The sequence below is a fragment of the Streptomyces coeruleofuscus genome, assembly GCF_039532725.1.
GTDB lineage: Bacteria > Actinomycetota > Actinomycetes > Streptomycetales > Streptomycetaceae > Streptomyces > Streptomyces coeruleofuscus.
Map to the genome: position 1 here is coordinate 1 of NZ_BAAASE010000014.1, position 221,188 is coordinate 221,188.

204 protein-coding genes and 6 pseudogenes are annotated in these 221,188 nt (G+C 71.4%); 106 read left to right on the forward strand and 104 right to left on the reverse strand.

Annotation, left to right across the window (positions count from 1 at the left end; all coding sequences use genetic code 11):
• From ABFX81_RS37040 to purU, 3 genes are all read right to left on the reverse strand, one after another.
• Positions 1 to 563, reverse strand: a 563-nt coding sequence (locus tag ABFX81_RS37040) for a serine dehydratase beta chain (RefSeq protein ID WP_346139292.1), incomplete at its 3' end; no start/stop codon positions are given.
• A gap of 26 nt (positions 564 to 589) precedes the next feature.
• Positions 590 to 1,858, reverse strand: coding sequence for a serine hydroxymethyltransferase (glyA, locus tag ABFX81_RS37045; protein WP_086853214.1), 1,269 nt, complete (start codon positions 1,856 to 1,858; stop codon positions 590 to 592).
• A gap of 96 nt (positions 1,859 to 1,954) precedes the next feature.
• Complete coding sequence (gene purU / locus ABFX81_RS37050; protein WP_086853216.1) at positions 1,955 to 2,827, reverse strand: formyltetrahydrofolate deformylase; 873 nt, start codon at positions 2,825 to 2,827, stop codon at positions 1,955 to 1,957.
• A 161-nt stretch (positions 2,828 to 2,988) separates the two neighbouring features.
• On the opposite strand from purU, the gene ABFX81_RS37055 reads away from it, so the two are divergent.
• Entirely contained in the window at positions 2,989 to 3,147 is a 159-nt protein-coding gene (locus ABFX81_RS37055) for a BBE domain-containing protein (protein WP_086853219.1), read from the forward strand.
• Here ABFX81_RS37055 and ABFX81_RS37060 read toward each other — a convergent pair.
• The 5 genes and pseudogenes from ABFX81_RS37060 to ABFX81_RS37080 form a co-directional block, all read right to left on the reverse strand.
• The gene (locus ABFX81_RS37060) at positions 3,126 to 4,241 is read right to left on the reverse strand and encodes a sensor histidine kinase (RefSeq protein WP_346139293.1); all 1,116 of its coding nucleotides are present in this window, start codon (positions 4,239 to 4,241) and stop codon (positions 3,126 to 3,128) included. The genes ABFX81_RS37055 and ABFX81_RS37060 overlap by 22 nt on opposite strands.
• Positions 4,234 to 4,929 carry a response regulator transcription factor gene (locus ABFX81_RS37065; protein WP_346139294.1) on the reverse strand — a complete coding sequence of 232 codons (696 nt, stop codon included), beginning with the start codon at positions 4,927 to 4,929 and terminating at the stop codon, positions 4,234 to 4,236. Before ABFX81_RS37065 ends, ABFX81_RS37060 begins: the two co-directional genes overlap by 8 nt.
• Positions 4,930 to 4,991: 62 nt before the next feature.
• On the reverse strand, positions 4,992 to 5,696 hold the full coding sequence (locus ABFX81_RS37070; RefSeq protein ID WP_086845743.1) for a VanZ family protein: 705 nt from the start codon (positions 5,694 to 5,696) through the stop codon (positions 4,992 to 4,994).
• 92 nt (positions 5,697 to 5,788) lie between these two features.
• Positions 5,789 to 6,604, reverse strand: a complete 816-nt coding sequence (locus tag ABFX81_RS37075) for an oxidoreductase (RefSeq protein WP_346139364.1) — start codon at positions 6,602 to 6,604, stop codon at positions 5,789 to 5,791.
• A gap of 408 nt (positions 6,605 to 7,012) precedes the next feature.
• Positions 7,013 to 7,176, reverse strand: a pseudogene (locus ABFX81_RS37080) (TerD family protein); the annotation flags it as partial.
• 257 nt (positions 7,177 to 7,433) lie between these two features.
• Between ABFX81_RS37080 and ABFX81_RS37085 the strand changes: the two are divergent.
• Positions 7,434 to 7,814: a VOC family protein gene (locus ABFX81_RS37085; protein ID WP_086845750.1), complete on the forward strand. Its 381-nt coding sequence runs from the start codon at positions 7,434 to 7,436 to the stop codon at positions 7,812 to 7,814.
• A gap of 90 nt (positions 7,815 to 7,904) precedes the next feature.
• Here the strand turns inward: ABFX81_RS37085 and ABFX81_RS37090 are convergent, their stop codons facing one another.
• The 4 genes from ABFX81_RS37090 to ABFX81_RS37105 form a co-directional block, all read right to left on the reverse strand.
• Positions 7,905 to 8,420 (reverse strand): mycothiol transferase, encoded by a 516-nt coding sequence (locus ABFX81_RS37090; protein WP_086845752.1) that lies wholly within the window; start codon positions 8,418 to 8,420, stop codon positions 7,905 to 7,907.
• Positions 8,421 to 8,493: 73 nt separating this feature from the next.
• Complete coding sequence (locus tag ABFX81_RS37095) at positions 8,494 to 8,805, reverse strand: helix-turn-helix transcriptional regulator (RefSeq protein WP_086845753.1); 312 nt, start codon at positions 8,803 to 8,805, stop codon at positions 8,494 to 8,496.
• Between the two features lie 232 nt (positions 8,806 to 9,037).
• Positions 9,038 to 9,412 carry a TraR/DksA C4-type zinc finger protein gene (locus tag ABFX81_RS37100; RefSeq protein ID WP_086845755.1) on the reverse strand — a complete coding sequence of 125 codons (375 nt, stop codon included), beginning with the start codon at positions 9,410 to 9,412 and terminating at the stop codon, positions 9,038 to 9,040.
• A gap of 48 nt (positions 9,413 to 9,460) precedes the next feature.
• The gene (locus tag ABFX81_RS37105) at positions 9,461 to 9,817 is read right to left on the reverse strand and encodes a TraR/DksA C4-type zinc finger protein (RefSeq protein ID WP_086845757.1); all 357 of its coding nucleotides are present in this window, start codon (positions 9,815 to 9,817) and stop codon (positions 9,461 to 9,463) included.
• Positions 9,818 to 10,110: 293 nt separating this feature from the next.
• On the opposite strand from ABFX81_RS37105, the gene ABFX81_RS37110 reads away from it, so the two are divergent.
• The 4 genes from ABFX81_RS37110 to secD all read left to right on the forward strand — a co-directional run bounded on the left by ABFX81_RS37110 (position 10,111) and on the right by secD (position 14,684).
• Positions 10,111 to 11,064 carry a HAMP domain-containing sensor histidine kinase gene (locus tag ABFX81_RS37110; RefSeq protein ID WP_346139295.1) on the forward strand — a complete coding sequence of 318 codons (954 nt, stop codon included), beginning with the start codon at positions 10,111 to 10,113 and terminating at the stop codon, positions 11,062 to 11,064.
• A 2-nt stretch (positions 11,065 to 11,066) separates the two neighbouring features.
• Complete coding sequence (locus ABFX81_RS37115; protein ID WP_086850346.1) at positions 11,067 to 11,750, forward strand: response regulator; 684 nt, start codon at positions 11,067 to 11,069, stop codon at positions 11,748 to 11,750.
• 88 nt (positions 11,751 to 11,838) lie between these two features.
• Positions 11,839 to 12,357, forward strand: a complete 519-nt coding sequence (locus ABFX81_RS37120) for a hypothetical protein (RefSeq protein WP_086850345.1) — start codon at positions 11,839 to 11,841, stop codon at positions 12,355 to 12,357.
• Between the two features lie 74 nt (positions 12,358 to 12,431).
• Entirely contained in the window at positions 12,432 to 14,684 is a 2,253-nt protein-coding gene (gene secD / locus ABFX81_RS37125) for a protein translocase subunit SecD (RefSeq protein ID WP_086850344.1), read from the forward strand.
• Positions 14,685 to 14,761: 77 nt separating this feature from the next.
• Here the strand turns inward: secD and ABFX81_RS37130 are convergent, their stop codons facing one another.
• Positions 14,762 to 15,199: a DoxX family membrane protein gene (locus tag ABFX81_RS37130; RefSeq protein WP_086850343.1), complete on the reverse strand. Its 438-nt coding sequence runs from the start codon at positions 15,197 to 15,199 to the stop codon at positions 14,762 to 14,764.
• Positions 15,200 to 15,285: 86 nt separating this feature from the next.
• On the opposite strand from ABFX81_RS37130, the gene ABFX81_RS37135 reads away from it, so the two are divergent.
• The gene (locus tag ABFX81_RS37135) at positions 15,286 to 15,987 is read left to right on the forward strand and encodes a helix-turn-helix transcriptional regulator (RefSeq protein WP_346139365.1); all 702 of its coding nucleotides are present in this window, start codon (positions 15,286 to 15,288) and stop codon (positions 15,985 to 15,987) included.
• Between the two features lie 35 nt (positions 15,988 to 16,022).
• Here the strand turns inward: ABFX81_RS37135 and ABFX81_RS37140 are convergent.
• The 5 genes and pseudogenes from ABFX81_RS37140 to ABFX81_RS37160 all read right to left on the reverse strand — a co-directional run bounded on the left by ABFX81_RS37140 (position 16,023) and on the right by ABFX81_RS37160 (position 23,885).
• Positions 16,023 to 18,547 (reverse strand): annotated as a pseudogene (locus ABFX81_RS37140) (ABC transporter permease).
• Between the two features lie 67 nt (positions 18,548 to 18,614).
• Positions 18,615 to 19,385 (reverse strand): ABC transporter ATP-binding protein, encoded by a 771-nt coding sequence (locus ABFX81_RS37145; RefSeq protein WP_086604528.1) that lies wholly within the window; start codon positions 19,383 to 19,385, stop codon positions 18,615 to 18,617.
• 195 nt (positions 19,386 to 19,580) lie between these two features.
• Positions 19,581 to 21,197 carry an MDR family MFS transporter gene (locus ABFX81_RS37150; protein ID WP_346139296.1) on the reverse strand — a complete coding sequence of 539 codons (1,617 nt, stop codon included), beginning with the start codon at positions 21,195 to 21,197 and terminating at the stop codon, positions 19,581 to 19,583.
• Between the two features lie 88 nt (positions 21,198 to 21,285).
• Positions 21,286 to 22,494: a nucleotide disphospho-sugar-binding domain-containing protein gene (locus ABFX81_RS37155; protein ID WP_086851745.1), complete on the reverse strand. Its 1,209-nt coding sequence runs from the start codon at positions 22,492 to 22,494 to the stop codon at positions 21,286 to 21,288.
• A gap of 68 nt (positions 22,495 to 22,562) precedes the next feature.
• Positions 22,563 to 23,885, reverse strand: a complete 1,323-nt coding sequence (locus tag ABFX81_RS37160; RefSeq protein ID WP_346139297.1) for a UDP-glucose dehydrogenase family protein — start codon at positions 23,883 to 23,885, stop codon at positions 22,563 to 22,565.
• Between the two features lie 252 nt (positions 23,886 to 24,137).
• On the opposite strand from ABFX81_RS37160, the gene ABFX81_RS37165 reads away from it, so the two are divergent.
• Positions 24,138 to 24,836 (forward strand): TetR/AcrR family transcriptional regulator, encoded by a 699-nt coding sequence (locus ABFX81_RS37165; protein WP_346139298.1) that lies wholly within the window; start codon positions 24,138 to 24,140, stop codon positions 24,834 to 24,836.
• A 15-nt stretch (positions 24,837 to 24,851) separates the two neighbouring features.
• Here the strand turns inward: ABFX81_RS37165 and ABFX81_RS37170 are convergent, their stop codons facing one another.
• From ABFX81_RS37170 to ABFX81_RS37190, 5 genes are all read right to left on the reverse strand, one after another.
• The gene (locus tag ABFX81_RS37170; RefSeq protein WP_428837253.1) at positions 24,852 to 25,502 is read right to left on the reverse strand and encodes an NADPH-dependent F420 reductase; all 651 of its coding nucleotides are present in this window, start codon (positions 25,500 to 25,502) and stop codon (positions 24,852 to 24,854) included.
• 176 nt (positions 25,503 to 25,678) lie between these two features.
• On the reverse strand, positions 25,679 to 26,446 hold the full coding sequence (locus ABFX81_RS37175; RefSeq protein WP_086855166.1) for a glucose 1-dehydrogenase: 768 nt from the start codon (positions 26,444 to 26,446) through the stop codon (positions 25,679 to 25,681).
• Positions 26,447 to 26,459: 13 nt separating this feature from the next.
• Positions 26,460 to 27,005 (reverse strand): cyclophilin-like fold protein, encoded by a 546-nt coding sequence (locus ABFX81_RS37180; protein WP_346139300.1) that lies wholly within the window; start codon positions 27,003 to 27,005, stop codon positions 26,460 to 26,462.
• 15 nt (positions 27,006 to 27,020) lie between these two features.
• Complete coding sequence (locus ABFX81_RS37185; protein WP_086855167.1) at positions 27,021 to 27,686, reverse strand: SDR family NAD(P)-dependent oxidoreductase; 666 nt, start codon at positions 27,684 to 27,686, stop codon at positions 27,021 to 27,023.
• A gap of 185 nt (positions 27,687 to 27,871) precedes the next feature.
• Complete coding sequence (locus tag ABFX81_RS37190) at positions 27,872 to 28,888, reverse strand: zinc-binding dehydrogenase (RefSeq protein WP_086855168.1); 1,017 nt, start codon at positions 28,886 to 28,888, stop codon at positions 27,872 to 27,874.
• Between the two features lie 187 nt (positions 28,889 to 29,075).
• On the opposite strand from ABFX81_RS37190, the gene ABFX81_RS37195 reads away from it, so the two are divergent.
• On the forward strand, positions 29,076 to 29,945 hold the full coding sequence (locus ABFX81_RS37195; RefSeq protein WP_346139301.1) for a helix-turn-helix domain-containing protein: 870 nt from the start codon (positions 29,076 to 29,078) through the stop codon (positions 29,943 to 29,945).
• A 21-nt stretch (positions 29,946 to 29,966) separates the two neighbouring features.
• Here ABFX81_RS37195 and ABFX81_RS37200 read toward each other — a convergent pair whose 3' ends face one another.
• Positions 29,967 to 31,253: a cellulase-like family protein gene (locus ABFX81_RS37200; RefSeq protein WP_086855170.1), complete on the reverse strand. Its 1,287-nt coding sequence runs from the start codon at positions 31,251 to 31,253 to the stop codon at positions 29,967 to 29,969.
• Positions 31,254 to 31,327: 74 nt separating this feature from the next.
• On the opposite strand from ABFX81_RS37200, the gene ABFX81_RS37205 reads away from it, so the two are divergent.
• Positions 31,328 to 33,370, forward strand: coding sequence for a glycoside hydrolase family 2 TIM barrel-domain containing protein (locus ABFX81_RS37205; RefSeq protein WP_086855171.1), 2,043 nt, complete (start codon positions 31,328 to 31,330; stop codon positions 33,368 to 33,370).
• Positions 33,371 to 33,433: 63 nt separating this feature from the next.
• On the opposite strand, the gene ABFX81_RS37210 is transcribed toward ABFX81_RS37205, so the two are convergent.
• The 4 genes from ABFX81_RS37210 to ABFX81_RS37225 are packed head-to-tail and all read right to left on the reverse strand — an operon-like array spanning position 33,434 to position 38,728.
• Complete coding sequence (locus tag ABFX81_RS37210; protein WP_428837254.1) at positions 33,434 to 34,366, reverse strand: carbohydrate ABC transporter permease; 933 nt, start codon at positions 34,364 to 34,366, stop codon at positions 33,434 to 33,436.
• A complete protein-coding gene (locus ABFX81_RS37215; RefSeq protein WP_086855173.1) occupies positions 34,363 to 35,307 on the reverse strand; it encodes an ABC transporter permease subunit in 945 nt (314 codons plus the stop codon). Before ABFX81_RS37215 ends, ABFX81_RS37210 begins: the two co-directional genes overlap by 4 nt.
• A complete protein-coding gene (locus ABFX81_RS37220) occupies positions 35,304 to 36,659 on the reverse strand; it encodes an extracellular solute-binding protein (RefSeq protein WP_086855174.1) in 1,356 nt (451 codons plus the stop codon). Before ABFX81_RS37220 ends, ABFX81_RS37215 begins: the two co-directional genes overlap by 4 nt.
• A 29-nt stretch (positions 36,660 to 36,688) precedes the next feature.
• A complete protein-coding gene (locus ABFX81_RS37225) occupies positions 36,689 to 38,728 on the reverse strand; it encodes a beta-galactosidase (protein ID WP_086855175.1) in 2,040 nt (679 codons plus the stop codon).
• Between the two features lie 133 nt (positions 38,729 to 38,861).
• On the opposite strand from ABFX81_RS37225, the gene ABFX81_RS37230 reads away from it, so the two are divergent.
• Genes ABFX81_RS37230 through ABFX81_RS37255 form a run of 6 tightly spaced genes read left to right on the forward strand, consistent with a single transcriptional unit; the run spans position 38,862 to position 44,079 of the window.
• Positions 38,862 to 39,605 (forward strand): SDR family oxidoreductase, encoded by a 744-nt coding sequence (locus tag ABFX81_RS37230; protein WP_086855176.1) that lies wholly within the window; start codon positions 38,862 to 38,864, stop codon positions 39,603 to 39,605.
• Between the two features lie 55 nt (positions 39,606 to 39,660).
• Positions 39,661 to 40,404 (forward strand): FCD domain-containing protein, encoded by a 744-nt coding sequence (locus ABFX81_RS37235; RefSeq protein WP_086855177.1) that lies wholly within the window; start codon positions 39,661 to 39,663, stop codon positions 40,402 to 40,404.
• Positions 40,401 to 41,546 carry a galactonate dehydratase gene (dgoD, locus tag ABFX81_RS37240; RefSeq protein ID WP_346139302.1) on the forward strand — a complete coding sequence of 382 codons (1,146 nt, stop codon included), beginning with the start codon at positions 40,401 to 40,403 and terminating at the stop codon, positions 41,544 to 41,546. Before ABFX81_RS37235 ends, dgoD begins: the two co-directional genes overlap by 4 nt.
• Positions 41,547 to 41,593: 47 nt before the next feature.
• A complete protein-coding gene (locus tag ABFX81_RS37245) occupies positions 41,594 to 42,214 on the forward strand; it encodes a bifunctional 4-hydroxy-2-oxoglutarate aldolase/2-dehydro-3-deoxy-phosphogluconate aldolase (RefSeq protein WP_346139303.1) in 621 nt (206 codons plus the stop codon).
• Positions 42,211 to 43,185: a sugar kinase gene (locus ABFX81_RS37250; RefSeq protein WP_346139304.1), complete on the forward strand. Its 975-nt coding sequence runs from the start codon at positions 42,211 to 42,213 to the stop codon at positions 43,183 to 43,185. The genes ABFX81_RS37245 and ABFX81_RS37250 overlap by 4 nt, the downstream gene beginning before the upstream one ends.
• A 15-nt stretch (positions 43,186 to 43,200) precedes the next feature.
• A complete protein-coding gene (locus ABFX81_RS37255; RefSeq protein ID WP_086847425.1) occupies positions 43,201 to 44,079 on the forward strand; it encodes an SMP-30/gluconolactonase/LRE family protein in 879 nt (292 codons plus the stop codon).
• Positions 44,080 to 44,094: 15 nt separating this feature from the next.
• Here the strand turns inward: ABFX81_RS37255 and ABFX81_RS37260 are convergent, their stop codons facing one another.
• Genes ABFX81_RS37260 through ABFX81_RS37270 form a run of 3 tightly spaced genes read right to left on the reverse strand, consistent with a single transcriptional unit; the run spans position 44,095 to position 46,876 of the window.
• The gene (locus tag ABFX81_RS37260; RefSeq protein WP_086847423.1) at positions 44,095 to 44,787 is read right to left on the reverse strand and encodes a GntR family transcriptional regulator; all 693 of its coding nucleotides are present in this window, start codon (positions 44,785 to 44,787) and stop codon (positions 44,095 to 44,097) included.
• A 20-nt stretch (positions 44,788 to 44,807) separates the two neighbouring features.
• Entirely contained in the window at positions 44,808 to 45,536 is a 729-nt protein-coding gene (gene cuyB, locus ABFX81_RS37265) for a cysteate racemase (protein WP_346139305.1), read from the reverse strand.
• Positions 45,533 to 46,876, reverse strand: a complete 1,344-nt coding sequence (locus tag ABFX81_RS37270) for a dicarboxylate/amino acid:cation symporter (protein WP_346139306.1) — start codon at positions 46,874 to 46,876, stop codon at positions 45,533 to 45,535. Before ABFX81_RS37270 ends, cuyB begins: the two co-directional genes overlap by 4 nt.
• Before the next feature lie 133 nt (positions 46,877 to 47,009).
• Between ABFX81_RS37270 and ABFX81_RS37275 the strand changes: the two genes are divergently transcribed.
• Both ABFX81_RS37275 and ABFX81_RS37280 read left to right on the forward strand, forming a co-directional pair.
• Positions 47,010 to 48,434, forward strand: coding sequence for an aspartate ammonia-lyase (locus ABFX81_RS37275; RefSeq protein ID WP_086847418.1), 1,425 nt, complete (start codon positions 47,010 to 47,012; stop codon positions 48,432 to 48,434).
• A 43-nt stretch (positions 48,435 to 48,477) separates the two neighbouring features.
• Entirely contained in the window at positions 48,478 to 49,176 is a 699-nt protein-coding gene (locus tag ABFX81_RS37280) for a TetR/AcrR family transcriptional regulator (RefSeq protein WP_346139307.1), read from the forward strand.
• A gap of 16 nt (positions 49,177 to 49,192) precedes the next feature.
• On the opposite strand, the pseudogene ABFX81_RS37285 reads toward ABFX81_RS37280, so the two are convergent.
• Positions 49,193 to 49,558 (reverse strand): annotated as a pseudogene (locus ABFX81_RS37285) (MmyB family transcriptional regulator); the annotation flags it as partial.
• Positions 49,559 to 49,647: 89 nt separating this feature from the next.
• Positions 49,648 to 52,308 carry a cellulosome protein gene (locus ABFX81_RS37290; RefSeq protein WP_346139308.1) on the reverse strand — a complete coding sequence of 887 codons (2,661 nt, stop codon included), beginning with the start codon at positions 52,306 to 52,308 and terminating at the stop codon, positions 49,648 to 49,650.
• Between the two features lie 342 nt (positions 52,309 to 52,650).
• On the opposite strand from ABFX81_RS37290, the gene ABFX81_RS37295 reads away from it, so the two are divergent.
• The 5 genes from ABFX81_RS37295 to ABFX81_RS37315 all read left to right on the forward strand — a co-directional run bounded on the left by ABFX81_RS37295 (position 52,651) and on the right by ABFX81_RS37315 (position 58,698).
• Positions 52,651 to 53,673: a substrate-binding domain-containing protein gene (locus ABFX81_RS37295; RefSeq protein WP_086852797.1), complete on the forward strand. Its 1,023-nt coding sequence runs from the start codon at positions 52,651 to 52,653 to the stop codon at positions 53,671 to 53,673.
• 135 nt (positions 53,674 to 53,808) lie between these two features.
• A complete protein-coding gene (locus tag ABFX81_RS37300) occupies positions 53,809 to 55,050 on the forward strand; it encodes an extracellular solute-binding protein (RefSeq protein WP_086852796.1) in 1,242 nt (413 codons plus the stop codon).
• Between the two features lie 10 nt (positions 55,051 to 55,060).
• A complete protein-coding gene (locus ABFX81_RS37305; RefSeq protein ID WP_086852800.1) occupies positions 55,061 to 56,047 on the forward strand; it encodes an ABC transporter permease subunit in 987 nt (328 codons plus the stop codon).
• On the forward strand, positions 56,044 to 56,868 hold the full coding sequence (locus ABFX81_RS37310) for an ABC transporter permease subunit (protein ID WP_086852794.1): 825 nt from the start codon (positions 56,044 to 56,046) through the stop codon (positions 56,866 to 56,868). The genes ABFX81_RS37305 and ABFX81_RS37310 overlap by 4 nt, the downstream gene beginning before the upstream one ends.
• 90 nt (positions 56,869 to 56,958) lie before the next feature.
• Complete coding sequence (locus tag ABFX81_RS37315; RefSeq protein WP_346139309.1) at positions 56,959 to 58,698, forward strand: amylo-alpha-1,6-glucosidase; 1,740 nt, start codon at positions 56,959 to 56,961, stop codon at positions 58,696 to 58,698.
• A gap of 7 nt (positions 58,699 to 58,705) precedes the next feature.
• Here the strand turns inward: ABFX81_RS37315 and ABFX81_RS37320 are convergent, their stop codons facing one another.
• The 3 genes from ABFX81_RS37320 to ABFX81_RS37330 are packed head-to-tail and all read right to left on the reverse strand — an operon-like array spanning position 58,706 to position 62,711.
• Positions 58,706 to 59,947 (reverse strand): NAD(P)/FAD-dependent oxidoreductase, encoded by a 1,242-nt coding sequence (locus ABFX81_RS37320; protein WP_346139310.1) that lies wholly within the window; start codon positions 59,945 to 59,947, stop codon positions 58,706 to 58,708.
• Positions 59,944 to 61,395: an amidase gene (locus ABFX81_RS37325; protein WP_086854523.1), complete on the reverse strand. Its 1,452-nt coding sequence runs from the start codon at positions 61,393 to 61,395 to the stop codon at positions 59,944 to 59,946. The genes ABFX81_RS37320 and ABFX81_RS37325 overlap by 4 nt, the downstream gene beginning before the upstream one ends.
• Entirely contained in the window at positions 61,392 to 62,711 is a 1,320-nt protein-coding gene (locus ABFX81_RS37330; RefSeq protein ID WP_346139311.1) for an Nramp family divalent metal transporter, read from the reverse strand. Before ABFX81_RS37330 ends, ABFX81_RS37325 begins: the two co-directional genes overlap by 4 nt.
• 119 nt (positions 62,712 to 62,830) lie before the next feature.
• On the opposite strand from ABFX81_RS37330, the gene ABFX81_RS37335 reads away from it, so the two are divergent.
• The 4 genes from ABFX81_RS37335 to ABFX81_RS37350 all read left to right on the forward strand — a co-directional run bounded on the left by ABFX81_RS37335 (position 62,831) and on the right by ABFX81_RS37350 (position 69,493).
• Positions 62,831 to 63,829, forward strand: coding sequence for an Lrp/AsnC family transcriptional regulator (locus ABFX81_RS37335; RefSeq protein WP_346139312.1), 999 nt, complete (start codon positions 62,831 to 62,833; stop codon positions 63,827 to 63,829).
• Positions 63,830 to 63,987: 158 nt separating this feature from the next.
• Positions 63,988 to 66,306: a glycosyl hydrolase family 95 catalytic domain-containing protein gene (locus tag ABFX81_RS37340; protein ID WP_346139313.1), complete on the forward strand. Its 2,319-nt coding sequence runs from the start codon at positions 63,988 to 63,990 to the stop codon at positions 66,304 to 66,306.
• 24 nt (positions 66,307 to 66,330) lie between these two features.
• On the forward strand, positions 66,331 to 68,220 hold the full coding sequence (locus ABFX81_RS37345) for a glycoside hydrolase family 97 protein (protein WP_346139314.1): 1,890 nt from the start codon (positions 66,331 to 66,333) through the stop codon (positions 68,218 to 68,220).
• 40 nt (positions 68,221 to 68,260) lie between these two features.
• Positions 68,261 to 69,493, forward strand: a complete 1,233-nt coding sequence (locus ABFX81_RS37350) for a glycoside hydrolase family 88 protein (RefSeq protein ID WP_086854532.1) — start codon at positions 68,261 to 68,263, stop codon at positions 69,491 to 69,493.
• 16 nt (positions 69,494 to 69,509) lie between these two features.
• On the opposite strand, the gene ABFX81_RS37355 is transcribed toward ABFX81_RS37350, so the two are convergent.
• A complete protein-coding gene (locus ABFX81_RS37355) occupies positions 69,510 to 70,787 on the reverse strand; it encodes an alginate lyase family protein (protein WP_086854531.1) in 1,278 nt (425 codons plus the stop codon).
• A gap of 165 nt (positions 70,788 to 70,952) precedes the next feature.
• Positions 70,953 to 72,626: an NAD-dependent malic enzyme gene (locus ABFX81_RS37360; protein ID WP_346139315.1), complete on the reverse strand. Its 1,674-nt coding sequence runs from the start codon at positions 72,624 to 72,626 to the stop codon at positions 70,953 to 70,955.
• Positions 72,627 to 72,787: 161 nt separating this feature from the next.
• Here ABFX81_RS37360 and ABFX81_RS37365 point away from each other — a divergent pair, with 161 nt between their 5' ends.
• Entirely contained in the window at positions 72,788 to 73,255 is a 468-nt protein-coding gene (locus ABFX81_RS37365) for a DUF6069 family protein (protein ID WP_086855681.1), read from the forward strand.
• Positions 73,256 to 73,468: 213 nt separating this feature from the next.
• On the forward strand, positions 73,469 to 74,194 hold the full coding sequence (locus ABFX81_RS37370) for a hypothetical protein (protein ID WP_086855682.1): 726 nt from the start codon (positions 73,469 to 73,471) through the stop codon (positions 74,192 to 74,194).
• Positions 74,195 to 74,345: 151 nt separating this feature from the next.
• On the opposite strand, the gene ABFX81_RS37375 is transcribed toward ABFX81_RS37370, so the two are convergent.
• Positions 74,346 to 75,545: a pentapeptide repeat-containing protein gene (locus ABFX81_RS37375; protein ID WP_086855683.1), complete on the reverse strand. Its 1,200-nt coding sequence runs from the start codon at positions 75,543 to 75,545 to the stop codon at positions 74,346 to 74,348.
• Between the two features lie 386 nt (positions 75,546 to 75,931).
• Here ABFX81_RS37375 and ABFX81_RS37380 point away from each other — a divergent pair, with 386 nt between their 5' ends.
• The 8 genes from ABFX81_RS37380 (at position 75,932) to hypA (ending at position 82,695) form a co-directional block, all read left to right on the forward strand.
• Positions 75,932 to 77,776 (forward strand): hypothetical protein, encoded by a 1,845-nt coding sequence (locus ABFX81_RS37380; RefSeq protein ID WP_346139317.1) that lies wholly within the window; start codon positions 75,932 to 75,934, stop codon positions 77,774 to 77,776.
• 1 nt (position 77,777) lies between these two features.
• Complete coding sequence (locus tag ABFX81_RS37385; RefSeq protein WP_086854472.1) at positions 77,778 to 78,866, forward strand: NADH-quinone oxidoreductase subunit B family protein; 1,089 nt, start codon at positions 77,778 to 77,780, stop codon at positions 78,864 to 78,866.
• Positions 78,867 to 78,930: 64 nt separating this feature from the next.
• The gene (locus ABFX81_RS37390) at positions 78,931 to 80,724 is read left to right on the forward strand and encodes a nickel-dependent hydrogenase large subunit (RefSeq protein ID WP_346139318.1); all 1,794 of its coding nucleotides are present in this window, start codon (positions 78,931 to 78,933) and stop codon (positions 80,722 to 80,724) included.
• Positions 80,717 to 81,259: a NifU family protein gene (locus ABFX81_RS37395; RefSeq protein WP_346139319.1), complete on the forward strand. Its 543-nt coding sequence runs from the start codon at positions 80,717 to 80,719 to the stop codon at positions 81,257 to 81,259. The genes ABFX81_RS37390 and ABFX81_RS37395 overlap by 8 nt, the downstream gene beginning before the upstream one ends.
• Entirely contained in the window at positions 81,256 to 81,852 is a 597-nt protein-coding gene (locus tag ABFX81_RS37400) for a DUF5947 family protein (protein ID WP_086849058.1), read from the forward strand. The genes ABFX81_RS37395 and ABFX81_RS37400 overlap by 4 nt, the downstream gene beginning before the upstream one ends.
• A 42-nt stretch (positions 81,853 to 81,894) precedes the next feature.
• Positions 81,895 to 82,101, forward strand: a complete 207-nt coding sequence (locus ABFX81_RS37405; protein WP_086849060.1) for a hypothetical protein — start codon at positions 81,895 to 81,897, stop codon at positions 82,099 to 82,101.
• Positions 82,102 to 82,133: 32 nt separating this feature from the next.
• The gene (locus ABFX81_RS37410) at positions 82,134 to 82,331 is read left to right on the forward strand and encodes a hypothetical protein (RefSeq protein ID WP_346139320.1); all 198 of its coding nucleotides are present in this window, start codon (positions 82,134 to 82,136) and stop codon (positions 82,329 to 82,331) included.
• 7 nt (positions 82,332 to 82,338) lie between these two features.
• Positions 82,339 to 82,695 carry a hydrogenase maturation nickel metallochaperone HypA gene (gene hypA, locus ABFX81_RS37415; protein ID WP_086849062.1) on the forward strand — a complete coding sequence of 119 codons (357 nt, stop codon included), beginning with the start codon at positions 82,339 to 82,341 and terminating at the stop codon, positions 82,693 to 82,695.
• Between the two features lie 54 nt (positions 82,696 to 82,749).
• Here hypA and hypE read toward each other — a convergent pair whose 3' ends face one another.
• From hypE to ABFX81_RS37460, 9 genes are all read right to left on the reverse strand, one after another.
• A complete protein-coding gene (gene hypE / locus ABFX81_RS37420; protein ID WP_086849065.1) occupies positions 82,750 to 83,820 on the reverse strand; it encodes a hydrogenase expression/formation protein HypE in 1,071 nt (356 codons plus the stop codon).
• Complete coding sequence (gene hypD / locus ABFX81_RS37425) at positions 83,813 to 84,955, reverse strand: hydrogenase formation protein HypD (RefSeq protein ID WP_086849067.1); 1,143 nt, start codon at positions 84,953 to 84,955, stop codon at positions 83,813 to 83,815. Before hypD ends, hypE begins: the two co-directional genes overlap by 8 nt.
• Complete coding sequence (locus ABFX81_RS37430; protein WP_086849068.1) at positions 84,952 to 85,233, reverse strand: HypC/HybG/HupF family hydrogenase formation chaperone; 282 nt, start codon at positions 85,231 to 85,233, stop codon at positions 84,952 to 84,954. The genes hypD and ABFX81_RS37430 overlap by 4 nt, the downstream gene beginning before the upstream one ends.
• A 3-nt stretch (positions 85,234 to 85,236) precedes the next feature.
• Entirely contained in the window at positions 85,237 to 87,549 is a 2,313-nt protein-coding gene (gene hypF, locus ABFX81_RS37435; RefSeq protein ID WP_086849069.1) for a carbamoyltransferase HypF, read from the reverse strand.
• Complete coding sequence (gene hypB, locus ABFX81_RS37440; protein ID WP_346139321.1) at positions 87,546 to 88,283, reverse strand: hydrogenase nickel incorporation protein HypB; 738 nt, start codon at positions 88,281 to 88,283, stop codon at positions 87,546 to 87,548. The genes hypF and hypB overlap by 4 nt, the downstream gene beginning before the upstream one ends.
• Positions 88,284 to 88,344: 61 nt before the next feature.
• The gene (locus tag ABFX81_RS37445) at positions 88,345 to 88,908 is read right to left on the reverse strand and encodes a hydrogenase maturation protease (RefSeq protein WP_346139322.1); all 564 of its coding nucleotides are present in this window, start codon (positions 88,906 to 88,908) and stop codon (positions 88,345 to 88,347) included.
• Positions 88,905 to 90,650, reverse strand: a complete 1,746-nt coding sequence (locus tag ABFX81_RS37450; RefSeq protein WP_086842846.1) for an enoyl-CoA hydratase-related protein — start codon at positions 90,648 to 90,650, stop codon at positions 88,905 to 88,907. The genes ABFX81_RS37445 and ABFX81_RS37450 overlap by 4 nt, the downstream gene beginning before the upstream one ends.
• Before the next feature lie 101 nt (positions 90,651 to 90,751).
• Positions 90,752 to 92,242, reverse strand: coding sequence for a family 43 glycosylhydrolase (locus ABFX81_RS37455; protein WP_086842847.1), 1,491 nt, complete (start codon positions 92,240 to 92,242; stop codon positions 90,752 to 90,754).
• Positions 92,239 to 95,499, reverse strand: a complete 3,261-nt coding sequence (locus tag ABFX81_RS37460; protein WP_346139323.1) for a discoidin domain-containing protein — start codon at positions 95,497 to 95,499, stop codon at positions 92,239 to 92,241. The genes ABFX81_RS37455 and ABFX81_RS37460 overlap by 4 nt, the downstream gene beginning before the upstream one ends.
• A 305-nt stretch (positions 95,500 to 95,804) precedes the next feature.
• Between ABFX81_RS37460 and ABFX81_RS37465 the strand changes: the two genes are divergently transcribed.
• The 3 genes from ABFX81_RS37465 to ABFX81_RS37475 all read left to right on the forward strand — a co-directional run bounded on the left by ABFX81_RS37465 (position 95,805) and on the right by ABFX81_RS37475 (position 98,976).
• Positions 95,805 to 96,839 carry a substrate-binding domain-containing protein gene (locus tag ABFX81_RS37465; RefSeq protein ID WP_086855505.1) on the forward strand — a complete coding sequence of 345 codons (1,035 nt, stop codon included), beginning with the start codon at positions 95,805 to 95,807 and terminating at the stop codon, positions 96,837 to 96,839.
• A 54-nt stretch (positions 96,840 to 96,893) separates the two neighbouring features.
• A complete protein-coding gene (locus tag ABFX81_RS37470) occupies positions 96,894 to 97,652 on the forward strand; it encodes an IclR family transcriptional regulator domain-containing protein (RefSeq protein ID WP_086855504.1) in 759 nt (252 codons plus the stop codon).
• Positions 97,653 to 97,767: 115 nt separating this feature from the next.
• The gene (locus tag ABFX81_RS37475) at positions 97,768 to 98,976 is read left to right on the forward strand and encodes a PP2C family protein-serine/threonine phosphatase (RefSeq protein ID WP_346139324.1); all 1,209 of its coding nucleotides are present in this window, start codon (positions 97,768 to 97,770) and stop codon (positions 98,974 to 98,976) included.
• Between the two features lie 7 nt (positions 98,977 to 98,983).
• Here ABFX81_RS37475 and paaK read toward each other — a convergent pair whose 3' ends face one another.
• Complete coding sequence (paaK, locus tag ABFX81_RS37480) at positions 98,984 to 100,339, reverse strand: phenylacetate--CoA ligase PaaK (protein WP_346139325.1); 1,356 nt, start codon at positions 100,337 to 100,339, stop codon at positions 98,984 to 98,986.
• The gene (paaI, locus tag ABFX81_RS37485; protein WP_086854078.1) at positions 100,336 to 100,746 is read right to left on the reverse strand and encodes a hydroxyphenylacetyl-CoA thioesterase PaaI; all 411 of its coding nucleotides are present in this window, start codon (positions 100,744 to 100,746) and stop codon (positions 100,336 to 100,338) included. The genes paaK and paaI overlap by 4 nt, the downstream gene beginning before the upstream one ends.
• A gap of 199 nt (positions 100,747 to 100,945) precedes the next feature.
• On the opposite strand from paaI, the gene paaA reads away from it, so the two are divergent.
• Genes paaA through paaE form a run of 5 tightly spaced genes read left to right on the forward strand, consistent with a single transcriptional unit; the run spans position 100,946 to position 104,699 of the window.
• Positions 100,946 to 101,932 (forward strand): 1,2-phenylacetyl-CoA epoxidase subunit PaaA, encoded by a 987-nt coding sequence (paaA, locus tag ABFX81_RS37490; RefSeq protein WP_086854077.1) that lies wholly within the window; start codon positions 100,946 to 100,948, stop codon positions 101,930 to 101,932.
• Positions 101,929 to 102,222, forward strand: coding sequence for a 1,2-phenylacetyl-CoA epoxidase subunit PaaB (gene paaB, locus ABFX81_RS37495; RefSeq protein ID WP_086598780.1), 294 nt, complete (start codon positions 101,929 to 101,931; stop codon positions 102,220 to 102,222). The genes paaA and paaB overlap by 4 nt, the downstream gene beginning before the upstream one ends.
• Positions 102,223 to 102,247: 25 nt before the next feature.
• Entirely contained in the window at positions 102,248 to 103,075 is an 828-nt protein-coding gene (gene paaC, locus ABFX81_RS37500; protein ID WP_086854076.1) for a 1,2-phenylacetyl-CoA epoxidase subunit PaaC, read from the forward strand.
• Positions 103,069 to 103,584 carry a 1,2-phenylacetyl-CoA epoxidase subunit PaaD gene (gene paaD, locus ABFX81_RS37505; protein ID WP_086854075.1) on the forward strand — a complete coding sequence of 172 codons (516 nt, stop codon included), beginning with the start codon at positions 103,069 to 103,071 and terminating at the stop codon, positions 103,582 to 103,584. The genes paaC and paaD overlap by 7 nt, the downstream gene beginning before the upstream one ends.
• Positions 103,584 to 104,699, forward strand: coding sequence for a 1,2-phenylacetyl-CoA epoxidase subunit PaaE (paaE, locus tag ABFX81_RS37510; RefSeq protein ID WP_086854074.1), 1,116 nt, complete (start codon positions 103,584 to 103,586; stop codon positions 104,697 to 104,699). The genes paaD and paaE overlap by 1 nt, the downstream gene beginning before the upstream one ends.
• 7 nt (positions 104,700 to 104,706) lie before the next feature.
• Here the strand turns inward: paaE and ABFX81_RS37515 are convergent, their stop codons facing one another.
• Complete coding sequence (locus ABFX81_RS37515) at positions 104,707 to 105,030, reverse strand: hypothetical protein (RefSeq protein ID WP_346139326.1); 324 nt, start codon at positions 105,028 to 105,030, stop codon at positions 104,707 to 104,709.
• A 212-nt stretch (positions 105,031 to 105,242) separates the two neighbouring features.
• On the opposite strand from ABFX81_RS37515, the gene ABFX81_RS37520 reads away from it, so the two are divergent.
• Complete coding sequence (locus tag ABFX81_RS37520) at positions 105,243 to 107,000, forward strand: RICIN domain-containing protein (RefSeq protein ID WP_428837256.1); 1,758 nt, start codon at positions 105,243 to 105,245, stop codon at positions 106,998 to 107,000.
• A 3-nt stretch (positions 107,001 to 107,003) separates the two neighbouring features.
• Here the strand turns inward: ABFX81_RS37520 and ABFX81_RS37525 are convergent, their stop codons facing one another.
• Positions 107,004 to 108,626 (reverse strand): PucR family transcriptional regulator ligand-binding domain-containing protein, encoded by a 1,623-nt coding sequence (locus ABFX81_RS37525; RefSeq protein ID WP_086854071.1) that lies wholly within the window; start codon positions 108,624 to 108,626, stop codon positions 107,004 to 107,006.
• Positions 108,627 to 108,853: 227 nt separating this feature from the next.
• Here ABFX81_RS37525 and ABFX81_RS37530 point away from each other — a divergent pair, with 227 nt between their 5' ends.
• The 5 genes from ABFX81_RS37530 to ABFX81_RS37550 all read left to right on the forward strand — a co-directional run bounded on the left by ABFX81_RS37530 (position 108,854) and on the right by ABFX81_RS37550 (position 118,833).
• Positions 108,854 to 110,122 carry an aminotransferase class III-fold pyridoxal phosphate-dependent enzyme gene (locus tag ABFX81_RS37530; RefSeq protein ID WP_086854070.1) on the forward strand — a complete coding sequence of 423 codons (1,269 nt, stop codon included), beginning with the start codon at positions 108,854 to 108,856 and terminating at the stop codon, positions 110,120 to 110,122.
• Entirely contained in the window at positions 110,119 to 112,995 is a 2,877-nt protein-coding gene (locus tag ABFX81_RS37535; RefSeq protein WP_346139327.1) for an FAD-binding and (Fe-S)-binding domain-containing protein, read from the forward strand. Before ABFX81_RS37530 ends, ABFX81_RS37535 begins: the two co-directional genes overlap by 4 nt.
• Positions 112,992 to 114,431 (forward strand): aldehyde dehydrogenase family protein, encoded by a 1,440-nt coding sequence (locus tag ABFX81_RS37540; protein WP_086853478.1) that lies wholly within the window; start codon positions 112,992 to 112,994, stop codon positions 114,429 to 114,431. The genes ABFX81_RS37535 and ABFX81_RS37540 overlap by 4 nt, the downstream gene beginning before the upstream one ends.
• Positions 114,432 to 114,667: 236 nt before the next feature.
• Positions 114,668 to 116,731 (forward strand): discoidin domain-containing protein, encoded by a 2,064-nt coding sequence (locus ABFX81_RS37545; protein ID WP_086853480.1) that lies wholly within the window; start codon positions 114,668 to 114,670, stop codon positions 116,729 to 116,731.
• A gap of 122 nt (positions 116,732 to 116,853) precedes the next feature.
• On the forward strand, positions 116,854 to 118,833 hold the full coding sequence (locus ABFX81_RS37550; RefSeq protein ID WP_346139328.1) for a heavy metal translocating P-type ATPase: 1,980 nt from the start codon (positions 116,854 to 116,856) through the stop codon (positions 118,831 to 118,833).
• A gap of 7 nt (positions 118,834 to 118,840) precedes the next feature.
• Here ABFX81_RS37550 and ABFX81_RS37555 read toward each other — a convergent pair whose 3' ends face one another.
• The 4 genes from ABFX81_RS37555 to ABFX81_RS37570 all read right to left on the reverse strand — a co-directional run bounded on the left by ABFX81_RS37555 (position 118,841) and on the right by ABFX81_RS37570 (position 125,388).
• A complete protein-coding gene (locus ABFX81_RS37555; protein WP_086853482.1) occupies positions 118,841 to 119,908 on the reverse strand; it encodes a substrate-binding domain-containing protein in 1,068 nt (355 codons plus the stop codon).
• Positions 119,909 to 119,995: 87 nt separating this feature from the next.
• Entirely contained in the window at positions 119,996 to 122,380 is a 2,385-nt protein-coding gene (locus tag ABFX81_RS37560) for a beta-galactosidase (protein ID WP_346139329.1), read from the reverse strand.
• Complete coding sequence (locus ABFX81_RS37565) at positions 122,374 to 124,140, reverse strand: beta-galactosidase (protein ID WP_086850314.1); 1,767 nt, start codon at positions 124,138 to 124,140, stop codon at positions 122,374 to 122,376. The genes ABFX81_RS37560 and ABFX81_RS37565 overlap by 7 nt, the downstream gene beginning before the upstream one ends.
• Positions 124,141 to 124,194: 54 nt before the next feature.
• On the reverse strand, positions 124,195 to 125,388 hold the full coding sequence (locus ABFX81_RS37570) for an MFS transporter (protein ID WP_346139330.1): 1,194 nt from the start codon (positions 125,386 to 125,388) through the stop codon (positions 124,195 to 124,197).
• 171 nt (positions 125,389 to 125,559) lie between these two features.
• On the opposite strand from ABFX81_RS37570, the gene ABFX81_RS37575 reads away from it, so the two are divergent.
• From ABFX81_RS37575 to ABFX81_RS37590, 4 genes are all read left to right on the forward strand, one after another.
• Positions 125,560 to 126,510: a phosphotransferase gene (locus ABFX81_RS37575; protein ID WP_086850315.1), complete on the forward strand. Its 951-nt coding sequence runs from the start codon at positions 125,560 to 125,562 to the stop codon at positions 126,508 to 126,510.
• A gap of 17 nt (positions 126,511 to 126,527) precedes the next feature.
• Positions 126,528 to 127,187 carry a maltokinase N-terminal cap-like domain-containing protein gene (locus ABFX81_RS37580; RefSeq protein WP_086850316.1) on the forward strand — a complete coding sequence of 220 codons (660 nt, stop codon included), beginning with the start codon at positions 126,528 to 126,530 and terminating at the stop codon, positions 127,185 to 127,187.
• A gap of 3 nt (positions 127,188 to 127,190) precedes the next feature.
• Positions 127,191 to 127,925 carry a Type 1 glutamine amidotransferase-like domain-containing protein gene (locus tag ABFX81_RS37585; protein WP_086850317.1) on the forward strand — a complete coding sequence of 245 codons (735 nt, stop codon included), beginning with the start codon at positions 127,191 to 127,193 and terminating at the stop codon, positions 127,923 to 127,925.
• Positions 127,926 to 128,086: 161 nt separating this feature from the next.
• The gene (locus ABFX81_RS37590; RefSeq protein ID WP_086850318.1) at positions 128,087 to 128,488 is read left to right on the forward strand and encodes an SseB family protein; all 402 of its coding nucleotides are present in this window, start codon (positions 128,087 to 128,089) and stop codon (positions 128,486 to 128,488) included.
• Between the two features lie 34 nt (positions 128,489 to 128,522).
• On the opposite strand, the gene ABFX81_RS37595 is transcribed toward ABFX81_RS37590, so the two are convergent.
• The 5 genes from ABFX81_RS37595 to ABFX81_RS37615 all read right to left on the reverse strand — a co-directional run bounded on the left by ABFX81_RS37595 (position 128,523) and on the right by ABFX81_RS37615 (position 133,182).
• Positions 128,523 to 128,912 (reverse strand): MarR family transcriptional regulator, encoded by a 390-nt coding sequence (locus ABFX81_RS37595; protein ID WP_086850319.1) that lies wholly within the window; start codon positions 128,910 to 128,912, stop codon positions 128,523 to 128,525.
• 94 nt (positions 128,913 to 129,006) lie between these two features.
• Positions 129,007 to 130,038: a substrate-binding domain-containing protein gene (locus tag ABFX81_RS37600; RefSeq protein WP_086850320.1), complete on the reverse strand. Its 1,032-nt coding sequence runs from the start codon at positions 130,036 to 130,038 to the stop codon at positions 129,007 to 129,009.
• Entirely contained in the window at positions 130,035 to 130,943 is a 909-nt protein-coding gene (locus ABFX81_RS37605) for an ABC transporter permease subunit (protein WP_086850321.1), read from the reverse strand. The genes ABFX81_RS37600 and ABFX81_RS37605 overlap by 4 nt, the downstream gene beginning before the upstream one ends.
• Positions 130,940 to 131,866, reverse strand: a complete 927-nt coding sequence (locus ABFX81_RS37610) for an ABC transporter permease subunit (protein WP_086850322.1) — start codon at positions 131,864 to 131,866, stop codon at positions 130,940 to 130,942. The genes ABFX81_RS37605 and ABFX81_RS37610 overlap by 4 nt, the downstream gene beginning before the upstream one ends.
• Complete coding sequence (locus tag ABFX81_RS37615) at positions 131,863 to 133,182, reverse strand: extracellular solute-binding protein (protein WP_086850323.1); 1,320 nt, start codon at positions 133,180 to 133,182, stop codon at positions 131,863 to 131,865. The genes ABFX81_RS37610 and ABFX81_RS37615 overlap by 4 nt, the downstream gene beginning before the upstream one ends.
• Positions 133,183 to 133,367: 185 nt before the next feature.
• Here ABFX81_RS37615 and ABFX81_RS37620 point away from each other — a divergent pair, with 185 nt between their 5' ends.
• From ABFX81_RS37620 to ABFX81_RS37690, 15 genes are all read left to right on the forward strand, one after another.
• A complete protein-coding gene (locus tag ABFX81_RS37620; protein WP_346139331.1) occupies positions 133,368 to 135,389 on the forward strand; it encodes a beta-galactosidase in 2,022 nt (673 codons plus the stop codon).
• A gap of 115 nt (positions 135,390 to 135,504) precedes the next feature.
• Positions 135,505 to 137,064: a glycoside hydrolase family 53 protein gene (locus ABFX81_RS37625; protein ID WP_346139332.1), complete on the forward strand. Its 1,560-nt coding sequence runs from the start codon at positions 135,505 to 135,507 to the stop codon at positions 137,062 to 137,064.
• Positions 137,065 to 137,249: 185 nt separating this feature from the next.
• Positions 137,250 to 137,507: a helix-turn-helix domain-containing protein gene (locus tag ABFX81_RS37630; protein WP_086847765.1), complete on the forward strand. Its 258-nt coding sequence runs from the start codon at positions 137,250 to 137,252 to the stop codon at positions 137,505 to 137,507.
• A 58-nt stretch (positions 137,508 to 137,565) separates the two neighbouring features.
• On the forward strand, positions 137,566 to 138,546 hold the full coding sequence (locus tag ABFX81_RS37635) for an SMP-30/gluconolactonase/LRE family protein (RefSeq protein ID WP_086847763.1): 981 nt from the start codon (positions 137,566 to 137,568) through the stop codon (positions 138,544 to 138,546).
• A 145-nt stretch (positions 138,547 to 138,691) separates the two neighbouring features.
• Complete coding sequence (gene crcB / locus ABFX81_RS37640; protein WP_086847760.1) at positions 138,692 to 139,153, forward strand: fluoride efflux transporter CrcB; 462 nt, start codon at positions 138,692 to 138,694, stop codon at positions 139,151 to 139,153.
• Positions 139,150 to 139,566, forward strand: a complete 417-nt coding sequence (locus tag ABFX81_RS37645; protein ID WP_086847759.1) for a DUF190 domain-containing protein — start codon at positions 139,150 to 139,152, stop codon at positions 139,564 to 139,566. Before crcB (ABFX81_RS37640) ends, ABFX81_RS37645 begins: the two co-directional genes overlap by 4 nt.
• Complete coding sequence (gene crcB / locus ABFX81_RS37650; RefSeq protein WP_086847757.1) at positions 139,563 to 139,910, forward strand: fluoride efflux transporter CrcB; 348 nt, start codon at positions 139,563 to 139,565, stop codon at positions 139,908 to 139,910. The genes ABFX81_RS37645 and crcB (ABFX81_RS37650) overlap by 4 nt, the downstream gene beginning before the upstream one ends.
• 72 nt (positions 139,911 to 139,982) lie before the next feature.
• Positions 139,983 to 140,819: an undecaprenyl-diphosphate phosphatase gene (locus tag ABFX81_RS37655; RefSeq protein ID WP_086847755.1), complete on the forward strand. Its 837-nt coding sequence runs from the start codon at positions 139,983 to 139,985 to the stop codon at positions 140,817 to 140,819.
• Positions 140,820 to 140,982: 163 nt separating this feature from the next.
• Entirely contained in the window at positions 140,983 to 141,660 is a 678-nt protein-coding gene (locus ABFX81_RS37660) for a FadR/GntR family transcriptional regulator (RefSeq protein WP_086847753.1), read from the forward strand.
• Positions 141,657 to 143,099 (forward strand): amino acid permease, encoded by a 1,443-nt coding sequence (locus tag ABFX81_RS37665; protein ID WP_086847751.1) that lies wholly within the window; start codon positions 141,657 to 141,659, stop codon positions 143,097 to 143,099. Before ABFX81_RS37660 ends, ABFX81_RS37665 begins: the two co-directional genes overlap by 4 nt.
• Positions 143,100 to 143,131: 32 nt before the next feature.
• Positions 143,132 to 144,148: an asparaginase gene (locus tag ABFX81_RS37670; RefSeq protein ID WP_086847773.1), complete on the forward strand. Its 1,017-nt coding sequence runs from the start codon at positions 143,132 to 143,134 to the stop codon at positions 144,146 to 144,148.
• A 120-nt stretch (positions 144,149 to 144,268) separates the two neighbouring features.
• The gene (aspA, locus tag ABFX81_RS37675) at positions 144,269 to 145,681 is read left to right on the forward strand and encodes an aspartate ammonia-lyase (protein ID WP_086847748.1); all 1,413 of its coding nucleotides are present in this window, start codon (positions 144,269 to 144,271) and stop codon (positions 145,679 to 145,681) included.
• 45 nt (positions 145,682 to 145,726) lie between these two features.
• The gene (locus ABFX81_RS37680; RefSeq protein WP_086847745.1) at positions 145,727 to 146,650 is read left to right on the forward strand and encodes a glutaminase; all 924 of its coding nucleotides are present in this window, start codon (positions 145,727 to 145,729) and stop codon (positions 146,648 to 146,650) included.
• A 114-nt stretch (positions 146,651 to 146,764) separates the two neighbouring features.
• Positions 146,765 to 148,159 carry a polyprenol phosphomannose-dependent alpha 1,6 mannosyltransferase MptB gene (gene mptB, locus ABFX81_RS37685; RefSeq protein ID WP_086847743.1) on the forward strand — a complete coding sequence of 465 codons (1,395 nt, stop codon included), beginning with the start codon at positions 146,765 to 146,767 and terminating at the stop codon, positions 148,157 to 148,159.
• Complete coding sequence (locus tag ABFX81_RS37690) at positions 148,156 to 149,541, forward strand: glycosyltransferase 87 family protein (RefSeq protein WP_086847740.1); 1,386 nt, start codon at positions 148,156 to 148,158, stop codon at positions 149,539 to 149,541. Before mptB ends, ABFX81_RS37690 begins: the two co-directional genes overlap by 4 nt.
• A gap of 59 nt (positions 149,542 to 149,600) precedes the next feature.
• Here ABFX81_RS37690 and ABFX81_RS37695 read toward each other — a convergent pair.
• The 4 genes and pseudogenes from ABFX81_RS37695 to ABFX81_RS37710 form a co-directional block, all read right to left on the reverse strand.
• Positions 149,601 to 150,518, reverse strand: a pseudogene (locus tag ABFX81_RS37695) (D-alanyl-D-alanine carboxypeptidase family protein); the annotation flags it as partial.
• Between the two features lie 96 nt (positions 150,519 to 150,614).
• A complete protein-coding gene (gene rho / locus ABFX81_RS37700; protein ID WP_086847771.1) occupies positions 150,615 to 151,757 on the reverse strand; it encodes a transcription termination factor Rho in 1,143 nt (380 codons plus the stop codon).
• Positions 151,758 to 152,004: 247 nt separating this feature from the next.
• A complete protein-coding gene (locus ABFX81_RS37705) occupies positions 152,005 to 152,832 on the reverse strand; it encodes a methyltransferase (protein WP_086855281.1) in 828 nt (275 codons plus the stop codon).
• Positions 152,833 to 152,901: 69 nt separating this feature from the next.
• Complete coding sequence (locus ABFX81_RS37710) at positions 152,902 to 153,300, reverse strand: nuclear transport factor 2 family protein (RefSeq protein ID WP_086855282.1); 399 nt, start codon at positions 153,298 to 153,300, stop codon at positions 152,902 to 152,904.
• 70 nt (positions 153,301 to 153,370) lie between these two features.
• On the opposite strand from ABFX81_RS37710, the gene ABFX81_RS37715 reads away from it, so the two are divergent.
• Positions 153,371 to 153,934, forward strand: coding sequence for a helix-turn-helix transcriptional regulator (locus ABFX81_RS37715; protein WP_086855283.1), 564 nt, complete (start codon positions 153,371 to 153,373; stop codon positions 153,932 to 153,934).
• Positions 153,935 to 153,938: 4 nt separating this feature from the next.
• Positions 153,939 to 154,745 carry a class I SAM-dependent methyltransferase gene (locus ABFX81_RS37720; protein WP_346139334.1) on the forward strand — a complete coding sequence of 269 codons (807 nt, stop codon included), beginning with the start codon at positions 153,939 to 153,941 and terminating at the stop codon, positions 154,743 to 154,745.
• On the opposite strand, the gene ABFX81_RS37725 is transcribed toward ABFX81_RS37720, so the two are convergent.
• The 8 genes from ABFX81_RS37725 to ABFX81_RS37760 all read right to left on the reverse strand — a co-directional run bounded on the left by ABFX81_RS37725 (position 154,711) and on the right by ABFX81_RS37760 (position 161,802).
• Positions 154,711 to 155,532: an alpha/beta fold hydrolase gene (locus ABFX81_RS37725; protein WP_086855284.1), complete on the reverse strand. Its 822-nt coding sequence runs from the start codon at positions 155,530 to 155,532 to the stop codon at positions 154,711 to 154,713. The two genes, ABFX81_RS37720 and ABFX81_RS37725, sit on opposite strands and share 35 nt — an antisense overlap.
• 205 nt (positions 155,533 to 155,737) lie before the next feature.
• Positions 155,738 to 156,499 carry a GntR family transcriptional regulator gene (locus tag ABFX81_RS37730; protein ID WP_086855285.1) on the reverse strand — a complete coding sequence of 254 codons (762 nt, stop codon included), beginning with the start codon at positions 156,497 to 156,499 and terminating at the stop codon, positions 155,738 to 155,740.
• Between the two features lie 130 nt (positions 156,500 to 156,629).
• Complete coding sequence (locus tag ABFX81_RS37735) at positions 156,630 to 157,793, reverse strand: serine hydrolase domain-containing protein (RefSeq protein WP_346139335.1); 1,164 nt, start codon at positions 157,791 to 157,793, stop codon at positions 156,630 to 156,632.
• Positions 157,794 to 157,924: 131 nt separating this feature from the next.
• Positions 157,925 to 158,893: an acetylxylan esterase gene (locus ABFX81_RS37740; RefSeq protein WP_346139336.1), complete on the reverse strand. Its 969-nt coding sequence runs from the start codon at positions 158,891 to 158,893 to the stop codon at positions 157,925 to 157,927.
• Between the two features lie 122 nt (positions 158,894 to 159,015).
• Positions 159,016 to 159,600, reverse strand: a complete 585-nt coding sequence (locus ABFX81_RS37745) for an Rv1733c family protein (RefSeq protein ID WP_086846715.1) — start codon at positions 159,598 to 159,600, stop codon at positions 159,016 to 159,018.
• 298 nt (positions 159,601 to 159,898) lie between these two features.
• Complete coding sequence (locus ABFX81_RS37750; RefSeq protein WP_086846713.1) at positions 159,899 to 160,654, reverse strand: FAD-binding oxidoreductase; 756 nt, start codon at positions 160,652 to 160,654, stop codon at positions 159,899 to 159,901.
• The gene (locus ABFX81_RS37755; protein WP_086846710.1) at positions 160,647 to 161,252 is read right to left on the reverse strand and encodes a molybdopterin-dependent oxidoreductase; all 606 of its coding nucleotides are present in this window, start codon (positions 161,250 to 161,252) and stop codon (positions 160,647 to 160,649) included. Before ABFX81_RS37755 ends, ABFX81_RS37750 begins: the two co-directional genes overlap by 8 nt.
• Before the next feature lie 97 nt (positions 161,253 to 161,349).
• Positions 161,350 to 161,802 (reverse strand): MarR family transcriptional regulator, encoded by a 453-nt coding sequence (locus ABFX81_RS37760; RefSeq protein WP_086846708.1) that lies wholly within the window; start codon positions 161,800 to 161,802, stop codon positions 161,350 to 161,352.
• Positions 161,803 to 162,074: 272 nt separating this feature from the next.
• Between ABFX81_RS37760 and ABFX81_RS37765 the strand changes: the two genes are divergently transcribed.
• Positions 162,075 to 162,869 (forward strand): putative protein N(5)-glutamine methyltransferase, encoded by a 795-nt coding sequence (locus tag ABFX81_RS37765; protein ID WP_346139337.1) that lies wholly within the window; start codon positions 162,075 to 162,077, stop codon positions 162,867 to 162,869.
• Between the two features lie 36 nt (positions 162,870 to 162,905).
• Here ABFX81_RS37765 and ABFX81_RS37770 read toward each other — a convergent pair whose 3' ends face one another.
• Positions 162,906 to 164,984, reverse strand: a complete 2,079-nt coding sequence (locus ABFX81_RS37770; protein ID WP_086855381.1) for a SpoIIE family protein phosphatase — start codon at positions 164,982 to 164,984, stop codon at positions 162,906 to 162,908.
• 234 nt (positions 164,985 to 165,218) lie between these two features.
• On the opposite strand from ABFX81_RS37770, the gene ABFX81_RS37775 reads away from it, so the two are divergent.
• On the forward strand, positions 165,219 to 165,587 hold the full coding sequence (locus tag ABFX81_RS37775) for an RNA polymerase II subunit A C-terminal domain phosphatase SSU72 (RefSeq protein WP_086855382.1): 369 nt from the start codon (positions 165,219 to 165,221) through the stop codon (positions 165,585 to 165,587).
• Between the two features lie 37 nt (positions 165,588 to 165,624).
• Here the strand turns inward: ABFX81_RS37775 and ABFX81_RS37780 are convergent, their stop codons facing one another.
• Positions 165,625 to 166,794, reverse strand: coding sequence for a M20/M25/M40 family metallo-hydrolase (locus tag ABFX81_RS37780; RefSeq protein ID WP_086855383.1), 1,170 nt, complete (start codon positions 166,792 to 166,794; stop codon positions 165,625 to 165,627).
• Between the two features lie 96 nt (positions 166,795 to 166,890).
• Here ABFX81_RS37780 and ABFX81_RS37785 point away from each other — a divergent pair, with 96 nt between their 5' ends.
• Both ABFX81_RS37785 and ABFX81_RS37790 read left to right on the forward strand, forming a co-directional pair.
• Positions 166,891 to 168,906: an FAD-dependent oxidoreductase gene (locus tag ABFX81_RS37785; protein WP_086855384.1), complete on the forward strand. Its 2,016-nt coding sequence runs from the start codon at positions 166,891 to 166,893 to the stop codon at positions 168,904 to 168,906.
• 28 nt (positions 168,907 to 168,934) lie between these two features.
• Entirely contained in the window at positions 168,935 to 169,495 is a 561-nt protein-coding gene (locus ABFX81_RS37790) for a PadR family transcriptional regulator (RefSeq protein ID WP_346139338.1), read from the forward strand.
• 66 nt (positions 169,496 to 169,561) lie between these two features.
• Here the strand turns inward: ABFX81_RS37790 and ABFX81_RS37795 are convergent, their stop codons facing one another.
• Complete coding sequence (locus ABFX81_RS37795; protein WP_346139339.1) at positions 169,562 to 170,110, reverse strand: hypothetical protein; 549 nt, start codon at positions 170,108 to 170,110, stop codon at positions 169,562 to 169,564.
• 170 nt (positions 170,111 to 170,280) lie between these two features.
• Entirely contained in the window at positions 170,281 to 171,267 is a 987-nt protein-coding gene (locus tag ABFX81_RS37800; protein WP_086844808.1) for a fibronectin type III domain-containing protein, read from the reverse strand.
• Between the two features lie 400 nt (positions 171,268 to 171,667).
• On the opposite strand from ABFX81_RS37800, the gene ABFX81_RS37805 reads away from it, so the two are divergent.
• A complete protein-coding gene (locus ABFX81_RS37805) occupies positions 171,668 to 172,357 on the forward strand; it encodes a glycoside hydrolase family 75 protein (RefSeq protein WP_086844810.1) in 690 nt (229 codons plus the stop codon).
• Between the two features lie 82 nt (positions 172,358 to 172,439).
• Here the strand turns inward: ABFX81_RS37805 and ABFX81_RS37810 are convergent, their stop codons facing one another.
• Genes ABFX81_RS37810 through dhaK form a run of 3 tightly spaced genes read right to left on the reverse strand, consistent with a single transcriptional unit; the run spans position 172,440 to position 174,484 of the window.
• Positions 172,440 to 172,850, reverse strand: coding sequence for a PTS sugar transporter subunit IIA domain-containing protein (locus ABFX81_RS37810; RefSeq protein WP_086844812.1), 411 nt, complete (start codon positions 172,848 to 172,850; stop codon positions 172,440 to 172,442).
• Positions 172,843 to 173,442 carry a dihydroxyacetone kinase subunit DhaL gene (gene dhaL, locus ABFX81_RS37815; protein WP_086844814.1) on the reverse strand — a complete coding sequence of 200 codons (600 nt, stop codon included), beginning with the start codon at positions 173,440 to 173,442 and terminating at the stop codon, positions 172,843 to 172,845. Before dhaL ends, ABFX81_RS37810 begins: the two co-directional genes overlap by 8 nt.
• A 49-nt stretch (positions 173,443 to 173,491) precedes the next feature.
• On the reverse strand, positions 173,492 to 174,484 hold the full coding sequence (dhaK, locus tag ABFX81_RS37820) for a dihydroxyacetone kinase subunit DhaK (RefSeq protein ID WP_086844816.1): 993 nt from the start codon (positions 174,482 to 174,484) through the stop codon (positions 173,492 to 173,494).
• Between the two features lie 401 nt (positions 174,485 to 174,885).
• On the opposite strand from dhaK, the gene ABFX81_RS37825 reads away from it, so the two are divergent.
• The 6 genes and pseudogenes from ABFX81_RS37825 (at position 174,886) to ABFX81_RS37850 (ending at position 177,717) form a co-directional block, all read left to right on the forward strand.
• The gene (locus tag ABFX81_RS37825; protein WP_086844831.1) at positions 174,886 to 175,284 is read left to right on the forward strand and encodes a hypothetical protein; all 399 of its coding nucleotides are present in this window, start codon (positions 174,886 to 174,888) and stop codon (positions 175,282 to 175,284) included.
• A gap of 95 nt (positions 175,285 to 175,379) precedes the next feature.
• Positions 175,380 to 175,571, forward strand: a pseudogene (locus tag ABFX81_RS37830) (hypothetical protein); the annotation flags it as partial.
• 78 nt (positions 175,572 to 175,649) lie between these two features.
• A complete protein-coding gene (locus ABFX81_RS37835) occupies positions 175,650 to 175,850 on the forward strand; it encodes a hypothetical protein (RefSeq protein WP_346139340.1) in 201 nt (66 codons plus the stop codon).
• 145 nt (positions 175,851 to 175,995) lie between these two features.
• Complete coding sequence (locus tag ABFX81_RS37840; RefSeq protein ID WP_086844818.1) at positions 175,996 to 177,066, forward strand: helix-turn-helix domain-containing protein; 1,071 nt, start codon at positions 175,996 to 175,998, stop codon at positions 177,064 to 177,066.
• 114 nt (positions 177,067 to 177,180) lie between these two features.
• On the forward strand, positions 177,181 to 177,357 hold the full coding sequence (locus ABFX81_RS37845) for a hypothetical protein (RefSeq protein WP_346139341.1): 177 nt from the start codon (positions 177,181 to 177,183) through the stop codon (positions 177,355 to 177,357).
• Positions 177,358 to 177,465: 108 nt separating this feature from the next.
• Positions 177,466 to 177,717 carry a hypothetical protein gene (locus tag ABFX81_RS37850; protein WP_346139342.1) on the forward strand — a complete coding sequence of 84 codons (252 nt, stop codon included), beginning with the start codon at positions 177,466 to 177,468 and terminating at the stop codon, positions 177,715 to 177,717.
• Between the two features lie 13 nt (positions 177,718 to 177,730).
• Here the strand turns inward: ABFX81_RS37850 and ABFX81_RS37855 are convergent, their stop codons facing one another.
• Together ABFX81_RS37855 and ABFX81_RS37860 are read right to left on the reverse strand one after the other, a co-directional pair.
• Positions 177,731 to 178,000, reverse strand: coding sequence for a hypothetical protein (locus ABFX81_RS37855; RefSeq protein ID WP_086844820.1), 270 nt, complete (start codon positions 177,998 to 178,000; stop codon positions 177,731 to 177,733).
• Positions 178,001 to 178,018: 18 nt separating this feature from the next.
• Positions 178,019 to 178,174 (reverse strand): hypothetical protein, encoded by a 156-nt coding sequence (locus tag ABFX81_RS37860; RefSeq protein WP_346139343.1) that lies wholly within the window; start codon positions 178,172 to 178,174, stop codon positions 178,019 to 178,021.
• A 119-nt stretch (positions 178,175 to 178,293) separates the two neighbouring features.
• On the opposite strand from ABFX81_RS37860, the gene ABFX81_RS37865 reads away from it, so the two are divergent.
• On the forward strand, positions 178,294 to 178,725 hold the full coding sequence (locus ABFX81_RS37865; RefSeq protein WP_086844823.1) for an NfeD family protein: 432 nt from the start codon (positions 178,294 to 178,296) through the stop codon (positions 178,723 to 178,725).
• A gap of 5 nt (positions 178,726 to 178,730) precedes the next feature.
• Positions 178,731 to 179,768, forward strand: a complete 1,038-nt coding sequence (locus tag ABFX81_RS37870; protein WP_346139367.1) for an SPFH domain-containing protein — start codon at positions 178,731 to 178,733, stop codon at positions 179,766 to 179,768.
• A gap of 78 nt (positions 179,769 to 179,846) precedes the next feature.
• Here the strand turns inward: ABFX81_RS37870 and ABFX81_RS37875 are convergent, their stop codons facing one another.
• A complete protein-coding gene (locus tag ABFX81_RS37875; protein ID WP_086844827.1) occupies positions 179,847 to 180,941 on the reverse strand; it encodes a glutamate--cysteine ligase in 1,095 nt (364 codons plus the stop codon).
• 216 nt (positions 180,942 to 181,157) lie between these two features.
• On the opposite strand from ABFX81_RS37875, the gene ABFX81_RS37880 reads away from it, so the two are divergent.
• Complete coding sequence (locus tag ABFX81_RS37880; protein ID WP_086844829.1) at positions 181,158 to 182,147, forward strand: SDR family oxidoreductase; 990 nt, start codon at positions 181,158 to 181,160, stop codon at positions 182,145 to 182,147.
• 204 nt (positions 182,148 to 182,351) lie between these two features.
• Here ABFX81_RS37880 and ABFX81_RS37885 read toward each other — a convergent pair whose 3' ends face one another.
• Together ABFX81_RS37885 and ABFX81_RS37890 are read right to left on the reverse strand one after the other, a co-directional pair.
• Positions 182,352 to 182,660 (reverse strand): hypothetical protein, encoded by a 309-nt coding sequence (locus ABFX81_RS37885; protein ID WP_059419924.1) that lies wholly within the window; start codon positions 182,658 to 182,660, stop codon positions 182,352 to 182,354.
• Between the two features lie 16 nt (positions 182,661 to 182,676).
• Complete coding sequence (locus ABFX81_RS37890; protein ID WP_086855569.1) at positions 182,677 to 183,090, reverse strand: SRPBCC family protein; 414 nt, start codon at positions 183,088 to 183,090, stop codon at positions 182,677 to 182,679.
• Between the two features lie 110 nt (positions 183,091 to 183,200).
• On the opposite strand from ABFX81_RS37890, the gene ABFX81_RS37895 reads away from it, so the two are divergent.
• The 4 genes from ABFX81_RS37895 (at position 183,201) to ABFX81_RS37910 (ending at position 187,225) form a co-directional block, all read left to right on the forward strand.
• On the forward strand, positions 183,201 to 184,181 hold the full coding sequence (locus ABFX81_RS37895; protein ID WP_086855568.1) for a Rieske 2Fe-2S domain-containing protein: 981 nt from the start codon (positions 183,201 to 183,203) through the stop codon (positions 184,179 to 184,181).
• A gap of 76 nt (positions 184,182 to 184,257) precedes the next feature.
• On the forward strand, positions 184,258 to 184,710 hold the full coding sequence (locus ABFX81_RS37900; RefSeq protein WP_346139368.1) for a DUF1360 domain-containing protein: 453 nt from the start codon (positions 184,258 to 184,260) through the stop codon (positions 184,708 to 184,710).
• A 51-nt stretch (positions 184,711 to 184,761) separates the two neighbouring features.
• Positions 184,762 to 185,466: a TetR family transcriptional regulator gene (locus ABFX81_RS37905; RefSeq protein ID WP_086855566.1), complete on the forward strand. Its 705-nt coding sequence runs from the start codon at positions 184,762 to 184,764 to the stop codon at positions 185,464 to 185,466.
• 178 nt (positions 185,467 to 185,644) lie between these two features.
• Positions 185,645 to 187,225: an MDR family MFS transporter gene (locus ABFX81_RS37910; RefSeq protein ID WP_346139344.1), complete on the forward strand. Its 1,581-nt coding sequence runs from the start codon at positions 185,645 to 185,647 to the stop codon at positions 187,223 to 187,225.
• Positions 187,226 to 187,300: 75 nt separating this feature from the next.
• Here the strand turns inward: ABFX81_RS37910 and ABFX81_RS37915 are convergent.
• Positions 187,301 to 187,751: pseudogene (locus ABFX81_RS37915) on the reverse strand (acyl-CoA dehydrogenase family protein); the annotation flags it as partial.
• Positions 187,752 to 187,831: 80 nt separating this feature from the next.
• Between ABFX81_RS37915 and ABFX81_RS37920 the strand changes: the two are divergent.
• Together ABFX81_RS37920 and ABFX81_RS37925 are read left to right on the forward strand one after the other, a co-directional pair.
• On the forward strand, positions 187,832 to 188,932 hold the full coding sequence (locus tag ABFX81_RS37920) for a winged helix DNA-binding domain-containing protein (RefSeq protein WP_346139345.1): 1,101 nt from the start codon (positions 187,832 to 187,834) through the stop codon (positions 188,930 to 188,932).
• 76 nt (positions 188,933 to 189,008) lie between these two features.
• Positions 189,009 to 189,590, forward strand: coding sequence for an Rv1733c family protein (locus ABFX81_RS37925; RefSeq protein ID WP_346139346.1), 582 nt, complete (start codon positions 189,009 to 189,011; stop codon positions 189,588 to 189,590).
• 722 nt (positions 189,591 to 190,312) lie between these two features.
• Here ABFX81_RS37925 and ABFX81_RS37930 read toward each other — a convergent pair.
• The 10 genes from ABFX81_RS37930 to ABFX81_RS37975 all read right to left on the reverse strand — a co-directional run bounded on the left by ABFX81_RS37930 (position 190,313) and on the right by ABFX81_RS37975 (position 198,031).
• Entirely contained in the window at positions 190,313 to 191,566 is a 1,254-nt protein-coding gene (locus ABFX81_RS37930; RefSeq protein WP_086852086.1) for a cation:proton antiporter domain-containing protein, read from the reverse strand.
• A gap of 6 nt (positions 191,567 to 191,572) precedes the next feature.
• Positions 191,573 to 192,058 carry a cation:proton antiporter regulatory subunit gene (locus ABFX81_RS37935; protein WP_059423030.1) on the reverse strand — a complete coding sequence of 162 codons (486 nt, stop codon included), beginning with the start codon at positions 192,056 to 192,058 and terminating at the stop codon, positions 191,573 to 191,575.
• 131 nt (positions 192,059 to 192,189) lie between these two features.
• Positions 192,190 to 192,648 carry a hypothetical protein gene (locus ABFX81_RS37940; RefSeq protein WP_086852089.1) on the reverse strand — a complete coding sequence of 153 codons (459 nt, stop codon included), beginning with the start codon at positions 192,646 to 192,648 and terminating at the stop codon, positions 192,190 to 192,192.
• Positions 192,649 to 192,765: 117 nt separating this feature from the next.
• Positions 192,766 to 194,046: a hypothetical protein gene (locus ABFX81_RS37945; RefSeq protein ID WP_346139347.1), complete on the reverse strand. Its 1,281-nt coding sequence runs from the start codon at positions 194,044 to 194,046 to the stop codon at positions 192,766 to 192,768.
• A complete protein-coding gene (locus tag ABFX81_RS37950; protein WP_346139348.1) occupies positions 194,043 to 195,332 on the reverse strand; it encodes a bifunctional glycosyltransferase family 2/GtrA family protein in 1,290 nt (429 codons plus the stop codon). The genes ABFX81_RS37945 and ABFX81_RS37950 overlap by 4 nt, the downstream gene beginning before the upstream one ends.
• Before the next feature lie 200 nt (positions 195,333 to 195,532).
• Complete coding sequence (locus tag ABFX81_RS37955; RefSeq protein ID WP_346139349.1) at positions 195,533 to 196,051, reverse strand: cellulase; 519 nt, start codon at positions 196,049 to 196,051, stop codon at positions 195,533 to 195,535.
• Between the two features lie 11 nt (positions 196,052 to 196,062).
• Entirely contained in the window at positions 196,063 to 196,569 is a 507-nt protein-coding gene (locus tag ABFX81_RS37960) for a SigE family RNA polymerase sigma factor (protein ID WP_086855142.1), read from the reverse strand.
• A gap of 213 nt (positions 196,570 to 196,782) precedes the next feature.
• Entirely contained in the window at positions 196,783 to 197,133 is a 351-nt protein-coding gene (locus ABFX81_RS37965; RefSeq protein WP_086855143.1) for a DUF8129 domain-containing protein, read from the reverse strand.
• 96 nt (positions 197,134 to 197,229) lie between these two features.
• Positions 197,230 to 197,589: a DUF6479 family protein gene (locus ABFX81_RS37970; RefSeq protein ID WP_086855144.1), complete on the reverse strand. Its 360-nt coding sequence runs from the start codon at positions 197,587 to 197,589 to the stop codon at positions 197,230 to 197,232.
• Positions 197,590 to 197,626: 37 nt separating this feature from the next.
• Positions 197,627 to 198,031 carry a ChaB family protein gene (locus ABFX81_RS37975; RefSeq protein ID WP_086855145.1) on the reverse strand — a complete coding sequence of 135 codons (405 nt, stop codon included), beginning with the start codon at positions 198,029 to 198,031 and terminating at the stop codon, positions 197,627 to 197,629.
• A gap of 125 nt (positions 198,032 to 198,156) precedes the next feature.
• On the opposite strand from ABFX81_RS37975, the gene ABFX81_RS37980 reads away from it, so the two are divergent.
• A complete protein-coding gene (locus tag ABFX81_RS37980) occupies positions 198,157 to 198,525 on the forward strand; it encodes a four-helix bundle copper-binding protein (protein WP_086855146.1) in 369 nt (122 codons plus the stop codon).
• 130 nt (positions 198,526 to 198,655) lie between these two features.
• Positions 198,656 to 199,834 carry an acyl-CoA dehydrogenase family protein gene (locus tag ABFX81_RS37985; RefSeq protein WP_346139350.1) on the forward strand — a complete coding sequence of 393 codons (1,179 nt, stop codon included), beginning with the start codon at positions 198,656 to 198,658 and terminating at the stop codon, positions 199,832 to 199,834.
• 9 nt (positions 199,835 to 199,843) lie between these two features.
• Here ABFX81_RS37985 and ABFX81_RS37990 read toward each other — a convergent pair whose 3' ends face one another.
• Positions 199,844 to 200,215, reverse strand: a complete 372-nt coding sequence (locus tag ABFX81_RS37990) for an antibiotic biosynthesis monooxygenase family protein (RefSeq protein ID WP_346139351.1) — start codon at positions 200,213 to 200,215, stop codon at positions 199,844 to 199,846.
• 85 nt (positions 200,216 to 200,300) lie between these two features.
• A complete protein-coding gene (locus ABFX81_RS37995; RefSeq protein ID WP_346139352.1) occupies positions 200,301 to 201,095 on the reverse strand; it encodes an alpha/beta fold hydrolase in 795 nt (264 codons plus the stop codon).
• Positions 201,096 to 201,251: 156 nt separating this feature from the next.
• Here ABFX81_RS37995 and ABFX81_RS38000 point away from each other — a divergent pair, with 156 nt between their 5' ends.
• Positions 201,252 to 201,851, forward strand: a complete 600-nt coding sequence (locus ABFX81_RS38000) for a TetR family transcriptional regulator (protein ID WP_086855487.1) — start codon at positions 201,252 to 201,254, stop codon at positions 201,849 to 201,851.
• Positions 201,852 to 202,191: 340 nt separating this feature from the next.
• Positions 202,192 to 203,343, forward strand: a complete 1,152-nt coding sequence (locus tag ABFX81_RS38005; RefSeq protein ID WP_346139353.1) for an amidohydrolase family protein — start codon at positions 202,192 to 202,194, stop codon at positions 203,341 to 203,343.
• 58 nt (positions 203,344 to 203,401) lie between these two features.
• Here ABFX81_RS38005 and ABFX81_RS38010 read toward each other — a convergent pair whose 3' ends face one another.
• Positions 203,402 to 203,590 (reverse strand): hypothetical protein, encoded by a 189-nt coding sequence (locus tag ABFX81_RS38010; RefSeq protein WP_346139355.1) that lies wholly within the window; start codon positions 203,588 to 203,590, stop codon positions 203,402 to 203,404.
• Positions 203,591 to 203,703: 113 nt separating this feature from the next.
• Between ABFX81_RS38010 and ABFX81_RS38015 the strand changes: the two genes are divergently transcribed.
• The 3 genes from ABFX81_RS38015 to ABFX81_RS38025 all read left to right on the forward strand — a co-directional run bounded on the left by ABFX81_RS38015 (position 203,704) and on the right by ABFX81_RS38025 (position 206,748).
• Positions 203,704 to 204,408 (forward strand): response regulator, encoded by a 705-nt coding sequence (locus ABFX81_RS38015; RefSeq protein WP_086855490.1) that lies wholly within the window; start codon positions 203,704 to 203,706, stop codon positions 204,406 to 204,408.
• 23 nt (positions 204,409 to 204,431) lie between these two features.
• Positions 204,432 to 205,568, forward strand: coding sequence for a sensor histidine kinase (locus ABFX81_RS38020; protein ID WP_346139356.1), 1,137 nt, complete (start codon positions 204,432 to 204,434; stop codon positions 205,566 to 205,568).
• Between the two features lie 115 nt (positions 205,569 to 205,683).
• Entirely contained in the window at positions 205,684 to 206,748 is a 1,065-nt protein-coding gene (locus tag ABFX81_RS38025) for an alcohol dehydrogenase catalytic domain-containing protein (protein ID WP_086855491.1), read from the forward strand.
• Positions 206,749 to 206,774: 26 nt separating this feature from the next.
• Here the strand turns inward: ABFX81_RS38025 and aztA are convergent, their stop codons facing one another.
• On the reverse strand, positions 206,775 to 207,515 hold the full coding sequence (gene aztA, locus ABFX81_RS38030; RefSeq protein WP_086855492.1) for a zinc ABC transporter ATP-binding protein AztA: 741 nt from the start codon (positions 207,513 to 207,515) through the stop codon (positions 206,775 to 206,777).
• 15 nt (positions 207,516 to 207,530) lie between these two features.
• Between aztA and aztB the strand changes: the two genes are divergently transcribed.
• The 4 genes from aztB (at position 207,531) to aztD (ending at position 211,907) form a co-directional block, all read left to right on the forward strand.
• Positions 207,531 to 208,388 carry a zinc ABC transporter permease AztB gene (gene aztB, locus ABFX81_RS38035; RefSeq protein ID WP_086855493.1) on the forward strand — a complete coding sequence of 286 codons (858 nt, stop codon included), beginning with the start codon at positions 207,531 to 207,533 and terminating at the stop codon, positions 208,386 to 208,388.
• Positions 208,389 to 208,409: 21 nt separating this feature from the next.
• On the forward strand, positions 208,410 to 209,651 hold the full coding sequence (locus tag ABFX81_RS38040; RefSeq protein ID WP_086855494.1) for a hypothetical protein: 1,242 nt from the start codon (positions 208,410 to 208,412) through the stop codon (positions 209,649 to 209,651).
• Positions 209,648 to 210,607, forward strand: coding sequence for a zinc ABC transporter substrate-binding protein AztC (gene aztC, locus ABFX81_RS38045; RefSeq protein WP_346139358.1), 960 nt, complete (start codon positions 209,648 to 209,650; stop codon positions 210,605 to 210,607). Before ABFX81_RS38040 ends, aztC begins: the two co-directional genes overlap by 4 nt.
• 100 nt (positions 210,608 to 210,707) lie before the next feature.
• Positions 210,708 to 211,907, forward strand: a complete 1,200-nt coding sequence (gene aztD, locus ABFX81_RS38050; RefSeq protein WP_346139359.1) for a zinc metallochaperone AztD — start codon at positions 210,708 to 210,710, stop codon at positions 211,905 to 211,907.
• Positions 211,908 to 211,916: 9 nt separating this feature from the next.
• Here aztD and ABFX81_RS38055 read toward each other — a convergent pair whose 3' ends face one another.
• The 4 genes from ABFX81_RS38055 to ABFX81_RS38070 form a co-directional block, all read right to left on the reverse strand.
• The gene (locus ABFX81_RS38055) at positions 211,917 to 214,691 is read right to left on the reverse strand and encodes a SpoIIE family protein phosphatase (RefSeq protein WP_428837255.1); all 2,775 of its coding nucleotides are present in this window, start codon (positions 214,689 to 214,691) and stop codon (positions 211,917 to 211,919) included.
• Between the two features lie 40 nt (positions 214,692 to 214,731).
• A complete protein-coding gene (locus ABFX81_RS38060) occupies positions 214,732 to 215,820 on the reverse strand; it encodes an extracellular solute-binding protein (protein WP_086844263.1) in 1,089 nt (362 codons plus the stop codon).
• 154 nt (positions 215,821 to 215,974) lie between these two features.
• A complete protein-coding gene (locus ABFX81_RS38065; protein WP_346139360.1) occupies positions 215,975 to 216,235 on the reverse strand; it encodes a hypothetical protein in 261 nt (86 codons plus the stop codon).
• A 63-nt stretch (positions 216,236 to 216,298) separates the two neighbouring features.
• Positions 216,299 to 217,918 (reverse strand): PucR family transcriptional regulator, encoded by a 1,620-nt coding sequence (locus ABFX81_RS38070; protein ID WP_346139362.1) that lies wholly within the window; start codon positions 217,916 to 217,918, stop codon positions 216,299 to 216,301.
• A gap of 278 nt (positions 217,919 to 218,196) precedes the next feature.
• Here ABFX81_RS38070 and solA point away from each other — a divergent pair, with 278 nt between their 5' ends.
• The 3 genes from solA to ABFX81_RS38085 all read left to right on the forward strand — a co-directional run.
• Positions 218,197 to 219,336, forward strand: coding sequence for an N-methyl-L-tryptophan oxidase (gene solA / locus ABFX81_RS38075; RefSeq protein ID WP_086844259.1), 1,140 nt, complete (start codon positions 218,197 to 218,199; stop codon positions 219,334 to 219,336).
• Between the two features lie 113 nt (positions 219,337 to 219,449).
• Entirely contained in the window at positions 219,450 to 220,130 is a 681-nt protein-coding gene (locus ABFX81_RS38080) for a haloacid dehalogenase type II (RefSeq protein WP_086844256.1), read from the forward strand.
• A gap of 316 nt (positions 220,131 to 220,446) precedes the next feature.
• The coding region (locus ABFX81_RS38085; protein ID WP_346139363.1) for an extracellular solute-binding protein at positions 220,447 to 221,188 on the forward strand (742 nt) is incomplete at its 3' end.

Consider the following 221,188-nt stretch of genomic DNA (forward strand, 5'->3'; position numbering starts at 1 on the left):
ATGCGCAGCAGCTCGTCGCCCGTGCGGAAGGGGTACTTCAGGACGGTGTCGTCGAGCTTGATGCGGTCCGCGCCCACCGCCTCCTCGTCGACGACGAAGCCGCCGCCGACCGAGTAGTACGTCTTCGACAGCAGCTCCGCGCCCGAGGCGTCGTACGCCCACAGGGTCATGCCGTTGGCGTGGTACGGCAGGGCCTTGCGGCGGTGCAGGACCACGTCGTCGAAGCCGAAGACGACCTCCTGGGCATCGCCGATCTCGACGCCCAGCAGCCGCAGCCTTCCGGCCGACTTGATCCGCTCGACGTCCTGGTCCGCCTGGACCACGTCGACGGTGTGCGGCTCGTTGCCCTCCAGTCCGAGCAGTACCGCCTTGAGGGTGCCGTGGCCGTGGCCGGTCGCGCCGAGCGAGCCGTACAACTCGGCGCGGACCGTGGCGGTCTGGGCGAGTACGCCGTCCTCCTTCAGGCGGACCACGAACATGCGTGCCGCGCGCATCGGGCCGACCGTGTGGGAGCTGGACGGGCCGATGCCGATCGAGAACAGGTCGAAGACCGAGACGGCCACGGTCACTCCTCCGCGCGGGGGCGCTGTTACTTGGTCAGGCCGGCGTAGAGCGGGTGTTTGTCGGCCAGTGCCTTGACCCGGGCCTTGAGCCCTTCGGCGTCGTACGACGGTTTCAGCGTGTCGGCGATGATGTCCGCGACCTCGGCGAAGTCCTCGGCCTCGAAGCCCCGGGTCGCCAGGGCCGGCGTGCCGATCCGCAGGCCCGACGTCACCATCGGCGGACGCGGGTCGTTCGGGACGGCGTTGCGGTTGACCGTGATGCCGACCTCGTGGAGGCGGTCCTCCGCCTGCCGGCCGTCCAGCTCCGACTCGCGCAGGTCGACCAGGATCAGGTGCACGTCCGTGCCGCCGGACAGGACGTTCACGCCGGCCTCGCGGGCATCGGCGGCGGTCAGCCGCTCGGCGAGGATGCGCGCACCCTCGACCGTACGACGCTGGCGCTCCCTGAACTCCTCCGAGGCCGCGACCTTGAAGGAGACCGCCTTGGCCGCGATCACATGCTCCAGCGGGCCGCCCTGGAAGCCGGGGAAGACGGAGGAGTTCAGTTTCTTCGCGAAGTCCTTGCTCCGGGCGAGGATGATGCCGCCGCGCGGACCTCCCAGCGTCTTGTGGGTGGTGGAGGTGACCACGTCCGCGTGCGGCACCGGATTCGGGTGCAGCCCGGCCGCGACCAGGCCCGCGAAGTGCGCCATGTCGACCCACAGGTACGCCCCGGCCTCGTCGGCGATCCGGCGGAACTCCGCGAAGTCCAGCTGCCGCGGGTACGCCGACCACCCGGCGATGATCACCTTCGGGCGGTGCTCCCTGGCCAGCTTCTCCAGCTCGGCCATGTCGACCAGGCCAGTCTCGGTGTCGACGTGGTACGCGACCACGTCGAACTGCTTGCCGGAGAAGTTCAGCCGCATGCCGTGGGTCAGGTGGCCGCCGTGGGCCAGGTCCAGGCCGAGGACGGTGTCGCCGGGCTGGGCCAGGGCGAACAGCGCGGCCTGGTTGGCGGAGGCTCCGGAGTGGGGCTGGACGTTGGCGTACTCGGCGCCGAACAGCTCCTTGAGGCGGTCGACGGCGATCTGCTCGACCACGTCGACGTGCTCGCAGCCGCCGTAGTAGCGCCGTCCCGGGTAGCCCTCGGCGTACTTGTTGGTCAGGACCGAGCCCTGCGCCTCCATCACCGCGACCGGGGCGAAGTTCTCGGAGGCGATCATCTCCAGGGTGGACTGCTGGCGCTCCAGCTCGGCGCCGAGCGCGGCGGCGACGGCCGGGTCGAGCTCGTGCAAGGGCGTGTCAAGGACGGTCATCTGCGGCTTCCTCATGTCGGGGCGCAGGGTGGGCCGTACGCCTCGGGCGGAGCTGTCGGGCGGCGGCTGCGACAGCGGGGAGACTGGAGCGTGGCCTCAGCGGAAGACCACGGTGTGGTGGCCGTTGAGCAGGATGCGGCTCTCGCTGTGCCATTGCACGGCCCGTGCCAGCACCCGCGCCTCGACGTCCCGGCCCGTGGTGACCAGCTGTTCGGGGTCGTGGGAGTGGTCCACGCGGACGACGTCCTGCTCGATGATGGGCCCCTCGTCCAGGTCGGGGGTGACGTAGTGGGCGGTGGCCCCGACCAGCTTCACCCCTCGCTGGTGGGCCTGGAGGTAGGGCCGGGCTCCCTTGAAGCTGGGGAGGAAGGAGTGGTGGATGTTGATGGCCCGGCCCTCGAACTGCTTGCAGAGGTCGTCCGACAGGATCTGCATGTAGCGGGCGAGGACCACGAGGTCGATCTCCAAACGCTCCACCAGCTCCAGCAGCCGGGTCTCCGCCTCCGCCTTGGTCTGCGGTGTCACGGGGATGTGGTGGAACGGGATGCCGTGGCTCTGTGCGAGCGGCTCGAAGTCCCGGTGGTTGGAGACGATCGCCGGTATCTCGATGTTGAGGGCACCGGTGCTCTTGCGGAACAGCAGGTCGTTCAGGCAGTGGCCGTACTTGGAGACCATGATCAGCGTGCGGGTGGGGGCGGCCGCGTCGAACAGCCGCCAGTCGATCCGGTAGGTCTCGGCCAGCGAGGAGAAACCTGCGCGCAGGCGTTCCAGTGACGTCTCCGGGTCGGAGACGTCGAAGTGCACACGCATGAAGAAGCGGTCCTGCAAACGGTCGTCGAACTGCTGGCTCTCCAGGATGTTCCCGGAGTGCTCGACGAGGAAGCCGGTGACGGCATGGACCAGTCCGGCCCGGTCGGGACAGGAGAGGGTGAGGACGAACTCCCGGCCGGGGCGGGGGCGAGGGGGCACAGCATCCTCCAGCGGTGCGTAATGAGCAACACGGCGAGCATTACGCAACATAGTCCAAGGGGGAGGAGGTCCGGTCAAGGGTGTGCCATGACAGAAATCCGACAGGCGGGCTTCCTGGATCATGTTGTGCAGGGAGAAATTCGCAGCGCGATAAGCAACGCATGGCCGCCCAGCTGAGGACTGGGGGGCTTCGGGTCCGCGGTGCCTACGGCGACGAGAAGTACACCCGCCTGGTGGCGCTCAAGAACATCTACGACCCGGCCAACCTGTTCCGCCTCAACCAGAACATCCGCCCCGGTCAACCGGCCGCGGTCGGCTGACAGGCGGACAGCGGGGACCTCCCGGCAGGAAGCCGGACCGTGACGAGGAGACCGCCGGTGGGGCGGGGGACGAGGTCGAGGGTCCCGTCGTGGGCGCGGACGACGCTGTGCACGATGGCCAGACCGAGGCCGACGCCGACGTGCTCGTCGGTGCGTACGCGCTCCGTTGCGCGCTGGAAGGGTTCGGTGAGGGTCGGTACCAGTTCGGGTGGGAGCGGACGGCCCGTGTTCTCGACCCGCAGCACGCTCGTGTCGCCGTCTGCCTCGGTGCGGATTGTCACGGTGCCGTCGGCGGGCAGGTTGTGGACGACGGCGTTCTGGACGAGGTTCGTCACCATCCGCAGCAGGAGCTCCGCGGAGCCGCTGGTCCGGGCCGCTCCGCCGGTGACGTCGAGCGTGATCCGGCGCTGTTCGGCGAGAGGGAGCAGGGTTTCGGCGGTCTCTTCGGCGATGAGGGAGAGGTCGACGCTCTCGCGGGTGAAGGTGCCGCGGTCGCTGCGGCTGAGCAGCAGGAGGGCCTCGGTGAGGCCGATCGCGCGCGTGTTGACAGCGTGCAGGCGTTCGATGAGTTCGCCCCGGTCCCGCGTGGGGTCCTTGCGGGCGACGTCGAGCAGCGTCCGCGAAATGGCCAGCGGGGTGCGCAGTTCGTGGGAGGCGTTCGCGGCGAACCTCTGCTGCTCGGCGACGTGGGACTCGAGTTGTTCGAGCATCGAGTCGAACGCGTCGGAGAGCTCACGGAATTCGTCCTGGTGGCCCTTCATGCGGATCCGGTGGGACAGCGACCCGTTCCCGGCCAGCCGTGCCGCGGCCGTGATCTGGTCGAGCGGTGCGAGCATCCGGCCGGCGAGGACCCACCCCCCGACGAGGCCGAACACGAGCAGGCACACCATCGCAACGGCCGCGGCGGGCGCGAAGGTGCGCACCAGGAGGTAGCGGTTGGGTGAGATCCCGAGCAGGCCCTGGGAGTTGTCGGGTACGTAGCGCAGGATGAACATCCACACCACGGCCAGCAGGAGTGAGCCGGCGACAGCGAGGAACCCGGCGTAGCTCAGCGTGAGTTTCAGCCGGGCGCTGAGCCCGGGGCGTCTACGCATGCGTACTGCCGGGGCCGGTGGTGTCCCTGCCGGTGTCGATCCGGTAGCCGACGCCGGGCACCGTGGCGATGATCGACGGTTCGCCGAGCCGCTTGCGCAGTGCGGAGACGGTGATGCGCACGGCGTTGGTCAGCGGGTCGGCGTTCTCGTCCCAGGCCCGTTCCAGCAGCTCTTCGGCGCTGACGACCCCGCCCTCGGCGGCGACGAGGACTTCCAGCACGGCGAACTGTTTGCGGGTGAGCGCGACGTAGCGTCCGTCGCGGAAGACCTCACGGCGGAAGGGGTCGAGCCGCAGGCCCGCGACCTCCCTGACCGGGGGCCGGGCGTAGGCGCGCCTGCGGTCGAGCGCCCTCAGCCGCAGGACGAGTTCCCGCAGCTCGAACGGTTTGGTGAGGTAGTCGTCGGCACCGAGCCCGAACCCGGAAGCCTTGTCGTCGATCCGGTCGGCAGCGGTGAGCATGAGGATAGGGATGCCGCTGCCGGAGGCGACGATGCGCCGGGCGACCTCGTCGCCGGAGGGGCCGGGGATGTCGCGGTCGAGGACCGCGAGGTCGTAGGAGTGGACGCTGAGCAGTTCCAGGGCGGAGTCGCCGTCCCCGGCGATGTCGGCGGCGATCGCCTCCAGCCGCAGACCGTCACGGACGGCTTCGGCCAGGTAGGGCTCGTCCTCCACGATCAGTACACGCATGCCTGAAGCCTAAGGAGCACGGCATATCGCCGGCGTATGCGAAGACTTGGCGGCCACGTGACTCAGCCTGCCGGTGCCGGCGAGGGGCGAGGCCGGTCCGACGGTGCGTGGGCCGTAGCGCGCCACCAGCGGCGCGACGCCAGCGCGGCCAGCACGGCGCCGGCGGCGTTGACCAGCACGTCGTCCACGGAGGACACCCGGTCGAGCCGCAGGACGTACTGCGCGGTCTCGACCAGGACCGAGCAACCCGCCCCGAGCGCCAGGATCCGCGGCACGGACGCCAGCGCCGCGAACCGCATCGGCGCGAAGAACCCGAGCGCCGCGAAGATCAGCAGATTGCCGCCGATCCCGACCGGCCCCATCGTCATCAGGTCCCGCAGCGGTACCAGGCTCACCCGGGCGGGGACGGTGCCGGCCCCGCCGCCCGGCATCATGGTCAACCACAGGAACGGCACCGTCCCGTGGACCATGCCCACCTCGGCCACCGACATCCGCCACGCCGATGTGACGCCGGCGGCCCGCCGTCGGCGTGCCAGGGCCCACACCACCAGCGCGGCCAAGGGCAGGGCGACCAACGTCATGAGCACCACACCGTTGAACGTGTCGAAGCAGCCGTGCCACCGCCCGGCCATGCACGTCGGAGCGGCCATCATGAGCGGCCGCCGCACGACGAACACGGCGCTCGCCATGCCGAGGATCGCCAGGACGAGAAGCACGGTCCCCCGCGCGCGGCGGGGCGGTGCTGCCAGGGATGCGCTGTCGTTCATGCCCCCATTGGAGACGGAGGACCGTTGCGGCGGCGTATCCGATTTTCGATACGCCCGCGATACCCCGGAAAGGGCCCGTCCCGGTGCGCGCGTCAGCCGGCCAGCCGGTTGAGCTTGCGAATCTGCTTGTCGAAGGCGCGGGCGGGAACGACGCGGCGCAGCGTACTCGCGCGTCCGGCCACGGGGCCGGCGGTGTAGCGCAGCTTCGGCCTCGCGTCGGTCGCTGCCGCGACGATCACCTTGGCGACGACGGCGGGGGAGTCGCCTCCCTTGATCGCCTCCGCCATCAGGCGGTCGAAGGTGAGCCGCTGCTTCGCGTAGACCTGAAGGGGCGTGTCGGGCCGCGCGCTGTTGGCCTCGAATCCGGTCTTGGTGTAGGCGGGTTCGACGAGAAGCGCCCGGACGCCGTGCTCACGGACCTCGTGGTCCAGGGACTCGGTGTAGCCCTCGATCGCGTGCTTGGAGGCGGCGTAGACGGCCATGTAGGGCGAGGGGATGAGTCCGACCACGGACGAGATGTTGATGATGCGCCCGCGTCCCTGGGCGCGCATGTGCGGCAGGACCTCCTTCACCATGCGCATGACCCCGAAGACGTTGGTGTCGAAGATGTCCTGGGCCTGGGCGACGGAGGTCTCCTCGGCCGCACCCATCGAGCCGACGCCGGCGTTGTTGACCAGGACGTCGATCCGCCCGAACCGCTCGATCACCTGCTCGACCGCGGTGCTGACCGAGGCGTCACCGGCTACGTCGAGGTCGAGGAACGACACACCGTCCAGCGGGGTGACGCGTGAGGTGTCGCGGCTCGTGCCGACCACGTCGAAACCCGCTGCGACCAGCGCGAGCGCGGTTTCCTTCCCGATACCGGATGACGCACCCGTCACGAGTGCCGCCGGCCGATTTGTCGTCATCATGGATCCCTGCGCTCGTGGAGAAACTGATCGGTTTCCCTACCGTAAACTGATCGGTTTCCATGCGCAAGGGGCAAGCGCCGATCGCTGCGGGGCCGGGGTGTCGGCGCTGCCCGCCGCCCGTGCGGTCGGCGCAGGCGGGCTGGCCGACGCGGTCGGACCGTCATGCCGCCCACGACACCCACGACCACCCGGCGTTCCCCGTCTTGCAGCCGCTCATCCTTGCTGGGTGTGGCGGCGTGACCGGCGGGCATCAGTGGAGTGTGAGCCCGTGGATGCGTCGTGTCGGCCTGGCCGTCTGGTTGGTGGCGGCCGTGGTCGTCGTGCTGATCGCCGCCTTCTGGGGTATCAAGAGGCTCTGAACCCGTCGGTGTCCCAGGTCCCGTGCTCCTGCTGTCGTGCGTGTCGGACGCTGACGCCGAAGTCGGTGCGATGCCGGCCAGCCCGGAGGCGTAGCCCTGGCCGACGGCTCGGAACTTCCACTCGGTGCCGTGCCGGTAGAGCTCGCCGAAGACCATCGCGGTCTCGGTGGAGGCGTCCTCGGACAGGTCGTAGCGGGCGATCTCCTGGTCCCGGGGAAATCGATCTTGTCGATCTCGGTGGGCACGGCGGCGAGGTTTCTCTGCGTATGCCGTCGAGGCTCGATGGCAGGCCCCGGGTAAAGAATCTACATCACTGTAGAGGAGGTGGGGGTGTCTGGCGGTCGACCGCGTTCTCTGCGCTGTCGCCCTAAGTCGGGCTCCAACCCTGTGAGTTGGTGGCAAAGCGGAGAAGCGGGTGAGCGGAACTCGGTGGCGCCTGTAGTGCGACGTGAGGAAGGCTCGCTCACATGGTTTCGGTACTGCAAAACGTTGCGATCGACTGTGCGGACGCCTACGAGCTGGCCCGGTTCTGGAGCAGGGTGACTGGCCGTCCGCAGCATCCGGAGGACAAGCCGGGTGACCGGGAGACCCAGGTGCTGCTGACGGAGGGCCCGGTGCTGTACTTCAACCAGGTGCCCGAGTCCAAGAAGGCCAAGAACCGGATCCACCTTTGCTTGCGCCCAGAGACCTCGCGCGAGCAGGAGGTGGAACGGCTGCTGGCCCTCGGAGCCACCTTCGTCGCGGATCACCGCAATCCCGATGGCTCTGGCTGGGCCGTCCTTGCCGACCCCGAAGGCAACGAGTTCTGCGTCCTTCGCAGCGAGTCCGACCGAGCCGTCTCCCCGTAGACGCTCCCGGAGCGGTCCCTCGAACCGAAGGGCCAGCGGGCCGACCACGACGCCGGGGCGGCAAAAGGCTGCCGCCCCGCCGGCTCCGAGCTAGACGCCGGTCTGTCCGTCGACGAGTTCACGCACGACGTCGAGGTGGCCGTTGTGGCGGGAAATCTCTTCGATGAGGTGGAGGATCACCCAGCGCAGGTCCACGTGGCGCCCGTCGCCGATGGGACGCTTGGCTGTTGAGTTCAGGTCGTGGTCGGCCACCAAGCGGCGATAGCGGGCGCTCTGCTCTTCGTACTCGGCGAGGAGTTGGGGCAACGGGATGTCGACCGCCGTCCGCATCTCGGGGTCGGGGTCGTCGTCGGTCGCCGCGGTGAGCGGCCCCTCCGGCTCCTCGCCGAGGAACATCACCTGGACCCAGTGATGCTCGACCCACCGCAGGTGGCTGATCAGCCCGCAGATCGTCATCAACGGTGAATTCGGGAGCGGTGCCTTGCGGGCGTCTTCCTCGGACACGCCCTCACACTTGGCTCGCGCCGTGTCCCGGGCGTAATCCAGAAAGGTGGCCAGCTGCGTACGCTCGTCCCACGTGGGGGGTGTATCGGTTCGTTGTGTCATCGCGGATGAGGTTCCCACAACTCGGCGGCGGTGTCGCGTGATTAGAAGCCGCAGGATCCGCAGGACACCCCTCCTAGCCCGCAGCTATGACCGCCTGGATGAGGCCCGGGAATCTGCGATCCAGATCCTCCTTGCGGAGGCGCATGTACAGCCCATTCCCGGCGTCGCGCTGGTACACCAAACCTGCTTCGCGCAGTACTCGCCAGTGACGGGTGCGGCTGGACTTGCTCACCGGCAGGTCGAAGGAAGCGCACAGCCGCTCTTCGTCCGGCCGTGCGGCGAGTTCAGCCACGACCCGACGCCGGTTTCCATCAGCCAGTGCCAGAAGGATGGGTCCCACCTCCAGCTCCTCGGCACGAGGGTGGGCCAACTCGCCTGCCGTCATCACTCCACCTCTCGACAAGGTACGCCTAGGTGCGTACCTTACCCAGAGGTACGCGACTGGGCGTACCTTACCGTTGTTGGGGGAGTCATGTCCGCGCCTGCATCGCCACGTCGCCGAGTTCTGTCGCGCGTCCGCTTGGCACTACGCAAGCTTCTGCTCAGCGAGCACTCTCCCTTCATGACCCTCTGACCCGAGTGGGTCACAGCGACGTCGGGCAGGTCGTGTGTGCCCGTCACGGGACGGCTTCCTTGACCTGCTGGCAGCGGGCGCAGTAGCGGGCCTGCGGCACGATCATCAGCCGTTGCCGGGCGATGGGACGCCGGCACAGGTGGCAGATGCCGTATGAGCCCTCGCTCATACGGCTCAGGGCCGCTTCGACGTCGGCCAGGACCATGCGGGCGGAGGCGGCGAGCTTGATGCGGACCTCCATCTGCGCGGCGGTCTGCCGCTGGAGCCGGTCCTCGGCCCGGGAGGTGGTGGTGGGTCCAGCGAGCTGGCGCAGTTGCTCTTGGCGGAACGAGCGCTGCTCGTGCAGGTTCTCGCGCAGCGCGGCGAGGTCTTCGGCCGACAGGTGGGTCGTGGTCTCGCCGATGGTCTGGTCGGTCACCGCTTCACCCCTTGTGAGGCAGGGCGTAGGAGGTCGTACGGGCGTCGGTCAGGCTGCGCGGCGCTGGCAGGCGACGCAGTAGCGGGTGTAGGGGAGGATCTCCAGGCGTTCAGGGGGGACGGGTTTGGCGCAGCCCAGACAGGTTCCGTAGGTGCCGTCCTCGATGCGGGCGAAAGCTGCCTCGATCTCCTTGAGAACCCGCTCCATCGCGGCCTTCTGGACGGCCGACAGGTGGTCGTCCGTGCTGGGCCCGGACTCGTCGAGGGCCTGCAACTGAGCCAGCCGTGAGGTCCGTGCGTGCTCCAGGCGCTGACTGGCCTCATGGAGACGGGCCTCGTGGAGACGGGAGTCGTGAAGGTGGGCCTCGTGAAGGTGGGGCTCGGCCCGGGTGACATCGAGCGACATGGTGGGTCCCTTTCTCGGTCAGGGTGATCAGGTGTCTTCCACCCTGGCCGGGCAGGTGGCGGATGCCTATCGGGCGCGGGGCCCATTTACGCCGGGGCGGGGGATCCATGCGGCCGTGCCGTGGGTGGTGCCCGACCGGGGAAATGGGGGCTGGGCCCCATCGACGGGGCGCTCGGGACGGGGCAGGCTGACCGCAGGCTCAGTCGGGTAGCCCGGGATGAGCGCGGTGGGGCTGCGCGGCGGCCCGATGATGGAGGTGAACCGAGGTTTCCCGGAAGAGAGGCGGAGGGCCGGTGTCCCTGTTCTGGCGGATCTTCGCCCTCAACGCCGTGGTACTGGGCACGGCCACGGCCCTGTTGCTGTGGGCGCCCGTGACCGTCTCCGTGCCGGTTCTGCTCACCGAGGCGATCATCCTCGTCGGGGGCCTGGTCGTCATGCTGGTCGCCAACGCCGCGCTGCTACGGCTCGGCCTGGCCCCGCTGGGCCGGCTCACGAAGCTGATGACCACCGTGGACCTGCTGCGTCCCGGCCAGCGCCTGCCCGCTTCCGGCGGCGGCGAGATCACCGAGGTGATCCGTACGTTCAACGCCATGCTGGAGCGGCTGGAACACGAGAGGGCCACCAGCAGTGCCCGGGCCCTGCTGGCCCAGGAGGCCGAACGGCGCCGCATCGCGCAGGAGCTCCACGACGAGGTCGGCCAGAGCATGACCGCGATCCTGCTGGAACTCAAACGCGCCTCGGACGAGGCACCGCCGGCGCTGCGCGAGCAGTTGCACGAGGTGCAGGAGATCACCCGGGAGAGCCTGGACGAGGTGCGTCGCCTGGCGCGCAGGCTGCGGCCCGGAGTGCTGGACGACCTGGGTCTGGTCAGCGCGCTGACCTCGCTCACCGAGGACTTCGCCACCCACACCGGGTTGCAGGTCACCCGCCGTTTCGATGCCGATCTGCCACTCCTGGAGCCGGAGACGGAACTGGTCCTCTACCGCGTCGCCCAGGAGTCGATGACCAACGTCGCCCGGCACGCGGACGCCACACACGTCACCGTCGCCCTGCGTCACACCGACGACCGGGTGGTGCTTGCCGTGACCGACGACGGCTGCGGTGTCGAGGCCCCCAGGGAAGGCGCCGGCATCCGCGGCATGCGCGAGCGGGCCCTGCTCATCGGCGGCAGTCTCGACATCACCCCGGCACCCGACACCGGCACCCGGGTCCGGCTCACCGCGCCCGTATCCAGGAAGCAGCCCTGACCATGCCAGACGGGACCACGACCGCCACGACGGGGACGAGCACGATCCGCATCCTGCTCGCCGACGACCATGCGCTGGTGCGCCGCGGGGTGCGGCTCATCCTCGACCGGGAACCGGACCTGGAAGTGGTCGCCGAGGCCGGGGACGGCGCCGAGGCCATCGAGATGGCCCGCGCCCGCGAAGTCGACCTGGCCGTGCTGGACATCGCCATGCCGCGCCTGACCGGCCTTCAGGCCGCCCGTGAACTGGCCGCCCTCAAGCCGGGGTTGCGGATCATGATGCTCACGATGCACGACAACGAGCAGTACTTCTTCCAGGCCCTGAAGGCCGGCGCGAACGGGTACGTGCTGAAGTCCGTCGCCGACCGGGACCTGATCGCCGCCTGCCGGGCCGCGATGCGGGACGAGCCCTTCCTGTATCCGGGCGCGGTCACCGCCCTGATCCGCAACTACCTGGACCGGGCCCGCCACGGCGAGGAGACGCCCGACCAGATCCTCACCCCCCGCGAGGAGGAGGTCCTCAAGCTGGTGGCCGAGGGGCACTCGTCCAAGGAGATCGCCGACCTGCTGTTCATCAGCGTCAAGACCGTCCAGCGGCACCGCGCCAACCTGCTGCAGAAACTCGGCCTGCGGGACCGCCTGGAACTGACCCGGTACGCCATCCGCGCCGGCCTGATCGAAGCCTGAGCCGCCTCGAAGCCCGCGGCGCCGGCCCGCAGCGCGCACCTCGATGAGATGAATCGCGCACCACGATGAGATGAGAGGGGGACGGTGCATGCACCGCACTGCGCGCACCGCCCCCTGTACCGGCAGCGCCCGGTCCCGCGTCGCCGTACTGGCGGCCGTCGTGCTGGTGTTGCTGGCCGCGCTCGGCATCGCCGGTCCGCCACCCGGTGCGACGGGCGGTGCGATGGGCCGGCCGGCGGCCGGAGTGGTGGCAGGGGCCGACCGGCACGGGGACACCGGGCCACGCGCCGCCGACGACGGGTGCGACACCGTCTGCGCCAACAGGCCGGACGCCGACGACGGGTGCGAAACCGTCTGCGCCAACAGGCCGCACGCCGACGACCGGTGCAAAACCGTCTGCGCCGTCCGGGCGGCAACCAGCCAGGAATCGCACAGCGAGCACCCTGCCCCACGCGGCCACCTCGCCACCACCTGCGCCCCTGGCACGGACGTCACCCCGCCCGGCGCCGCGCGGCTGCTCCCGGCGCCGGCCGCGCACACCCCCTCCTCGTGTCCTCACGCACCCCATGACCGTGGGCGAGCGCCCCCGGCGACCTCCGGCATCTGACATCCCCTTTCCTCTCCTCGACAGCACCCCGGCCGCACCCGCGGTGGTCGGCGTGCGCCTGCCGGAGGCCCCCGTTGAACCGTTCCGTGCGCGTGAGGGCGCTGCTCGCCCTCGCCGTGATCGCTCTGTCCCTGTACATCGCCGTCACCGTGCCGGTCCGCTTCGGACTCGACCTGCGCGGCGGTACGCACCTCGTGCTGCAGACCCGCTCCACCCCGACCACCGACGCCGACAGTGAGGCCACCGACCGCACCCTGGAGGTGCTGCGCGGCCGTATCGACGGCCTCGGTGTCGCCGAACCCACCCTCGTCCGCTCCGGCGAGAACCGGATCATCGTCGAACTGCCCGGCGTGCAGGACCCGAAGCGGGCGGCCGACGTCCTGGGCCGTACCGCGCAGCTCACCTTCCACCCGGTGCTCGGCACCGCCGACAGCTCCGGCGATGCCTCCCGGCCACTGCCGAAGCGCCCCCGGGAACGCGTCCTGCCCGACGAGTCCGGCACGCCGCTGCGCCTCGGGGCCGCGGCTCTGACCGGCGAGGACGTCAAGGAGGCCGGCGCCCGGTTCGACCAGCAGGGCGGCGCCGGATGGCACGTCACCGTCGGCTTCGAGGGTGACGGCCGGACCGGCTGGGCCCGGCTCACCGGCGAGGCCGCCTGTCACCCGGCGGGCGACCCGGCGCGGCGGGTGGCCATCGTCCTGGACGACAAGGTCATCTCCTCACCGCAGGTCGACCCGTCCGTCGCCTGCCGTACCGGCATCCGCGACGGCGCCACACAGATCACGGGCTCCTTCGGCCCGGATGAGGCCCGCGAGCTCTCCCTGCTCGTCAACGGCGGGGCCCTGCCCGTGCCCGTCGAGACCGTGGAGCAGCGCACCGTCGGCCCGACCCTCGGAGCGCAGGCCATCACCGCGAGCGCCTGGGCGGCGGCCATCGGCACCGCGCTGACCTCGCTGTTCATCATCGGCGTCTACCGGCTGACGGGTGTACTGGCCGCCGTCGGCCTGGTCTGCTACGGCCTCGTCTCCTATGCCGCGCTGGCCGCGCTCGGCGCCACCCTGACCCTGCCGGGCCTGGCCGGTTTCGTCCTGGCGATCGGCATGGCCGTGGACGCCAACGTGCTGGTCTTCGAAAGGGCCCGCGAGGAGTACACGGCCCGCCGCCGGCCCAGCGCCCGCTCGGCGCTGACGGCCGGGTTCCGCAACGCCTTCAGCGCGATCGCCGACTCCAACATCACCACGCTGATCGCTGCCGCCCTGCTGTTCTTCCTCGCCTCCGGGCCGGTGCGCGGCTTCGGCGTCACGCTGGGCATCGGTGTGCTCGCCTCCATGTTCAGCGCCCTGGTGATCACCCGTGTGCTCGCCGAGGTCGCCGTGAGCCGTCCCCGGATACGCCGCCGCCCCCGCCTCACCGGCATCGCCACCACCGGCGCGGTCCGCGACCGTCTCACCCGCCGCAACCCCCGGCTGATGGGCAGGTCACGCCGGTGGCTGGGCGTGTCGGCCGCCGCGCTGGTCCTGGCCGGTTCGGGCATCGCGGTGCGCGGCATCGACCTCGGTGTGGAGTTCACCGGTGGCCGGCTGATCGAGTACGCCACCACCAGCCCCGTCGATCCCGACCGGGTCCGCACCGCCCTCGCCGACGCCGGATTCCCCCGGGCCGTCGTGCAGTCCTCCGGCGAAGCCGGCCTGACGGTGCGTACCGATCCGCTGACCAACGCCGAGGAGACCGAGGTCACCGGTACCGTGAGCGAACTCGCGGGGCGGGCGGACAAGGTACGCGACGAACTGATCGGACCCAGCCTGGGGGAGGAACTGCGCCGCGGCGCCCTGGTCGCGCTGGCCGTGGCGCTCGGCGCCCAGTTCGTCTACCTCGCGGCACGCTTCCGGTGGGTGTTCGGCACGGCGGCGGTCGTCGCCCTCGCCCACGACGTGGTGATCCTGGTCGGCGTCTTCGCCTGGCTCGGCAGGCCCGTCGACGGAGTGTTCCTGGCGGCCCTGCTCACCGTGATCGGCTACTCGGTCAACGACTCCGTGGTCCTCTTCGACCGTGTCAGGGAACTCGCCCGCAAGTCGCCCGGGGCGCCGCTGCCCGACATCACCGACCAGGCCATCGTTCAGACCCTGCCCCGGACCGTGAACACGGGCATCGGTGCCGCGTTCATCCTCACCGCCCTCGCCGTGCTCGGTGGGTCCTCGCTCACCGACTTCGCCCTGGCCCTGCTCATCGGCCTCGTGGTCGGTACGTACTCCTCCGTCCTCACCGCCGCCCCCGTGGCGATCCGGCTCCACCACCGCGCACGCCGGGAGCCGTCCCGGCGTACCTGACCCGGCCGGGGATCGGGCGCGGGTGAGGCGGGTGAGCCCTCGTCCGGCTCACCCGCCTTCCCCCGCGCGCGGCCGTGTCAGTGCGGCCGGCGTTCGCCGTGGTAGCGCTGGGCGAGCCGGGCGAGGGCGACCGCGCCGAGCAGGAGGCCGAAGTCGCGCAGCGCGATGTCGTAGTACCCCGGGATGGTCAGCAGGTTGACGATGATGCCGGCCAGCCATCCGGCCACCAGCCAGCCCCCGAAGCGCGGGGCGAGAGCGACGGCGAGGCCGGCGACGATCTCGACGACACCCACGGCGTACATGGCCGCCTGGGCGCTGCCGGGCACCACGTCGTCGATCCACGGCGCGAGGTAGGTGGGCCAGTCCACGAGCAGGTTGGCGAACTTGTCCAGCCCGAACAGGATCGGCGCCACGGTGAACCCGACACGCAGGATGACGAACGCCTGGTAGCCGGGGTCGCTGAGCACGGCCCGCCGGGGCGCGACGGACGGGGTGGTTTTGGTTGCGGACGTCATGACGCACCGTTCCTTCTATCGACAACTCTCACTATCGATAGAAGCGCGGAAGGGTTCTTAAGTCAATGGCTGTGGGTTTTACACTGGTGTTCGTGGACCACCCGAAAGAAGCACCCCGCCCCGATGTCTCCGCGGTCGCCGCCCTGGACGAGCCGACCCGCAGGCGGCTGTACGAGCACGTCGTGCGCCAGCCAGGACCGGTCAGCCGGGACGAAGCCGCCGCGGCTCTCGGTCTTGCGCGCCAGACCGCGGCCTTCCACCTGGACCGGCTGGCCGGCGAATCACTCCTCGACGTCGTCTACGAACGGCGCAGCGGCCGCACCGGCCCGGGAGCGGGCAGGCCGGCCAAGCTCTACAAACGCTCCGCCAGGGAGGTCACCGTCAGCCTGCCCGAGCGGCACTACGAGCTGGCCGGACGGCTCCTCGCCCAGGCCATGGAGGAATCCGAGGCCACGGGCGAACCCGTCCGCGCCGTCCTGCACCGGAAGGCCCACGAACTCGGCGCCCAGCTCGCCGGCCAGGGCGGCACAGGCGTGTTCGGTCTTCTGGAGCGGTACGGGTTCGAGCCTCGCCATGACGGTGACGCGATCGTGCTGGGCAACTGCCCCTTCCACGCTCTCGCCCGCGAACACACCCAGACGGTGTGCGGTATGAATCTCCACCTGCTCAGGGGGGTCCTCGAAGGGCTGGAGGACAGCAGTCGTCACGCCTGCCTGGCGCCCAGCCCCGGCCACTGCTGTGTCCGTCTGGAGCCGGCTTCAGCCCCGCCGGCGACCGCGAGTTCCTGACGCACCACTCGCCCGCCCGCCGGCCCCTCTTCCGCCTACTCGGCCTTGATGGCGTTCAGCATGTTGAGCTTCGCGGCACTGCGCGCCGGCCACATCGCGGCCAGGACGCCCACCAGCGCCGCCAGAACCAGGAAGACCCCGATCCGGTCCCACGGAACGACCAGCGCGTACAGCGGCAGCTCGTCCTTGATGGTCTGGCCGATCGCCCAGCCCAGGAACGAGCCGAGGGCGACGCCGACGACCGCTCCGAAGACGGAGATGACCACGGCCTCCAGGCGGACCATCCGCTTGACCCTGGGGCGGTCCAGGCCGATCGCGCGCAGCATGCCGATCTCCTGCTGCCGCTCGAAGACGGACATGGCCAGGGTGTTGACCACCCCGAGCACCGCGATCAGCAGCGCCATCGCCAGCAGGCCGTACATGATGTTCAGCATCATGTTGATCTGGCCGCCGAACTCGTCGCGGATGTCCTTCTGGTCCATGACACTGATCGCCGGGTTCTTGCCGAGGGCGTTGACCAGTGCCGTCTCGTTCGCGTCGCTCGGGCCGCCGTCCGTCTTCACGTAGATCCGGGAGATGTACGGCCTCGCCTCGTGCGGGGTGATGACCTTCGTGTCCACCAGCACCGAGGAGAGGACCGCCCCCTCCTCGTAGACGGCGCCGACCTTCAGTGAGCCCTTCTTGCCGTCGTCGAACGTGACGGGCACGGTGGCACCGACCTTCCAGCCCTGCTCGGCGGCCGTCTTCTCGTCGACCACCATCTGCCCCTTGCCGAGCGAGCTCAGCGAACCGTTCACCACATCGATGTCGAGGACCCGCTCGACATCGCCCGGAGTGACGCCTGTCGCCGCGACATAGTCGTCCTTGACGCGGAAGTACGCGGACTGGTCCGGCGAGAGGGCCGAGACACCCGGGGCCCTGTCCAGCGCCGCCAGCGCGGACCGGTCCACGCCGCCGCCGGCGGCCGTCTCGATCATGTAGTCGGCCTTGATCTGGTCGGTGGTCGCCTTGTCCAGCGCCGCGCCCATCGAGACGCCCAGTACCGACAGGCCGGTGACCAGCGTCAGGCCGATGGCCAGCGCGGAGGCGGTGGCACCGGTACGGCGCGGGTTGCGGACCGCGTTCTGCCCGGCCAGCTTGCCGGCCACCCCGAAGGCGCGGACCAGGAGCGGCCGTACGAGCGCGATGACCGGGCGGGACAGCAGCGGGATCAGGATGATCACGCCGACCAGCGCGAAGAACGCACCGCCGCCGATGATCTCCCGCCCGTTCTCGCCGATCGCGGCACCCGCCGTGATCAGCGCGACGCCGAGCGCGGTGACAGCGGCCCCGATGGAGTTGCGCACACCAGCGACTTGGTGGTCGGCACCGCGTGGACGCTGTTCATCGCCGCCACCGGCGGGATCCTCCCGGCGCGGCGACCGGGCAGCCAGGCCGCGAACATGGTGACGAGGATGCCGACGGCGAGCGCGGTCATCAGAGGTGTCGTACCGATGACGAGGGGGCCGCCCGGCACCTTCATGTCGAACGCGGCCATCCCCGAGCGCAGCCCGGCGGCCAGGGCCACACCGAGTCCGAAACCGACCACGGAAGCGACCAGACCGACCAGACCGGCCTCGGCCAGCACCGAACGGGTGATCTGCTTGCGGGAGGCACCGACCGCGCGCATCAGGGCGAGATCCCTCGTGCGCTGGGCGACCAGCATGGTGAAGGTGTTGGCGATCAGGAACACGCCCACGAAGAGGGCGATGCCGGCGAAGCTCAGCAGCATCTGGTTGAGGCTGCTCATGTCCTGCTCGATCGTCCAGGCCTGGTCCTCGGCGAGCGCGGCGCCCGTCTTCGCCTCGGAGTTCTCGGGGATCAGCGGCTTGACCGCGTCGAGGATCCTCTCGTCGTCGGCGCCGGGCGCGGACGTGACGGTCGCGTCGTGGAAGTGGCCCGGTTTCAGGTAGAGGCGCTGGGCGAGGGAGGTGTCGAAGAGGACCAGGCTTCCGCCGGCACCGACGGCGCCGTCGTCGGTGGTGAAGACACCGGTGAGCGTGAACTCCCTGACCGGGCCGTTCGTGGCGACGCGTACCTTGTCGCCGACCTCGAACTCGCCCTTGGCGGCGGTGTCCTCGTCGAGCGCGATCTGGCCGTCCCGCACCGGGCCGGAGCCGTCGGTGAAGTCGTAGGCGGGGTCCTCGCCGTCCTTGCCGGGGGCGAAGTTGGAGCCCGTGTTGGACCACTCGGCGCCGATGAGCTTGCCGTCGGGGTCGCCGACCCCGGCGAAGCCGTTCACCCGTCCGGTGACGGAGGCGACCCCGTCCAGCTCGCCGATCCTGTCGAGCGTCCGCTGGGACAGGCCCGTCTCCTCTCCGTCGTCGATGTCGACGTAGGAGGTGATGCCGACGGCGACGCCCTCGTAGCTCTTGGCCGACTGCTTACGGAAGGCGTGGGAGAGGGTGTCGGTGAAGATCAGGGTGCCGGAGACGAAGGCCACGCCGAGCATCACGGCGAGCACGGTCATCAGCAGTCTGGCCTTGTGCGCGAGCACATTGCGCAGGGCGGTACGGAACATGGGATGCGGGTCCTGGGGTGGGTGTCCGGTGATGGGCGGGGAGCGGGGCGCTGCGCCCCGGGGAGGCTCAGCTGGTGCGGCCCCTGCCGTCGAACTCCTTCATGCGGTCGAGCACGCCGTCCGCCGTGGGACGCAGCATCTCGTCGACGATCCGGCCGTCCGCCAGGAAGATCACCCGGTCCGCGTAGGAGGCGGCCACCGGGTCGTGGGTCACCATCACCACGGTCTGCCCCAACTCGCGTACCGAGTTGCGAAGGAAGCCCAGCACCTGGGCGCCGGAGCGCGAGTCGAGGTTTCCGGTCGGTTCGTCACCGAAGATGATCTCGGGGCGGGAGGCCAGCGCGCGGGCCACGGCGACGCGCTGCTGCTGGCCGCCGGAGAGCTGTGCGGGCCGGTGACCCAGCCGATCGGACAGGCCCACCATGTCGATGACCTTGCCCAGCCACTCCTTGTCGGGCCTGCGGCCCGCGATGTCCATCGGGAGGGTGATGTTCTCCAGGGCCGTCAGGGTCGGCAGCAGGTTGAACGCCTGGAAGATGAAGCCGATCTTGTCCCGCCGCAGCCGCGTGAGCTGCTTGTCCTTGAGGGGGCCCAACTCGGTGTCACCGATGCGGACCGAGCCGCCGCTGAAGGTGTCGAGCCCGGCCACACAGTGCATCAGCGTCGACTTGCCCGAGCCCGACGGCCCCATGATCGCGGTGTACTCGCCCTGGTGGAAGTTCACGGTGACGTGGTCCAGGGCGATCACCCGGGTCTCGCCCTGTCCGTACACCTTGGAGAGATCCTCGGCGCGTGCGGCCACCGCGGTGGCACGGTGAGCGGTGGGTGTGGTGATCACGAGGGGGCTCCTGACGGGAACTGTGCTTCGGGGACCCGTCCATCGTCCGCGCCCGTGATCCGCCGGGCGTCCGTCCACATGCCCGTTTCCGGGGACGGCCGAAAGTGCGAGCCGGGGCCGGCCCGTCCCCCGGAAGTATGACGAGGCCCCTTCTCAAGAAGGGGCCATGAGCTGACATACGACGTTCTCCGGACGCTACTCGTCGGAGAGCGTGAGGTCGGGAACCCGCCAGGCCGCCAGCGCGAAAGCGGCCAGGGACACCGCCGCGCCGGTGAGGAAGACGATGCGCATCGAGGTGACGTAGCCCTCCAGGAACGGCAGGGCCGCGCTCGGGTCGAGGGTGCGCAGGAAGGCGGAGTCCTCCAGGTTGACCCCGCCGCCGGGGCGGAGGACCCCCGTCAGGGCGTGCGCGTTGTCGGGCTGGGCCAGAAGACGGCGGTAGGCCGGGTCGTGGCGGGCCTCGGCCAGTCGCTCGGCGATGCTGCCGGCCGCCGTGGTGAACAGGATCGACAGGAACGCCGCGGTACCGACCGTGCCGCCGTTGGAGCGGAAGAAGTTGACGGACGCCGTCGCCGCGCCCATGTCCGTACGGGGCACCTCGCACTGCGCGAGCGTGGTGAGCGTCTGCATCGAGGCTCCGAGTCCCGCGCCCATCAGGGCCATGCCGAGCGCCGCGTGCCACAGCGGGCTGTCCACGCGCAGCGTGGCGAACACGAGCATCGCGGCGGTGAACGAGCCGACACCGGCGACGAGATGGACCTTGAACCGGCCGGTCCGGGCGATCATCCGGCCCGTCAGCAGCGTCACCGCGAGGTTCGCGGCGACCGTGGGCAGGGTGGCCAAGCCCGCCGCGATGGGACTCATGCCACGGACGAGCTGGAGATAGAGCGGCAGCGTCGTCATCGCGCCGAACATGCCGATGCCGACGACGAAGTGCAGCCCGACGCCCAGCCGGAAGGTCCGGATGCGGAACAGGCGCGGCGGCAGCAGCGCGGCATCACCCGACCGCCGCTCCACGACGAGGAACACGGCCAGCCCCGCCACGCCGATCGCGTACATCAACAGGGCCTGGGACGAGCCCCACCCCCAGACGCGGCCCTGCTCGGCGACCGTCAGCAGCGGCACCAGCCCCACGGCCAGGGCGAGCGCCCCGGCGTAGTCGAGCCGGTGCCGCACCCGCTGGTGCGGGAAGCGCAGCACGCGCATGATCGCCACGGCGGCCGCGGCGGCGAGCGGCACGTTGATCAGGAAGATCCACCGCCAGCCCGCTATTCCGAGCAGCTCGGCCCGGTCCGCGAACGCGCCGCCCACCAGCGGGCCGACGATGCTGGCGCCGCCGAACACGGCCATGAAGTAGCCCTGGTAGCGGCCCCTTTCGCGCGGAGTGGTGATGTCGGCGACGATCGTCATCGCCAGCGACATCAGCCCGCCGCCGCCGAGACCCTGCACGGCGCGGAACGCCGCGAGTTCGTAGATCGACGTGGCGCATCCGCACAGCAGCGAGCCGACGGTGAACAGGGCGATCGCAGCGAGGTAGACGGGCCTGCGGCCGTGGATGTCGGAGAGCTTGCCGTACAGCGGCGTCGCGATGGTGGCGGTGATGAGATACGCGGTGGTCACCCATGCCTGGGCGGTCAGCCCGTGCAGGTCGTCGGCGATGGTCCGCAGCGCGGACGAGACCACCGTCTGGTCCAGCGCCCCCAGGAACATGCCGAGCACCAGCCCGGACATGACGGTGGTGATCTGCCGGTGACTGAGCCGCGGGGGCATGTCCCCGGCCGCGCCCTGTTCTTGGGTGTCGGAGAAGGTCACGTGTCGTCCTCGGGGTGGGGGCGGGTACGGCGCACGGACGCGGGCCGCCCCGGGGCTTCGGAGCGGCCCGCGCCGGGAGCGGGCGCGGCTAGCCGGCGATGCCGGCCAGGTCGCCGACCGCCTGGCCGATCTCCGGCAGCGTCAGCATCGCCAACTGGGCCGACCGGGCCCGCGCCCGGGGCTCGGGGTCGGCGAGGAGTTTGCGGCACACGTCGGCGATTCCGGCCGCACTGCGATCCGCGATGTGACGGCCCAGGCCCAGCTCCTCCACCCGCTCCGCGTTGGCCGGCTGGTCCCCGAAGTGCGGCAGGACCGCCAGCGGCGTGCCGGTGCGCATGGCCTCGCGGATGCTGTTGAAGCCGCCGTGGGTGACGAACAGGTCGACGGACTCCAGCAGCAGCGGCTGCGGCACCCGCTCGGTGACATGGACGTGCCCGGGCAGACCCTCGGTGTCCACCGGCACCCCGGACGTCGACACGACCACCGTGCAGTCGTCCAGCTCGGCCGCCGCCCCCACGATCGCGCGCAGACTCTCGGTGCTGTCCGGCAGCTTCACCGGCAGAGGCGTCTGCCCGTGCGCCATGCGCTCACGCATCTTCGGCAGGGCGGTACCGATCGCGGCGTACACCAGCGGCCGGTCCGTGGGCAGTCCGGCGGCCCACTCCGGCAGCACCGCGCCGCGCTCGACGTCCACCGTCTGCCGGTAGGCCCACGTGCTGGGCAGGTGCCGGGCGAAGGAAAAGGCCGGCGGCACGTAGTCGACGCGGCCGTACGGTACGACGGACAGCGGGTCGTCCCCCACGGGCAGTCCCAGTTCCGTGCGCCGCTCGTTCAGCTGTGGCAGCACCTCGACGGGGTCCAGGACGTTGCTGAACCCGGAAGGCGTCGGCAACTGCGGCACGCCGAGCAGTTCGGCGGTGAGCACCGCGCCCATGTCCATACCGTCCCGCAGGATCAGATCGGGCCGGAAGTCCCGGGCGAGGGGAAGCAGGACGTCCAGGTGCGGCTTGACTCCCGGCCCGGCCACGTTGCGCATCAGCAGCCGGGCCAGCGCGTTCGTCGGCTCCGTCAGGTCGGGGGTGTCCTGGAGCTCCGCGAGGTACGGGCCCATCGCGGCGAGCGGATCGAACTCCGGTAAAACGGGCTTCACTTGTACGTCGTCGTCACGGAAGACGGGGACGAGGGCCTCGGTGGTGACCACCAGCACTTGATGCCCGGCCTCGGCGAGGGCGCGCAGCAGGGGCAGCTGAGCACGCCCGTGGGAGGGACTGCCGAGCGTGGTGCACAGAACCCGCATGGGTGAGCCTTTCTCTTGGATTCTTCTTCGGAGGGAGGGAGAGGGAGGAGCCGGGGCCGGACCCGCTGTCACGCCACCCTCGTCGGTGCCTCCGCGCGCCCGATGCCCTGCCAGCTCAGCCCGGCCCGCGCGAGCCGGTCCGCGTCCAGCAGGTTGCGGAAGTCGTGGACCTCCCGGCCCGCCATGCGCGCGGCGATCGCCGCCCAGTCGAGGTCGCGCAGCTCCGGCCACTCGGTGAGGACGAGACAGGCGGCCGCACCCTCCGCCGCCCGCACCGGGTCGTCGGCGAGGTCGACCAGATCACTCAAGTCGGGCCGCTCCTCACACAACGCCGGGTCGTACGCGGTGAGTTCGGCGCCGCGCTCGCGCAGCAGCCGGGCGACGGAGAGAGCGGGGGAGTCCCGCAGATCGGAGGTGCCGGCCTTGAAGGTCAGTCCGTACAGGGCGAGTCGTACGCCGTGCAGCGAGCCGTCCGCGCCACGCCCGCAGGACGTGGCGACCCGATCGACGAGCTGCTGCTGGTGGGTGACGTTGGTCTCGATGGTGGCGCGCAGCAGGGGGAAGTCGACCCCGGCCAGGTCGCACACGGTCAGCAGGGCGTGGGTGTCCTTGGGCAGACAGGAGCCGCCCCAGCCGGGCCCGGGCCGCAGGAACGCGGAGCCGACGCGCGGGTCGCGGCCGATGCCCTCGGTGACATCGTTGATGTCGGCGCCGAAGCGTTCGCAGACGGTGGCGAGGTTGTTGGCGAAGGACAGCTTCATCGCGAGGAAGAAGTTCGCCGCGTACTTGGTCAGTTCGGCGCTGGCGGGGTCCGTGAGCACCAGCGGCGCGTCCAGTCCGGCGTACAGGTCGGCCACGCGCCGGGAGGCGTCCCGGTCGGCGGCACCGATGACGATCCGGTCGGGGTGCAGGAAGTCGTGGACGGCGCGGCCCTCGCGCAGGAACTCCGGGTTGCTCACCACGACCACGTCGTCCCGGCCGAGCAGCGCGGCGACGCGCTCGCACGTCCCGACGGGCACGGTCGACTTGTTGACGACGACACAGCCGGGCGGCAGTACCTCCCGGATCTGCGCGGCCACCGCCTCCACGGCGGCGAGGTCGGCCGCGCCGCCCGCCCCCATGGGTGTGGGCAGGCACAGGAACACGACGTCGGCTTCGGCGACGGCGGCCGCGGTGTCGCCGGTGAAGTCGAGCCGGGCAGCGTCCAGGGCGTCCCGGACGGTCTCCTGCAAACCAGGCTCCAGGATGTCCACCCGGGCCTCGCGCAGCCGCTCGACCTTGTGCGGGTCGGCGTCCGCGCACACCACGGAGTGCCCAAGAGAGGCCAGGCAGGCGCCGGTTGTGAGTCCGACGTAGCCGGTTCCGATCACGGCGACGCGTCGAGCAGGCACAGAAGATCACCTTTTCCGGTCGGTGGGGGTGCCCGCGTCCGACGGTCGAGAGGCGCGCGAAAGCGCGCTCGATCACGTCGTGCGGGCGGACCTGGAAGGGCCGACTCCGTCGTACGGCCCGGGCGGAGCGAGGACTCAAGTCACCAATCGTTGACCGGAGTCAGGTATCGCATGCGGCGAGAACGTAAGTCAACGGTTGATGACATCGGTCGGTGACTTTGAGACAGTCGCCGCACACTGGAACATGGGCGGATGGCGGAAGCGCCGTGGACCACGGAGGTGCGGTACGTGACCGGAGTACAGAACGGCGAGACGGCGAAGGCGGTGGCCGGCAGGTCCGCCCACAAACGCTCGGCCTCGGCGACGCGTACGGCGCTGCGGGCGGCCGCGGCCTTCCGTTTCGGCAAGTACGGCTACGAAGGCACCAGCGTGCGCGACATCGCGGGCGACGTGGGCGTGGACGCCGCCCTCGTCTACCGCTACTTCGGCTCGAAAGAAGCGCTGTTCAACGACGTTTCGGGCAGCCGCAAGATATTCGAACCGCTGCTGGACGAGCCGGTCGAGGCGATCCCCGACTGGTTCTGCGCGCTGCTCATGGGGCAGCCGAGGGAGGGCGGCTTCCCGCACCCGGTGCTCTCCGTGCTGCGGTCCTCCGGCCGGGACGAGGCGGTGGCGCGGCTGCGGGCGGATTTCACGGAGGTGTTCTCCCACCGCCTGGCCGCCCGCATCGGCGGCCCCGACGCCGACCTGAGGGCGGAACTCCTCGCCGCCTGGATGCTCGGCACGAGCCTGATGCGCACGGAGATCCGCCCACCCGCCCTGGTCTCGACGCCGGACGCCACGCTGGAGCGGTACTTGCGCGCGGGCATCGAGGTCCTGCTGGGTCCGGGGCCGGAAGACGACGACGGGGCGGCCGGGGGCGGGGACGAGCGCCCCGTCGGGGACAGCTGACGGTGCCGCGACCTGTCAGGCAGTAGGGCGGGCGACGACGTTGATGTTGAACGTGTGAGAACCCAGACCGCCCGCGATGCCCATGAACAGCAGGGCGAAATGCTCCTGTCCGCGTGCTGTGGTGATGCCGCCGATGTCGAGCTGGGACGACGGGGGCCAGCCGAGATCGGTGAGCAGCCGGCCCGTGGTCCGTTTGGCTTCGGCGTCGTCACCGGAGAGGAAGACGGTGCTCGGGCCGTCCAGATCGCCCGGGGCGACCATCACCGTGGAGTCCATGGTGCACAGCGTCTTCACGACGTGGGTCAGGGGGAAGGCTTCCTGGATCTGTTCCCCCAGGCTGCTGTTGGGGTGCGAGAGCTCGGTGAAGTCGTCGGAGAGGCCGACCCCGACATCGATCAGCAGGGTGCCGGCCAGCGCGGCTGCCCCGATGGAGTGCAGGAGTTCCACGGAGACGGTCCCCGGGGTGGCGTTGACGAGGACCTCCGCGTGAGCGGCTGTGTCCTTCAGGCTCGCCACGGGGAGACCGAGGTCCGCCCGTTCCTCGGGTCGGCGTGAGCCGAGGAGTACGTCGTGCCCTGCGGCGCTCCAGCCGTGGGCCAGTGCTCGTGCGACGTTGCCGGTGCCAAGTAGTCCTAAGCGCATGAGTGGGACGCTAGTTGTTGTCATGGAGCGGCGGATCGGACCTCGGGCCGAGTGGACCGGGCACCAAAGACCTAGTCCGGTGGTCGCCGACCCTTGTGGGGCCACACTGTCAGCCCCGGAAGATCCGCTCGGCCGAGCCGCGTTGCGCTGATGTTCCCGGCGGGAGCTGCTCGGCCACCACGTGCCCCCGCCGGCCGTCGTCACCGGGCGACGTAGCCGCCGTCGACGGGGAGCGCGACGCCGATGACGAAGCCGGCCCCGGGGCTGCACAGCCACAGGACGGCCTGGGCGATCTCGTCGGCGGTGCCGAGCCGGTTGACGGGCTGGTTGGCTTCGGCCTCGGCGCGGTCGAGTTCTCCCTTGGCGATCATGTCGCTGACCATGGGGGTGTCGATGGTGCCGGGGCAGACGGCGTTGACGCGGATGCCGCGCGGGGCGTATTCGAGGGCGGCGCTGGTGGTCAGGCCGATGACGCCGTGCTTGGAGGCGTGGTAGGAGGCGCGGCCGGGCAGGCCCACCAGACCGCCCAGGGAGGAGCAGTTGACGATGGCGCCGCTGCCCTGGGCGCGCATGTGCCGCAGTTCGTGCTTCATGCAGGCCCATATGCCGCGGAGGTTGATGGCGTTGACGCGGTCGAAGCGTTCGGCGGGTTCGTCGGCCGCGTCGCTGGGCGGGATCTGGATGCCGGCGTTGTTGTAGGCCATGTCGAGGCGGCCGAAGGTTTCCACGGTGCGGTCGACCGCGGCGGCGACCTGGTCCTCGTCGGTGACATCGCACGGGAGAGCCAGGACTCGGTGACCGGCGTCGGTGAGTTCCTTCGCGGCCGCGTTCAACGCTGCTTCGTCGACGTCGGTGAGGGCGACGGCGGCCCCCGACTCGGCGAAGGCGCGGGCGGTCGCAAGGCCCATACCGGAGCCGGCGCCGGTGACGAGGGCGACCTGGCCGCTGAAGTCGTAGGTGGGGTTCATGCGGTGTTTCTCCCTATGAGACGGCTTCGATCGTGACGTGATCGGCGGTGGTGAAGCGCTCGGCGGCGCCGTCGGCGAGGTGCCCGAGGATGACCAGGCCGGGGTCGCGGGAGCCGCCGTCCCGGTAGTAGACGGCCAGGTTGCCCCAGGGCGCGTAGTACGCCAGGTCGCCCGCCTTGCCTTCGGCCGCGTCCGGCGCCCCGGAGGTGTCCAGCCTGCGGGGCAGGTCGGCGACCCGTTCCTTCCCGTGGAAGTCGCTGAGGTCCAGGGTGAGGGGGAGCAGGGCGGCGAAGTCGCGGGCGGCGGCGCTGTCGTTCAAGGTGGCGTCGACGGCTTGGCCGTGGACGGTGAGCCGGATGGTCATGGCGGTGTTCCTGTCGGACGGTGCGGTGGGCTCCTGGGCCATCGCCGTCTGCCGGGTCCCGGCGGCGGGGGAGGACGGCGAGGACGTGGAAGAGGGGGCGGCCGCAGGCGGGTCGTCAGTGCACGCGGTCACCGTCAGCAGCACCACGGCGATCGGTACCGCGCGGGCGCGGAGACGGAGGGCGGACGCGATCATGACGTCTGCTCGGGGTCACTCGGGCAGCGGCTCGGCGAAGTGCCGGAAGCCGTCGCGCTCGACGTGGATGTCGTACAGGCGCCGGGCCAGCACCGTGGGGCTGCTGTGCTCGGCTTCCTGGCGGATGGCGCCCGGGATGATCAGCTGGGCGGCGTGGATGTTCTCCGGGGCGAGCGCGTCGTGCAGCATGCGGGCGTAGGCGCTCTCGGCGGCGAAGGCGATCGAGGTGCCGGCCCGGTCGGGGTGGGGGCGTACGGCGGTGCCGCCGTTGACGAACAGCAGGGTGCCGCGGCCGAGGTCGCGCATCCCGGGCAGGACGGCGTTCACGCAGGTGACAGGACCCTTGACGGAGAAGGACAGCGGCGCGTCGAGATCGTCGGCGCCGGTGTCGAGGACCGGCTGCATGAAGTCGGCGCGGGGCACGGGGCTGTACTGGAGGATCTCGACGGGCCCGAGGGCGTCGGCCGCCGTGCCCAGGGCCGTGGTGAGGGACGCGGGATCCAGGACGTCGGCCGTGAACCCGCGCGCCCGGATGCCGTCACCGGCGAGCTCGGCGGTCAGTTCCTCCAGGTGCCGGGCGTTGCGGGAGACGAGGGCGACGCTGTGGCCGGCGGTTCCGAAGCGGCGGGCGGTGGCGAGCCCGAGGCCCGGACCGGCGCCGACGAGGGCAAAGGTGGTCATGAGTGGTCCTTCGTGGGGCGTCCGGGGCCGGGCGGCGGAGGCCCGGCCCCGCGGTGGGGTGTCTGGGTCGGGGCGGCAGGGGCCCGGCGAGGGGCTGTACGGGGCAGGGCGGCCGAGGCCCGCCCCTGCGACGGGCTGTACGGGTCAGGGCGGCCGAGGCCCGCCCCTGCGACGGGCTGTACGGGTCAGGGCTTGAGCAGGGCCTTGATCGCCCGGCGCTCGTCCATCGCCCGGTAGCCCTCGGCGACCTTCTCCAGGGGCAGGGTGAGGTCGAAGACCTTGCCCGGGTTGATCCGGCCCGACAGTACGCGGTCGATCAGGTCGGGCAGGTAGCGGCGCACCGGGGCGGGGCCGCCGCGCAGGCCGACGTGGGAGAAGAACAGCTCCTCGCCGTCGAGGGCAACCTCGTGGGGGACACCGACGAAGCCGACGTTGCCGCCGGGCCGGGCGGAGTGCAGGGCCTGCCGCATCGCCTCGGCTGTGCCGACGCACTCCAGTACCGAATCCGCGCCGATGCCCTTCGTCAGTTCCTTGACGCGGGCGATGCCTTCTTCGCCGCGCTCACTGATGACCTCCGTGGCGCCGAACTCCACGGCCAGCTCCTGCCGGGACGCGTGACGGCTCATGGCGATGATCCGCTCGGCGCCGAGCTCCTTGGCGGCGATGACACCGCACAGGCCGACCGCGCCGTCACCGACGACGACGGCCGTGGAGCCCGGCCTGACCTCGGCGGCGAGGGCGGCGTACCAGCCGGTGCCCATCACGTCGGAGACGGCGAGCAGGCCGGGCACGAACTCGCCGTCCGGGTGCTCGTCGGTGGCGACGAGGGTGCCGTGGGCGTTGGGGATGCGGACGTACTCGGCCTGGCAGGTGCTCATGAACTCCCGGCGCAGACAACTCGACTGCCAGCCGGCCCGGCAGTTCGCGCAGGTGTTGTCCGAGGTGGCGAAGGAACCGACCACGAACTGGCCCGGCGCGACCGAGGTGACCTCGCTGCCGACCTCCTGGACGACGCCGACGTACTCGTGTCCCATCGGGTGCGGGTCGCCTATGGGCTCCAGGCCGCGGTAGGGCCACAGATCGGAGCCGCACACACAGGTGGCGACCGTGCGGATGACCGCGTCCGTCGGGTGGAGGATCCTCGGGTGGTCGAGTTCCTCGAGACGCACGTCGCCGGGGGCGTGGATGACTGCTCCGCGCATGGGTGGGCCTTCCTTCACTGCGAGGATCTGCGTACCGCGGCCGAGTCGGGGGGACACGGCTGCTCCCGGTCGAGGCTCGCACTCGGGTCCAAGCGCGAAAAGCGGAGAAATCCCTCCTGGGAAGGAAACATCCTGGGAGTAAATTCTCCCCCCTTCCCGAGGCGCGATCGATGTCATTCTGGGAAGCATGACCGGCAACGTTCCCCTCAATGAGCTGGGAGAATTCCTCAAGAAGCGCCGATCGGAGCTGAGCCCGCGCACAGTCGGACTGCCCGACAGCGGCAGGCCCCGCCGTGTGGCCGGCCTGCGCCGCGAGGAAGTCGCCCACCTCGCCAGCATCAGCACCGACTACTACACCCGACTCGAGCAGGGCCGCATGCAGGCGTCGGCGCCGGTCCTGGACGTCCTCGCCCGGGTCCTCCACCTGGACGACGACGAGCGGGGCTACCTCTTCCAGCTCGCGGGCAAGACCACCACGCGCACCCGGCGCCGCGGCCGGCAGAAGGTACAGCCGCAGCTCCAGCGGGTCCTGGACGACCTGACCGCCACCCCGGCCATTGTCCAGGGCCGGCGCGGGGACATCCTGGCCTGGAACGCGCTGGCCGCCGCCCTGGTCACGGACTTCTCCCGCGTCCCGGAGAAGCACCGCAACTACCCGCGGATCATCTTCACGGACCCGGCCATGCGCACCCTGTACGCCGACTGGCAGTCCTCCGCCCGGATTGCCGTGGCCCAGCTGCGGATGGAGGCCGCGAAGTATCCGGAGGATCCGCGCCTGATCGAGCTGGTCGGTGAACTGTCCACCCGCGACCAGCAGTTCGCCCGGTGGTGGGGCGACCACCACGTCGCCGCCCGCACCGTGGGCACCAAGACCCTCGCCCACCCGGTCGTCGGCGAACTCGTCCTGGACTGGGACACCCTCACGGCCAACACCGATCCCGACCAGCACCTGACCGTCTGGACGGCCGCGCCGGGATCCTCCACCCACGAGCGGCTGCGCATCCTGGCCTCCTGGGCCGCCGACCAGCACCTGTCCCCGTCACCGCCGCCCGGCTGAGAGCTCTGTTCCGGTCGCCGGTCAGCCGCCGGTGACCCGGGCGTTCACCCGCCGCATCCAGTCCCCGTCGGTGTGCCACATGGGGTGGTGCGGGGCCGCGTTGGATGTCAGGAGGACACCGTGGAAGCCCGCCGCGAGGCAGCGGTCGACGACGAACTCCGCGATGTCCTTGCCGACGGCGTCCTCCTCGAAGCGCGTCAGGAGCGGGGTGTAACCCACCACGCCTTCGCCGAGGACGGCGGGGATGCCGCGGCGACGGGCGAAGTCGGCGACGGAGTCGACCCATTGGGCCAGCGTCTCGCGCATGGCGTCCCGGTGGGCCGCGTAGTTCTCGTAGAGCCACAGGTCCCAGCGGTCGGGGTCCACCCAGTCGTGCGCGTAGAAGAGTTCGCGCGGGATTCCGGTGGCCGCCAGCCGCCAGGGTTCGTCCGGCTGGTAGTCGGCGAAGGCGGGGGCGTCGCGGCGCAGCATGCCGGCCAGTTCGGGAGTGGGCCAGGTCGCCGTCCGGGGCGCCGGTTCGGTGCCGTGGCCGAGTCCCGTCGCCTGGTACAGCGCGCCGAGCACGCCGTAGACGTAGAAGTGGAAGTGCGCGATCTGCGCCTGCTCCGGCAGGTCGTCGAGCTCGTCCGGCCAGGGCTCGCCGAGCGAGTAGGTGACGGGAATGCCGGGGTGGCGTGCGCGCAGCAGCTTCACGGCACGGTCGAGGGGGCCGCGCAGCCTGGCGTAGTGGGTGGCGTCGTCGTCCGGTACCAGGGAGCAGTTGTCGACCTCGTTGTGCACCTCGACGTAGGCGACGCGGTCGGCCAGCCCGCGCTCCGTGAGGAAGTCCAGCAGCCCGGCGAGGGCTTCGGCCACGACCTCGGCCCGGTCGGGTCCGGGGACCGCGGCCAGGGCGCGGTGCCAGGCGTCGGTGTCGGCGAAGCTGGGGGACTGCTGATACTCCCATGAGGAGACGATCACCCGGCAGTCATGTCGGGCGGCCGCCTCGAACAGCTCGACGAGCCGTCGGAGGCCGTCCAGCGGATAACCGCCGCGCACGTTGTACCAGCGGGTGCGCTGCCCGAACTCGCCGCCCAGTCCCTGGACTTGCAGCGACTCAGGGGCTTCGACACGTCCGGAGAACAGCAGGAAGGGCATGGCGCAGACGCGCACGGTGTTGAAGCCCCGCTCCACCGCCTCGGCGAAGGCGCGGTCGAGGTCGGCGAAGGGCTCGCCGGGGCCCGCCTGGGTGTACCAGCTGAAGTCCCACAGGGTGATGGCGAGTCGGCCCGTGGTCCCGCTCACGGCGGCCTGTTGCAGTGAGGTCATGAGGCCACGCTAGCTCAATTCATTATTTATGAATAATCCTTGACAGGGTTCGGGCGGCTCCCCAGGCTTCTGCCATGACCGAATCCCTCCCCTTGTCCCGGCGCACCGTCGTCACGGCACTCGGCGCGGCCGCCTTCGTAGCGCTGCCGGCCTGGCCGGAAACGGCGAGAGCGGCGGACGGCCCGGCCTCAGCCGCGGACGGCCCGGTGCTCGACACCCACCCGGCCGCCGAACCCTCCGGCACCCATGTGCGCGAGGTCGGTGGCACCCATGTCGTCTTCCAGTACGGCGCCGTCCTCCCCGCCTTCGACGGCTGGCGCACCCGGGAGCCCACCCGCGAGTACCTGTCCCTGGACAAGCGGTGGCGCTTCCGTTTCGACCCCGGCGACAAGGGGCTCGGCGAGGGCTGGCAGTCCCCGCGCTTCGACGACACGGCGTGGGGCCGCATCGACGTCCCGTCGGCCTGGGACCTGCTGGACACGCCCGGATTCGCCTCGGAGACCGCTACCTTCGGCGCGGGCACGGCGTTCGCCGACGGCTACGCCTGGTACCGCACCACCGTCGACGTTCCCGGATCCTGGCGAGCCCGCCATGTGCGCATCGCCTTCCTGGCCGCCGGCTACAGCGCCGAGGTCTGGCTCGACGGCACGTACCTCGGCAAGCACGAGGGCGCCAACTCGCCCTTCGCGCTCCCGGTCGCGGGGGCGCTGGGGCCGGGCACGCGACAGACGCTCGCGGTGCGGGTCTTCCGCCGGGCGAGCTACTCCGACTACACGGCGGCGCCACCGCAGCAGGTCACCGACGACCACGAGATCCCGTACAAGCCGGTCGACTACTGGCCCTACGCGGGTCTGACCCGGTCGGCCTACATCGAGGCGGTTCCGCGGGTCACCATCGCCAAGCTGCTCATGGCCGGGGCGAACGGCCGCCTCGACGCACGGGCGGTCGTCGAGAACCACGGCGCCTCCGACTTCGACGGATGGCTCACGCTCGACCCCGGCCGGGGCAGCGGCGGCCGGCCGACCGTGGTCGCGGCCCGGATCGCCGCCCGCTCGGCAAGCGTCGTACGCGTCTCGGTCAGCGTGCCCCACGCACCACGATGGAGTCCGGCCTCGCCGCACACCCTCACCGCCCGCGCCACCCTGACCGCCGACAAGTCCTCAGGTCCCCGGGTGGACACGCTGTCCACCCGCTACGGCGTACGCGAACTGACCGTCCGCGACGCGCAGGTGCGGCTGAACGGCAAGCCGCTCTTCCTCAAGGGCCTCAACTGGCACGAGGAGACGGCCGCGCACGGCAGGGCGATGACGCCCGCCGAGTACGACCGGGAACTGGGCCACATCACGGCAGTGGGCGCCAACTTCATCCGCAACTGCGTCTACAACCGTCACCCCTACGTCTACGACTGGGCGGACGAGCACGGTGTGCTGGTGATGGACGACATCGACACCATGTGGCTCAACACCGCCCAGGAGAAGCTGCAGACCGAGCGCTACGGCCTCGCCCGTGCCCTGGCCCTGACCATGGCGTGGAACCAGCACAACCACCCCTCGGTGATCCTCTGGTGCCTGCAGAACGAGTCGGAGATCGACCCCGAGGGGGCGCCGGTCTACCGCGCCTGGCTCGCCGACATGAAGGCGGCGGTGAAGGCGGTCGACCTCACCGCGCGGCCCGTGACCTGGGCCTCCAACACGAGCAACGACCCCGCCTTCGACATCGCCGACGTGATCGGGTTCAACGAGTACTTCGGCTACTTCTACGGCAAGGACGCCGACCTCGGCCCGACGCTGGACGCGGTGCACGCGAAGTACCCCGGCAAGCCGATCCTGATCACGGAGAACGGCACCTGGTCGGTCGCCGGCACCCACGGCCCGGACACCACGCAGGGCACCGAGGAATGGCAGGCGGCGAGCTTCACCGCCCACTGGAACCAGGTGGCCGCGCGCAGCGAGTTCGTCGCCGGCTTCACCTACTGGGTCCTCAAGGACTACAAGCAGCGGGCCGGGTACAACCAGGACTACAACGGCATCTCCGTCATGGGCCTGCTCACCTTCGCCGAGCAGCGGCCCAAGCTCGTCCACGAGGCGTTCCGGAAGGCGGCCAACCCCAGGTCGTAGGCGTCCGGCAAAAGGTGTGGCCCGTGTCCGGCGTCCTGCGCCGGGCACGGGCCACGGTGTGTGTCAGCCCTTGACGCTGCCCTGGGTGAGGCCCGACCGCCAGTAACGCTGCAGGACGAGCATCGCCGCGGCCAGCGGGAGGATCGAGAGGAACGCTCCGCCCACCGTGAGCTGGTAGAGCTCGGGAGTCCGGTCGGCCGCCGTCTGCCAGGTCGTCAGGCCGAGTGTGATGGGGTACTTGCGGTCGTCGGAGAGCATCACCAGCGGCAGGAAGAAGTTGTTCCAGATGCCGACGAACTGGAAGAGGAAGACGGTCACCAGCGCGGGCGTCATGGTGCGCAGCACCAGGGTGCCGAAGATCCGCCACTCGCCGGCGCCGTCGACCCGTGCCGCCTCCAGCATCTCGGCGGGTACCGCCGCCTCGGCATAGATGCGGCACAGGTACACCCCGAAGGGACTGACCATGCTGGGAATCAGCACGGCCCAGTAGGTGTTGGCCAGGCCCACCTTGCTGAACAGCAGGTACATCGGCAGGGCGAGCGCGGTGCTGGGGAGCAGCACACCGGCGAGTACGACCTTGAAGACCGCCTCGCGCCCGCGGAAGCGGTACACGGCGAGGGCGTAACCGGCGGCACAGGCGAGGAGGGTGGCCAGCGCGCCACCGACTCCGGCGTACAGGAGGCTGTTCCACGTCCAGCTCCAGAAGATGCCGTCACCGTAGGAGAAGACGTTCGCCATGTTGCGTAGCCACTGCGGGTCGGAGAACCACAGCCCGAAGGTGCCGAAGAGCCCGGCGCTGGTCTTGCTGGAGGCCACCACCAGCCAGTAGACGGGCAGCAGGAAGTAGAGCGCCGCGACGGTCAGCAGCGCGACCAGCAGGATCCGCGAGGGCTTCGGCCCATGGCGCGGGCTGCCGGCACGGCGTTCCGCGGCTGCCCGCGGGGCATGGGCGGGGGCGGCCGCCGGCTTCTCGGTGCGGGGAGTGGACACGCTCACCGTGCATCCCTTCTTTCCTTGCGGTTCACCACGCTGAGGAAGCCGAAGGACAGCACGCTCGCCACCAGCGCGAGGATCACCGACTCGGCCGCGGCGAGGTAGATGTTGTTGTTGGCGAACGCCTCGTTGTACGCGCTCAGATTCGGTGTGTACGAGTTGGTGACCGCCGGAGTCAGCGGCTTGATGACCAGCGGTTCGGCGAACAGCTGGAGCGTTCCGATGATGGAGAACACGCCGGTGAGCACCAGGGCCGGCCGGGCGAGCGGCAGTTTGATCCGCATCGCCGTCTGCCAGGCACTGGCCCCGTCGATGCGGGCGGCCTCGTAGAGCTCCTGCGGAATCGCCTTGAGCTGGGCGACGATCACCAGCATGTTGTAGCCGGCGAACTGCCAGATCACGATGTTGGCGATGGACCACAGCGCGGTGTCGTAGCCGAGGAAGTCGGGCGCGAGACCGACCCTGCCGAGCAGGTCGACGATGGGGCTCACGCCCGGTACGTACAGGAAGCCCCACAGGATCGAGGCGATGACCCCGGGGACGCCGTACGGCAGGAAGTAGGCGGCACGCAGGATGCCGGCCCAGCGGTGCGAGAGCGTGTCGAGTGCCAGAGCCAGCGCGGTGGACAGCAGCAGCATCACCGGGATCTGCACGAGGCCGAAGAGCAGCACCCGCGCGAAGCTCTCCAGAAAGGCCGACTGCTGCAGGGCGAGGGCGTAGTTGTCCAGTCCGGCGAAGCCGAGGGTGGCCCGGCCCAGGCCCAGCGGCCCGGAGCGCACCGGTGTGAGCAGGCTCTGGTAGACGGCGTAGCCCAGTGGCAGGACGAACGTGAACAGGAAGAGGGCGGCGAAAGGGAGGACGAACCCCCAGGCCGCCCGGTCGGGGCGGGCTGAGCGCCTGCTGCCCGGTGCGGACGTCGTCGTCCGGCTGGTCGTGGTGCTCATCGCGCGCTCCTCGCCTTCAGGCCCTTGGCCAGCAGGTTGTCCACGGTGCGCTTCTGGGCGTCGGCCAGTGTCCCGGCGAGGCTGCCGTTCTCGGCGATGGCGGCGCCGAAGGCGTCCTGGAGCTGGGCGAAGTCGGCGTCCGTGGTGGGGGACCACTTCCAGGAGGTGTCGATGGAACGGTCCGAGACGGTGAACACGTCGTTGTAGCGCTGTCCGCCGAAGAACGGGTCGGGCTTGTCGAGTGCCGATCCGCGGAAGACGCCGGTGGCGGCCGGCCAGCCGTAGCCGACGGAGACGTTCAGGTCGACGGCCTTGCGGTCGGTGTTGATCCAGTGCGCGAACTGCAGCGCCTCACGCGGATGCCGGGTGCCCTGGAGGATCGCGGTGGACGATCCGCCCCAGTTCGCGGAGGCGGGCTTCTGTCCCGCCTCCCACTGCGGGAGCTGGGCCACCCGCCATTTCCCCGCGGTGCCCGGTGCGTTGCCGCGCAGCAGGGCGTCGCCCCACTGCGGTCCGATCCAGGCGGAGATCTGTCCGGTCTGGACGTGCTTGTACCAGGCACTGGACATGTCCGGCTCGACGAAGACGAGGTCGTCGCGGACCATCCTCTCCCAGTAGTCCGCGACCTCGCGGGAGAGTGCGTTGTCCATGTCGACGACCCAGGTGTCGCCCTCGGTGCTGATCCACCGTGCGCCCCGCTGCCAGCACATCGCGGCGAACCAGGGGGGCTGGTTGGGTGCGAACGCGCACAGCCTGGCACCGTTGCCGCGGGCTTTGACCACGCGGGCGGCCTGTTCGAACTCGGCCCAGGTCGTGGGCGTCTCGATGCCCCACTTCGCGAAGAGGTCGCGGCGGTAGAAGAGTCCCATCGGGCCGGAGGCCTGAGGGATCGTGTAGACCTTGCCGTCGAAGACGCCCTGCTTCCACTGCCAGGGCACATAGCTGTCGCGCAGTGCGTCGGCACCGTACTCGCTCAGGTTCGTCAGACCGTTGACCAGCATGAAGCCGGGAAGCTCGTGGTACTCGACCTGCGCCAGGTCCGGGGGGTTCCCGGCCGTCAGCGAGGAGTGCATCTTCTGGTAACCGCCCTGCACGTTCGCGGGGATGGTCTGCATCTCGACCTGGATGTCGGGGTGCGTGCGGTTCCACAGGTCGACGGTCTTCTGCATGGGCACCCAGGTCCAGAAGACGAGCCTGACCTTCTGGCCGCGGCGCGTGGGTGCCTGTGTGGTGGTGCGGGCGGCTCCGACGGTCTGGCCGCACGCGGTGAGGGCCGGGAGTGCGGCCAGTGACCCGGCCGCCCCGGCACCCCACCGGAGCACAGACCTCCGCGAGGGTGGTGAGCTGTTCATGTACGTCCCTTTTCTGGAGCTCGGTTCGTCTAGGGCTCGACCAGTACGGCCACTCCGGCTGCGGGCAGCGTGAGCCGGTCCGCGGGAGCCGCCCCCTGCGTCAAGGCATCGGTCATCGGCTCGGGCAACTGGATCTCGGCTTCCTCCTGACCGTGGTTCAGCAGGAAGACGAACCGCCCGCCGTCGCCCTCGCGCACGGTCGCCTGGACGTGCTCGGGAAGCCCGGGCAGCACGGGTCGGACGGACGCCGCACGGCACACGTCCTCCGTCAGTGCTCGCATGGCCTCCGGTGCGAGACGCGTCGCGACGTACCACGCGTCTCCCTCGCCGAAGGAGTGCCGGGTGACGGCCGGCCGCCCGGCCAGCGGCCCGGAACCGAAGTCCGCCACCGCCTGGGCACCTTCGGGTACGACGACCTCCGACCACAGGTCGGCGGGGCCGGCCGTGCCGTCCGCGTGCCGGACGTCCACCGTCTCGTTCTCCGCGAGCGGCCAGAACTCCTCGACGCGCAGGCCCAGTACCTCGCGCAGGGGTGCCGGGTATCCGCCCGGGTGCACCCGGTCGCAGTCGTCGACGATGCCGGAGAAGAACGACACCAGCAGATGTCCGCCGCCGCGCACGAACTCGGTGAGGCGCTCGGCGTCCTGCTCCTTCAGCAGGTACAGGCTGGGCACGACGACGAGGCGGTAGCCGGACAGGTCGCGGTCGGGGGGTACGACGTCGCAGGCGATGCCGGCTTCGAAGAGCGGCCGGTAGTGGGCGAGCGCGATCTCCATCTGGTTCAGGGCGGTCGACGGGTGGGAGTCCAGCTCCAGCGCCCACCAGCTGTTCCAGTCCAATACCAGGGCGACGTCGGCGGTGGACCGGGTGCCGGCGATCCGCGGCACAGCGGCCAACTCACGGCCCAGCTCGCTCACTTCGCGGAAGGTGCGGGTACCGGTGCCGCCGTGCGGGAGCATCGCCGAGTGGTACTTCTCGGCGCCGCCCCGGGACTGCCGCCACTGGAAGTACAGCACCGCGTCCGCGCCCTGGGCGACCGCCTGCCAGCTCCACAGCCGCATCCGCCCGGGCGGCTTGGGCCCGTTGCGGTCACGCCAGTTGACCGCGCTCGGGGCCTGCTCCATCAGCATCCACGGCTGTCCGGCGCGGGCGGAGCGGGTGACGTCGAAGATGAACCCCGCCGAGACGTGTGTGTTCTCGTCGTGCGGGTCCTGGTAGACGTCGACCGACACGACGTCCTCCTCGGCGGCCCAGCGGAAGGCGTCGACGGGCTTGTGCACGCCGATGAAGTTCGTCGTGACCGGCACGTCCGGGGTGATCCGCCGCAGGACCTCCTTCTCCGCCAGGTAGCACTGGAGCAGCGCGTCGTCGGAGAACCGGGCGAAGTCGAGCTGCTGGGCGGGGTTCGGGAAGGTCGGCGCGAGCCGCGGGGGCAGCACCTCGTCGAAACTGTCGTAGCGCTGGGCCCAGAAGGCCGTCGACCAGGCGTCGTTGAGCGCCTCGACGTCGCCGTAGCGCTCGGTCAGCCAGCGCCGGAAGTCGGCGGCCGACTCGTCGCACCAGCACATCGGGGTGTGGCAGCCGTACTCGTTGCCGATGTGCCACATCTCCAGCGCGGGGTGGTCGGCGTACCGGGTGGCCAGCCGTTCGACCAGGCGCACGGCGTGCTCGCGGTAGACGGGGCTGGAGGGGCAGTAGTGCTGGCGTCCGCCGGGCCACATGCGCCGGCCGTCGGCCGTCTCGGGGAGGATCTCGGGGTGCAGCCGGGACAGCCACGGGGGCGGGGACGCCGTCATGGTGGCCAGGCACACGGCCACACCCGCCCCGGCGAGGTTGTCCATGACTCGGTCGAACCAGCCGAAGTCGTACTCGCCGGGCCTCGGTTCCACCTTCGCCCAGGAGAAGATGCCGGCCGTCACCAGGGAGACGCCCGCCTCCTTCATCAGCGTCACGTCCTCGGCCCACACCTCCTCGGGCCACTGCTCGGGGTTGTAGTCGCCGCCGAAGGCGATCCCGGCCGGGCGCAGGCGCCGCCGGGCGTCGATCGCTACTGAGTCTGCCTGTCGCATGGCGGTCAGTCTCGGAGCGACATCGCCGCCCCGTCAAGATATATTCATTATTAATTGAAAGAGCTATGATGGGTGCGGCAGTCTGAGTGCAGGCAGCGGAGGGGAGAGACGCGGGATGACGGAATGCCGCAGGATGGCGGGGCGCGTAGCGGTGATCACCGGCGCCGCGCACGGGATCGGCGCGGCCACGGCCCGCAGACTCGCGGACGAGGGCGCGACGGTCGTGGTCACGGACGTGGACGACGCGGCCGGCAAGACGGTCGCGGCGGACATCGAGGCCGGGGGAGGACGCGCGGAGTACGTGCGCTGCGACGTGACCTCGGCCGCCGACTGGGAGAACCTGGCCCGCCATCTCCAGGAACGGCACGGCCGGCTGGACGTGCTGCACAGCAACGCCTTCGCCCAGCTCAACAAGCCCGCCCACGAAATGGGCGAGGCCGAGTGGGACGGCCAGATGGCCGTGCTGCTCAAGCCGGCCTGGCGGGCGATGAAGACCTTCGCGGCCATGCTGCGCGAGGCGCGGGGCTCCGTGGTCCTCACCTCCTCGGTGCACGCGGTCATCGGCCTGCCCGGCCACGCCGCCTACGCCGCGGCGAAGGGTGCGCTGTGCTCGCTGGGGCGGCAGCTGGCCGTCGAGTACGGGCCGGACATCCGGGTCAACACGGTGCTGCCCGGACCCGTCCTCACCGCCGCGTGGGACGGGATCCCGGAGGCCGACCGGGCGCGCAGCGTGGCGGCCACCGCGGCCAAGCGGTTCGGGCAGCCGGAGGAGGTCGCCGCCGCCGTCGCCTTCCTGGCATCGGCGGACGCCTCCTTCGTGACCGGAGCGAGCCTCGTGGTCGATGGAGGATGGAGCGTCATGAAGGAGTCCTCGTGAGCGGCGCGCGGCGTGCGCGGCGACAGCGACGAGGACCGGAGCGGAAACGGAGAACGTGGTGACCCATCCCGGTAAGGGGCTGCACGGCCAGGCCGTGGAGGAGCTGGGCCGGCGCATCATCCGCGGCGACTACCCCCCGGGGTCCGTGGTGGACCCGGTCAAGTTCGAGACGGAACTCGGCGTCAGCAAGACCGTCGTCCGCGAGGCGATGCGCGTGCTGGCGTCCAAGGGCCTGCTCGAGTCGAAGCAGAAGCGCGGTACGACCATCCGGCCCCGGGCCGACTGGAACCTGCTCGACAGCGACCTGCTGCGCTGGCAGGGCAGCAGTGCTCCGACCGACGCCTTCCTGGAGGACCTCGCCGAGGTCCGCGCGATAGTCGAGCCCGCCGGAGCCCGGCTCGCCGCGGCCCGCCGCACCCCGGCCGACCTGGAGGCGATGCGGCAGGCGCTCGACGCCATGGCGGCGGCGGGCGCGGACGCGGAAGCCATGGTCGAGGCGGACCTGGCCTTCCACCGCGCCCTGCTGGACGCCGCCCACAACGAACTGCTCAGCCGCATGGAGGTCGTCATCGAGGCCGGTCTGCGCGTCCGCGACCGGATCGTGCACGGCGCCCAGCACCACTCCGACTCCATCCCCGTGCACCAGGAACTGCTGGACGCGGTCGAAGCGGGCGACCCGGACGCCGCCGTGGCCGCCGTCGAATCCCTGCTGGCCCAGGCCTCCGACGACCTGGCGGCCGTCCGGGCGCGGGACGGCCAGGACGAAGCACACGACCCGCAGCCGAAGGAAGCTCCTTGAAGATAACCGGACTTGAGACGTTCCTGGTGGCTCCGCGCTGGCTGTTCCTGCGCGTCGCCACCGACGAGGGGATCACCGGCTGGGGCGAACCCGTGGTCGAGGGCCGCGCCGAGACCGTGCGCGCCGCGGTCCACGAACTGGCCGACCACCTCGTCGGCCGGGACCCGCTGCGCATCGAGGACCACTGGCAGGTGCTCACCAAGGGCGGCTTCTACCGCGGCGGCCCCATCCTCTCCAGTGCCGTCGCCGGTATCGACCAGGCCCTGTGGGACATCGCAGGCAAGACCTACGGCGTCCCGGTGCACCGCCTCCTCGGCGGCCCGGTACGCGACCGCGTCCGGATGTACGCCTGGATCGGCGGCGACCGCCCGAGCGACGTGGCGGAGCTGGCCCGGGAGCAGATGAAGGCGGGCTTCACGGCCGTGAAGATGAACGCCTCGGCCGAACTCGCCCCGATCGACACCCCGGCCCGCACCGCCGAGGTCGTCGAACGCGTCGCGGCCGTCCGCGACGTGCTCGGCGACGAGCGGGACATCGCGGTCGACTTCCACGGCCGCGTCTCCACCGCCATGGCACGCCGCCTGCTGCCCCTGCTGGAACCACTGCACCCGCTGTTCGTCGAAGAACCCGTCCTGCCGGAACACTCGGGCAATCTGCGCAGCCTGGTGGAGTCCACCAGCATCCCGCTCGCCACCGGCGAACGCCTCTACTCCCGCTGGGACTTCCGCGATGTCATGACCAGCGGCATCGCCGTCGCGCAGCCCGACCTGTCGCACGCGGGCGGCATCTCCGAGGTCCGCCGCATCGCGGCCATGGCCGAGACGTACGACGTCACCATGGCACCCCACTGCCCGCTCGGCCCGATCGCCCTGGCCGCCAGCCTCCAGATCGCCTTCTCCGTGCCGAACTTCCTCATCCAGGAACAGAGCATGGGCATCCACTACAACCAGCAGTGCGACCTGCTGGAGTACGTGATGGACCCCGAACCCTTCCGCTTCGACGGCGGCTACGCCGTCCGCGGGTCCCGTCCCGGCCTCGGCGTCGACATCGACGAGAAGGCCGTACGCCGCGCCGCCGAGGCCGGACACCGCTGGCGCAACCCCGTCTGGCGAGGAGCCGACGGGGCGTTCACCGAATGGTGAGCACCCGCCCGGCCCCCGCGCACCCCACCCAAGGAGAGCCCCCTTCCATGAACCTGGTGGAATCGCTGCGAGCCCACCGCCTGCTGGCGATCGTGCGCGGCAAGGACCCCGCCGCGGCACTGCGCACCGTACGCACCCTCGCGGAGGAGGGCATCGCGGCCGTCGAGGTCTCGCTGACCACCGCCGACGCCCTGACCGTGATCCGGCAGGCCCGCACCGAACTGGGCCCCGACGCACTCCTCGGCGCCGGAACCGTCCGCTCCGCCGCGGAGGCCGAACGAGCCGTGGACGCCGGTGCCTCGTACCTCGTCACCCCGGCGCTGGTCGAGGGACTGGAACCCTTCGGCACACCCGTGCTGATGGGCGCCCTGACGCCCACGGAGATCGAACTCGCCCTCGCCCGGGGCGCCGCCGCGATCAAACTCTTCCCCGGTTCCCTCGGCGGCCCCGGCTATCTGCGGGCCCTGCGCGACCCGTTCCCCGAGGTGCCGTTCGTGCCCGTCGGGGGAGTGGACGCGGCAGCCGCCCGCGAGTATCTGGGCCGGGGCGCCCTCGCCGTCGGCGTAGGCTCACCGCTCGTCGGGGACGCGGCCGACGGCGGCGACCTCGAGCAACTCCGCGTCCGCGCGGCAGTGTTCCGCAGGGTGGCAGCGGGGGAGACCCGATGACGGCACCGGACGGCCAGGTCCCGCCCGACGTGGTGACCTTCGGCGAGACGATGGCGGCGCTCCGGGCCCAGGGCGCCCTGCGGTTGGGCGGCAGTCTCGGCCTGTCCGTGGCGGGAGCCGAGTCCAACGTCGCCATCGGCCTGGCCCGGCTCGGACACCGGGTGCGCTGGGCCGGCCGCGTCGGGGCGGACGAACTCGGCGCGCTGGTACTGCGCACGCTCCGCGCCGAGGACATCGACACCGGCCACGCGGTCACCGACGACACCGGCCGCCCCACGGGCCTGCTCCTCACCGAACCCCGCCTGGGCACGCTGACCCGCGTCAGCTACTACCGAGCGGGATCCGCCGGTTCGGCCGTCTCACCGGCCGACGTACTGCCCGCGCTGGCCCCGGGAACCCGCGTCCTGCACCTCACCGGCATCACCCCGGCGCTCGGTCCGTCGGCGGCCGAGGCCGCCCTGGCCGCCGCCGCGACGGCTCACGAGTCCGGCATCACGGTGTGCCTCGACGTCAACTACCGCTCCCGGCTGTGGTCCGCCGACCAGGCCCGCACGGCCCTGCGGCCGCTGCTGGCCCACGTCGACCTGCTCATAGCCTCCGAGGACGAACTGCCGCTGGTGCTGGAACGGCCCGCGGCGGACGAGTCGCAGGCCGCGGACCGCATCGTGTCCGCCGGCGTGCGTGAGGTGGTGGTCAAGAGGGGCGCGCGCGGCGCGACGAGCTTCACCGCCGACGGGGCGAGCGACTGCGCAGCCCGAAGTGTCGACGCGGTCGATCTGGTCGGCGCGGGAGACGCGTTCGTCGCCGGATACCTGTCCGGACTCCTCGACGGCGCGCACATCCCCACCCGTCTGCACCGCGCGGTCACCACCGCCGCCTTCGCCGTCGCCACCCGGGGCGACTGGGAGGGCCTTCCGACCCGTGACGAACTCGGCCTGTTCGACCAGCCGGACGGCACGACCCTCCGCTGAGCCAGGAGACTGAACATGACATCAACGGCAGTGCGGGCGACGGTCGTCGTGGACGGAGCGTATGAACTCGCCGAGGGCGGCCGCTGGGCCGACGGGAGGTACGTGTACGTCGACATCCTCAGCGGCCGGCTCTTCGAACTGCGTGATACCACCGGGCCGGTTCAACTGGCCCGGCTGGACGTGCCGTTGGGGGCTGTCGCGCCGGTGGGCGACCGGCCGGACACCTGGATCGCCGCCGCGGGCACGGGCATCGCGCTGCTCTCGCCCGACGGCACACCGGAATGGCTCGACCGCCCCGAGGACCGCACCCCGCTCCCCAGCCGGATGAACGACGGCGTCGCGGACCCCGCCGGCCGCTTCTGGGCCGGCAGCATGGCCTACGACGGCACCCACGGCGCCGGCTCGCTCTACCGGACGGACCCCGACGGCACGGTCGTACGCGTCCTCGACGGCCTGACCATCGCCAACGGCCCGGCCTTCACCGCCGACGGCACGACCATGTACCTCGCCGACACGGCCGTCGGCACGATCCTCCGCTGCCGGGTCGATCCCGTCTCCGGCGACCTCATCGGCGGCCCGGAGATCTTCGGCCGCCTGCGCGAGGACGAAGGAAGCCCCGACGGAATGACCGTCGACGAGGAAGGCTGCCTGTGGGTCGCGATGTGGGGCGCGGGCGCGGTCCGCCGCTACCACCCCGACGGCCGCCTGCTCCACACCCTGGCCGTGCCCGCCCCGCACCCCACGTCGGTCTGCCTGCACCCCGGGGAGAACCGCCTCCTGGTCACCACGGCCCGGTACGGCGTGAAGAACCCGGCCGCGTCCTCCGGCGCGGTGCTCGGCGTCCCCGTATCGGTCAGGGGAACGGCGGCCTGCTCTTGGAGGGGCAGGTGCTGAACACAGCGTCCGCCCCTACGCGGAGCCTGCCCCGGCATCCGTGAACTGGTTGGTGTCGAAGAGCCGGTTGATGTGGCCGCCGAGTTCGGACCAGTGCTGTCCGGAGAGCTCCGCCGCGGCGCGGGCGTCGCCGCCGGCGCAGACGTCGACGAGCCGGCCGTGGTGCTCGATGGTGTTCCGGCCGCCGAGGAGGGTGGAGAACTTCCGGTACAGGATGCGGTGGATCTGGGGGTGGAGCTGCTCGACGATCCGGCTCAGGACGGGATTGTCCGCTGCCGCGATGGGGACGGCGTGGAAGCGGTCGTCGGCGGCGAGGGCCGCGTCGGTGTCGTTGGCGGCGACGGCCCGTTCGAAGTCCCGGTTGGCCTGCCGCATGGCCTGAAGGTCCTGCTCGGTCATGACCGGCACGGCCGTCTCCACGGCGAGCTGGTCGAGGGAGCGCAGCACGGCGAGGGTCTTCTCGACGTCGCGGCGGTTGAGGGTGGTGATGCGCGTGTAGACGCCGGGCTTCGCCTCGACCAGGCCGCTGTCGGCGAGCCGGGCGAGCGCCTCGCGCACCGGGGTGCGGCTGAGCCCGAGGCGCTCGGCGAGTTCACTGTCCTTGACCTTCTCCCCGGGGGCGAGTTCTCCGCGCACGATGGAGTCGCGCAGGCGGTGGAAGACCTCGTCGCTGAGGAGCCGGCGGGAGACGGGGCTGTCGAGTGACATACTGCGTACAGTACATCGATCTAGGCCGCCTCTCCGGCTGTGCTCCCGCGTCCGGCCCGGCGCACGAGGGCCTGGGCCAGCACGAGCGCCGGGTCGACGAGGGGGACGTCCACGGCGTCGGCGGGCAGGCCCAGAGGAATCTCGGTGCAGCCCGCGATCACCGCCTGGGCGCCCTGTCCGGTCAGTCGCCGCGCGGCGCGTTCCAGGAGCGCGGTCGCGCCGTCCCGGTCACCGGCCTTCACCGCACGGATGCCCGCCATCACCTCCCGGTCCTGGCTGTCGGCGTCGGGCAGCGCGAGGCGGATACCGAAGCGGCCCAGCCAGTCCTGGTACAGGCCCGCGCGAAGGGTGCCGGTGGTGGCGAGCAGTCCGGCGGTGTGGATGCGGGGACTCACGGTGGCGAGGTGCTGGGCCACCTCGCCGATCATGTGGACGATGGGCAGGCCGACGTGGTCGGAGATGCGCGGGACGAAGGCGTGCGCGGTGTTGCAGGGAATGGCGATGACCGTGGCGCCGGCCTCGCGCAGGACGCGGCTGCCGTCGAGGAGCCAGGGCGTGGGATCGGGGCCTTCGCCCAGCAGGGCGTCGGTGCGGTCGGGGATGGTGGGGTCCGACCAGATGACCGTACGGAGGTGGTCCTGGTCGCTGCTGCCCGGAGTCATCGACACCAGCTTGGCGTAGAAGTCGGCGGTGGCCGCCGGGCCCATGCCGCCCAGGATGCCGATGATCTCCGGGCTGGAGGTGGTCACTGCGCGGGTTCCTTCTGGAGGGCCGGGGCGTCGGCCTCGGCCGGGATGCCGGGGGTTTCACGCCCGCCGTGTTTCGCCTCACGCCGCTTCTCGGAGCTGTCGACCACGGCGGCGGCGAGCGAGTTGCCGATGACGTTCACGCCGGTGCGGGCCATGTCGACGATGAAGTCGACGCCCAGGAGCAGGGCGATGCCCTCGGCGGGAAGTCCGACGGAGTTGCCGGCGGCGATGAGGACGACGATGGAGGCGGAGGCGACACCGGCCATGCCCTTGGAGAGGATCACCAGTACGCCGACCATGAGGAGCAGGGCGGGCAGGGACGTGTCGGCGCCGTAGGCGTTGGCGAGGAAGACCAGCGCGGCGGCCTGGTAGAGGACGGAGCCGTCGGTGTTGAAGGAGTAGCCGAGCGGAACGACGAACGAGGTCGTCGACCGGCTGAGACCGAACGCCTCCAGCCTGCCCATCAGCGGGGCCAGCACCGATTCTGAGCTGCGGGTGACGAAGGCGATCCCGGCCAGCCCGGCGATCGACTTCATCAACGAGACGTAACGGATGCGGTAGATGGCGGCGATGAGCGGGAAGAGCACGCCGACGACGATGGCCAGGCCCGCGTAGACCACGGCGATGAACCCCAGCAGGCTGCGGAGGTTGCCGAAGCCGTAGTGGGCGACGTCGTAGGAGATGAAGCCGAGCACGCCCAGCGGGGCGACGCGGATGACATAGCCGACGACCTTGAACATCACCGAGGCGACGGACTCCAGGACGGAGGCGAAGGGCTCGGACTTCTCCCCGATCGCGGCCATGGCGACGCCCACGAGCAGTGCGAAGGTGATGGCGCCGAGCAGGTTGCCCTCGCCGAACGCGGCGAAGATGTTCTTCGGCACGGCGTGCAGGATCAGCTCGTGGAAGTCGATGCCCTGGCTCATGCCGTCCAGGTCCTTGGCGTCGGCCTCCTGGACGGGGGCGCCCTTGCCGATTCCCGTGAACTTGGCCAGTCCCACCGCGATCAGCAGGATGACGGTGGTGACGAGCTCGAAGTAGAGGATGGCCTTGCCGGCGATCCGGCCGACCTTCTTGACCGACTCCATGCGGGCGATGCCCAGCACGATGAGCGGGAAGACCAGCGGCAGGACCACGACCTGCACCAGGTTCAGGAACACCTCTCCGAGGATCTTCATCTGCTCGCCGGCCGACGGGGCGAGGGATCCGATCAGGGCTCCGAGCCCGACGGCGATGATCGACTGGATCCCGATCGGCATCTTCAGGCACCGCCGCAGCAGCCCCGCGGGCCGGGTTTTGGGGCCGTCTGTGCTGGTGGGAGTGGGTTGCGATGTGCTCATGGAAGCCTCCTACCGCTCCAGTATATTGCGCTCTGCGTATTGGGCGGTAAGACTGGGCTCCGAGGCGGTGGCCTGTCAAGGGGCCTCGCACCGGCGGCGCCGACCCGAGTCGGCGCCCGACGAGGAGGCGCAGATGGCGCAGGGCACACGCGTGGAACACGACCTGGTGGGGGACGAGGAGGTCCCGGCCGACGCCTACTACGGCGTGCACACGGTGCGGGCGGTGGAGAACTTCGCGATCACCGGGTCGACCATCGCCCGGTTCCCCGAACTGATCACCGCGCTGGCAGCGGTCAAGCAGGCGGCCGCGCAGGCCAACCGCGACCTGGGCCTGCTGCCCCCGGACATCGCCCGGACGATCATCAGGGCCTGTGAGGAGATCGGCGCCGGACGGCTGCACGACCAGTTCGTCGTCGACCCCGTCCAGGGCGGGGCCGGCACGTCGACGAACATGAACGCCAACGAGGTCATCGCCAACCGCGCCCTCGAGATCCTCGGCCACCCCCGCGGCTGCTACGACGCGATCCACCCGCTCGACCACGTCAACCTCGGCCAGAGCACCAACGACGTCTACCCCACCGCCGTCCGTCTGGCCCTGGTCGCCTCATTGCGCCGGCTCGGTGACTCCCTGCGGGCGCTGGCCACGGCCTTCACCGTCAAGGCGACGGAGTTCGGCGACGTCCTGAAGATGGGCCGCACCCAGCTCCAGGACGCCGTCCCCATGACCCTCGGTCAGGAGTTCACCACCTACGCCGTCATGATCGAGGAGGACCGGCAACGCCTCACCGAAGCCGCCGCCCTGCTGCTGGAGTCCAACCTCGGCGGCACCGCGATCGGCACCCGCATCAACGGCCACCCCCGCTACGCCGAACTCGCCTGCCGCCACCTCGCCGACATCAGCGGCGAACCCGTCCGGCCCGCGGGCGACTTCATCGAAGCCACCCAGGACTGCGGCGCATTCGTGCAGCTTTCCGGCGTCCTCAAGCGCGTCGCGGTGAAACTCTCCAAGACGTGCAACGACCTGCGTCTGATGTCCTCCGGGCCCATCGCCGGGCTCGGCGAGATCAACCTGCCGCCGGTGCAGGCGGGTTCGTCGATCATGCCGGGCAAGGTCAACCCGGTGATCCCTGAAGTCGTCAACCAGGTCGCCTTCGAGGTCATCGGCAACGACCTGACCGTCACCATGGCCGCCGAAGCCGGACAGCTCCAGCTCAACGCCTTCGAACCCGTCATCGCCTACAGTCTGTTGCGCTCCCTTGCCCATCTGCGCGCGGCCTGCGACACCCTCGCCACCCGCTGCGTCCCCGGCATCACCGCCAACCGCGAACACCTCCACGACACGGTCCACCGCTCCATCGGCCTGGTGACCGCACTCGCCCCGCACATCGGCTACGCCGCCTCCACCGCGCTGGCCCGCCGGGCCCTCGCCACGGGCCGCGGCATCAAGGACCTGGCCACGGAAGCGGGCCTGCTCACCACTGAACAACTGGAGACGATCCTGCGTCCGGAGAACCTCACTGGTCAGGCACCTCTGCCGGAGCCCCTGACCACGACCTGACGGGGGAACTGGATAGGCTGATCCGATTGCTAGAGTGGCCGGTATGAGTCCTGGCGCCCAGCATTCCGACGGCCCCGCCGCCCAGCCGCTGCGCAAGGACGCCGAACGCAACCGGGAGCGGATCATCGCCTCCGCGCGCAGGGTGTTCGCGCGCGACGGGCTGAGCGCCTCCATGGCGTCCGTGGCCCGTGAGGCGGGGGTGGGGATCGCCACGATGTTCCGCCGCTTCCCGACGAAGGAGGAGCTGGTCGACGCCGTCTTCTCCGACCGCATGGACGCCTACGCCGACGCGGTCGCGGCCGCTCTGGACGACCCCGATCCCTGGCACGGTTTCGTCGGCTACATCGAGACCGCGTGCGCGATGCAGGCCGCCGACAGCGGCTTCGCCGACGTCCTGACCATGACCTTCCCCACCGCCAAGGCCCTGGAGCAGCGCCGCGACGAGGCGTACGAGGCCATGGTGCGGCTGATCGACCGCGCCAAGGCGGCAGGCCGGCTGCGTGAGGACTTCGACCCCTCGGATCTGGTCCTGATCCACATGGCCAACGCCGGCGTCGTCAACGCAACCGGCGACGCCGCCCCCGACGCCTGGCGGCGCGTCGTCGCCCTGATGATCCAGTCGCTGGAGGCCCCGGCCCGCGGTCCCCTGCCCGACCCGCCCGAGCACGACGCCCTGTACCGGGCGATGCTCCGCGCCGGCCCGGAAGGCCCCACCGCACCGGCGCCCGACAAGAGCAGCTGACGCACCGCCGGTCCGCCTACCGTGGGGCGGAACCCGCTTCCTGAGTGGCGGCCCAGGTGGCGAGCAGGTTCAGGTTCTCCGCGGAGGGCGAACCGGGCTCGGCGGTGTAGATGGTGAGGGTGAGGCCCGGTTCGGCGGTGATGGCCAGGGCTTCCCAGCTGAGGGTGAGATCGCCGACGACGGAGTGGTGGAACTGCTTCGTGCCGGTGCCGTGGCGGGTGACGTTGTGGGCGCCCCAGCGGGTGCGGAAGACGTCGCTGCGAGTGGACAGTTCGCCGACGAGGTCGTGCAGCTCCTTGTCGCGGGGATTGCGGCCGGCCTCCGTGCGCAGGACGTCGACGGTCATGTCGGCGGCGAGCTCCCAGTGGGAGTAGACGCGCCGCCCGGTGTGTGGTGACGCAGCGCGGGCACCGACGCGCGGGGCGAGGCGCCGACCGGCTGTCCGGATCGGCGCCCCGCGTTCACCAGCGGCTACTTCACCGCCATCGGCGTGACGGCGATCCGGTCGATCACCGGTGCGTACGGGGACCGCTGGTCGTACTGGTTGTACGTGTCGCCGTCGAAGTCCGGCAGTTCCTCCGCCGTGAAGGTGAGCCGGTTCGTGCCCTTCTCGAGGGTGACCGGGACGGTCAGGTCCCAGAAATTGTTGAAGTGGAAGGTGGTCGGGAACAGCACCCGGCGCGCCGGTCCGCCGTTGACGGAGAGGTCGGCGTGGCGGGCGATCGGGTCGGGGTTGTAGTGGGTGGCCGGGGCCTGTTCGGCGTTGGAGTAGCGGATGGTCAGCGCGTGCCGACCGGCCCTGGCGGCCACCACCTCGACGGTGAGGGCGTTGGCCTTTCCGTCGCCGATGCCCGTGACGGCCTTGCCGTTCGTGGCGAAGGTGTAGGCGTCGGTGACCTTCGCCGCCCCGGTGAGTGTGCCGTCCTCCGCCTGCCGGACGGTGGGCACCAGGGTGCCCTTCGACGGGACGACCCGCAGCCGGTCGAGGACGAGTTCGCGTGCCGTACCGGTCACGGTGACCTTGTTGATGCCGCCGGACAGGAACATCCGGACCGTGTCCGTGCCCTTCTTGGCCCCGCCGGTCTTCGGCAGGTCGAGCTTCTCGCCGTTGAGCGCCAGGCTCGCGTGGCCGCCGCCCAAGTGGTCGACCGACACGGTCGACTCACCGTCGGTGGGGGAGTGGACCCAGAAGGTCGCGGAGGCGCCCTTCGGTAGCGGAACCGCGCCCGGCCCCGAGGCACCGCGGTCCGTGTAACGCGGCTCGGTACCGGTGAGCGTGGCGTACTCGGCCTCGTAGATCGCCGGAGCGGTCACCTTCTCGTCGCGCAGGGACAAGTCGATCTTGTCGATGATGGCGTCACCCTTGGTGACCCCGAGGTCGGGGTCCTGCGCGGCCAGGGTGATCCGGTGCTTGCCCGCCGTCAGCTTCACCGTCGTGTCGCTGTGGCCCCACACGACCCACTTGTAGCCCAGCGGCAGCCGCAGCTCCTGCGGGTCCTTGCCGTCGACGCGCAGGAAGACGTTGGTCGGGCCCTGCTCCTTCACCAGGTCGTACAGGTTGTAGGAGTTGGCGAAGACGCTCAGGTCGTACGTACCGTCCTGCGGGACCTCGACGTCGAAGGCGAGGACCCCGTCGGAGCCGGTGCGCAGACCGCCCACGTTGTAGGCGCCCGACGTGGCGAACTTGCCGACGTCGGAGGGCGTGCCCTCGGGGCCGTTCCTGGAGTAGCCCTTGCCGGTGTAGGTGGCGTTCTCCGCCTCGTAGGCCTGGCGCCAGCTCACCGAAGGCGCGGCCGGCTCACCGCCGTTGCCGCCGGGGGAGAGGATGACCTGGTAGGCGGACATCTCGTTCATGCCGGTCATCGGCAGTGTGACCGAGCCGTCCGGCCCGACCGTCAGTTTCTGGTCCGCGAGCCGCAACGGCTGTGCCGAGTCGCCGACCTGACCGGTCCAGGGGATCTCCTGGACGGTGGCGCGCACGGTCTTCCCGAACAGTTTCGGGTCGACGTGGTCGAAGACGATGTCGGCGTCGCCGCTCTTGCCGCCGAAGAGGGCGCGGGACTGCCTCTTGTCCTTGTCGAGGGTGGCCACGCCCTGGAGCGTGTACTGCTGGTTGGGGTGCGGGGCGGTCACCTCGACCGTGTGACCCGACATCTGCCCGTAGGCGTTGAACAGCCACCACTGGCCGTTGCCCTTGTTGGCCTCCACGGCCGAGTCGTTGAGATTGCCGTCGATGTTCCAGTACGCCAGGTCGGCGTCGATCTTGGACTCCTCGATGGCGGAGACCCACTGGACGACCTGGCCGGGCACGGACAGGTGGTAGTTGTGCCCGTACTCGTTCACGTTGATCGGCAGCGGGCCGACCCCGACGTCCTTCTCCATCTGCCGGTACTTCGCCACGTTCGTACGGACCGCGGCGGGCGACGACAGCTCGTGCCAGGTCATCACGTCCGGCACCACGTCGTTGGCCTTGGCGTACTGGAGGAAGTCCTTGACCTGGCTGTACAGGACGCTGGTGTTGGGGCCGGCGATGCGGGCGTCCGGGTCGAGGCCCTTGATGAGGTGGTAGACCTCCTTCCAGGCCGCGAAGTAGTGCTGGGGGTCCTTCAGCCAGGAGACCTTGTTGTAGCTCCACTCGCCGGTCCCGAACATGTTCCCTTCGGGCTCGTTGAAGGGCACGTAGACGACGTTGTCCTTGTACTCGCCCATCGTCAGGACCTGCTGGACCTGCTTCTTGATCTTCTGCTTGAAGTCGGCGAGCCGCGCCGGACCGTCCGCGCCCGGCCACTGGTACGGGAAGCCGCGGTAGATGTCGGTCATGTAGATGTAGACGTCCTTGCCGCCCGAGTCCACGAACGGCGGCAGCATCTCCAGCGCGTCCGCTCCCGGGTGCTGCGGACCGTCCTGCGCCTTCGTCGACACCGTGCGCAGGTGCATGCCCTCGATGAGGTTGCGGCTCGGCACGCCGTCGCCGTACACGCCGTACAGCGAGCCGGAGGCGCCGCCGTGGAAGGCGCCGGTGTCGGTGGCGAGGTCGATGACGAGCCGTTCCCGCTCCGCGGCCCCGGCGGTTCCCGTGGAGGGGCCGGCCAGGAGGGTGGCGAGGGCGGCCGTCACCGCGGCTGTGGCCACAGTCGTTCTACTTCGTCGCACTGAGGTCTCCGTGGTTTCCGTATTGCTCGGACTGGCTGCTCGGACGCTGACTGCTCGGGCACTGAGGGGGTCGAACCGGTTCGATTCGCCGCAGGAAAACGGGCTGCGATCCATCCGGCGTCCCTTGCGGCGCGCAGGGACGGCCGCCCGTCGAACCGGTTCGCAGGAAGTTAGCACCGGCGAAATCCCCCAGCAATACCCCTGCCGCAGTACAAGTAGTGCTGCGCGGGGTGTTGACAGCCGCCCGGGCAGTTCCTAGCTTCACTTCACGCGAACCGGTTCGACAACGATCGGTTCGACAGCCCACGCAAGGAGTTCCCCGTGAACATCGGTGAGATCGCCCGGCGGGCCGGTGTCTCGCGGAGCACCGTGTCGTACGCGCTGAGCGGCAAGCGTCCGGTGTCGGACGAGACACGCCGGAAGATCCAGGAGGTCATCGACGAGCTGGGCTACCGGCCCAACGCCAGCGCCCGCGCCCTGGCCAACGGCCGGACCAGCACGATCGGCCTGGTCTTCCCGCCCGCCGGGAACCACTACACCGGCATGCAGCTGGACTTCATCGGCAGTGTCGTCGAAGCCGCCGCGGCCCACGACTACGACGTGCTGCTGTCCCCGAGCGGCGTGGACAGCGACCGCTCGTTCCAGCGGCTGCTGGGGGAGCGGCGGGTCGACGGCGCGATCCTGATGGAGATCAGGCTGCAGGACGACCGGGTCGACCACCTGGCCGAGCTCGACTTCCCCGCCGTCGCCATCGGCCGCACCGCGCACCCGGAGAGCGGCTGGTGGGTCGGCCTGGACCACACCGCACTGGCGGCGGCGTGCGTCCACCATCTCGCCGACCTCGGTCACCGCCGGGTCGCCTTCGTCAACCGGCCGGAGCAGCTCCTCCGGGCGGGATACGAGTCCGCGCACCGGGGCCTGGACGGGTTCACCAAGGCGGCGGCCGAGCGCGGGCTGACGGTACGCACGTACTGCTGCGGGGACGACGCCGCGTCCGGCCAGGTGTGCCTGGAGCGGATCCTGCACGACGACCCGGCGACCACGGCCCTGGTCACGCTGAACGAGGCCGCTCTGGGCGGCCTCTACCGAGGGCTCGCCCAGGCGGGCCGCCATGTACCGCGGGACTTCTCCGTCACCGGAGTCGTGGCCGGCCGGTGGGCGGAGACGGTGACCCCGCAGCTCACCGCGGCGGACGTACCGGCCGAGGAGATGGGCCGTCGCGCTGTCGACCTGCTCATCGAACGGCTCGACCATCCCGGCGCGCCGCCCCGGCACCACCTTCTCGCACCACCCATCTCCCTGCGGGCGAGCACCGGGCCCGCAGGGGGCACGCCCTCCGCCTGACCTCCGAACGTCCGACCCTCGAACCCTCCCCGCGCTCTTCTCACTTCACCGGGTACGCCACCGCCGTTCGGCGTACCCGCACACCCCTCGTCACCACTCCCACGGCACCCGTATGCCGAGAACGAAGGACCCGCCATGCACAGCTCCTCGAGACGGCTCCTCGCCACCGTGGCCCTGTCGACCGTCGTCGCCGTCGTCGGCACCGCCTGCTCCTCCGGCGCCGGCAGCACCGACGCCAAGGACGCCGACAGCGGCACCTACACGATCTGGGACCCGTACCCGCAGTTCGCCAAGGGCTCGGCCTGGACGAAGCTGCTGGACAAGTGCGGCACCCAGGCCGGAGTGAAGATCCAGCGGACCGGCTTCGACACCAGCGACCTGGCCAACAAGACACTGCTCGCGGCCCAGCAGGGCAACTCCCCGGACGTCCTCATCGTCGACAACCCCGTCGTCTCGACGCTGGCCGAGGCGGGCGTGCTCACCACGACCGACGACAACAAGCTCGACACCTCCAAGGTCGACCCCAACCTGCTCGCGGCCGGCCAGTCGGGCGGCAAGACGTACGGCACGCCGATCGGCGCCAACACCCTCGCCCTCTACTACAACAAGGAGGTACTGAAGGAGGCCGGGGTCGACATCGCCTCGGTCAAGGACTGGAAATCGCTGACGGCGGCGCTGGCCAAGGTCGAGAAGGCCGGCAAGAAGGGCATCACGTTCTCGGCGATCGGCACCGAGGAGGGCAGCTTCCAGTTCCTGCCCTGGTTCTGGGGCTCCGGCGCCCAGCTCACCGAACTCGACTCGGACGAGGCCGTCTCCGCGCTGTCGCTGTGGCAGGACTGGCTGAAGAAGGGCTACGCCCCCAACTCGGTCATCAACAACACCCAGACGACCAGCTGGCAGGAGTTCGCCGGCGGGGACTACGCCTTCGCCGAGAACGGCACCTGGCAGCTCGCAGGCGCCGAGAAGGCCGGTTTCGAGTACGGCGTCCTGCCGATCCCGGGCTCCGACGGGGGCAACGCCGCCGCCCCGACCGGCGGCGAGTTCGTCACCCTCCCGGTGCAGGACGACACCGGCCGCTACACCACCTCGCAGAAGCTGGCGACCTGCCTGACCAGCACCCAGAACCTGTATGACACCGACACCACCCTGTCCTACGTCGCTCCCACGAGCGAGGTCCAGAACAAGCAGGTGGCGGCGAACCCCGCGCTGAAGGCCTGGGTCGACGCGGTCAAGGCGGCCAAGGGACGCACCAGCGGCGACCTCGGCACCAAGTACCCCAAGATCTCGGAGCAGTTGTGGAAGGCGGTCCAGTCCGCCCTCAGCGGGTCGAAGTCGCCCGAGGACGCGCTGACGTCGGCGCAGGCCGCGGCCGAGTGACATGGGCCCGATGAAGCAGACGGCACACCCGCTGGACCACCGGCCCGTGCGCACACCGACCGGGACGGCGGCGGCACCCGCCCCGCCCCCGGCCCGTGCCGCGACACGACACCGGCCGGCCTCCCAGCAATGGGCCGCCTGGGCCTTCCTCGCCCCGGTGACCCTCTACCTCGTCCTCTTCTACGCCTATCCGCTGTACCGCAACCTCGACCTGAGCCTGCGCGACTACACGGTCCGTTCCTTCGTCCAGGGCGACGCGCCGTTCACGGGCCTGGAGAACTACGGGAAGATCCTCGACGACCCGACCTTCGCCCCGGCCCTCCTCCACACCGTCGTGTTCACGGCCGTGTGCCTGGTCTTCCAGTACGCCATCGGCTTGGCGCTGGCAGTCTTCTTCCACCAGCACTTCCGGCTGTCGGCGACCCTGCGGGCCCTGTTCCTGGTGCCCTGGCTGCTGCCGCTGATCGTGTCGGCCTCCACCTGGTCGTGGATGCTCAACAGCGACTCCGGCATCGTCAACACCCTGCTGAGCACCGTCGGCGTCGACCCGGTGAACTGGCTGACCTCGCCGTCCTGGTCACTGACCTCGGTGATCATCGCCAACATCTGGATCGGCGTCCCCTTCAACCTGGTCGTGCTCCACAGTGGCCTCCAGGCCATCCCGGGCAGCCTGTACGAGGCCGCGGCGCTGGACGGGGCGAACGCCTGGCAGCGCTTCTGGCGCATCACCTTCCCGCTGCTGCGCCCCGTGTCCGCGATCACCCTGCTCCTGGGCCTGGTCTACACGCTCAAGGTCTTCGACATCATCTGGATCATGACCAAGGGCGGTCCGGCGGACTCGTCCACCACCTTCGCCACCTGGTCCTACCAGCTCGGCTTCGGCAACCTCCTGCCCGCCTTCGGACCCGGAGCGGCCGTCGGCAACCTGCTCGTCGTCGCCGCCCTGGTGTTCGGCCTCGTCTACATCCGGGTCCAGCGAAAGCAGGCGCTGTCATGAACCGAAGCCCCAGCCGTACGTGGTGGAAGACGGCCACCGGTCTGCTGCTGACCGGGATCATGCTCTTCCCGGTCTACTGGATGCTCAACGTCTCCCTCACCCGCGACCAGGACATGCGCAAGAGCCCGCCGGACCTGCTGCCGCTGAACGGCACCCTGGCCGGCTACCGCACCGTCCTGGACGAGCAGTTGACCTACCTCGCGACCAGCCTCGTCATCGGCCTGGGCACGGTCGTCCTGACCGTGGCACTGGCCGCCCCCGCCGGCTACGCCCTGGCCAAACTGCGCCCGCGCGGCGGCGGTCTGCTCGCCTTCCTCTTCCTGGTCGCCCAGATGATCCCCGGCATCATCATGGCGATGGGCTTCTACGCCATCTACCTCCAGCTCGGCCTGCTCCGGTCCGTCCCCGGCCTGATCGTCGCCGACTCCACCCTGGCCGTCCCGTTCGCGGTGCTCATCTTCACGGCGTTCATGTCCGGCATCCCCGGCGAACTGCTCCAGGCCGCGAAGACCGACGGGGCCGGGGCCCTGCGCACCTTCTGGTCCGTCGTCCTGCCGATGAGCCGCAACGCCGTCGTCACGGTGTCCCTCTTCGCGTTCCTGTGGTCGTGGTCCGACTTCGTCTTCGCCGGCACCCTCGTCAACGGCGGCGCCCACGAGCCGATCACCCTGGGCATCTACCACTACATCGGCAACAACAACCAGGAGTGGAACGCCATCATGGCGACCGCCGTCGTGGCCTCGCTGCCGGCCGCGGTGATCCTCGTCCTGGCCCAGCGCTACGTCGCCGCCGGTGTGACCGCCGGTGCCGTCAAGGACTGACCCCTCCGTGAACCTCCCGCGGACCTCCCCTTCCGCCGACGACCCCTGCTTCCGCCGACGATCCCTGCTCGAGAAACGAGTCACGCCTCCATGACCGCCGCCCCGTCGTCCGGACCCGCCTTCTCCGTCCACGACATCCCGTTCAGCACGTTCGGATCCTGGTTCGGCATCTCACCCGTGGTCGCGGAGAAGACGTACGCCGAGGACCTCCACCTCGTCTCGCACCAGAACGGCATGCACGCCGTCCTCCGCCTCGTCCCCCTGGACCAGGCGACCGGCGAGCGCGCCGGGGCCCGTGTCGAGGCGACACCGGGACTGCTCAGCTGGGTCGGCCCGGCCGGGCGCGTCGACCTCGCCTACGAGTCGCCGGACACCGTACGCCTGCGGGGCAGCGGCCTGGACATCGGAGTCTTCGCGGCCGCGCAGGTCCTGACACCGTTCAGCGGGACGTACTTCTTCCACGACCCGGCGGCGGACGCGCACGTGTTCACGTCGTACGAGACGGGGCGCCGCTACCGCGTCACCATCCTGTCCGGCCGGATCGCCCACACCGCCGGAGCCCAGGCCCTGGGCGGCGGAGACCGCGGCCTCGCCCTGACCGCGGCGGCGGACGGCGGGTGGGAGATCGCCGTCGAGGAGATCGACACCGCTCGTCCGCCGTACGCGTCCTCGGCCGCCTTCGGCGAGATCGTGGCGGCGGCACGCGGAGCCTTCGCGGACTTCGTCGAGGCGGTGGCCCCATGGCGCTCGTCCGCCACCCCGGCCGCAGAACTCGCCGCCTACGTCCTGTGGTCGGCGACCGTACGCCCGGCCGGGCTCGTCTCCCGGCCCGCCGTCCTCATGTCCAAGCACTGGATGGACAAGGTCTGGAGCTGGGACCACTGTTTCAACGCCCTGGCCCTGGCCCCGGGCTGTCCCGAACTGGCCATGGACCAGTTCGCCCTGCCCTTCGACCACCAGGACGGCAGCGGAGCCCTGCCCGACTCCGTCACCCACTCCGAGGTCCTCCACAACTTCGTCAAACCGCCCATCCACGGCTGGGCGTCGGGCCGTCTGCGCCGCCGGCTGCCGACGCCTCCCAGCCGTGCGGAACTCGCCGGGACGTACGACCGGCTGGAACGCTGGACGCATTTCTGGCTCACCGCTCGGCGCGCCCCCGGCGCAGCCCTGCCCCACTACCAGCACGGCAACGACAGCGGCTGGGACAACGCCACGACCTTCGACCCCGAGCGGGTGGTCGTCACCGCCGACCTGGCCGCCTTCCTCGTCCTCCAGCTCCACGAACTCGCCACCTTGGCGACGGAGTTGGACATGCCGGACGAAGCGGGCCGGTGGACGCGAACGGCCCGCGAGATCCAGTCGGCGCTGCTGGACGAACTCTGGACCGGCGAACGGTTCGTCGCCCGGGGAACCGCCACGGGGGACACCTGGAGCAGCTCCAGCCTCCTGGACCTGATGCCCATCGTGCTCGGCGAGCACCTGCCCGGCGAGGTCGGCAGCGCGCTCGCCGACCACATCAAGGCCCACCTGACCCCGTACGGCCTCGCCACCGAGCTGCCCACCTCGCCGCACTACCTCGACGACGGCTACTGGCGCGGCCCCGTCTGGGCCCCCGCCACCGTCCTCATCGAGGACGGCCTGCGCCGCGCCGGCCACCACCGGCTCGCCGACGACATCAGCGCCCGCTTCCGCGCCCTGTGCGAGACCCACGGCTTCGCCGAGAACTTCGACGCCCTCACCGGCACGGGTCTGCGCGACCGCGCCTACACCTGGACCGCCGCGAGCTACCTCCTCCTCGCCGAAGCACTCGCACACCCGGGCAGCCACTGACAGTGCGTCATCGCAGCGGATGCAGCGCCGTCAACTCGGCAGCGCCGCGGCCCGTGACGACCGACTCCGCCAGCAACTTGCCGCTGAGGGGGCCCAGGGCGATGCCCCACATGCCGTGGCCGCCGCAGACGTGGACCCGGCGCGAGCGGGTCGGGCCGACCAGGGGCAGGCCGTCCGCCGTGCACGGGCGGGGGCCGACCCACTCGTCGGTGCGGTGGGTGAGGTCGGCGGAAGGGAGCAGATCACGGACCGAGTCGACGATCGCCTCGATACGGCGGGGGTCCGCGGGGCGGTCGGGCGCCGTGAACTCCATCATTCCCGCCACCCGCACCCGGTCCCCGAGCGGTGTGCAGACCACTCGCCGCTCGGCGAAGTACGTGGGCCGGGTGGGCAGTCCGGCCGGAGGCAGGGAGAAGCTGTAGCCGCGTCCGGACTGCACCGGGGTGCGCACACCGAAGGGCGCGGCCAGTCGGCCGAGCCAGGCTCCCGGGGCGAGGACGGCCGCGTCGGCCCGCACGGACGTGCCGTCGCGGGCGAGGGCGACGACCCCGGTGCCCAGATCCCGTACGCGGGTGACCTCCAGGCCGGTGACGATCTTCCCGCCCCGGTCGCGGACCGCGTCGGCCAGCGCTGCGACGAACGCCCCGGGGTCGAGGTGACGCTGGCCGTGCAGTCGTACGGCCGCGTCGACGCGCGGCGAGAGCGCGGGCTCCGACTCCCGCGCCTCGGCGCCCGTCAGCAGGTCGTAGTCGACCTCCTGCCCCGCCGCGCGCACCGCGTCCAGCTCCGCCACGAGCGGGGCCCGGCCGGCCGCGGAAGTGAAGGCGATGAGGCACGGCTCGCCCGTGCGCGTCGGCTCGGTGATCCCGCCCCGGGCCAGATCGTCGTACGCGGCGAGCGCCCCGCGGTTCAGCGCGGCGAGTGCCGCCATCGCCACCTGCCAGCGCCGGTGGGTGCAGTTCCGGGTGAACGCCAGCAGGAAGCGGGCCAGCCGCGGATCAGGCCGGGGCGGGATGTAGAGCGGGGAGGCGGGGGAGAGCAGCCTGCGCAACCCCAGCTTCAGGGCGGCCGGTTCGGGCAGGGGCACGGTCAGTGCGGGGGACAGCCAGCCCGCGTTGCCCCACGACGCGCCGGCCGCGACGCCCCGCCGGTCGACCACGGTGACCTCGACACCGGCCTCCTGGAGGAACCAGGCCGTCGCCAGCCCGGCCATGCCCGCACCGACCACCACGACACTGCGCGGGCTCATGACCGACCGCCTTCCGCCATGCCCGTGCTCACCGCGACGTCCGGTCGCCGTTCCCCGAACCGCGTCGCCTGCTCGAACGCGTAGCCCGCCCTCAGCACGGCCGCGTCCCCCCGGTGCGGCCCGACCACCTGGAGCCCGACCGGCAGCCCGGCCGGGGTGAAGCCGGCCGGGACCGACAGCGCCGGGCAGCCGGTCATCGTGATCAGGCCGGCCGAGCGCATCCAGTCCAGATACGTCTCCATGGCGACGCCGTCCACCGAGGCCGGGTAAGGAAGGCGGACGTCGAAGGGCGCGACCTGGCTCACCGGCAGCAGCAGGACGTCGTAGGTCCCGAAGAACTCGCGCACCCGGTGGAACAGCGCGGCCTGGAGCAGCTGGGCGCGGCCCAGGTCCGGGCCGGTGAGCTTGCGGCCCTCCTCGATGTTCCAGACGACGTCCGGGGCCATGCGGTGCCGGTGCTCGTCCAGCAGGGGCCCGTAGGAGAGCTCCATCTGCCAGGCGCGCTGGACGAGGTACGCCTCGTCGGCGCCGGACAGGTCGGGGCAGGCCTCCTCGACCTCGCAGCCCAGCGCGGCGAACACCTTGACCGCGTCGCGCACCACGTCGCGGACCTCCGGGTCGACGGGCACGCTCCCGCCGAGGTCGGGCGACCAGGCGACCCGCCACCCGCGGACGTCGCCGTCGAGCCGGCCGGCGAAGCGGGAACCCGGCGTCTCCAGGGCGAGCGGGCTGCGCGGATCCGGCCCGGCCAGCACCGACAGGGTCAGGGCGACGTCCTGGACGGTCCGCGCCATGGGGCCCTTGACCGACAGCTGCCCCCACGGAGCCTTGTCGGGCCAGGAGGGGACCCGGCCGGGGGAGGGGCGCAGGCCCACCACGTTGTTGAAGGACGCCGGGTTGCGCAGCGAGCCGCCGGTGTCGCTGCCGTCGGCGATCGGCTGCATGCCACAGGCGAGGGCGGCCCCGGCGCCGCCGCTGCTGCCGCCCGCGCTGCGCGAGAGGTCGTAGGGGTTGCGGGTCGCGCCGAAGACGGGGTTGACGGTGTGCGAACCCATGCCGAGTTCGGGCACGTTGGTCTTGCCGAGCGTGATGGCCCCGGCCCGCTGGAGACGCTCGACGACCAGGTGGTCCCGGGCCGGGACGTGGTCGGCGAGGACGGGCGAGCCGTACGTCGTGCGGATGCCCGCGGTGTCGTGCAGGTCCTTGTGCGCGACGGGCAGCCCGTGCAGCGGCCCCAACTCGGCCTGCGAAACGGCCCGTTCGTCCGCCTCGGCCGCCGCCTTGAGCGCTCGGTCGGCGACCAGGGTGACGATCGCGTTCACCGACGGGTTCACCCGGTCGATCCGTTCGAGATGGGCGGTGACGACCTCGCGGGCGGAGATCTCACGGCGCCGCAGGGCCGCGGCGAGCTCGGTCGCGGTGCTGAAGCACAGGTCGGCGGGGTTCACAGTCCTCCCAGGGTTTCCTTGAGCTGCGCTGCGGCGAGCACCCCGAACAGGACGAAGGAGCCCGACAGCAGCACGTTCGAAAGGGTCTTGTTGCGGTACGGCGGCTGAAGGCCACGCCGGTTGAGAAGGACCAGCAGCGCCCCGGACAGCAGCGGCAGGACGAGGGAGCCCACGGCGGCGTAGGTGAGCAGCAGGGGGACCGGCTTCCCGGCGAAGGTCACCGCCACGGACGTGACCGCGCAGTAGAGCACGAACAGGCGGAACGGGAGGCTGCGTTGGCCCATGTGCCGCTCGGCCTCGTCGTCCGGCACTCCGCGCAGGGTGCGCAGCGAGTCGGCCAGCAGGTAGCACAGGGCGTTGAAGCCGCCGACCAGGGCGCTCAGGGTCACGAGGAAGAAGGTGCCCAGGAACAGCACCCGGGCCGCCGACCCCAGATCCGCGCCGAGCGGTTCGGCCAGCGCGGCGAGTCCGTCGTTGCCGGTGATCGTCCGGCCGCTGCCGTACAGCAGGCCGGTGCCCACGATCGAGGTGCACACCACGAACAGAAACGTGACCGTGTAACTCACCGCCGTGTCCGCCCGCATGACGGGCAGCCAACCGGCGTGCCGCCAGCGCTTCTCCCGCACCCAGTAGCTGTACGAGGCCACTCCGGCCGTGCCGCCCACCCCGCCGATCAGCGCCAGCACGGTGACCACGTCGCCCTCCGGCAGCCGCGGCCGCAGCGAGGACAGCAGCCCGGACGGGTCGTCCATGGTGGACAGCGTGACCACGGCCAGCACGACCATGCCGACGAACTTGGCCAGCATGAACCCGCTCATCACCCGCTCGAACAGCGTGTACCGGCCCACGTACACGACTCCGGCCGACGCCAGCGCGATCACCACGGCCACCGGTCTCAGCGGCAGCGCGGGGAACAGCGTCGACAGCGCGAGCGACGCCACCGAGCTCAGGGCCGCCCCGTACAGCAGCCCGATGACCAGGACGAACACGAAGAAGGCGTACGGGAGCCAGCGGGCGGCCGAGCGCAGGCTCGCGATCGCCGTCAGCCCGGTCGCCAGATACAGGCGTCCCACCGCCTCGGTCAGCGCGTACTTGAGCACGACGCCGACGAGGATCGCCCACAGCAGGGCCATGCCGTAGCCGGCGGCGCCCGCCAGCGACGTCACCATGTCGCCGGCGCCCACGCTGGTGGCGGCCAGGACCAGCCCCGGCCCGAGGACGGCCAGCCGCCCGCGCCGGGTGGTGGGGGCGGGGAAGGACTCTGGGGACGGGGCGGCCGCTGGAGAGTGAGGGGGACTGCCGGGTGTCGCGGTCATGTCGGCCACCTCCGGAGGTAGGGAAAGTGCGGTCCGGCTTCCCGGTACCGTCGGGCAGATCGACGGATGGGAACAAGATTCCCTGTCACATCGACGGAATCGGCCATACGCTCAGGCCGATGGACGCACCGCACACCGGCTTCGTGGCCGATTCGCTGGACCGGCGCATCATCAGCGCGCTTCAGATCGACGGCCGTGCCTCGTGGCACGGCATCGCGACGGCGCTCGGCGAACCGGAGCGCACCGTCGTCCGCCGGGGCACCCGGCTGCTGGACTCCGGGCTGGTACGGATCGGCGCCATGGCGGTGCGCGGGCGCAGCACCGTGATCGGAGTGCGCTGCGCACCCGGCCAGGCCCGTGTGGTCGCCACCGCGCTGGCGCGCCGCCCCGACTGCGCCTTCGTCCAGGTCCTGACCGGGACCTGGGACTGTGTCGCCGAGGTGCAGTGCCCGCGCGACCGTCTCGCAGGGCTGGTCATGGACGAGCTCCCTGGTCTGCCGGGGGTCGTACGGACGCTGACGCTCCCGGTGCTGCGGCACGTGCGGACGATCCGCGAGTGGCACGCGGGCCTGCTCACCGAGGCCGAGATCTCCGCACTCACCGGCGGTGCGCCGCCCGGTACCGCCCCCGCGGCGGACGTGTCGTCCCCGTCCGACGGTGCCGGGGAGCTCTCCCGGGCCGATCGGCTGCTGGTGAACGCCCTGGCCGAGGACGGGCGGTGCACGTTCGACGAACTGGCCCGGGTGGCCGGGGTGTCCGAGGCCACCGCCCGGCGCCGGCTGGGCGCCCTGCGCAGGGCGGGGCGGGTCCGCGTCCGAGCCGTGATCGAACCGGTGCTGCTCGGACTGCCGGTGGAGGCGGTGCTGTGGGTGCGGGCCGTGCCGGCGGAGGTCGACACGGTGACGGCGGCGCTCGCCGAGTCCCCGCACGTCCGGTACGTCAGCTTCGTCACCGGCGAGCGCCAGCTGCTGGTCCTGACCGCGTTTCCGGACGAGGCGGCGCTGCACGACTTCGTCACGCGCTCGTCATGGCTGCGCGAGGCGCTGTCGGTGGATGTGTCGATGGTCCTCGGATCGCTGAAGCGGGGCGGGATGCTCGCTCCGTGGCTGCGCGACTGACGTCCTGTTCAGGCAGGGCCTATAGGGCTGAGTCTCCTCGATACATCGGAGGGTTCGTCCACATGGACCGCGTTGGTGTCATTGACAGGTGCATGAACGCTGCTTAGGTTCGCCGATACACCCGATGTATCGATGATCCGTCAGGTCTGGAGGACACGATGACCTCACAGCCGGAGCAACGTTCGCAGGTGGCCCGCAGAGCCGTACTCGGCACCGCCCTCTCGGGCGCCGCGGCGGCGGCCCTGCCCGGCACGGCCCGAGCCCAGGAACTCACCGGGACCGTGCCGTCCGACGCCGACGGCGGCAGACGCCCCTGGAAGCTCCGCGACACCATGACCACCGACAGCGCCTGGTCGAACTTCCTGCGCGGCCAGGACCTCCTGTGGACCAAGCTGCCCACCCGCTGGTACGAGGGCCCGTTCCTCGGCGACGGGCTGCTCGGCAGCATGATCTACCGGGAACCGGACGCCAACCAGGTCCGCTTCACCGTCCAGCACGGCAGAGTGCAGGACCACCGTCCCGAGTTCGGCAGCGGCTGGGGCACCTGCCGACTGCCGGTCGGACACCTCACGCTCGAACCGGCCGGCACCATCACCGCCGTCGACTGGCGGCTGAGCCTGTGGAACGCCGAACTCACCGGCACCGTCACCACCACCGCGGGCAGGCTCACGCTCTCCGCCTTCATCCATGACGAGGTGCTCGCCGTCCGGGTGCGGGCCTCCGGCGGCGAGCGCGCCGTCTGGACCTTCCACCCCGAGGAGGCCATCAGCCCCCGGAAGATCCAGGAGGCCCCGCCCGCCGACTACATCCCCAACCCGTCCTGGACAACGAAGACCGCCGCCGACGGCACCGAGCAGGTGCTCCAGCCCCTCACCGGCGCCCAGACCGCCACCGCCTACCGGCGCGACGGCGACGAACTGCTGCTCAGCGTCGGGCACAGCGCCCCCTCCACCACCGCGGCCGAGGCCGACTCGCTGCGCAACCTGCGGCGCGCCGGGTCCTACGGCACCCTCCGGCGACGGCACACCCGCTGGTGGCACGCCTTCTACAAGAAGAGCTTCGTCTCGTTCCCCGACCAGCGCCTCCAGAGTTTCCACTGGATCCAGCTCTACAAGGTCGCCTCCGCCAGCCGGGCCGGCGGCCCCGTCATGGCCACCTCCGGGCCGTGGCTGGAGCCCACCCCCTGGCCCGCGGTCTGGTGGAACCTCAACGTCCAGCTGGAGTACTGGCTCATCCACGGCTCCAACCACCTGGAACTCGACGCGCTCGCCACCACCCTGCGCCAGAACCAGGAACAGCTCATCGCCAACGTGCCGACCGCCTACCGCGCCGACAGCTCGGGCGTCGGCCGCAGCTCCGACATGTTCGCCAACCGGGGAGTGGGCAGGCCCGGCAGCGGCACCGAGGTCGGCAACCTCACCTGGGCGCTGCACAACGTGTGGCTGTCCTACCGGCACTCCATGGACAAGACGCTCCTGCGCGACACGCTCTTCCCGGTGCTGCGCCGGGCCGTCAACTACTACCTGCACTTCCTCACCCCGGGCAGCGACGGCAAGCTCCACCTGCCGAGCACGCTGTCGCCCGAGTACCCCGTCGTCCCGCCGCAGGACACCAACTACGACCTGGCCCTCATCCGGTGGGCCTGCCAGACGCTCGTCGAGTCCGCCGAACTCCTCGGCGTCGACGACGAACTGGCCCCGCGCTGGCGGGAGGTGCTGGCCAAGCTCACGCCCTACCCGGTCGACGACAACGGCTTCATGATCGGCGCCGAGACCCCGTACGCCCGGTCCCACCGGCACTACTCGCACCTGCTGATGGTGTACCCGCTGTACCTCGTCAACTGGGACCAGCCCGAGAGCCGCGACCTGATCACCAGGTCCGTGGAGCACTGGCACGCGCTGACCGGCGCCCACCGCGGCTACAGCTACACCGGCGCCGCCTCGATCTACGCCATGACCGGCGACGGAGACACGGCGATCGGCTACTTACGGAAGTTCTTCGACACCTCCACCCGCTACCCCTGCCAGGCCAACACCCACTACACCGAGGCCGGTCCGGTCATCGAGACGCCGCTGTCCGCCTCGCAGTCCCTGCACGACATGTTCTGCCAGAGCTGGGGCGGAGTGATCCGCGTCTTCCCGGCCGTCCCGACCGCATGGGCGGACGTCACCCTGCACGACTTCCGCACCCAGGGCGCCTTCCTGGTCAGCGCCGTCCGCAAGAAGGGAGCCACCCGGTTCATCCGGATCAAAAGCCTGGCCGGCGAGCCGCTCAAGCTCCGGCACGGCCTCACCGGCACCCTCACCGTGCTGCTCGACGACGGCACCCCGGCCCGCACCCGCGACCTGGGCGGCGGCACCCTCGCCATCGACCTGCCCAAGGGCCGCGAGGTGCTCGTCCACTCCGGAGCGCGCCCCGACCTCGTCATCGCGCCCGTCACCGTCGGCGAACCGGGTCCGGCCTGGGGACTGCCGTAATCACCGCATACCTCGGAGGGTTTCATGGCTGTTCCGATCAGAACCGTGGTCGCCGCACTGTGCACCGCACTGGCGGCCACACTCCTCACCACCGCTCCCGCCGGGGCCGAGCAGCGGGAGCGCGCCTGGACGGTGACCGTCGCCGCGGACGCACCCCGCGCGCGGATAGCCCTGGACGACAGCACCGGCACACTGAGCCTGTCGGTGACCCGTGCCGGCCGTACGGTCATCGAGCCGTCGCCCGTCGGCCTCGTCACCGAACGGGCCGACTTCTCCAAGGACCTGCGCTTCCTGCGGAGCAAGAACCGGACGGTCGAGGAGCGTTACCGCACCAAGTCGGGCAAGCGGCTGGACCGCCGGGTCCGCATGAACGAGACGCGCCTGTCCTTCGTCACCCCCGCCGGCGCCCGGCTCGACCTGCTGGTCCGCGCCGCCGCCGACGGCGTCGCCTACCGCTACGTCCTGCCCGCCGGACACGGCGACGTGCTCGGCGAGACCTCCGCCTTCAGCCTGCCGCCGGACGCCGGCGCGTGGCTGGGCGCCTACCGGCCCGACAACGAGGGCCAGTTCGCCGAGTACACCGCCGCCACGGCCCCCACCGGCGCGTACTCGCCCCAGGCGCTGTTCGCGACTGACGGCGGGTACACCCTGCTCGCCGAGTCCGACCTCACCGGCGCCTACTCCGGCGCCCGGCTCGCCCACGACAAGGGCACCGGCACCTACCGCGTCGAGCTGGCCGACGACCGGGTGAAGACCGACGGCCCCCTGGCCACCCCATGGCGCGCCATGGTCACCGGCGACCTGGCCACCGTGACCCGGTCGACCTTCACCGACGACCTCGCTCCCGCATCCAAGGTCGCCGACCCGTCCTGGATCAGGCCCGGGACCGTGCTGTGGACCTGGCTCGCGGGCGGCCGCCCGGCCGGGCAGAGCCTCGCCGCGCAGAAGGCCTACGTCGACTACGCCGCCGAGCGCAACTGGCCCTACGAGGCCGTCGACGCGGGCTGGTACTTCAAGGCCGACGAGTGGGACGTCACGGACCCGGACTGGCAGACCAACAGCTGGATGCCGGAACTCGTCGACCACGCCCGCGCCAAGGGCGTCGGGATCATCGTCTGGATCCACCAGCGCGACCTCGACACACCCGAGGAACGCGCACAGTGGCTGCCCACGCTGGAGCGGTGGGGCGTCAAGGGAGTCAAGATCGACTTCATGGACTCCGAGGCGCAGGCCACACTCCAGTGGTACGACGCCATTCTCCGGGAGACGGCCGCCCACCACCTCATGGTCAACTTCCACGGCTCGACCATCCCCAAGGGCATGCAGCGCACCTGGCCCCACGTCATGACCCTGGAAGGCGTCGCGGGCGAGGAGAAGCGGACCAACACCGCCGCACACCTCACCACCCTGCCCTTCACCCGCAACGTCATCGGCTCCATGGACTTCACCCCCGGCGCGTTCCAGCGCGTCGGCCTGCGCCCCAACTCCGACGCGGCAGAGGTCGGCCTCACCGTCGCCTACGAGTCGGGCCTCCAGATGTTCGCGGGCACCCCCGAGTCGTACGACGCCCGGCCGCTCGCCCGGGACTACTTCGACCAGGTCCCCGCCGCATGGGACGACACCCGGCTGCTCGCCGGCCGGCCGGGCAGCGAAGCCGTGCTCGCCCGCCGCAGCGGCGACCGCTGGTTCCTGGGAGGGGTGTACGCCGGGCCCGCCCGCGAAGCCGAGGTGCCGCTGACCATCGGCTCGGGGAGGTGGCTGGTCGAGACGATCCAGGACGGTGCCGACGGGCTCGTCAGGAACCGGCAGGTGCTGCGCGGCGGCGACACGTTCGCCGTGGACGTGGTCGCGGGCGGCGGCTTCGCCGGGATCGCCTGTCCCTTGCGCCCAGGTGTCACCACCTGCCATCGCTGAGCCTGTTCACGTGCGTGCATACCGAGTTGGAGGGATCAGCATGAGAGTTTCCCGGCGTACCGTGCTGGCCACAGCGGCCGGCGCCGCAGCGTTATGCGCCTCTCCGGCACCTGCCGCGGCCGCGGACCCGACCGCCGGCCGCATCCCGGCACCCACCCTGCGCAAGCTCCGCGCGGCGGCCGACTACGCCGTCGAGAAGGTCGCCGCCGTCGCACCGACCGTGACCGCCTTCCCCGTCGGCACGAAGTTCGAGAAGTGGGTCTACTCCCAGAACGGTGGCTGGGTCGGCGGATTCTGGCCGGGCACGCTGTGGATGGCGTGGCTCTACAGCGAGGACGAGGCCTTCCGTACCCAGGCCCTGGCCTCGGCACGGAAGCTGGCCCCCCGCCAGTACGACACCGGCACGCACGACCTCGGCTTCCTCTTCTACCCGTCCTGGGTCACCGCCTGGCGGCTGACGGGCGACGAAGCCTGGCGGACGGGCGCCCTGCGGGCGGCCGACTCCCTGATCCAGCGGTACAACCCGCGCGGGCGCTTCATCAGAGCGTGGGGCGCGCTGAACGATCCGAAGAACGCCGGCCGCGTCATCATCGACACGATGATGAACCTCGACCTGCTGGCGTTCGCGAGCCGGCAGAGCGGGGACGACACGTACCTGGACGTCGCCGTGGAACACGCGAAGACCACCCGGCGGGTCTTCCTCCGCCCGGACGGATCGACGCCGCACGTCTACGACTTCGACCCGGACAGCGGCGACCCAGTCGGCCCGGACACCGTGCAGGGATACAGCCCCACGTCCTGCTGGTCGCGCGGACAGGCGTGGGGACTGTACGGCTTCACCACCATGTACAGAAGGACCGGGAACCGCGACTTCCTGACCACCGCCCGCGCACTCGCGGACTACGCGATCGGAGCCCTGGCCCCGGACCACGTCCCGGTGTGGGACTACCGCGCGCCGCAGCAGCCCCACGACATCAAGGACGCGTCGGCCGGAGCGATCACCGCCTGCGGGCTCCTCGACCTGTCCGCCGCCACCGGCAGGCACGCCTACCGCGAGGTGGCGCTCCGGCTGCTCACCGCGCTCTCGGAGACGTGCCTGACGAAGAACTCGGCCCGCGCGGAAGCCGTGGTGGCCCGCTGTACCCGCAACCGCCCGGCCGAGGACGGCATCGAGATCTCCCTCCCGTACGCCGACTACTACCTGCTGGAAGGCATCCTGCGCGTGCTCCGGCCGCAGGACGTCGACCGGGCGATCGACCTCTCCACCCTCTGACCGGCCGGAGCGCTGCTCAGCCCGCGATGGAGTCCAGCTGTTCCGCCGCCGGGCGCAGGACCCACAAGTCGCCGCCCGGCGGTTCCTCCAGCGACCGGACGGCCCGCTGCGCACGCCTGTCCCCGGCATCGGCCGCCGCGTGCACGACGTCGGTCGCCGCGTACCGGCGGAACTGAAGCTCCGGATGCGGCCAGGCGGCGGCTCCCGTCGCGGCGGGCAGGAGGTAGCCGACGGCCTTGAACAGGCTCTCCTTCTCCGGCCCTTGGTAGGCCCAGAGATTCACGCCGGCATTCCGGCCGATGGCCGCCAGCCGCGCATGGGCGACCAGGGTGAACGTCGAGTAGTGCCAGCTCCTGGTCCGGGTCAGCTCCTGGGGCTGGCTGCCGTCGGCCGCGATCTGCGGTGCGATGCGCTTGTGCCGGGCGTCGAGGACCGTTCGGCGGGCCAGTTCCCGGTCGCCGGTCGCGTAGGCGAGGCCGGCGACCAGCAGGTCGTAGAAGGTGCCGTGGTTGTTGGTGGCGGCGGCCTCCTGCTTGCCGAAGTCGCTGTTCCTGAGCCAGTCGAGGAAGGCGGTGTTCCAGTGGGCCATGCCCCTGCGGTCCTTCGCGGTCCAGCCCGGGGCGCCGCTCTCCAGGAGGGCGAGCGCGTCGAGGACGCTGGTGTAGGACTGCGAGAAGTCGATGATGCCGATGGCGCGACCGTCGTACTTGCACGGGATGAACTGCGCGTGATTCAGGTTCGGGTTCATCCTCGTGGCCGGATCGAGGAACCAGGTGCGCAGCACCTGCCCGGCCTTCTCGGCGTACCGCGCGTCGCCGGTGTAGTACCAGGCGAGGGAGAGGTCGTAGGCGGAGTCGAAGGTCTTCTCGACGTCCTGGCGGTCGGTGCCGGAGTCGACCTCGGGATTGCGCTCGCCGTCGCGTTGCACGTAGGGACAGCCCCACGGGTTCTCCGGGGCCGGGGTCTTGGTGGGCCACCAGTACGGAGCCTGACTGAGGTAGTCGTGGAGGTCTCCGCTGGGGGCGGGCCGGGGTTTGTCCACCACGGTCCACGGCCCCTGGTCCAGCCATCTGTCGGCACGTCCCCGCAACACCTCGACGGCGCGCCGGAGTCGGGGATCCCCGTGTTCCAGCCGGACCTTGGTCCGGTGCAGACGGGCGCCGTCCATGACGGCGGTGTGCGGGATCCGGTACGTATGCTCGGCCTCAGCCCCGGCCGAGGCGGCGGGGGCGGCTCCCGTGATGAGCGCGGCGAGAACCGTCAGCAGAACGGCTAATCGAGATCTTGCCCTCATGATCCACTCCCTTCGAGTTCATGACTGTGAACAACGTTCAGGTGGTGGGTTACATGAGCATGTCACGCCAGCTTCACGTGGGGAAGAGGGCTCGCAGACCGGGACGGCTGTCACAGGTGAAGATCGTGCTCAGGGCACCCTCGATGCCGGCGCACGTGGCGGCGCTCAGCCCTCGTAACGGGGTGTCCACTGCGCCCGCGCGACCGCCTTGTGCAATTCCTCCTCCGTCGCCTGCGGAGCGACCCCGTCCTCGACGGCGGCGAGAGCCGCCGCCAGGGCGATCTCGCGAGCGGACTCGCGCATCCCGTTCAGGGGCGGCAGCAGCGGTACGGGGCCGTCGTTTCCGCGCGCCGCCCGTACCGCGCACTCGGCGACGGCCCGGGCGGCGGCCACCATCATGCGGTCGGTGACGCGGGTGGCCCGGCTCGCCGTCACCGCGAGCCCCATGGCCGGGAAGACGTACACGTTGTTCGACTGCGCCACCGGAACCTCGTGCCCGTCCACCGTGAGCGGCGGGAAGGGCGAGCCGGTGGCGATCAGCGCCCGGCCGTCGGTCCAGCGGGTGAGGTCCGCGGGCTCGGCCTCGGAGTGGGAAGTGGGGTTCGACAGTGGGAAGATGACGGGCCGTTCGCAGGTCGAGCCCATCTGCCGCACGATCTCCTCGGTGAACGCGCCATGAGCCGTCGACAGCCCGATGAGCGCCGTCGGCTCGACACGGCGCACCACCTCGGCGAGGCCGGTGCCGTCCCAGCCGTTCACCTCGCTGTCGTCGCGCGCGAACATCCGCTGCTGCGGCGTCAGTTCCGCCCGCGAGCGCACCAGCAGGCCGTCGACGTCGAGGATCCAGAACCGTGCCGTGGCCTCGTCCTCGGACAGGCCCTCCTCGATCATGGCCGTCCGGATCATGCCGGCGACACCGATGGCGGCCGACCCCGCGCCCAGGATCACCAGGCGCTGCTCGGACAGCGGAGTGCCGGACACGTTCGCGGCGGTGGACAGGGCGCCGAGCGTGACGGCCGCCGTGCCCTGGATGTCGTCGTTGAAGGTGAGCAGCCGGTCCCGGTAGCGGGTGAGGATCGGGTACGCGTGGGCGGTGGCGAAGTCCTCCCACTGGAGCAGCGTGCCGGGCAGCTCCGCCTCCACCGCCGAGACGAACGCCTCGATCATCTCGTCGTAGTCCGCGCCGGTCAGCCTGCGGGCGCGCCGGCCGAGGTAGCGCGGGTTGCCGAGCAGGTCCTCGTTGTCGGTGCCGACGTCCAGCAGGATCGGCAGGGTGCGGGCGGGGTGGATGCCGCCGATCGCCGTGTAGAGGCTGAGCTTGCCGATCGGGATGCCCATCCCGCCGACGCCCTGGTCGCCCAGGCCGAGGATGCGCTGCCCGTCCGTGACGACGATGACGTCCACGTCCTTGTCGCGGTGCGGGCGGTTGCGCAGGATGTCCCGGAAGCGGTGCCGGTCCTCCCACGTCAGGAACAGTCCGCGCGGGCGCCGGTAGATCTCGCTGAAACGCTGACAGGCCTCACCCACCGTCGGCGTGTAGACGACGGGCAGCAGTTCCTCCAGGTACTCGGTGACCAGACGGTAGAAGAGCACCTCGTTGGTGTCCTGGAGCTGACGCAGGTAGATGTGCCGGTTGAGGGGCTTGTCGTAGCCGTGGAACGCCTCGTAGGCGCGGGCGACCTGCTCGTCCAGGGTCTCCACGGCGGGCGGCAGCAGCCCGTCGAGACCGAGTTCGGCGCGCTCCTGCCGGCTGAAGGCGGTGCCCTTGTTGACGAGCGGGTCCGCCAGGGGCGTGAGGGCGGGGCTGGTGGTCGTGCGGGGGTGCTGGGTCTGGTCCATGGGGTGACGCCTTCCCTGGACTCACGGGTTCGTGCAGGCGACTTGCGCTGTTCGGCCGATGGGCCGTGCCGGTTCTCGGCGCACCGATGAGTTCCGGCGCTTCGCCCGGTCTACCTCTCCGTAAGGCTTCCAAGCCCCAACAGCGAGCAGGAGAAGGCGACATGAGCGTGACGACCCCTCAGACGCAGAACCGGACCGACTCCCGGCACACCACCGGCTTCCTTTCCACGCGCCCCGTATGGCTGGTCGGCGTCCTGGCGACGCTCGCCGGTGCCGTCGTGACCGAGGCCTTCGCGCTCGTCGCCCGGGCCGCGGGCGTCCCGATGGAGGCGGCCAGCCCCGGGGCTGAGGAGGCCGCGGAGATTCCCGTCGGCGGCTTCGGCGGCGGCGTGGTGTTCTGGTCGGTCGCCGGGATCATCCTCGCGGTGGTGCTCGCCCGCTGGGCCAAGCAGCCCGCCCGGACCTTCACCGTGACCACCGTCATCCTCACCGCACTGTCCCTCGCCGGCCCGGCCGTCGCCCCGCACACGGCCACGTCCACCCAGATCATCCTCGCCGTGTCGCATGTGGTGGCCGCCGCGGTGATCATTCCCCTGGTGGCACGGCGGCTGTCGCACGTGCAGAGGTGACGCCCTCGACTCCCACGATCCCGACACCGGCCCGTCGCGCTCACCGCCGACGGGCCGTCGGAACAGGGAACATCGGATCAACCGCTCAACACATCAAAGGGGCATGCTTTGGCCCGCGCCTCGTCGGCATTCCTGCACGGATGCGGCGTTGTACGCTCGGGCGCCCGGCAAGCGTTCCGTTGACTGCCTGGAGCCGACGGCAAGGAGTGTGGCATGAGTGGGGTGCCGAAGTTGAGCAGGGACCCCGCCCCTGACCCGACATACGAAATGATCCAAGCCGGCATCGGAAAGCGCTTGGATGACGTTGCCAAAATCCTCGCCGGCGCCCTCGTCGCCGTCACGGGAGTCATGACCGCACTCGGGCTCCGCAGCGAGTTCGTCTTCGTTGCTCTCAACAACGAGTCGTGGCCGATCTATGTGGCCTCGCTCTGCGCCATCGTCGCCATCGTGTGCAGCATCGTGGCTCTGCTCATTCACCCCACACGGCGGGGCAATCTGTGGGAGACCGCTGTGCTTATTCTCGGTGTGGTCTTCTACATGGTGGCGCTGAGCGTGGCGGTCATCGGCGCGGCCAAGGCCGCCGGGGGCAACGGTCGGCCGAGCATCACGGATGTCAGGGTCGACGGTTCTCGGTCTTCGATGCGACTGAGCTTCGACATTCGCGCCGACGGTGTCGAAACGTGGTCGAGTATCGGAGTCTACGTAGCCGCCGAGACGGTTGACGGCGAGCCGGTCGACGAGGGCGTCGACCTCTACTCAAGCTCCCTCCGGCCGAACGACAAGGGCGTGGTCGAGCAGCGGATCAGTATTCCCCTCTCGCCCCCGCCGCAGACGGGGGCCATCCACATCATCGCCCTCAATGCTGGCGACGGGACCGAGGACGAGTGTGAAACTCGCACACAGCAGGGGCCGGCCTGTACGACCTACTTGCTCCCCTAGCCGGCGTCTTCAGCCGGCCAATATTTCGCGTGATGGATCATGGTCGGGTGATACGCCGTTCATGAAATGTCCGACGTGGAATCGGACTTCGCCGTCCGCTGCTGCCCGAGTCGTCCCGGGGCCCCGAGTGGATTCGTGGTCGCTGGTCCGCTTAGCGGAAGCCCTCGGGCAGACCCTTGGTGCCGTTGATCTTTGCGCCCTTGTGCTTGGCTCCGGTCAGGCGCGCGCCGGTGAGGTTGGCCTTCGAGAGGTCCGTGCCCGTCAAATTCGCGCCGGTGAGGTTGGCGTTCGAGAGATCTGCGCCGGCCAGGTTCGCATTGGTGAGATCAGCGCCGGAGAGGTTGATGCGGGCCAGCCGCAGGTTCGAGAGGCTCGCGCGCGAGAGGTTCGCCCGCGTCAGCGTGGCGCACTCCCGCTTGCCCGGCTTGGGCAGGAGCGTGGCGATGCCTTCCGTCTCTGGTTCGGTGTCAGAGATGCCGCACAGGGAAGTTCCGATGAGGCTCGCGCCCTCGAAGTCGGCGCCCGCCAGGTTCGCGCCAATCAGATCTGCCGCTGTCGTGTCCGCACAACCGGTCTCCTGCGAACAGAAGAATGCGCCAGCGGCTTCGGCGCCGTACAAGAATGCTTTACGGAGGTCTGCCCCCTCCAGGATCGCGCCGCGAAAGTCCGCAAATTCAAGGGAGGCCTTGCGGAGGTCTGCCTCGTCCAACCACGCATCCCGAAGGTTTGCCTGATCGAGACCAGCCTGCCTGAGGTTAGAACCTGATAGGTGCGCGCCGCGAAGGTCCGCCCCACTGAGGGCGGCCTTGCGGAGGTCTGCCTCGTCCAACCGCGCATCCCGCAGGTTGGCGTTGGTGAGGCCGGTGCCGATGAGGTTCGATCCGGTCAGGATCGCCTGCTCGAGCTGGATGCCGGTCTCGTCGTGCAGGCGTGCGGGTGTCCATTGGCTCAGGTCGGTTTTGCTCAGGTCGAGGACCAATCCCTGGTCACGGTCCGCACGGCGCTCGGCCAGTACATTCATGACCGCTCCAATGTCGGCGTCCAGCCTGGGGACGTCATCGACGGCCGCCTTGGTGGCCCGTGCGGGCGCGTGCTGGCGTAGGAACGCTGCCAGTACCGATACGACGGTGTGGTGATCGCGGGCAGAGTCGCGCATCAAGCGCTCCAGCGAGTAGATCCCACCGAGTCGCACATCGACCGAGCTGGAGCCGAGATTGTTGATCGCGGCGTTGTACCTGCTGGTGATCTGGCCCTGCTCGATGATCCGCAGTTCCCGGCCGGCCTGGCTCACCTGCATCCACGTGAAGAGCAACGCGGACAGTGCCGCGAGGCCGGGCAGGCTGAGAATCACCAGCGTGGCCAGGGGGCTCGGCTGCCTGCTCGCTGTCTCTCCAGTGCGTCGCCGACGGAGCCGTCGGCGACGGGGCGCGGCCTGTCGTTGGACGAGGCGGCGCAGCCGTGCGGTGCCTTCATTGCGGGTCACCCGTTCATGCCACACCCCAGGCCGCGGCCGGCTGAGCCGCCACACCGACCAACCACCCGCACGGGGACCGAGCGCCTGAACCTTTGACGCCAGCTCCTAGCAGCTACGACACCACGTTTCAATCTCAGCAACAGCCCCGAACGGCCCAATCGCACTGCGCCGTAGGAGGCGACCGTGGATGAGCGGTGTGACCGTGGTGGAAGGGATGCGCGTGCACCCCTGGATGGGCGTGCACACCCGGACGAGGAGGCGCGATGGCGGAGGGACTGGCCGAGGGCGGCACGGCGTGCGCTGCCACGAGAGTCGGCGAGGATCCGCCCCAGCGGGCCACGGACGCCTTCGAGCAGGTGAGCGCGGTCGCCGACGCCGTCCTCTACGAGGGTTACCTCCTCTACCCCTACCGCCGGTCCTCGGCCAAGAACCGCGTTCGATGGCAGTTCGGGGTCCTGTTCCCGAGGGACTGGGTGGAGGCGGACGGCCCCGTGGTCCCCGGAGTCTCCGGCAGCGCCGACTCCTGGTACCAGCAGACGGAGTGTCTGCTGCGGATCCGGCAGCCCGGGAGCGCGTCCGTACGGGTGCGGATCCGTCACCTCCAGATGCAGCGCAAGCAAGTGGAGGAGACCCGGGACGGCCGTCATCACGCCGTCGAGTCGCTGCGCACCGCCGACGGCACGACGCATCTGACCTTCGACGAGGCCGTGCCGCGTGAACACGAGGTCGCGGTCCCGCTCGGCGAGCTCCTTGAGGGCGGGCGCACCGTCCCCGTGGTCGCGCCGGCCGGCGTGGACGTCGAGCCGCTGCCCGGTGGCGACGGACGGGTGGTGCGGCGCCGCGACGAGGTACGGGCCGACACCACCGTCACCGCCGAGCGACTCTCGGACGACCTCTGCCGGCTCCGTGTGCGCACCACGAACACCGGGCCCGCACCGCAACCGCGGGCCGCTCGCGACGAGGCACTGCGCCGCGCTCTGATCGCCACCCACACCCTCATCGGCGGCGACGGCGTGGAGTTCGTCTCGCTGACCGACCCGCCGACGGACCTGAGCGCACTCGCCCGCTCGTGCCGGAACGAGTTCACCTTCCCCGTCCTCGGCGACGACGGACACGTCCTGCTCTCCGCACCGATCATCCTGCCCGACCACCCCCAAGTGGCCCCCGAGAGCCCGGGCGACCTGCACGACGCCGCCGAGATCGACGAGATCCTCACGCTGCGCACGATGCTGCTGACCGACGAGGAGAAGCGCGAGGCGCGGGCCACCGACCCGAGGGCGGCCGCGATCCTCGACCGCGTCGACACCATGCCGCAGGAGGTCTTCGAACGGCTCCACGGCGCCGTCCGCTCCCTGGCGCCGGTCGCCACGGTGCCCCCCGCGCTTTCCGCGCCCGGGGCTGCCGCGCCCGCGGCCTCGGCACCGGGGGATGCCGCGCCGGCGCCCCCGGAGCTCGGGGCCGCAACGCCGGGGACCCTGGCACCTGCGCTTGCTGCGTCCGGAGTTGCGGCGTCCGCGACTTCGTCGCCCGGGGCTGCCGCTTCCGCGCCCCCGGCACCCGCGCTTGCCGAGCCCGGGACTGCCGTCCCCGCGACTCCCGGAGCTGTCGCGCCCGCGCCCCCGGCACCCGCGCTTGCCGAGCCCGGGGCTGCCGCGCCCGCGACCTCGCCGCCGGGGGCCGCCGCCCCCGCGCCCCCCGTCCCCGTCGACCGCCCCGCCTGGTGGCAGGAAGGCGCCGACGACGGCCTCTCCCCGGCCACCGACACCGTGCTCGTCGACGGCGTCCCGCTCGGCGGCGGCAGCCGCGTCCGGCTCCGCCCCCGGGGACGCGGTGCCGACGCCCAGGACATGTTCCTGGACGGCCGCACCGCCGAAGTCGCCGCCGTCTTCCACGACGTGGACGGCAGCGTGCACCTCGCCGTCACCCTCGACGACGACCCCGCGTCCGAACTGCACACCTGGTACGGCCGCTTCCACTACTTCCGGCCCGACGAGCTCGAACCCCTCGAACCCGCCGGATCCCCGGACGAGCCGTCGGCGCCGGCTCCCGCCGCAGCGAAGGCGCGGCACACGACCGACTCCGAGACCCCCGCAGCGGAGGCCGAGTGACATGACAACCCACAGCAGCACCACCGAAGTCAGCAAGGAACCCGAACGGGCCGAGGACCGGCAGGGCTTCGACGAGATCACCATCCTCTGGATCTCCGAAGGCATGAGCTGCGACGGCGACACCGTCTCCCTGACCGCAGCCGGCCAGCCCTCCATCGAGGACCTGGTGCTCGGACTGATCCCGGGCGTGCCCAAGGTGAACCTCGTCAACAAGGTGCTCTCCCCGAGCCTGGGCGGCGAGGACTTCCTCGCCCCCTACCGGGCGGCCGTACGCGGCGAACTCGCCCCGTTCATCCTCGTCATCGAGGGCTCGGTCCCCAACCAGAACATCATCGAGGGCGACGGCTACTGGACGTCCTTCGGCAACGACCCGGAGACCGGCGAGCCGCAGACCCTCAACTGGTGGATCGACCAACTGGCCCCCAAGGCCTGGGCGGTGGTCGCCGCCGGCACCTGCGCCACCTTCGGCGGCATCCACGCCATGTCCGGCAACCCCACCGGCTGCATGGGCCTGGCCGACTACCTGGGCTGGGACTTCACCTCCCAGGGCGGCCTGCCCATCGTCAACGTGCCCGGCTGCCCCATCCAGCCCGAGAACTTCATGGAGACCCTGGTCTGGGTCCTCTACCACGCGGCCGGCTCCGCACCCCCGCCCCCGCTGGACCACATGCTGCGCCCGCAGTGGCTGTTCGGCAAGACGGTCCACGAGGGCTGCGACCGCGGCTCGTACTACGAGCAGGCCAGCTTCGCCAAGGACTACAACTCACCCAAGTGCCTGGTCAAGACGGGCTGCTGGGGCCCGGTCGTCAACTGCAACGTGCCCAAGCGCGGCTGGATGGCCGGCATCGGCGGCTGCCCCAACGTCGGCGGCATCTGCATCGGCTGCACGATGCCCGGCTTCCCCGACGCCTTCATGCCGTTCATGGACGAACCCCCCGGCGGAACCCTGTCCTCCCTGGCCATCAAGCCGTACGGAGCCGTCATCCGCCGCCTGCGCGGCATGACCAACGAACTGGTCAACCACGAGCCCAGGTGGCGCCACAACAAGCGCAAGCTGACCAGCGGCTACGACCCGCGCTGGCGGCCCTGATGCCGCGCGACACACACCCCACCACCCGACCACGGAACACCGACAGTGAGGGGCAGTACCGCAGATGACCACCACCGAGGCCCGGCCCACGGAGCGCAAGCCGCCACAGCTAGTGGACATGTCCTGGGATCCGATCACCCGGATCATCGGGAACCTGGGCATCTACACGAAGATCGACTTCGCCAACCGGGAAGTCGTGGAATGCCACAGCACCTCGTCGCTGTTCCGCGGCTACTCGGTGTTCATGAAGGGCAAGGACCCGCGCGACGCGGGCTTCATCACGTCCCGGATCTGCGGCATCTGCGGCGACAACCACACCACCTGCTCCGACTACGCCCAGCAGATGGCCTACGGCGTCAAGCCGCCCCCGCTGGCCGACTACATCGTCAACCTCGGCGAAGCGGCCGAGTACATGTTCGACCACACGATCTTCCAGGACAACCTGGTCTTCGTGGACTTCTGCGAGGCGATGGTCAAGGCCACCAACCCCAGTGTGCTGGCCCGCGCCGAACGCACCGAGGCGCCCCGCGGCGACATCCACGGCTACCGCACCATCGCCGACATCATGAAGGCCTTCAACCCCTTCGAGGGTGAGGTCTACAAGGAGGCCCTGAAGGTCAGCAGGATCACCCGCGAGATGTTCTGCCTGATGGAGGGACGGCACGTCCACCCGTCCACGCTCTATCCCGGTGGCGTCGGCACGATGCCCCAGCCGAACACCTTCACCGACTACCTCAGCCGGCTCATGCGGGTCATCGACTTCGTGAAGAAGGCCGTCGCCATGAACGACGACGTCTTCGACTTCTTCTACGAAGCGCTGCCCGGCTACGAGGAGGTCGGCCGCCGCCGGGTGCTGCTGGGCTGCTGGGGTGCCTTCCAGGACCCCAAGACGGTCGACTACCGGTACGAGACGATGAACTCCTGGGGCAAGGACATGTACGTCACCCCGGGCATCATCGTCGACGGCGAACTCGTCACCAACAACCTCGTCGACATCAACCTCGGCCTGCGCATCCTGCTGGGCAGCTCGTACTACGAGGACTGGGTCAACGAACAGCCCTTCGTCACCCACGACCCGCTCGGCAATCCCGTCGACATGCGCCACCCGTGGAACCAGACCACCGTCCCGGTGCCGCAGAAGCGCGACTTCGACGACAAGTACAGCTGGGTCATGAGCCCCCGCTGGTTCGACCAGCGCACCGGCGACCACCTCGCCCTGGACACCGGCGGCGGCCCGCTCGCCCGCCTGTGGTCGACCGCGCTGAACGGCCTGGTCGACACCCCGTACGTCAAGGCCACCGGCCACAGCGTGCGCATCTCCCTGCCGAAGGGCGAGTCCCTGCCGGAGACGACCTTGGAGTGGCGCATCCCGCAGTGGAGCAACACCATCGAACGCGACCGCGCCCGGCCGTACTTCGTCGCCTACGCGGCCGCCATGGCCCTGCAGTTCCTGGAGGAGTCCATGGGACTCATCCGCGCGGGCGAAACCAAGGTGTTCGAGAACTACGAGGTACCCGACGAAGCGATCGGCTGCGGCTTCCACGAGGCGGTGCGCGGCGTCCTCTCCCACCACCTGGTGATCAAGGACAAGAAGATCGCCAACTACCACCCGTACCCGCCCACCCCGTGGAACGCCAGCCCGCGCGACAAGTACGGCACCCCCGGCCCGTACGAGGACGCCGTCCAGGGCCAGCCCATCTTCGAGGAGAACGGGCCGGACGACTTCAAGGGCGTCGACATCATGCGCACGGTACGCAGCTTCGACCCCTGCCTGCCGTGCGGCGTGCACATGTACGTCGGCAAGGGCAAGACGCTCACCACTCTGCACTCGCCGACGTACGGGGCGAACCATGGCTGAGGCCGCCACCCCCGTACGGCTGGCGGACCCCGACGTCGAGGCCCGGCTCGCACGGCTCGACCAGGTGCTGGCAGGACTCGAGCCCGTCCCCGGACCCGCCACGGAGGCGGTCCGGCTGCTGACCGAGGTCTACGGCGAGGCTCTGGCCCGCGTCCTGGACCAGGCGGACGAACCGCTGGCGGAACGCCTGGCCGACGACGAGCTGCTGGGCCACCTGCTGGTGCTGCACGACATCCACCCCGAGCCCCCCGAGCGCCGGGCGGCCCGCGCGGTCGAACGGCTGCGGCCAGCCGTACAGGAGCGGGGCGGCGACGTGGAGTGGGCCGGTGTGGAAGGCGAGATCGGCCGGGTGCGTCTGAAGACGGGCGGCGGCTGCGGCTCCGGCTGCGGCGGTGGAGGTTCCGAGGTCACCGACGCGGTCCGGGAGGCGGTGCTCGCCGTCGCTCCCGAGCTGACGGCGGTGGAGCCCCTGCCGAGCACGCCGGCTCCCGCGTTCGTACCCCTGACCACGCTGACGCACCGAGGCGCACGGTGACCACCGACGGCGCACTGGCCCGCCTCATCCGCTCCTCGGCCGACCCCACGACGGCGGCCGGGGCGGAGGGGTGTGACCTCTGCGCCGCGCCCGTCGCCGACGAGCACGCCCACCTCTACGACACCGGGCAGGAGGAGGTGCGCTGCGTCTGCCGTCCCTGCTCGGTGCTGTTCGCCGGGGCCGGGGCGGGCGACGGGCACTTCCGGCTCGTGCCCCGGCGCCGGGTCCGGCTGCCCAAGGTCGACACGGCCGTGCTGGGCGTACCGGTCGGCCTGGTCTTCTTCGTGCCCCGGGCGGACGGCGCGGTCACCGCGCAGGGCCCGAGCCCCGCGGGCGCCATGCGGTGGGAGGTCGACGCGGCCGCCTGGAAGCAACTGGCCGAGACGTGTCCGCAGCTCGCCACCGTGGAACCCGAGGTGGAGGCACTGCTGGTGAACACCGTCCACGGCCTCGACCACCACTGGATCGTGCCGATCGACGACTGCTACCGGATGGTCGCCGTCGTACGCCGGGAGTGGCGCGGCCTGTCCGGCGGCGGCCGGGTCTGGCCGGCCGTCGAGCAGTTCTTCGAGGACCTCACCGAGCGGTCATGAGCACGCACTCCGCAGGTCGGAGGCGAGGAAGGAGAGCACCCCATGGGCAGCATCAGAGTGGGCCGGCCCCAGGCGAAGCCCGACACCCCCCGGCACGTCGCCGGCATGCACCAGGGCAACAGGGGACGGTACGAGGAGCAGAAGGGACACCACGAGGACGGCACCGCCGACGCGCGCCGGTCCACGGGGATCCACTGGAAGCGGCATGACGCCCTCGCCGAGACCATGCCGAACATCTCGCCTGGATGAGAGCCGTGATGAGAGAGCAGGGAGTCGCCGCAATGAAGGTCCAACGAGTACGCAGACCCGTCGCGCGCAGGCGGCGCGGGATGAGCGGACAGCGGGTGCTGATGGCCGAGGCCGCCCTGGCGGGCGGTGTCGCCCTGGCGCTGCTGGCCTGGGAGCTGCCCAGTCTGAGGCGGGAGATGCGGATCTGGCGGATGGCCGGCGGTTTCCGCGCCGGCCACCGCTACCCGTGAGCCGGCCGTGCACGAACTGTCGATCGCGACCGCGATCGTCGAGCGGGCCGGCGAGCTGGCCCGGGCGGACGGGACGGACGCCGTCTCGGCGGTGACCGTCCGGGTCGGTGAACTGGCGGGTGTCGTCCCCGACGCCCTGGACTTCGCCTTCGAGGTGGCCCGCGACGGCACCGCCCTCGCCGGGGCCCGGCTCGTGGTCGAGCAGGTCCCCGCGCAGGCCTGGTGCGGCCCGTGCGCCGAGGAGTTCCCGGTGGGCATGCCCCCGTTCTTCTGGTGCCCGCGCTGCGACCAGCCCACCAGCGACCTGCGCAGCGGCCGGGAGCTGGAGATCGCCGGGATCGAGCCGTCACCGGCCCCGGCATAGCGTGAGTGGGCCCCGCCGACGTGTTCGGCGGGGCCCACTCACGTCCGGACCGGATCAGCAGATACGCGGCAACTGCTCGCCGAGCGGCAGATCCACCACTCGCGTGCCGCCGAGGCCGGTCGCGGCCACGACCATGCCGGGGTGATCGGCGACGCACTCGCCGATCAGCGTGGCCCCGGCACCCTGCGGGTGGTCGCGCATCGCCGCGAGGACCTCGTCCGCCGCCGATGGGGGCACGAAGGCGACGAGCCGGCCCTCGTTGGCGACGTAGAGCGGGTCGAGCCCGAGGAAGCCGCAGGCGTTCGCCACCGCGTCCGGCACCGGAATGGCCCGCTCCTGAAGCCGGACCCCGGTCCCCGAAGCACGGGCGATCTCGTTGAGGGACGCTGCGAGGCCGCCCCTGGTGGGGTCGCGCAGCACATGGATGTCGGAGGTGACGGCCAGCATCGCGGCCACCAGATCCGCGAGGGGCGCGGTGTCGCTGGCGACCTCGACCCCGAACTCAAGCCCCTCCCGCACGCTCATGATGGCCACCCCGTGCAGGCCGATCGGCCCGCTGACGATCACGGCGTCGCCCGGCCGCGCACGTTGCGGCCGGATGTCCACCCCGTCCGGAACGAGCCCGACACCGGCGGTGGTGACGTACACACCGTCGCCGTGCCCGGACTCCACCACCTTGGTGTCACCCGTGGCGATGGTGACCCCGGCCGCCTCGGCCGCAACCCCCATGGAGCGCGCGATCCGTTCGACGACCGCCAGCTCCACGCCCTCCTCCAGGACGAACGCCGCGGAGAGGTACGCGGGCCGCGCACCGCTCATCGCCAGGTCGTTGACGGTGCCGTTGACCGCGAGGTCGCCCAGGCAGCCGCCGGGGAAGAACAGCGGCCGGACCACGTAGGAGTCGGTGGAGAAGGCCAGCCGCGCACCGCCCAGTTCGAGGACGGCGGAGTCGGCGAGACCGGCGAGGGTGGCGTTGCCGTAGGCGGGGGTGAAGACCTGCTCCATCAGCTCCGCCGACAGGGCTCCGCCGCCGCCGTGGCCCATCACCACGACACCCTGGTCGCGCAGCGGGGCGGGGCAGGTCCAGTTGGCCGGGTCGACGACCTCGGCGAGTTGCTCAGGCAACGGGAGTCACCCCTTCCTGCGTGGCCCGGCCGGCCTGCGGCGCCGGGGCGTTCATCCGGCGGTACAGGTAGTAGGCCGCGCAGGCGCCCTCGCTGGAGACCATGGTGGCGCCGAGCGGGGTGCGCGGGGTGCAGGTGGTGCCGAACGCGGCGCACTCGGTCGGCTTGATCAGCCCCTGGAGCACCTCACCGCTGCGGCACTCCGCCGGCTCCTCGGTACGGATCCCGGTGACGTCGAAACGGTGCTCGGCGTCGTACGCGCGGAAGGCGTCGCTCAGCCGCCAGCCACTGGCTGGGATCCGGCCGATACCGCGCCAGGACCGGTCGGTGACCTCGAACACCTCCTCGATCATGCGCACGGCGGCCGGATTGCCCTCCTCGCGCACGGCACGCGGATACGCGTTCTCCACCCGGTGCTCGCCACGCTCCAGCTGGCGGACCGCCCGGCGGATGCCCTCCAGGATGTCCAGCGGCTCGAACCCGGTCACCACCATCGGCACCCCGAACCGCTCGGCCAGCTCCGGGTACTCGGCCGTGCCCATCACGCTGCACACGTGCCCGGCGGCCAGGAAGCCCTGCACCCGGCAGGCCGGAGCCGTCATGATCGCCTCGACGGCCGGGGGCACCCGCACATGCGACACCAGCAGGCTGAAGTTGTTCAGGCCGAGCCGCCGCGCCTGGTGCACGGCCATCGCGTTGGCCGGGGCCGTGGTCTCGAAACCGATCGCGAAGAACACCACCTCCCGGTCCGGGTGGCGGCGGGCCAGCTCCAGTGCGTCGAGCGGCGAGTAGACCACGCGTACGTCGCCGCCCTCGCCCTTGACCCGGAACAGGTCGCGGCCGGTGCCCGGCACCCGGAGCATGTCGCCGAAGGAACAGAAGATCACCCCGGGCCGCGAGGCGATCTCCAGGGCCTTGTCGATGACCTCCAGCGGTGTGACGCAGACGGGGCAGCCGGGGCCGTGGATCAACTCGACCTGCTCGGGGAGCAGTTGGTCGATGCCGTGCCGGATGATCGAGTGGGTCTGCCCGCCGCACACCTCCATCAGGGCCCACGGCCGGGTCGCGGTGGCCCGGATCTCGTCCAGCAGCCGCCGGGCCAGATCCGGGTCGTTGAACTCGTCGATGTACTTCACGCCGTTCCCGCCTCCTTCGCCGCCTGCTCCCAGGCGTCGCCGAACTCCTCCTCCAGCAGCCCCAGTTCCTCGAACAGCTTCAGCGAGGCCAGGGCCGATTCCTCGTCCAGGCGCTGGAGTGCGAAGCCGACGTGCACGATGACGTACTCGCCCACCCGCACGTCGGGCACGTACTCCAGACACGCCTGTTTCTGCACTCCGCCGAAGTCGATCAGCCCGGTGAGCGGATCCGCGCCGTCGTCGATGGCCACGACCTTGCCGGGCACTGCCAAACACATGGGTCACTCCTCCTGTCGTAGGTGCGCCGCGACCACCAGCTGGCCGAGGGCCAATCCGCCGTCGTTCGGGGGGACTTCGCCGTGGCGGAGCACCGTGAAGCCGTCGCCGGCCAGCAGCCGTGCGCACTCCTCCTCCAGCAGGGCGTTGGAGAAGACCCCGCCGCTGAGGGCGACGGTGGTCAAGCCGGTGTCCCGGCGCGCACGCCGGCAGACCTCGGCGACGGCCCGCGCCACCGCGCGGTGGAAGCGGGCGGCGAGCACGGGGGCCGGGGTGCCCCGCCGCAGATCGGCGACCAGTGCGCCGAGCACGGGCGCCGGGTCGAGATCGCCGGTGAAGGCGTACGCCGAGGTCTCGCCGTCCCAGGCCGAAGCGGCCGCCGCCTCCAGTTCCAGGGCGGCCTGGGCCTCGTACCCCGCGCGGTGGCACACGCCGACGAGCGACGACACGGCGTCGAAGAGCCGCCCCATGCTGGAGGTCGCCACACAGGCCACACCGCGCGCCAACTGCTGCCGCAGTACGGCCGGCTCGTCGGCCGTGCAGGCGGTCACGCTCGGCAGGTCCGCGTCCCACGGCAGGCCCGCCGCCCACAGCCGGGCCAGCGCCAGACGGCAGGGGTTGGCCACGCCCGCGTCGCCGCCGGGCAGCGGGGCGGGGGCGAGGTGGGCGTAGCGCCGGAAGCCGCTGTAGTCGGCGAGCAGGATCTCGCCGCCCCAGACGGTGCCGTCGTCGCCGTAGCCCGTGCCGTCGAAGGCGACGCCGATCACGGGTGCGGTGCCGTCGAGGCCGTGCTCGGCCATCGCGGAGGCGATGTGCGCGTGGTGGTGCTGGACCAGCACAGGGGCGTTCCCGGCCAGCCGGGCGGCCCACCTCGCCGAGTGATATCCGGGGTGCCGGTCCGCGGCGACGACTTCTGGGGCGACGCCGGTCAGGGACCGCAGGTGCGCCTCCGCTCGCCGGGCCGCCTCCAGAGTGGTCAGATCGCCCATGTCGCCGATGTGCGGGCCGAACCAGGCCTGGTCGCCCTCGCCGAGACACAGCGCGTTCTTCAGATCGCCGCCCACGGCGAGCGCGGGCCGCACCGGGACCGGCAGCCGCAGCGGGCGGGGCACGAACCCCCGGGACCGGCGCAGCACCTGCTCCGTGCCGTCGGGGCGCACCCGCAGCAGGGAGTCGTCGCAGGGCGAGGCGATGGGCCGGTCGTGGGCGAGCCACGCGTCGGCCAGCCCGGCGAGCCGGGTCAGTGCCTCGTCGTCGTCCGTGACGATCGGTTCCCCCGAGCGGTTGCCGCTCGTCATGACCAGCACGCGCGGTCCCGGCGGATCCCCGGGCAGGCCGAACAGCAGGGTGTGCACGGGCGTGTAGGGCAGCATGACGCCCAGGTGGGGGCTGCCGGGGCAGACGCCGGGCGCGAGGCCCGCCTGCCCGGCCCGTGGGCGGAGCAGGACGATGGGGCGCCGGGGGCCGGTGAGGGCGGCCAGTTCGGGCGCGGAGAGCACGGCGATCCGCCGTACTGCGTCCAGGTCCGCGCACATCACCGCGAACGGCTTGCCGCCGCGTGCCTTGCGGGTGCGCAGCGTCTCGACGGCCCGCGCGTCGGTCGCGTCGCACGCCAGGTGGTAGCCGCCGAGGCCCTTGACGGCGACGATCCGCCCGGCGGCCAGCAGAGCCCGCGCCGTCGCGAGCGCGTCGGCGTCCCGCGCCGGGCGAACGTCGCTTCCCGACGCCGGCAGCAGGTGCAGCCGGGGGCCGCAGCGGGGGCAGGCCACGGGCTGGGCATGGAAGCGCCGGTCGAGGGGATCGCCGTACTCCCGGGCGCAGTCGGCGCACATCGGGAAGCCGGCCATGGTGGTGACCGCCCGGTCGTACGGCATGCCCGTGGCGATGGTGAAGCGGGGCCCGCAGTGCGTGCAGGTGACGAACGGGTGCCGGTGCCGGCGGTCGGCCGGATCGGTCAGCTCCCGCAGACAGTCGGCGCAGGTCGCCGTGTCGGGCGGGAGATGGGTGCGGCCGGGGGAGCGGTCGGTGGAGCGGATGGTGAAGGTGCCGTCGGCGCCGCTGACGGGCAGGTCCTCGAACCCGACGCCGGTGACGGTGGCCAGCGGCGGTGGCTTGGTGGCCAGCCGGTCGCAGAAGCCGGCGACACGGTCCGGCGGGCCCTCCACCTCGATGAGGACTCCGTTCGCCGTGTTGCTCACGAAGCCCGCGAGGGCGAGATCGGTGGCCAGGCGGTGCACGAAGGGCCGGAAACCCACGCCCTGCACGGTGCCGCGCACAGTGACGCGGCGGCGCACCGCCTGTGTGGCGGGCGCTGTCACGAGACGAGGCCGGCTTCGGCGCCCTCATGGGTGTGGGTGTGCGGGCGGGGCGCCAGCGGCGGCCGGTGCACCGGCGCCCCGTCCCGTACGGCGAGGACGCGCTCCAGAAGGGCGTCGACGCCGGCGTCGGTGCGCGCGCAGGACCGCAGCACCTCCACTCCGGGGTTGACCCGCTGGACATGGGTGTCGAAGGCGGACTCGTCGAACCCGGCGGGCCCGGCCAGGTCGGTCTTGGTCAGCACCACCAGATGGGCGGACCCGAAGGCCGTCGGGTACTTCAGCGGCTTGTCCTCGCCCTCCGTGACCGCCATGAGCACGATCCGCAGACTCTCGCCGAGGTCGTAGGACGCCGGGCAGACGAGGTTGCCGACGTTCTCCACGAACAGCAGCGAGGTGTCCTCGGGCAGCCAGCTCTCCACGTGGCCGCGCAGCTGCCGCGCCTCCAGATGGCACAGCCCGTCCGTCAGCAGCTGCTTCACGGGGGCTCCCGAACGGGCCAGCCGGTCGGCGTCGTTCTCGGTCGCCAGGTCGGCGGTGAGCGCGGCCACCGGAAGGCCCCGCTCGACCGCCCGGGCGAGCACCCGCCCGAGCAGTTCCGTCTTCCCGCTGCCCGGGCTGGACAGCAGATTGACCACGCTCACTCCGCGCCGGGCCAGCTCGTCGCGCAGGCCCGCGGCCAGACCGTCGTTCTTCGCCAGGACGGCTTGGGTGACCTCGTCCACGGAATCGCACATGGGCGCCGCTCCTCGCGGTCGGTGGGGAAATCGGTCCGCCACCGATCCTCGGCGCCGACTCTCACGGTGCCCGGCAGCCAGGCGGGGACAGGGCGGGGGATTCGTCCGGGCGGCTCAACGGGGGCGTGGCAGCCGGGTCGGTCAGCAGCACCGGAACCATGGCGTGCAGGGCCGCGACGGCCCGCCCGACCGCTTCGCGCACCGTCGCGCTGACACCCGGGGCGATGTCCTCGCCGGCGGGTGCGCGCAACTCGGGCTCGCAGGCCAGGACGAGGACGCGCGGGAGCGGCTCGTCACCCAGGTGGGCGGCGAGGGCGAGGACCTTCGCCGGGTCCATGCCGTGCGCCTCGGGCGGGGCGCCGACCGTGGCGCGGTCGGGCAGGTCCGGCTCGATCAGCGACAGGGTGCCCGGTTCGTGTCCCCGTACGGCGGCGTCGACCAGGACGGCCGTGTCGTAGCCGTCGAGCAGTGCGTACGCGAGGTCCATGCCGCGGATGCCGAAGTCCCCTACCCGCACCTCGGGCGGCAGCGGACGCTGGTCCAGGGCGCGGATCACCTCGGGGCCGAAGGCGTCGTCCGCGAGGAAGATGTTGCCGACGCCCGCCACGAGCAGCCGCGCACTCATCGCGCACCTTCGGTCGCGAGCGGCCGGGCGGAGCCGCTCGGGACCTTGCGGACGAACGCGGACCGCAGCGCGTGGTAGGGGGCCTGCGGGTCGAAGAAGATGGCGCGCATCCGGGCGAGTTCCGTTCGCCGGTATTCGGCGAGGGGCCGCTGGAGCTCGTCCGCGTGACGTGCCGTGGCCTTCGCGGTGATCCGGCGGGCGATGTCCGGGTCGCCGGCCACATCGGCAGCCAGGCGCTCGACCTCTGCGGCGAACTCCTGGGGAGGAACAGGCACCAGACGATCCACCAGCCCGGTCCGCGCGGCCGTCGCGGCGCTCACCGGCAACGCCTCGCTCGTCAGCCGCTCGGCCGTCTCGGCTCCCACGCGGCGCGGCAGCGAGTACGTCCAGAACTCCGACCCGTACAGACCCATGTGCCGGTAGTGCGGGTTGAGGACGATGCCCGAGCGGCACCACACTTCGTCGGCGGCCAGGGCCAGCATGACACCGCCGGCCGCCGCGTTGCCGCCGAGCGCCGCCACCACCAGCCGGTCGGTGGTGCGCAGCACGGCCTCGACCAGGTCGTTCATGGCGGTGAGGTTGGACCAGGACTCGCCCGCCGGGTCGCTCGACGCCTCGATGACGTTGAGGTGGATGCCGTTGGAGAAGAAGTCGCGGGCGCCGCCGAGCACCAGCACCGAGGTGGAGCGGGTGAGCGCGTACCGGTAGGCGGCGAGCAGCCTGCGGCAGTGGTTGGTGCTCATCGCACCGCCCGGGAACGAGAAGGACAGGAAGCCGATGCCATCCCGCTGCCGGTAGCGGATGTCGGCCCAGGTGGTGCGGTTCGGCGGCAGTTCGAGCGGGGCGGCGATCTCCGGCAGCCAGTACGGGCGGTCGTTCGAACCCGGCATGCCCGGGCCGCTGCCGGGCGGCGCCGGGAAGGAGGCGAGGACCGAGGCCGCCGGACGGCGGAACGGTGCCGGGTCGCCGGAGCTCTTGCGGGGGCGCAGCTCCGGGATCCACACCGCGCCGTCCAGGGTGGCCCGGCAGAGAGCGCCGGACCGGGTCGCGAGCAGTTCGCCCGGCCGGCCGCGCAGCCGGTCCTCGGGATGCCCGCCGTGCAGGAACACCTCCCGGCCGCACAGTTCGTCCAGGACGCCCGGCTGCGAGTCGGCCCCGCGGAGCTTGCGCAGTACCGTCTGCGTGCTGTCGTTCTCCCAGTCGATCCGCCGCTGCTCCTGGCGGAAGAAGTCCCGCCACACCACACGGATCCCGGGATCGCTCTGCGGCCGCGGCTTGAACGATCCGTCGGCGAACCGCCCCACGGCCAGCAGCACCGCGCCCGCGGCGGCGTCGGACAGTTCGTTGCGGTACACGTCGCTCTTGCCGGCCGGCGGCACCCGGAAGGACCCGTCCGCCCAGATGTCCCCCGCGTCCATCGCCGCCTCGGCCTGGAGCACCGTCACGCCCCACTCGGGTGTCTCCTCGGCGATCGCCCAGTCCAGCGACGACGGGCCCCGGTCGCCGGGCGGTCCCGGATGCACGATCAGGCAGGTGTGCTCCTGCCACACGTCCTCCGGCAGGGCCGACTTCAGCATCGGCGCGACGATCAGTTCCGGGCGCACCTCCCGTACGGCGGCCCGGACCGCGTCGGCGCCGTGGGACGCCAGGACGACGTCCACGTGATGCCCTTGGTCCGACAGTTCGGCGTACACACGCTGGGACAGGCTGTTGAACGCGCTGACGACGAGCAAGATGTCCATGACATGGCATGCTCGCCGGTCGGGGGAGGCCCGAGAAGGACCGCGACGGCGTTTCGCCGGTCTTCACGGGCCCCTTGCTCCATCCGGATCGCCTGCGGCCGCTACTCGCCCGAGGGCGCGGTCAGCGGAACGCCGAGGCCCACCGGGGTGCCGAAGTCCGGCGTGCCGTCGGCGTTCCAGGTGAACTTCTGTGCCCTGGTCGAGCGGTTCATGTCGCAGCCACCGCTCGCCGAGCTGTTCGCGTGGTACACCATCCAGTCCTCCGTGCCGTCCGGCGACTTGAAGAAGCCGTTGTGACCGGGGCCGTACACGCCGTTTGCGTTGGACCGCTGGAAGACCGGGTTCGGTGACTTGGTCCAGGAGGAGGAACTGAGCGGGTCGCCGCCGTTGTACGTGAGCATGCCCAGCTTGTAGTCGGGCGTGGAGCAGTGGCTGGCGGAGTAGACGATGAACGTCTTCCCGTTCCGCTGGAGCACCTCGGCGCCCTCGTTGACCGCGCCGCCGACCGTCTCCCAGCCGTAGGTGGGGGTGGACAGGATCCGGCGGGTGCCGCTCGCGGTCCACGGGTTCGACAGCGGCCGGATGAACATCGGCTGCGAGCCGTTGTAGAACGTGCCCAGCAGGTAGAGCTTGCCGTTGAGCTGGAGGATGCCCGGGTCCAGCTCCCAGGTGTCGTCCTGGGCCGGGTCGAGCAGGTCGGCCTTGAAGGTGTACGGCCCCATCGGGTCCAGGCCGGCGCTCTCCAGGACGTGGATCCGCTGCGTGCCCAGGTCGAACGGCTCCCGCCCGGCGGTGTAGTAGAAGTACCACCGCTTGCCGTTCGGGCCGTCCAGCAGATGGAACTCGGGCGCCCACATCGTGCCCGCCCCGTTGGGCCGGGTCAGGTTGAAGAGCACCTGCTCGGTGGCCGTGGCCAGCCCCGCCAGTGTGCGGGACTTGCGCATGGTGATCGTCGAGTTCCAGGTCGTGGTGGCGAGGTAGTAGTAGCCGTCGTGGTAGGTCATCCAGGGGTCGGGGCCCCGCTGGGCGATCGGGTTGGTGAAGGTGTTCGGGCTCGTGCCGTCCCCGGTGAAGCCGGGCAGCCGCCACACCCTGCCGTTCGAAGCGGAGCACGGCAGCTGCACCAGGCCGGTGTTCGATGCCGGGGAACCTCCACTGGGCGTGACGCACATGCCCGAGCCGGCCGAGACCAGGTTGAAGGTCTTGTCCCCGCCGCTGACCGGCACCAGTCGCCACCGCTGGTTGGCGCCGCCGTGGCACGGCCACTGGGTGATCGTCGCGTTGTCCGCCGTGGAGGCGCCGTGGACGTCGACGCACTGACCGGACCGGGTCTTGATCGTGTACGTGTCGCTCGTCCCCGCAACGGGGGCGAAGCCGAGGCTCTGGTTCGCACCGGAGTCGCACGCGAAGGCACGCAACTGCGTCCCGTTGGCCGACGAACCCCCCGGCAGGTCGAGGCAGTTGCCGCCGTTCTGGTTCACGCCCGTCGAGGTGAACGAGACGGCGGCGGCAGCGGGCGGCGGCGCGGCCAGGAAGGCGACCGCCATGGTGAGGGAGGCGAAGAGCGCGGACAGGCAGCGGGAACGGGTCACGGGCCGTACACCTTTGCTTCCAGGAGGCCGACGGAGCTGGTGCCGTTGCTGGTGAGCTGCACACGCAGTCGCGTGGTGTTCGTCGCGGTGAACGTGACGGTGTTGTACCGGTTCTTCGCCACCGGGTAGGCGCTCGCACCGGGCACGTCGACGTAGGCGCTGCCGTTCCAGTACTGGAGCTTCCACGCGGCGGGCATGTCGATGCCCTGGTCGTCGTCGAAGAAGTACACCTCGGCCTTGTTCAGCGTCTTCGCCGACGGCCAGGTCAGCTCGGCCCACTGCTGCCCGCTCTCCGGCCAGGTGCCCCAGCGCGGGTTCACCGTGTCGTCGGAGGAGGGCGGGTCGGCCCCGTCGTTGACGGCGGTGACGCTCTCCCAGGGGGAGGTGTACGAGGCGGACGCCGTCGCCGACGACGCCAGGTTGGCGGGTGGCTGGGCGCCGCCCCGGTGGTGGACCTTGATCTCGGTCAGGCCCGTCTTCGCCCCGGAGGCGTGGGTGGCCAGGACCCGTACGCGCTGGGCGCTGATCGCCGGGAACCGCACCAGGTTGTAGTTGGCCCGGGGGGCGGCCGGACTCTTCGTCTGCTCGGGCACGCTCACCCAGGAACCGCCGTCGTGGTACTGGACCGTGTACGACGACGGGGCGCGGTAGGTGGTGCTCGCCGGGCGGCTGTCCTTGAAGTACAGGCGCATCTCGTTCAGCGTCCGGGCGGTGCCGAAGTCCAGTTCGTACCAGTCCTGGCTGCCGGCGGAGCCGCCCGCGCCCCAGAACGGCTCGTTGACGGGATAGCCGTCGACGGCGCCGGAGACCGTGCTGCCCGGCCCGGTGTGGGAGGCGGACGCGGTCGCCCCGGAGGCGAGGTTCGCCGGGTCGGCGGTCAGGTCGACACCGGCCTTGGCGAACATGTCGACCATGCGGGGACTGTCCTGCACGACCTGGGTGGGGGCCTTCAGCCCGGCGACGGCCGTGCGGTGGGTGACCGTGCCCTTGGTGGTGACCTCGCCGGTGGCCGGGTCCCAGGTGAAGGGCGTCAGGGAGCTGACGGTGGCGGCCCGGTCGCCGTTGACGTAGATCGAGTAGCCCTCCGGGACGCCGGGATAACGCGCCACGCCGTCGGCCGGGTCGTCCCAGACGATGGACAGGTCGGCGCCCCGGTAGCGGAGGTTGTCGACCGTGAAGTGGGACCAGCCGATGTCGATGGGGGAGAGCTCGACCTTGGCGTCGTTGCGCGGCCGCAGCCCCGCCACGTCCTCGATCACGGTCCAGTTGCTGCTGCCGAGGATGTTGTGGTGGATCCAAGACCGGTAGTTGATCGAGTTGCCGTTCCAGTCGGCCCAGAACTCGTTCGCGTCCGGCCACTGGGTGTTGCCGCCGACGTACTGCGCCCAGGTGTTCCAGTAGAGGAGCTTCTTGTAGTCGGTCGCGCTCATCCAGGAGTTGGGGTAGTTGCGCAGCACCGAGGAGTAGAGCCGGAACTGGACGGTGGAGTTGATGGTCGAGAAGTTGTTGGAGCCCGGTTCACCGGCCTCGGCCGCCGCCTTCTTGTCGGCCTGGTTGGCCGTGAAGAAGGGGAAGACCGGGTACTGGGCCGGGTCGTCGAACAGCCGCAGGGCCTGCCGGTACGTCGCTGTGTTCGGGACGGCGCCGACCGAGAACGGGTAGTAGTTGTTGATCTCCTTCCAGGGAACCCACTCGTTCGTCGACTTCAGCCGGTGCTCGAACAGCTGCCGGTTCGGATTCCACAGCACATCGACGATGGCTTCCTTGATCTGGTTCGCCAGCGTGCGCATCTCGCCGGCCTTGGCCGTGTTGCCGGTCGCCTCGTACGCCTGCGCGGCGGCGAGCGCCCCGCTGTACTGGTAGGCGGACTCGGCGCGGTCCATGTTTCCGGGCTTCCAGTGGAAGGACACCGCGTCGGCGTCGTTGCCCGTCAGGGCACCCCAGTCGTACTCGATGAGCTTGTTGTCGTCGTGGTCGTAGTGGGCGAGCTGGCCCTTGACGTCGCCCTCGGCGTACCGCGCGAGCCCGGCGGCGATGGCCGGCTGGCCACCGTGGATCTGGTAGCTCCTCCAGGCCGCCTCGGCGATGTACTGGGTGTAGCTGTTGGACCAGTTCTCCGGGTCACCCGGGTTGTCCATGAAGCGGCCGCCTTTGGAGGTCTGGCCGACGCTGAGCCAGTCGCCGTAGGCGTAGGACGGGTCGCGCAGGTACTTCAGGTCGTCGATGTGCATCGACTGGGTGAGCGCGATGGCGTTGTTGTAGCCGAGGACGCCTTCCGTCGAGGTCGGGAACTGGAAGGTCTGCCCGGGGATGTCGGCGTCGAGGTGGTTGAAGCGCATCAGCCACCAGCGGTAGTAGATGTTCTTCTTGATCGCGGGCTCGGGCACGTCGATGTAGGGCACGTTCTGTGCCCACCACCGGTTGTAGGCCTTCACGTGGGTCGCGAACGCGGTGGCTGCCGAGTAGCCCGCGTAGGCGTCGTACTCCGTGCGCGACTCGGGGATCTCGTCGGTGACGAAACCCATGACCACCTTGGCGGTCACGGTGGCCCCGGCGGCGACCGTCACGGACCGGTCGAGGCCGCCGCCGGAGACGGTGAACCCGTCACCCGTGAGCCGCGGGCGGACGGCCGTGAGGTTGTTGTGGGCGTTCATCTGCCCGGTCAGCTCGCTGCCGCTGCCGGTGGTGGCGTACGGCGACGTCACCCGTAACCGGAGCGTGGTGGAGCCGGAGCCGTTGTTCCTGATCGACAGGTTGGTCACGGCCACGTTGTTGTCCGTGATGAACTTCGTCTGGTCGACCGTGACCGAGCCGCTGGTGTGCACGCTCTTCCAGTGGCTGGGCGTCTGCCGGCGCTGTGCGACCTGCTCGGTGAAGGTGCCCGGGGACACCGCGACGGTGTAGGCGTTGTCGCCGGTGATGCTCTCCCAGTAGGCGACCTTGCCGCCGAAGCCGAACCGGGCGGGGTCGTGCTCCTTCATGAAGAGCGCGCGTCCCCGGCTCATGAGCCAGGGCCCGGCCGGGTCGTTGCCCGAGCGGGAGAGCAGGCGGTCCATCCAGAAGTCGGTCCCCGAACTCTCCGCGTCGTAGATCGCCCGCATCATGTCGCCCTGCGTGTGGGCGACGGGCGGGGCGGGGATCGAGGGGCCGCTGAAGGTGGGGAACCCGATGGTCTGCGCCGCCGCGGCCGGGCCGGCCGGGACGAGGGAACAGACGCCGAGCACCAGTGCGGCCAGCAGTACCTGCGGTCTTCTCATCGGATGCTCCCAATCCGGACCGGGAAGAGCACGGAAACGACCTAAAAGGTTTTCGCAACGTAGGAGGGAGCTGATGAGGTGTCAAGAGAGCTGTACATCACAGGAGTTGGTCGGCAGGGTGATGAGGTGCGGTCGGCGAGTGAATGAACGACGCGGTCGCGGCCCCGGAAAACCTTTCAGGGTGGCGTTGCTTGGTCTCCCGCTCGCGCACCCCGCTCGGCGTCTTGACGCCGCCCGTTTCACTGCGTACGCATGACTGCGCAGTCCGGTATCCGGCAGTCCAGCAGGGTAAAAGGGAGACACCCATGACGTCAGCGGGAGGACGGCCCGGCGGAGCCGCGCCGCGCAGCGTGGACGTGGCCCGGCTGGCCGGCGTCTCGCAGAAGACGGTGTCGAGGGTCCTCAACGGGGAGCGGTACGTCTCCGACGAGGTGCGCCGGCGGGTGCTGGACGCGGCCGGGGAACTCGGCTACCGGCTGAACAGCGCGGCCAGGGCACTGGCCTCCGGTCGGACCCGCTCCATCGGCGTCGTCACGCTCGGAACCGCCCTCTACGGGCCCGCGTCGCTCCTGATCGGCGTCGAGCGGGCCGCGCGGGACGCGAGATACGCGCTCCGGGTGATCAACACGCTCGAAGGCGACCCGGGAGGTGTCGTCGGAGCCGTGGAGTCGCTGCTGGAGCAGGGAGTGGACGGCATCGTCGTCTCCGAGCCCATCGACGAGGGAGCCGTCTCCCTCAGCGTCGACGTGCCGGTCCTCGTCCTCGGAGCGCCGGTGACCTTCGGCGGCATCCGGACCGTGGCCACCGGCGTCGGCGCCGAACTCCTCGCGCGCACGGCCACCGAACACCTGCTGGACCTCGGCCACGCGACGGTCCACCACCTCGCGGGTCCCGAACGGTGGTTCGCCGCCCGGGACCGTGTGGAGGGCTGGCGCAGCGCGCTCACCGCGCGGGGCCGGGAGCGGCCGCCCGTGCTCGTCGGCGACTGGTCGGCCGCGTCGGGCTACGAGGCGGGCCGCGCACTCGCCGCCGACGGTGACGTCACCGCCGTGTTCGCCGCCAACGACGACATGGCCATCGGCGTGATCCGCGCCCTGACGGAAGCCGGACGGCGCGTACCGGACGACGTCAGCGTCGTCGGCTTCGACGACATCCCCGTCGCCGCGTATGTGACCCCACCGCTGACCACGGTGCGCCAGCCTTTCGACGCCGTGGCGCGCGAGGGACTCCGGCTCCTGGTGCAGGCCATCGAGAAGCCGGACGCGGAACCGGCACCGGCGAACGACCCCCCGGTCGAACTCGTGGTCCGCGCCTCGACCGCACCTCCGCCGTCCCGGTGATGCCGGCCTCTCCCGGGCCTTGCCCGCACCGGACCGGTGGCGCACGCTGGTCCTATGGGTGCGCAAGAGGGCCCTACGCTCATCACCTCAGTCCAGCGGGCCATGCGCCTGCTGGAAGCGGTGAGCGCGCACCAGAACGGCGCGCCGGCGAAGCAGCTGGCCCGTGAGACCGGGCTGCCCCTGGCCACCGCCTATCACCTGCTGCGGACGCTGGTGCACGACGGGTACGTGCGGAAACTGGACGACGGCGGGTTCGTCCTCGGCGACAAGTTGCAGACGATTCGCACCACCGGCCGCGCGCAGGCGCTGCTCAGCCGCGTCCGGCCCACGCTCGCCGCGCTGCGGGACGAGCTCACGACCCCCGCCTACCTCACCTTCTACGAGGAGGGCGAGATCCGGGTCGCCGAGATCGTCGACGCCCCCGGGACGCCCCGCGTCGATCTCTGGGTGGGCTTCGAGGACGCGGGGCACGCGACCGCGCTGGGCAAGTCCGTGCTCAGGGAACTGGACGAGGAGGCCCGCAAGGACTACCTCTCCCGCCACCACCTCGCCGACCTCACCCCGCGGACGGTCACCAGCCTGCCGGAACTGCTCCGGAGGCTGGAGACCTCGCCCCTCGCCCCGGCCGTGACGGACCTGGAGGAGTACGCCCTCGGCACGGTCTGCGTCGCCGTCCCGGTCTACAGCGGGGACACACTCGGCTCCCTCGGCGTGTCCCTGCCGGCGAACCGGCTCTCCCGGCTGCCGGAGATCAGCGCGCGGCTGCTCCCGACCGCGAGCCGCGTGACGCGGAGCCTCTCGCTCACTATCTGAAAATCCGCTCCTTGCCCGTGTCCCGGCTCACCCCGTTTTCTGGATGAAACAGACATTCCAGGGGTGCGCCGCCAGCCCGGCGCCCCGCGCACAGGTGAGGACCACGGATACCGACATGAGCCACCCCCGAGACCTTGGTGACGACCACTGGGCCGTACGGCCGTTCAGGAACCGAGTGGCCGGTACCCGGGCCTCGGCCCGCAGACGCGCATTCGCGCAGCTGGCCGCCGGTACGCCCGTCCTGCCCGTACTGATCGTCACCGTGATCGCGCTCGTCGACCTCGCCGGCGGGGCCGGGATGATCTGGCTGCCCCTGCTCGCGGCCGGTCCCGCCCTCGCGGCCACGACCAACGGGCCGCGCGGCGTCCTCTCGGTCGGCTTCCTCGCCGTCGCACTCGGCGCGACGCTCGGCATCCGGGACGGCGTCCCGGGCCGCGAACTGGCCGCCGTCCTGTCCGCCCTGGTGGCCGTCACCCTCGCGAGCGGCCTGGCCGGCGTCCTGCGGGGGCGCCGGGAGCGGGTGCTCGCGGCCGTCCGCTCGGTCGCGGAGACCGCCCAGCACGCGCTGCTCAAGCCCGTGCCGTCGACCGTCGGACCCTTCCAGGTGGCCGTCCGCTACAGCGCCGCCGCAGCCGAGGCCCGTATCGGCGGGGACCTCTACGCCCTGATACCCACACCGCACGGGGTGCGGCTGATCGTCGGCGACGTGCGCGGCAAGGGGCTGCCCGCCGTGGGGACCGCCGCGCTGGTGCTCGGTGTCTTCCGCGAGGCCGCCCACGACGAGCCCGACCTCCTCGCCGTGGTCGACAGGATCGAGCGGAGTCTGGCGCGCAACCTCGGTCACGACGACTTCGTCACCGCCGTTGTCGCCGGATACCCGCAGGCCGCCGGGCATCTGGAGGTGGTGAACTGCGGGCACACGCCTCCGCTGCTGGTGCGCGCCGGCGGAAGCGTCACGCCGGTGGAACCCGCCCACCCGTCCCCGCCTCTCGGGCTGCGCACCCTCGCCGGCCACGCGCCCAGCCTCCACGCCCTGCCCTTCGCCGAAGGCGACCAGCTGCTGCTCTACACCGACGGGGTCACCGAAGCCCGCGACCACGGGCGGGCCTTCTATCCGCTCGCCGAAGGACTGGAGCGCCACGTGTCCCACGAGCCGGCCCGCACCCTCGACGCGCTCCACGACGAGCTGCTGGCCCATGTGGGCGGCCGGCTGCACGACGACGCGGCACTGCTCCTGATCCGCAAACCGGCCGAGTCCGAAGCAGGGGAGCCTGCCGAGGTGACCGCCCCCGGAGCGGCTCCCGAGGCGCGGTGTTACCTGTGAGGGCGTGTTACCGCTCCTCGCGCAGGTCCTTGACCCGGCGGAGCTTGCCGACGGAGCGCTCCAGGGTCTCCGGTTCGACGATCGTCACGTCGACGGTGACGCCGACTCCGTCCTTGAGGTCCTTCGCGATCGCGCGCGCGGCGGCCTCGCGCCGCTCGGCGGGCGTGCCGGGGCGGGTTTCGACGCGGACGGTCATGTGGTCCATGCGGCCGCGCCGGGTGAGCTGGATCTGGAAGTGCGGGGCGACGCCGGGCGTGCGCAGCACGATCTCCTCGATCTGGCTGGGGAAGACGTTCACCCCACGCAGGATGATCATGTCGTCGCAGCGGCCGGTGATCTTCTGGATGCGGCGGAAGGCGGGCCGGGCCGTGCCGGGCAGCAGCCGGGTCAGGTCGCGGGTGCGGTAGCGGACGACCGGCAGGGCCTCCTTGGTGAGGGACGTGAAGACCAGCTCGCCCTCCTCGCCCTCGGGCAGCACCTCACCCGTGATCGGGTCGACGACCTCGGGGTAGAAGTGGTCCTCCCACACGTGCAGGCCGTCCTTGGTCTCCACGCACTCCTGGGCGACACCCGGGCCGATGACCTCGGAGAGGCCGTATATGTCGACCGCGTGGACGTCCATGCGCTCCTCGATCTCGCGTCGCATCTCCTCCGTCCACGGCTCGGCGCCGAAGACGCCCACGCGCAGGCTGCTGTCGCGCGGGTCGATGCCCTGGCGTTCGAACTCGTCGAGGAGCGTGAGCATGTAGGAGGGGGTGACCATGATGATCTCGGGCTGGAAGTCCTGGATGATCTGCACCTGGCGTGCGGTCATGCCTCCCGAGGCGGGGATGACGGTGCACCCGGCCCGCTCAGCCCCGTAGTGTGCGCCGAGGCCCCCGGTGAACAGCCCGTAGCCGTAGGAGATGTGCACCTTGTGCCCGGGGCGGCCGCCCGCGGCACGGATCGAGCGCGCGACCAGGTCCGCCCACATCGACAGGTCGTTCTCCGTGTAGCCGACCACGGTGGGGCGGCCGGTGGTGCCGCTGGAGGCGTGGACGCGCCGGACCTGGTCCATGGGGACGGCGAACATGCCGAACGGGTAGGTGTCGCGCAGATCCGCCTTGGTCGTGAAGGGGAAGCGGGACAGGTCCTCCAGTGAGCGGCAGTCGTCGGGTCCGACGCCGGCGTCGTCGAACTTCTTCCGGTACGTCTCCACGTTGTCGTAGGCGTGGCGCAGGCTCCGGCGCAGCCGGTCGAGCTGGAGCTCGCACAGCTCCTCGCGCGTCAGGCGCTCACCGTCGTCCAGCAGGTCGTGGGGGAGGGGCTCGCCCCGCCGCTGCCCAGCCGCCGGGGGCGTCGTGGCCGTCGTCTCGCTGGTCATCCCCACTCCTTCGACGTCGTGCCCCGGACGCTGCGGCTGCGGCCCCGGAACTCCGCGATCACCTCGTCACCCCGCAGGACGGTCACGTCGTAGAGGCCGCTGCGGCCGTACCGCGTGCGCTCCTCGGCCCGCGCGACGAGGACGTCGCCTTCGTACGCCGGAGCCACGAAGGTGATGTCGGCCCCGGCCGCGACGGTCACCGGGCCGTGGCTGTTGCAGGCGCAGGCGAAGGCGCTGTCGGCGAGCAGGAAGACGTAGCCGCCGTGGGCGATGCCGTGGCCGTTGACCATCGCCGGGGTCACGGTCATCCGGAGTGCGGCGGTCCCCTCACCGTGCTCCAGCAGCTCGACGCCCAGGCCGCGGGAGGCCTCGTCCGCGGCGAACATCGCCTCCGCGGCCGGCGTCATGTCAGCCGTTTCCGTCACTTCTCGCACCACCTCGTGGATCGATCGCATCATCTTGTGACCCGACCGAACATTCGGTTAGCTTCGGCGTTGCCAAGTAATCCAGTCGGCCTGAGGCCTGTCAAGGGCTGAGGGTCTTACCAAGGCGCGCGGCGTCGTTCTATGATGGACCGAACGAATGGTCGGTTGGGAAGTGGGACGGATGGACACGACACACTCCAGCCCCCCGGGGGCGGACGGCGCCGAGCCGGTTCTCCAGCGGCATTTCGAGGCGACGATCGCGCGGGACCAGCGGATCGAGCCGCGTGACTGGATGCCGGAGGGCTACCGGAAGACACTCGTCCGGCAGATCGCGCAGCACGCGCACTCGGAGATCATCGGCATGCAGCCGGAAGGCGAGTGGATCACGCGTGCGCCGTCGCTGCGCCGCAAGGCCATCCTGTTCGCGAAGGTCCAGGACGAGGCCGGGCACGGGCTGTATCTGTACTCGGCGGCGGAGACGCTGGGCGCCGACCGCGCGGATCTGACCGAGCGGCTCATCGAGGGCCGCCAGAAGTACTCCTCGATCTTCAACTACCCCACGCTGAGCTTCGCGGACGTGGGGGTGATCGGCTGGTTCGTGGACGGGGCGGCGATCTGCAACCAGGTGCCGCTGTGCCGGTCGTCGTACGGGCCGTACGCGCGCGCGATGGTGCGGATCTGCAAGGAGGAGTCGTTCCACCAGCGGCAGGGCTACGAGCTGCTGATGACGATGATGCGCGGCACCGAGGAGCAGCGGGAGATGGTGCAGGACGCGGTGGACCGCTGGTGGTGGCCGTCGCTGATGATGTTCGGCCCGCCCGACGACGCCTCGCCCAACTCCGCCCAGTCGATGGCCTGGAAGATCAAACGGCACAGCAACGACGAGCTGCGTCAGCGCTTCGTCGACATGACGGTCCCGCAGGCCGAGAAGCTCGGAGTGACGCTGCCCGACCCGGAGCTGCGCTGGAACGAGGAGCGCGGGCACCACGACTTCGGCACCCCGGACTGGGACGAGCTGATGCGGGTCATCAAGGGCGACGGCCCGTGCAACGCCCAGCGGATGGAGCGGCGCCGGACGGCCCACGAAGAGGGTGCCTGGGTGCGTGAGGCGGCCACCGCACACGCGGCCAAGCAGTCCGCCCGCGCGGAGAAGGGAGCGGTGGCATGACCGACGGGAAGCAGAACTGGCCGCTGTACGAGGTGTTCGTGCGCGGCAAGCGCGGACTGAACCACGTGCACGTGGGCTCGCTGCACGCCGCCGACGACCGCATGGCGCTCACGCACGCCCGCGATCTGTACACGCGGCGCAACGAGGGCGTGAGCATCTGGGTGGTGCGCTCCGAGCACATCGCCGCCTCGACCCGCGACGAGAAGGACCCGTTCTTCGAGCCCAGCGCCGACAAGGTCTACCGGCACCCGACCTTCTACGACATCCCCGAAGACGTCCCGCACATCTAGTCACCGAGGCCATCGAGGAACAGGCATGAGCGACGACCACGTCTACATGACCCTCGCCGAGGGACACGAGGACGACACCCGCTGGGCCTACGGCACCGGCTTCGAGGACCCCCTGCACGGCGTGGACACCGCCGTCCCCGACGGCGTGGACGCCGGGGAACTGGCCGCCCTCTGCGTCACCCTGGCCGACGACGCCCTGGTCTCGGCGCAGCGGCTGGCCGAGTGGACCACCCGGGCGCCCGAGCTGGAGGAGGAGGTGGCGCTGGCCAACATCGGCCTCGACCTGCTCGGCCAGGCCCGCCTGCTGTACTCCCGCGCGGGCCAGACCGACGGGACCGGGCGCGGCGAGGACGCCTACGCCTACTTCCGCGACGCCGGCGAGTTCCGCAACATACGCCTGGCCGAACTCCCCAACGGGGACTTCGCGTTCTCGATCGTGCGGCTGCTGGCGTTCTCCAGTTGGCGCCTCGCGCACTTCGAGCGGCTCACCGCCCACCGAGACCCGGTGCTCGCCGCGATCGCCGCCAAGGGCGTGAAGGAACTGGCCTACCACCGGCAGTACGCGGCCGAGTGGGCGGTACGGCTGGGCGACGGCACCGAGGAGTCGAACCGCCGGACGCGCAGGGCTCTTGAGCAGGTGGCGCCCTACCTGGGCGAGTTGTTCACGGCGTACGACGTACGGGACGAGGTCGTCGCCGTCCTGCGCCAGGTCACCGAGGCGGCCGGGCTGCCCATGCCCGTCTACCGGCCGCTGCCCGGCTCGGGCCGCACCGGGGAGCACACCGAGCATCTCGCCCCGCTGTTGGCCGAGTTGCAGGGCGTGGCCCGCGCCCACCCGGAGGCGACATGGTGACGACGACCCTGGACGCGCGACGGGCCCGGCGCATCGCCGAGCAGGTGCCCGACCCCGAACTGCCCATGCTCACGCTGGCCGACCTCGGAGTGCTGCGCGAGGTGTCCCTAGGCTCGGACGGGACGGTGGTCGCGAGCCTGACCCCGACCTACTCGGGCTGCCCGGCCATGGCCGAGATGCGCGCCGGCGTGGCCGCCCGGCTCGAGGACGCCGGCTACGCGCGCGTGGAGATCCGCACCGTCCTCGACCCGCCGTGGACCAGCGACTGGATCACCCCACAAGGCCGCCGCAAGCTTGCCGAACACGGCATCGCCCCGCCGGGGGCGGCCCCCGCGCGCGCTGCCGGACCGGTCCCGCTCGTGCTGTCGCCGATCCGCCGATCCGTGCCCTGCCCCCGCTGCGGCAGCGCGGACACCGAGGAGACCTCCCGCTTCGCCGCCACGTCCTGCAAGGCGCTGTGGCGCTGCCTCGCCTGCCGCGAGCCGTTCGAGTACGTCAAGGAGATCTGATGGAGGACCTGATCGAGCCGGCCCCCGCCCCGGTGGCACGCGCGCGTGCCCGCCGACGTCCGGTCTTCCACCCCCTGCGGGTCGCCGCCGTGCAGCCGCTGTGCGAGGACGCGGTGTCCGTCGGCTTCGACATCCCGGCCGAGCTGGCCGAGGAGTTCGCCTTCGCGCCCGGCCAGTCGCTCACCCTGCGGCGCGAGGTCGACGGCCGGGACGAGCGCCGCTCGTACTCGATCTGCTCGCCCGCCGGCACGGCACCGCGCATCGGCGTCCGGGTCGTACCCGGCGGCCTGTTCTCCTCCTGGCTGGTGCACGAGGTACGCCCCGGCGACACCGTCGAGGTGATGGCCCCCACCGGCGCCTTCACACCCGACCTCACCACGCCCGGCCACCACGTCCTGATCGCGGCCGGCTCCGGCATCACGCCCATGGTGTCCATCGCCGAGTCCGTCCTGGCCGCCGACTCCCGCTCGACGGTCACGCTCCTCTACGGCAACCGCCGCACCGGCACGGTGATGTTCGCCGACGAGCTGGCCGACCTCAAGGACCTCTATACGACGCGGTTCCAGCTCGCCCACGTCCTGTCCCGTGAGCCCCGCGAGGCCGAGGTGCTCTCCGGCCGCCTCGACGCCGAGCGGCTGTCGGCGCTCATCGACGCGCTGGTCGACGTGGAGTCCGCCGACCACTGGTGGCTGTGCGGTCCGCACGGCATGGTCCGCGCCGCCCAAGAGGTGCTGTCTGGCCTCGGCGTGCCCGGCGACCGCGTCCACCAGGAGCTGTTCTACGCCGACGACGAACCCGTACGCGAGGTCCACCACGCCGAGGCAGGCCCCTCCGGCCCGGTCAGCCAGGTCACCGTCACCCTCGACGGCCGGTCCACCACCTCCGCCCTGCCCCGCGAACGGACCATTCTGGAAGGCGCCCAGCAGACCCGCCCCGACCTGCCGTTCGCCTGCAAGGGCGGTGTCTGCGGCACCTGCCGCGCCCTGGTCACCGACGGCAAGGCCGACATGCGCCGAAACTTCGCCCTCGAACCGGCCGAGGTCGACGCGGGCTACGTCCTCACCTGCCAGTCGTTCCCGGTCTCCGACGCGCTGACGGTGGACTTCGACACCTGAGCCCGCGTCAGGGCTCTCCCGTACCCAGGTCGTCGAGCTCCTCCGCGCACTCCTCCGGCACGGCCACGTCCCCGACGATGACCGACTGATACCCCACGGTCGGCGACGGCCCGAACGACTCCCGGTGCTTGCGCAGGGCCTCGGCCCGGGCCTGCTCGATCTGGTCGGCGAATTCCTGGCAGTCGACGGCGTACGTGCCGGTCGGCGTCGGCTCCCCGGCGGGCGAGCCCGAACCGCCCGTGGGCGACTCGGCGTCGAGCGCGTAGGTGCCGACGAGACCGGCCAGGCACACCCCTGCCCAGGCGGCGACGATCCGCCGACGGGCACTCAAAGTCCGGCCCTTCCGCTGCACGCGTCCTTCATGGAAACCCCTCCCCGGGCAGATGGTGCCGGAGTCTTGACTGCGGCGCGACACCGCCCACAGACTCCCCTCTGACTGCGCAGTCATACGATGACGCCGAACGTGGAGGGGCCATGTACGGAGGAAGACCGGCCAAAGTGCTGGGCAGCTTCATCGCGGCGGCCGCGCTGCTGGCCCTACCCATGGCCACCGCGCAGGCGTACAACCCGACGGGCGGCATCATGTACCGGCTCGGGGACGAGCCGTGCCTGAAGGGCCGGGGCAACTGCGCGGTCTACCCGAAGTCGGCGCAGCTGCCGGGCGGACGTCTCGTCGCGTCCTTCGAGAAGGCCACCGTCGTACCGCAGAGCGGCAGCGCCGACGGGGAGACACTGCCGGTCTACAAGAGCGATGACCACGGCACGTCCTGGCAGCCGCTGTCGGAGGTCAGGGCTCCCGCGTACCTCTCCCGCGATCCCGAGTACGCCAAGTACACGAGCAACTGGACCAACCCGTACCTCTACGTGCTCCCCCAGACGGTCGGGAAGCTGAAGAAGGGCACGCTGCTGCTCGCGAGCGTCGTGTCCGGCGACGACCAGTACTACCGGGAGCACAAGGCGGCCGACCCGGACTGGACGCCGTCCAACGACGGGGACCGCGAGGACCTGGCGATCGCGCTGTACTCCAGCACGGACGAGGGCAGGTCGTGGAAGGTCGTCAACGTCATCGCGACGGGCGGCTGGCAGGGCGGCAGCGCGGGCGCGGTCGGCAGGAACGTCGCCGCAGCGAACACGCACCGGCAGGTGGACCCGCTCTGGGAGCCGTATCTGATGGTCCACGAGGGCCGGCTCGTCTGCTACTACTCCGACGAGAACGACTACCTCGGCTTCGACCCCGTCACCGGCGTGCCCGTACCGGATCCCGCGAACGACACCGCGCCGGACTCGCACGGCCAGATCCTCGTGCACAAGACGTGGGACGGACGCGCCGCCCGGTGGAGCGAGCCCGTCGTGGACGTCGCGGGACACACCCAGGACATGGGCGGCGGCAAGACCCAGATCGGCGGCGGGCGACCGGGCATGACGAACGTCGTGCGGACGTCGGACGGCAAGTGGCTGCTCACTTTCGAGTACTGGGGCGGCGGAGCCAACACCAGGTACGTACTCGCCGACGACCCGCTGGTCTTCCACCGCGGGTCTCCCACCGGAGAGGGCGTCACCTCCCTGCCGGTCGACACCGGCTCCCGCCCCCTCGCCACCGGCGGCAGCCCCGTCGTCATCCGGCTCCCCGACGGGCGCCTGGTCTACAACGCGGCCGGCAGCGGCAACGTCTGGGTCAACGACGGCGGCCGCAGCGACGGGGTGTGGAAGGAGTACCAGACGACCTCGCGGGCCGGCTACAGCCGCGATCTCCAGTACGTCGCCGGCACCGGCCGCATCGTGATCCTGAACAACCAGGACACGTCGGTGATCGCCCACGCCGAGGTCGACCTCGGCCACTCGGACGGCGCCTACCACCGGCTCGTCAACCGCCGGACCGGCCAGGTCATCGGCACCGGCGGCAGGACCAACGACGCCAACATCGGCAACGGTGACGTCCCCGACGTCCGCCTGGAGGACGCCGGCTCGGCCACGGACAAGGACACCCAGTACTGGCACGTGGTGACCCGGCCGCAGGGCGGTACGACCCTGCTGAACAAGTCGGGCGGCCGGGCGGCGGCGATCTGGACCGGGACCGCCTCCGCCGGGCAGCGCATCGGCCAGTGGGTCGACGACGACGCCACCGGCACCTGGAACGTGATCAGGACCGACGACGGCTACTACCGGTTCCAGGCGGCGAAGAACCCGGACCTGTACCTGACCGGTGCGTCCCGGGGGGCGCCGCTGACCCTCCGGAACGAGGCCGCGGACGGCTCGCAGGAGTGGCGGCTGGTCCGGCAGGCGGGGCCTCGGCCCCACTGATGCTCAGCCGTCGCGCAGTACGCGCAACGCCGTGAGCGCCACGTGGAGTTCGGTGCGCCGTTCGCCGGATTCGAGGTCGGTGTCGAGGAGGCGCTCGATGGTGCGCAGGCGCTGGTACATGGTCTCCCGGGACAGGCCGCCGCGGCGGGCAGCGGTGGTCTTGTTGCCGGCGGCGTCCAGGTAGTGGCCGAGCGTCGTCATCAGGTCGGTGCCGTGCCGGGTGTCGTGGTCGATGAGCCGGCCGAGCCGCCGTTCGGTGTAGTCCTGGATCCGGGTGTCCTCGCGCAGGGCGTACAGCAGACGGCGCAGGTCGATGTCCGGCAACTCGTGGAAGGAGCGGTCCGGGGGAAGGGGCTGGCCGGGCGGGGTGGCCTCTATGACACGGGCCGCCTCCCGGAAGGAACGGGTGATGTCGGCGAGGTCCGTCACCTCCGAGCCGACACTCACGAGCGCCTCCGGGGACAGGCCCAGGGCCGTGCGGCTCAGGCGCTCGGCCACCGGACGCCAGGGCTGGGCGGCGCGCAGGGCCGGCAGGACACCGAGGCGGCCGGGGGAGATCTCCCCGACGAGCGCCGGGATCCCCGCCGACCTGAGCTCCCGGTGCAGTCGGGACTCCGGCTCGGTCCCCGACACACCAGGGCCCAGGTCGACGAGGAGAGCCACGTACCGGCTGTCCTCGGTGGGCAGGCCCAGCGCGGCGCAGCGGGCACGGGCGTCCGCGGGGGAGTGGTGGCGCTGTTCCGCCAGTTCCCGCAGGGCGTTGCGGTGGGCCGTGTGTTCCCACGGAGTGGCGTGGATGAGGCGGGCGACGGTCAGCGCCATCGCCGTCCTCTCCAGGACGGTGACGTGCTCCGGCCCGAAGACCGGTCCGTCGTCGGGAGCCCGGAGCATGGCCAGCCGGCCCCAGCGTTCACCCTGGTAGGACACCGGCGCGGTCAGCCAGCCCTCCGGACCGCCCACCTGCGTGTGGTCGCCCGGCTCGGTGGCCCGGGAGCGCTGCTCCCAGCCGGTGAGCGCCTCCCGCACCGTGCTCCCCGACGGCTCGCAGATCAGTGCCTGGTGCGCCAGGTTCTCCAGGACGACCGTGCGGCCGCTCATCTCCGCCGCCGCGCGCACCACGTCCTCCGGGCCCGCGCCGCGCAGCGTCAGCGCGGTGAACGCCTCGTGGATCCGCTGGGTCCGTCGCATCGCCTCGGCCTGGTTGCCGAGGATGAGCGCGTGGACGACCTGGGTGACCTCCAGGAAGTTGACGTCCCGGGCGAGGGTGACCAGCGGGAGCCCCCGGGCGCGGCAGGCCTGCACGAGGGCGTCGGGCGGGCGGTGGTAGCGCCGTACCAGTTCGATGACCAGGGCGGCCGCTCCCACGTCGGTGAGTTCGTCGACGTACCGGCGGACCCCCGCGGCGTCCTCGGGCAGGGGCATGCCCGTCGTCAGGACCAGCTCCCCGCCCTTGAGGAAGGACGCGGGATCCGTCAGCTCGGTGATGTGCACCCAGCGCACCGGCTGGTCCAGGTACGGCAGCCCGGCGACGACCTGGGGCTGTCCGGCGGCCAGGACGGGCAGGGCCAGCACGTCGGCGACGGTCGGCGGGCGACCGGCCGGGGCCTTCGGATCGTTCTCGTTCACGGTGACTCCCTGCTCGCCCGGTCACTCTGACAAGCGGCACTGACCTGCGCAAGGGCTGTCCACGGCAGGGGCAGGGGGGACCCGAGGGGTTCGGAGGTTGACACAACGTCCGAACAACGCGTTCCGGCTGGACAGATCACGCGTTGTCGCCCCTCGCGGAGGCTTGGATGCTCGGTTACCGGAGCTGAGCCAAGCAACCACCCCTCGACGTACGGCCGGGAGACACCATGACCGCACTGTCACCGCACCTTCGCCAGGCCACACCCGTGATGGCGGCCCGTGGCGAGGGCGTCCACCTCTACGGTGAGGACGGCCGCCGCTACCTCGACTTCACCGCCGGCATCGGCGTCACCAGCACCGGGCACTGCCACCCCAAGGTCGTGGCGGCGGCGCAGGAGCAGGTGGGCACGTTGATCCACGGCCAGTACACCACCGTCATGCACGAGCCGCTGCGCCGCCTCGTCGACAAGCTGGGCGAGGTCCTGCCGGCCGGCCTCGACAGCCTGTTCTTCACCAACTCCGGCAGCGAGGCCGTGGAGGCGGCACTGCGGCTGGCCCGCCAGGCCACCGGCCGCCCCAACGTCCTGGTCTGCCACGGCGGCTTCCACGGCCGTACCGTCGCCGCCGCCTCCATGACCACCTCCGGCATCCGCTTCCGGTCCGGTTTCTCCCCGCTGATGAGCGGCGTGGTCGTGACCCCGTTCCCGACGCCCTTCCGGTACGGCTGGGACGAGGAGACCGCCACCCGCTTCGCGCTGAAGGAGCTCGACTACACCCTCCAGACGATCTCCTCGCCCGCCGACACGGCCGCGATCATCGTCGAGCCGGTGCTCGGCGAGGGCGGTTACGTGCCCGCGAACCGCGCCTTCGTCGAGGGGCTGCGCGAGCGGGCGGACCGGCACGGCTTCCTGCTGATCTTCGACGAGGTGCAGACCGGCGTCGGCCGCACCGGACGCTTCTGGGGACACGACCACTTCGGCGTCACCCCGGACATCCTCGTCACCGCCAAGGGCCTGGCCAGCGGCTTCCCCCTCTCCGGCATCGCCGCCTCCGAGGAACTGATGGCCAAGGCGTGGCCCGGCTCGCAGGGCGGCACGTACGGCGCCAACGCCGTCGCCTGCGCCGCGGCCTGCGCGACCCTCGACGTCGTGCGGGACGAGAAGCTCGTCGAGAACGCCGAGGCGATGGGCAAGCGGCTGCGCCACGGCCTGGAGGCGGTGGCCGACCGGACCCCGGGCATCGGCGATGTCCGCGGCCTCGGACTCATGCTCGCCACCGAGTTCGTCACCGAGGACGGCAGCCCCGACCCCGAGACCGCCGCCCGTGTGCAGCGCGCCGCCATCGACGAGGGCCTGCTCCTGCTGCTGTGCGGCGCCTGGAACCAGGTGGTCCGCATGATCCCGGCGCTCGTCATCGACGAGGCGGGCGTGGACGAGGGCCTCCAGGCCTGGGCGAACGCCGTCGAGGCCGGCACCTCCGGAGCGGCGGACCGATGACCACCGCCACCCGCGACCTGGCGGGTCTCACGGCCCGGATCGCCGAGATCGCGCCCGGTCTGCGGGTGGAGACCGGCCCGGGGGCGACCGGCCCCTACGCCTACGACGCCTCCAACTACCGTGTGCTGCCGCGGGCGGTGGCCTTCCCGCGCACCGCCGACGACGTGGTCGCGGTGCTGCGGGCCTGCCGGGAGGCGGATGTTCCGGTCACGGCCCGGGGCGGCGGCACCAGCATGGCCGGCAACGCCGTCGGGCTCGGAGTCGTTCTGGACTTCTCCCGGTACATGAATCGGATCCTGGACATCGACGTCGAGGCCCGTACCGCGCGCGTGGAGGCCGGTGTCGTCCTCGACGCGCTGCGCGGCGCGACCGCCCTGCACGGGCTCGACTTCGGACCCGACCCGTCCTCGCACAGCCGCTGCACCCTCGGCGGCATGATCGGCAACGACGCGTGCGGCAACCGGTCGGTGCGTGACGGGCGGACCAGCGGCCACGTCGAGGCCCTGGAGATCGTGACGGCCGACGGCGTGCGGGCCGTCGCCGACCACTCCGGGCTGCGTGCCGCCGAGCCGGGCGACGCGGAGGCTGTGCGGCGCGTCGCCCGGCTCGAATCCGGCCTCAGGCGGCTGGTCGAGGACAACATGGCGCTGATCCGGACCGAGCTGGGCCGGATCCCGCGTCAGGTCTCCGGCTTCCAGCTGCACCACCTGCTGCCGGAGAACGGGTTCGACCTGGTCCGTGCCCTGGTGGGCACCGAAGGCACCTGTGCGGTCGTCACCGCCGCGACGGTCCGCCTGGTGGCGACCGCACAGGCCTCCACACTGCTGACGCTCGGCTACGAGGACGTGGTCGAGGCGGCCGAGGACGTGCCGGAGATCCTGCGCTGGTCGCCCAGCGCGGTCGAGGGCATGGACGAGGCGATCGTCGCCACCATGCGCGCCCGCCGCGGCCCGGACTCCGTCACCGGCCTGCCCGAGGGCCGCGCCTGGCTGTACGTCGAGCTCGAAGGCGATGACCAGGCAGCGGTGAACGCCCGCGCCGCCGAGCTCCTCGACGCTCTCAAGGCCCGGGGGCGGATGACCGGCGGCCGGGTCGTGGAGAGCCCGGCCGAGCGGCGTTCGCTGTGGCGGGTGCGCGAGGACGGGGCCGGGCTGGCCGCCCGCCTCGTGGACGGCGGGGAGTCCTGGCCCGGCTGGGAAGACGCTGCCGTCGCCCCCGAGAACCTCGCCGCCTACCTGCGCGACTTCCGCAAACTGCTGGCCTCGCACGACCTGACGGGCGTGCTGTACGGGCACTTCGGCGCGGGCTGCGTCCACGTGCGCATCGACTTCGATCCGGCGACCGAGGCCGGCCGGACGGTCATGCGGCGCTTCCTGACCGAGGCGGCCGCGCTGGTGGTCGAGCACGGCGGCACGCTGTCGGGAGAGCACGGCGACGGACGCGCCCGTAGTGAGCTGCTGGAGGTCATGTACAGCCACCGCATGATCGCCGCGTTCGCCTCGTTCAAGAAGACCTTCGATCCCGAGGGTCTGCTGAACCCCGGCGTGATCGTCGATCCGGCCCCGCTGGATGCCGACCTCGCGCTGCGTGAACTCCCGTTGCTGGAGACGACGTTCGGCTTCCCGCATGACGAGGACGGTTTCGCGGGCGCGGTACGCCGCTGCGTCGGTGTGGGCCGCTGCCGCAGCGACTCCGGCGGCGTGATGTGCCCGAGCTACCGGGCCACCGGCGAGGAGAACGCCTCCACCCGCGGCCGGGCCCGCATGCTCCAGGAGATGGTGCGCGGCGAGGCCGTCACCGACGGCTGGCGCTCGACCGAGGTCAAGGACGCCCTCGATCTGTGTCTGTCGTGCAAGGCCTGCTCCAGTGACTGCCCGGTCGGCGTCGACATGGCCACCTACAAGGCGGAGTTCCTCCACCAGCACTACAAGGGCCGCCTGCGTCCCCGCTCCCACTACTCACTGGGCTGGCTGCCCAAGACCTCCGCCCTGGCCGGATACGCCGCCCGGCCGGTCAACGCACTGCTGCGCGGGCCGCTCGGCAAGCTCCTCGCCCGCCTCGGCGGCGTCACGACCAAGCGGAGGATCCCCGCCTTCGCCTCCCGCCGCACCCTGCGCAAGACACTGCGCGCGGCCGGAACCACGGAGCAGGCGAAGGCCGTGCTCTTCGTCGACAGTTTCACCCGCGCCTTCCGTCCCCAGGTCGCGGGAGCCGCGAGCCGCGTGCTCGCCGACGCCGGTATCTCCTGCGCGCCTCAGGACGGGCTGTGCTGCGGACTGACCTGGGTCAGCACCGGCCAGCTCTCCGTGGCCCGCAGGATCATGGCCCGCACGGTTGCCGCGCTCGACACCGGCGACGACCGGCCGATCATCGTGGCCGAGCCGAGCTGCGCCGCCGCGCTGAAGCGAGACGTCCCCGAACTGCTCGGCAGTGAGGCCGCCCAGCGCGTGGCGAGCCGCGTCCAGACCTTCACCGGGGCCCTCACCGACCTCGCCGACCAGGACTGGAGCCCGCCGCCGCTGCCCGAGAACGTCGTCCTGCAGACCCACTGCCACGAGTACGCCACCTTCAAGGGCAGCCGCCCCGCCGACCTGCTGCGCCGGCTCGGCGTGGGAGGCGTCGACGAGGCCGAGGGCTGCTGCGGACTCGCCGGCAACTTCGGCTTCGAGGCAGAGCACTACGACACCTCCATGGCCGTCGCCGACCTCGCCCTCAAACCCCGCATCGACAACCTCGACGGACGCACCGTCGTCGCCGACGGCTTCAGCTGCGCCACCCAGATCGACCACCTCGCCGGCGACCGGGACATCCGCGCCCTGCACCTCGCGGAACTCCTGGATCCCGCCGCCGATCGAACAGGAGAGACGTCATGACCGAGGTACTGAACCAGTTGTTCATCGGTGGCGCCTGGGTGGACGCCGCGGACGGCGCCACCATGCCCGTCGACGACCCCGCCACCGGCGAGATCCTCTGCCACGTCGCCGACGCCGGCCCCAAGGACGCACGGCTCGCCGAGCAGGCCGCCGTCCAGGCCCAGGCCGATTGGGCACGTACCGCGCCCCGGGCCCGCAGCGAGATCCTGCGCCGCGCCCACGAGCTCATCCTCGAGCGCACGGACGAGCTCGCCCACCTGATGACGTCCGAGATGGGCAAGCCGCTCGCCGAGGCCAGGGGAGAGGTGGCGTACGCCGCCGAGTTCTTCCGCTGGTTCTCCGAGGAGGCCGTCCGCATCGACGGCGGCTACGGCACGCTGCCCGACGGACGCAATCGCATGCTGCTGTCCCGCCGCCCGGTGGGCCCCTGCCTGCTGATCACGCCGTGGAACTTCCCGCTGGCCATGGGCACCCGCAAGATCGGCCCGGCCATCGCGGCGGGCTGCACGATGATCCTCAAGCCGGCCCCGCAGACCCCCCTCTCCAGCCTGGCCCTGGCCGGGATCCTCAAGGAGGCCGGGCTCCCGGACGGTGTGCTGAACATCGTGACCACCTCCCGCGCCGGCGAGGTCTGCGAACCCCTCCTGCGCGGCGGCCGGATCCGCAAGCTGTCCTTCACCGGTTCGACGGGCGTCGGCCGCATCCTGCTCGCCCAGAGCGCCGACACCGTCGTGCGGACGTCGATGGAGCTGGGCGGCAACGCGCCGTTCATCGTCTTCGACGACGCCGATCTGGACGTGGCCGTGGACGGCGCGATGGTCGCCAAGATGCGCAACATGGGCGAGGCATGCACCGCCGCGAACCGTTTCTTCGTGCACCGGTCGGTCGCGGAGGAGTTCGGCCGGCGGCTCGCCGAGCGGATGGGCGCGCTCGTCGTGGGTCCCGGTACCCGCGACGGAGTCGATGTCGGCCCGCTGATCGACAGGACCGGACGCGGCAAGGTCGAGGAACTCGTCACCGACGCGGTGGAGCGCGGCGCCCGGGTCCTCGTCGGCGGCCGTACGCCCGAAGGGCCGGGCTGCTTCTACCCGCCGACCGTGCTCACGGATGTCTCCCCCGAGAGCCGCCTGATGGACACGGAGATCTTCGGCCCCGTCGCGGCGATCCTCACCTTCGACGACGAGGACGAGGTCCTGCGCCGCGCCAACGACACGCCCTGGGGTCTGGTCGGTTACGTCTTCACCCAGGGTCTGGACCGCGGGCTGCGCGTCAGCGAGGGGCTGGAGGTGGGCATGGTGGGCCTGAACACCGGCCTCGTCTCCAACCCGGCCGCGCCGTTCGGCGGGGTCAAGCAGTCCGGCCTCGGACGCGAGGGCGGCCGTGTCGGTATCGAGGAGTTCCTGGAGTACCAGTACGTCGCGGTGCCTGTGCGTTGACGGTGTCGAACCCCCTGGTGCCGGTGGCACCAGGGGGTTCGCGCTGTGCCTGCGGCGGCGATCCGATGACCCGTCAGTAGGTCATCGGTCACGGGCTCTTGACTCGTGACGCGGCAGTGGCCATCCTCGTCGGACCCTTGGATGAGGTCATGACAACCCGGCCATCGGTCCCGGGCCTTCGGGGCCCGGGCGGCCGGTACGTCGACCCCGCCACCCCCCGACCGAGGACGTGGGCCGTGACCAGTGCAGGACGCCCGTACCGCCGACGCAAGAACGTCACCGTCGTGTCGCTCCTTCTGTTCGTCCTGGCCGTCGCGCTGGGCCCGACGCCCAGTTCGGCGGCCGGAGACGACTGGTGGAACCCGACCGCACGGCCCGCGCCGGACTCTCAGGTCAACGTCACGGGCGAGCCCTTCACCGGCACCGACGCCAAGGGCGAAGTGCGCGGCTTCGTCGACGCGCACGACCACATTTTCGCCAACGAGGGCTTTGGCGGCCGTCTGATCTGCGGAAAGCCGTTTTCCGAGCGGGGCGTCGCCGACGCGCTCAAAGACTGCCCCGAGCACTACCCGGACGGCTCGCTCGCGGTCTTCGACTTCATCACCAAGGGCGGCGACGGCAAACACGACCCGGTCGGCTGGCCCACCTTCAAGGACTGGCCGGCCCACGACTCGCTGACCCATCAGCAGAACTACTACGCCTGGGTGGAGCGGGCCTGGCGCGGCGGCCAGCGGGTGCTGGTCAACGACCTCGTCACCAACGGCGTCATCTGCTCCGTCTACTTCTTCAAGGACCGTGGCTGCGACGAGATGACGTCCATCCGGCTCCAGGCCAAGCTGACGTACGACATGCAGGCCTTCGTCGACAAGATGTACGGCGGACCCGGCAAGGGCTGGTTCCGGATCGTCACCGACAGCACGCAGGCCCGTGAGGTCATCGAGCAGGGCAAGCTGGCGGTCGTCCTCGGCGTCGAGACCTCCGAGCCCTTCGGCTGCAAGCAGATCCTGGACATCGCGCAGTGCAGCAGGGCCGACATCGACAAGGGCCTGGACGAGCTGTACGCGCTGGGCGTGCGCAGCATGTTCCTGTGCCACAAGTTCGACAACGCGCTGTGCGGTGTCCGTTTCGACTCGGGCGCGCTCGGAACGGCCATCAACGTCGGCCAGTTCCTGTCGACGGGCACCTACTGGAAGACGGAGAAGTGCACCGGGCCGCAAGCCGACAATCCCATCGGCAACGCCTCGGCGCCCGAAGCCGAGAAGAGGCTCCCGGCGGGCCAGGAGGTCCCCTCGTACAGCGCTGACGCGCAGTGCAACGTCCGCGGACTCACCGAACTCGGCGAGTACGCCGTCCGCGGCATGATGCAGCGCGGGATGATGCTCGAGATCGACCACATGAGCGTCAAGGCCACCGGCCGGGTGCTCGACATCTTCGAGGCCGAGTCCTACCCCGGCGTGCTCTCCTCGCACAGCTGGATGGACATGGACTGGACCGAGCGGGTCTACGGCCTCGGCGGCTTCATCGCCCAGTACATGCACGGCTCCGAGGGCTTCGTCTCGGAGGCGAAGCGCACGGACGCCCTGCGCGACAAGTACGGCGTGGGCTACGGCTACGGCACCGACATGAACGGCGTCGGCGGCTGGCCGGCCCCGCGCGGCGCGGACGTCCCCGACAAGGTCACGTACCCCTTCAAGAGCGTCGACGGCGGCTCCGTCATCGACCGGCAGACCACCGGCGAGCGCACCTGGGACCTGAACACCGACGGAGCCGCCCACTACGGCCTCGTCCCGGACTGGATCGAGGACATCCGCCGGGTCGGTGGCCAGGACGTGGTGGACGACCTCTTCCGCGGCGCCGAGTCCTACCTCGGCACCTGGGGGGCCTCCGAGAACCACGAGGCCCCCGGCAATCTCGCGAACGGCTCCACCGCGTCGGCCAGTTCCTCGGAGTGGAGCCTGTTCACGAGCTACAAGCCGCAGCGGGCCGTCGACGGCGACGGCGGCACTCGCTGGGCGAGCGACTGGAGCGACGACCAGTGGTACCAGCTCGACCTCGGGTCCACGCGGCTCGTCAAGCGGGTCACCCTCGACTGGGAGCGCGCGTACGCGAAGTCGTACCGTATCGAGCTCTCCACCGACGGAGTGAACTGGCGAACCGCCTCGTCCATGACAGCGGGCGACGGTGGTCTGGACACCGCGAGATTCGCCGGCACACCGGCCAGGTACGTGCGCGTCCAGGGGCTGGAACGCGGCACCGACTGGGGCTACTCGCTCCGTGAGGTCGGCGTGCACAGCGGCTGACGCCCGCGAGCGGGGCTCCTGCTTGGATTCCGAGCAGGAGCTGCCGCGAATGAACGCATGAATCAGTCTTCATCTGTTCCTGTATGGTGGGGAGGCACGCGCCCCCGCCTGAAGGACCTCCGATGACCTCCACGCTCACGCCGCAGCCGGTCGAGCGGGCCGAGCCCGCCCGCACCGGGGCCGCGCCCCGGCGGCGTACCCGCGTCCTGGCGCTCCCCGAGGCGCGCTGGGCCACCGCCGCCACCGTCTTCTTCCTGCTCGCGCTGCCCTTGCAGTTGACCGGCGCCCCCGCCTGGACCTGGGGCCCGCTCTACACCCTGTCGTACGCCACGGGCGGCTGGGAGCCGGGCTGGGAAGGGCTCAAGGCGCTGAAGGAACGCACCCTCGACGTCGACCTGCTCATGGTCGTCGCCGCCCTGGGTGCGGCCTCGATCGGGCAGGTCATGGACGGCGCCCTGCTCATCGTCATCTTCGCCACCTCCGGCGCGCTGGAGGCGCTGGCCACCGCCCGCACCGCCGACTCCGTCCGCGGCCTGCTCGATCTCGCCCCCGCCACGGCCACCCGGCTGACCCCGGACGGCGGTGAACAGACCGTCCCCGTTGAGGAGCTGGCGGTCGGCGACACCGTCCTCGTCCGCCCCGGTGAGCGTGTCGGCGCCGACGGCCGCGTGCTGGACGGGGCGAGTGACGTGGACCAGGCGACCATCACCGGCGAGCCGCTCCCCGCGGCGAAGGAGCCGGGCGACGAGGTCTTCGCGGGCACCCTCAACGGCACCGGCGCCCTGCGGGTCCGCGTCGAGCGCGACGCGTCCGACTCGGTGATCGCCCGGATCGTCCGGATGGTGGAGGAGGCGTCCGAGACCAAGGCGCCCACGCAGCTGTTCATCGAGAAGGTCGAACAGCGTTACTCGCTGGGCATGGTGGCCGCGACCCTGGCCGTCTTCCTGGTGCCGCTCGCCTTCGGCGAGCAGCTCACCGAGGCGCTGCTGCGCGCCATGACGTTCATGATCGTGGCCTCTCCGTGCGCGGTCGTGCTGGCCACCATGCCGCCGCTGCTGTCGGCCATCGCCAACGCCGGACGGCACGGCGTGCTGGTGAAGTCGGCCGTGGTGATGGAGCGGCTCGGCCAGGTGGACGCGGTCGCGCTGGACAAGACGGGGACGCTGACCGAGGGCAGCCCGCGGGTCACCGATGTCCGGCCGCTGCCCGGGTCCGGCCTGGACGAAGCCGCATTGCTGACGCTGGCGGCGGCGGCCGAGCGGCCCAGTGAGCATCCGCTGGCCCGGGCGGTCGTGGACGCCGCCCGCGAGCGCGGTCTCGACCTGCCCGGCGCTGAGGACTTCACCTCCGCGCCCGGCGTGGGAGTGACCGCCGTCGTGAACGGCCGGGGCGTCGCCGTCGGTGCCCCGGCCCGCCTGCTGGACGGCACCGGCAACACGGTCACCGCCGTCGCCGAGGAACTGGAGGAGTCCGGCCGTACCGCTGTCCTCGTCCTCGTCGACGGCGCCCCCGCCGGGCTGCTCGGCATCGCCGACCGGCTGCGCCCGGACGCCGCCGCCACCGTCGCCGCGCTCACCACGCTCACCGGCACCGCCCCGGTGCTTCTCACCGGCGACAACCCCCGGGCCGCCGCGCACCTCGCCGCCGATGCCGGCATCACCGACGTCCGCGCCGGGCTGCTGCCGCAGGACAAGATGGCCGCCGTGCAGGAGCTGGAGAGCGCTGGCCGCAAGGTGCTGGTCGTCGGGGACGGCGTCAACGACGCTCCCGCCCTGGCCGCCGCCCACACCGGGGTCGCCATGGGCCGGGCGGGCTCCGACCTCGCCCTGGAGACCGCCGACGCCGTGATCGTGCGCGACGAACTCGCGGCGGTCCCCACCACCGTCGCCCTGTCCCGGCGCGCGCGCAGGCTGGTCGTCCAGAACCTCGTCATCGCCGGGGTGTTCATCGCCGGTCTCGTCGTCTGGGACCTGGCCGGAAACCTGCCGCTGCCGCTGGGCGTCGCGGGCCACGAGGGCTCCACGGTCCTCGTCGGGCTGAACGGCCTGCGGTTGCTGAGGGAGTCGGCCTGGCAGCGCGCCGCCACCAAGGGGACCGGCTGAGTCTCCGTCAGCGCGTCGGCGCCGGACCGCTGCTGGCCCGCACCACGAGGTCCACGGGGACGAGCGTGTCGACGCGGGGCCGTCCCCCTGGGCCGTCGATGCGGTCCAGGAGGAGCCGCAGGGAACGGGTGCCGATCTCGGCGAAGTCGGTGCGGACGGTGGTCAGCGGCGGCAGGAGATGCGCGGCCTCGGGGATGTCGTCGTAGCCGACGACGCTGACGTCCCCGGGGACGGACCGCCCGGACTCGTGCAGGGCGTGCAGCAGGCCCAGGGCCATCTGGTCGTTCGAGGCGAACACCGCCGTCACCTCCGGGCGCCGGGCCAGCCGGCGGCCCAGGTCGTACCCGGAGTCGGCGCTCCAGTCCCCGGCGAGCGGGGCCGGGATGTCGGCGCCGGCCGCCTGGAGCGTCGACTGCCAGCTCGCCAGGCGGTGGTCGGCGGAGCTCCAGCCCGCGGGACCCGCGATGTGCCAGACCGTGGCGTGCCCGAGGCCGAGGAGGTGCTCGGTCGCCTTGCGGGCACCGGTGCGGGAGTCGCCGGTGACCAGGGGCGTGCTGTCGTCGAGGGCGCTCTCCAGCACCACCAGGGGAGTCCCGAGGTCGGTCTCCGCCAGGGCCCGGCCCACCCATTGCTGCGGGGCGATCGCGATGACGCCGTCGGCGCCCTCGGCCGACAGCCGGTTCACGGCCTCCACGACGGTGTCGTGGTCGGCCGTGTCGAGCGCGATGGAGCTCACCAGGTAACCGGCCTCCTGGGCCGCGGTGTTGATGGCCGTCAGGATGGAGGCGGGCCCGTACCGGGCGGCGTCGAAGGAGATGACCCCCAGCATCCGCGTCCGGCCGCTGGCCAGCGAGCGCGCGCTGCGGCTGGGCCGGTAGCCGAGCGTGCGCATGGCGTCCAGGACCGCCTCGCGCGTCTCGGGGCGGACGGCCGGATGGTCGTTGAGCACCCGGGAGACGGTCTGCTTGGAGACGCCGGCCATCCGGGCCACGTCGGCCATCACCGGCCGCGCCCCCGCGAAGTTGCGCCGGCTGCGGCCCTTGGGGACAGGGCTGTCGGTGGCGCTCGGTGTCATGGCGGGTGATTCCTCGGCGTCGGTTACGGCGGTCCTGACCCCGCCCGGCAGGAGCACAGCATAGGCCGGGCGGGGCCCGCGGGATTCTCAGCCGGCCCGCACCGTCCACGAGCGCGTGACCACCCACTCGGCGTGCCGCACCCCGGCCGCACGCCAGTCGTCACCCGCCTGCCCCGGTACATGCACAGGAGCCTCCGCGGCCAGCGGCAGTACCCTCATCCGCAGACCCCGCGCCCGTACCTCCTCCACCGGCAGCCGGTCCAGGCCGATGTCCCAGACCCGGCCCGAGTAGAACTGGTCGGCGACCAGGACGTCCCCTACATAGGCCCGGGCCAGGTCGCCCGTCCAGCGCAGCCGCAGCAGGACACCGGCGGGCGCCCGGAGCAGGTCTTCCGGTACGTCGACGTGGTACTCGGCGGCCGCCGTCTCCACGTACTTGTCCGCCGGTACGCTCGCCCGCCCCTGCACGCCGGTCACCGGCTCGGGCGCTGGACCGGCGGGCCTGACCAGGGTGACGGGCACCGCGGTGTCCGCGAGGGGCGCGGCCCCGATCGTGTAGCGGGTGAACACGCCGTCCGCCACCGCCCGCACCCGCGCCCCCGCCACGACCGGGACGGCATCCGGCGCGGGCAGCACCGCGAACGACGGCTCGGCGGCCGGGCTGTGCAGCCGTACCTCGTCACCGTCGAAGACGACTCCGTCCCCGCACAGCACCAGCCGCTCGGCTCCCCAGGCGTCACCCCGGTAGACGGTACGGGCCGTCCCCGCGTCCAGGACCAGCAGCCCGACGCGTGAACCGTCGGCGGCGTCCACCTCGACCAGGGCGTCGGTGCCGGGCCGCACTCCGCTGACCAGGACCCTGCCGCCGATCGGCGTGACCTCCCCGGTGGGTGTCGCGACGGACGCCACCGTGTCCGCGTCCAGGGCGAGTTCGGGCGCGACGCCGTCGGTCGCGGCCAGCACCAGGACCGTACGCCCGCCCGCCTCGACGGTGCACACCGGCTGCGCGGTCGCCCACTCCAGCCGCAGCCCGGCCACGTCCAGCCGCAGGGGCCAGCAGAAGCAGGCGCCGGAGGGCACGGTGACGGGAACGCTCGGCAGCGTCAGCGTCGGTGCGTCCGGGAAGCCGACCGTGAAGGCCGTGTCCGGGTGGTCGGGCAGCGGCTCGTGCGGCTGGTGGTTGGTCACGAACAGGAAGCCCGAGGTGCCGTCGCTGCGGACGGCCCAGCGCAGCGTGTCCCGGTCGTGCTGCCCGGCCGGCAGCCGCTCGGGCAGCACGGACTCCATGGGCGCGATCCGGTGCCCGAAGTCGGCCAGCAGCAGGTGCTGGAGCCGCAGTTCGTGGTACGAGGGCCGCACCTGGCCGTACTCGCCGAGCGGGGCCTGGAAGTCGTAGGACAGGACGGGCAGGTCGTTGGGGTAGCCGGTCGCGTGCGACTCCTGAAGGGACGTCAGCTCGCCGGGCGGGTTCGTGCCGCCGTGGAACATGTAGTAGCCCTGCCACACCGAACCGCAGCCGATCTTGGTGAGCCCGAGTGCACCCACGTCGGCGGCCTCGACCCGGGGTCGCCGGTGGTAGGCCACCGCCATGCCGCCGCCCAACTCGCAGGTGGCCCACGGGAAGCGGTCCACCGGTACGGGGTCGGCGCCGCGCACGGCCGTGGGCCGCAGATCGGCGCCGATGCCCTCGTCGTCGCGCTCGTGGGTGAAGAAGAAGTGCTTGCGGCAGGTGTCGGGCCAGCCGCCGTCCGCCTCCGTCCAGAACGCCTCCGGATAGCCGCCGTACAGAGGGAGCAGTTCCTCGCCCGGAAGCTGGACCCCGCCCCAGGCGGTCGACGTCCACAGGGGCGCGCTCAGTCCGGCCTCCTGGGCCAGGCGCTTCAGGGTGCGCAGATGGCCGGGCCGGTCGTAGAGCTCGTTCTCGATCTGGATCGCGACGATCGGGCCGCCGTGCGCCCGGTCCAGGCCGCGCAACTGCCCGGCGATCTGCGTGAACCAGGCGCGCACGGGCTCCAGATAGGCCGGATCGTCGGTGCGCGATGTGGCGGCGCGGGCGAGCAGCCAGTCGGGCAGGCCGCCGTTGCGCACCTCGGCGTGGGACCAGGGTCCGATGCGCGGGATGAAGTCCAGGCCGTGGCGGGCGCACAGCTCGGCGAAGCGACGCAGGTCGCGGTCGCCGTCGAAGCGGGTCCGTCCCTCGATCTCCTCGTGGTGGATCCAGATCACGTAGGACGCGACGGCGGTCACCCCGCCCGCCTTCATCTTCAGCAGCTCCTCCTCCCACTCCCGGGCCGGGTAGCGGGAGTAGTGGAACTCGCCGGAGACCGGGAACCAGGGGCGGCCGCCACGGGTGAGCCAGCGGCTGGTGACCCCGATCGGGTCGGGTACGCCCGGCGCGTCCGCGAAGGGCAGGTGGCCGGTCAGCGGGAGAGCGGAGGACTTGGGAACGCGCAACCGGTGCGGGGTCACCACGTGTTCTCCGGGCCGAGGTCGGGCGTGTCGGTGAGCTGGACGCTGGTGGCGGTGGTGCCGTGCAGTTCCAGCAGGACCAGCTCGTTGCCGCCCGGCCGCAGCACCGGCGCGGGGACGTACAGCGTGTGCTGCGGGCCGCGGTTCCAGTAGCGGCCCAGGTGGAAGCCGTTGACCCAGGCCTGTCCCTTCGTCCAGCCGGGCAGGGCGAGGAAGGCGTCGGCTGGCGTGTTCACCTCGAAGGTGCCGCGGTGGAAGGCCGGCACGGTGACCGCCGTCCCGTCGCCCGGGGTGAACGGCACCGCCTCCAGGTCGTCCAGCGGCAGCGCGTGGCAGTCCCAGCCGCGCAGGACGGTGCCGTTGAAGGAGGCGGGCCCGAGCAGGCCCTTCGGGGCGCCGATGCGGGGGCCGTAGTTGACGCCACCCATGTTCTCGACGAGCACCTCGAGCCTGGCTCCCGGGTGCGGGATGCGCACCGGCAGCGTCTCGTCGTGGCGCTCGCGCTCCAGGACACCGACGGGTGCGCCGTCGACGAAGACCTGGGCACGGTCGCCGACGCCGCCGGCGAAGTGCAGCAGGCCGTCACCGGAGGCGGGAAGGACGGTGCGGTAGAGCGCGTAGCCGGTGTGCTGTCCGAGCTCGCCCATGGTCACCGGGGCGTCGGTGCGGACGGGAGCGGTGAGCGTGCCGGCGAGGGGAAGCAGGGGTGCCCGGCCGTCCAACTCGACGTCGACCGGTGGCAGTTTGGGCCCGGGAGCCGGGGCGGGCTCGTCGGGGACGCCGACATGGCGGGCGATGACCTCGCGGAAGGCGTGGTACTTCGGGCCCGGGTCACCGTACTCGGTGAGCGCGGCGTCGTAGTCGTACGACGTGACGGTGGGTTCGTAGGCGTGCTTGTGGTTGGCGCCGTTGGTGAAGCCGAAGTTGGTGCCGCCGTGGAACATGTAGATGTTGACGGACGCCCCGGCGGACAGCAGCCGGTCCAGATCGGCGGCGGCGTCGGCCGCGTCCCGTACGTGGTGGGGTCCGCCCCAGTGGTCGAACCAGCCGATCCAGAACTCGGCGCAGAACAGCGGGCCTTCGCTCCGGTGCTCGCGCAGCCGCCCGAGGTTCTGCTCGACGCGGCTTCCGAAGGTGCCGGCGGTGAGCACGCCCGGCAGGCTCCCGGCGGCCAGGTGCTCGGCGTCGGCCTGGTCGCAGGTGAACAGCAGCTCCTCGACACCCCGGGAGCGGAACGCGTCGGCCAGGTGCTTCAGATACGCGCTGTCGTCGCCGTAGGCCCCGTACTCGTTCTCCACCTGCACGGCGATGACCGGACCTCCGGCCGCCGCCAGGTGCGGCCGGAGCGCGGGCAGCAGCAGGTCGAGGTAGCGGTCGACGGCTCCGGTGAAACGCGGGTCGCTGGACCGCAGCCGGATGTCCGGGTCCGACGTCAGCCAGTCGGGCAGGCCGCCGCCGTCCCACTCGGCACAGATGAACGGACCGGGACGCAGCAGTACGCGCAGCCCCTCGTCCTGGGCGAGTCGGAGGAACCGGGGCAGGTCGAGGAGGCCGTCGAGCACGAGAGGCCCGTCGGGATCGGGCTGGTGGTGGTTCCACGGGATGTAGGTCTCCACCGTGTTGAGGCCCATCAGCCGGGCCTTGCGCAGCCGGTCGGACCACAGGCCGGGGTGGACACGGAAGTAGTGGAGCGCACCGGAGATGATCCGGAACGGCTCGCCGTGCAGCAGGAATCCGTCGGACGTCGTCGTCAGGGCGGGCATGAGGAGGCTTCCCTTCGGGATGCGGGCGGAAGTCAAGGGACGTCGATGGGCGTTTCAGCGGGAGCGGGTGACGCGGATCAGCCAGAGCGTCGCGGCCAGGCACAGCGCCGAGACACCGCACAGCAGCAGGGGCACCGCGCGGACATCCGACCACTCGATGGCCTTGCCCAGCGCCGGACCCGCCACGACACCGCCGACCATCGAGGCGGCGATGACGAGGGCACCGGCTCTGCGGGCCCGCGGGGCGGCCCGGTTCAGCCAGGGCAGCCCGGTGGGGAAGATCGGCGCGATGAACAGACCGACACCGGCGTACGCGTACGGCGCCAGCACCGGCACGGACGCGGCCAGCAGACACACCGTCATGCCCGCGCAGGACACGGTGATGATCGCCTGGGCGGAGAAACGCAGCGCGAGTGGCGCGACGAGGAAGCGGCCCACGGTCATCATCAGCCAGTACACGGAGGTGGCGGTGGCGGCGACGCCCGCGCCGTAGCCGACGGTCTCCAGGTGCGTGGGTTCCCAGCCGCCGACACCGGCCTCGATGCCCACGTGCAGGACGTAGAGAGCGACGAAGACGGCGAGCACCGAGACGAGGCTCCGCCGCAGGACCGCCCCACCGCTCGCCTCGTCACCGGCCGGGACGGGCGCGTCGTTCCGTACGCCCCTCAGACACAGCAGCAACGGCAGGTTGGCGAGGGCGAAACCGAGGAAGACGGCCGGGTAGTGCTCGGAGCCGACCACGCCGATCAGGGCGGGGCTGAGGATGGCGCCGATGCCGAAGTGGGCGTGGAGGATGTTCAGCATCGCGGTCGAACGGTGGCCGAAGCCCACGGCGAACAGCTGGTTGAGCCCGTAGTCGATGCCGCCGAAACCGAGCCCGGCGAGCAGGGCCGCCGCCAGGGCGGTGGGCCAGCCGGGCGCCAGCGCGAAACCCGCCGCGCCGACCGCCATCAGCAGGTAGGAGCTGCCGAGGAGGTGCCGGTTGCCGACCCGCCCGTAGAGCCGGTCGAACAACAGGACACCGGCCACGCCACCGACGAAGTGGGCACTGAGCCCCAGCCCGGCGGCGGACGGCGAGAGCCCGAACTCCGCACGGAAGCCGGGGATCGCGGGCCCGTACAGGGCCTGCAACGCACCCATGAGCACGAAGCCCACGCAGGAGGCGACCGTGGCGGGCCGACTGAAGACCGGGGCGGACGGTGCGGGGGAGAGGGTGCTTGCGCGCTGTGCGGCGGGCTGGTCGGTCACGCGGACTCCGAGGTACGGCCGACGGCAGGGAATGGTGATGTTACCGGTAACATCCGTTCCGTCGACACCCTTCGGCGGCACGGACGAGAAGCTCCGCGCACGTTCCCCGCTGCTGTGACCACTCCTGTAATCGCGTGGCCGAGCTGGTGCAGCGGCTGATCTAATGCGCGCGTGGAGACCTCCAGGAGCGACGAAACGCGTCCCGCCGACCCCTGGCCCGGATACTTCGCCGACCACGGACACCCGGAGGCCCGCCGTATCGGCGCCGGTGTCGAGGGTGTCGTCTACGGGCTGGGCGCCGGACGGGTCGCCAAGGTGTGGACCGTCAGACCGCCGACCGAGCTCACCCGCCAGGTCTACGCGGACATCGCGGCACACCGACTGCCCTTCGCCACCCCCGAGATCCTCGACGTCCAGGAACACCAGGGCATCGCGGTGACGTACGAACGTGAGCTGCCCGGTGTGCCGATGCGGGGCGACTCCGCACATGAGGACTACGAGCGCGAACTGCCCGCCCGGCACAAGGACACGCTGCTCGCCGTCCTGCGCGCTCTGGCGTCGGTGCCGGGCACGGACGCGATGCGCAGGCTGACCGTCCAGGGCGACGACCGGCCCCTCTGGCAGGGCCACGACCGCTTTCAGGACGCGCTCGCGGCCCTGGTCGCCCGGGCCGCGGCCCGGCACGGCGCCGCCCTCGCCGCGCGGGTGCCCGGCTTCGCCGCCGGCGTCGAGCACACGCTGAACGCTCTGCGGTCGCTGCCCGACGCCCCGGTCACCGTGATCCACGGTGACCTCGTGCCGCCCAACATCCACGTCGACACGGCCGGCCGACCCGTCGCCGTACTCGACTTCGGTTTCTGCACGACCGCGGGCGACCCGGCCTTCGAGGCCGCCGTCACCGCCGCCGTCTGCGACATGTACGGCCCGCACGCCCAGGAGCACACCGCGGAACTCACCCGGCTCTTCGCGCAGGAGCTCGGCTACTCACCCGCCGCCCTCACCACCTATCAAGCCGTCTACGCACTCACCACCTACGACCTGTTCGGCCTGGACGACAGCGACGGACACTTCCGGTGGTGCGCCGGGCAGCTGCGTCGCAACCGTGTGTTCGGGCTGACGTAACGGAAGGGACCTTCGCCATGGCCGTCATCCACAAAACCTCGCTCGAACCGAGCAAGCTGGAGCTGCTCACCTCCTGGCTGCCCTCCCGTCCGTGGTACCGCGGTGGCACGGACGAACCGAAGCCGGCCAAGGCCGGCGGGTTCCGGCTGGACGACCCGCAGGGCGAGGTCGGGATCGAGTTCATCGTCGTCACCGACGCCTCCGGCCCTGACCCGACCACCTACCTGGTGCCGCTCACCTATCGCGGCGCCCCGCTCGACGGGGCGGAGCACGCCCTCGTGGGCACCATGGAGCACGGCGTGCTCGGGCGGCGCTGGGCCTACGACGGCTGTCACGACCCCGTGCTGCTCGACCGGTTCGCGGCCTTGATCGAGGGGCGGGCGCAGGCCCAGGACCAGAACATCAGCGATGCCCCCGACCGGGAGGTCGTCGCGTCCCACACCGGCCAAGGCACCGTCCCCACGGACTTCGTCACCACCGACGACCAGGACGGCACCCGGCTGACCACCCCGGACGGCACGACCCTCCGCTTGCACCGGGTGCTGCGACCTGCCCCGGACGGCTCTGTCCCGCCCTCCCGGGGAGTGGCCGGCCAGGTCACCGGGGCTTGGCAACTGCCGGACGGCACCCGCGCCCGAGGAGTGTTCGCCGTTCTGCTCACCGGCCCTGCGGCCTAGAGGATGACCGCCGTGGCCGTCGAACCCCCGCGGCGCCTCGCCCTCCTCGGCGGCGGCTTCTCCACCGACGACGACGGCCTCCTGGACGACTGGGTACTGGCCCGGGCACGCGCCTCCCGCCCCAAGGTGTGCTTCGTGCCCACGGCCAGCGGAGACGCGCCGGCCTACATCGAACAGTTCCGTACGGCGTTCGGGGACCGCCCCGCCTGCGAACCCTCCGTCCTGCACCTGTTCCGCCGTGACCTGGACGACGACGCACTGCGCTCCTTCCTGCTCGCCCAGGACGTCGTCTACGTGGGCGGTGGCAACACGGCCAACCTCCTCGCGGTATGGCGGACCCACGGCGTCGACCGGCTGCTGCGGGAGGCCTACGGCCACGGCACGCTGCTGTGCGGCATCAGCGCCGGCGCCAACTGCTGGGCCGAGGGCTCGCACACCGACTCCTTCGGGCCGTTGAGGTGTCTCCCCGACGGTCTGGGGCTGCTGCCGGGTTCCGTCTGCCCGCACTACGACAGCGAACCGGGTCGTCGGCCCTCCTACCGCGCGGCCGTGGCAGCGGGACGGCTGGCGTCGGGCTGGGCGGTGGAGGACGGGGCCGGAGTGCTCTTCGCGGACGGTCTGCCGACGGAAGCCGTCACCCGGGCGCGGGGAGCCGGGGTGTACCGAGTGGAACCGGTCGGGGGTGGCGGCGTGAGCGAGCGTGCGCTGCCCTGCCGGCTGCTCGGGGCCTCCCTGTAGGCGCGGCGTTCCTGAACCTCCGGCCACATCCCGTTGATCCCCTGAACCTCGGAAGATCAACAGGATTGCTTCCGGCGCGATCGGGTACGCGAGCAGGACCGCGCCCGGGGCGGATCATGTCCCGGGCGGGCCGCACGACCGCCGCTACCAGGGAATCTGCCATGGAGACACCCGCAAACGACCCCACGCCCACGCCCGCCCAGCGGGCTCTGGACGCCCTCGCCGACAACACCGAGGACGCGGCGGCTCTGGACGCGCTCGCCAACAGCGACGTGCTCATCCCCGTGCCCGACGACGCGAACGACGCCGACACCGCCAACCCCTCGGCGGTGGCACTGCCGGTGCTGGAGCAGCCGGGCGGCGAGCCGGTGGTGCCCGTGTTCACCTCCGAGGTGGAGATGGCCGGGCTGCTGCCGTTCGTCTCCCGCTACCGCCTGGTGCCGCTCGGCGCCCTGGCCGCCCAATGGCCGGCCGACGACCTGTCGCTCACCATAGACGGCAGCTCGGAGCACCGCCTGACGCTCACCTCGGAGGGAGTACGCACCCTGCTGGCACGCCCGTAGGACCGAGTGGGCCGGAAGCCCGGGCCCGGGCGGTCTACGCGCCCAGGGTCCGGGCCAGCGCGGCCCGCTGCAGCGGCAGTACCTCCGCGTGCAGGTCACGGCCCTTGGAGGTCAGGGCCACCCACACGCCGCGCCGGTCCTCCACGCACACCGAACGCGTCACCAGCCCGTCCTTCTCCAGTCGGGCGATGAGCCGGGACAGCGCGCTCTGACTGAGGTGGACCCGCCCGACCAGGTTCTGCACCCGGCACTGGTCGCCCTCCTCGGGCGCCGTGCTCGCGAGGATGTCCAGGACCTCGAAATCGGACGCGCCGAGACCGTGCGGATGCAGCGCCCGGTCGATCTCGCACATCGTGCGCGCGTGCGCCGACAGGATGTCCCGCCACCGTTCCTCAAGCCGCGCACCAGCCGTTTTCGACGCCATATGTGAACGGTAACACCGGCGTGGCGTTCCATGCTCGTGCATACAGTGCGCGTCCCTCGCCGGGAGCGGGACCCTACGTCGCCGGGAGCGGGACCTACGTCGACTCCCGTTTGACCAGCTCCGTCGGCAGGATCACCGCCGCCGGATCCTCGCCTCCTATCTGCGCGAGCAGCACCCGTACCATCTCGGCGCTGATCCGGTCCCACGGCTGCCGGATGGTCGTGAGCTCGGGGCTGGAGGCCAGGGCGGCCGGGGAGTCGTCGAAGCCGCCCACCGCGATGTCCTGCGGGACGCGCCGCCCCGCCCGCTGGAGGGCCGCCAGCACGCCCTGCGCCATGAGGTCCGAGGCGACGAACACCGCGTCCAGGTCCGGGGCCTGCGCCAGCAACCGCTCGGCGCCCGCCTCGCCGCTGGCCCGGCCCCAGTCGCCCGAGACGATGAGCCGCTCGTCGATCTCGAGGCCCGCTTCCGTGAGCACCTCCTTGTAGCCGGCGAGGCGATCGACACCGCCCGGGGTGTCCACCGGGCCGTTCACCATGCCGATACGGCGGCGGCCCAGCGACAGCAGGTGGCGCATCATGTCGCGGGCGCCGTCCCGGTCGTCCGCCGCCACGTAGCTCACCTTGGTGCCGCGCCCCATGGGCTTGCCGCACTGCACGAGGGGCACCCCCGCCTCGTGCAGTTGCTCGGCGACCGGGTCGGCGGAGTGGCTGGAGACGAGCAGCACGCCGTCGACGTGGCCCGCGGTGATGTACCGCGTGATCCGGCGCCGCTCGTCCTGCGTGCCGGCCAGCATCAGCAGCAGGGGGATGTCGTGCGCGGCCAGCGCCTGGGTGCAGCAGCGCAGCAGGACGTTGAAGTTGGGGTCCTCGAACAGCTTCTCCTGCGGTTCGGTCAGCAGGAAGCCGATCGAGTCGGAGCGGCCCGTGATCAGCGAGCGGGCGTGCCGGTTGACGACGTAACCCGTCCTGCGGATGGCCGCGTTCACCGCCTCCTGGGCGGCCGGGCTGACGTAGTGGCCGCCGTTGAGCACACGCGAGACGGTGCCGCGCGAGACCCCCGCCTCGCGCGCCACGTCGTGGATCGTGGGCGGCCTGCGCCTGCCCCCCGCAGCGTTCATGGTCATGACTTTACGGCTCCGGAGAGCAGATCCAGACTCCAGAACCGCTGGATGACCAGGAAGAGAGCGACCAGCGGGAGCACTGCCAGGAACGCGCCGGTGATCACCAGGGTGTACAGCGCCGGGGTGTTGGCGCCCTGCTCCAGCAAGGTGAACAGGCCGAGGGTGATCGGGAACTTCTCGTCGTCGCTGATCATGATGTACGGCAGCAGGAAGTTGTTCCAGATCGCCACGAACTGGAACAGGAACACCGTCACCATGCCCGGGATCATCATCGGCAGCGCGATCCGCGTGAAGATCCGCCACTCGCTCGCCCCGTCCATCCGGCCTGCCTCGACCACGTCGGCCGGCACCGCGGCGGCGGCGTAGATCCTTGCGAGGTAGACGCCGTACGGCGACAGGATCTGCGGCAGCAGGACGGACAGGTAGGAGTCCGTGAGGTCGGCCTTCGCCAGCAGCAGGTACTGCGGGATCGCGAGGATCACCGGCGGCATCAGCACACCCGCGAGCAGCACGTTGAAGATCGTCTCGCGGCCCCGGAAGCGGTAGATCGCCAGCGCGAAGCCGCTGAACGCCGACACGCACGTCGACAGCAGGGCACCGAGCCCGGCGTACAGGGCGGAGTTGCCCATCCACGACCAGTAGACGCCGTCGCGGTAGGCGCTCAGATCCCGGAAGTTGTCGGCGAAGCCCGTGCCCGGCAGGAACGTGAACGTGGAGAACAGTTCACTGCCGGACTTCGTGGCCGCGATGACCACCCAGGCCACCGGCAGCAGGCAGTAGACCGCCCCCAGGAACAGCGTGACCGTCGGGATCAGGGCGATCCGGCGGCGCAGCGGCGGGCGGCCCTGGGCGGTACCCGGCGCGGTGCCCGCCACCGGCTCGGCCTGGGAAACGGCAAGGGAGCTCATCGGGCTGCCTCCTGCTTCTGACGACGGTTCGCGGCCCGCAGGAAGCCGAAGGACAGCAGGAGCGTGGCGAACGCGATGATCACGGCCTGCGCCGCGGCGCCGTAGATGTCACCCTCGCCGAACGCGTCCCGGTGCACCTTCATCAGCGGACTCCACGTCGTGGACACCGAGTTGGTGAGCGGCTTGAGGGTGGTCGGTTCGCTGAACACCTGGAGCGTCGCGATGATCGAGAAGAAGAAGGTCAGCACCAGCGACGGCGCCACCATCGGGATCTTGATCCGCAGCGCGATCTGCGCCGGGGTGGCGCCGTCCAGCTTCGCCGCCTCGTACACCTCCGCCGGGATCGACTGGAGCGAGGTGTAGATGACGATCATGTTGAAGCCGGTGCCGCCCCAGACCGCGATGTTCGACAGCGCCAGGTACAGCGGCCCGCCGTCCAGCAGGTCCGGCTGCGGCAGGCCCAGCTTGTCGAGAACGAAGTAGAAGGGGCTGACGTCCGGCAGGTACAGGAAGCCCCAGAGCAGCGCCGCCACCACGCCGGGGATGGCGTACGGCAGGAAGATCGCGAGCCGGGTGAAGGGGGCGAGCCGCACCCTCTCGGAGTCCAGCATCAGCGCGAACAGCAGGGCGAGGCCGAGCATGACGGGGACGACGATGCAGCCGTAGCCCAGCACACGCAGCGCCCCGTTCACCAACTCGCTGTCGGTGAGGGCGTCGGTGTAGTTCTCCAGGCCGGCCCAGACCTCCCTGCGGGCGCCGGACCCCAGACCCAGGCCCGAGACCTTCACCTTGCGGAGGCTGAGCCAGACCGCGTAGCCGATCGGCAGCGCGAAGAAGAGCGCGAACAGGATCGTCGCGGGGACAAGGAAGGCGTACGGGGCCCCCTTGACCCCGTACGACTGCCGGTGTGCCGTGCTTTTCACTCCGCGACCTCGAAGCCCTGCTTCTTCATGTCGGCGACGGTGTCGTCCTGCATCTCCTCCAGCGCGGCGCCGAAGTCCGACTTGTTCTTCGCGGCGGCGCCGAAGGCGTCCTTGAAGGTGGTGTAGGCGACGTTCACGTTGGGGCCCCAGGCGGACGGCGCGGTCGTCTCCGCGATGTCGGCGGCCTTGGAGTAGAAGTCGGCCTGGTTGGAGAAGTAGGCCGGCGGCTTGAGGAAGGCGCCGCTGGTCTGGGCGTCCTTGGCGGCCGGGTAGATGCCGCTCTCCTTGGCCAGCGCGTTCAGGGCGTCCCTGTCGGTGTTCAGCCAGGAGGCGAACTTGGCGGCGGCCTCCTGGTGCTTGGAGTCCGTGGTGACGGCCGTGGAGGAGCCGCCCCAGCTGCCCGTGCTGTTGTCGCTCGCGGACCACTGGGGGAGCGGGGCCATGGCCCACTTGCCCTTGGTGGCGGGGGCGGCCGTGGTCAGCGTGCCCGGTGCCCACACGGCGCTGACCCAGGCGATCTGCTTGCCGGTGTTGAGCGCCTTGTTCCAGGACGGGGTGTACATCGGCTGGTTGTCGATGGCGCCCTCCTTGACCAGGCCGCCCCAGAACTTCGCGACCTTCTGCGTCGCCGCGTCGTCGATGGCGACCTTCCACTGGTCGCCGGAGGTCGTCCACCACTTGGCGCCCGCCTGCTGGGCGAGGCCCGCGAAGAGGCCGGAGTCGTTGGCGGAGAAGGTGGTGAGGTCCTTGTCGGGGGCTGCCTTCTTCAGCTCGCGGGCGGTCTCCGCGAACTCGTCCCAGGTCGTCGGCACCGTCAGGCCGTACTCCTTGAACAGGTCCTCGCGGTAGTAGAACATCATCGGCCCGATGTCCTGCGGGACCGCGTAGACGGCGTCGGTGCCCAGTGTCGTCTGCTGCCAGACGCCGTCGGCGAAGCTGTCCTTCGCGTCGCCCACGTTCTTCGATATGTCCGCCAGGGCGTCGTTGCTGACCAGCGTGGGCAGCGCCTGGTACTCCGCCTGCACCAGGTCGGGCGCCTTGCCCGCCTTGTGCGCGGTGAGGATCTTGGTGATGAGCGTGTCGCCGGACGCCTGCTTCTTCACCGTGACGGTGATCTGGTCCTTCTTGCCCGGCCCCTTGTTCCACAGGTCCACGACCTTGTCCATGCCGGGCGTCCAGGTCCAGTACGTCAGCGAGACGGGCCCCGATTCGGTCTCGCTGTCCCCGGACTCCGAGCCGCAGGCGGCGAGGGCGGTGGCGCCGAGCGCTACGGCGACGGCGGATGTCACGAGGCGGCGGCGCTTCGTGTACGGCATGGATCTCTCCCCTGACCTGGGGTCCTCGCCTGCTGCGAGGACCTGCCATGCTTCTGTGAGCGTTCACAGTAGAGAAACATCCCGGACACTTGTCAATGGTTGTTGCTGTGCGGTTATGTTGGGGCTCCGCACCGCGCCGCTGTGTGTGCACGTTCCCATTTGATCGACCGACCGGGAGACCATCCATGCCGGAGACCACCCCCAGGGGCCTCACCAGGCTCGCCTTCGGTGGGGACTACAACCCCGAGCAGTGGCCGGAGAGCGTCTGGCAGGAGGACGTCCGGCTGATGCGGGAGGCCGGCGTCACCATGGTGAGCGTCGGGATCTTCTCCTGGGCGCTGCTGGAGCCCTCACCCGGCCGTCACGACTTCGGCTGGCTCGACCGCCTCCTGGACCTGCTGCACGAGAACGGCGTCCGCGTCGACCTCGGCACCCCCACCGTCGTACCGCCCGCCTGGTTCTACCGGGCCCACCCCGACGCCCTGCCCGTGACCGCCGAGGGTGTGCGCTACGAGTTCGGCTCCCGCGCCGCGATCTGCCACAGCAACGCGGACTACCGTGTGGCCGCCGCCGCCATCACCACGAAGCTCGCCGAACGCTACGGCGACCACCCCGCCCTGGCGATGTGGCACGTGCACAACGAGTACGGCGTCCCCGTCTCGGCGTGCTACTGCGACTCGTGCGCCGCACACTTCCGCCGCTGGCTGGCGACGACGTACGGCACGGTCGATGCGGTCAACGAGGCCTGGGGCACGGCCTTCTGGGGCCAGCGCTACGCGGACCTCGACCAGATCAACCCGCCCCGGTCCACTCCCGCGGCCGTCAACCCGGGCCAGGCGCTGGACTACAAGCGGTTCGCCGACGCCACCATGCGCGAGAACTTCGTGACGGAGCGGGACATCCTGCACCGTCTGTCTCCCGGCGTCCCGGTCACGACCAACTTCATGACCGCGCTGAGCCAGTGCGACTCCGTCGACTACTGGGCCTGGGGCCGTGAGGTCGACATCGTCACCAACGACCACTACCTGATCACCGACGGCCGCCGCACCCACGTCAACCTGGCGATGGCCGCGGACCTCACCCGCTCCGTCGCGGGCGGCGCCCCCTGGCTGCTGCTGGAACACTCCACCTCGGGCGTCAACTGGCAGTCCCGCAACCCGGCCAAGGCCCCCGGCCAAATGGCCCGCAACTCCCTCATCCACGTGGCGCGCGGCTCCGAGGGCGCCATGTTCTTCCAGTGGCGCCAGTCCCGGCGAGGCGCCGAGAAGTTCCACTCGGCGATGGTCCCGCACGGCGGCACCGACACCCGCGTGTGGCGCGAGGTCGTCGAACTCGGCGCCGCCGTCGGCGCGTTGAGCGAGATCCGCGGCACCCGCACCGAAGCCGACGTGGCCGTGCTGTGGGACTGGCACTCCTGGTGGGCGCAGAACCTCGACTGGCGCCCCAGCGTCGACCACGACGCCCGCGAACGCGCCGACGCCTTCTACGAGGCCCTCTACGACCGCCACCTCACCGTCGACTTCGCCCACCCGGAAGCCGACTTGTCGAGGTATCCCCTTGTCGTCGTACCGGCCCTGTACCTGATGACGGAAGCGGCCGGGCGCAATGTGAAGGCCTACGTCGAGAACGGCGGCACGCTGGTCGTCTCGTACTTCTCCGGCATCGTCGACGAGCACGACGCCGTCCACGAGGGCGCCTACCCGGGCCCGCTGCGGGACGTCCTCGGCCTCACGGTCGAGGAGTTCTCCCCGCTGCTGCCCGGTGAACGGGTGGGCGTCACCGGCCCCGACGGATCCGAGCTGGGCGCCGACGTGTGGACGGAGTTCGTCGTGCCGCGCGGCGCCGAGACCGTCCTGACGTACGCCGACGGGCTGACCGCCGGGCGCCCCGCCGTCACCCGGCACCGCCTCGGCGAGGGCACCGCCTGGTACGTCTCCACCCGGCTCGGCGCCGACGGTCTCGACGCGCTGCTCGGCTGGGCGGTCGAGGACGCCCGGCTCGCCCCGCGCGCCGACCTGCCCCGGGACGTCGAAGTGGTGCGCCGCACCGGCGAGTCGGGCACCTACCTGTTCGCCGTCAACCACACCGGCTCGGACGCCAAGGTGCCGCTGGAGGCCGACGGCACCGAACTGCTGACCGGCGAACGCGCCGCGGGCCGGCTGGCGGTCCCGGCCGGAGCCGTCCGGGTCGTCCGGCTCGACGGCTGAACAGACTCCCCTCCGCCCGTGCGAGCCGCAGGAGCCGCGGGCGGAGGGGCTCTCACGCCTCGCCTCCGGGCGAGGGGCACCCCCAACCCCCACGTCGAAGGGACGACGGACGACGATGTTCCATCCCAGACGCACGCTCAGAACCCTGCTGCTCCCGCTCGCGGCCGGGCTCGCCCTCACGGCCCTGCCCGCCCCCTCCGCCCACGCCGCGAGCACGCTGACCAACGGCGGCTTCGAGGCCGACGGCGCGGGCGCGGCCACGCCGGGCGGCTGGTCCGAGTACGGCGACACCGGCGCCTCGTTCACCGAGTCCGGCGGTCACGGCGGCAGCTACCGCCTCAGCCACTGGGCCTCGGCCGCCTACAAGGTGGAGACGTACCAGTACCTGTCCGGACTCACCAACGGCAGCTACAAGCTCACCGCCTGGGTGCGCTCCGGCGGCGGGCAGAAGTCCGCGTACATAGCGCTGAAGAACTGCGGCGGCGCCGAGCAGCGCACCGACCTGCCGGTCTCGGCCGGCGGGTGGATCCGGATCGTCGTGCCGGTCAATGTGACCAACAACCAGTGCACCATCAGCGTCAACAGTGACGCGAACGCCGGCAACTGGATCAATGTCGACGACCTGACCTTCACGTCGGGCACGTCCGGTACATCGATCAAGGGCGCAGACATCTCGTCCCTGCCCAAGAGCGAGGCCAAGGGCGGCCTCTACCGGAACAGCTCCGGCACGTCCGGCGACGCCCTCGCGATCCTCAAGTCGTCCGGCATGAACTACGCGCGCCTCAAGGTCTGGGTGAACCCGGCCGACGGCTACAACAACAAGGCGCACGTCCTCGCCCTGGCCAAGCGCGTCAAGGCGCAGGGCATGAAGCTGCTGGTCGACTTCCACTACTCGGACTTCTGGGCCGACCCCGGCCGCCAGGACAAGCCCGCGGCCTGGGCCGGACACTCGTACGGTCAGCTCAGGACCGACGTGTACAACCACACCTACGACGTGTTGAACGCCTTGAAGGCGCAGGGCACCACCGCCGACATGGTCCAGGTCGGCAACGAGATCAACGGCGGCATGCTGTGGAACGAGGGATCGACCTCCAACTGGTCACAGCTGGCCGGTCTGCTCAACTCCGGCTACGACGCGGTCAAGGCGGTCAACTCGAACACGACCGTCGCCCTGCACCTCGCCAAGGGCGGTGACCTGACCGGAACCCGCTGGTGGTTCGACAGCGCGCGTTCCAACGGCGTCAAGTTCGACGCGATCGGCCTGTCGTACTACGGCTACTGGCACGGCACGCTGGCCGACTTCCAGACGACCCTCGACGACGCGGCCTCCCGCTACGGGAAGCCGGTGTTCGTCGCGGAGACCGCCTACCCCTTCCGCCTCGACAGCGAGGACTCCCACGAGAACATCATCGACACCAGTGCCGAACTGGTCTCCGGCTATCCGGCGAGCGTGGCCGGTCAGACCCGGTGGATGAACGACGTGGCGAGCATCGTGGAGGCCGTCCCGAACGGCCGTGGCCTCGGCATCTTCTACTGGGAGGCGACCTGGACCGCGGTGAACGGCAACGGCTGGGACCCGACCGACCCGTCCTCCGGCAACGCCTGGGAGAACCAGGCGCTGTTCGGCTACGACGACCGGGCGCTCTCGTCGATGTCCTGGTTCCGCCACCGCTGACCACGCGGGGAATGCGGGCCCGGCCGCGCGCACGCGGCCGGGCCCTCTTCCATATCCGAACTCGGCTGCGAAACACGGCAGTTCGGTATCGGTCAACGATGCCGAGTCCCGGACGCGGCGGCTTCGACTGCGCGACAGTGGGAAGACGCGGTAAGAGGACGAGAGCCGCGAGGCAGGGGCACGACATGCTGAGGACTCCCACGGACGAGACGCGCCTGCGCATCCTGGCCTGGCTGAAGGAACCCGGCCCCGCCGCGGACGGCGTCACCACGGACGCCGTCGCCGAGAGGTTCTCGATGCCCCACCCGGTCGCCGTCACCCATCTCCGGCTGCTCCAGGCCACCGGCATGCTGCGCACCAGCCGGTCCGAGGGCCGCGTGCACTACCACCGCGACGAGATGCGCATCGCAGAGGTCGCCCGGATGTTTGAAAAGGGTTGGTAGGCCACCCGGTACCACCCGGTACAGCGGAATCTCCCCCGACGTGAAGGACATACGCGCGATGGACCGTCCCACGCCACTCGTCCCACGCCACTACGTCGAGGTGGGCCACGGCCCCGAGGACGTGGTCGCCGACCCGCACGGCCGCGTGCTGACCGGCCTGGCGGACGGCCGCATTCTGCGCCTGGACGGCCTGGGGGACCCGGTGACGGCCCGTACCGAGGTGATCGCCGAGACCGGCGGCAGGCCGCTCGGACTCGAACTCCTCCCGGACGGCGACCTGCTGGTGTGCGACGCCGAACGCGGACTGCTGCGTGTCGACACGGGCGACGGCACGGTCCGCGTCCTCGCCGACGCGGTGGCGGGGGAGCGACTGCGATTCGCCAGCAACGTCGTGTCCCTCTCCGACGGCAGCGTGTACTTCACCGTCTCCAGCCGCCGCCACCCCCTGGACCACTGGATCGGAGACATCGTCGAACACACCGGAACGGGACGGCTGCTGCGCCTCGCCCCCGGCGCGGACACCCCCGAGGTGGTGCTGGACGGCCTCCAGTTCGCCAACGGGCTCGCCGCCGGCGCCGACGAGTCGTACCTCGTCGTCGCCGAGACCGGGGCCCGCCGCCTCACCCGCTACCGGCTCACCGGGCCCGACGCCGGCCGGAGCGAGCCCTTCGCCGAGAACCTCCCGGGCATGCCCGACAACCTCTGGCGCGGCACCCCGGACGGACCGATCTGGGTCGCGCTGGCCGGGCCCCGTGTCCCCGCTCTCGACCTGCTCCACCGCGCCACACCCGCGGTCCGCCGCGCCGCCGCCCGCGTGGCCGTACGCGCCCCCTTCCGCCCCACCGGCACGATCGCCGTCCTGGCCTTCGACGACGAGGGCCGCGTCGTCCACCATCTCGCCCGCCGCCACTCCGGCTACCGGATGGTCACCAGCGTGTGCGAAGCGGGCGGACACCTCGTGCTGGGCAGCCTCTGGGAGCCGGGCGTGGCGGTCTGCGAGCCGCCGGCCCGAGGTGACGCCGGTTCGCGCCGGGGTTAACCTGAACCCCGGCCGCGACACCCTCGCGGCGCGGCGGTGGGGCCCGCCGTACCCGAACCGCGGCACGGACGCCGCCAACGGTCCCTACTTGCGACGGCACGCGCCCGCACGATCCCGGGCCCCGGCGAGTAGGAGACGTACGACCATGACGGCCCCCGAGGCGGAAAGCCTCCGCATCCAGCCCTCCGCCCCGCACCCGCCCGCCTGGCGCGCTCAGGCGCCGGTCGTCGCGGTGGTGGCGCTCGGCGGGGGAGCGGGGGCCGCCGCCCGGTACGCGGCGTCCCTGTGGTGGCCCTCGCCCACGGGGGGCTTCCCCTGGACGATCTTCTGGGTCAACGTCGCCGGCTGTGCCGTGATCGGCGTGTTCATGGTGGTCATCACCGAGTTCCGGCCCGCCCACCGTCTGGTCCGTCCCTTCTTCGGCACCGGCGTCCTCGGGGGCTTCACGACCTTCTCGACCTACGCCGTCGACATCCAGAAGCTGGCCGACGGCGGCCACCTCCGCGCCGGCCTGGCCTACCTCGCCGCGACCCCGCTCGCGGCGCTCACGGCGGTGTGGCTCGCGGCCTGGTCGACCCGCCGTGCCCTGAAGCGGAGGCAGCCATGACACGGTTGACCGGCAGGGCCCTGCGCCTGACCGTCTTCGTCGGCGAGAACGACACCTGGCACCACAAGCCCCTCTACTCGGAGATCGTCCACCGGGCCCACGCGGCGGGCCTCGCGGGCGCCAGCGTCTTCCGGGGCGTCGAGGGCTTCGGCGCCTCCTCGCTGATCCACACCTCGCGGCTGCTGTCCCTGAGCGAGGACCTGCCGGTCGCCGTCGTGATCGTCGACACCGAGCCACGTGTCCGGGCCTTCCTGCCCCAGCTCGACGAACTCGTCACCGAGGGCCTGGTGACCCTCGACGACTGCGAGGTCATCCTCCCCCAGTCTCGGCTTCGCTCGACCGGGGGCACCCCCACCACCTCCCGGGAGGACACTCCGGGCGAAACGGACGCGAAGGGTAAGAGGTCGTTGTGAACTGGCTGCTGGTCGTCGGGGGCGCGATGGTCGGCGCGCCGCTGCGCTACCTCACCGACCGCGCGGTGCAGTCCCGGCACGACTCCGTCTTCCCCTGGGGCACCTTCGCGGTGAACGTCGCCGGCTGCCTGGTCCTCGGCCTGCTCACCGGCGTCGCCGGACACGTCCAACTGCTGCTCGGCACGGGTTTGTGCGGAGCACTGACGACGTACTCGACGTTCTCCTACGAGACGCTGCGGCTGGCGGAGACGGGGGCCCGCGGCTACGCCGTCCTCAATGTGGCGGCGAGCCTGGCGGCCGGTCTCGGGGCGGCGTTCGCAGGGGTGGCGCTCGCGCGTCTGTGAGATCCGTTCTCGCCCGCGTGTAGTAGGACGGTCCTCTCCACGCCCGTCCCACCCCGCACAGAACTGGATCCCATGAGCGTCATCAGCGTCGGTCAGGCCGTCGTCCTCGGAGCCGTCGAGGGGGTGACCGAGTTCCTGCCCGTCTCCTCCACCGGCCATCTGAAGATCGTCGAAGGGCTCATGGGCATCCCCGTCGACGACGACGCCGTGATCGGGTTCTCGGCCGTCATCCAGGTCGGCGCGATCGCCGCGGTGCTCGTCTACTTCTTCAAGGACATCGTGCGGATCGTCTCCGCCTGGGGGCGGGGCCTGTCCGACCGTGAGGAGCGTCTCCACCACGACTACAAGTTCGCCTGGTGGGTCATCTGCGCGACCGTCCCGATCGTCGCCGTCGGACTTGCCGCCAAGCCGCTCATCGAGGGCCCGCTCGGCTCGCTGTGGGTGGTGGCCGGCTCGCTGATCGCCGGCAGTGGGGTGATGTGGGCGGCGGACCAGATGGGCCGGCACAAGCGCGGTGAGGACGACGCCTCGTTCAAGGACGCCATGCTCGTCGGCAGCTCCCAGATCCTCGCCCTGCTCTTCCCCGGCTTCTCCCGCTCCGGCGCCACCATGTCCACGGCGCTGATCCTCGACCTGGACCGCGTCGCCGCGACCCGGCTCTCCTTCTTCCTCGGCATCCCCGCCCTGACCGGCGCCGGCCTTTACGAACTCAAGGACGCCCTGGGCACCGGCGTGGGGGCGGTCCCGCTCGCCGTCGGCACGATCGTGTCCTTCGTGGTGGCCTACGGCTCCATCGCCTGGCTGCTGAGATTCGTCGCCAAGCACTCCTTCAACGCCTTCGTGATCTACCGGATCGTCGTGGGAGTGCTGCTGTTCGGCCTGCTCGGAGCCGGTGTGCTGCACAGCTGACCGGTTGCGAGGAGCCAGGGCCCAAAACGTGAACCCCGGCTTCCGGCGCCCTGAACTCTTCCTTTCGGGCCCTTGACAGGCGCCTCACATGCCCCGGAGGATCACCCCCGTGAACCTGTCAGACAGCCGGACAGCCGGACAGCCCGTACGTCGCATCAGCGCCATGGAAGCGGTGCTGGCGCATCTGCGCGACGCCATCGAGCGCGGCGACTACGCGATCGGCGACAAGCTCCCCTCCGAGGCGGAGCTGTGCCGCACCCTGGAGGTCTCCCGGCCCGTGCTGCGCGAGGCGCTGCGGGCGCTGCAGACCATGGGCCTGACCGTGTCCAGGACCGGCAAGGGCACCTTCGTCGTCGCCAGTACCGTCGAGGACCCCACCTTCGGCGACTACTCGGCCAGCGACCTGCTGGAGGTGCGCCGCCACGTCGAGATCCCGGTCGCCGGGTACGCGGCCCGGCGCCGCACCCCTGAGAACCTCGACCACCTGGCCCACCTCCTGGACCGGATGGAACGCGAGACGGACACCACGGCGTGGGTCGCGATGGACACGCTGTTCCACCTCGCCGTGGCCGAGGCCGCCCAGAACCCGGTCTTCCGCCGGGTCATCGAGGAGATCCGGGACGCACTGGCCCGCCAGTCCGCCTTCCTCAACGAGCTGGGCGGCCGCCGCGAGCAGTCCAACCGTGAGCACCGGGCGATCGTCGAGGCGCTGACCGACGGTTCCGAGAACGACGCGGTGGAGGCCATGGCCCACCACCTCGACCGGGTCGAGACGACCCTCACCGACATCGTGCGTTCCCCGCGCACGGACACCCCCACGGAAGGCGGACCCGAGGCGTGAGCGAGCAGTCCCTGCACGAAGGCGTGCAGAAACGTTCCGGCCATGTCGATGCCGGAGACGCCGGCTACAGCAAGTCCCTGAAGTCCCGGCACGTCAACATGATCGCCATCGGCGGCGCCATCGGCACCGGCCTCTTCCTCGGCGCCGGTGGCCGCCTCGCCGACGCGGGCCCTTCCCTCTTCATCGCCTACGCGGTCTGCGGCCTCTTCGCCTTCCTCGTCGTCCGCGCCCTCGGCGAACTCGTGCTGTACCGGCCCTCCTCCGGCGCGTTCGTGTCCTACGCCCGTGAGTTCATGGGGGAGAAGGGCGCCTACACCGCGGGCTGGATGTACTTCCTCAACTGGGCGACCACCGGTATCGCCGACATCACCGCCGTCGCGACCTACACCCACTACTGGGGCATGTTCTCCGACATCCCGCAGTGGGTGATCGCGCTCATCGCGCTGGCGGTCGTGCTCACCGTGAACCTGATCTCGGTGAAGATCTTCGGCGAGCTGGAGTTCTGGTTCGCGATCATCAAGGTCGGCGCACTCGTCGTCTTCATGTGCATAGGCATCTTCCTGCTGGTCACCCAGCACTCCGTGGACGGTCACAGCCCCGGCCCGTCCCTCATCAGCGACAGCGGCGGCGTCTTCCCGCACGGCCTGCTGCCGATGCTGCTGATCATCCAGGGCGTCGTCTTCGCCTACGCCTCCGTCGAGCTGGTCGGCGTCGCGGCCGGTGAGACCGAGAACCCCGAGAAGATCATGCCCAAGGCGATCAACTCGATCATGTGGCGCGTGGGTGTCTTCTACGTCGGCTCGGTCGTCCTGCTGTCGATGCTGCTGCCGTGGAACAAGTACACCGCCGGCGAGAGCCCCTTCGTGACCGTGCTGTCCAACATCGGCATCCCGGCGGCCGGCGACGTGATGAACCTCGTCGTCCTCACCGCCGCGATGTCCTCCCTCAACTCCGGCCTCTACTCCACCGGCCGCATCCTGCGCTCCATGGCCATGGCCGGATCCGCGCCCCAGTTCACCTCCGTGATGAGCCGCAGCCAGGTCCCCTACGGCGGCATCCTGCTCACCAGCGGCATCTGCGTCCTGGGCGTCGGCCTCAACTTCGTCGTGCCCGCCGAGGCGTTCGAGATCGTGCTGAACTTCGCCGCGATCGGTATCCTCGCCACCTGGGGCATGATCATGATCTGTCACCTCCTCTTCTGGCAGAAGACCCAGAAGGGCGAGCTGACCCGCCCGGGCTACCGGCTGCCGGGCTCCCCCTGGACCGAGATCGTGACGCTGGCGTTCCTCGCCTCCGTCCTGGTCCTCATGTACGCCGACGGCGGCGCGGGACGCACCACCGTGCTGTGCCTGCCGCTGATCGTCGGGGCACTGGTCGCCGGATGGTTCGCCGTCCGCGGCCGTGTCGCGCGCAAGTCAACGACCGGAGCCGACGCGTGACAGACGCGTCGCTCCACGAGAAGCAGGCAGTGATGTACAGCAGTTCCCTCGCGGACGCACCCCTGGTCCGTGAACCCGTCCACGCCCCCGTCGCCCACCTCATACGCGGCGGAATCGTCGAAGGCATCCACTACGGCTCCGTCGTCGTCCTCGGCGCCGACGGAGAGGTCCGGCTCCAGATCGGAGACATCGAGGCCGCCTTCTATCCCCGCTCCGCGCTCAAGCCCGTCCAGGCCGTGGCCATGGCACGGGCCGGGCTCCCGCTCGACGGCGAGCTGCTGTCACTGACCGCGGCCAGCCACTCCGGCGAGGAACGCCACCTCGCCGGTGCCCGGCGCATCCTCGACCTCGCCGGGCTCACCGAGGACCACCTGCGCAACGTCCCGGACCTGCCGTTCGACCCGGTCGTCCGGGACGCCTGGGTGCGCGAGGGCCGGCTGCCCTCCCGGCTCGCGCAGAACTGCTCCGGCAAGCACGCGGCCATGCTCTACACCTGCGTGCTCAACGGCTGGTCGCTGGGGGACTACCTCGACCCCGGCCACCCGCTCCAGCAGGCCATCGCCGAGATCCTCGAGGACCTCACCGGGCAGCGCATCGCCGGGGTGACCGTCGACGGCTGCGGCGCGCCCCTGTTCTCCATCTCCCTGCACGGCCTCGCCCGGGCCACGGCGCGGATCGCCACGGCAGCTCCGGGGACGCCCGAGGCCCGCGTCGCCGACGCGATGCGGGAACACGCCGAGATGGCTTCCGGCTCCGGCCGGGACGTCGCCGCGATGATGCGGGCCGTGCCGGGGCTGTTGTCCAAGGACGGCTTCGAGGGGGTGCAGGTGGCTGCGCTGGCCGATGGGCGGGCCGTTGCTGTGAAGATCGCGGATGGTGCGAACCGGGCCCGTGTGCCGGTGACCGCCGCGGCGTTGGCCCGGGCGGGTGTCGACCCGGAACTGCTCACCGAGTTCGCGGGTGAGCCGCTGCTCGGGGGCGGTCGGGAGGTCGGGCGTGTGCGGCCCGTTCGCTCGCTGGAGCCCGTTGTCGGATCGGCTCGCGCCTAGCGGTGTGCCGGATCTCCTCGTCGGCGACTGCGGGCCCTCTGTGGCTGGTCGCGCAGTTCCCCGCGCCCCTTAAGGGCGTGAATCCACCCTCACTCCTCAGAAAAGGGACCCCTCACCCTCATGACCGCCGCCACCCGCTCCGAACACGATCTGCTCGGCGACCGTGACGTTCCCGCCGAGGCCTACTGGGGTGTGCACACCCTTCGGGCCACGGAGAACTTCCCCATCTCGGGTATGCCGATCTCCGCCTACCCGCATCTGATCGATGCCCTGGCCGCGGTGAAGGAGGCCGCGGCCCTCGCCAACGAGGAACTCGGGCTGCTGGACCCGAAGAAGGCCGCCGCCATCGTCGAGGCCTGCCGGGAGATCCGCGACGGCGAGTTGCACGACCAGTTCGTGGTCGACGTCGTCCAGGGCGGCGCGGGCACGTCCACCAACATGAACGCCAACGAGGTCGTGGCGAACCGGGCGCTGGAACTGCTGGGTCACGCCAAGGGCGAGTACCGGTATCTGCACCCGAACGAGGACGTCAACCTCGGCCAGTCCACCAACGACGTCTACCCGACCGCCGTCAAGATCGCGACGGTGTTCGCGGTGCGCGGGTTGCTCGACGCGATGTCCGTCCTCCAGGACGCCTTCGCCCGCAAGGCCGTCGAGTTCCACGACGTGCTCAAGATGGGCCGTACACAGTTGCAGGACGCGGTCCCCATGACGCTGGGTCAAGAGTTCTCCGCGTACGCCGTCATGATTGACGAGGACCGGTCCCGTCTCGCCGAGGCCGTCCAGTTGATCCATGAGATCAACCTCGGCGCCACGGCGATCGGCACCGGCCTCAACGCCCCCGCCGGATACGCCGAGTCGGCCCGCCGCCACCTCGCGGCCATCACCGGCCTGCCCCTGGTGACGGCGGCCAACCTGGTGGAGGCCACCCAGGACTGCGGCGCCTTCGTCCAGATGTCCGGTGTGCTCAAGCGCATCGCGGTCAAGCTCTCCAAGAGCTGCAACGACCTGCGGCTGCTGTCCTCCGGTCCGCGCGCCGGGCTCGGCGAGATCAACCTGCCGCCGGTGCAGGCCGGTTCGTCCATCATGCCCGGCAAGGTCAACCCGGTGATACCCGAGGTCGTCAACCAGGTGGCCTTCGAGGTGATCGGCAACGACGTCACCATCACGATGGCCGCGGAGGCCGGACAGCTCCAGCTCAACGCCTTCGAGCCGATCATCCTGCACTCGTTGTCGGAGTCCATCACGCATCTGCGTGCGGCCTGCCTCACCCTCGCGGAGCGCTGCGTGGACGGCATCACGGCCAACACCGAGGCGCTGTGCGCGACCGTCGAGAACTCCATCGGCCTCGTCACCGCCCTCAACCCGCACATCGGCTACACGGCCGCCACCGACATCGCCAAGGAGGCCCTCGCCACCGGCCGGGGCGTGGCCGAACTCGTGCTGGAGAAGGGCCTGCTGCCCGCCGAGACGCTCGCCGGCCTGCTGCGCCCGGAGGTCCTGGCCGGCAGCGGCCCGGCTCCGGTGGCCTGACCCACGCGAGCGGACCGGGACCGGCACGGAGGGACAATCGAGATCATGACGTCGTCAACCACTTTCCAGCCGGTCCTGGAGCGCATAGCCGAGGAGATCGAACGGACCCCGGGCCGTGGCCGGCCCGCCGACTACATCCCGGCGCTCGCCGCCTGTGACCCGCGCAGCTTCGGCATGGCCGTCGCCGAGCCGGACGGCACGGTGTACGGCGTGGGGGAGTGGCGGCGGCCGTTCTCCGCCCAGTCCATCACCAAGGTCTTCACCCTCGCCCTCGTCCTGGCCCGCGAGGGCGATGCCCTGTGGGAACACGTGGGCCGCGAACCCTCCGGCAACCCCTTCAACTCCCTGGTGCAGCTCGAGTACGAGAACGGCATCCCGCGCAACCCGTTCATCAACGCGGGCGCCCTCGTCGTCACCGACCGGCTGCACACCCGTACCGGCGACGCGTCGGGCGAACTGCTGTCGTTCCTGCGGGCGGAGAGCGGCAACCAGGACCTCACCTTCGACAAGGAGGTCGCGGCCTCCGAATCCGCGCACGGTGACCGCAACGCCGCGCTCGGGCACTTCATGGCGTCCTACGGCAACATCGACAACCCCGTGCCGGTCCTGCTCGACCAGTACTTCCGGCAATGCTCGATCGCGGCGTCCTGCGCCGACCTCGCGCTCGCCACCGCCTTCCTCGCCCGGCACGGCATCCGCGCCGACGGCACCCGCCTGCTCACCCTCAGCCAGGCCAAGCAGATCAACGCGATCATGCTGACCTGCGGCACGTACGACGCGGCGGGCGACTTCGCCTACCGCGTGGGCCTGCCCGGCAAGAGCGGCGTGGGCGGCGGCATCATCGCGGTCGTCCCCGGCCGTTGCACGCTGTGCGTGTGGAGCCCGGGCCTGGACGAACGGGGCAACTCGGTGGCGGGCGTGGCGGCCCTGGACAGATTCACGACGCTGACCGGAGTGTCAGTTTTCTGACAGAACCTCCTGGCCCTCACCTGATCACCGGCCGGTCACACCCCCGCTCCTCTCCGGAGGGCTCCACGTCGCCGCGCAGCCACCTCGCGTTGACACGCTGCCCGAGTGTTGGCCATGGCTTTCCCCGTCGATCTCCGCCGCTGCCAGATACTCGGTCTGGCCGGTACCGCCTTCCTCGCGGCAGGCGGTGAGACGGCCGGAGCCCTGCCCGTACGGGACCTCCTCCACCCGGCCTCCGCGCGCGCCGCCCTCGGCCTGGTGGGGGTGTACTTCGGACTCGTCCTGCTGATCGCGGCCTGGGTGCTGCTGGGCCGGCTGGTCCGAGGACCGAGACCGCCCGCTCCCCGCGCCCTGCTGCTCGTCCTCGCCGTCTGGGCCGCCCCGCTGCTGCTCGCCCCGCCGCTGTTCAGCCGGGACGTGTACAGCTACCTCGCCCAGGGGGCGATGGTCGACGCGCACATGGACGTGTACGCGCACGGGCCGTCCCACCTCGGCGGCCCGCTCGCCGACGAGGTCGCCCCGCTCTGGCGGCACACCGGCGCCCCGTACGGCCCGGTGTTCCTCGCCGTCGCGGCGGCCCTGTCGGCGCTGACGCGCGGTGAAGTGCCGGCCGGACTGTTCGGGATGCGCCTCGTCGCGCTCGCCGGCGTGGCCCTGATGGCGGCCGCGCTGCCCCGCCTCGCCCGCCACAGCGGCGCCGACCCGGCCGCCGCGCTGTGGCTGGGCGCCCTCAACCCGCTCGTCCTGCTGCACCTGGTCGCGGGCGCCCACAACGACGCCGTCATGCTGGGCCTGCTGGGCATCGGCCTGGTGGCGGCGCTCGGCCGGTGGCCGTACCTCGGCGCCGTCCTCGTCACGCTCGCCGCGCTGGTCAAGGCGCCCGCCGTGCTCGGTCTCGCCGCGGTCGTCGTCCTCCAGGTCCGCGCGGGCCGCGGTACGGCGAAGGCCCTCGTGACGACCGCCGTCGCGGCCGCCGGGACGACCGTCGCGGCCACGGCCGCGGCGGGCACGGGATACGGCTGGATCGGCGCCCTGAACACCCCCGTCTCGCCCCAGAACTGGGCCCTGACCACCCTGCTCGGCCGCGCCACCGGGGCCTTGCTGGAACACCTCGGCAGCGATCTCGCGCCCCTGGCCGTCCCCGCCTGGCACGCGCTGGGCGTCGTGGCGGCCGGGGCCGCGATCGTCCTGATCTGGCTCCGGCTGCGCCCGCGACCGGTGTACGCGCTGGGCCTGAGCCTGGCGGCGGTGGCCGCACTCGGCCCGGCGATCCGCCCCTGGTACGCCCTGTGGGGCCTGTTCCTCATCGCCGCCGCCGCGCCCAGCGCCACCGTACGCCACCGCGTGGCGGCCGTGACCGGCGTGCTCGCGCTCTGCGTGCTGCCCAGCGGCGGCCCGGCCGACACCGGGCAACTCGTGCTGGCCGTCTCCGGCGGCGCACTCGCGGTCGTCGTGCTGTGGCAGGCCCACCAGGCCGAGCTGGCACCGGCACTGGGACGTGCGGCATGACCCCGGCCCCGCCGCGCACCGACCGCGGACGACTGCTGCTCGTACTCGCCCTCGCCACGCTGGTGACGGTCTTCACCGCGACCGTGCCCCTGCTGCGCGACTGGTTCGACCTGCGCGTCTACTACGGAAGCATCGACAACTGGGTCCACCACGGCGGCCGGATCTACGACTACCGGGTCCCCGGCACGACGTACGGCTTCACCTACCCGCCGTTCGCCGCCGTCGTCATGCTGCCGATGGCCCTGCTGGACCTCCACACCGCGATCGCCGCCGCCCTGCTGCTCAACCTGGCGGCCCTGGTGCTGGTCCTGCGGCTGCTCGCCGGGCCCGCCTGGCGGCGCCACGGCTGGTACGGCTGGGCCCTGGCCGCCTGCGCCCTAGCGCTGTTCGAACCGCTGCGCGACACCCTCAGCTTCGGCCAGGTGAACCTGTTGCTGCTGACTCTCGTCCTCACCGATGCGACGCTGCTCGCCACCGGACGCACACGCTGGGCGGGCGTCGGCATCGGGCTCGCGGCCGCGATCAAACTGACGCCGGCGTTGTTCATCGGTCTGCTGCTGGTGGCCAGGAGGTGGCGCGCGGCGGCCGTCGCCACGGTCGTCGCGCTCGGTGCCACGGCCCTCGCGGCATCGGCGGACCCCGACGCCTCACGCTTCTACTGGACCGAGGCGCTGTGGGACACCAGCCGGGTGGGCCGCCTCGGCTACGTCTCGAACCAGTCGGTGCAGGGCATCCTGGCCCGCCTGGGCGAACCGGACCGGGTGGTGTGGGCGGCGGCGGTCCTGCTGGTCCTCGGCGTGTGGGTGCTGCGGGCCCGCCGGGCCGTCGCCGCGGGGGACTGGACGGCGGCGTTCGCCCTGACCGGCCTCGCCGCCTGTCTCGTCAGCCCGATCACCTGGGTGCACCATCTCGTGTGGCTGCTGCCGTCCTTCGCCGTGCTGATCCGCACCGGGCACGCCCGGATCGCGGGCGCCCTGTACGCGGTGCTGTGCACCAGCGTGGTGTGGCTGTGGTTCGACGACGCGTCCGGCGTCGACGGGTTCCTGGGCAGCAACACCTACGCCTGGATCACCCTGGGCCTGCTGCTGTGGCTGCCGGCCGGTCAGCAGCCTCCGGACCGGCGGACCGGCATCCGCAGCACGAGCACCACGACCGCCGCGCCCAACCCGGTTGCCCCCACGATCAGCCCCGCTTCCGTCCAGCCGAAGTCGGCTTCTTCCGGCACGGCAGCGGCGACGGCCGGCCGAGTCTTCGCCGCCGGTGGCGCGGCAGCCCTCGACGCGTCGAGCGAACCCACCGGATCGACCCGTCTGCCCGCCTTGAACCCCCAGTCGAGCAGCGAGCGGGCCTCCTCGTACACCGCGGACCCGCCGCCCTCCTGAGGGTTCATCACCGTCACGACGAGGGTGCGCCCGTCCCGCCGCGCCGCCGCGACGAGCGTGCTGCCCGCCTTGCTGGTGTAGCCGTTCTTGATGCCGATCAGCCCCCGATACGGCCTCACACCACGGGCGCCGCTCAGCAGCCGGTTGGTGTTGCGGATCGGGTACGACCAGGCTCCGCCGCCCGGGAACCGGGCCTCGACGGTGGCGCAGTACCGCGCGAAGTCGGGGTTGCGCAGCCCGACCCGGCCGAAGACCGCCAGATCGAACGCCGACGACACCTGGCCCGGCGCGTCGTAGCCGTCCGGGGAGACCACGCGCGTGTCGCGGGCGCCGAGGGACCGGGCCTTGGCCTGCATGCGCTCGGCCGTGGCCCGCCAGCCGCCGTTGAGTTCGGCCAGGACGTGCACGGCGTCGTTGCCGGAGTTGAGGAAGACACCCCGCCACAGGTCGGCGACCCGGTAGGTACGGCCCTCGGTGAGCCCGACCAGGCTGCTGCCGGCTCCGACGCCCCGGAGTTCCTCCTCGCGGACCGTGTGCCGGATGCCCGGCGGCAGCGAGGGCAGCACCGTGAGGGCGAAAAGCGTCTTCAGGGTGCTGGCCGGGGGCAGCCTGCGGTGCGCGTTGTGGGCGGCGAGCACCTCGCCGGTGCCGGCGTCGGCCACCAGCCAGGACAGTGCCGAGGTCTTCGGGAGACGGGGCGCCCCGGCGCGCGGGCGGACCTGCGTGCCGGGGCGGTACAGCAGCGAGGGGTGCGGGGCCGCCGCCCTCGGCCCGGCCGGCGGACTGGGTTCCGCCCGGCCGGAACCGGCCGCCGCGGCGGGCATCAGGGCCAGAAACCCTGCCGCACAGAGCGCACAGGCGGACACGGCCACCCGGGAAGAGAATCCGATGATCATATGATCAACGTAGAAACGGATGTGCTCCGCGCCGCGACGACCGGGCCGGACTCCACGCGCGAGCACCCGTATGCCGCACATGAGGGCCGGCGGTGGCGGTGGTGATCGCGACGCCGCGCGGTGCAGAGGAACGTCAGGGCCGGCGTGGGCCGAGCCGGCCGGCGCGACGGCCGTGCCTCAGTCCGAGGGCAGCGTCGGCTGGATGCGCCGCAGGAACGTCGCGTTGTCCGGGGTGTCGCGCATGCGTTCCAGGAGGGTCTCCAGGGCGCCCTGTCCGTCCCGGTTAAGGAGCACGCGCCGCAGTCCGTGCACGGCTGCCAACTCGGCCGGGGGCAGCAGGAGTTCCTCGCGACGGGTGCCGGAGGGGATGATGTCGACGGCCGGGAACAAGCGGCGGGACGCCGGCTCGCGGCTCAGGCGGAGCTCCATGTTGCCCGTGCTCTTCAGCTCCTCGAAGTAGAAGTCGTCGGCCCGGGAACCGGTCTCCACCAGCGCCGTCGCGAGGATCGTGAGGGAACCGCCCTCCTCGGCCGACCGGGCGGCGCCGAAGAACCGCTTGGGGCCGGTCAGCGCGGACGCGTCGACGCCGCCGGTCAGGATGCGGCCTCCGGAGGCGGCCGCGTTGTTGTGCGCCCGGCACAGCCGGGTGAGGGAGTCGAGGAGGATCACGACGTCCTCGCCCGCCTCGACGAGCCGCTTGGCCCGCTCGATCACGAGCTCGGCGAGCGCGATGTGCTGCTTGGCGCTCCGGTCGAAGGTCGAGGCGTACACCTCGCCCCGCACGCTGCGCCGCATGTCGGTGACCTCCTCGGGCCGCTCGTCGAGCAGCAGTACCATCAGCCGGCACGCGGGATGGTTGCCGGTGACGGCGGCCGCGAACTGCTGGAGGATGACGGTCTTGCCGGTCTTGGGCGGGGCCACGAGAAGCCCGCGCTGGCCCTTGCCGACCGGCGTGATCAGGTCGACGACCCGACCGGCCAGTCCGGCGCCCGGGTGTTCGAGGCGCAGGCGTTCGTGCGGATGCAGGGGCGTGAGGTCCCGGAAGTGCCGGCGGCCGCGCAGTTCCGCGGGCGTACGGCCGTCGATCCGTGCGACGTCGGTGAGACCGCGCCGGTCGCCCGGAACGCCCTCGACGAGGTCGCCCTTGCGCAGGCCGTGGCGGCGGATCAGGGCGGGTGAGACCGCGGGGTCGGTGGGCGCGGGCAGGCAGTCCTCGCCGCGCAGGTGGCCCTTCCCGCTCGCGTCGATGTCGAGGACGCCGAGGGCGGTCCGGGGCTCGGTCTGCTGCTGGGTGGGAGGGGTGTCGAGTGTGGTGGTCATGGTGATGTGTCCTTTCACGGACGGCAGGCATGGGACATGCGAAGGGAAGGGGGAGAGGGCCGCGAGGGGAGGGCCTGGAGCACGCCTCCGGCGGCGGGGAACAACACCTGGGATACGACAGAGCGCGTCAGGTGCTGGAAATGATGGAGAGAAAGGGAGAACCGCACCGGCGCCCACAGAAGGGGGCGTGCACGAGTGCTGTTTGCAGGCTACCACCCGGCGGGGCGCCGGGGGAGGGAGATGCGCGTCAGCGTGTGGCCAGCAGGCCGTACAGCAGTGGGATCCGAGGCGCGGTCAGCCGCCACCAGCCGGACTCCGTACGGACCATCTGCGGCCAGCGCGGCCAGGGAAGTTCGTCGCTTTCCCGCAACCGCCGGACGGTCAGTCCCGCTTCCGTCAACGCGTTGACGACCTCACCTATTCCGTGCATCCACTCGTAACTGTCCGTGGCGCCCTCGACGGCCGGGCCGTCCGTGTAGGTGTGGGTCGCGTCCCGGTGCACGGGACCGTCGCCGCCGAGGTAGTCGTGGCGCAGGAGCAGCTCGGGGCCCTCGCCCGGAGCGGGTTTCGGGCCGAGCGAGTTGAGCAGTGGATGGAACTCGACGACGTACAGCCGCCCGCCGGGACGCAGGAGCCGGCCGACGACCTCCGCCCACCGGTTCAGGTCGGGCAGATAGCACAGGGCGCCCTTGCCGGTGTAGACGATGTCGAACCGCCGCCCGTCCAGGGCTTCTTCGGCGTCGTACACGTTCGCCCGCACGTATGTCGCGTCCGCGCCGGCCTTCGCGGCGATGCCGGTCGCGGCCGCCACGGACGCCTCGGAGAAGTCGAGGCCGACGGCCCGGGCGCCGCGCCGCGCCAAGGCGATCGTCTCCGTGCCGAGGTGACACTGGAGATGCAGCACGTCACGGCCGGTCAGCGCGCCGAGGTCCTCCCACTCCCAGGGAGCGAACCAGCGCTCGGGATCGGGGTCCTGGTCGAGACCGTAGAACCGGCTGGCGAGATGGACGGGCGTGCGGGCGTCCCAGTTCTCCTGGTTGGCCCGCATCAGCCGGTCGTGCTCGGCGGACGTCATGGGGACATCCAACCGCGAACGGGCGGCGGGATGCGGCACATCGGGGGAACGGACCGCCGGACGTGTCGCTCACACCGAGCGCGTCCGCGCCTCCTCGGCGATCCGCTCGAACTGCGCGCCCATGGCAGCCGCCAGCGCCTGCGCCGCCGACAACGGGCGCACCATCACGGTCAGTTCGTCGATGAGCCCGTCCTCGTCGACGTGGATGAAGTCGCAGCCGTTGATCTCCCGGTCGCCCACCCGCGCGGTGAAGACCAGGGCGTGGTCGCGGCCGTTCACGTCGTTGATCTCGCGCACGTAGCGGAAGTCCTCGAAGACACCGGAGACGGCGCGCAGGATCGCCGCCGTGATCGGCTTTCCGGTGTACGGCTTGAACACGACCGGGCTGGTGAAGACGACGTCCGGCGCCAGCAGCGCCTCGGCGGCGTCCAGGTCGAGTGCCTCGACCGCCTCACGGAATGCACGCATCGAACCCCGCCTTAGTCAATTAATTGAGTAGGTGCGGAGTAGATTAATCAACCGTTGATACCGTGTCCACATGTCTCTCAAGTACGCCGTGCTGGCCGCTCTCCTGGAGGGCGAGGCCTCGGGCTACGAGCTGTCCAAGGTGTTCGACGTGTCGCTCGCGAACTTCTGGGCCGCGACCCCGCAGCAGCTCTACCGGGAGCTGGAGCGTCTCGCGCAGGACGGGCTGATCGAGGCCAGGGAGGTACGCCAGGAACGGCGGCCCGACAAGCGGATGTTCACGCTCACCGAGGCGGGCCGCCAGGACCTGCGCGCCTTCGCCGTCACACCGCCCCGCCGGCCCACCGCCATCCGCGACGAACTCCTCATCAAGATCCAGGCCATGGACGGAGCGGACTTCGAGGCCACCCGTGCGCTGGTCGAGGAGCGCGAGGCGTGGTCGCGCGGCAAGCTCGCACGCTACGAGCGTGTCCGCGAACGCCTCCTGGCCGGCCGCAGCGAGGAGGAGTACCTGCGGGAGGCCGATCGCATCGGCCCGTACCTCACGCTCATGGGAGGCATCGCCTTCGAGGAGGAGAACCTCCGCTGGTGCGCGCGCGTACTGACGATCCTCACACAGCGGGCTCCCCTAGGCTGAGCCGATGTTCAGCCCCGAAGGCCCCAGCCTGCGTGAGCTCGCCGTCCAGGCGCTGTCGTCCGTCGAGCGCGGCTACGACCTCCTCGCGCCGAAGTTCGACCACACCCCGTTCCGGACGCCCGACGCGGTCCTCGACGCCGTCGAATCGGCGCTGCGGCGGACGGGACCCTTCGACGCCGGGCTCGACCTGTGCTGCGGCACCGGGGCGGGGGTCGGCGTGCTGGCAGGGGTGTGCCGGGAGCGGGTCGTCGGTGTCGACTTCAGCACGGGCATGCTCGACGTGGCCCGGGAGCGGGTCCGGCCGGCGGGGCCGCCGGTCTCCTTCGTCCGTGCGGATGCCCGCGCCCTGCCCTTCGGGTCCGCCTTCGACCTGGTGGTGAGCTTCGGGGCCTTCGGGCACTTCCTGCCTCGCGAGCTGCCCGGCCTGTTCGCGCAGGTCCGCTCCGTCCTGCGGCCGGGCGGATGCTTCGCGTTTCCGCTGGTGGCCCCGCCCCGCCCGGGCTCGATCGGCTACTGGATGCTGCTCGTCTTCGACGCGGTGATGCGGGTGCGCAACGCGCTGTGGCGGCCTCCGTTCGTCATGTACTACCGCGCGTTCCGCTTCGGGGACGTACGGCGTGAGCTCGCCCGGGCCGGCTTCCGGGTGGAACTCCAGGCGCTGCCGGAGTTCGGGCGGCGACGGGACGGAAGCCCTCGGGTGCGCCTGGTCGTCGCCCGGACGCCGGGCCAGTCAGTCCGGACACCGGGCTGGTCAGTCAGTCCGGACGCCGGACCGGTCAGTCGCGCAGGAAGCTCAGCAGATCGTCGTTGAACGCCTTCTCGAAGTCGCCCACCAGACCGTGCGGGGCGCCCGGGTACACCTTCAGCGTCGCGTCCTTGACGAGCTGGACGGTCCGCTGGGCCGAGGCGCCGATCGGCACGATCTGGTCGTCGTCGCCGTGCGCCACCAGCGTCGGCACGTCGATCCGCCCCAGGTCCTCGGCGAAGTCGGTCTCCGAGAACTGCGCGACGCAGTCGTAGGCGCCCTTCAGCCCGGCCTGCATGCTCCACATCCAGAACGCCCGCCGCACGCCCTCCGACACGGCGGCCCCGGGCCGGTTGAAGCCGTAGAAGCTCTCGCTCAGCTCCCAGTAGAACTGCGAGCGGTCCGCCGCCACGGCCGCGCGGATCCCGTCGAAGGCCTCCTTCGGAGTGCCCTCCGGATTGGCCTCCGTCCGCAGCATCAGCGGCGGCACCGCGCCCAGCAGCACGGCCTTGGCGACCCGCGCGGTCCCGTGCCGCCCGATGTAGCGGGCCACCTCGCCGCCGCCGGTCGAATGACCCACCAGGACCGCGTCGTCGAGATTCAGCGCCTCGATCAGCTCGGCCAGGTCGTCGGCGTACTGGTCCATGTGGTTGCCCTGCCACGGCTGACCCGAGCGGCCGTGCCCGCGGCGGTCGTGCGCGATCGCCCGGAACCCGTGCTCGGCGACCAGACGCGCCTGCCCGTCCCAGGCGTCCGCGTTGAGGGGCCAGCCGTGGCTGAACACCACGGGCTGCCCCTCGCCCCAGTCCTTGTAGTAGATCTCCGTTCCGTCGGACGTGGTGAACGTGCTCACGAAGCATCCTCTCGGTGGGCATCGGGGTCTGATCCTGGGCTTCCTCTCGATCATCTCCGTGATCCCGGGTTAGCGCCGCCGGTGCCGGCCGGGGACCGGCCCCGCCCCGCGGGAATCCGCGTGAGCGGTCCGCCGAACGAGTGACCAACGCGCTTCGACGGTGCCGGGGCGTAACCGGCCCGGGGTGTGAGCGGCCCCGGCCACTTCAGGCGCCGCTCGGCGTCGGCGTCCGGCCCGGCAGGGTGAACTCGTAGACCAGCGCGTCCTGTTGGGCGTCCACCACCAGGTCGGTGATCTCCAGCGGGCGCGCGTACTGGTCGTGCACGCGCCGCGTGACCCGGACCGACGGCGTGCTCGTGAGGCGGGTGATGGCGTCGCGGTGGTGCAGGGTCAGACCGGCCCGGCGCATCCAGTCGTAGGCCCGCCGCAGGTGCGCGGCGGCGGTGCCGTCGGCGCGGTCGCGGTAGCGGGCCAGCTCCCGTACCTCCGCGAGCGCCACGGCCGAGAAGGACGTCACGGCGGTGCGCAGACCGCGTCCGTCGGCCGTCGCGTACCGGTAGCGGTGGATCAGGGTCGGCCGGCCCGGGGCCAGTCCCAGGGCCTCGGCGTGGTCCGGACGGGGCGGCTCCCAGGCCACGGTGGCGCGGGCGACCGTGCCGGGAGTCACGGCCCGGGCACCGACCGGGAAGGTGAGCGAGGCCGGGGTCTCGACCGGCAGGCCGGGCAGCGTGGCGTGGCTGCCGCGCCGGTCGGTGGCGACGAGCCCGTCGCGGCGCAGCAGCTCCAGCGCCTGCCGTACGGTCTCCCGGCTGACCCCGAAGTGCCCGGCCAGCCGCCGTTCGCCGGGGAGCCGTTCGCCGGGCGGCACGGTGCCGTCGCGCAGTTCGCAGAGCAACTCCGTGGCGATCCGCCGGTACAGAGGCTCTCCTCCGGCCGAAGGGTGGTCGTGCGGGGTGGTGCGGGCCATGCCGCGCCTCCTGTTGGTGACGTTCGGTAGCCGTGCGGGCTCGGTGCGCCACCAGATCTAGCATTGGTCTAAACCAGCAGGGAAGGGCGGCCGGGCGGTTCGGCCGAAACCGGCCCGCCCGCGCCGGCCGTCAGAGCGTGCGGTACAGGGCGTCGATCAGCGCCATCTTCCGCGGGTCGTCCACGATATGAGGCCCCATACGGTTCATCACGTACCCCAGCGACACCTCCGCCTCCGGGTCCGCGAGCCCGCAGGAGCCACCGAAGCCGTCGTGACCGAAAGCGCGCGGGTTGGGTCCGTAGGAGCCGCTGGAACCGCTGAGCCACAGCCCGAGTCCCGCCTCCGTCTCGCCCAGCCCGGCGCCGAGCACCAGATCCCGGCAACTGCCCTGTCCCTCGCGCACCCGCTCGGCCGTCTCGGGGGACAGCACGCGGTGGCCCCCGTACGAGCCGCGCCCCGCGAAGACGCCGTAGAGCTCGGCAACCGCACGCGCGGTGCCGTGACCGTTCGCCGCGGGTATCTCGGCGGCCCGCCACCCGGGCGTGCCTGCCCCGGCGGCGGACACCGGGGGGTTGGTCAGCGCGGCGATCGCCGCGGGTGCCAACTGGGCGAAGACAGCGGCCTGTTCACTGCTCGTCGCGACGGGTGGCTGGTGCAGCTCGGCCGCCCGCCCGTAGTCCTTCTCCGGCAGGCCGAGGCGGAAGTCGATGCCGAGCGGCCCGGTCACCTCACGCTCCAGGAAGGCCCCCGGCATCAGCCCCGACACCCGCCGTACGACCTCCCCGACCAGATGGCCGTAGGTCAGCGCGTGATAGCCGGACGTGGTTCCCGGCTCCCACCAGGGCTGCGTCGCCGCGAGCCGCTGCGTGGTCAGCTCCCAGTCGCAGAGCTGCTCCAGCGAGTGCGGTTCACGCAGTCCGGCCAGACCGGCGCGGTGGGACAGCAGGTGCCGGACGAGGACCTTCTCCTTGCCGGCCGCGGCGAACTCCGGCCAGTACGCGGCCACCGGCGCGTCGAGGTCCAGCAGCCCCCGGTCGGCGAGGATGTGCGCGCACAGCGCCACCGGTCCCTTGGTCGTGGACCACACGTTGACCAGCGTGTCCTGTTCCCACGGCCGGGTGTGTGCCGCGTCGGCCCAGCCGCCCCACAGGTCCACCACCGTCCTGCCGCCGACGGTGACGGCCACCGCCGCACCCAGCTCGCCCCGTTCCCGGAAGTTCTCCTCGAACGCCCTGCGTACCGCCGTGAAACGCGCGTCGCAGTGACCGTGTACCTGTGCCTCGTTCTCGGACATGGCCCCTCCACCACTCGCCGGGCCGGGCCGCCGATGGGCGGCCCGGGCGCGAAGAACGTACCGACTGGTCGGACTTGGTGGAAGGCTGCGCCGGTGAAAACGGCCGGATCAGTCGCCGGCCGGCGGCGGGATCAGATGTGCGAACGCATCCAGCGGAGCTGGGCCGCCTCCTGGAAGGGACCGCCGCCCTCGTGGTCGTTGAAGTCGTACACCTCGATCGTCTTGTCCTCGTGGTTCCAGGCGTTGAAGGCCGCGAAGACGGTCGAGGGCGGGCAGGTCTGGTCCTCCAGGGCGGCCGAGAAGAGCGCGGGAGCCGCGCCGCGGGTGGCGAAGTGGACACCGTCGAAGTAGGAGAGCGTGCGCAGCGCCTGCTCGGAACGGCCGCGGTGCGTCTTCAGGTACAGAGCGATCTCCCGGTACGGGTGACGGTCCGTGAGCGTCGCCGCGCGCGGGTAGTCGCACAGGAACGGCACGTCCGGGGCGATGCCCGCCAGGTCCGGTATCAGACCGCCCACCGCGATCGTGATGCCCCCGCCCTGGCTGCCACCGACGGCGACCGTGCGCGCCGGGTCGGTGAGGGGGTGCGAGCGGGCCGCCTCCACGGCACGCACGGCGTCCGTGAACACCCGGCGGTAGTAGTAGTTCTCCGGCGCGTCGATACCGCGCGTCATGAAACCGGGGTACGCGGGCGCGCCGCCCACCGGGTCCGCCGTGCCGCCGCCCCCGCCCCAGGCGCTGCCCTGCCCGCGGGTGTCCATCACGAAGTGCGCCCGGCCCGTGGACGCCCACAGCAGATGCTCGTGCGGCAGCCCGCGGCCTCCGCCGTAGCCGATGAATTCCACGACCAGCGGCAGCGGGCCGTCCGCCCCCGCCGGCAGGATCAGCCAGCCCTTGACCGGGTGACCGCCGAACCCGGCGAACGTCACGTCGAGCACCTGCACAGTGGACAGTCCCGTGTCGACCGGTTCGAAGCGGGCGTCCAGGTCGTACTCCCGCGCCTCCTGGAGCGTCTTGGACCAGAACGCGTCGAAGTCCTCGGGCTCGGTCGACGCGCTGCGGTACTCGCGGAGTTCGTCGAGAGGAAGGTCGAACTGGGCCATGTAGGACCGCCTTGGGTGAGGAACGGCTGCGGAGACAGTGCGGATGATCACACTACGTGAGTGGTCGGAGGGCTCGCCAGGACTTTTCCCGTGGCCCGTCCACGTGCCGTTCGCCGGTCGCATCACGCGTCGCGACGCGTCCACTCCGGCTCCGTGCGGGCCCACTCCCGCTCCCACTCGGCCAGTCGGCGGCGCAGGGCGACCCGGCGCACGGCGGAGTGGGCGAGGAGCACCACGAGCACCTCGCCGACCGCGGCGCACGTGCCCATGGTGAGGGTGTGCTGCCAGACGCCGGTGCCGTCCACCGGCGGGGTCACACTCCGCCCCCGGGAGTCGAACCACACGTCCACGACCTCACCCGGCCGGGTGTCCCCGGGTACCCGTGCCGTCGTGGTGCGCGTGCCCTCGCCCGGCTCGGTCCAGCGCACGGTGGCACGGTACGCGTGCTGCCCGCCGGCCTGCACCGACGGCAGCGACTCGTCCTTCCTGCCGACCACCTCGGCCCGGACGCGGTGGCGCTCGGCCTGTTGCTCCGCCGAGACCGACCGCGCCTCGCCATGGGCCCACCAGGCGGCGGCCGCCCCGACCACAGGCGCGCCCACGAGTATCAGGACGGCGACCACCAGCACCGTCCACGCCTCGACGACATCCGACCGGCGCCGCAGCGGACTGCGCCGCCAGCGCCAGCCGCGCACCCGGGTTCGCATGTCGACCTCCTCGCCGTCACCGCGGCCGGAGGGCCCGACCGGCCGTGCGGTGGCGGCGTCGCCGCTCCCTGCGCGTCACGTCACGCGTGCGAGTGCCCACACGGGTCAGGTACCCCTCCGACACACATCGATCGCTCGGCACGGCCCGGGTTGCCGCATGCCGGAGCCCTCCGGCCGGAGTGCCCGGGCCGGCCGCGGCGAAACACCGGCCCGCGCGCACGACGGTCCGCGTCCGGCACCCCGATGGCGAGCCCCGCGCCACCCCTGGGACACCACCGGGGGAGGGCCGCCGGCGAGATCAGCCGAACCGCTCGATCCGGATGCGCTCCACCGGCTGACCGGCCGTCACGAGCAATCGGGAGGCGTGCTCGGCGAAGGAGTTGGAGCCGCACACATAGGCTTCCCACCCACTGGAAGGCTGCTCGGCCAGGAGCGGCGCCACATGTGGGGCTGCCATACGTCCCACCGGCACACCCTCCGGCGCGCTCCGCGTGAACACGGGCGTCGTCTCGGCGCCGAATTCCCGGGCGTAGATGAGCTCCTCCGGACTGCGCGCGGACACCACCAGCCGCAGCGGCACGGTCAGGTTCCGCGCCCGGTGGTGCCGGACCATCGACATCAGCGGCACGACGCCGGAACCGGCGCCGATCAGCAGCGCGGGCCGGTCGCCGGGCCAGGCGAAGAAGCCGCTCACCGGGCCACGCACCTCGACCTGGTCGCCGGGCCGGGCGACGGTGTGGAACCAGCCCGAGACCTCGCCACCCTCGACGTGGTCGAGGGTCAGCTCGACGTGCCCGGAGTCGTCCGGCGCGGAGGCGATCGAATAGTGGCGCTGGGCCACATAGCCGTCCTCGGCGGTCAGCCGCACCATCAGGTGCTGGCCGGGCAGGTGCCCCGGCCAGCCGGGCACGGCGAACCGGAAGGTGGTGGCACGCGCGGTCTCGCGGCGGATCCCGGTCAGCGTGGCGGTCTGCCACACGGAGGCGGCCTGCTCGCTCACGGCGATGCGCCCGGGCACGGCGAACCGCGTGGGAGGCACGAACGTCTCAGTCACCGGAGTACCTCTGCTCCTGCCAGGGGTTGCCCCGGTGGTGATAGCCGTTCCGCTCCCAGAACCCCGGCTCGTCGTGGTCGAGGATCCGCAGGCCCGCTATCCACTTGGCGCTCTTCCAGAAGTACAGGTGCGGCACCAGCAGCCGCGCCGGGCCGCCGTGCTCGGGGGCGAGCGGCCTGCCGTCGTACTCCCACGCGATCCAGGCGCGCCCACCGGTCAGGTCGGCGAGCGGGAGGTTCGTGGTGTAGCCGGTGTGCGAGTAGGCGACGGCATGGGTCGCCGACCCATGGGGCCGGACCACATCCCAGAACGCGTCCAGGGACACCCCCGCGAACCGCACTCCGAACTTCGACCAGCTCGTCACACAGTGGATGGCTCCCTCGTACGCCGACGGCGGCAGCCGGTGTGCCTCCTCCCAGTCCCAGGTGCGGGGCTCGTCCACCAGACCGTCGATACGGAACGTCCAGTCGGCGGGTGCGAGGTCGGGAGTGACCTCGGCGGACAGCACGGGCCAGTCGTCGCCCGCGTCGTACTGGCCGGGCGGCAGACCGGGGTCGGCCACACGTGGGCGCCCGGTGAAGCCTCGGGTGATGTGCATGCGGTGTGCCTCCGGACCGGGCCGACGGTGCCCCGCCGGGCCGGCGTGATCAGTGATTGCGTGTTCAACCGTACGTGGGGCGCGCCCCTGGTCGTGCTCACGTGCTGCGCCCCTGGGCGTGCCGACCGGAACCATGACCCGCGTTGTAGCGCACGAGGTAGTCGGCGAATCGCGCGAGGTCTTCGGCCGGCCAGTCCGCCAGCCGCTCCCGGAAGGCCGCCCGGCGGCTCTCGGTGACCTGGGCCAGGATGCGCCGCCCGGCCTCCGTCAGGTGCAGCACCTGGACGCGCTGGTCGTCCGCGTCGGGGCGGCGTTCGATGAGTCCGGCGCGTTCCAGCGCGGTCACCTGGCGGCTGACGGTGGACTTGTCCAGCGCGTAGTGGGCGGCCAGGTCGGTGGCACGGCACCGGCCGCTCTCCTCCAGGTGCCCGAGCAGCGTGTACGACACCAGCGACAGCTCCGGGTGCATCCGCCCCGCCGCGGCACGGGCACGGCGGGCGAAGGCCGTCATCTCCCGCTGGATGGTCTCCACGGCATCGGCCGGCTTCATCGGACCTCCCTCACCACGTCGCCCCCGGTCACTCCATGGTTGCATAACCCAACCACCCGGCTACGGGGCGGCGGACCAGGTGCCGTACAGGTCGGCAGGCCCGTCGGGTAGTGTTGCCGCCGGCTGTGGACGGACCCAGCCGTCGCCGAACCGAGGAGGTGAGCCCCATTACCGCTGTGTCAGCTCGGGTGCTCTCTCCTCGACGTCGCGCGGATCGCCGGCCGTAGGCGACCGCAGGAGCGCCCTTCGAATCTCGAAAGGCTCCTGGCTCCATGCCCTCCGTGTCTCCCGTCCCACCGTCGTCCCGTGACTCCGTGGTCGTCGCCCTGCGCACCGCGGGCTGCGTCTTCGCCGAGGACGAGGCCGAGTTGATCCTCGCCACCGCCCGCACCCCGGCCGAGGCCGCCGCCATGGTCGAACGCCGCGTCGCGGGTCTGCCCCTCGAACTCGTCGTCGGCTGGGCCGAGTTCCGGGGTCTGCGCATCACCGTCGACCCGGGCGTCTTCGTGCCGCGCCGCCGCACCGAGTTCATGGTCGAGCAGGCCCTGGCCCGGGCGCCCGGCGCAGGCGTCGTGGTCGACCTGTGCTGCGGCTCGGGCGCCGTCGGCGCGGCCCTGGCCGCCGGACTCGGCCGCTGCGAACTGCACGCCGCCGACATCGACCCCGCCGCGGTGCGCTGCGCTCGCGGCAATGTCGCCGCCGCCGGCGGTCACGTGCACCAGGGAGACCTCTTCGACGCGCTGCCCGGTGACCTGCGGGGCCGCGTCGGCATCCTCGCGGCCAACGTGCCGTACGTACCGAGCGACGAGATAGGCCTGCTGCCGCTGGAGGCCCGCGCCCACGAGCCGCTGGTCGCCCTCGACGGCGGTGCGGACGGCCTCGGCGTCCTGCGCCGGGTCGCGGCCGAGGCGCCCCGCTGGCTCGCGCCCGGCGGCTGCGTCCTGGTGGAGACGAGCCGCCACCAGGCCCCTGCCGCCCTCGACGCCTTCGAACGCAACGGCCTGACGGCACACCTCGCCGTCTCGGAGGAGCTGTACGCCCATGTGGTGATCGGCGTCGCACCGTAACGGCCCGAGCATCAGCCGGGCTCCGGCGGCGGCACCTCAGTCCGGTGCCGTCGCCCGCGCGATGAGCAGCGCCACGTCGTCGAAGTTGTCCGGCTCGTGCAGCGTGCGCAGCAGCAGGTCGCAGACCTCCTCCAGCGGGCGGTCGGGCCCTTCGAGCAGGGACAGCAGCGTGTCGAGCCGGTCGTCGAGCGAGTCGCGCCGGGTCTCGACGAGACCGTCGGTGTAGAACACCAGCCGGTCGCCCGGCTCCAGGTCCACGGTCGTCGTGGCGAAGGCGACACCCCCGACGCCGAGCGGCACCCCCGTCGGCAGGTCGAGCAGCTCGGGAGGCCGCCCGGCCCGGAGGCGCACCGGCGGCAGGTGCCCGGCGTTGGCGATCCGGCACTGCCGCAGACGCGGATCGTGGACGGCGTAGACGCAGGTGGCGATGGCCTGTTCCAGACCTGCGGTGATCTTGTCGAGGTGTTCCAGGAGCCGGGCCGGATCGAGGTCGAGGGAGGCCAGCGTGTTGGTCGCCGTGCGCAGCCGCCCCATGGCCGCCGCCGCGGGGATGCCACTGCCCATCACGTCACCCACCACGAGCGCGGTCTTGCCGCCGTCCAGACCGATCACGTCGAACCAGTCGCCGCCCACCTCGCTCGTGGCCCCGGCCGGCTGGTAGCGGGAGGCCACCTCCAGCCCGCCCGTCACGGGCGGATGGCTGGGCAGCAGGCTGCGCTGGAGGGTGAGCGCGGTGTCGCGGGCGCTCTGGTACCAGCGGGCGTTGTCGATCTGCACGGCGGCCCGCGCGGCCAGCTCACGGGCCAGCAGCAGGTCGTCCTCCGTGAACGGCAGCGGATTGCGGGTGCGTTTGAGGTCCAGGGCGCCCAGCACCTCGCCGCGCGCGATCAGCGGCACCGCCAGGTACGAGTGCACCCCGGCCCGGCCCAGCAGCTCGGCCGCCTCCGGGGACCGGGCGATGCGCGGCAGGTCCTCGTCCTTGACCTCCGGCAGCATCACGGCGCTTGCCGAGCGCACGCACTCGGTGACGAGCCGGTCGGGCGCGTACCGGGCCACCTGCCCGGGCGCGTCGGCCGCCTCCAGCGCCTCGGCCGAGTCGTACCCCTGGACCGCCAGCGCGCGGATCACGGCCGCCTCGGCCGGGCCCAGGCTGGAGCTCCGGCCCTGCACCACCGCGTCCAGCAGGTCGACGGCGGCGACGTCGGCGAGTTCGGGCACGGCCACGTCGGCGAGTTCACGGGCCGTGCGGTCCAGGTCCAGCGTGGTGCCGATACGGCCGGAGGCGTCGGCGATCATGGCCAGCCGGCGCCGCGCGGCCTCGGCCTCGATGCCCGCGCGGTACTGCTCGGTGACGTCCACGATCGAGACGGCCACGCCCAGCACGGTCCCGAAGGCGTTCTCCAGCCGGTACAGCGAGATCGACCAGGCGTGGTCCTGGTGCGGGTCGGCCGGGGTGCGGCCGATCGTGGACTGGTCGACGACCGGCTGTCCGGTCTCCAGGACCCGGCGGGCCGCGGTCTCCAGGGCGTCGACGTCCATCCGCGGCACCACCTCGCGGACCGTCCGGCCCAGGTGCTCCTCGGCCGGCACGCCGTTGAGCTCCTCCAGGGCCGGGTTGACCGAGACGTACCGCAGCTCCGTGTCCAGCACTGCCAGCCCGATCGGGGACTGGGCGATCATCCGCGTCGACAGCGCCACATCGCGCTCCAGCCGGTGCACGGTCGACTGGTCGGCGCACAGACCGAGTGCGTAGACCTGCCCCTGGTCGTCCAGCAGCCGCATGTTGCGGAACTCCACGAGCCGCGTGGTGCCGTCCTTGCGGCGGACGGGGAAGGCCCCGGCCCAGCTCTGCCCGGTGCCCATGACGTCCGCGAACAGCTTGACCACGAGGTCGACGTGCTGCTCGTGGACCATGATCCGGGCGGCGTACTCGCCCAGCGCGTCCTGCGCCGAGTACCCGAACAGCTCCTCGGCCTGGGGGCTCCACAGCACGATGCGGCCCTCGCTGTCCAGGACCACGGAGGCCACGCGCAGGACGTCGAGCAGCCCGCTCGGCCGCGCCGGCGCGTGCACCGGCCCGTCGCCCTCGGCCATGGGGGACCCGCCTGCACTCATCCCACGCCCCGCCTTCGCCGATCTCGCGGCACGCCGTCACGGTGCCGACACCCCATGTTCTACCGCGCGGAGCCGTCGATCCGAGGCCCCTTCCGTCACCTTCCACCTTCTCCCAACACGGAGTGGCCCGCTCCGTAAACCCGCCATCACGGCAGGGGTACCGCCGGTAGTGCTCGGCAGAAGGTGGTGCTTTGCTGGGGTAGGGGCGGATACGCCACGAGAGGAGCGATCACGATGGACCGTGAGCAACCGCATCCCCACAACGTCTCGGTGGAGATCAGCGGGTGCAGCAAGCAGGACGCCCGGATCGTGTTCGACACGCTCTGCGCCTGCTTCGAGTCCGACCGGTGCGCGGACGACGTACCGGAGGATCTGCACGAGACCCGCCCGACCGTGTGGCTCGGCACGTTCGATGTCGCCGACACGCACGAGGGCGCGCGACCGGGCCGGCTGTCGTCCTCCGTCGACGCCGACCTGCACGGCGGTTACTGGGCGATCGAGCAGTTCCGCAGGAGGCTGGACGCGCTGTTCGCCGTGCGGGACATGAGCACGGTCTCCGGCGACCAGGAGAAGGAACTGCACGTGCGCCTCGAAAGCCGGTGACCGCCCCTCATGATCCGGTGACCGTGGTGAACGCCCCTCACGCCCCCAGCAGGCCGAGGACGGCCCGCCGGTAGACGGCGTGCACCACGGGCAGGTCCGCGAGGTGCACGCGTTCGTCCACGCCGTGGAGTCCCTCGTACGGCAGGCCGAAACCGGCCGTGGCCGGGATGCCCTCGGCCGCCAGCAGATTGCCGATGTTGGACGGGCCCGCCGTCTTGGACCGCACCGGCAGCCCCTCGCCCGCCGCCGCACCCAGGAGCGCCGCGGCGGGCTGCTCGTCCTCGGCCAGCCGGTACGGCGGCCAGGCCGCGACCGCCGTGACCTCGGTCGGGCGCGGCGCGGGCGACCGCTCGTCCAGCTCGCTCACCGCCGCCCGGACCAGGGCCTCGGCCGCTCGGGCGCCGAAGCCGGGCGTCGTGCGGACGTCGACGCCGACCTCGCACAGGTCCGGGACGACGGAGAAGCCCTCGCCGCCGTGGCAGAAGGTCACCGTCAGCTTCGGTGGCAGCGGGAACTCCCCGCTCACGCCGGGCAGCGGGGCCTCGTCCAGCAGCCGTACGAGACGCGCCGCGCGCGACACCGCACCGACCGCCGCCCGGCTCGACCCGGAGTGCCCTGACGTCGCGTGCACGGCGATCCTGGCCCGCCACAGCCCGCGCCCGCCGACCACGACCTCCTCCAGCCCCGGGTAGCCGATCATCACCCCGGCCGGGCGGACCGCTGCCGGGTCGGCGAGATACGCCCGGGCACCCCCGAAGCCGCCCGTGTGCTCGTCGGCGTCCAGCAGCACCGCGAGCCCGCCGCGCAGCTCACCGGCCCGGCCGTGGAGCTCGGCCGCGATGTGGCAGAACAGGGCCGCGGCCAGTTTCGAGTCGGCCGCGCCCCTGCCCCGCAGCCGGCCGTCGACGACGTCCCCGGCGTCGGGCGGGAAGGACCAGGCCGACTCGTCGCCGTACGGCGCGGTGTCCACGCAGGCGTCCAGCGCCCACCAGGGCCCGGGCCGGCCGCCCGCGATCTCCACCAGCAGTGCGACCGGGCGGCGGGCGTCGTCGTGGAGACGCCGGTTCGGCAGGCCCCGGCCGGCGAGCCAGTCCTCCAGGACGGCCAGGACGGGCTCGTGGTCGTCGATGCCGGCGCGGCTCGGCCGGCGAATCAGCTCGCCGGCGAGCTCCACCACGGGGGAGGAAAGGCCGAGGTCCCTGGTCATGGACCTACTGTGCCCTCCATCACCTTGTGCAACTAGTTGCATAAACAGTCGGCGGTCCTCTACAACTACAGAACGACACCGCGCACGGAGGGCCCGATGAGCCGTTACCCGCACCTGCTGACCCCCCTCGACCTGGGCTTCACGACCCTGCCCAACCGGGTCCTCATGGGCTCCATGCACGTCGGTCTGGAGGAGGCCGAGGGCGGCTTCGCCCGCATGGCCGCCTTCTACGCCGCCCGCGCCCGCGGGGGAGTGGGCCTGATCGTCACCGGCGGAATCGCGCCCAACGACGAGGGACGCCCCTACGAGGGCGGCGCGAAGCTCACCACCGAGGCGGAGGCCGAGCAGCACCGGGTCATCACCGACGCCGTGCACCGCGAGGGCGGGCGGATCGCCATGCAGATCCTGCACTTCGGCCGGTACGCCTACCACAAGGACCTGGTCGCGCCCAGCCCGCTCCAGGCGCCGATCAGCCCCTTCCCGCCCCGCGAGCTCACCGACGCCGACATCGAGCGGACCATCGACGACTACGCCCGCGCCGCCCGCCTCGCCCGGCAGGCCGGCTACGACGGGGTCGAGATCATGGGCTCCGAGGGCTACCTCATCAACGAGTTCATCGCGTCGCAGACCAACCAGCGCACCGACCGGTGGGGCGGCTCGTACGAGAACCGCACGCGCTTCCCGCTGGAGATCGTGCGCCGGGTGCGCGAGGCGGTCGGCGAGGACTTCATCGTCATCTACCGGCTGTCCATGCTCGACCTCGTCCCGGGCGGCTCGACGCTCGACGAGGTGATCACCCTCGCCAAGGCCGTCGAGGCCGCCGGGGCGACGATCATCAACACCGGCATCGGCTGGCACGAGGCCCGCATCCCCACCATCGCGACCTCCGTGCCGCGCGGCGCGTACACGTGGGTCACCAAGCGGCTCATGGGCGAGGTGTCCGTCCCGCTCGTCACCACCAACCGCATCAACACCCCCGAACTCGCCGAGGAACTGCTCGCCGAGGGCGTGGCCGACATGGTGTCGATGGCCCGCCCGATGCTCGCCGACCCGGACTTCGTCATCAAGGCCGCGGCCGGCCGGCCCGAGGCGATCAACACCTGCATCGGCTGCAACCAGGCCTGCCTCGACCACACCTTCAGCGGCCTGATCACCTCCTGCCTGGTCAACCCCCGCGCCTGCCACGAGACCGAACTGGTGCTCTCCCCGACCAGGCTGCGCAAGCGCGTCGCGGTCGTCGGCGCCGGTCCGGCCGGGCTGGCCTGCGCGGTCTCGGCCGCCGAGCGCGGGCACGACGTGACGCTGTTCGACGCGGCGAGCGAGATCGGCGGCCAGCTCAACGTCGCCCGCAAGGTCCCCGGCAAGCAGGAGTTCGACGAGACGCTCCGCTACTTCCGCACCCAGCTCGACTGGCACGGCGTCGACATACGGCTGAACACCTCGGTCGGGGCCGGCGACGTCGACGATTTCGACGAGGTCGTCGTCGCCACCGGCGTCACGCCGCGCACCCCCGACATCCCCGGCGTGGACCACCCGAGTGTCGTCGGCTACCTCGACGTCCTGCGCGACGGCGCCCCCGTCGGCGACCGGGTCGCGATCCTCGGCGCGGGCGGTATCGGCTTCGACGTCGCCGAGTACCTCACGGACAGCGGCGACAAGGCGCACGAGAACCCGCAGACGTACTTCCGCCAGTGGGGCGTCGACCTGGACTACCGCGCCCCTGGCGGCCTCGCGGCGCCCGAGCGGCCCGCCCCGCCGCGCACCGTGCACCTGCTCCAGCGCAAGACCTCCAAGGTCGGCGCCGGCCTCGGCAAGACCACCGGCTGGATCCACCGCACCGAACTCAAGCACCGCGGCGTCACCATGGTCCCGGGCGTCGGCTACGACCGGATCGACGACGCCGGGCTGCACATCACGATCGACGGCGAGAGCACCGTGCTGGAGGTCGACACGATCGTGCTGTGCACCGGCCAGGAGCCGCGCCGCGGCCTGTACGAGGAACTGATCGCGGCCGGGCGCAGCGCGCATCTCATCGGCGGCGCCGACGTGGCCGCGGAACTGGACGCCAAGCGCGCCATCAAGCAGGGCACCGAGCTGGCGGCCGCCCTGTAGTGCGGGAACGCGTCCCTAGGATGAGGCCATGTCACTCCCGCACGCGATCCTCACCGCCCTGCTCGAGAAGCCGTCGTCCGGGCTGGAGCTGACCCGCCGGTTCGACCGGTCGATCGGGTACTTCTGGTCGGCGACGCACCAGCAGATCTATCGCGAGCTGGGAAGGCTGGAGACCGACGGCCTGATCCGGGCCCTGCCCGCCGAGCAGCCGACCCGCGGGCAGAAGAAGAGCTACGAGGTCCTGCCGGCGGGCCGCGCCGAACTGGCCCGCTGGACGGCCGCCTCCCAGGACCCCAAGCCGCACCGCGACGCGCTGCTGCTGCGGCTGAGGGCGGCGGCCGTGGTCGGCACCGCGGGTCTGGAGGCCGATCTGCGACGCCACCTGGAGCTGCACGAACGTCAGCTTGCGGAGTACCAGGAGATCGAGAAGCGGGACTTCCCGCCCGGCCGGGACGGCACCGAGGACCGGCTGCGGCATCTGGTGCTCCGGGCCGGCATCGACCTGGAGACGTTCTGGACCCAGTGGCTCAGGCGCGCCCTGGCCGACGTCGCCGAGCTCCCGGACGGCGAGGCGACCCGCCCGGCCTGACCCGGACATGACGGCGGCCCGCCCGACCGGAGCGCTTCGGGAGGGCGGGCCGCCATGCGTACCGGATCAGAGCCGGTACGGCCTGTTGCGCCGGCGCAGGTACCAGACCGTCGCGAGGAGACCGGTCCCGACCAGCGTGCCGCCCGCCACGAGCGTCACGGTGCCGTAGTCCGTGGCGCTCCCGCCGGCCCCGCCCATGACCCCGCGGGACGGTGAGGCCGTGGGGGACGGTGACGGTGACCTCGTGGGGGAGGGAGCGGGGGAGACGACGACGGACTGTGTGCCCGCGGTGGTGCCGTCCGAGCAGATGACGATGACGGTGTACGTCCCCGAGGTGACGTTCGACCAGGCAGCGGACTGACTGGTCGACGTGCCCGACAGGGTCACCTGGCGCCCCTGGGCGAAGCTGCCCTGACTGCTGGTGAGAAGTGAGGCGGTGCCCCAGCTGCCGTTGATCTGGGTGCACGTGCTGGTAGTGACCGACACCGTGGAACCCGTGGTGCTCACGGAGATGCCCGGGCCCGCGGAAGCGGGCACCGCGGCCAGGGCGAAGGGCAGCGCGGCGGCGGCTGCCACGGTCAGGCCGGAGCGGAGAACTGGCGATGAGTTGCGCATGTGGACTGCCCTCCGGCGGCACGGTTGGCGGTACATCCCTTGCGCCGCCGAGGATCGGGGAACGCCCGTGCTGCCTCAGGGGTCAGCCAAAGCGCCACCGGCCCCGGCCGCACGCCGGGTGCCGCCGGGCAGGTGACGGGTTCCCACGGCCGGACCTGCCGTGGAGCGCGTCAGCGCCCCGGACCTGTCGTCACCGTCCGCTCCGCCGAGAAGCCTCCCCAGGTGCCGTCCGGCAGCATCGCCCGCAGCCGGATCCGGTGGCTGACACCGGCGTCCCGTCCCACGTAGAAGCTGTACGTGGCCCGGTCGCGCGGCGCGTCCCCGCCGTACACCAGAGAGGTGGCGGGCCGGCCGTCCAGATGGATCTGGTACTCGGTGACCTCACCGTCCACGCGCGGCGGCACCCAGCTGAGGTCGACGTAGTACGCCCCGTCCGCGCGGTGGCTCGTCGCCCGGAAGCCGGTGGGGGCCGTCGCACGGCCGTCGTCCGTGCCCGGCGTCGTGACACGGACGGCGGGTGTGGCGGGAGAGACGTTCCCGGCCGCGTCCCTGGCCCGGACGGTGAACGAGTAGGCCGTGCCGGGCCGCAGCCCCGTGACCACGGCGGCCGTCTGGGACCCGCTCACGCTGTGGATCTTCGCGTCCCCCTGATGGATGTCGTACGACGCCACGCCACGGTCGTCCCTGGAGGCGGCCCAGGACAGCTGGACCGCCCGGCTGCCGGCCGCCCGGCCGTGCGGCGCCGACGGGCGGGTGGGTGCGGAGCGGTCGTCCGCGACGGCCGCGGGTGTCCTCGCCCGGACCGCCTGGCTGTGCGGACCCGGCCGCCCCTCGGCGTCCCGCGCCCGCACGGTGAAGACATACGGGGTGGAGGGCCGGAGTCCGGTGACGTCAACCATGTGTTTCGAGCCCGGCACTTCCCTGACCTTGGTGGTGCCGCGATACACCTCGTAGACATCGGCCCGGGCGGTCGTGTTCCACATGACGTGCACGCTCGTCGCCGTGCCCGCTGTCGCGGTGACGCCTGTCGGCGCGCCGGGCGGAGCTCCGCCGTGCCCCTCGCCCGTCGCGGTCCGGCCGCAGGAGGCGACCAGGACGAGAGCCGCGCAGAACGCGAGGCGACGGACGTGGGAGGGGAGAGCGGAAAGGCCTCGCACGACACTGCCTCCCGGGGCGGCACTCGGGAATGGTCCGGACCAATATGCGCGGCCGGTGCGCTCACATCAAGAGGGCGGGTGCGGGGAGACCTCTGTGAGGGCGTCACCCACCGCCGTTCGTGACCACCTGGGAGAGTTACGTATGCTGAAGACCTCACGACCGAACTCCTGGCGGACACCGGGGAGTTCGGATCTGTCGCGCGGACCGCTGTCGTCGCAGATCCCGCGCCGGCGCGGGTGACCGGGCAGGCCTGGGTCCTTACGCGGACTCAGGCCCCCGGCGCCTGTCGGAGGTTGGGGCCGTGCACCGTCCGGCCCTCCAGCGGTGGCCGGGTGATCGCCCCCGGGGACAGATTGGGCTGAGTGTCCGTCAGGTTCCCCCAGGAGAGGCTCCCCTATCGTGCGTGTCCAGTCACTCACACTGGCCGCGGCCAGCGCCGCCCTGCTCGCCCCGACGACGCCCCCCGCCGTCACGCCCCAGCCCGTGACGTGGCGCGGGAACCCCGTCAGCGCCGCCGACCTGCTGGCCAAGGTGCGCGACTGCACCCCGGTCTCCCGCGGCCGGTACCGCAGCGACAGCGGCGTACCCGCGAACATCCCCGTCTGCGGCACCCGCGACGCCGTGTTCTGGAAAGCCGACATGGACATCGACTGCGACGGCCGCCCCGGACCCCGCTGCAACCGCCGCACGGACCCGTACTTCTCCGACAGCACCGCCTACGCGCAGTCCGACGGCCGCCCCTTGAGCGCCGAACGCCTCCCCTTCATCGTCGTGCCCGCCCCGAGCCGCATCTGGGACTACCGGGAGCACGGCGTGGGCGGCGGTTCGGTCGTGGCCGTCGTCCACCAGAACCGTGTGGAGTACGCGGTCGTCGGCGACACGGGCCCGCGGGACATCATCGGAGAGGCGTCGTACGCGACCGCCAAGGCCCTCGGTATCCGCACCGACCCGCGGGGCGGCGGCACACCGTCGGGCGTCACCTACATCGTCTTCAAGGATGCCCGCGTGTCCCCCATCGAGGACCACGCGGCGGCCGTGACGACGGGGGAGCGGCTGGCGAGGCAATTCGTCGGCGGGGTAGGCGATTGACGGAGGGTCGGGGAAGCCTCCTTCACCGCTTGGAGACCGGGGCCGCCGGGCACGCCGCTTCCCGGCGCGCCCGGCCCCCGTCTCACACCTTCCGGTACGAGTACGCCTCCGCCGCCGCCGACTCCACCGCCGCGAGGTCGGCCCCGGTGGCCGCCGTGACGACCGCGGCCACGGCTCCCTCCACGAACGGAGCGTCCACCAGCCGTGTCTGCTCCGGGAGTTCGTCGCCCTCCGCGAGCAGCGCCTTCACGGTCAGCACCGCACTGCCCAGATCGGTCAGCACGGCGACGCCGGCACCCCGGTCGACGGACGCGGCCGCCGCGGCGATCAGTTCGGCGCTGGTGCCGAGCCCGCCGCCCTCGGTACCGCCCGCCGGGGCGACGGGCACCGCCGGGCCGCCGCCCGCGAGCCCCTTCGCCAGCTCGGCGACCGACGCGGCCACCTCCGCGCTGTGCGACACCAGCACGATTCCCACGAGCCGCTCGTCACTCACCGGCGGCCTCCGCGAGTCCGGCGACGAGCAGCGCCGCCGACGTGGCACCCGGGTCCTGGTGCCCGATGCTGCGCTCGCCGAGATAGCTCGCCCGGCCCTTGCGCGCCTGCAAGGGCGTCGTCGCCACGGCGCCCTCCTCCGCGGCGGTCCGGGCAGCCGCGAACGAGTCGCCCAGCGCGTCCACCGCGGGCACCAGCGCGTCGATCATGGTTTTGTCGCCCGGCGCGGCACCGCCGAGGGTCATGACCGCGTCCACCCCGGCCCGCAGCGCCTCGGCCAGCTGCTCCGCACTGACCTCGGCGGCATCCCCGAGCGCCTTGCCGGTACGGCGCAGCAGCGTCCCGTACAGCGGCCCCGAGGCGCCGCCGACCGTCGAGATCAGCTGGCGCCCGGCCAGCGTCAGGACCCCGCCGGGCGTGCCGGGAGCCTCCTTCTCCAGGGCCGCCGTCACGGCCGTGAACCCTCGGTGGAGGTTGCTGCCGTGGTCGGCGTCCCCGATGGGGGAGTCGAGGGCGGTGAGCCGTTCCGCCTCGCGGTCCACGGACACGGCGGTCACCGTCATCCAACGGCGGAAGAAATCGGCGTCGAGCACTGGGTCTCCTTGCCTGGTAGGTACGTGGTGGTCCTCTGCCCCTTCCGCGTCACACGCCCCAGCGCAGACCCGGCGTCTTCACCGGCGCGTCCCACAGCCGCAGCATCTCCTCGTCGACCTGGCACAGGGTGAGGGAGGCGCCCGCCATGTCCAGGGAGGTGACGTAGTTGCCCACGAGAACGCGGGCGACGGGGACGCCGCGGGCGGCGAGCACCCGGTGCACCTCGGCGTTGAAGCCGTACAGCTCGAGCAGGGGCGTCGCGCCCATGCCGTTGACGAGGACCAGTACGGGATTGCGCGGCTTCAGGTCCTCCACCACCGCCTCGACGGCGGCCTCGGCGATCTCGCCGGAGGTCATCATCGCCCGCCGCTCCCGGCCGGGTTCGCCGTGGATGCCGATGCCCAACTCCAGCTCGCCGGGCGGCAGATCGAAGGTGGGGCTGCCCTTGGCCGGAGTGCTGCACGCGCTCAGCGCGACACCGAAACTGCGGGAGTTCTCGTTGACCTGCCGGGCGATGGCCTCCACCCGCTCCAGCGGCATGCCCTCGTCGGCGGCGGCGCCCGCGATCTTCTCCACGAACAGGGTCGCGCCGGTACCGCGCCGCCCCGCCGTGTAAAGACTGTCGGTCACCGCCACGTCGTCGTTGACCAGCACCTTCGCGACCTGGATGCCCTCGTCCTCGGCCAGCTCGGCGGCCATGTCGAAGTTGAGCACGTCACCGGTGTAGTTCTTCACGATGAACAGCACCCCGGCCCCGCTGTCCACGGCGGCGGCCGCGCGCAGCATCTGGTCGGGCACCGGGGAGGTGAACACCTCGCCGGGACAGGCCGCCGACAGCATCCCGGGGCCTACGAAACCCCCGTGCAGCGGCTCGTGCCCCGAGCCACCGCCCGAGACCAGCCCCACTTTCCCGGCCACGGGAGCGTCCCGCCGCACGATCACCCGGTTCTCCACGTCCACGGTCAGCTCCGGGTGGGCAGCCGCCAGACCGCGCAGCGCGTCCGCGACCACGGTCTCCGGGACGTTGATCAGCATCTTCACGGGTACCTCCTGGTGAGACTGGTACGTGCGCCTCTGGCCTTCATCCTCGCAGCCCGGCTCAGGCTTGACCAGTTGTCGATCTTGGCGTTTCCCGGCCGTCGACAGCGGGTCGCGGCGGTACTGATGCCGACTCGACGCCGACCCTGCCGACGGGTCGTCAGGTAGCCGAGGCACCGGTTGCCTTGACGTCTTCTTGACGGGCCCCGGCATGCAGACCCCCATGAACACTGCCGGGAACCGGCAATGCGCGGCCCGGGCCGGATCGTGCAGCATGGCTCGCGGGGAGCACGGCGGATCGCCTTGGTGCCGGACACCGGCAGGTGCCCGGCACCAAGGCCCCGAACGACCGGGCATCGCCGGAGACGACCGAGATGCGCCGCGGGGGAGAGGGGGACCATGAGATGCGCACCCTTCTGGCAGCGGCCGCGGGCCCGCCCACGATCCTGCTGACCGCCGCGCTCGTCGTGGTCGTCTGCTTCTGGCTCCTCGCGGCCGTGGGTGTCACCGACGTCGGGAGCTTCGACGCGGACGTGGATCTCCGGGCCTGGCGCATGGACGGGGTGCCCGTGACGGTGGCCTTCTCCCTGCTGACCGTGCTCGCCTGGTCCCTGAGCGTCGGAGCGGCGGTTCTGTTCGCCGTGTTCGCGGTCCCGGGACCGGTCGCCGGGATGCTGCACCTGGTCGTACCCGTGGGGGCGACGCTCGTAGCCTGGGGTGCGACGTGTCTGATCGTGCGTCCGCTGCACCGCCTCTTCCCGGATGAACCCGGGCCGTCCGTACGGGCGGACCACGCCGTCTGAGCCGCGGCGTCGCCGGAACACGGCTCCGGCCCTTTCTGCCTCTCCTTTCGGCACTCCCTTGCTTTCGACTTCCGCGTCGTCGCCCGGCTGTTCCCAAGGTGGAGCAGGGCAAGGCGCTGATCGTCTCCAAGATGCGCAAGGTCGACGTGACCTTCACCGGGCAGGTCGTGCTGCCCGTGCTGCACAAGGCCGAGGTGATGGACATCTCGGTGAAGACCATCGAGATCACCCGGGTCGGCAAGGAGGGCCTGATCTGCCGGGACAACATCCGCGCGGACATCCGGATCTTGAACTCGACGGCCGTCTGAAGTCCGCCCGTCAGCAGGCGCTGCGAGCCCTGCGCGACCGGACCGACCCTGGCGGAGATGCGCGGCACCCTCACCAGTGAACAGGCGCTGCGCTGGAGCGAAGGCGGCGCACGTACCACCACCCTCGGGGTGCTCGCCGACCGGATCGCGGCCGTGGAGACGGCTATCAACCGCGCGGCCGACCCACGCAATCTGATGGCCGACCCCCTCGCCCGCCACGCGGTCCGCCCGCCGGGCCCGGCGAACGGGGAACAGTGAGGTGCCGCGCGGACGTCCCGCCTGCCTCCCCTCGGCAGGCGAGTCGACCTTGACACGTGCTACGGCCGCACTCCGACGCTCTCATCATTGCCGGAACCCGGCAGAGAGGAAAAGATGTCAAGGACGCAACAACGGGGGGAGTTCCATGACAGGTCAGCACGTGTCCGAGGGGTACGGCAAGTACCTGGACGGATACGCCGGCCTCCTCGGAGACGCCTCCGCGACGGGCCGCCGGCTGACGCGGGAGGAACTGGACTCGCGCCGCGCGCTGGGTGAGAAGGCAGCGGAGGCCGGTATCGGACTGCGTGCCCTGGTCGCCGCCCACATGGCCGAGGCCCGGGCGAACTGGCCGACCGGGAACGGTGTTTGCGTGGACGGTGTGCTCGCGGCCGCCGCCCAGGCCATGGACGCGTTCGCCGAGGGCTACGAGCGGGCCCAGCGGCACGCCGTACGCCAGGAGGAAGCCGCCCGCCGGGAGTTCATCGACGACCTGCTGTACGGCCGCAGCGACCTGGGCCGGCTGGCCCAGCGCGCCGAGCGCTACGGGCTGCGCCTGTCGTACGAGCACGCGGTCGCCGTGGCGCGCGGCACGACCGCCTACGACGAGGGAGATCCGGCCCCCCGGGAGGTGGAGCGCGCGCTGATCAGCCGGTTCGGTGACCGCAGCATCCTGCTCACCACCAAGGACGGACGGCTCGTGTGCATCGCCCCCGGCGACCAGAACGAGGTTCTCGCGTACTTCGCGAAGCAGGCGTTCGCCGCCACGGGCGGGGGACAGGTGGCGATCGGCCGCCCCCAGCCCGGCGCGGCAGGCGTCGCCCACTCGTACGAAGAGGCCCTGAACGCACTTGAACTCGCCGAACGACTGGAACTCGACGAGCCGGTGCTGCGCGCCGCCGACCTCCTCGTCTATCCGGTCCTCACCCGCGACCGGCAGGCCATGGCCGACCTGGTGCACAGTGCTCTCGGCCCGCTGCGTCAGGCCCGCGGCGGCGCCCAGCCGCTCCTGGACACCCTCACCGCGTACTTCGATTCCGGCTGCGTGTCCGCGGAGGCGGCGCGGCGGCTGTCGCTGAGCGTGCGGGCCTTCACCTATCGCCTGGAACGCATCCACAAGCTCACCGGAGCCGATCCGTCCGACCCGGTCCACCGCTATACGCTGCAGACCGCGGTGATCGGGGCCCGGTTGCTGGACTGGCCGGCGGAATCCTTCTGAGCGGTGACCTGCAGCAGGACTCTTACGAGAGTCTGACGCGACCGCCGTTCCGCATCGGCGCGCCCGTTCCCTCCGCCCACTCGCGGGGCCCTCGCCATCGCCGGGGCGGCCACGGTGGCTGTCTCCCTGGCCTCGGCCGGTCAGTACTCCGGTACCGCTGCCGGGGCCGACCACGTCGTCTTCGTCCAAGGCAACGAGTTGGACGGCAACAGCATCCACGCCTTCGCGCGGGGTGACGACGGCAGCCTGAAACCCGCGGGGGACCTACGGGACCGGCGGCAAGGGCGGTGACAAGGCGTCTACGACGACGCCTCGGGGAGGCTGCTGGCGGTCAACGCGGGCAGCAACACGGTGGCGTCGTTCCGGGTGGAGGGACAGCGGCTCGAGGACCGGCAAGTCGTGGCGTCCGGTGGGGAGTTCCCGGCCAGTGGCGCGGTGCACGACAAGGTCGCGTACGTGATCTTCGACCGGAGCGGGAAGCGCATGCTGGTCGCCGAGGCGGAGAAGTCCACGGTCACCACGTACCAGGTGAAGCGCGACGGAAGGCTGAAGGTCCTCCAGGAGCCGCTCGCCAATGTTCAGGAGATCCTGTGCATGGACAAGCACGGCACGCTGAGCCTGACCAACGAGGTGGGCATCGCCGCGGTCTGACGAGGGCGGGGTGTCAGGGCCTGTTCGCCGGACGGCCCACGAGGAACGCGACGAGCGCGCCGGCCAGCGCCGCCCATGCCAAGGCCACCGCCCCGGCCTGTGACCAGCCCGTCACGGCGACGGCCACGGCCGCTACGAGCCCGGCGGCCACGGCAGGCCCGCTCGTCGCGCACGCCCACTGCCGACGGACGCTGCCCGGCCGGCGCAGCTCGCCGATCGCGGCCCTGATCATCAGCGCGGCGACCACCACGACCACGGGCAGCAGCGACCCGGCGCCGGTCATGATGCTGCGCGGGCCACGTCAGCCGTCGCCCGTGGCACCGGCGTGCCCAGAGCCGGTCCGTTGGTAGATGTCGGGGATGCCGTCGGCGTCGTCATCGCGTGTCTCCTCTTCCCCGCCGGTCAGCGGGGCAACAGTGAAACCGATCCCGGCGACCACCGCCAGGCCCAGCACCACCCCCAGCGGCTCCAGCCCGGCAAGTCTGTGACGTCTGCCTGGGGTAAGGATCTTCGCGTTGTGGGTAAAACGGACGCAAAAGACCCTTCCTGGGCCGTACCGCTGAGAGGGGGCGCGCGATGGATCCATGGCTGATCTGGTTGATCATCGCGGGCGTATTGGCTGTGGCGGAGATCTTCACCCTGACCGCCGCGCTGGGGATGCTGAGCGCGGCGGCGCTGGTCACGGCGGGTTCCGCCGCGGTCGGACTTCCCTTGCCTTTCCAGTTCCTGGTCTTCACCGCCGTGGCAACAGTCACCCTGCTGTTCCTGCGTCCCGTCGCGCTGCGCCACGTGCTCAAGCCCCAAGCGGCACGGTTCGGCGTGGACGCCCTCGTCGGCAAGGGTGCCTATGTCGTCTCGGAGGTGACGGGCCTGGGCGGCAGGGTTCGTATCGACGGTGAGGAATGGACGGCCCGCGCCCTGGACGAGACCCAGGTGATTCCTGCCGGAAAGACCGTCGACGTCATACAGATCAGTGGCGCCACCGCCATCGTCTACCCACGGGACTGATGACCATGGAAGCCTCGGCGTTCTTGATTGCCGGCCTGATCGTCGCGCTGTTCGCGGTTTTCACCGTGGTGCGGGCGGTCCGTATCGTTCCCCAGGCCCGTGCTCGCAATGTCGAGCGACTCGGCCGCTACCACCGGACCCTGAATCCCGGCCTCAGCCTCGTCATTCCGTACATCGACCGGGTTCATCCGGTGATCGACCTCCGGGAACAGGTCGTCTCCTTCAAACCGCAGCCGGTCATCACCGAGGACAATCTGGTCGTCGAGATCGACACCGTCCTCTATTTCCAGGTCACCGATCCGCGAGCGGCCTTCTACGAGATCGCGAATTTCCTTCAGGCGGTCGAGCAGCTGACCGTCACCACGTTGCGCAATGTCGTGGGATCCATGGACCTGGAGAAGACTCTCACCTCGCGCGACACGATCAACAGCCAGCTCCGCGGTGTCCTGGACGAGGCCACCGGGAAGTGGGGGCTGAGGGTCAACCGGGTGGAGATCAAGGCCATCGACCCTCCGCAGTCCATCAAGGACGCGATGCAGAAGCAGATGCGAGCCGAGCGGGACAAGCGAGCCGCGATCCTCGGGGCCGAAGGGCAGCGTCAGTCGCAGATTCTCACCGCCGAAGGCGACAAGCAGGCCGCCGTCCTGCGCGCGGAGGGCAACCGTACTGCCGCGATCCTCCAGGCCGAGGGCCAGTCCCGGGCCATCGACGAGGTGTTCCAGGCAGTGCACCGCAACGACCCCGACCCCAAGCTGCTCGCCTGGCAGTACCTCCAGACGCTGCCCCAACTGGCGCAGGGAGCGGGCAGCACGTTCTGGGTGATCCCCAGTGAGGTCACCTCCGCACTCCAGGGGGTGTCCCGCGCCTTCAGCGAGGCACTGCCCCCGTCGCCGGCCACCCGCGAGAAGCCCACGGACGACATGGATGCCCAGGCCGCCGACGACACGGCGCAGGCAGCGCAGGCCGCTGCCGCGGCCCTCGCCGACGCGGCCAAGGCCGATCGCACCAGCCCCGGATCTCTCCCTTCCCAGCCCCCCGGCTGACAGCGGCCGGGGGTGTGACGAAGGGGCAGGGGACGCCCGTGGCCACGGCCCCGGCCGGGGCCGTGGCCGGTCGGGGAATCACGCCATGCTGCTTTCCGTACCGATCAGGTCGGTGACGGCCCGTATGCCGCCTTCGGCGAGAGCGGCGCGCTGCCTGTCCGCTCCGGTCCCGTTCTGGAGAAGCCGGTGGACCAGGGCCGTCACCTGCCGGGTCGCGCCGGACGCCTCCAGTGCCGGTGCGACGTGCCGCAGGAGCTGGTAGAGCACGTCGCCGGCCCGCCGTGGCCGGCCGCTCGGGCAGACCAAGGTGTCGCCCAGCCCGTGCCGGGCGGCATGCCACAGAGCCACCTGGAGAAGCTCCGGCGCGCAGTCGGGCACGGGCGCCCCGGCGACCGTTTCCGCGATGGCCGTGTCCACGAGCGCGTGGGTCATGCCGGCGAGCATGACCGCGTCGTCCGCGCGCAGTTGAACGTCCAGGCTCCGCACCTCGACGGTGGGGTACCGGGCCGACAGGCGGGCCTGCCAGTACAACTGCCCGGTGTCCGAGATCACGCCGCTCTCCAGCAGTCGCGTCACGCGCCGGTCGTAGTCGTCCACGTCACGGAAGAACGGGGGCCCGCCGCTGACCGGCCAGCGGCCGAAGATCACGGTGCGCCAGCTGGCGAAGCCGGTGTCGTGGCCGTCCCAGAGCGGGGAGTTCGCCGACATGGCCGTCAGGGTCGGCAGCCAGACCCGGATCCGGTTCAGCACCTGAACGCCCGTCTCGCGGCTGGGCACGGCCACGTGCACGTGCATGCCGTTGACCAGCTGTTCCGCCACCAGTTGGGGCGCCTGCGTGAGCATGGCCCGGTAACGGGCCTGGTCGGTGACGGCCACCGGGTGACGATGACGCAGCGGAGGCGTCCCGCAGGCGGCGATCCGGCAGCCGTGTGCTTCGGCCGCCGCTCCGATGGCGTGCCGCAGCCGCAGCAGATGTCCCCCCGCCTCCTCCAATGTGTCGCACACCGGCGTGGCCACCTCGACCTGCGCCTGGAGCAGCTCGCACTGCACCTCTTGGTCGGCCACGAGATGCGCCAGACCCGCCGCGGCGCGCACCTTGTCGGCCAGCGGTACCGGCAGCCCGGTAACCGGGTCGAGGAGCAGGTACTCCTCTTCCACACCGATCGTCGTCATCGGTCACCCTCTGTTCTGCCCCGTCACCGGGACCGGATCACGCGGCGTCGGCCGGACGCTGCCGGCCGGACGCTCGCGCGTGCCCCGAGTGCCGCGGCCACGGCAGGACAAACCCTGGCAAACCAATAGTGCGGTGACACGGCCGTGCCGGGTACTCGTTCCGCCGCGGAGGCGGGCAGGAGGTGCCCGGCTCGGGCAGACGTGAGGAGGTACGGGATGGGACTGCGCGATCACGTGGTGGTGGTGACCGGAGCGTCCAGCGGGATCGGACGGGCCACGGCGGAGGCGTTCGCGCGCAAGGGCTGCGCCGTGGTGCTGGCCGCGCGACGCGAGGAGGCGCTGGAGGCGGCGGCCCACGCGTGTGCGAAGCACCGCGGGGCACGGACACTGGTCGTGCCGACCGACATGACGGACGCCAAGGCGGTCGAGGACCTGGCGCGGCGTGCCGTGCAGGAGTTCGGCCGCATCGACGTCTGGGTCAACAACGCGGCCGTCAACGCCTTCGGCCGCTTCGAGGACGTACCGCTTGAGGACTTCCGCAAGGTCCTGGACGTCAACGTCATGGGCTACGTGCACGGGGCCCGGGCGGCTCTGCGAGTGATGCGGGAGCAGGGCGCGGGCACGTTGATCAACATCGCGTCCATCGTGGGTGCCGTGGCGCAGCCGTACAGCCACCCGTACGGCATGTCCAAGCACGCGGTCCGCGGACTCGGCTCCAGCCTCCGGCAGCAGCTCCGGGTGGAGGGTGTGAAGGGCATCGAGGTGTGCACGGTGCTGCCCGCGACCATCGACACACCGCATTTCCAGCAGGCCGCCAACTACACCGGGCGCAAGGTCGTGGCCATGCCGCCCGTGTACAGCCCCGAGCGCGTCGCCCGGGCCGTCGTGCGACTCGTCCGCCGGCCACATCGCGAAGTAGTGGTCGGCCCCGCGGGCCGCGCACTGGTGCGCCAGGCCCGGATGGCACCCGGGCTCGCGGAGCGGGCCATGGCACGGCAGACCGACAAGACCCACCTGTCCCGCGACGAGGAGGCCCCGGCCACGCACGGAACACTGCACGTACCGGCCGAGGGGGAGGGGTCGGTGCACGGCGGCTGGGGTGGCCGACGGCGCACCGCGCTGCGCAGGACGGCCGTCGCCGCAGCGCTGGCGGGAGCGGCCGTGGCCGCCGGGCGGCGGGCGACGCACGGCCCGGCGGGCGCCTGACGGGTCGGCGCGGGGGCGCCGAGTACGGGCCCCCGCGCCTGTCGTGGCCGGGCGGTACGCCCCGGTCGCCCGTCTCAGCCGTGGCTTCCCAGGCGGGCACTGGTCGTCTCCATGATGGTCGTCCCCATGGTTGCCGTCCTCGCCAAGCAGTCTGTCCGGGCCGCGAGCAGGACCGTCGTGCCGGACGGAATCGGTTCTACGGCGTCACGGCCGTGGGTTCGTGCGCTGCCACCGGGGACGTGCGTCCTGACCACGGCGCCCGGCGACCGAGGCGCACCGCGGGCACTGGCGCCGGACGCGGTCTGCGGCACCGCCGGACTCCGGGAAGGTGTCCGGCCAGGTGACGTGCGGGAAGCGGACCAGCCGGGAGCGGCTGAGGGACAGGCCGCAGACGGTCTGGTTCAGCCCTGGTTCCCAGGCGTGCACCTCGCCGGACGGCAGGCGGCGCCGGCCTTCCTCCTCGTCGGTCCACTGTCCGGACGCCGCGACGGCGTACTGCTTGACGCGTGCCATGGCGTGCGCTCCCGGATCAGCCGGCCGTGTGGTCGACGCGCAGCCGCACCTGCTCCTCCAGGCGCTGAAGGCTGGTGTCCAGGGCGTCGCGGACCATCGTCTCGCCGGGGTCGTGGCTGTCGTCGAAGAACGACAAGTGCACCGTCACCTCACTGGCGCCGCCGCCGATCCCGGCGACCTGGAGCCAGCCCGTGTAGCTGCCCTGGTCGCGGGTGCCCCATTCGAGCCGCATCTGGTCGCGCTGGGCACGCAGCAGGGCGGAGGTGTCCTCGTCCGTGCGGTCCTCGTGCACGGTGACCGCGGGCAGCTCCTCGGCCTCGACGTGCAGGGCCTCCGGCAGCCAGGTGTCCAACTGGCCGATGTTCGCGGCCTGGTCGAAGACCTGCTCCGGCTGTGCGGGCATCGTGCGGGAACGTTCGTACTCGGTCATCGCGGCACCGGCCTCGCTTCGGGTTGGTTCAGCGCACCGCGTTCCCGGCAGGCCCGGCCGTAATCCTCCGGGCCCGTTTGCCGTCGGTGCCGGTGGGGACCCGGCTGAGCATGAGCGCAACGCCACGTCGTCGGCCGGTCGGGCAGAACCGGGTGCTGTGGCTGCTGGACCGCCTGGAGCGGGAGCCTCGGGCCGACACGGTGATCGACTTGCTCCGCAGGGGTGTGCGGGCCCTGCCGCTGGGGCGCGGCCGGGATCTGCTGCACGGCAGGTGGCTGGGGCATCCGGTGCATCCGCTGATGGTGCAGGTGCCGATCGGCAGCTGGCTGTCGGCGGCCGTCCTGGACCTGCGGCCCGGCCGCTCCCGCGAGTCGGGGGTGCTGGTCGGCGTCGGTCTGGCCGCCGCCGCGCCCACGGCCCTGGCGGGCTGGGTCGACTGGGCGGACCTGCACCGTCAGCAGCAGCGCGTCGGACTGGCGCACGCGCTGAGCAACTTCACGGCCGTCGGTCTGTACGCCGCCTCGCTCACCTGCCGGGTCAAGGGACGTGAAGCGGCGGGCCGGGCGTACGGCTTTCTGGGGCTGACGGCGGTCGGACTCGGCGGCATGCTGGGCGGCCACCTGGCCTACCGGCAGGCGTCCGGCGCCAACCACGCCGAAGAGGTTCCGCACGTCGTCACGGAAGGCTGGCACCGGATCGGCACCGTGGACGAGTTCCCGGCGGGCCAGCCGGTGCGGCGCAGCGTCGACGATGTGCCGGTGCTGGTGGTACGCGAACCCGGTGGGGTGGTCCACGCGCTGGCCGAGCGGTGCAGTCACCTCGCGGGACCGCTCTCCGAGGGCACCGTCGCCGACGGTTGCGTCCGGTGCCCGTGGCACGGCAGCGTCTTCCGCCTCGCCGACGGCTGGAACGTCCGCGGCCCGGCCACCGCTCCTCAGCCCGCCTTCGAAACCCGGATCACCGGCGGCCACGTCGAGGTACGCCTGCACCACCAGGACGAGGGAGATCATGAGGGGAACGACCGGGATCTGGTCGGACACGGCAGCGGAACGCGACCAGGTGCCGCACGTGGACACGGCGACAGTGACTGACAGCCGCTTCGCACGGCGGCTCCAGGAGCTCCTCCAGCGCACCCGGCGGACGTATGAGGCGGGGCATGAACGACCGTTGGGCGGCTATCTCGCGGCCATGGCGGGCTTCGCGGCGTACACGGCGGCCTGGACGACCGCGGTACGGCGCGACGGGCGCCCGCTGCCCGAGCGGCCCGAGCCGTGGGACGTGGTGCTGACCTCGGTGGCCACGTTCCGGCTCAGCCGGCTGCTGAGCAAGGCATCGGTGACCAGCCCGCTGCGGGCTCCCTTCACGAGGTACGTCGGCCCGCAGGGCCCCGCCGAACTGCACGAGGAGGCTCGCCCCGAACACGGCAAGCACACCGTCGGCGAACTCGCGACCTGCCCGTTCTGCATGAGCGTCTGGGTCGCCACGACTCTGACCGCCGGCCAGTTCCTCTGGCCCCGCCCGACCCGCATCGCCATGGGCACGCTCACGGCCCTGGCCGGCGCGGACGCGCTGCAACTCGGGTACAGCGCGCTGATGACCAGGGCGACGGCGGCCGACTGACCGCGGGACCGGAATTTTTGCAGAGCCTGCATTTTTGCGTACCATGCAGCCATGACGGAGGGGAACCCGGCCGGTGTCGGGCTGCGTGAGCGCAAGAAGCGGGCGACCCGCGCTGCCCTGGTGGCGGCCGCGGTGCGGCTGGCGGCGGAGCACGGGGCGGAGAACGTCACCGTCGACGCGATCAGCGAGGCAGCCGGGGTGTCCGCGCGGACGTTCTTCAACTACTTCGACTCCCGTGACGACGTCTTCGTCATGATCGGCGCCGACGCGAGTGCGAGGGTCCGGCACGCGGTACGGGCGGCGCCCACCGAAAAGTCCCCGCTGGAGGCCCTGCGCGACGCCATGGCGGCCGAGCTGGCGGAAATCGAGCAGCAGCAGGACCTGTGGCGCCTGCACTCCGAGGTGCTGCGCCGCTCACCGCACCTGCTCGCGCGCAGTCTCGGCGCCCACATGGCCGATGAACTCGCCCTGGCCGAAGCGCTCGCCGAGCGCGTCGGCGCCGGCTCGCCGCTCTTCTCCGAGGACCGCGCGGGGCCCGGGTCGCCGGACGACGAACGGAGGAGGCGGGCGCTGGGCCTCTATCCGCGTCTGCTCGCCGCTGTCGGCATCGCGGCCGTCCGGGTCGCCGTCGAGCACTGGTGCGTCCGGCAGGACGAACTCGCCTTCGTGGACGTCTTCCGGGAGACGTTCGAGCAACTCGCAGCGGGGCTTCCGGCCCCGTCACCGGCGGGACCGACCGGTCGGGCAGGCCGGTAGGCAGCCGCCGCTCATCGCTCCGGGACCCAGGTCCGTCCCGGCCCTTTCTCCAAGAGCCCCAGGTTTTCGGACGGTTCGCGCGCCGCGGTCGTGTGCTGCGCGAGTCGCCCGCCGTCAACACCGTGAAAGAGACGATGTGAATTCTTCAGCGGCGCCCGTAGAGGCGTCACCGTCCTCCATGTCCAACCGGCAGATACTCCAGGCGATGTCGGGGCTGATGGCGGGCATGTTCGTCGCCATCCTGGCCGGCACCGTGGTGTCCAACGCGCTGCCCCGGATCATCGCCGACCTCGGGGCCAGCCAGTCCTCCTACACCTGGGTCGTCACCGCCGAGCTGCTGGCCATGACGGCGACCGTGCCGCTGTGGGGCAAGCTGTCCGACCTCTACAACAAGAAGCTGCTGCTCCAGCTCTCCTTGGGCCTGTTCGTCGTCGGCTCGCTGCTGGCGGGCTTCTCCCGTGACGTGGAACTGCTCATCTTCAGCCGTGTGGCCCAGGGCATCGGTGCCGGTGGTCTCACGGCACTGGCGCAGGTCGTGATGGCGGCGATCATCCCGCCGCGCAGGCTGGGCAAGTACGCGGGAATCTTCGGAGCCGTGTTCGCCGTGGGCACCGTGGCCGGACCGCTGATCGGCGGCGTCCTGGTGGACACCTCGTGGCTCGGCTGGCGCTGGTGCTTCTTCATCGGCGTGCCCTTCGCCCTGCTCGCCATCGCCCTGCTCCAGCGCACGCTGCACCTGCCCACCGTCCGCCGCGAGGCGAAGATCGACTACCTGGGCGCCTTCCTCATCGTCGCGGGTGTCTGCGCGCTGCTGATCTGGGTGACCCTCGCCGGGAACGAGTTCGACTGGGCGTCGTGGCAGACCGCCGCACTGACCGGCGGGGGAGTGGTGCTGCTGGTCCTCGCGGTCCTCGTCGAGGCGAAGGTCGCCGAGCCGGTCATTCCGCTCGGTATCTTCCGCAACCGCACCGTGGCGCTGACCACCGTCGCCAGCCTCCTCGTCGGTGTGGCCATGTTCGGCGGCACGGTCTTCCTGTCGCAGTACTTCCAGGTCTCCCTCGGCAAGTCCCCGACGATCGCGGGTCTGATGAGCCTGCCCATGATCCTCGGCCTGCTGGTCTCCTCCACCGTCGCGGGGCAGATCATCAGCGCGACCGGCCGGTGGAAGGTGTACCTCGTCGTGGGCGCCGTCACGATGACCGTCGGTCTCGGGCTGCTCTCCACGATCGGGGCGGACACCCACTTCGGTCTCCTCAGCGTCTACATGGCGGTCATGGGCATCGGTGTCGGCATGCTGATGCAGAACCTGGTGCTGGCCGCGCAGAACGACGTCCCGGCGGCCGAACTGGGCGCCGCCACCTCGGTGTTGTCCTTCTTCCGCAGCATGGGGGGCACCATCGGGACCAGCGTGCTCGGCGCGATCCTGGCCAACCGTGTCACCTCCGAGATGACCAAGAGCCTGAAGGACGCCGGTGGTGCCGTCGAAGGCGGGGGCCAGGCCGGGCACGGGGGAGTGCCCGACATGAGCGCCCTCCCGGCGCCGATGCGGGAGATCGTGGAGCACGCCTACGGGGTCGCGACCGCCGAACTCTTCCTCGTCGCCACCCCGTTCGCGGCGCTCGCGCTGATCGCCGTGGTGTTCATCAAGGAGAAGCCGCTGAAGAACACCAGCGGCATGGAGCGGCTCTCCGAGGAGTCGGCGGACGCCGGCCGGAAGGTCGCGGGCGGCTCCCTCCCACGCGTCGACGCGGACGCCTGACGAGAACCAGGGCCGCCGACAGGGCACGTGTCCCCTTCCGGCGGCCCTTTTCGCGGCTCAGGCCACGGCGGGGGTGCGGAACTGCGCCGAGAGGAGACGCCCGACCGGCGACACCAGAGCAGTCAGGGGCGACAGAACGTCCTCCTCCGCGGCCAGTGAGCCCACCACGTCGTCGGCGGCGATCGGCACGGCGTCGAACTCCACGCTGCCGCCGGCCGCGAGCCGCTGCCCGAAAGGGTCGGTGTCGCCGTCGATCACCACGTCCGGAAGGGCGGGATGACAGCTGAGCAGTTGACCTATCGCGCCGTCGGCCGCGGCGATCTCCCGGACCACCGCGTACGCCGTGGGCCGGTCCGCGCCGCCGCCGTCCCCGAGCCCAGCCGGTACGAGAAGCGTCAGCAGTCCCGACTCCCGCAGCCGTGACACCTCGTCGAACGGGGGGCTTGCCCGCCTGGTCTCTGGCCACCGCGTCCGTGGAGGTCTCCTGCGCGCTGGGACGCCGGACGCGGTCACGATCTGACCGCATCCCGTGCGACGGTGATCGGGCAAGCCGCCCGGACCTCTCGACCACGGGTCGGCACACGACTCGAAGGCCGAGGTGCTCCGTTGACCGTTCTCGATGCCCGGGCGCTCAACCGCGCCACCCTCGCACGGCAGCTGCTTCTCGACCGCGCCGACCTGCCGGTGTTCGACGCCGTCGCCCACCTGTGCGGTCTCCAGGCGCAGGAACCGCAGGAACCGTTCATCGGGCTCTGGTCCCGGCTGCGGGCGTTCGAACCGACGGCGCTGTCGGAACTGCTCACCGGGCGGCGTGTGGTGCGGACCCATCTCATGCGCCGCACCGTCCACCTCGTCACCGCCGACGACCTTTTGGCCTGGCGGGCCCGCCACGACGCGATGCTGCGCCAGCGGGTGCTCGGGACGTACCGCCGCGAGCTGGAGGGGGTGGACCTCGGTGAACTCGCGGCGGCGGGGCGGGAGGTCATGGCCGACGGCGAACCCCGCTCGATGGGCGACCTCGCGCGCGCCGTCGCTGACCGCTGGCCGGCGGCGGGGCACCGGCCACTGGGCGAGATGCTGGTCGCCGGCCTGCTCCCCATGGTGCAGCTACCTCCGCGCGGGCTGTGGCGCACGACGGCGGGAGTGCGCTACGCCCTGGTCTCTTCCTGGCTGGGGCGCGAGATCGACCCGCCGGTCCCGGACGACTCCGACCCCGTGGGGCAGACGCTGGTACGGCGTTACCTGGCCGCGTTCGGACCCGCCGCCTCGGCCGACCTGCGCGCCTGGTGTGGCCTGGCGGGACTGCCGGCCGCGGTCTCCGCCCTGCGCGAGGAACTCGTCGCCTTCCGCGACGAGCGCGGCCGTGAACTGCTGGACCTCCCGGACGCGCCCCGCCCCGACCCCGACGCCCCCGCGCCGGTGCGGTTCCTGCCGGCGTTCGACAACGCGATCCTCGGCTACCACGACCGCGGCCGGATCATCGACGACGCCCACCGCGGCCTGTCGGTCGAAGGCGCCCGCGTCGTCCTGGTCGACGGCCGGGTCGCGGCGACCTGGACCGTCGAGGCGGACACCGTCCTGGTCACCCCGTTGCGCCGCTTCTCCCGAGCCGACCGCGGCTCCGTCGCCGAGGAAGGGCGGGCGCTGGCGTCCTTCCTGTCCGGTGACGAGAGCGACCGGGTGCGGATCTCCGCGTCCTCGGGCTGAGCCACACGCCGACAAGGGCGCGGTTCAGGCGCACACTGGAAGGGTGCTGCCGGTGCTCATGAGGGGGTGTCGGCCGATGGAGACGTCAGAGCGTGTGACCGTGCGGTGGTGGCGGTGGCGCCACAACGCGCTCAAGCGGCGTATCGACGTCGTCGAAGCCTGGGTCGTGCTGGCCGGCTGGGTGTTCGCCCTGCTCGGCGGTGTGGGCGCGGGCCTGATGGCGGCGGGCGCGGTCGATCGGGCCGTCGAACGGCAGCGGGCCGAGACACGACAGGTCTCGGCGGTCACCGTCGAGAACGCGCCGGGCCCCTCACCGGCCCGCGCGGCGAGCGACCACCGGGTGTGGGCCAAGGTGCGGTGGACCACGCCGGACGGCTCGACGCACACGGACGAGGCGCGGGTGCCGCCCAGGACTCCCGCCCGGAGCACGATCCCCGTGTGGGTGAACAGGAGCGGTGACATCACGACCTCACCGGTGTCCGAGGGCGAGGCCTGGCTGCACACGACCATGGGCGGCGGGCTGGCGGGAGCCCTCGCGGGCGGCGTGGTACTGGGCGCCGCCTGGCTGACACGACTGTGCCTGGACCGCCGGCGCATGGCGCAGTGGGACGCGGAATGGGAACGGATCGACACGAGGCGCGGCTGGAAGACGGGCTGACCGGACACCGGCCGTGACGCCCGCGCGGCGGCTTCCGCCCGGCTGGGCACGGGTGCGGCCCGCGCTGCCGCCGACGGGGTCGCTCGCGCACCGCGCCTTCGCATGGCGGGCAGGGGGGTGCGGCGTACGCCGTCTGTTGGCGGGGCCCTTCACGCGCCGAACCTCTGCACGTCGGGCCGGGGCATAGCTGTACCCCGTCGGCCGGCGGCTCTTTCGCGCGGTGGCAGGGAGGTCGGCCATGCGCTGCCGACCGGCGCGGTCGCTGGTGCACCGTGCCTTCGCAGGCCCGTGAGGAGCGCACGGCCGCGGGCCGCCGGCCGGCGGGGCCTTGGACGGATCCGCGCCGGGCTCCACAGGGCGCGGGCACGGGAGCGGAGCCGTGCGCCGTCGGCTGGGCGGCGGCACGGCGGCCGGCACGGCGGGCACGGCGTCCGGCACCTCCGGCACGGCTTACGGATCTGCCGCGCGCCGCGCTTCCCCACAGCGGGCGGGGGTCGCTGGCTGGCGGATCCGCGCCGGATTCCGCAGGGCGCGGGCACGGCAGTGCGGCCGTACGCCCTCAGGCGCCGCCGGGTCTGCCGAGTGCCGCGCTTCAGGAGGCCCAGGCGGACCTGTCAGGCCATCGCCTCGCCGTCAGTCGTACGGCACGCGAGCGGCGCGTCCGTGTACAGGGACGCCGTCGGCACACCGGTCGGCGCCCCGGCCAGGCTGGGGCCGGTCGGTCAGGTGCGGCCGACGATGTCCTGGTCGTCGATGGTCTCGTGGGCGCCCGGTGGAGCGGATGCCGTGTTTCCGCGGGACGTGGCGTTCCTCCGGCGCAGTCGCCCGGTCAGGGCGGTGGCCACGGGCTCGGTGTAGCGGGCGGTCAGGGGGCCGAGGAGGACCAGGATGAGGACATAGGACGTGGCCAGGGGGCCGAGGGAGGGCTCGATGCCGGCCGTGACGGCGAGCCCGGCGATGACGATGGAGAACTCGCCGCGGGCCACGAGCGTGCCGCCGGCGCGCCAGCGGCCCTTGGGCCCGATCCCGGCGCGGCGCGCGGCCCAGTAGCCGGTGGCGATCTTCGTCGCGGTGGTGACGGCCGCCAGGGCGAGGGCGGGCAGCAGTACGGGCGGGATGCTGGCGGGATCGGTGTGCAGGCCGAAGAAGACGAAGAACACCGCGGCGAACAGGTCACGCAGCGGCGCGAGCAGGCTCGTCGCGCCCTCGGCGACCTCACCGGACAGCGCGATGCCCACCAGGAAGGCGCCCACGGCCGCGGACACCTGGAGCTGCTGCGCGAGCCCGGCGACCACCAGGGTCACGCCGAGCACCACCAGCAGCAGCTTCTCGGGGTCGTCGCTGGAGACGAAGCGGGAGACGTGGCGTCCGTAGCGCACCGCGAGGACGAGCACGAGCGTGGCCACGCCCAGGGCGATGGCCAGCGTGACCGCGCCCGCGGCCAGGCCCACCCCGGCCAGCAGGGCCGTGACGATCGGCAGGTAGACCGCCATGGAGAGGTCCTCTAGGACCAGGATGCTCAGGATGGCCGGGGTCTCGCGGTTGCCGAGCCGCCCCAGCTCGCCCAGGACCTTGGCGATGACGCCGGAGGACGAGACCCAGGTGACGCCCGCCAGCACGACGGCGGCGACCGGCCCCCAGCCGAGCAGCAGCGCGAGCACCGCACCGGGAAGGGCGTTGAGGACGGCGTCGACGACCCCGGCCGGATAGTGGGTCTTGAGGTTGGAGACGAGGTCCGTGGCCGTGTACTCGAGGCCCAGCATGAGCAGCAGCAGGATGACGCCGATCTCGGCACCGATCGCGACGAAGTCCTCGCTGGCGACCAGCGGCAGCAGTCCGCCCTCGCCGAAGGCCAGCCCGGCCAGCAGGTAGAGAGGGATCGGCGAGAAGCTGAAGCGCCCGGCGAGGCGGCCGAGCAGCCCGAGCCCGAGGATGAGGCAGCCGAACTCGATCAGGAAGACCGCGGAGGAGTGCACGGCGGGTCACTCCCGCCCGAGTATCGCGGCGGCCGCCTCCACGCCCTCGCGGGTCCCGATGACGATGAGCGTGTCACCGCCGGCGAGCCGGAAGTCCGGCGCGGGGGAGGGTATCGCCTCGGCCCGGCGCAGCACCGCAACGATGGACGCGCCCGTGTCGGTGCGGATCCGGGACTCGCCCAGCAGCCGGCCGTTCCAGTGCGAGGAGCCGGACAGCTCGATCCGCTCGGCGACGAGCCCCAGGTCGGTCGTGGACAGCAGGTTCGGCGTGTGGTGCGCGGGCATCAGCGCGTCGATGAGCGTCGCCGCCTCCTCCGCCGTCAGACGCACCGACAGGTCGCAGGCGTCCGGGTCGTCCTTGCGGTACGCGCTGATCGTCCGGTGGCCGTCGCGGTGGGCGACCACGGACAGCCGGCGGCTGTCCCGGGTCGTCAGGTCGTAGCGGACACCGATGCCCGGCAACGGCGTACTGCTGAGGCGTGGCGCGCTCATGTCTGTCCCCCTTCCGTCGGCGTGCGTGTTCCTGAGACTCGCCTGCGGGGGCCGCGCCCGGACGAGCGCCCAGATCCGGCCTGTGGCCTCATCCTAGGCGGCCGGGCGGGACCGTACCCGTCGTGTGTGTGCTACCTGGAGGGCACCGGGACAGCGGATCCGGACGGGAAGGGAGTGGCCGTGGACTGCCTCGCGGTCGCCCCCTCCACCTGCCGCACGGTGCCCGTCCCCGGCCGGGTGCCCGTGCCCGCGCCGGCGGACAACTGGGACCAGGCGCCCAGCGCGAGAGCCACGGCGGCGGCGGTGGCGACGACACGTCCCACGCGCCGGGCCCTGGCACGGCGGTCCAGGTCGCGCCAGGCCACGCGGACCCGCAGGTCCTCCGGCTGCCACAGGTCACCGACGGTGTGCGGGGGTTGAGGCCGCCGTCCCGCCGCCCGCTCCCTCGCGGAAGGCTCCCTGGGGGCGGAGGCGCGTATGGCGTGCTCGCTGTCCGTGAGGAACCTCAGCCACACGTCGTCCGGGACCGGGGGAGTGCCGTCCGGCTCGTCGGGAGTCCCCCGTCCGCCGCCCGGTCCTTCGGTGGTCACGTCCCGTCATCTCCTCTCCGACCATCGGCCTGATCACTGCGCAAGCCGAGATCAGTATGCCGCCCGGTACACGAAGCCGCCCCCCAACGGGTGTCAGACGGCGGCGGGTGCTTCTCCTTACGGCACCCCGAGTTCGAAGAGCACGTAGCCCGCGTACGACCCGGAGGCCAGCGCGGCCGTGCCCAGCACGGCGCCGAGGGACGGCCAGTTGAGCCGGCGCATGGCCAGGGCGAGCGGGATGAACAGCGGGAAGAGCGGGAGCAGATAGCGCGAGACGTTGCCGAAGATCTGCTGGGTGGTCATCACCATGAGGTACGACAGAAACGTGTAGACGACAAGCACGGCGGGCGGTCTCAGACGCACCAGCAGCACGGTCAGCACCGGCACCGTCAGCACCACGCAGACACCGATGACGTCCAGGAAGGGCATCGCGAAGAGATAGTCGAAGTGCCCGACCGGGATGGACGTCAGCACGTTGAACGAGTGGACTCCCCAGTCGAACTTGTGGGCCCAGGCGCCGTCCTGGAGCTTGGAGTAGCCGTTGATGTCGCCCATGCGGTAGTTGACCCAGGCGAGGTAGCAGAACAGACCCAGCGGGGCGATCGCCACGGCGGTCAGCGGACGCCTGATCCCCTCCGCACGCCGGACCCCGTCCGGCCGCCGGCGCAGGGACAGCAGCGCGGCGACGGCGAGGGCGGCGACCAGCGCGACGGCGGTGGGCCGGCAGAGCCCGGCCGCGCAGGTCAGCAGCCCGGCGGTGAGCCAGCGGCGGGACAAGACGGCATGGCAGGCCCATGCGGCCAGGGCCGTGTAGAGGGACTCCGAGTAGCCCGACCACTCCGTGCCCGAACCGGGCCAGACGGCCCACAGCCCGGCCGCGACCAGCCCGGCCCGGTGACCGCCCAGCTGTTTCGTCACGGCGAAGATGCCGAGCGCGGCGACGAACGACGCGATGACGGAGACCGTCATGCCGGCGCCGTACAGGCCGAGTCCGGTGCACTCCGAGACCAGCCGCATCAACGTCGGGTACAGCGGGAAGAACGCCGCCGAGTTGCCCTCCAGGGTGATCAGGCCCGTCGCCCCGGGGACCGGTTCCAGGGCCGGGTCGTATCCGTGCTGGGCGATCTGCTGGTACCACCAGCCGTCCCAGCTGGCCAGGACGTCCCAGGCATGTTCGCCGCCGCCGAACCGCGGGTTCTTCTTCCGGAAGTCGCCCGCGGAGTCCAGCAGGTACATGAAAACGGCGAACCCGGCCAGCTTCAGCACGCCGTACGTCAGCAGCACGGGTCCGTACCGCACGGCGGCCCGGCGCAGCCGCGGGCGGAACTCCCGGGAGCCGCGGGGGGCTTCGGGGGAGTCGAGGCCGGACGGCGATCGACGCAGCTCGACGGTGCTCATGAGGATCCTGTCGTACGGCGAGGGGGACGGGCGTCGTGGCGGGCGGGGAAGACCCAGGCCCGGAAGAGGAGGAAGCGCAGCAGCGTCGCGGCCAGGTTGGCGGCGACGAGCGTCACGAGTTCGAGCCGGTGGCCGGCCCCGGGGACCGCGTGGTGGAGGGCGGCCAGTGAACCGCTGGTGAGCGCCAGCCCGACCAGGAAGGCCGCGAGCCCCTTGAGGTGGTGGCGCAGCGCGCCGCCACGGCCCCGCACCCCGAAGGTGATGCGCCGGTTGGCGGCGGTGTTGGCGACGGCGCTGGCCAGCAGGGCGAGCGCGTTGGCGGCCTGCGCTCCCGTGACCGGCCGGAGTGCGGTGTAGAGGAGCAGGTAGCACAGGGTGCTGGCGATCCCGACGGCGGCGAAGCGCACCACCTGCCGGGCCAGGCCCGCCGGAAGCTCCCCGGCGAGGTCGCCGCCGCTGCGGCGCAGCGCGGACAGCGGCAGCCGGCCGCAGGCCAGGGCCCGGCCGAGCCTGGCCATGCCGCGCAGGTCGGCCAGCGCCGTGGACAGGATGTGCACCCGGCTGTCCGGGTCGTCCACCCAGTCCACCGGCACCTCGTGGATCCGCAGTCCCGCCCGCTCGGCGATGACCAGCAACTCGGTGTCGAAGAACCACTCGCGGTCCTCCACCAGCGGCAGCAGCCGCTCGGCGACGTCCCGCCGCACCGCCTTGAATCCGCACTGCGCGTCGGAGAAACCCACGGCGAGCGTGGAGCGCAGCAGACCGTTGTAGCAGCGGGAGATGATCTCCCGCTTCGGCCCGCGCACCACCCGCGAACCGCGCGCCAGCCGGGTGCCGATGGCGATGTCCGAGTGGCCGGATATCAGCGGCGCGACCAGGGGCAGCAGCGCCGCGAGGTCCGTGGACAGGTCCACGTCGAGATACGCCAGCACCGGGGCGCCCGAGCGCGACCAGGCGGCGTGCAGCGCACGGCCGCGCCCCTTCTCGGCCAGCCGGATCCAGTCCGTGCCGGGCAGCTCCGAGGCGAGCCGGGCCGCGATGCACGGGGTCCGGTCGGTGCTGGCGTTGTCGGCGATGGTGATCCGGAAGGGGTAGGGGAAGGTCTCGGTGAGGTGCGCGTGCAGGCGCCGGACGCAGGGCTCCAGGTCGTTCTCCTCGTTGAACACGGGGACGACGACGTCGAGGACGGGGTCCGGGTGGTGCGCGGGCAGCGGGGCCCGGCGCGGCAGCGCGGACAGCTCGGTTGGCGGGCGGTCGATCAGGGCCGGCCGCCGTGCGGTTCTCATGGCTGTTTCACGGTCTCTTTCTGGCGCCGGACGTACCCGAGCGCCGGTTCCGGGCATGCCGAAGGCGCCCGTGGCGGTGGTGCGGTGACGGGGTGCGGGGCACTGAAGCCCATGACGGGAAGGGCCGCGGCTCAGGCGGCGCCCTCGACGGGCAGGGCCGCTCAGGCGGCCGCGCCCCTGACGTATGGCCGCTCAGGCGGCTACTCGGTGGCCGATGCGGAAGGCTCCTGCGTCTCCTCCAGGGGGGACGGCGGAGCCGTCGTGGGCGTCGGGGAAGGGGGCGGCGTGGGGGGTGCCGACGTGGTCCGGGTCTCGGAGGGCGTGGCGGTCGGCGTGGGGCTGATCGTCGTACTCGGGTCCCCGGGAAGCGTGCTGACGCCGGTCGTGGTCGCCGGCGCGGACGGCTCCGGCTCGGTCGGAGTCGTGGTGGGGTCCGGGGAGTCGAATGTGGGCCCGCCGTCCTGCGAGGGGGTCGGGCTCGTCGCGGGTTGCGGCCGGTGATCGGCGGGCTGGGCCCTGGTGAGCATGTTCGGCAGCAGGGCGAGTCCGACGCTGAGACCGGCCACGGCCACGGCGGAGCCGCCCGCCTTCCACAGCAGCCGCGCCCTGCGGCGGGAGCGGATGCCCGCGTGCAGCCGCTGCCGGTGTTCGGGCTCGTAGGGGGTGTGCTGCTGGGTGTCGCGCAGCAGCCGCGACAGGTCCCGCTCGAAGTCGTCCATCGCTTCTCCCTTCACCCCACAGGCCTGACGGCTTCGGACAGGATCTGGCGGAGCCGCGCGACTCCGCGTGACGCGTGGGACCGTGCCGTTCCCACCGGGCAGCCCAGCGCCTGGGCGACCTGGGCCTCGGGCAGGTCCTCGTAGTAGCGCAGCACCACCGCGGCCCGCTGCTTGGCGGACAGCAGGGCCAACGCGGCCTCCAGCCGCGAGCGTTCCGCCACGGTGGACGACACATCCCCCGGATCGGCCCGGTCGGGCAGCTGCTCCACCGGACGCTCACCCCACCAGCGCCGCTTCGCCGAGCGCGCCGCCATCCGCACCAGCACCGTGCGGACGTACGCCTCCGGAGCCTGCTCGGCGACCTTCGGCCAGGCGAACCACAGCTTCACCAGCGCTTCCTGCACCAGGTCCTCGGCGCGCTGCCGGTCGCCGCCCGTCAGTAGCCGCGCGACATGGAGCAGCGCCGACCAACGGGCGGCCACGAACTCGTCGAAGCCGTCCGCCCGAACCCGCTCCATCCCCACCGTCCCGCGTCTCAGTGACCCCCTACACCACTGGAAAGACGCTGGGCCCCACATCACGCTGCACTTACAGGCTGTGATCCACCTCACTCCCAGTCGTGCGAGCCTGGGCGCGCGTGCAGTGCGTGCACGTCGGGGCGCGCCGGACGCGTGCGTGAAGAAGGGCCCGTGCACAGGCACGGGCCCTTCTGTTCTGTCCGGTGGTGACGCCTACGTGCGGTCGCCCTTCGGCTTGCCCCGCTGGTCGGGGGTGCCGTGCGGCGGCGGGCTGAAGGGCTGCGGCGACGTGGCGGGCGACACCGGAGAGCCTCCGTGCCCCTCGCCCGACTCGGGACGCAGGGCGCCCGGGTCGCCGGACGTCGGCTCCGCGCCCTCGCGCAGCTGCTCGAGACGGGTCCCCAGCAGCTCGGTCACGGGCAGCCGGTCGGCGTGCGACCGCTCGTACGCCAGCAGTTCCTCCACCTCGTCCGCGGACAGCGACCGCACCCGGCTCTCCAGGCCGCCGATCGGCAGGTGGTCGTAGTCCGGCAGCGGCAGGGTGTTGCGGGCGGGATCGGCCATGGTTCTCACTTCCCTGTGTACGGCGTGTACGACGTGCACGTATGACGGTTCACGTACGACATGGGGTACGGAGCGGAGTGCCGCGGGGAGCGGGGATCAGCGGCCGCCCGGACCGCCGCTGCCGAACGAGCCGCTGCTGCCCTCGTTCCAGCGGGGACGCTCCTGGGTGGGGCTCCTCCGGTCGCTCTGGTTGCCGTGTGTCTTCAGCTCGTGCGGCGTCAGGCGACCCTGGCCCCGGGGCACCTCGTCGGGCTCCCTTCGCTCCCTCGTCTCCCGGACGGGACCCCCGTCGGGCAGCCTGGGCTGCTCGTCGGGCCGCGGCGGACGCCGACGCTTGTGCCGGAGGCCCAGGATGAAGGCGCCCAGCAGCAGAGCCACGACCACCAGACCCGTCACGACGAACCCGAAGCCGGGGGCGTCCCCGCCCGCGGCCATCTCCATCCATGCGGTATTCATGGCTCGCGAGTACCCCTGGTCGTCCCCGTGAACCTGCTCACCCCGACCGTGCGGCCCGGGTCTTCGACCGGTTCTCCTTGCGGACGGCGTCCAGCAGCTCCGTTTTCGACATCCGCGACCGCCCCTCGACGCCCAGCCGCTTCGCGAGGTCGTACAGGTGCTCCTTCGAGGCCCGCTCGTCGACGCCCTCGCCGCTGCGGCCGCCCTGCTGCCGGGGCCGGGCCGACCGCGGGTCCGACGGGGCCTTGCGGCCGCCCTCCTTGCGCTCCCAGTGGTCGCCGACCTTCTCATGGGTGTGCTTCAGCGCCCCGAAGGCCACGCGGTGCGCGCGCTCGCCCTCGCCGTACTGTTCCACGGCCGAGTCGTGCGCCTTGATCCACGTGCGCTGTGCCTCCTCGGCGGAGCGCTCCAGGGTCGACGGAAGTTCCTGTCGACCGGGCATGTGACTCACCTCCGTGCGTCGTCGTTCCCGGGCCTGCCGGGTGCCCGGCCGACGAGGCCGAAAAACCGTACGGAACCCTTGGCGACACCGGGTTTGACCGCCATCGGCGGGGCTACCCGCGCGGTGTGACGACATCCCAGCAGGAGCTGTTCCGGTTCCTGGAGGACCGCTTCGCCTGTGCCCAGGCGTGCACCGAGTGCGCCCGGGCGTGCGCGTTGCGCGCGAGCCTCGTGGATCCCGACGGCACCGAGAACCAGGAACTCGTACGACGCAAGGGCATCATGTGCGCGGAGGTCTGCGACGCGACCTGCCGTGTGCTGTCCGAACAGAACCAGGTGGACGAGACCAGCATCCGTGTCCAGGTGGAGTGGTGCCGGACCGTGTGTCTGGAGGCCGCGCACGCCTTCGACCGGCAGCCGGGGGCGGAGGACTCGGCGGCGGCGTGCCGTGCCTGCGCACGGGCGTGCACGGACTTCCTCGCCACGCTGAACTGAGGAGCCGACGCTGAACTGAGGAGCCGACGCCGAACTGAGGAGCCGTTCCCCCTCCCTCGCCATTCCCAATTTCTGTAACACGTTCTACGGTGTGCGCCGACAGGACCGGCCTTGGGAGCCTGGAGGCGCCGTGCACCTCGAATACACGCCCGAGCAGCAGCGTCTGCGCGTCGAACTGCGCGCCTACTTCGCCGAACTGGTCCCGGACCACGCGTACGCCCGGCACGGCGACCCGGCCGCCCAGAAGCGGTTCTACCGCGAGACCATCCGGCGGCTCGGCGCGGACGGCTGGCTGGGTGTGGGCTGGCCGAAGGAGTACGGCGGGCGCGGCCTGAGCGCGATGGAGCAGTTCATCTTCTTCGACGAGGCCGCCCAGGCCGGCGTCCCGTTGCCGCTCATGGCGCTGAACACCGTCGGCCCGACGATCATGCGGTACGGCACCGACGAGCAGAAGGCGTACTTCCTGCCGAGGATCCTCTCCGGCGAGACCGACTTCGCCATCGGCTACAGCGAGCCCGGCGCGGGCACCGACCTCGCGTCACTGCGGACCCGTGCGGTGTTGGACGGCGACGAGTACGTCGTCAACGGCCAGAAGATCTGGACGACCAACGGCGACACGGCGGACTGGGTGTGGCTGGCGGTCCGCACGGATCCGGCCGCACCGCCGCACAAGGGCATCACCATGCTCCTGGTGCCGACCACCGCCCCCGGCTACTCCTGCACCCTGATCAACACCCTCGCCTCGCACGACACCACGGCCAGCTACTACGAGAACGTCCGCGTCCCCGTCTCCCACCGGGTCGGCGCCGAGAACCAGGGCTGGCGGCTGATCACCAACCAGCTCAACCACGAACGCGTGACCCTGGCCGCCCACGGCACCATGGCGATCCGCGCCCTGCACGACGTGCAGCGCTGGGCGATGGAGACCAAGCTCGCCGACGGCCGCCGCGTCGTCGATCTGCCCTGGGTCCGCCGCCTCCTGGCCCGGACCCACGCCCGGCTGGACGCGCTGAAGCTGCTCAACTGGCGGATGGTCGGTGCCGTCCAGGACGGCACCCTCACCCCACAGGACGCCTCCGCCGTCAAGGTGTACGGCTCCGAGGCCCGACGCGACGCCTACGCCTGGCTCATGGAGATCGTCGCCGCCCCCGGCGCCCTGAAGGAGGGGTCGGCGGGCGCGGTCCTGCACGGCGAACTGGAACGCGGCTACCGTTCGGCGGTCATCTTCACCTTCGGCGGCGGCAACAACGAGATCCAGCGGGAGATCATCTCGTGGATCGGGCTGGGGATGCCGCGGGTGCGGCGCTGACCGATTTCATCATTCCCCTTCACAGATGCCCTCGACAGCGAACCTCTGGTACAGGTGCGGGTAGGCGACGGTGCCGGCAGGGTAGCGCTCCAGGTGCGAGGCGAACTCCGGCGTGCCGAGCGCTGCACGGAGGTGCTCGGTGGATTTCCAGACCGCGACGTTGGTGAACAGCCGGCTGCCGCCGATGCCCCGGTACAGCTGCACCGAGAGAAGGCTCCCCGACTTCTTCATGTATTCCGCGTCGTCCGCCCAGGCGGCCACCACCTCGTCCTCCTTGCCTTCCGGGGCGACGAACGTGTTGATGACAGTGACCGGGCCGGCCTTCTCCTTCTGCTGGGCGCGGAAGGGCGTGGACTCGTCGAGGTTGCCGAACTTGAGCATGATTCCTCCATGAACAGGGGAAGTGGGTGGGATCCGGGTGAGGGGCTACGCCGCTGCTCGCTGCGTGGCCCCACCTGGTGCGCTTTCAGGTGTGGTGCTTGCCGAGGAAGTCGGTGAGGAGCCGCAGCCACTCGTCCGTCCGCTCCAGCATCGGCAGGTGGCCGGTGGCGATCTCTGCGAGTTGGGCGCCGGGGATGGTCTCGGCGAGGTGGCGGTGCAGGGCGGTGGAGGTGAGCCGGTCGTCGGTGGTCGAGATGACCAGGGTGGGGACCTTGACGCCGGCGAGGTCGTCCCGGACGTCGACCTGGCCGACGAGGTCGGTCTGCTCGGAGCTGCCGTCGGCCGCGGTGGCGGCGGTGTAGCCGAGGGTCTGCCGCAGTTGCTCGGCCGGCATGGACTCCAGCGCCTGGGTGCCGAGGGCCATCAGGAGCAGGAATTGGGCGAGCAGCTCGCGGTCGCCGGACGCGGCGATCTTGCTCCAGACCGAGGAGGCGAGAGCGAGCCGGTTGTCGCGGTGCGGGAAGGCGGCCGTCAGGACGAGTGCGGTGACGCGCTCGGGGTGGCGGGCGGCGGCTCGGATGGCGACCGGGCCGCCGAGGGAGAAGCCCGACACGGCGAAGTGGTCGAGGCCCTCCGCGTCGGCGGCGGCGACGAGCTGGTCGGCGAGGTCGTCGACGGACAGCGGGGCGGTGGAGCGGGGGGTGTCGCCACTGCCGGGGTAGTCGATGCCGACGACGGTGTGGCGGGCGGCGAGAGCTTCCAGGACGGGGCCGTAGGTGCCCGCCAGGCTGCTGCCGGCGCCGTGGGCGAGGAGCAGGCCGGGGCCGGAGCCGAGGCGAGTGCGGGAGAACGTGGGTGTGAGCAGGTCGCGAGGTGACATGGTCGTCCGCCTTTCGAATGCGGGTTGCGCATCGTCACGCAAGAATCATCCAGTGCGTGTGATTACCGTTCAAGGTGTATCACACGCCATGTATGATTCGGCGCGAACTGTGACCTCAATCACACTTGATGTATGATTTGCCGGTAGGGTGGCGGCATGAAGCAGCCGCTCCATCGTCGTCAGCCGACCCCGGGCAACCCGCGCGTGCAGCGCACCCGCAACCGCGTGCTGGCCGTCGCCCGAGAACTGCTGCCTCAGGTCGGACCGGCCGGGCTGACCTATGCCCTGCTGGCCGAGCGGGCAGAGGTCACCCGTCAGACCCTCTACCGGCACTGGCCCACTCGAGCCGCACTGCTCTTCGACCTCGTCCTCGAAGGCCCCGACCTCGGCACCTACCCCGAACCGGGCAGCGACGTGGGTGCCGTGGCCACCGCGTGGCTGAAGAGCCTGCGCGCCGGGGTCAGCGTGCCGGCCGTGCGCACCGCGGCTCTGGCCGTCACCGCCCAGGCTGACCACGATCCCGACAGCGCCCGGGCACTCGTCCGCATCGGCGAAGACCGCTACGCCGGTTTCAACAGGTTGCTGGAGCCTTCGGGCGTCCAGATCAGCGAAGACGAGTTCACCCTGCTGTACGGGCCCGTCCTCGCCCGGCTCTTCCTCGACCGCGGCCAGGTCACCGACGCCTTCATCGACGCCGTCGTGGCTCAGTGGCTCAGCATGCTGCGGCGTGCCGACGCACTGCGGGACGCCCAGTAGCAGTCGCCGCCACCTCCTGACCGAGGCCAACCGGAACACGCGCTTCCGTACCGGCGATTGGCTTCATGGAAGCTTCATGCGCTCAGTCGTACGTGCTTTATGAGGCGGCTGTTGTCTAACGGTCATGCACGTACTCCTCGTCCCGCCGGTGGACAGATGAGCAGGCGGTCGGCGATGAGGCGCTGCATGAAGGAACCGCCTGCTGGTTCACCTCCGTCCTGCGCAGGCCCTGCCCGGCCTGGCGACGGCGCCGTGACGCACGCACATACGACCTGACTCGCACTCAGAATGAAGAGGGGCACTGGAAATGAACCTGCGACGGAACATGTCGCGTCGAAGGATGATCGAAGGGGCATCGGCCGCGGCGCTTGTCACGGCGGCGGCGGCCACGGTGCCGGCTGCCATGGCCACTCCGGAGGCGGCGCCGTCCGGTCCGGGGCTGCCGAAGGGCAACTGGCGTATCGATACCCACGCGCACTACAGCCCCGACGTGTACAACGACTACCTGAAGCGCTACGGCCTGCTCGGGGCCATCACCGGGGCGTACGGTCCGTGGTCGGTCGATCGGCACCTGGCCTTCATGGACCAGTACCGGATCCAGGCCAGCGTCCTTTCGTTCGGCGACCTCCAGGTCACCGTCGGCCCGGTCGACGACCGGCGCGCCACCGCTCGCGCGGTCAACGACTACGCCCGCGACCTCGTGCAGACCCGTGGTGACCGGTTCGGTATCTTCGCGGTCACGCCGATGCCCGACATCGAGGGCTCGGTGGCCGAGGTGGACCGTGCCCTCGGCGAACTGGATCTCGACGGCATCTGCCTGCTCACCAACTACAAAGGCACCTACCTCGGGGATCCTTCGTTCGCGCCTCTGTACGAGATCCTCAACGACCGCGGTGCGTACGTCTACGTCCACCCGACGGGTCCGGAGGTGAACCCGGCTCCGAAGCTATGCTTCGGTCCCGACATCCCGGCCGGGAACAACGTCTTCGAGTACACCTTCGACGCGACCCGTGCGATGACGAGCCTGATCTACAACGGTGTCCTGCGGGACTACCCGAACATCCGCTGGCACTTCACGCACTGCGGCGGGGCACTGCCCTTCCTGGCCTACCGACTGGCGACCCGGCACTCGGCCTTCCCGCCCTTCAACGAGGTGCTGCCGGAAGGCCCCCTCACGTACCTCTCACGGATGTACTTCGACGACGCACAGGCGTTCACCGCCGCGCAGTTGCAGCCGCTGTCGTCGCTGGTGCCCGCCGACCACATCATGTTCGGCAGCGACTGGCCGGCGACCCGCCACCTCTACGCGGCCGACAACGTCGAGACGATGCCCTTCCTCAAGGGAAGCCTGCCGAATCTCAAGGCAGGCGACCCGGAACCGACCGTCGACGAGGTCTACAACCGGCGCCAGCGGATCGCTCTGGAGCGGACCAACGCCCTCGAGCAGTTCCCGAAGCTGAAGGCGCGCATACGCCGCTCCGGCTCGCGCTGAGCCGGGCTGCGCAGGTCCATTTCGCACGAGGTACCGCAGGTGGAGTGCGGCGGCACGCTCACCGGTGAGGCCGCCGACCAGTACGAGCGGCGGGTGTGGTGCGGCTGTCGATGCCGGGATCGCGTACGGCCACCTCTTCCCGCCCGGTGACGTGCGCGCCCTCGCCGGCCGCCTCATGGAGCTGCTCGACGACCCGGCGGCCCGGCGCCGGACGGGCGAGGCCGGCCGGGAGATCGTCACCGACCACGAAACCCACCGTACGCTGGCCGCATTCGAGGCCTTTCCACCTCCGTTGCCGCCGGTCACCCCGCGGCCGCGACGGCCCTCCCCTTCCCACTTCGGCGATGGAAAGCGAGCACGATGAGTACGCAGCGCGTTCTGGTCGTCGACGACGAGCCCAAGATCCGGATGACCGTGCGCGGCTACCTGGAGGCGGACGGGTTCCATGTCGTCGAAGCCGCGGACGGGCCGTCCGCCCTTCAGGCGGTGACCCGCGACCGGCCGGACCTCGTGGTACTCGATGTGATGCTCCCCGGGCTGGACGGATTCCAGGTCCTGCGCCGCATCCGGGAGGCGAGTCAGATCCCGGTGATCATGCTCACCGCCCGGGACGAGGAGGTCGACCGGCTGATCGGCTTCACGACCGGCAGCGACGACTACGTCACCAAGCCGTTCAGCCCCCGCGAACTGGCACTACGGGTGCGCGCCATCCTGCGGCGCACCGACAGCCGCCCCGAGGCGGCCCACGAGGACGACGTGCTGCGCTTCGGCGGACTGACTGTCGATCCCGGGACACGGACCGTCCTCGTCGACGCCGACCGCACGGTGGAGCTGTCCGCCCTCGACTTCGACCTGCTGCTCGCGCTGGCCCGGGCCCCTGGGCGGGTCTTCACCCGGCGCGGACTGCTGACCCAAGTTTGGGGTGAGGACTTCTTCGGCGACGAGCGCGTCGTGGACGTGCACATCCGCACGCTGCGGCGCGCGTTGGGCGACGACGCGAACGCACCCCGGTTCGTGGGCACCGTCCGCACCATCGGCTACCGGTTCGTCGGGCGACCCGCCTAGCGGCCAGTAAGGACACCCCGCCCATGCTTCCCTCCGGCTTCCCGGCCTACCACAGGTGCCGTGCGCGGCTGCGCCGAATCCAGGAGAGGCTGTCGCTCCGCAACCGGCTGGTGCTCTCGCACGTGATGGTGCTCCTCCTGGCCCTGCTGGCCATGGCGGCGATCAGCGCGCTGATCGAGGTGTGGCTCGGGTTTGCCGACATCGAAGCCGACGTGGTCCTGCAGATCGGCCTCTTGTTCGGAGTGGCCGCGGCCTTCCCGGCGTCCGTCGCCCTGTCCCGGTTTCTGCTGCGTCCGCTCGACCGGGTGCGCGCCGCCACGCGCCGGCTCGCCGAGGGCCACTACGACGACATCCTCGAAGTCCCCAGCGAACCGGGCCTGGCAGCGCTGGTCGAAGACGTCAACACGCTGGCGGCAGCCCTCGCCGACACCCAACGCCGCCGCGCCCGCCTGATCTCCGAGGTCGCCCACGAGATGCGCACCCCCATCACCCTCCTGCGCGGCCAGATCGAGGGCATGGCCGACGGCATCTTCGTCCCCGATGAGGCGATGTTCGCCTCACTCGCCGACGACCTTCACCGGCTGCAGCGCCTGGCGGGCGACCTCTCCAGCCTGTCCCGGTCGGAGGAGGCCGCCTTCGATCTCCACCGCAAGCCCACCGACGTGGCCACGCTGGCGCGGGCCACGGCCGAGCGACTGCGCCCCCAGTACGACGACCAGATGGTGACTCTCGTCGTGGACGCGGGCACCCCTGTCGGCGCCCTCTGCGACCCGGACCGGATCACCCAGGTCCTGGTGAACCTCCTCGGCAACGCACTGGCCGCATGCGATCGGCACGGGCATGTGGCGCTGTCCGTGCACGCCGAACCGTCTCCCGTGCCCCACGTGATCGTCCGTGTCACGGACGACGGCATCGGCATCGCCGAACACGACCTCGAACGCATCTTCCATCGCTTCGAACGCCTTGATCATCCCGGCCGGCCCGCTGCCGCCGGCGGCAGCGGCATCGGCCTGACCATCGCCCGGGGCATCGCCCGAGCCCACGGCGGAGACATCACCGCGCAATCCGCTGGGCTGGGCAAGGGAGCGACGTTCACCTTGCGTCTACCGCAGGAACCCGCCCCCGAGGGCGGCACGTCCGGGCCTCAGGTCTCCCGCTGACGCCATCGTGCGCGGCTCCGAGGTCCGCCCGCGCACGTTCTGACCGGGGTGGGCGAAGCGCAGACGGCTCCATGAAGCCCTGCATGAACCCTGTAACGATCTGAAGGACTTGAAAGTGGAACAGACCATGATGGCGGTCCGCCTGTTCGAGCATGGCGGGCCCGAGGTGCTCAAGTACATCGAGGCGCCGATTCCCGAAGTCGGCCCCGACGACATCCTGATGCGCGTGCACGCCACAGCCGTCAACAGCTGGGATCTGCGGTACCGCGCGGGCAACCTGCCACAGCCTCTCCCGGGACGGCCGCCGTGGCCTGTGCCGTTCCAGCTCGGCCGGGACGCGGCCGGTGAAATCGTCGCCACCGGCGAGAACGTCACCCGGTGGCACCCCGGCGACAGGGCGGTGCAGCTTACGCACCCGCCGTGCCGCAACTGCGCCCTGTGCGTACGCGGCCTCGAAAACCTGTGCATCGACACCGCCTACCCCGGACACCAGGTCTTCGGCGGATACGCCCAGTACGTCGTGCGCCGCGAGGACGCGATCCTGCCCATCCCCGACGGCGTCGGCTTCGAGACAGCCGCGGCCACCATGTGGACCTACAGCACCCCGCTCAACTGTGCGCGGCAAGCACCCGTCGGTCTCGGCGACACCGTCGTCATCACCGGCGCCAGCGGCGGGATGGCCATCGCCTGCGCTCAACTGGCGAAGCTGAGCGGAGCAACCGTCATCGGCACCACCACCAAGCCCGACCGCGACGAAGCCCTCATCAAGCTCGGCTACGACCACATCGTGCACTCCACCGATCCCCGACTGCCGGCACAGGTCAGGGAGCTGACGCACGGTCTGGGCGCCGATGCCGTCTGGGACTGTGTCGGAGGCAACGACTTCTTCCAGCTCTCCCTTTCCTGCATCCGGCTCGGCGGCACGGTCATCGTCCTGGGCACACCGACCGACCAGGGATCCCAGCTCGAACTGGACGCACTCGCCCTCATCGGCGGGGAGGTGAAAATCGCCAGTGTGCGCGGTGCGACCCTGCGGGACCAGCAGCTGTGCCTGGAACTGCTGGCGGCCGCAAAGATCAACCCGACCATCGACCGGGCCTACCCTCTGGCAGAGGCAGCCCAGGCCCACGCATATCTGGAAAGCCGACGACAGACCGGCAAAGTCCTCCTCCTGCCCTGAAGACCCGGCGGCCATGTGCTGTCGCGTCACGCCGGTTGCCAGATCCGGGCGAGCGTCGAGACGGTGAGCAACTGCTCGGGGTCCCCCTGTCCTGCCAGGTGACCGTCGCGGAGCAGGAGGCAGGCGTCCGCCGAGCGTGCGGCTTCCAGGTCGTGCGTGGCCTGGACGACCGTCACTCCGTCGGCGACCAGCTCCGTCAGCAGCACTCCGATCCGCTCCCTCGCCTCGGGGTCGAGGCCAGTGGTCGGTTCGTCCAGCAGCAGGAGATCCGACTCCTGGGCGAGCCCTTGGGCGATCAGGGCGCGCTGTCTCTGCCCGCCGGACAGCTCCCCGAGTTGACGCGTGGCGAGATCGGCGATGCCCAGTCGTTCCATGGCCGTGTCCACGGTGGCGCGGTCCTGCCGGGTCAGCCGGCGCCACGGTCCGCGTTCGCCCCAGCGCCCCATCTCCACCGTCTGTCTGACCGTCAGCGGCAGTGTGTCACCGACGGCGCCGCGCTGCGGGACGAACGCCGGTGGCCGGTTGCCGTCGTGGTGGAGCTCGCCTGATGTGGGTTGGATCACTCCGGCCAGCACTCCGAGCAGGGTGGACTTCCCGCTTCCGTTCGGGCCGACGAGCGCCGTAGTGGCCAACGCGGGTATCTCCGCGTCCAGTTGATGGAGGACCGGACGGCCCGGGTAACCGGCGGAGAGCTTGGCGAGGCGAACGCGGGACGTCCTGTCCTCGGCTTGGGCGAGAGAGGGGGATTTCTTGAACATGATTTTCATTGTAATGTCCACCGCATGGAGTGGTTGGCGGGTCCCTTCGAGGTGACCTTTGTGCAACGGGCCCTGTGGGGCGGAATGCTGGTGTCGGCGATCTGCGCCCTGGCCGGTACCTGGGTCGTGCTCAGGGGGATGGCCTTCCTGGGTGACGCCATGTCCCACGGGCTGCTGCCCGGGGTCGCGCTCGCCGCGCTGCTCGGTGGCAACCTGCTGGTCGGGGCGGTGCTGAGCGCGGTCGTCATGACCGCCGGTGTCACCGCCCTCGGCCGCACTCCGAGGCTGTCCCAGGACACCGGTATCGGCCTGCTCTTCGTGGGGATGCTGTCCCTCGGCGTCATCATCGTGTCGCGCTCGCAGTCCTTCGCGGTCGACCTGACCGGGTTCCTGTTCGGTGACGTCCTCGCCGTCCGTGAGCGGGATCTGGTGCTGCTGGGTGTGGCGCTTCTGCTGGCACTGGTCGTCTCGGTCCTCGGCCACCGGGCCTTCCTCGCCCTGGCCTTCGACCCGCGCAAGGCCCGGACGCTCGGCCTGCGTCCCCGCCTGGCACACGCCGTGCTGCTCGGTCTGCTGGCGCTGGCCATCGTCGCCTCGTTCCACATCGTGGGGACGCTGCTGGTGCTGGGCCTGCTCATCGCGCCGCCGGCGGCCGCGCTTCCCTGGGCGCGCAGTGTGCGAGGTGTCATGGCCCTCGCGGCGCTGCTCGGGATCACCGCCACCTTCTGCGGTCTGCTGTTGTCCTGGCATCTGAGCACCGCGGCCGGCGCGACCGTCTCGGCCCTCGCGGTGAGCCTGTTCTTCCTCTCCCACCTGGCATCCGGTCTCCGCCACCACCGGCGTGCGCGCTTCGTCGGCGTTCACGCCACGGCAACCGACTGAAAAGAACCCGAGGCGATCCCCTTGCTCGTCCGAAGAAACGTCATTCCCTGGGCACCCGCCGCGCTCGTGGCCGTCTCCCTGCTCACCACGAGTTGCGCGGGCCAGAACGACGACGCGTCCACCGCGAAACCCACCGCCTCCGCATCCGCTCCGCACGGATACGTCGAGGGAGCACAGGAGAAGGCCGAGCAGCAGTCGCGGCTGCTGCTCAACGACCCGGGCACAGGAGACACCCGGGTACTCGACCTGATCACCGGAAAGGCGCAGGAGGTGTCCCGGAGGGCAGGCACCGCCGAGCTCACCACGGACGGCCGGTTCGGCTACTTCCACACTTCAGGCGGCACGCAGGTCCTCGACGGCGGCGCCTGGACGGTGGATCACGGCGACCACGTCCACTACTACCGTGCGGCCATACGCGATGTGGGCCGACTGCCCGGAGGTTCCGGCACTCGCGTCCGCAGCGACGCCGCCGTGACCGCGGTGACCGACGAGGACGGCCGCGCCAGGATCTACCGCCGGGCCGAACTGGAGAAGGCCAAGGTCGGCTCACCCCGCACACTCCCCGGGACACACATGGGCGTTGTCGTGCCGTACGAGGAACACCTGCTCAGCCTCACCGACAACGGGCAGGACGCCGCGCGGCTCGCGGTGTACGACCGCGAAGGCAAGCGCGTCGCGTCGCCGGACGCGGCGTGCGAGGACCCGAGGGGCGATGCCGTCACCCGGCGCGGAGTCGTCCTGGGCTGCGCGGACGGTGCCCTGCTCGTCCGCGAGAGCGACGGTGGGTTCACGGCCAGCAAGATCCCGTACGGCGACGACATACCCGACAAGGATCGCGCCACGGCCTTCCGGTACCGGCCGGGCAGCGACACGCTCACGGCGCCGGCCGGTGACCGGGCCGTGTGGATTCTGGACGTCACCGAGCGCACGTGGACTCGGGTGCGAACCGGTCCCGTGGTCTCGGCCAACACAGCGGGCGAGGGTTCGGTCCTGATCGTCCTCCAGACCGACGGGTCGCTCCACGGCTACGACATCGCCACCGGCAAGCAGGTCACCCGGACCAACGCGCTCCTGACGGGCGCCTCCGCCGCCGGCACCGACGGGAACGCGGGACCGGTCATCGAGGTCGACCGCAGCCGTGCCTACCTCAACGACCCCAGGGGCAGACGCGTGTACGAGATCGACTACAACGACAATCTGCGCGTCGCGCGCACCTTCGACCTGGACATCGAGCCGGCCCTGATGGTGGAGACCGGACGATGACGAGACAGACGCAAGAGGCGCGTCGGCTGCGCACCTTCCTGCCGGCCCTGATCGCCCTCACCCTGGCCGGTGCCGGCACCGGCTGTGCGAGCAGCGACGACCGGCCCCGGGTGGTCGTGACGACCAACATCCTGGGTGACGTCACCCGGGAGATCGTCGGCGACGAGGCCGACGTCACCGTGCTGATGAAGCCGAACGCCGACCCGCACTCCTTCGGCCTGTCGGCCGTGCAGGCCGCCGAACTGGAGCGTGCGGACCTCGTGGTGTTCAACGGGCTGGGCCTGGAGGAGAACGTGCTGCGGCACGTCGAGTCCGCCCGCGAGTCCGGGGTGGCCACCTTCGAGGCCGGCAAGGAGGTGGACCCCCTCACCTTCCAGGCGCAGGACGACGGGGGGCCCGAGGACGAGGCCGGGCAGCCCGATCCGCACTTCTGGACCGACCCCGACCGCGTGCGCAAGGCCGTCGGCCTGATCGCCGACCAGGTGGTCGAGCACGTGGACGGCGTCGACGAGAACGCGATCCGCGACAACGCCGAGCGCTACGACGGCCGACTCGCCGACCTGACCACCTCGATGGAGAAGTCCTTCGGCAGCATCCCCGAACAACGGCGTGCGTTGGTGACCAACCACCACGTCTTCGGCTACCTCGCCGAACGCTTCGGCTTCCGGGTGGTCGGCGCGGTGATCCCGAGCGGTACGACGCTGGCCTCGCCCAGTTCCTCCGACCTGCGCTCGCTCACCGAGGCCATGCGCAAGGCGGGCGTACGCACCGTCTTCGCCGACTCCTCCCAGCCCAAGCGGCTGGCCGAGGTCCTGCGCACGGAGCTGGGCGGCCGGACGCGTGTCGTCGAGCTCTACTCCGAATCCCTGACCGAAAAGGGCGAGGGCGCAGGCACTTACCTGCAGATGATGCGCGCCAACACCACCGCCATGACCGACGGACTGACCGGCGCCTGAACCCGCCCCCTCCACATGGCTCCCGGCCGACCGGCCGACCAGCAGCAGCACCCGCACCTCACCTGACGCCGCGCCCGCGCGGCCGGAAAGGAACACCTCGGTGAACAAGTCGATCCGCAACAGAGCCTTCACGGGCACGGCCCTCGCCCTGGCGGCCTCCGCCGTCCTGACCGCCTGCGGAGGAGAGGACAGCTCCTCCACCGACACGAAGGCCAAGAACGCGGCGGGCACCAAGGCCGTCGCGGTCAAGGACCCGCTGGTCGCCACGTTCGACGGGGGGCTGTACGTCCTGGACGGCGAGAGCCTGAAGCTGGCCGACACGATCGACCTGCCGGGCTTCAACCGCCTCAGCCCCGCGGGCGACGACGACCACGTCATCGTCTCCACCGACTCCGGTTTCCGCGTCCTGAACGCCGCCCGACAGGCCTTCACCGGTGTCGAGTACAAGGGCGCCAAGCCCGGCCACGTCGTACGGCACGCCGGCAAGACGGTCCTGTTCACCGATGGCACCGGCGAGGTCGACGTCTTCGACCCCGACGACCTCTCGGGAGGCAAGAAGCCGCAAGGCCGCAGCTACACCTCCGCCGAGCCGCACCACGGCGTCGCCATCGAGCTCAGCAACGGCGAACTCCTCAGCACCCTCGGCACCGAGGAGAAGCGCACCGGCGCCCTCGTCCTGGACAAGAACAACAAGGAGATCAAGCGCGACGAGAACTGCCCCGGCGTCCACGGCGAGGCCGCGGCCAAGGGCGAGGCCGTAGGCATCGGCTGCGAGGACGGCATTTTGATCTACAAGGACGGCGAGTTCACCAAGGTCGACGCTCCCGACGAGTACGGCCGCATAGGAAACCAGAGCGGCAGCGATGCGTCGCCCATCCTCCTGGGCGACTACAAGACCGACCCCGAGGCCGAACTGGAGCGGCCGACCCGCATCTCCCTCATCGACACCGAGACCGCGAAGCTGCGCCTGGTCGACCTGGGCACCAGCTACTCCTTCCGCTCGCTCGGCCGCGGAGCCCAGGGCGAGGCACTCCTCCTGGGCACGAACGGCAGCCTCCACGTCATCGACCCGGAAACGGGCAAGGTGGAGAAGAAGATCCCCGTCGTGGACGAGTGGCAGGAGCCGCTGGACTGGCAGCAGCCCCGGCCCACCCTCTTCGTCCGCGACCACACCGCTTACGTCTCCGAGCCGGGCAAGCGCAAGCTGCACGCCGTCGACATCGAAACGGGCAAGAAGGTCGCGTCCGTGACCCTGCCGAAGAGCACGAACGAACTGTCCGGTGTCGTCGCCGGCCACTGAACCTCGTCCTCACGTCGACCAGGCCTCGTCCCACTGGTCCAGCAGGGTGTCGGCCGTGGCTCCGTCGTCGTCGGATGCCGGGCCGTGGAGCGACTGCTCCGTCCAGATCACCTTGCCGCGGGCCATGTAGCGGGTGCCCCACCGCTGGGAGAACTGGGCGACGAGGAACAGCCCTCGTCCGCCCTCGTCGGTGGTGGCGGCCCGACGCAGGTGGGGTGAGGTGCTGCTGCCGTCGGCGATCTCGCAGATCAGGCTGTCGCGGTCGTGCAGCACCCGCAGCCGAATCGGCTCGGTGCCGTAGCGGATGGCGTTGGTGACCAACTCGCTGATCACCAGCTCGGTGGTGAAGGCCATCTCGTCCAGCCCCCAGGCTCCGAGCCGACGGGTCACGTCCGCCCGGATCCCGGCGACGACCGCGGGATCGACCGGCACGTTCCATTCGGCGACCTGGGAGGGATCGAGCCGGTGGGTGCGGGCGACGAGCAGGGCGACGTCGTCGCCCGGATGGGCCGGAAGCAGGGTGCCGAAGACGTCCCGGCAGGTCTCCTCCGGAGTCCGGCCCGGGCGTGCCAGGGCATCGCGCAGCGCTTCCAGTCCGATGTCGATGCCCCGTCCCCGGTCCTCGACCAGCCCGTCGGTGTACAGGACCAGCCTGGACCCCTCGGGCAAGGTGACTTCGGCGGTTTCGAAGGGCTCCCCGCCGCCCAGCCCGAGCGGCGGGGCGCCCGGCACCCGCAGGTACTCCACGGTGCCGTCGGGGTGCACCAGGGCCGGCTCCGGATGCCCGGACCGGGCCAGCGAGCACTGCCCGGAGGACGGGTCGTAGACCGCGTAGAGGCAGGTGGCTCCCGTGACGCCCTTGTCGTCCCGCTCAGCGCTCTCCTCGCCGTCGATCCGGGCGACCAGCTCGTCCAGGTGGCCGAGGAGCTCGTCCGGGGACAGGTCCAGGGCGGAGAAGGTGTGCACCGCCGCGCGCAGCTGGCCCATGGTGGCCGCGGCGTGGAGGCCGTGCCCGACCACGTCGCCGACGACCAGCGCGACGCGGGCGCCGGGCAGGGGGATGACGTCGAACCAGTCGCCGCCGACTCCGTCCAGAGCCGGCAGGTAGCGGTGGGCGACCTCCACGGCCGAGTGGTCGGGCAGGGAGCCGGGCAGCAGACTGCGCTGGAGTGTCTCGGCCAGGGCGTGCTCGCGGGTGTAGCGACGGGCGTTGTCGATGGCCACCGCGGCCCGGGCGACGAGTTCCTCGGCGAAGGCCAGATCCTCCTCCTCGAAGGGAGGGGCCTCCGAGCGCCAGAAACTCGCCATGCCCAGCACGACGCCGCGAGCCTGGAGCGGCACGGTGATCAGCGAGTGGAAACCGTGGTCCAGCACGCGCCGGGCGCGGTCGGGGTCCTGGGCGGCCATCCAGTTTCCGGAGGCGGCCAGGTCGGCTTCCAGGACGGCGTGGCCGCGCTCGACGCCGACGGCCATGGGCGAGGTGGGGACAAAACGGATCAGCTCCCCGACGGCGTGAAGCGTCCGTGCCCCCTCGACGCCGTGCACCGCCGCGCGGCGCATCTCGGAGCCGGGCCCGGCCGGCTCCTCACCCCGCAGGACCGGGTCCAGCAGGTCGACGGTGGCGGCGTCCGCGAACCGGGGGACGGCCACCTCGGTCAGCTCCTGCGCGGTGCTCGTCACCTCCAGCGTGGTGCCGATCCGCACCCCCGCCTCGTACAGCAGCCGCAGCCGCTCCCGGGCCACTTCCGCCCGGCCCGCCAAGGCCCGCAGCTCCGTCGTGTCGCGCAATGTGACCACGCTGCCCGCCGGGCCGCCGTCGGGGCCGACCGGCCGCATGTTGACCGCCAGCAGCCGGTCGCCGGCCAGGTGCACCTCGTCGGTGGCCATCCGGCCCGATCCCAGCAGCCGGGCGGTGCCCGCCTCCAGTCCCAGGTCGGTGACAGGGCGTTCCTCGGCATCCGGGGGCAGCGCCAGCAGCCGCCGCGCCTCGTCGTTGGCCAGCAGGAGCCGTCCGTCAACCCCGATGATCAGCACCCCTTCCCGCACCGCGTGCAGCACCGCGTCGTGGTGCTCGTACATGCGGGTCATCTCGGACGGGTCCAGGCCGTGGGTCTGCCGCCGCAAGCGCCGGGAGACCAGCGCCGTCCCACCGGCCGAAACGACCAGCGCGCCGCCGGCGAAACCGAGCAGCTGCGGAAGTTGGCCCTGCACCACCTCGTCCACGCTGTCGACCGTGATGCCGGCCGACACGAAGCCGACGATGGTCTTCCCCGCGGTGTCGTAGACGGGGACCGTCGAGTCCACGGAGAGGCCGAGACTGCCCTCGAAGGTCTGGGTGAAGGGTCTGTCGGCCGCAGCGCCTTCGCGCAGCGCGAAGATGTGCTTCCCGATCAGTGCCGGGTCCGGATGCGTCCAGCGGAAGCCGTTCGGATCGAACGCGACGACGTAGTCGACCCCGGACTCCTCACGGGCTTCCTCCGCACGCGGTTGCATCACTGCACGTGGGTTGTCGGACTTCATGGCCTCCAACGTCCCCGGGGCGTGCGCGAAGGCCTGGGCGACTCCGAAGGCCAGCTGCCGGGCCTCCTGCATGCTCGCGTTCCGGGCCTGGAACACGAGGGCCACGCCCGCGGCCGCGGCGAACAGAACCATGATCGCCAGCTGGAGCAGGAACACCTGGCCCGCGACGCTGCGTACCCGGGGCAGGGCGGTCGAGCGCGGTCCGCTGTGCCCGCTGTACGGGCGGAACCGAGACACCCGGAGCCGACCAGAACGAGTGGCCATATCCCTTTCCCTGTCTTTCATCGCCCCCTGTGCCTCGGGCTCAGGTGCGTGCCCACGCCTGCCAGCGCTTGGTCAGGGCATCTCCGTTCTCGACCCACCACTCGACGTCCAGGTCGAAACCGGACCGCAGGTGTCCCGGAGAGCTCGCCAGGTGCGCGGCGGCGGTCTCGGAGAGATGCGCGTAGGCGGCCGGTACGACAGGGCCCTCGGGGTGGATCCGTGCGAAGTGGGCCTGTACCTCGGGCCGCAGGGCGAAGTCGATGAGCCGGTAGGCGGCCTCCGGGTTCGCTGCGCCTTTGGGGATGCCGTAGCCGTTGCTCTGCCTGCGGGCACCGTTCCACGCGTACGCGAGCGGGGAACCGTCCTTGACCAGACTCTGGACGCGGCCGTTCCAGACGCTGGAGGCCACGACTTCCTTACGGTCCAGCAGCTCACCCGGTACGGCGCCGCTCTCCCAGAACCTCGGCACGGAGTCCCTGATGGTGTCGAGGGCCGCGAAGGCACGGTCCACGTCGAGGGGATACAGCTTGTCGAGCGGCACGCCGTCGGCAAGGAGGGCGAACTCCAGCTCCGGCCAGTCCACCGAGCCCTGCAACGCGCGCCTGCCCGGGAATTGCCCGGTGCTCCAGAAGTCCGCCCAGGACTCGGGCTTTTTCCGGCCGAAGGCGTCGGCACGGTATGCCAGGACGCTGGCCCAATAGTTCTTTCCCACGCCATGAGAGGTCAACAGGGACTCGGCGATGCCGGCATTCCTCGCGCTCTTCAGCCGGCCGTAGTCGAGCTCCTCTGAAAGTCCCTCCCGCTTGAAGAGCGCCAAGTGGGTCATGTTGATGTCCATGACATCAAACCCGGGGCGGCCTTCCTTGATCTGGGCGATCATCCGCTCGTGCAGGATGTTCACCACCTTGATCTGGATCCCGGTCTCCCTGGTGAAGGGGTCGTAGACGGCCTTTCGGTTCGCCGCTCCGTACGTGCCGCCGATGTCGCGGACGACGAGTGGTCCGCTGCTCTTGGTCCTGGTGGTGCCCTGGTCGGAGCGGGGCCGGCACGCGGTGAGCGCGAGGGTGGCGGCGCCTGCCGCGGCTCCGCCCCTCAGGAATGCCCTGCGATCGATTCCGTGTTCTCTCACCCTCTTCCTCCTGTGGATCTGGGCGCGGGGCGGTAGGGGAGGGCGGATTCACGCGGAATGCGCTTCCCTGCTTCGTGTCCCGTCTATTCGCTACGGGATCGTCATTTCGGCAGGGATCTTCCTCCGTGAGGGTTGTGCAAGTATGCAGGCAATGTCATTCCTTTGCCAGGGCCCGGGTGAGCCTTTCGCCCCGGTCGTGGAGGCGCTCCACGTAATGCTCGGACTCCGGCTTCATGAGGACGCTGCGGAGAATGCGAGCGTCCTCGGCGTCCGCGGTGACCTTCGGGTGGCGGGCGGTGAAGGCCTCGCTGTCGGCCTTGGAGGTGCTGAGGAACACCGGATCGGGGCCGGACTTGCCGTCGGCCAGGACGCGGGCCGACGCCATGTCCACGGCGGTGAGGGTGGCCGGGTCCACCGCGGGAAGGTAGGTGACGATGTCGAGCTCGGGCTGCTTATACAGCTCAAGGGCGTCGCCTCGTCACGTGCCGGGCGCCGCCGCTCCCCGCGCGTCCAGCACCAGTACCGCGACGTGCAGGGACGTGCACTGAAGGCCCGACTCCAGATCGCAGCCGAGGAGCCGCTCGATGGTGTGGAGGCGCTGGTAGTACGCCTGGCGGGACATGCCGGCCTGTTTCGCCGCGACCGACTTGTTCCCGGCCGCCGTCAGATAGGCGCGCAGCGCCGGGAGCAGGTCGCCGCCGTTGCGGTCGTCGTGCTCGATGAGACGCGTGAGCTGCCGTTCCGCGTACCGCTGGAGGCGGATGTCCTCCCGCAGCACGCCCAGGAGCTCCGGCAGCCGGACATCGGCGGGGACGTAGAACCAGCGGTCGGGTGAGGCGGGCGTGATGGCCTCGGCCGTCTGCTCGGCCTCCTGCCACGACCGGGCGATCCCGGAGAGGTCGGTCACGCCGGGGCCGACGGCGACGACGGCTTCCGGGCCGAGCTCCTCGCGGCAGAGACGGCCGATCCGCTCGGCGACCGGCTGCCAGGCGCTGGCCTGTGCCAGGGCGAGGAGGACGCCGATCCGGCCCGGGGCCGTCTCGCCGACCAGGGCGCGGATCCCGGTCTGCGCCATCGCCTTCGCGATCCGCTCGTCGAGGTGTTCCCCGGTGCCGGTGTGCGTATGGCGGATGACCACGGCGAAGAGGCGGTGCCCGAGGGTCGGCAGCCCCAGTGCCTCGGCGCGTGCGCGGGCGTCCGCGGGGGAGCGGAAACGCCGTTCGTACAGGTCCCGCAGCACCGAGCGGTGGGCCCGGCGCTCCCACCAGGCCGGCCCGGCCAGCCGAGCCATGCTCAGGGCGACCGCCGCATGCTCCAGGACCAGGACGTGTTCCGGGTCGGGCTCCGGGTTCAGCCGGCCCTCCAGCAGGACCAGCCGCCCCCACGGCCCCTGGTGGTCCTGCACGGGCGCGATCAGCCACCCCTCCGGGCCGCTCGGTGTGATCTTCTCCGGGGTCGGGGTGGCCCGGGAACGCCGGGACCAGGCCGACACCACCGGCTCGTACGGCCGGCCGAGCAGTTCACACATCAGGACCCGGTGGGTGAGGTCCTCCAGCACCACGGGGGCCCCGGTGAGCTCGGCGGTGGTGTGCACCAGTTCCTCGGGGCCCGCACCCCGCAGCGTCAGGGCGGTGAAGATGTCCTGGATGTCCCTGCCGCGACGCAGCAGTGCCCCCTGGGCGTCGAGGATGAGCGCGTGCACCTTCTGCGTGACGTCGATGAACCGGACGCCGCGGGCCAGCTCGACCAGCGGCACCTCACGGGCACGGCAGGCCGCCACCAGCTCGTCGGGCACCTTCCGGTACCGGTAGCCGAGCTCCACGATCAGGCCGGCCGCGCCGACGTCGGCGAGCTGGTCGACGTAGCCACGCAGCTCGGAGGCGTCCTCGGGATAGGGCATGCCGGTCGTCAGGACCAGTTCGCCGCCCTCGAGGAAATCGGCGGGGTTGAGCAGTTCGGTGACGTGCACCCAGCGCACCCCACGGTCCAGCTGTGACTCACCGGCCAGCACGCGCGGCATCCCCTCGGCCAGCACGGGGAGGCTCAGAACCTCCGTGATGGTCGGGAAGCGCCCGGTTGCGGGACGTCTGGGCGGCATAAGGACTGCTTTCGTCCGAGGGATGGGGGTCACCTTCGCACCGGCACATCACCCTGACAAGAGGGGCAGGGCACTTTCCGTGGCCGGCCCACTCGCCATGACACATCGTCTCGATAAGGCCCCGAGGCGGAACAGAGTGTGGGTTGACCTGCGTGTTCGCCGGGGTCGAGAGTGAACGCCATCCCCAAGGGACCCGAATCGCAAGGGTCCGCACGGTGTACCCGCCGTGCCGGGGCACCACTGACACTCAGGCCGCACCCCGCGGAAGGAGCGACCTCATGCGCAACCCGAAGCGCGTCGCCGTGATCGGTGCCGGCAGCATGGGCAGCCAGGCCATGTGGCGGCTTGCCGCCCGCGGAGCCGAGGTCATCGGCTACGACCGGTACGCGCCGGGTCACGACCGTGGCGCGGCGGGAGGCGAGAGCCGCATCTTCCGCGCAGTGCACCTCGGGGACCCCGGGTACATTCCGCTGCTGCGGCTCGCCGACCGGATGTGGGACCGGCTCCAGCGCGAAACGGGCTCCTCGCTGCGCCGACGCAGCGGATGCCTGGTGATGGGCGAGACCGCCTCGCCGTCGATGCGTCTCCTTCTCTCCGCCAGCTCCACCCACCGGCTGGACCACGAGGTACTGGAGCGGGAAGAACTCGCCCGCCGCTACCCCCAGCACCGCCTCCCGGACGGGCACACCGCCGTCCTCGACCGGATGGGCGCCATCATCAGGCCTGAGGCGTCGATCCAGGCCGCCGCCGCCCGCGCCGAGCAACTCGGCGCCAGGCTGCACCGCTACACCCCGGTGCGGGAGATCGCCCCCGCGGCGGGCGGCGGGGTGCACATCGTCACCGACCAGGGCACGGACCACGTCGACACCGCCGTGGTGACCGTGGGCCCCTGGATCAACACCCTGCTCCCGGACCTGCCGAAGACCGTCGACATCCGCCGGCTGATCAGCTCCTGGCACATTCCCACCCGCCACGACTGGTTCGCGGGCGGCGCCCCTGCCTTCGTACGCAGCGCACCCCATGACTGCTACGGGCTCCCGTCACCCGACGGCATCTCCGTCAAGCTGGGCCTCTCCTTCGCCCGTTATCTGCCGGTACCCGACCCCGAACGGCTCGACCGCACGGTCCGCCCGGAGGAACTCGCCACCTTCCGCGAGCTCATCGGCGAACTGATGCCCGATCTGAACCCCGACCCCATCAGGCTGTCGGTCTACATGGAGGGCTACACCGCGTCCGGGAACCCGCTCGTGGGTCATCTCCCCGGCGAGGACGACATCATCGTCATGGCCGGGTTCTCCGGCAGCGGCTTCAAACTCTCGCCCGCCATGGGGGAGATCGCCGCCGATCTGGCACTCGACGGCACCACGGACCATCCCGTCGGCTTCCTCGCACCGGCCGGAGCCGGCGCCGCCGCCTGATCCCCATCGATGCTGACGGCATCGCCCCCCACCCGACATCTCTGTCATGGGCATGCCTGAAGAGGCGTGCGCCGGCCGTAACCAGTTCCCCTAAGCCAAGACAGGAGACCCTCATGCCCATTCCCTCGCTTCAGTTCCGCCCGAAGTACGTCTCGTTCGACTGTTACGGCACGTTGATCGAGTACCCGATCACCCCCATCACCCGAGAGCTCGTCGGCGACCAGATCCCCGCCGAGCAGTGGGACCAGTTCGTCCGGGAGTTCCGCGGCTACCGCTACGACCAGGTCCGCGGCGAGTACTACTCCTACGAGCAGGTACTGCACGACTCCTTCGAGCGGGTCTGCCGCAAGTGGGGTGTGAAGGCCGCCCCGGACGCGGGCAAGCGGTTCGCCGACGGCGTCCGCAGCTGGGGCCCGCACGCCGACGTGCCGGAACCGCTGAAGAAGATGAGCGAGAACTACAAGCTGGTCATCTTCTCCAACGCCGACGACTCCTTCCTCGCGGAGAGCGTGCCCCGGCTCGGGGCGGACTTCCACGCGGTCTACACCGCGGAGCAGGCCGGCTTCTACAAGCCCCGCTACGCCGCGTTCGAGTACATGCTCGACCAGCTCGACGCCTCCCCCGAGGACTTCGTGCACGTCTCCTCGCACACCCGCTACGACCTGATGCCGATGCACGACATGGGCTTCCGCAACCTGATCCTGCTGGACCGCGGCTATGACCCGGTGACCCACGGCTACGACTACGTGCCGGTGAAGTCCCTGGACGACCTCAACACCATGCTCGGCATCTGACGCGCGACGCACATCGTCCCCGCACGGACACCCCCGAAGAACCCCGCTGAGCTGGTCGTCGACGCCCGCGTAGAACTCGAAGTACCGGTCCGAGGGGGCGGTGATCCGCCGCATCATCGACCCGGTCGGCGGCGGGTAGCACACGGTCCCCGCCCCGCCCGACGGTCGGATCTTCTACGGCATGCACGGCCTCACCATCGTCCCCGGCGCGGCCCGACCCCCGGCGCGGGCCTCGGATCCGACGAAGCGGACCCCCACTCGAAGACCATCCCCAGCCGTCCCTGTTTCCCCTTCGCACCACCCCAGGAGGCAAACCATGAGAGACGCCCGTATAGACCGCAGACTCTTCCTGCGCGGCGTCGGCGGAGCCACGGCGGGTCTCGCCGCCGCGACCGCCCTCAGCGCCTGCGGCACCGGCACCAGCCGCAGCGCTTCCACCGGCACCGGTGGGAAGGGCGGCAAGACGGTGGTCGTCCGCGACAGTGGCGGTTCCTACGGCGCGGCCCTGCAGAAGGCGATCTACACGCCGTTCACGCAGGAGACCGGGATCGGCGTGAAGGTGCTGAACCTGGACGACGCCCCGCTGCTGGCGCAGATCAAGCAGGGCCGCCCGCAGTGCGACCTCATCAACAACTCGATGATGTCCCACCTGAAGTATGTGAAGCAGGATGCCCTGGAGACGCTGGACCCCGGCCGGCTCAAGAGCCTGAAGAGCGCGAAGGTCCCCGAGAACCAGATCACCGAGCACGCCATCGGGCACAGCTTCTACGGCCAGTGCATCGCGTACCGCACGGACGCCTTCGACGGCCGCAAGCCGGAGTCGTGGGCGGACTTCTGGGACACCAAGGCGTTCCAGGGCGGCCGCGCGATGGTCAGCCCGGACGGCGACCTGCCGGAGCTGGAGTTCGCGCTGCTGGCCGACGGTGTGCCGATGGACAAGCTGTACCCGCTGGATGTGGACCGCGCCTTCAAGGTGCTGACCCGGCTGCGGGGTGACATCAAGAAGTTCTGGGACAGCGGTCCCCTCCCGGGTGTGCTCCTGAGCCGCCAGGAGGTGA

Bases quoted from the DNA above. Each gene is read 5' to 3' on its own strand.
- glyA (WP_086853214.1), bottom strand. From the start codon at position 1,858: ATGACCGTCCTTGACACGCCCTTGCACGAGCTCGACCCGGCCGTCGCC.
- ABFX81_RS37055 (WP_086853219.1), top strand. From the start codon at position 2,989: ATGGCCGCCCAGCTGAGGACTGGGGGGCTTCGGGTCCGCGGTGCCTAC.
- ABFX81_RS37060 (WP_346139293.1), bottom strand. From the start codon at position 4,241: ATGCGTAGACGCCCCGGGCTCAGCGCCCGGCTGAAACTCACGCTGAGC.
- ABFX81_RS37065 (WP_346139294.1), bottom strand. From the start codon at position 4,929: ATGCGTGTACTGATCGTGGAGGACGAGCCCTACCTGGCCGAAGCCGTC.
- ABFX81_RS37070 (WP_086845743.1), bottom strand. From the start codon at position 5,696: ATGAACGACAGCGCATCCCTGGCAGCACCGCCCCGCCGCGCGCGGGGG.
- ABFX81_RS37075 (WP_346139364.1), bottom strand. From the start codon at position 6,604: ATGACGACAAATCGGCCGGCGGCACTCGTGACGGGTGCGTCATCCGGT.
- ABFX81_RS37085 (WP_086845750.1), top strand. From the start codon at position 7,434: ATGGTTTCGGTACTGCAAAACGTTGCGATCGACTGTGCGGACGCCTAC.
- ABFX81_RS37090 (WP_086845752.1), bottom strand. From the start codon at position 8,420: ATGACACAACGAACCGATACACCCCCCACGTGGGACGAGCGTACGCAG.
- ABFX81_RS37095 (WP_086845753.1), bottom strand. From the start codon at position 8,805: ATGACGGCAGGCGAGTTGGCCCACCCTCGTGCCGAGGAGCTGGAGGTG.
- ABFX81_RS37105 (WP_086845757.1), bottom strand. From the start codon at position 9,817: ATGTCGCTCGATGTCACCCGGGCCGAGCCCCACCTTCACGAGGCCCAC.
- ABFX81_RS37115 (WP_086850346.1), top strand. From the start codon at position 11,067: ATGCCAGACGGGACCACGACCGCCACGACGGGGACGAGCACGATCCGC.
- ABFX81_RS37120 (WP_086850345.1), top strand. From the start codon at position 11,839: ATGCACCGCACTGCGCGCACCGCCCCCTGTACCGGCAGCGCCCGGTCC.
- ABFX81_RS37130 (WP_086850343.1), bottom strand. From the start codon at position 15,199: ATGACGTCCGCAACCAAAACCACCCCGTCCGTCGCGCCCCGGCGGGCC.
- ABFX81_RS37155 (WP_086851745.1), bottom strand. From the start codon at position 22,494: ATGCGGGTTCTGTGCACCACGCTCGGCAGTCCCTCCCACGGGCGTGCT.
- ABFX81_RS37165 (WP_346139298.1), top strand. From the start codon at position 24,138: ATGGCGGAAGCGCCGTGGACCACGGAGGTGCGGTACGTGACCGGAGTA.
- ABFX81_RS37170 (WP_428837253.1), bottom strand. From the start codon at position 25,502: ATGACAACAACTAGCGTCCCACTCATGCGCTTAGGACTACTTGGCACC.
- ABFX81_RS37175 (WP_086855166.1), bottom strand. From the start codon at position 26,446: ATGAACCCCACCTACGACTTCAGCGGCCAGGTCGCCCTCGTCACCGGC.
- ABFX81_RS37180 (WP_346139300.1), bottom strand. From the start codon at position 27,005: ATGATCGCGTCCGCCCTCCGTCTCCGCGCCCGCGCGGTACCGATCGCC.
- ABFX81_RS37185 (WP_086855167.1), bottom strand. From the start codon at position 27,686: ATGACCACCTTTGCCCTCGTCGGCGCCGGTCCGGGCCTCGGGCTCGCC.
- ABFX81_RS37190 (WP_086855168.1), bottom strand. From the start codon at position 28,888: ATGCGCGGAGCAGTCATCCACGCCCCCGGCGACGTGCGTCTCGAGGAA.
- ABFX81_RS37195 (WP_346139301.1), top strand. From the start codon at position 29,076: ATGACCGGCAACGTTCCCCTCAATGAGCTGGGAGAATTCCTCAAGAAG.
- ABFX81_RS37200 (WP_086855170.1), bottom strand. From the start codon at position 31,253: ATGACCTCACTGCAACAGGCCGCCGTGAGCGGGACCACGGGCCGACTC.
- ABFX81_RS37205 (WP_086855171.1), top strand. From the start codon at position 31,328: ATGACCGAATCCCTCCCCTTGTCCCGGCGCACCGTCGTCACGGCACTC.
- ABFX81_RS37215 (WP_086855173.1), bottom strand. From the start codon at position 35,307: ATGAGCACCACGACCAGCCGGACGACGACGTCCGCACCGGGCAGCAGG.
- ABFX81_RS37220 (WP_086855174.1), bottom strand. From the start codon at position 36,659: ATGAACAGCTCACCACCCTCGCGGAGGTCTGTGCTCCGGTGGGGTGCC.
- ABFX81_RS37225 (WP_086855175.1), bottom strand. From the start codon at position 38,728: ATGCGACAGGCAGACTCAGTAGCGATCGACGCCCGGCGGCGCCTGCGC.
- ABFX81_RS37230 (WP_086855176.1), top strand. From the start codon at position 38,862: ATGGCGGGGCGCGTAGCGGTGATCACCGGCGCCGCGCACGGGATCGGC.
- ABFX81_RS37245 (WP_346139303.1), top strand. From the start codon at position 41,594: ATGAACCTGGTGGAATCGCTGCGAGCCCACCGCCTGCTGGCGATCGTG.
- ABFX81_RS37250 (WP_346139304.1), top strand. From the start codon at position 42,211: ATGACGGCACCGGACGGCCAGGTCCCGCCCGACGTGGTGACCTTCGGC.
- ABFX81_RS37255 (WP_086847425.1), top strand. From the start codon at position 43,201: ATGACATCAACGGCAGTGCGGGCGACGGTCGTCGTGGACGGAGCGTAT.
- ABFX81_RS37260 (WP_086847423.1), bottom strand. From the start codon at position 44,787: ATGTCACTCGACAGCCCCGTCTCCCGCCGGCTCCTCAGCGACGAGGTC.
- ABFX81_RS37270 (WP_346139306.1), bottom strand. From the start codon at position 46,876: ATGAGCACATCGCAACCCACTCCCACCAGCACAGACGGCCCCAAAACC.
- ABFX81_RS37275 (WP_086847418.1), top strand. From the start codon at position 47,010: ATGGCGCAGGGCACACGCGTGGAACACGACCTGGTGGGGGACGAGGAG.
- ABFX81_RS37280 (WP_346139307.1), top strand. From the start codon at position 48,478: ATGAGTCCTGGCGCCCAGCATTCCGACGGCCCCGCCGCCCAGCCGCTG.
- ABFX81_RS37300 (WP_086852796.1), top strand. From the start codon at position 53,809: ATGCACAGCTCCTCGAGACGGCTCCTCGCCACCGTGGCCCTGTCGACC.
- ABFX81_RS37305 (WP_086852800.1), top strand. From the start codon at position 55,061: ATGAAGCAGACGGCACACCCGCTGGACCACCGGCCCGTGCGCACACCG.
- ABFX81_RS37310 (WP_086852794.1), top strand. From the start codon at position 56,044: ATGAACCGAAGCCCCAGCCGTACGTGGTGGAAGACGGCCACCGGTCTG.
- ABFX81_RS37315 (WP_346139309.1), top strand. From the start codon at position 56,959: ATGACCGCCGCCCCGTCGTCCGGACCCGCCTTCTCCGTCCACGACATC.
- ABFX81_RS37320 (WP_346139310.1), bottom strand. From the start codon at position 59,947: ATGAGCCCGCGCAGTGTCGTGGTGGTCGGTGCGGGCATGGCCGGGCTG.
- ABFX81_RS37330 (WP_346139311.1), bottom strand. From the start codon at position 62,711: ATGACCGCGACACCCGGCAGTCCCCCTCACTCTCCAGCGGCCGCCCCG.
- ABFX81_RS37335 (WP_346139312.1), top strand. From the start codon at position 62,831: ATGGACGCACCGCACACCGGCTTCGTGGCCGATTCGCTGGACCGGCGC.
- ABFX81_RS37340 (WP_346139313.1), top strand. From the start codon at position 63,988: ATGACCTCACAGCCGGAGCAACGTTCGCAGGTGGCCCGCAGAGCCGTA.
- ABFX81_RS37345 (WP_346139314.1), top strand. From the start codon at position 66,331: ATGGCTGTTCCGATCAGAACCGTGGTCGCCGCACTGTGCACCGCACTG.
- ABFX81_RS37350 (WP_086854532.1), top strand. From the start codon at position 68,261: ATGAGAGTTTCCCGGCGTACCGTGCTGGCCACAGCGGCCGGCGCCGCA.
- ABFX81_RS37355 (WP_086854531.1), bottom strand. From the start codon at position 70,787: ATGAGGGCAAGATCTCGATTAGCCGTTCTGCTGACGGTTCTCGCCGCG.
- ABFX81_RS37360 (WP_346139315.1), bottom strand. From the start codon at position 72,626: ATGGACCAGACCCAGCACCCCCGCACGACCACCAGCCCCGCCCTCACG.
- ABFX81_RS37365 (WP_086855681.1), top strand. From the start codon at position 72,788: ATGAGCGTGACGACCCCTCAGACGCAGAACCGGACCGACTCCCGGCAC.
- ABFX81_RS37370 (WP_086855682.1), top strand. From the start codon at position 73,469: ATGAGTGGGGTGCCGAAGTTGAGCAGGGACCCCGCCCCTGACCCGACA.
- ABFX81_RS37380 (WP_346139317.1), top strand. From the start codon at position 75,932: ATGGCGGAGGGACTGGCCGAGGGCGGCACGGCGTGCGCTGCCACGAGA.
- ABFX81_RS37385 (WP_086854472.1), top strand. From the start codon at position 77,778: ATGACAACCCACAGCAGCACCACCGAAGTCAGCAAGGAACCCGAACGG.
- ABFX81_RS37390 (WP_346139318.1), top strand. From the start codon at position 78,931: ATGACCACCACCGAGGCCCGGCCCACGGAGCGCAAGCCGCCACAGCTA.
- ABFX81_RS37395 (WP_346139319.1), top strand. From the start codon at position 80,717: ATGGCTGAGGCCGCCACCCCCGTACGGCTGGCGGACCCCGACGTCGAG.
- ABFX81_RS37405 (WP_086849060.1), top strand. From the start codon at position 81,895: ATGGGCAGCATCAGAGTGGGCCGGCCCCAGGCGAAGCCCGACACCCCC.
- ABFX81_RS37410 (WP_346139320.1), top strand. From the start codon at position 82,134: ATGAAGGTCCAACGAGTACGCAGACCCGTCGCGCGCAGGCGGCGCGGG.
- ABFX81_RS37430 (WP_086849068.1), bottom strand. From the start codon at position 85,233: ATGTGTTTGGCAGTGCCCGGCAAGGTCGTGGCCATCGACGACGGCGCG.
- hypB (WP_346139321.1), bottom strand. From the start codon at position 88,283: ATGTGCGATTCCGTGGACGAGGTCACCCAAGCCGTCCTGGCGAAGAAC.
- ABFX81_RS37445 (WP_346139322.1), bottom strand. From the start codon at position 88,908: ATGAGTGCGCGGCTGCTCGTGGCGGGCGTCGGCAACATCTTCCTCGCG.
- ABFX81_RS37450 (WP_086842846.1), bottom strand. From the start codon at position 90,650: ATGGACATCTTGCTCGTCGTCAGCGCGTTCAACAGCCTGTCCCAGCGT.
- ABFX81_RS37460 (WP_346139323.1), bottom strand. From the start codon at position 95,499: ATGAGAAGACCGCAGGTACTGCTGGCCGCACTGGTGCTCGGCGTCTGT.
- ABFX81_RS37465 (WP_086855505.1), top strand. From the start codon at position 95,805: ATGACGTCAGCGGGAGGACGGCCCGGCGGAGCCGCGCCGCGCAGCGTG.
- ABFX81_RS37470 (WP_086855504.1), top strand. From the start codon at position 96,894: ATGGGTGCGCAAGAGGGCCCTACGCTCATCACCTCAGTCCAGCGGGCC.
- ABFX81_RS37475 (WP_346139324.1), top strand. From the start codon at position 97,768: ATGAGCCACCCCCGAGACCTTGGTGACGACCACTGGGCCGTACGGCCG.
- paaK (WP_346139325.1), bottom strand. From the start codon at position 100,339: ATGACCAGCGAGACGACGGCCACGACGCCCCCGGCGGCTGGGCAGCGG.
- paaI (WP_086854078.1), bottom strand. From the start codon at position 100,746: ATGACGCCGGCCGCGGAGGCGATGTTCGCCGCGGACGAGGCCTCCCGC.
- paaA (WP_086854077.1), top strand. From the start codon at position 100,946: ATGGACACGACACACTCCAGCCCCCCGGGGGCGGACGGCGCCGAGCCG.
- paaB (WP_086598780.1), top strand. From the start codon at position 101,929: ATGACCGACGGGAAGCAGAACTGGCCGCTGTACGAGGTGTTCGTGCGC.
- paaC (WP_086854076.1), top strand. From the start codon at position 102,248: ATGAGCGACGACCACGTCTACATGACCCTCGCCGAGGGACACGAGGAC.
- paaD (WP_086854075.1), top strand. From the start codon at position 103,069: ATGGTGACGACGACCCTGGACGCGCGACGGGCCCGGCGCATCGCCGAG.
- paaE (WP_086854074.1), top strand. From the start codon at position 103,584: ATGGAGGACCTGATCGAGCCGGCCCCCGCCCCGGTGGCACGCGCGCGT.
- ABFX81_RS37520 (WP_428837256.1), top strand. From the start codon at position 105,243: ATGGCCACCGCGCAGGCGTACAACCCGACGGGCGGCATCATGTACCGG.
- ABFX81_RS37530 (WP_086854070.1), top strand. From the start codon at position 108,854: ATGACCGCACTGTCACCGCACCTTCGCCAGGCCACACCCGTGATGGCG.
- ABFX81_RS37535 (WP_346139327.1), top strand. From the start codon at position 110,119: ATGACCACCGCCACCCGCGACCTGGCGGGTCTCACGGCCCGGATCGCC.
- ABFX81_RS37540 (WP_086853478.1), top strand. From the start codon at position 112,992: ATGACCGAGGTACTGAACCAGTTGTTCATCGGTGGCGCCTGGGTGGAC.
- ABFX81_RS37550 (WP_346139328.1), top strand. From the start codon at position 116,854: ATGACCTCCACGCTCACGCCGCAGCCGGTCGAGCGGGCCGAGCCCGCC.
- ABFX81_RS37555 (WP_086853482.1), bottom strand. From the start codon at position 119,908: ATGACACCGAGCGCCACCGACAGCCCTGTCCCCAAGGGCCGCAGCCGG.
- ABFX81_RS37565 (WP_086850314.1), bottom strand. From the start codon at position 124,140: ATGCCCGCCCTGACGACGACGTCCGACGGATTCCTGCTGCACGGCGAG.
- ABFX81_RS37580 (WP_086850316.1), top strand. From the start codon at position 126,528: ATGGCCGTCATCCACAAAACCTCGCTCGAACCGAGCAAGCTGGAGCTG.
- ABFX81_RS37585 (WP_086850317.1), top strand. From the start codon at position 127,191: ATGACCGCCGTGGCCGTCGAACCCCCGCGGCGCCTCGCCCTCCTCGGC.
- ABFX81_RS37590 (WP_086850318.1), top strand. From the start codon at position 128,087: ATGGAGACACCCGCAAACGACCCCACGCCCACGCCCGCCCAGCGGGCT.
- ABFX81_RS37595 (WP_086850319.1), bottom strand. From the start codon at position 128,912: ATGGCGTCGAAAACGGCTGGTGCGCGGCTTGAGGAACGGTGGCGGGAC.
- ABFX81_RS37600 (WP_086850320.1), bottom strand. From the start codon at position 130,038: ATGACCATGAACGCTGCGGGGGGCAGGCGCAGGCCGCCCACGATCCAC.
- ABFX81_RS37605 (WP_086850321.1), bottom strand. From the start codon at position 130,943: ATGAGCTCCCTTGCCGTTTCCCAGGCCGAGCCGGTGGCGGGCACCGCG.
- ABFX81_RS37615 (WP_086850323.1), bottom strand. From the start codon at position 133,182: ATGCCGTACACGAAGCGCCGCCGCCTCGTGACATCCGCCGTCGCCGTA.
- ABFX81_RS37620 (WP_346139331.1), top strand. From the start codon at position 133,368: ATGCCGGAGACCACCCCCAGGGGCCTCACCAGGCTCGCCTTCGGTGGG.
- ABFX81_RS37625 (WP_346139332.1), top strand. From the start codon at position 135,505: ATGTTCCATCCCAGACGCACGCTCAGAACCCTGCTGCTCCCGCTCGCG.
- ABFX81_RS37630 (WP_086847765.1), top strand. From the start codon at position 137,250: ATGCTGAGGACTCCCACGGACGAGACGCGCCTGCGCATCCTGGCCTGG.
- ABFX81_RS37635 (WP_086847763.1), top strand. From the start codon at position 137,566: ATGGACCGTCCCACGCCACTCGTCCCACGCCACTACGTCGAGGTGGGC.
- crcB (WP_086847760.1), top strand. From the start codon at position 138,692: ATGACGGCCCCCGAGGCGGAAAGCCTCCGCATCCAGCCCTCCGCCCCG.
- ABFX81_RS37645 (WP_086847759.1), top strand. From the start codon at position 139,150: ATGACACGGTTGACCGGCAGGGCCCTGCGCCTGACCGTCTTCGTCGGC.
- ABFX81_RS37655 (WP_086847755.1), top strand. From the start codon at position 139,983: ATGAGCGTCATCAGCGTCGGTCAGGCCGTCGTCCTCGGAGCCGTCGAG.
- ABFX81_RS37660 (WP_086847753.1), top strand. From the start codon at position 140,983: ATGGAAGCGGTGCTGGCGCATCTGCGCGACGCCATCGAGCGCGGCGAC.
- ABFX81_RS37670 (WP_086847773.1), top strand. From the start codon at position 143,132: ATGTACAGCAGTTCCCTCGCGGACGCACCCCTGGTCCGTGAACCCGTC.
- aspA (WP_086847748.1), top strand. From the start codon at position 144,269: ATGACCGCCGCCACCCGCTCCGAACACGATCTGCTCGGCGACCGTGAC.
- ABFX81_RS37680 (WP_086847745.1), top strand. From the start codon at position 145,727: ATGACGTCGTCAACCACTTTCCAGCCGGTCCTGGAGCGCATAGCCGAG.
- mptB (WP_086847743.1), top strand. From the start codon at position 146,765: ATGGCTTTCCCCGTCGATCTCCGCCGCTGCCAGATACTCGGTCTGGCC.
- ABFX81_RS37690 (WP_086847740.1), top strand. From the start codon at position 148,156: ATGACCCCGGCCCCGCCGCGCACCGACCGCGGACGACTGCTGCTCGTA.
- rho (WP_086847771.1), bottom strand. From the start codon at position 151,757: ATGACCACCACACTCGACACCCCTCCCACCCAGCAGCAGACCGAGCCC.
- ABFX81_RS37705 (WP_086855281.1), bottom strand. From the start codon at position 152,832: ATGACGTCCGCCGAGCACGACCGGCTGATGCGGGCCAACCAGGAGAAC.
- ABFX81_RS37710 (WP_086855282.1), bottom strand. From the start codon at position 153,300: ATGCGTGCATTCCGTGAGGCGGTCGAGGCACTCGACCTGGACGCCGCC.
- ABFX81_RS37715 (WP_086855283.1), top strand. From the start codon at position 153,371: ATGTCTCTCAAGTACGCCGTGCTGGCCGCTCTCCTGGAGGGCGAGGCC.
- ABFX81_RS37720 (WP_346139334.1), top strand. From the start codon at position 153,939: ATGTTCAGCCCCGAAGGCCCCAGCCTGCGTGAGCTCGCCGTCCAGGCG.
- ABFX81_RS37730 (WP_086855285.1), bottom strand. From the start codon at position 156,499: ATGGCCCGCACCACCCCGCACGACCACCCTTCGGCCGGAGGAGAGCCT.
- ABFX81_RS37735 (WP_346139335.1), bottom strand. From the start codon at position 157,793: ATGTCCGAGAACGAGGCACAGGTACACGGTCACTGCGACGCGCGTTTC.
- ABFX81_RS37740 (WP_346139336.1), bottom strand. From the start codon at position 158,893: ATGGCCCAGTTCGACCTTCCTCTCGACGAACTCCGCGAGTACCGCAGC.
- ABFX81_RS37745 (WP_086846715.1), bottom strand. From the start codon at position 159,600: ATGCGAACCCGGGTGCGCGGCTGGCGCTGGCGGCGCAGTCCGCTGCGG.
- ABFX81_RS37755 (WP_086846710.1), bottom strand. From the start codon at position 161,252: ATGCACATCACCCGAGGCTTCACCGGGCGCCCACGTGTGGCCGACCCC.
- ABFX81_RS37760 (WP_086846708.1), bottom strand. From the start codon at position 161,802: ATGAAGCCGGCCGATGCCGTGGAGACCATCCAGCGGGAGATGACGGCC.
- ABFX81_RS37765 (WP_346139337.1), top strand. From the start codon at position 162,075: ATGCCCTCCGTGTCTCCCGTCCCACCGTCGTCCCGTGACTCCGTGGTC.
- ABFX81_RS37770 (WP_086855381.1), bottom strand. From the start codon at position 164,984: ATGAGTGCAGGCGGGTCCCCCATGGCCGAGGGCGACGGGCCGGTGCAC.
- ABFX81_RS37775 (WP_086855382.1), top strand. From the start codon at position 165,219: ATGGACCGTGAGCAACCGCATCCCCACAACGTCTCGGTGGAGATCAGC.
- ABFX81_RS37780 (WP_086855383.1), bottom strand. From the start codon at position 166,794: ATGACCAGGGACCTCGGCCTTTCCTCCCCCGTGGTGGAGCTCGCCGGC.
- ABFX81_RS37785 (WP_086855384.1), top strand. From the start codon at position 166,891: ATGAGCCGTTACCCGCACCTGCTGACCCCCCTCGACCTGGGCTTCACG.
- ABFX81_RS37790 (WP_346139338.1), top strand. From the start codon at position 168,935: ATGTCACTCCCGCACGCGATCCTCACCGCCCTGCTCGAGAAGCCGTCG.
- ABFX81_RS37795 (WP_346139339.1), bottom strand. From the start codon at position 170,110: ATGCGCAACTCATCGCCAGTTCTCCGCTCCGGCCTGACCGTGGCAGCC.
- ABFX81_RS37825 (WP_086844831.1), top strand. From the start codon at position 174,886: ATGCGCACCCTTCTGGCAGCGGCCGCGGGCCCGCCCACGATCCTGCTG.
- ABFX81_RS37835 (WP_346139340.1), top strand. From the start codon at position 175,650: ATGCGCGGCACCCTCACCAGTGAACAGGCGCTGCGCTGGAGCGAAGGC.
- ABFX81_RS37840 (WP_086844818.1), top strand. From the start codon at position 175,996: ATGACAGGTCAGCACGTGTCCGAGGGGTACGGCAAGTACCTGGACGGA.
- ABFX81_RS37855 (WP_086844820.1), bottom strand. From the start codon at position 178,000: ATGACCGGCGCCGGGTCGCTGCTGCCCGTGGTCGTGGTGGTCGCCGCG.
- ABFX81_RS37865 (WP_086844823.1), top strand. From the start codon at position 178,294: ATGGATCCATGGCTGATCTGGTTGATCATCGCGGGCGTATTGGCTGTG.
- ABFX81_RS37870 (WP_346139367.1), top strand. From the start codon at position 178,731: ATGGAAGCCTCGGCGTTCTTGATTGCCGGCCTGATCGTCGCGCTGTTC.
- ABFX81_RS37875 (WP_086844827.1), bottom strand. From the start codon at position 180,941: ATGACGACGATCGGTGTGGAAGAGGAGTACCTGCTCCTCGACCCGGTT.
- ABFX81_RS37880 (WP_086844829.1), top strand. From the start codon at position 181,158: ATGGGACTGCGCGATCACGTGGTGGTGGTGACCGGAGCGTCCAGCGGG.
- ABFX81_RS37885 (WP_059419924.1), bottom strand. From the start codon at position 182,660: ATGGCACGCGTCAAGCAGTACGCCGTCGCGGCGTCCGGACAGTGGACC.
- ABFX81_RS37890 (WP_086855569.1), bottom strand. From the start codon at position 183,090: ATGACCGAGTACGAACGTTCCCGCACGATGCCCGCACAGCCGGAGCAG.
- ABFX81_RS37895 (WP_086855568.1), top strand. From the start codon at position 183,201: ATGAGCGCAACGCCACGTCGTCGGCCGGTCGGGCAGAACCGGGTGCTG.
- ABFX81_RS37905 (WP_086855566.1), top strand. From the start codon at position 184,762: ATGACGGAGGGGAACCCGGCCGGTGTCGGGCTGCGTGAGCGCAAGAAG.
- ABFX81_RS37910 (WP_346139344.1), top strand. From the start codon at position 185,645: ATGTCCAACCGGCAGATACTCCAGGCGATGTCGGGGCTGATGGCGGGC.
- ABFX81_RS37925 (WP_346139346.1), top strand. From the start codon at position 189,009: ATGGAGACGTCAGAGCGTGTGACCGTGCGGTGGTGGCGGTGGCGCCAC.
- ABFX81_RS37935 (WP_059423030.1), bottom strand. From the start codon at position 192,058: ATGAGCGCGCCACGCCTCAGCAGTACGCCGTTGCCGGGCATCGGTGTC.
- ABFX81_RS37945 (WP_346139347.1), bottom strand. From the start codon at position 194,046: ATGAGCACCGTCGAGCTGCGTCGATCGCCGTCCGGCCTCGACTCCCCC.
- ABFX81_RS37950 (WP_346139348.1), bottom strand. From the start codon at position 195,332: ATGAGAACCGCACGGCGGCCGGCCCTGATCGACCGCCCGCCAACCGAG.
- ABFX81_RS37955 (WP_346139349.1), bottom strand. From the start codon at position 196,051: ATGGACGACTTCGAGCGGGACCTGTCGCGGCTGCTGCGCGACACCCAG.
- ABFX81_RS37960 (WP_086855142.1), bottom strand. From the start codon at position 196,569: ATGGAGCGGGTTCGGGCGGACGGCTTCGACGAGTTCGTGGCCGCCCGT.
- ABFX81_RS37965 (WP_086855143.1), bottom strand. From the start codon at position 197,133: ATGGCCGATCCCGCCCGCAACACCCTGCCGCTGCCGGACTACGACCAC.
- ABFX81_RS37970 (WP_086855144.1), bottom strand. From the start codon at position 197,589: ATGAATACCGCATGGATGGAGATGGCCGCGGGCGGGGACGCCCCCGGC.
- ABFX81_RS37975 (WP_086855145.1), bottom strand. From the start codon at position 198,031: ATGCCCGGTCGACAGGAACTTCCGTCGACCCTGGAGCGCTCCGCCGAG.
- ABFX81_RS37990 (WP_346139351.1), bottom strand. From the start codon at position 200,215: ATGCTCAAGTTCGGCAACCTCGACGAGTCCACGCCCTTCCGCGCCCAG.
- ABFX81_RS37995 (WP_346139352.1), bottom strand. From the start codon at position 201,095: ATGTCACCTCGCGACCTGCTCACACCCACGTTCTCCCGCACTCGCCTC.
- ABFX81_RS38000 (WP_086855487.1), top strand. From the start codon at position 201,252: ATGAAGCAGCCGCTCCATCGTCGTCAGCCGACCCCGGGCAACCCGCGC.
- ABFX81_RS38005 (WP_346139353.1), top strand. From the start codon at position 202,192: ATGATCGAAGGGGCATCGGCCGCGGCGCTTGTCACGGCGGCGGCGGCC.
- ABFX81_RS38015 (WP_086855490.1), top strand. From the start codon at position 203,704: ATGAGTACGCAGCGCGTTCTGGTCGTCGACGACGAGCCCAAGATCCGG.
- ABFX81_RS38020 (WP_346139356.1), top strand. From the start codon at position 204,432: ATGCTTCCCTCCGGCTTCCCGGCCTACCACAGGTGCCGTGCGCGGCTG.
- aztA (WP_086855492.1), bottom strand. From the start codon at position 207,515: ATGAAAATCATGTTCAAGAAATCCCCCTCTCTCGCCCAAGCCGAGGAC.
- aztB (WP_086855493.1), top strand. From the start codon at position 207,531: ATGGAGTGGTTGGCGGGTCCCTTCGAGGTGACCTTTGTGCAACGGGCC.
- aztC (WP_346139358.1), top strand. From the start codon at position 209,648: ATGACGAGACAGACGCAAGAGGCGCGTCGGCTGCGCACCTTCCTGCCG.
- ABFX81_RS38055 (WP_428837255.1), bottom strand. From the start codon at position 214,691: ATGGCCACTCGTTCTGGTCGGCTCCGGGTGTCTCGGTTCCGCCCGTAC.
- ABFX81_RS38070 (WP_346139362.1), bottom strand. From the start codon at position 217,918: ATGCCGCCCAGACGTCCCGCAACCGGGCGCTTCCCGACCATCACGGAG.
- solA (WP_086844259.1), top strand. From the start codon at position 218,197: ATGCGCAACCCGAAGCGCGTCGCCGTGATCGGTGCCGGCAGCATGGGC.
- ABFX81_RS38080 (WP_086844256.1), top strand. From the start codon at position 219,450: ATGCCCATTCCCTCGCTTCAGTTCCGCCCGAAGTACGTCTCGTTCGAC.